Origin of the sequence: Lacinutrix neustonica (genome assembly GCF_026625145.1) — a bacterium.
In the GTDB taxonomy this organism is placed as follows: Bacteria; Bacteroidota; Bacteroidia; order Flavobacteriales; family Flavobacteriaceae; genus Lacinutrix; species Lacinutrix neustonica.
Genome location: NZ_CP113088.1, coordinates 1,582,843 through 1,813,528, shown reverse-complemented (window position 1 = coordinate 1,813,528; position 230,686 = coordinate 1,582,843). Strand labels below are relative to the sequence as shown.

At 35.5% G+C, this 230,686-nt stretch carries 209 protein-coding genes, 2 tRNA genes and 55 pseudogenes (2 of these 266 running past the window's edge); 125 read left to right on the top strand and 141 right to left on the bottom strand.

Features of this window, described 5'->3' with window-relative positions; translation table 11 throughout:
- From N7U66_RS10025 to N7U66_RS10005, 5 genes are all read right to left on the bottom strand, one after another.
- A protein-coding gene (locus N7U66_RS10025) for a S8 family serine peptidase (protein WP_267678362.1) crosses the window boundary here: on the bottom strand, positions 1-399 show its beginning. 1,005 nt of this gene lie to the left of the window's left edge; 399 of the gene's 1,404 nt are visible here — the first part of the coding sequence; it begins with the start codon at positions 397-399; its stop codon lies beyond the left edge, outside the window.
- A gap of 273 nt (positions 400-672) precedes the next feature.
- Positions 673-1,863, bottom strand: a complete 1,191-nt coding sequence (locus N7U66_RS10020) for a S8 family serine peptidase (protein ID WP_267678361.1) — start codon at positions 1,861-1,863, stop codon at positions 673-675.
- Between the two features lie 55 nt (positions 1,864-1,918).
- On the bottom strand, positions 1,919-2,179 hold the full coding sequence (locus tag N7U66_RS10015) for a hypothetical protein (RefSeq protein ID WP_267678360.1): 261 nt from the start codon (positions 2,177-2,179) through the stop codon (positions 1,919-1,921).
- 148 nt (positions 2,180-2,327) lie between these two features.
- Complete coding sequence (locus N7U66_RS10010) at positions 2,328-2,516, bottom strand: hypothetical protein (RefSeq protein ID WP_267678359.1); 189 nt, start codon at positions 2,514-2,516, stop codon at positions 2,328-2,330.
- A gap of 98 nt (positions 2,517-2,614) precedes the next feature.
- Positions 2,615-4,324, bottom strand: coding sequence for a helix-turn-helix domain-containing protein (locus N7U66_RS10005; protein ID WP_267678358.1), 1,710 nt, complete (start codon positions 4,322-4,324; stop codon positions 2,615-2,617).
- A 629-nt stretch (positions 4,325-4,953) separates the two neighbouring features.
- Here N7U66_RS10005 and N7U66_RS10000 point away from each other — a divergent pair.
- The 30 genes and pseudogenes from N7U66_RS10000 to tsaB all read left to right on the top strand — a co-directional run bounded on the left by N7U66_RS10000 (position 4,954) and on the right by tsaB (position 35,687).
- Positions 4,954-5,280 (top strand): hypothetical protein, encoded by a 327-nt coding sequence (locus N7U66_RS10000; RefSeq protein ID WP_267678357.1) that lies wholly within the window; start codon positions 4,954-4,956, stop codon positions 5,278-5,280.
- Between the two features lie 343 nt (positions 5,281-5,623).
- On the top strand, positions 5,624-5,827 hold the full coding sequence (locus tag N7U66_RS09995; protein ID WP_267678356.1) for a hypothetical protein: 204 nt from the start codon (positions 5,624-5,626) through the stop codon (positions 5,825-5,827).
- Between the two features lie 46 nt (positions 5,828-5,873).
- On the top strand, positions 5,874-6,278 hold the full coding sequence (locus N7U66_RS09990; RefSeq protein ID WP_267678355.1) for a hypothetical protein: 405 nt from the start codon (positions 5,874-5,876) through the stop codon (positions 6,276-6,278).
- Positions 6,279-6,610: 332 nt separating this feature from the next.
- Positions 6,611-7,066, top strand: a complete 456-nt coding sequence (locus N7U66_RS09985) for a hypothetical protein (RefSeq protein WP_267678354.1) — start codon at positions 6,611-6,613, stop codon at positions 7,064-7,066.
- A gap of 1 nt (position 7,067) precedes the next feature.
- Positions 7,068-8,231: a hypothetical protein gene (locus tag N7U66_RS09980; RefSeq protein ID WP_267678353.1), complete on the top strand. Its 1,164-nt coding sequence runs from the start codon at positions 7,068-7,070 to the stop codon at positions 8,229-8,231.
- Between the two features lie 121 nt (positions 8,232-8,352).
- Positions 8,353-10,630 (top strand): annotated as a pseudogene (locus N7U66_RS09975) (NADP-dependent malic enzyme).
- Between the two features lie 176 nt (positions 10,631-10,806).
- On the top strand, positions 10,807-11,388 hold the full coding sequence (gene ruvA / locus N7U66_RS09970; protein WP_267678352.1) for a Holliday junction branch migration protein RuvA: 582 nt from the start codon (positions 10,807-10,809) through the stop codon (positions 11,386-11,388).
- Between the two features lie 6 nt (positions 11,389-11,394).
- A pseudogene (sov, locus tag N7U66_RS09965) lies at positions 11,395-18,686 on the top strand (T9SS outer membrane translocon Sov/SprA).
- A gap of 102 nt (positions 18,687-18,788) precedes the next feature.
- A pseudogene (gene gcvH, locus N7U66_RS09960) lies at positions 18,789-19,170 on the top strand (glycine cleavage system protein GcvH).
- The gene (locus N7U66_RS09955; protein ID WP_267678351.1) at positions 19,163-19,555 is read left to right on the top strand and encodes a VanZ family protein; all 393 of its coding nucleotides are present in this window, start codon (positions 19,163-19,165) and stop codon (positions 19,553-19,555) included. The pseudogene gcvH and the gene N7U66_RS09955 overlap by 8 nt, the downstream one beginning before the upstream one ends.
- Before the next feature lie 47 nt (positions 19,556-19,602).
- Complete coding sequence (locus N7U66_RS09950) at positions 19,603-20,325, top strand: energy transducer TonB (RefSeq protein WP_267678350.1); 723 nt, start codon at positions 19,603-19,605, stop codon at positions 20,323-20,325.
- 117 nt (positions 20,326-20,442) lie between these two features.
- On the top strand, positions 20,443-20,751 hold the full coding sequence (locus N7U66_RS09945) for a hypothetical protein (RefSeq protein WP_267678349.1): 309 nt from the start codon (positions 20,443-20,445) through the stop codon (positions 20,749-20,751).
- Positions 20,702-21,235, top strand: coding sequence for an energy transducer TonB (locus N7U66_RS09940; RefSeq protein WP_267678348.1), 534 nt, complete (start codon positions 20,702-20,704; stop codon positions 21,233-21,235). The genes N7U66_RS09945 and N7U66_RS09940 overlap by 50 nt, the downstream gene beginning before the upstream one ends.
- Before the next feature lie 112 nt (positions 21,236-21,347).
- On the top strand, positions 21,348-21,767 hold the full coding sequence (locus N7U66_RS21725) for an energy transducer TonB (RefSeq protein WP_313791507.1): 420 nt from the start codon (positions 21,348-21,350) through the stop codon (positions 21,765-21,767).
- 4 nt (positions 21,768-21,771) lie between these two features.
- Positions 21,772-22,587 carry a hypothetical protein gene (locus N7U66_RS21720; protein ID WP_313791506.1) on the top strand — a complete coding sequence of 272 codons (816 nt, stop codon included), beginning with the start codon at positions 21,772-21,774 and terminating at the stop codon, positions 22,585-22,587.
- Positions 22,587-23,411 (top strand): hypothetical protein, encoded by an 825-nt coding sequence (locus tag N7U66_RS21715; protein ID WP_313791505.1) that lies wholly within the window; start codon positions 22,587-22,589, stop codon positions 23,409-23,411. Before N7U66_RS21720 ends, N7U66_RS21715 begins: the two co-directional genes overlap by 1 nt.
- 170 nt (positions 23,412-23,581) lie before the next feature.
- Entirely contained in the window at positions 23,582-24,475 is an 894-nt protein-coding gene (gene cyoE, locus N7U66_RS09930) for a heme o synthase (protein WP_267678347.1), read from the top strand.
- Between the two features lie 87 nt (positions 24,476-24,562).
- Entirely contained in the window at positions 24,563-25,060 is a 498-nt protein-coding gene (locus N7U66_RS09925; protein WP_313791504.1) for a cytochrome c oxidase subunit 3, read from the top strand.
- Between the two features lie 140 nt (positions 25,061-25,200).
- Entirely contained in the window at positions 25,201-26,199 is a 999-nt protein-coding gene (locus N7U66_RS09920) for a cytochrome c oxidase subunit 3 (RefSeq protein WP_267678346.1), read from the top strand.
- A 57-nt stretch (positions 26,200-26,256) separates the two neighbouring features.
- Positions 26,257-26,637 (top strand): cytochrome C oxidase subunit IV family protein, encoded by a 381-nt coding sequence (locus tag N7U66_RS09915; protein ID WP_267678345.1) that lies wholly within the window; start codon positions 26,257-26,259, stop codon positions 26,635-26,637.
- 111 nt (positions 26,638-26,748) lie between these two features.
- A complete protein-coding gene (locus tag N7U66_RS09910) occupies positions 26,749-27,462 on the top strand; it encodes a hypothetical protein (RefSeq protein WP_267678344.1) in 714 nt (237 codons plus the stop codon).
- Positions 27,463-27,541: 79 nt separating this feature from the next.
- Positions 27,542-28,293 (top strand): annotated as a pseudogene (locus N7U66_RS22545) (SCO family protein).
- A 118-nt stretch (positions 28,294-28,411) separates the two neighbouring features.
- A complete protein-coding gene (locus tag N7U66_RS09900; protein ID WP_267678507.1) occupies positions 28,412-28,942 on the top strand; it encodes a DUF420 domain-containing protein in 531 nt (176 codons plus the stop codon).
- Between the two features lie 44 nt (positions 28,943-28,986).
- The gene (locus N7U66_RS09895) at positions 28,987-29,211 is read left to right on the top strand and encodes a hypothetical protein (RefSeq protein ID WP_267678506.1); all 225 of its coding nucleotides are present in this window, start codon (positions 28,987-28,989) and stop codon (positions 29,209-29,211) included.
- A 111-nt stretch (positions 29,212-29,322) separates the two neighbouring features.
- A pseudogene (locus N7U66_RS22540) lies at positions 29,323-30,024 on the top strand (ABC transporter ATP-binding protein).
- Positions 30,017-31,245 (top strand): annotated as a pseudogene (locus tag N7U66_RS09885) (ABC transporter permease). The pseudogenes N7U66_RS22540 and N7U66_RS09885 overlap by 8 nt, the downstream one beginning before the upstream one ends.
- 2 nt (positions 31,246-31,247) lie before the next feature.
- Positions 31,248-32,492, top strand: coding sequence for an ABC transporter permease (locus N7U66_RS09880; RefSeq protein ID WP_267678343.1), 1,245 nt, complete (start codon positions 31,248-31,250; stop codon positions 32,490-32,492).
- Between the two features lie 64 nt (positions 32,493-32,556).
- Positions 32,557-33,672, top strand: a complete 1,116-nt coding sequence (locus N7U66_RS09875; RefSeq protein ID WP_267678342.1) for an efflux RND transporter periplasmic adaptor subunit — start codon at positions 32,557-32,559, stop codon at positions 33,670-33,672.
- A complete protein-coding gene (locus N7U66_RS09870; protein WP_267678341.1) occupies positions 33,659-35,008 on the top strand; it encodes a TolC family protein in 1,350 nt (449 codons plus the stop codon). Before N7U66_RS09875 ends, N7U66_RS09870 begins: the two co-directional genes overlap by 14 nt.
- Before the next feature lies 1 nt (position 35,009).
- The gene (tsaB, locus tag N7U66_RS09865; RefSeq protein WP_267678340.1) at positions 35,010-35,687 is read left to right on the top strand and encodes a tRNA (adenosine(37)-N6)-threonylcarbamoyltransferase complex dimerization subunit type 1 TsaB; all 678 of its coding nucleotides are present in this window, start codon (positions 35,010-35,012) and stop codon (positions 35,685-35,687) included.
- Here the strand turns inward: tsaB and N7U66_RS09860 are convergent.
- The 9 genes and pseudogenes from N7U66_RS09860 to N7U66_RS21675 form a co-directional block, all read right to left on the bottom strand.
- Positions 35,684-36,497, bottom strand: a pseudogene (locus N7U66_RS09860) (mechanosensitive ion channel family protein). The gene tsaB and the pseudogene N7U66_RS09860 overlap by 4 nt on opposite strands.
- Positions 36,498-36,504: 7 nt before the next feature.
- Positions 36,505-36,861, bottom strand: a complete 357-nt coding sequence (locus tag N7U66_RS09855; protein ID WP_267678339.1) for a DUF1304 domain-containing protein — start codon at positions 36,859-36,861, stop codon at positions 36,505-36,507.
- 1 nt (position 36,862) lies between these two features.
- On the bottom strand, positions 36,863-38,374 hold the full coding sequence (locus N7U66_RS09850) for a thioredoxin domain-containing protein (RefSeq protein WP_313791499.1): 1,512 nt from the start codon (positions 38,372-38,374) through the stop codon (positions 36,863-36,865).
- The gene (locus tag N7U66_RS21690) at positions 38,322-38,564 is read right to left on the bottom strand and encodes a hypothetical protein (protein WP_313791498.1); all 243 of its coding nucleotides are present in this window, start codon (positions 38,562-38,564) and stop codon (positions 38,322-38,324) included. Before N7U66_RS21690 ends, N7U66_RS09850 begins: the two co-directional genes overlap by 53 nt.
- Positions 38,518-38,616, bottom strand: a complete 99-nt coding sequence (locus tag N7U66_RS21685) for a hypothetical protein (protein WP_313791497.1) — start codon at positions 38,614-38,616, stop codon at positions 38,518-38,520. The genes N7U66_RS21690 and N7U66_RS21685 overlap by 47 nt, the downstream gene beginning before the upstream one ends.
- Positions 38,588-38,899 (bottom strand): DUF255 domain-containing protein, encoded by a 312-nt coding sequence (locus N7U66_RS21680; protein ID WP_313791496.1) that lies wholly within the window; start codon positions 38,897-38,899, stop codon positions 38,588-38,590. Before N7U66_RS21680 ends, N7U66_RS21685 begins: the two co-directional genes overlap by 29 nt.
- 174 nt (positions 38,900-39,073) lie before the next feature.
- Positions 39,074-39,343: a hypothetical protein gene (locus N7U66_RS09845; RefSeq protein ID WP_267678338.1), complete on the bottom strand. Its 270-nt coding sequence runs from the start codon at positions 39,341-39,343 to the stop codon at positions 39,074-39,076.
- 96 nt (positions 39,344-39,439) lie between these two features.
- Positions 39,440-40,363: a 3-deoxy-D-manno-octulosonic acid transferase gene (locus tag N7U66_RS09840; RefSeq protein WP_313791495.1), complete on the bottom strand. Its 924-nt coding sequence runs from the start codon at positions 40,361-40,363 to the stop codon at positions 39,440-39,442.
- Positions 40,364-40,403: 40 nt separating this feature from the next.
- Entirely contained in the window at positions 40,404-40,676 is a 273-nt protein-coding gene (locus N7U66_RS21675) for a glycosyltransferase N-terminal domain-containing protein (protein ID WP_313791494.1), read from the bottom strand.
- A gap of 72 nt (positions 40,677-40,748) precedes the next feature.
- On the opposite strand from N7U66_RS21675, the gene N7U66_RS09835 reads away from it, so the two are divergent.
- The 3 genes and pseudogenes from N7U66_RS09835 (at position 40,749) to N7U66_RS09825 (ending at position 43,715) form a co-directional block, all read left to right on the top strand.
- A complete protein-coding gene (locus N7U66_RS09835) occupies positions 40,749-41,906 on the top strand; it encodes a DegT/DnrJ/EryC1/StrS family aminotransferase (RefSeq protein ID WP_267678337.1) in 1,158 nt (385 codons plus the stop codon).
- A gap of 174 nt (positions 41,907-42,080) precedes the next feature.
- Positions 42,081-43,358, top strand: a pseudogene (locus N7U66_RS09830) (amidohydrolase family protein).
- A gap of 165 nt (positions 43,359-43,523) precedes the next feature.
- Positions 43,524-43,715, top strand: a complete 192-nt coding sequence (locus tag N7U66_RS09825) for a hypothetical protein (protein ID WP_267678336.1) — start codon at positions 43,524-43,526, stop codon at positions 43,713-43,715.
- Between the two features lie 36 nt (positions 43,716-43,751).
- Here N7U66_RS09825 and lspA read toward each other — a convergent pair whose 3' ends face one another.
- The 15 genes and pseudogenes from lspA to N7U66_RS09755 form a co-directional block, all read right to left on the bottom strand.
- Positions 43,752-44,273 (bottom strand): signal peptidase II, encoded by a 522-nt coding sequence (gene lspA / locus N7U66_RS09820; RefSeq protein WP_267678335.1) that lies wholly within the window; start codon positions 44,271-44,273, stop codon positions 43,752-43,754.
- Between the two features lies 1 nt (position 44,274).
- Positions 44,275-45,169: pseudogene (fabD, locus tag N7U66_RS09815) on the bottom strand (ACP S-malonyltransferase).
- 80 nt (positions 45,170-45,249) lie between these two features.
- Positions 45,250-46,805 (bottom strand): annotated as a pseudogene (locus N7U66_RS09810) (NAD(P)/FAD-dependent oxidoreductase).
- A 186-nt stretch (positions 46,806-46,991) separates the two neighbouring features.
- Entirely contained in the window at positions 46,992-47,354 is a 363-nt protein-coding gene (locus N7U66_RS09805; protein WP_313791493.1) for a dihydrofolate reductase, read from the bottom strand.
- On the bottom strand, positions 47,335-47,514 hold the full coding sequence (locus N7U66_RS21670; protein ID WP_313791492.1) for a dihydrofolate reductase: 180 nt from the start codon (positions 47,512-47,514) through the stop codon (positions 47,335-47,337). Before N7U66_RS21670 ends, N7U66_RS09805 begins: the two co-directional genes overlap by 20 nt.
- A gap of 7 nt (positions 47,515-47,521) precedes the next feature.
- Positions 47,522-47,926 carry a 2TM domain-containing protein gene (locus N7U66_RS09800; protein WP_267678334.1) on the bottom strand — a complete coding sequence of 135 codons (405 nt, stop codon included), beginning with the start codon at positions 47,924-47,926 and terminating at the stop codon, positions 47,522-47,524.
- 458 nt (positions 47,927-48,384) lie between these two features.
- Entirely contained in the window at positions 48,385-48,951 is a 567-nt protein-coding gene (locus N7U66_RS09795) for an energy transducer TonB (protein WP_267678333.1), read from the bottom strand.
- A gap of 152 nt (positions 48,952-49,103) precedes the next feature.
- On the bottom strand, positions 49,104-49,598 hold the full coding sequence (locus N7U66_RS09790) for a hypothetical protein (RefSeq protein ID WP_267678331.1): 495 nt from the start codon (positions 49,596-49,598) through the stop codon (positions 49,104-49,106).
- 4 nt (positions 49,599-49,602) lie between these two features.
- Positions 49,603-50,427, bottom strand: coding sequence for a thymidylate synthase (locus tag N7U66_RS09785; RefSeq protein WP_267678330.1), 825 nt, complete (start codon positions 50,425-50,427; stop codon positions 49,603-49,605).
- A 140-nt stretch (positions 50,428-50,567) separates the two neighbouring features.
- A pseudogene (locus N7U66_RS09780) lies at positions 50,568-52,314 on the bottom strand (NupC/NupG family nucleoside CNT transporter).
- 7 nt (positions 52,315-52,321) lie between these two features.
- A pseudogene (locus tag N7U66_RS09775) lies at positions 52,322-52,937 on the bottom strand (bifunctional nuclease domain-containing protein).
- Between the two features lie 78 nt (positions 52,938-53,015).
- A pseudogene (locus N7U66_RS09770) lies at positions 53,016-53,979 on the bottom strand (electron transfer flavoprotein subunit alpha/FixB family protein).
- 80 nt (positions 53,980-54,059) lie between these two features.
- Positions 54,060-54,807, bottom strand: a pseudogene (locus N7U66_RS09765) (electron transfer flavoprotein subunit beta/FixA family protein).
- A 217-nt stretch (positions 54,808-55,024) separates the two neighbouring features.
- Positions 55,025-55,486, bottom strand: coding sequence for a hypothetical protein (locus tag N7U66_RS09760; RefSeq protein WP_267678329.1), 462 nt, complete (start codon positions 55,484-55,486; stop codon positions 55,025-55,027).
- Positions 55,487-55,569: 83 nt separating this feature from the next.
- Positions 55,570-55,701 carry a hypothetical protein gene (locus N7U66_RS09755; RefSeq protein WP_267678328.1) on the bottom strand — a complete coding sequence of 44 codons (132 nt, stop codon included), beginning with the start codon at positions 55,699-55,701 and terminating at the stop codon, positions 55,570-55,572.
- Between the two features lie 102 nt (positions 55,702-55,803).
- Between N7U66_RS09755 and N7U66_RS09750 the strand changes: the two are divergent.
- From N7U66_RS09750 to N7U66_RS09715, 8 genes and pseudogenes are all read left to right on the top strand, one after another.
- Positions 55,804-56,786 (top strand): annotated as a pseudogene (locus tag N7U66_RS09750) (pyruvate dehydrogenase complex E1 component subunit beta).
- 72 nt (positions 56,787-56,858) lie between these two features.
- Positions 56,859-59,359: pseudogene (locus tag N7U66_RS09745) on the top strand (DUF5686 family protein).
- A 280-nt stretch (positions 59,360-59,639) separates the two neighbouring features.
- Positions 59,640-60,236 (top strand): zinc metalloprotease, encoded by a 597-nt coding sequence (locus N7U66_RS09740; protein ID WP_267678327.1) that lies wholly within the window; start codon positions 59,640-59,642, stop codon positions 60,234-60,236.
- Between the two features lie 11 nt (positions 60,237-60,247).
- Positions 60,248-60,840: pseudogene (locus N7U66_RS09735) on the top strand (porin family protein).
- Between the two features lie 150 nt (positions 60,841-60,990).
- Positions 60,991-61,518 carry an inorganic diphosphatase gene (locus N7U66_RS09730; RefSeq protein ID WP_267678326.1) on the top strand — a complete coding sequence of 176 codons (528 nt, stop codon included), beginning with the start codon at positions 60,991-60,993 and terminating at the stop codon, positions 61,516-61,518.
- 108 nt (positions 61,519-61,626) lie between these two features.
- Complete coding sequence (locus tag N7U66_RS09725; protein WP_267678325.1) at positions 61,627-61,914, top strand: Sec-independent protein translocase subunit TatA/TatB; 288 nt, start codon at positions 61,627-61,629, stop codon at positions 61,912-61,914.
- A 105-nt stretch (positions 61,915-62,019) separates the two neighbouring features.
- On the top strand, positions 62,020-62,550 hold the full coding sequence (locus tag N7U66_RS09720) for a hypothetical protein (RefSeq protein ID WP_267678324.1): 531 nt from the start codon (positions 62,020-62,022) through the stop codon (positions 62,548-62,550).
- Positions 62,522-63,532, top strand: coding sequence for a S8 family peptidase (locus tag N7U66_RS09715; RefSeq protein WP_267678323.1), 1,011 nt, complete (start codon positions 62,522-62,524; stop codon positions 63,530-63,532). The genes N7U66_RS09720 and N7U66_RS09715 overlap by 29 nt, the downstream gene beginning before the upstream one ends.
- 88 nt (positions 63,533-63,620) lie before the next feature.
- Here N7U66_RS09715 and N7U66_RS09710 read toward each other — a convergent pair whose 3' ends face one another.
- Both N7U66_RS09710 and N7U66_RS09705 read right to left on the bottom strand, forming a co-directional pair.
- Positions 63,621-64,787, bottom strand: coding sequence for a vWA domain-containing protein (locus tag N7U66_RS09710; RefSeq protein WP_267678322.1), 1,167 nt, complete (start codon positions 64,785-64,787; stop codon positions 63,621-63,623).
- 5 nt (positions 64,788-64,792) lie between these two features.
- Positions 64,793-65,809: an SIMPL domain-containing protein gene (locus N7U66_RS09705; protein ID WP_267678321.1), complete on the bottom strand. Its 1,017-nt coding sequence runs from the start codon at positions 65,807-65,809 to the stop codon at positions 64,793-64,795.
- 204 nt (positions 65,810-66,013) lie between these two features.
- Here N7U66_RS09705 and N7U66_RS09700 point away from each other — a divergent pair, with 204 nt between their 5' ends.
- The 4 genes from N7U66_RS09700 (at position 66,014) to N7U66_RS09685 (ending at position 69,655) form a co-directional block, all read left to right on the top strand.
- Positions 66,014-68,035, top strand: coding sequence for a histidine kinase (locus tag N7U66_RS09700; protein ID WP_267678320.1), 2,022 nt, complete (start codon positions 66,014-66,016; stop codon positions 68,033-68,035).
- Positions 68,001-68,195, top strand: coding sequence for a hypothetical protein (locus N7U66_RS09695; protein WP_267678319.1), 195 nt, complete (start codon positions 68,001-68,003; stop codon positions 68,193-68,195). The genes N7U66_RS09700 and N7U66_RS09695 overlap by 35 nt, the downstream gene beginning before the upstream one ends.
- Before the next feature lie 58 nt (positions 68,196-68,253).
- Complete coding sequence (locus N7U66_RS09690) at positions 68,254-68,991, top strand: LytR/AlgR family response regulator transcription factor (protein ID WP_267678318.1); 738 nt, start codon at positions 68,254-68,256, stop codon at positions 68,989-68,991.
- 145 nt (positions 68,992-69,136) lie between these two features.
- Positions 69,137-69,655 carry a gamma carbonic anhydrase family protein gene (locus tag N7U66_RS09685; protein WP_267678317.1) on the top strand — a complete coding sequence of 173 codons (519 nt, stop codon included), beginning with the start codon at positions 69,137-69,139 and terminating at the stop codon, positions 69,653-69,655.
- A gap of 161 nt (positions 69,656-69,816) precedes the next feature.
- Here the strand turns inward: N7U66_RS09685 and murI are convergent, their stop codons facing one another.
- The 9 genes and pseudogenes from murI to N7U66_RS09645 form a co-directional block, all read right to left on the bottom strand.
- A complete protein-coding gene (murI, locus tag N7U66_RS09680) occupies positions 69,817-70,599 on the bottom strand; it encodes a glutamate racemase (RefSeq protein ID WP_267678316.1) in 783 nt (260 codons plus the stop codon).
- A gap of 77 nt (positions 70,600-70,676) precedes the next feature.
- Positions 70,677-71,186: an OmpH family outer membrane protein gene (locus N7U66_RS09675; protein WP_267678315.1), complete on the bottom strand. Its 510-nt coding sequence runs from the start codon at positions 71,184-71,186 to the stop codon at positions 70,677-70,679.
- Positions 71,187-71,223: 37 nt separating this feature from the next.
- Positions 71,224-72,225 (bottom strand): OmpH family outer membrane protein, encoded by a 1,002-nt coding sequence (locus tag N7U66_RS09670; RefSeq protein ID WP_267678314.1) that lies wholly within the window; start codon positions 72,223-72,225, stop codon positions 71,224-71,226.
- 203 nt (positions 72,226-72,428) lie between these two features.
- A pseudogene (gene bamA, locus N7U66_RS09665) lies at positions 72,429-75,042 on the bottom strand (outer membrane protein assembly factor BamA).
- Positions 75,014-75,751 (bottom strand): annotated as a pseudogene (locus tag N7U66_RS09660) (isoprenyl transferase). Before N7U66_RS09660 ends, bamA begins: the two co-directional pseudogenes overlap by 29 nt.
- A gap of 5 nt (positions 75,752-75,756) precedes the next feature.
- Positions 75,757-75,924 (bottom strand): DUF6089 family protein, encoded by a 168-nt coding sequence (locus tag N7U66_RS21665; protein WP_313791490.1) that lies wholly within the window; start codon positions 75,922-75,924, stop codon positions 75,757-75,759.
- Positions 75,905-76,450, bottom strand: a complete 546-nt coding sequence (porG, locus tag N7U66_RS09655; RefSeq protein WP_313791489.1) for a type IX secretion system protein PorG — start codon at positions 76,448-76,450, stop codon at positions 75,905-75,907. The genes N7U66_RS21665 and porG overlap by 20 nt, the downstream gene beginning before the upstream one ends.
- Positions 76,451-76,558: 108 nt before the next feature.
- Positions 76,559-77,435: pseudogene (locus N7U66_RS09650) on the bottom strand (NAD kinase).
- A 3-nt stretch (positions 77,436-77,438) separates the two neighbouring features.
- Positions 77,439-78,098 carry a CBS domain-containing protein gene (locus tag N7U66_RS09645; RefSeq protein ID WP_267678313.1) on the bottom strand — a complete coding sequence of 220 codons (660 nt, stop codon included), beginning with the start codon at positions 78,096-78,098 and terminating at the stop codon, positions 77,439-77,441.
- A 91-nt stretch (positions 78,099-78,189) separates the two neighbouring features.
- On the opposite strand from N7U66_RS09645, the pseudogene N7U66_RS09640 reads away from it, so the two are divergent.
- The 7 genes and pseudogenes from N7U66_RS09640 to N7U66_RS09610 all read left to right on the top strand — a co-directional run bounded on the left by N7U66_RS09640 (position 78,190) and on the right by N7U66_RS09610 (position 84,410).
- Positions 78,190-78,902: pseudogene (locus tag N7U66_RS09640) on the top strand (pyridoxine 5'-phosphate synthase).
- A gap of 125 nt (positions 78,903-79,027) precedes the next feature.
- A pseudogene (locus tag N7U66_RS09635) lies at positions 79,028-79,792 on the top strand (alpha/beta fold hydrolase).
- A 29-nt stretch (positions 79,793-79,821) separates the two neighbouring features.
- Entirely contained in the window at positions 79,822-80,166 is a 345-nt protein-coding gene (locus N7U66_RS09630) for a phage holin family protein (protein WP_267678312.1), read from the top strand.
- A 107-nt stretch (positions 80,167-80,273) separates the two neighbouring features.
- Positions 80,274-81,602: a trigger factor gene (gene tig / locus N7U66_RS09625; protein ID WP_267678311.1), complete on the top strand. Its 1,329-nt coding sequence runs from the start codon at positions 80,274-80,276 to the stop codon at positions 81,600-81,602.
- 204 nt (positions 81,603-81,806) lie between these two features.
- A complete protein-coding gene (clpP, locus tag N7U66_RS09620; RefSeq protein ID WP_267678310.1) occupies positions 81,807-82,481 on the top strand; it encodes an ATP-dependent Clp endopeptidase proteolytic subunit ClpP in 675 nt (224 codons plus the stop codon).
- 97 nt (positions 82,482-82,578) lie between these two features.
- Positions 82,579-83,813 (top strand): annotated as a pseudogene (gene clpX / locus N7U66_RS09615) (ATP-dependent Clp protease ATP-binding subunit ClpX).
- 91 nt (positions 83,814-83,904) lie between these two features.
- Positions 83,905-84,410, top strand: a pseudogene (locus tag N7U66_RS09610) (GNAT family N-acetyltransferase).
- A gap of 137 nt (positions 84,411-84,547) precedes the next feature.
- Here N7U66_RS09610 and N7U66_RS09605 read toward each other — a convergent pair.
- The 4 genes and pseudogenes from N7U66_RS09605 to N7U66_RS09590 all read right to left on the bottom strand — a co-directional run bounded on the left by N7U66_RS09605 (position 84,548) and on the right by N7U66_RS09590 (position 87,995).
- On the bottom strand, positions 84,548-84,784 hold the full coding sequence (locus N7U66_RS09605) for an OmpA family protein (protein WP_267678309.1): 237 nt from the start codon (positions 84,782-84,784) through the stop codon (positions 84,548-84,550).
- A complete protein-coding gene (locus N7U66_RS09600; protein ID WP_267678308.1) occupies positions 84,768-85,745 on the bottom strand; it encodes a TolB-like translocation protein in 978 nt (325 codons plus the stop codon). Before N7U66_RS09600 ends, N7U66_RS09605 begins: the two co-directional genes overlap by 17 nt.
- Before the next feature lie 53 nt (positions 85,746-85,798).
- On the bottom strand, positions 85,799-86,155 hold the full coding sequence (locus N7U66_RS09595; RefSeq protein WP_267678307.1) for a hypothetical protein: 357 nt from the start codon (positions 86,153-86,155) through the stop codon (positions 85,799-85,801).
- A gap of 326 nt (positions 86,156-86,481) precedes the next feature.
- Positions 86,482-87,995: pseudogene (locus tag N7U66_RS09590) on the bottom strand (GH3 auxin-responsive promoter family protein).
- 42 nt (positions 87,996-88,037) lie between these two features.
- Between N7U66_RS09590 and N7U66_RS09585 the strand changes: the two are divergent.
- Positions 88,038-88,832 carry a DUF2797 domain-containing protein gene (locus N7U66_RS09585; RefSeq protein ID WP_267678306.1) on the top strand — a complete coding sequence of 265 codons (795 nt, stop codon included), beginning with the start codon at positions 88,038-88,040 and terminating at the stop codon, positions 88,830-88,832.
- Between the two features lie 64 nt (positions 88,833-88,896).
- On the opposite strand, the gene rpsU is transcribed toward N7U66_RS09585, so the two are convergent.
- The 3 genes from rpsU to N7U66_RS09570 all read right to left on the bottom strand — a co-directional run bounded on the left by rpsU (position 88,897) and on the right by N7U66_RS09570 (position 91,880).
- Positions 88,897-89,091: a 30S ribosomal protein S21 gene (gene rpsU / locus N7U66_RS09580; RefSeq protein ID WP_044399960.1), complete on the bottom strand. Its 195-nt coding sequence runs from the start codon at positions 89,089-89,091 to the stop codon at positions 88,897-88,899.
- Between the two features lie 100 nt (positions 89,092-89,191).
- Positions 89,192-90,928 carry an AsmA family protein gene (locus N7U66_RS09575; protein WP_267678305.1) on the bottom strand — a complete coding sequence of 579 codons (1,737 nt, stop codon included), beginning with the start codon at positions 90,926-90,928 and terminating at the stop codon, positions 89,192-89,194.
- Between the two features lie 97 nt (positions 90,929-91,025).
- Positions 91,026-91,880: an AsmA family protein gene (locus N7U66_RS09570; RefSeq protein WP_267678304.1), complete on the bottom strand. Its 855-nt coding sequence runs from the start codon at positions 91,878-91,880 to the stop codon at positions 91,026-91,028.
- A 523-nt stretch (positions 91,881-92,403) separates the two neighbouring features.
- On the opposite strand from N7U66_RS09570, the gene folK reads away from it, so the two are divergent.
- From folK to N7U66_RS09550, 4 genes are all read left to right on the top strand, one after another.
- Entirely contained in the window at positions 92,404-93,555 is a 1,152-nt protein-coding gene (gene folK, locus N7U66_RS09565) for a 2-amino-4-hydroxy-6-hydroxymethyldihydropteridine diphosphokinase (protein ID WP_267678303.1), read from the top strand.
- 84 nt (positions 93,556-93,639) lie between these two features.
- Entirely contained in the window at positions 93,640-94,137 is a 498-nt protein-coding gene (locus N7U66_RS09560; RefSeq protein ID WP_267678302.1) for a hypothetical protein, read from the top strand.
- On the top strand, positions 94,131-95,375 hold the full coding sequence (locus tag N7U66_RS09555) for a hypothetical protein (protein WP_267678301.1): 1,245 nt from the start codon (positions 94,131-94,133) through the stop codon (positions 95,373-95,375). Before N7U66_RS09560 ends, N7U66_RS09555 begins: the two co-directional genes overlap by 7 nt.
- A 137-nt stretch (positions 95,376-95,512) precedes the next feature.
- Entirely contained in the window at positions 95,513-95,986 is a 474-nt protein-coding gene (locus N7U66_RS09550; RefSeq protein ID WP_267678300.1) for a hypothetical protein, read from the top strand.
- Here the strand turns inward: N7U66_RS09550 and N7U66_RS09545 are convergent.
- Positions 95,961-96,497 (bottom strand): RNA methyltransferase, encoded by a 537-nt coding sequence (locus N7U66_RS09545; RefSeq protein ID WP_267678299.1) that lies wholly within the window; start codon positions 96,495-96,497, stop codon positions 95,961-95,963. The genes N7U66_RS09550 and N7U66_RS09545 overlap by 26 nt on opposite strands.
- Before the next feature lie 157 nt (positions 96,498-96,654).
- Between N7U66_RS09545 and mutS the strand changes: the two genes are divergently transcribed.
- The 3 genes from mutS to N7U66_RS09530 all read left to right on the top strand — a co-directional run bounded on the left by mutS (position 96,655) and on the right by N7U66_RS09530 (position 99,547).
- Positions 96,655-99,273 (top strand): DNA mismatch repair protein MutS, encoded by a 2,619-nt coding sequence (gene mutS, locus N7U66_RS09540; protein WP_267678298.1) that lies wholly within the window; start codon positions 96,655-96,657, stop codon positions 99,271-99,273.
- Between the two features lie 91 nt (positions 99,274-99,364).
- A tRNA-Gly gene (locus tag N7U66_RS09535) sits at positions 99,365-99,436 on the top strand.
- 27 nt (positions 99,437-99,463) lie between these two features.
- A tRNA-Leu gene (locus tag N7U66_RS09530) sits at positions 99,464-99,547 on the top strand.
- A gap of 166 nt (positions 99,548-99,713) precedes the next feature.
- Here N7U66_RS09530 and N7U66_RS09525 read toward each other — a convergent pair.
- A complete protein-coding gene (locus tag N7U66_RS09525) occupies positions 99,714-100,724 on the bottom strand; it encodes a PorP/SprF family type IX secretion system membrane protein (protein WP_267678297.1) in 1,011 nt (336 codons plus the stop codon).
- 269 nt (positions 100,725-100,993) lie between these two features.
- Here N7U66_RS09525 and N7U66_RS09520 point away from each other — a divergent pair.
- Both N7U66_RS09520 and N7U66_RS09515 read left to right on the top strand, forming a co-directional pair.
- Positions 100,994-101,895, top strand: a pseudogene (locus N7U66_RS09520) (NifU family protein).
- A 112-nt stretch (positions 101,896-102,007) separates the two neighbouring features.
- Complete coding sequence (locus N7U66_RS09515; RefSeq protein ID WP_267678296.1) at positions 102,008-102,208, top strand: dodecin family protein; 201 nt, start codon at positions 102,008-102,010, stop codon at positions 102,206-102,208.
- Between the two features lie 86 nt (positions 102,209-102,294).
- Here N7U66_RS09515 and N7U66_RS09510 read toward each other — a convergent pair whose 3' ends face one another.
- The 8 genes and pseudogenes from N7U66_RS09510 to kynU all read right to left on the bottom strand — a co-directional run bounded on the left by N7U66_RS09510 (position 102,295) and on the right by kynU (position 110,606).
- On the bottom strand, positions 102,295-102,936 hold the full coding sequence (locus N7U66_RS09510; RefSeq protein ID WP_267678295.1) for an O-methyltransferase: 642 nt from the start codon (positions 102,934-102,936) through the stop codon (positions 102,295-102,297).
- Positions 102,937-103,021: 85 nt separating this feature from the next.
- Positions 103,022-104,107, bottom strand: a complete 1,086-nt coding sequence (locus N7U66_RS09505; RefSeq protein ID WP_267678294.1) for an amidohydrolase family protein — start codon at positions 104,105-104,107, stop codon at positions 103,022-103,024.
- Positions 104,108-104,229: 122 nt separating this feature from the next.
- Positions 104,230-104,763, bottom strand: coding sequence for a 3-hydroxyanthranilate 3,4-dioxygenase (locus tag N7U66_RS09500; protein ID WP_267678293.1), 534 nt, complete (start codon positions 104,761-104,763; stop codon positions 104,230-104,232).
- A 178-nt stretch (positions 104,764-104,941) separates the two neighbouring features.
- Positions 104,942-105,653: pseudogene (locus N7U66_RS09495) on the bottom strand (SDR family oxidoreductase).
- Between the two features lie 210 nt (positions 105,654-105,863).
- Positions 105,864-107,303 (bottom strand): aldehyde dehydrogenase, encoded by a 1,440-nt coding sequence (locus N7U66_RS09490; RefSeq protein ID WP_267678292.1) that lies wholly within the window; start codon positions 107,301-107,303, stop codon positions 105,864-105,866.
- Positions 107,303-107,708, bottom strand: a pseudogene (locus N7U66_RS09485) (RidA family protein). Before N7U66_RS09485 ends, N7U66_RS09490 begins: the two are co-directional and overlap by 1 nt.
- 95 nt (positions 107,709-107,803) lie before the next feature.
- Positions 107,804-109,219: an FAD-dependent oxidoreductase gene (locus tag N7U66_RS09480; protein ID WP_267678291.1), complete on the bottom strand. Its 1,416-nt coding sequence runs from the start codon at positions 109,217-109,219 to the stop codon at positions 107,804-107,806.
- A 126-nt stretch (positions 109,220-109,345) separates the two neighbouring features.
- A pseudogene (gene kynU, locus N7U66_RS09475) lies at positions 109,346-110,606 on the bottom strand (kynureninase).
- 120 nt (positions 110,607-110,726) lie between these two features.
- Between kynU and N7U66_RS09470 the strand changes: the two are divergent.
- Complete coding sequence (locus N7U66_RS09470; protein ID WP_267678290.1) at positions 110,727-111,146, top strand: (4Fe-4S)-binding protein; 420 nt, start codon at positions 110,727-110,729, stop codon at positions 111,144-111,146.
- 29 nt (positions 111,147-111,175) lie between these two features.
- Here N7U66_RS09470 and N7U66_RS09465 read toward each other — a convergent pair whose 3' ends face one another.
- Positions 111,176-111,832, bottom strand: a complete 657-nt coding sequence (locus N7U66_RS09465) for a hypothetical protein (RefSeq protein WP_267678289.1) — start codon at positions 111,830-111,832, stop codon at positions 111,176-111,178.
- Between the two features lie 61 nt (positions 111,833-111,893).
- On the opposite strand from N7U66_RS09465, the pseudogene N7U66_RS09460 reads away from it, so the two are divergent.
- Positions 111,894-112,693: pseudogene (locus N7U66_RS09460) on the top strand (class I SAM-dependent methyltransferase).
- A gap of 84 nt (positions 112,694-112,777) precedes the next feature.
- On the opposite strand, the pseudogene msrA reads toward N7U66_RS09460, so the two are convergent.
- The 3 genes and pseudogenes from msrA to N7U66_RS09445 all read right to left on the bottom strand — a co-directional run bounded on the left by msrA (position 112,778) and on the right by N7U66_RS09445 (position 115,439).
- Positions 112,778-113,443, bottom strand: a pseudogene (gene msrA, locus N7U66_RS09455) (peptide-methionine (S)-S-oxide reductase MsrA).
- A 117-nt stretch (positions 113,444-113,560) separates the two neighbouring features.
- Positions 113,561-114,340, bottom strand: a complete 780-nt coding sequence (locus N7U66_RS09450) for a zinc ribbon domain-containing protein (RefSeq protein WP_267678288.1) — start codon at positions 114,338-114,340, stop codon at positions 113,561-113,563.
- 3 nt (positions 114,341-114,343) lie between these two features.
- Positions 114,344-115,439 (bottom strand): annotated as a pseudogene (locus tag N7U66_RS09445) (Nif3-like dinuclear metal center hexameric protein).
- A 77-nt stretch (positions 115,440-115,516) separates the two neighbouring features.
- Between N7U66_RS09445 and lpxK the strand changes: the two are divergent.
- Positions 115,517-116,533 carry a tetraacyldisaccharide 4'-kinase gene (gene lpxK / locus N7U66_RS09440; RefSeq protein ID WP_267678287.1) on the top strand — a complete coding sequence of 339 codons (1,017 nt, stop codon included), beginning with the start codon at positions 115,517-115,519 and terminating at the stop codon, positions 116,531-116,533.
- Here the strand turns inward: lpxK and N7U66_RS09435 are convergent.
- The 11 genes and pseudogenes from N7U66_RS09435 to N7U66_RS09385 all read right to left on the bottom strand — a co-directional run bounded on the left by N7U66_RS09435 (position 116,530) and on the right by N7U66_RS09385 (position 127,566).
- Complete coding sequence (locus N7U66_RS09435; protein ID WP_267678286.1) at positions 116,530-118,716, bottom strand: ATP-binding protein; 2,187 nt, start codon at positions 118,714-118,716, stop codon at positions 116,530-116,532. The two genes, lpxK and N7U66_RS09435, sit on opposite strands and share 4 nt — an antisense overlap.
- Positions 118,717-118,767: 51 nt before the next feature.
- Positions 118,768-119,782, bottom strand: a pseudogene (gap, locus tag N7U66_RS09430) (type I glyceraldehyde-3-phosphate dehydrogenase).
- Positions 119,783-120,667: pseudogene (lipA, locus tag N7U66_RS09425) on the bottom strand (lipoyl synthase).
- Positions 120,668-120,706: 39 nt separating this feature from the next.
- Complete coding sequence (locus tag N7U66_RS09420; RefSeq protein ID WP_267678285.1) at positions 120,707-121,918, bottom strand: Nramp family divalent metal transporter; 1,212 nt, start codon at positions 121,916-121,918, stop codon at positions 120,707-120,709.
- 2 nt (positions 121,919-121,920) lie between these two features.
- A complete protein-coding gene (locus N7U66_RS09415; RefSeq protein ID WP_267678284.1) occupies positions 121,921-122,466 on the bottom strand; it encodes an RNA polymerase sigma factor in 546 nt (181 codons plus the stop codon).
- On the bottom strand, positions 122,457-123,569 hold the full coding sequence (locus N7U66_RS09410; RefSeq protein WP_267678283.1) for a glycosyltransferase: 1,113 nt from the start codon (positions 123,567-123,569) through the stop codon (positions 122,457-122,459). The genes N7U66_RS09415 and N7U66_RS09410 overlap by 10 nt, the downstream gene beginning before the upstream one ends.
- 13 nt (positions 123,570-123,582) lie before the next feature.
- Positions 123,583-123,786 carry a membrane or secreted protein gene (locus N7U66_RS09405; RefSeq protein WP_267678282.1) on the bottom strand — a complete coding sequence of 68 codons (204 nt, stop codon included), beginning with the start codon at positions 123,784-123,786 and terminating at the stop codon, positions 123,583-123,585.
- Positions 123,787-123,973: 187 nt separating this feature from the next.
- Positions 123,974-124,774 (bottom strand): anti-sigma factor, encoded by an 801-nt coding sequence (locus N7U66_RS09400; RefSeq protein WP_267678281.1) that lies wholly within the window; start codon positions 124,772-124,774, stop codon positions 123,974-123,976.
- Between the two features lie 4 nt (positions 124,775-124,778).
- Positions 124,779-125,309 (bottom strand): RNA polymerase sigma factor, encoded by a 531-nt coding sequence (locus N7U66_RS09395; RefSeq protein ID WP_267678280.1) that lies wholly within the window; start codon positions 125,307-125,309, stop codon positions 124,779-124,781.
- Between the two features lie 53 nt (positions 125,310-125,362).
- Complete coding sequence (gene murB, locus N7U66_RS09390; RefSeq protein ID WP_267678279.1) at positions 125,363-126,376, bottom strand: UDP-N-acetylmuramate dehydrogenase; 1,014 nt, start codon at positions 126,374-126,376, stop codon at positions 125,363-125,365.
- On the bottom strand, positions 126,376-127,566 hold the full coding sequence (locus tag N7U66_RS09385) for a pyridoxal phosphate-dependent aminotransferase (RefSeq protein ID WP_267678278.1): 1,191 nt from the start codon (positions 127,564-127,566) through the stop codon (positions 126,376-126,378). Before N7U66_RS09385 ends, murB begins: the two co-directional genes overlap by 1 nt.
- Before the next feature lie 143 nt (positions 127,567-127,709).
- On the opposite strand from N7U66_RS09385, the gene N7U66_RS09380 reads away from it, so the two are divergent.
- Both N7U66_RS09380 and N7U66_RS09375 read left to right on the top strand, forming a co-directional pair.
- Positions 127,710-128,381, top strand: coding sequence for a retropepsin-like aspartic protease (locus N7U66_RS09380; RefSeq protein ID WP_267678277.1), 672 nt, complete (start codon positions 127,710-127,712; stop codon positions 128,379-128,381).
- Positions 128,382-128,421: 40 nt separating this feature from the next.
- The gene (locus N7U66_RS09375; RefSeq protein ID WP_267678276.1) at positions 128,422-129,078 is read left to right on the top strand and encodes a PDZ domain-containing protein; all 657 of its coding nucleotides are present in this window, start codon (positions 128,422-128,424) and stop codon (positions 129,076-129,078) included.
- A gap of 26 nt (positions 129,079-129,104) precedes the next feature.
- On the opposite strand, the gene N7U66_RS09370 is transcribed toward N7U66_RS09375, so the two are convergent.
- Positions 129,105-129,554, bottom strand: coding sequence for a DUF1573 domain-containing protein (locus N7U66_RS09370; protein WP_390886637.1), 450 nt, complete (start codon positions 129,552-129,554; stop codon positions 129,105-129,107).
- 182 nt (positions 129,555-129,736) lie between these two features.
- On the opposite strand from N7U66_RS09370, the pseudogene N7U66_RS09365 reads away from it, so the two are divergent.
- A pseudogene (locus N7U66_RS09365) lies at positions 129,737-132,374 on the top strand (valine--tRNA ligase).
- 782 nt (positions 132,375-133,156) lie between these two features.
- Here the strand turns inward: N7U66_RS09365 and N7U66_RS09360 are convergent.
- The 5 genes from N7U66_RS09360 to N7U66_RS09340 all read right to left on the bottom strand — a co-directional run bounded on the left by N7U66_RS09360 (position 133,157) and on the right by N7U66_RS09340 (position 138,967).
- Complete coding sequence (locus N7U66_RS09360) at positions 133,157-133,300, bottom strand: hypothetical protein (protein WP_267678270.1); 144 nt, start codon at positions 133,298-133,300, stop codon at positions 133,157-133,159.
- A 73-nt stretch (positions 133,301-133,373) separates the two neighbouring features.
- Complete coding sequence (locus N7U66_RS09355; RefSeq protein WP_267678275.1) at positions 133,374-134,447, bottom strand: HlyD family secretion protein; 1,074 nt, start codon at positions 134,445-134,447, stop codon at positions 133,374-133,376.
- Entirely contained in the window at positions 134,447-136,639 is a 2,193-nt protein-coding gene (locus tag N7U66_RS09350; RefSeq protein WP_267678274.1) for a peptidase domain-containing ABC transporter, read from the bottom strand. The genes N7U66_RS09355 and N7U66_RS09350 overlap by 1 nt, the downstream gene beginning before the upstream one ends.
- Before the next feature lie 337 nt (positions 136,640-136,976).
- Positions 136,977-137,231 (bottom strand): hypothetical protein, encoded by a 255-nt coding sequence (locus N7U66_RS09345; RefSeq protein ID WP_267678273.1) that lies wholly within the window; start codon positions 137,229-137,231, stop codon positions 136,977-136,979.
- Between the two features lie 302 nt (positions 137,232-137,533).
- Complete coding sequence (locus N7U66_RS09340; RefSeq protein ID WP_267678272.1) at positions 137,534-138,967, bottom strand: vitamin K epoxide reductase family protein; 1,434 nt, start codon at positions 138,965-138,967, stop codon at positions 137,534-137,536.
- Positions 138,968-139,469: 502 nt separating this feature from the next.
- Here N7U66_RS09340 and N7U66_RS09335 point away from each other — a divergent pair.
- Positions 139,470-140,168, top strand: a complete 699-nt coding sequence (locus tag N7U66_RS09335; protein WP_267678271.1) for a hypothetical protein — start codon at positions 139,470-139,472, stop codon at positions 140,166-140,168.
- 137 nt (positions 140,169-140,305) lie between these two features.
- Here the strand turns inward: N7U66_RS09335 and N7U66_RS09330 are convergent, their stop codons facing one another.
- The 12 genes and pseudogenes from N7U66_RS09330 to N7U66_RS09275 form a co-directional block, all read right to left on the bottom strand.
- On the bottom strand, positions 140,306-140,449 hold the full coding sequence (locus N7U66_RS09330) for a hypothetical protein (protein WP_267678270.1): 144 nt from the start codon (positions 140,447-140,449) through the stop codon (positions 140,306-140,308).
- A gap of 22 nt (positions 140,450-140,471) precedes the next feature.
- Entirely contained in the window at positions 140,472-141,596 is a 1,125-nt protein-coding gene (locus tag N7U66_RS09325) for an HlyD family secretion protein (protein ID WP_267678269.1), read from the bottom strand.
- Positions 141,596-143,787, bottom strand: a pseudogene (locus N7U66_RS09320) (peptidase domain-containing ABC transporter). The gene N7U66_RS09325 and the pseudogene N7U66_RS09320 overlap by 1 nt, the downstream one beginning before the upstream one ends.
- A 54-nt stretch (positions 143,788-143,841) precedes the next feature.
- Positions 143,842-144,087: a hypothetical protein gene (locus tag N7U66_RS09315; RefSeq protein ID WP_267678267.1), complete on the bottom strand. Its 246-nt coding sequence runs from the start codon at positions 144,085-144,087 to the stop codon at positions 143,842-143,844.
- Between the two features lie 209 nt (positions 144,088-144,296).
- Entirely contained in the window at positions 144,297-144,488 is a 192-nt protein-coding gene (locus tag N7U66_RS09310) for a hypothetical protein (protein WP_267678266.1), read from the bottom strand.
- A gap of 174 nt (positions 144,489-144,662) precedes the next feature.
- Entirely contained in the window at positions 144,663-146,279 is a 1,617-nt protein-coding gene (locus N7U66_RS09305) for a vitamin K epoxide reductase family protein (protein ID WP_267678265.1), read from the bottom strand.
- A gap of 41 nt (positions 146,280-146,320) precedes the next feature.
- Positions 146,321-148,921 (bottom strand): CHAT domain-containing protein, encoded by a 2,601-nt coding sequence (locus tag N7U66_RS09300; RefSeq protein ID WP_267678264.1) that lies wholly within the window; start codon positions 148,919-148,921, stop codon positions 146,321-146,323.
- A gap of 80 nt (positions 148,922-149,001) precedes the next feature.
- Complete coding sequence (locus tag N7U66_RS09295; protein WP_267678263.1) at positions 149,002-149,361, bottom strand: hypothetical protein; 360 nt, start codon at positions 149,359-149,361, stop codon at positions 149,002-149,004.
- A gap of 408 nt (positions 149,362-149,769) precedes the next feature.
- A pseudogene (locus N7U66_RS09290) lies at positions 149,770-150,338 on the bottom strand (CHAT domain-containing protein).
- 20 nt (positions 150,339-150,358) lie between these two features.
- A complete protein-coding gene (locus N7U66_RS09285) occupies positions 150,359-151,759 on the bottom strand; it encodes a CHAT domain-containing protein (protein ID WP_267678261.1) in 1,401 nt (466 codons plus the stop codon).
- Positions 151,760-151,932: 173 nt separating this feature from the next.
- Entirely contained in the window at positions 151,933-152,382 is a 450-nt protein-coding gene (locus tag N7U66_RS09280; RefSeq protein ID WP_267678260.1) for a tetratricopeptide repeat protein, read from the bottom strand.
- 21 nt (positions 152,383-152,403) lie between these two features.
- Positions 152,404-153,000: a hypothetical protein gene (locus N7U66_RS09275; RefSeq protein ID WP_267678259.1), complete on the bottom strand. Its 597-nt coding sequence runs from the start codon at positions 152,998-153,000 to the stop codon at positions 152,404-152,406.
- Positions 153,001-153,099: 99 nt separating this feature from the next.
- Between N7U66_RS09275 and N7U66_RS09270 the strand changes: the two genes are divergently transcribed.
- The 3 genes from N7U66_RS09270 to N7U66_RS09260 all read left to right on the top strand — a co-directional run bounded on the left by N7U66_RS09270 (position 153,100) and on the right by N7U66_RS09260 (position 155,228).
- On the top strand, positions 153,100-153,663 hold the full coding sequence (locus N7U66_RS09270; RefSeq protein ID WP_267678258.1) for an RNA polymerase sigma factor: 564 nt from the start codon (positions 153,100-153,102) through the stop codon (positions 153,661-153,663).
- 135 nt (positions 153,664-153,798) lie between these two features.
- Positions 153,799-154,485 (top strand): tetratricopeptide repeat protein, encoded by a 687-nt coding sequence (locus N7U66_RS09265; protein ID WP_267678257.1) that lies wholly within the window; start codon positions 153,799-153,801, stop codon positions 154,483-154,485.
- A complete protein-coding gene (locus N7U66_RS09260; RefSeq protein ID WP_313791488.1) occupies positions 154,485-155,228 on the top strand; it encodes a DNA/RNA non-specific endonuclease in 744 nt (247 codons plus the stop codon). Before N7U66_RS09265 ends, N7U66_RS09260 begins: the two co-directional genes overlap by 1 nt.
- 104 nt (positions 155,229-155,332) lie before the next feature.
- On the opposite strand, the gene N7U66_RS21660 is transcribed toward N7U66_RS09260, so the two are convergent.
- The 6 genes and pseudogenes from N7U66_RS21660 to gcvP all read right to left on the bottom strand — a co-directional run bounded on the left by N7U66_RS21660 (position 155,333) and on the right by gcvP (position 160,825).
- A complete protein-coding gene (locus tag N7U66_RS21660; RefSeq protein ID WP_313791487.1) occupies positions 155,333-155,848 on the bottom strand; it encodes a hypothetical protein in 516 nt (171 codons plus the stop codon).
- Positions 155,841-156,062, bottom strand: coding sequence for a hypothetical protein (locus tag N7U66_RS21655; protein WP_313791486.1), 222 nt, complete (start codon positions 156,060-156,062; stop codon positions 155,841-155,843). The genes N7U66_RS21660 and N7U66_RS21655 overlap by 8 nt, the downstream gene beginning before the upstream one ends.
- Positions 156,040-156,186: a glycosyltransferase family 2 protein gene (locus tag N7U66_RS21650; protein ID WP_313791485.1), complete on the bottom strand. Its 147-nt coding sequence runs from the start codon at positions 156,184-156,186 to the stop codon at positions 156,040-156,042. The genes N7U66_RS21655 and N7U66_RS21650 overlap by 23 nt, the downstream gene beginning before the upstream one ends.
- A gap of 90 nt (positions 156,187-156,276) precedes the next feature.
- A pseudogene (locus tag N7U66_RS09250) lies at positions 156,277-156,803 on the bottom strand (methyltransferase).
- Positions 156,804-156,814: 11 nt separating this feature from the next.
- A pseudogene (locus tag N7U66_RS09245) lies at positions 156,815-157,874 on the bottom strand (3-oxoacyl-ACP synthase III family protein).
- A gap of 102 nt (positions 157,875-157,976) precedes the next feature.
- Positions 157,977-160,825 (bottom strand): annotated as a pseudogene (gene gcvP, locus N7U66_RS09240) (aminomethyl-transferring glycine dehydrogenase).
- A 121-nt stretch (positions 160,826-160,946) separates the two neighbouring features.
- Here gcvP and N7U66_RS09235 point away from each other — a divergent pair.
- Positions 160,947-161,789 (top strand): UbiA prenyltransferase family protein, encoded by an 843-nt coding sequence (locus tag N7U66_RS09235; protein WP_267678256.1) that lies wholly within the window; start codon positions 160,947-160,949, stop codon positions 161,787-161,789.
- Between the two features lie 25 nt (positions 161,790-161,814).
- On the opposite strand, the gene N7U66_RS09230 is transcribed toward N7U66_RS09235, so the two are convergent.
- The 10 genes and pseudogenes from N7U66_RS09230 to N7U66_RS09180 form a co-directional block, all read right to left on the bottom strand.
- Positions 161,815-162,012, bottom strand: a complete 198-nt coding sequence (locus N7U66_RS09230; RefSeq protein WP_267678255.1) for a glycine dehydrogenase — start codon at positions 162,010-162,012, stop codon at positions 161,815-161,817.
- 3 nt (positions 162,013-162,015) lie between these two features.
- On the bottom strand, positions 162,016-162,570 hold the full coding sequence (locus N7U66_RS09225; RefSeq protein WP_267678254.1) for a sigma-70 family RNA polymerase sigma factor: 555 nt from the start codon (positions 162,568-162,570) through the stop codon (positions 162,016-162,018).
- A 459-nt stretch (positions 162,571-163,029) separates the two neighbouring features.
- On the bottom strand, positions 163,030-163,608 hold the full coding sequence (locus N7U66_RS09215) for a methyltransferase domain-containing protein (protein WP_267678253.1): 579 nt from the start codon (positions 163,606-163,608) through the stop codon (positions 163,030-163,032).
- Between the two features lie 165 nt (positions 163,609-163,773).
- A pseudogene (locus tag N7U66_RS09210) lies at positions 163,774-164,511 on the bottom strand (DUF2071 domain-containing protein).
- A gap of 4 nt (positions 164,512-164,515) precedes the next feature.
- The gene (locus N7U66_RS09205; RefSeq protein WP_267678252.1) at positions 164,516-164,890 is read right to left on the bottom strand and encodes a DoxX-like family protein; all 375 of its coding nucleotides are present in this window, start codon (positions 164,888-164,890) and stop codon (positions 164,516-164,518) included.
- A 31-nt stretch (positions 164,891-164,921) separates the two neighbouring features.
- On the bottom strand, positions 164,922-165,797 hold the full coding sequence (locus N7U66_RS09200) for a methyltransferase domain-containing protein (protein WP_267678251.1): 876 nt from the start codon (positions 165,795-165,797) through the stop codon (positions 164,922-164,924).
- Between the two features lie 78 nt (positions 165,798-165,875).
- Positions 165,876-166,379, bottom strand: coding sequence for a GbsR/MarR family transcriptional regulator (locus N7U66_RS09195; protein ID WP_267678250.1), 504 nt, complete (start codon positions 166,377-166,379; stop codon positions 165,876-165,878).
- Between the two features lie 137 nt (positions 166,380-166,516).
- A pseudogene (locus N7U66_RS09190) lies at positions 166,517-168,556 on the bottom strand (M3 family metallopeptidase).
- 358 nt (positions 168,557-168,914) lie between these two features.
- Positions 168,915-169,400 (bottom strand): 5-(carboxyamino)imidazole ribonucleotide mutase, encoded by a 486-nt coding sequence (gene purE / locus N7U66_RS09185; protein ID WP_267678249.1) that lies wholly within the window; start codon positions 169,398-169,400, stop codon positions 168,915-168,917.
- A 6-nt stretch (positions 169,401-169,406) separates the two neighbouring features.
- Complete coding sequence (locus N7U66_RS09180; RefSeq protein WP_267678248.1) at positions 169,407-170,561, bottom strand: 5-(carboxyamino)imidazole ribonucleotide synthase; 1,155 nt, start codon at positions 170,559-170,561, stop codon at positions 169,407-169,409.
- A 121-nt stretch (positions 170,562-170,682) separates the two neighbouring features.
- Between N7U66_RS09180 and N7U66_RS09175 the strand changes: the two genes are divergently transcribed.
- Both N7U66_RS09175 and obgE read left to right on the top strand, forming a co-directional pair.
- The gene (locus N7U66_RS09175; protein WP_267678247.1) at positions 170,683-171,792 is read left to right on the top strand and encodes an adenylate kinase; all 1,110 of its coding nucleotides are present in this window, start codon (positions 170,683-170,685) and stop codon (positions 171,790-171,792) included.
- Between the two features lie 180 nt (positions 171,793-171,972).
- Positions 171,973-172,968 (top strand): annotated as a pseudogene (gene obgE, locus N7U66_RS09170) (GTPase ObgE).
- 94 nt (positions 172,969-173,062) lie between these two features.
- On the opposite strand, the gene N7U66_RS09165 reads toward obgE, so the two are convergent.
- A complete protein-coding gene (locus N7U66_RS09165; RefSeq protein WP_267678246.1) occupies positions 173,063-173,839 on the bottom strand; it encodes an NYN domain-containing protein in 777 nt (258 codons plus the stop codon).
- A 215-nt stretch (positions 173,840-174,054) separates the two neighbouring features.
- Here N7U66_RS09165 and N7U66_RS09160 point away from each other — a divergent pair, with 215 nt between their 5' ends.
- From N7U66_RS09160 to N7U66_RS09150, 3 genes are all read left to right on the top strand, one after another.
- A complete protein-coding gene (locus tag N7U66_RS09160; protein ID WP_267678245.1) occupies positions 174,055-174,303 on the top strand; it encodes a DUF4136 domain-containing protein in 249 nt (82 codons plus the stop codon).
- Positions 174,287-174,577 carry a DUF4136 domain-containing protein gene (locus N7U66_RS09155; protein WP_390886649.1) on the top strand — a complete coding sequence of 97 codons (291 nt, stop codon included), beginning with the start codon at positions 174,287-174,289 and terminating at the stop codon, positions 174,575-174,577. The genes N7U66_RS09160 and N7U66_RS09155 overlap by 17 nt, the downstream gene beginning before the upstream one ends.
- Before the next feature lie 91 nt (positions 174,578-174,668).
- A complete protein-coding gene (locus tag N7U66_RS09150; RefSeq protein ID WP_267678243.1) occupies positions 174,669-175,394 on the top strand; it encodes an SDR family oxidoreductase in 726 nt (241 codons plus the stop codon).
- Between the two features lie 131 nt (positions 175,395-175,525).
- On the opposite strand, the gene N7U66_RS21645 is transcribed toward N7U66_RS09150, so the two are convergent.
- The 6 genes from N7U66_RS21645 to N7U66_RS21620 are packed head-to-tail and all read right to left on the bottom strand — an operon-like array spanning position 175,526 to position 181,572.
- Positions 175,526-176,047: an alpha-2-macroglobulin family protein gene (locus N7U66_RS21645; protein WP_313791483.1), complete on the bottom strand. Its 522-nt coding sequence runs from the start codon at positions 176,045-176,047 to the stop codon at positions 175,526-175,528.
- Complete coding sequence (locus N7U66_RS21640; RefSeq protein WP_313791482.1) at positions 176,048-176,176, bottom strand: hypothetical protein; 129 nt, start codon at positions 176,174-176,176, stop codon at positions 176,048-176,050. It abuts the gene before it with no gap.
- Entirely contained in the window at positions 176,173-178,983 is a 2,811-nt protein-coding gene (locus N7U66_RS21635) for an alpha-2-macroglobulin family protein (RefSeq protein ID WP_313791481.1), read from the bottom strand. Before N7U66_RS21635 ends, N7U66_RS21640 begins: the two co-directional genes overlap by 4 nt.
- Positions 178,984-178,987: 4 nt before the next feature.
- Positions 178,988-179,290: a hypothetical protein gene (locus tag N7U66_RS21630; RefSeq protein WP_313791480.1), complete on the bottom strand. Its 303-nt coding sequence runs from the start codon at positions 179,288-179,290 to the stop codon at positions 178,988-178,990.
- Positions 179,235-179,921 (bottom strand): MG2 domain-containing protein, encoded by a 687-nt coding sequence (locus tag N7U66_RS21625; protein ID WP_313791479.1) that lies wholly within the window; start codon positions 179,919-179,921, stop codon positions 179,235-179,237. Before N7U66_RS21625 ends, N7U66_RS21630 begins: the two co-directional genes overlap by 56 nt.
- Positions 179,922-179,958: 37 nt before the next feature.
- A complete protein-coding gene (locus N7U66_RS21620) occupies positions 179,959-181,572 on the bottom strand; it encodes a hypothetical protein (RefSeq protein ID WP_313791478.1) in 1,614 nt (537 codons plus the stop codon).
- Positions 181,573-181,877: 305 nt separating this feature from the next.
- Here N7U66_RS21620 and N7U66_RS09140 point away from each other — a divergent pair, with 305 nt between their 5' ends.
- From N7U66_RS09140 to N7U66_RS09130, 3 genes and pseudogenes are all read left to right on the top strand, one after another.
- The gene (locus N7U66_RS09140; RefSeq protein WP_267678242.1) at positions 181,878-182,831 is read left to right on the top strand and encodes a tetratricopeptide repeat protein; all 954 of its coding nucleotides are present in this window, start codon (positions 181,878-181,880) and stop codon (positions 182,829-182,831) included.
- A 200-nt stretch (positions 182,832-183,031) separates the two neighbouring features.
- A pseudogene (locus tag N7U66_RS09135) lies at positions 183,032-184,386 on the top strand (UDP-N-acetylmuramate--L-alanine ligase).
- Positions 184,387-184,447: 61 nt separating this feature from the next.
- A pseudogene (locus N7U66_RS09130) lies at positions 184,448-185,124 on the top strand (class I SAM-dependent methyltransferase).
- Positions 185,125-185,150: 26 nt separating this feature from the next.
- Here N7U66_RS09130 and N7U66_RS09125 read toward each other — a convergent pair.
- Both N7U66_RS09125 and N7U66_RS09120 read right to left on the bottom strand, forming a co-directional pair.
- Complete coding sequence (locus N7U66_RS09125; protein ID WP_267678241.1) at positions 185,151-185,744, bottom strand: FMN-binding negative transcriptional regulator; 594 nt, start codon at positions 185,742-185,744, stop codon at positions 185,151-185,153.
- Positions 185,741-186,184: a DUF1569 domain-containing protein gene (locus N7U66_RS09120; RefSeq protein ID WP_267678240.1), complete on the bottom strand. Its 444-nt coding sequence runs from the start codon at positions 186,182-186,184 to the stop codon at positions 185,741-185,743. Before N7U66_RS09120 ends, N7U66_RS09125 begins: the two co-directional genes overlap by 4 nt.
- A 118-nt stretch (positions 186,185-186,302) precedes the next feature.
- Between N7U66_RS09120 and radC the strand changes: the two are divergent.
- The 8 genes and pseudogenes from radC (at position 186,303) to N7U66_RS09080 (ending at position 189,826) form a co-directional block, all read left to right on the top strand.
- A pseudogene (radC, locus tag N7U66_RS09115) lies at positions 186,303-187,000 on the top strand (RadC family protein).
- A 35-nt stretch (positions 187,001-187,035) separates the two neighbouring features.
- The gene (locus N7U66_RS09110; protein ID WP_267678239.1) at positions 187,036-187,515 is read left to right on the top strand and encodes a DUF7033 domain-containing protein; all 480 of its coding nucleotides are present in this window, start codon (positions 187,036-187,038) and stop codon (positions 187,513-187,515) included.
- A 5-nt stretch (positions 187,516-187,520) separates the two neighbouring features.
- On the top strand, positions 187,521-187,823 hold the full coding sequence (locus tag N7U66_RS09105) for a polysaccharide deacetylase family protein (RefSeq protein ID WP_267678238.1): 303 nt from the start codon (positions 187,521-187,523) through the stop codon (positions 187,821-187,823).
- A complete protein-coding gene (locus tag N7U66_RS09100; RefSeq protein ID WP_267678237.1) occupies positions 187,820-188,299 on the top strand; it encodes a polysaccharide deacetylase family protein in 480 nt (159 codons plus the stop codon). The genes N7U66_RS09105 and N7U66_RS09100 overlap by 4 nt, the downstream gene beginning before the upstream one ends.
- A gap of 72 nt (positions 188,300-188,371) precedes the next feature.
- Complete coding sequence (locus tag N7U66_RS09095) at positions 188,372-188,974, top strand: HAD family hydrolase (RefSeq protein WP_313791526.1); 603 nt, start codon at positions 188,372-188,374, stop codon at positions 188,972-188,974.
- Between the two features lie 4 nt (positions 188,975-188,978).
- Positions 188,979-189,458 carry a hypothetical protein gene (locus tag N7U66_RS09090; protein ID WP_267678236.1) on the top strand — a complete coding sequence of 160 codons (480 nt, stop codon included), beginning with the start codon at positions 188,979-188,981 and terminating at the stop codon, positions 189,456-189,458.
- A gap of 82 nt (positions 189,459-189,540) precedes the next feature.
- Complete coding sequence (locus N7U66_RS09085) at positions 189,541-189,705, top strand: hypothetical protein (protein ID WP_267678235.1); 165 nt, start codon at positions 189,541-189,543, stop codon at positions 189,703-189,705.
- Positions 189,665-189,826 (top strand): hypothetical protein, encoded by a 162-nt coding sequence (locus N7U66_RS09080; protein WP_267678234.1) that lies wholly within the window; start codon positions 189,665-189,667, stop codon positions 189,824-189,826. The genes N7U66_RS09085 and N7U66_RS09080 overlap by 41 nt, the downstream gene beginning before the upstream one ends.
- Here the strand turns inward: N7U66_RS09080 and N7U66_RS09075 are convergent.
- Positions 189,823-191,099 (bottom strand): annotated as a pseudogene (locus N7U66_RS09075) (replication-associated recombination protein A). The gene N7U66_RS09080 and the pseudogene N7U66_RS09075 sit on opposite strands and share 4 nt — an antisense overlap.
- A gap of 524 nt (positions 191,100-191,623) precedes the next feature.
- Between N7U66_RS09075 and N7U66_RS21615 the strand changes: the two are divergent.
- Positions 191,624-192,076 (top strand): rhomboid family intramembrane serine protease, encoded by a 453-nt coding sequence (locus tag N7U66_RS21615; RefSeq protein ID WP_313791477.1) that lies wholly within the window; start codon positions 191,624-191,626, stop codon positions 192,074-192,076.
- On the opposite strand, the gene rlmB is transcribed toward N7U66_RS21615, so the two are convergent.
- The 25 genes and pseudogenes from rlmB to N7U66_RS08960 form a co-directional block, all read right to left on the bottom strand.
- Positions 192,071-192,805 (bottom strand): 23S rRNA (guanosine(2251)-2'-O)-methyltransferase RlmB, encoded by a 735-nt coding sequence (gene rlmB, locus N7U66_RS09065; protein ID WP_267678233.1) that lies wholly within the window; start codon positions 192,803-192,805, stop codon positions 192,071-192,073. The two genes, N7U66_RS21615 and rlmB, sit on opposite strands and share 6 nt — an antisense overlap.
- A 66-nt stretch (positions 192,806-192,871) precedes the next feature.
- The gene (locus N7U66_RS22535; protein WP_390886634.1) at positions 192,872-193,057 is read right to left on the bottom strand and encodes a T9SS type A sorting domain-containing protein; all 186 of its coding nucleotides are present in this window, start codon (positions 193,055-193,057) and stop codon (positions 192,872-192,874) included.
- A complete protein-coding gene (locus tag N7U66_RS09060; RefSeq protein WP_267678232.1) occupies positions 193,020-194,495 on the bottom strand; it encodes an aryl-sulfate sulfotransferase in 1,476 nt (491 codons plus the stop codon). Before N7U66_RS09060 ends, N7U66_RS22535 begins: the two co-directional genes overlap by 38 nt.
- 158 nt (positions 194,496-194,653) lie before the next feature.
- Positions 194,654-195,349 (bottom strand): hypothetical protein, encoded by a 696-nt coding sequence (locus N7U66_RS09055; protein ID WP_267678230.1) that lies wholly within the window; start codon positions 195,347-195,349, stop codon positions 194,654-194,656.
- Positions 195,350-195,372: 23 nt separating this feature from the next.
- Positions 195,373-196,227: a hypothetical protein gene (locus N7U66_RS09050; RefSeq protein WP_267678229.1), complete on the bottom strand. Its 855-nt coding sequence runs from the start codon at positions 196,225-196,227 to the stop codon at positions 195,373-195,375.
- Positions 196,228-196,239: 12 nt separating this feature from the next.
- A pseudogene (locus tag N7U66_RS09045) lies at positions 196,240-197,358 on the bottom strand (SusD/RagB family nutrient-binding outer membrane lipoprotein); the annotation flags it as partial.
- 50 nt (positions 197,359-197,408) lie between these two features.
- On the bottom strand, positions 197,409-197,729 hold the full coding sequence (locus tag N7U66_RS09040; RefSeq protein ID WP_267678228.1) for a hypothetical protein: 321 nt from the start codon (positions 197,727-197,729) through the stop codon (positions 197,409-197,411).
- 259 nt (positions 197,730-197,988) lie between these two features.
- Positions 197,989-198,207 carry a hypothetical protein gene (locus N7U66_RS09035; protein WP_267678227.1) on the bottom strand — a complete coding sequence of 73 codons (219 nt, stop codon included), beginning with the start codon at positions 198,205-198,207 and terminating at the stop codon, positions 197,989-197,991.
- A gap of 515 nt (positions 198,208-198,722) precedes the next feature.
- Entirely contained in the window at positions 198,723-199,892 is a 1,170-nt protein-coding gene (locus N7U66_RS09030; protein ID WP_267678226.1) for a SusC/RagA family TonB-linked outer membrane protein, read from the bottom strand.
- 101 nt (positions 199,893-199,993) lie between these two features.
- Complete coding sequence (locus N7U66_RS22530; protein ID WP_390886648.1) at positions 199,994-200,371, bottom strand: TonB-dependent receptor plug domain-containing protein; 378 nt, start codon at positions 200,369-200,371, stop codon at positions 199,994-199,996.
- Between the two features lie 41 nt (positions 200,372-200,412).
- Positions 200,413-200,862 carry a carboxypeptidase-like regulatory domain-containing protein gene (locus N7U66_RS09025; protein WP_267678225.1) on the bottom strand — a complete coding sequence of 150 codons (450 nt, stop codon included), beginning with the start codon at positions 200,860-200,862 and terminating at the stop codon, positions 200,413-200,415.
- Between the two features lie 570 nt (positions 200,863-201,432).
- Positions 201,433-201,750, bottom strand: coding sequence for a hypothetical protein (locus N7U66_RS09020; RefSeq protein WP_267678224.1), 318 nt, complete (start codon positions 201,748-201,750; stop codon positions 201,433-201,435).
- Complete coding sequence (locus N7U66_RS09015) at positions 201,722-202,465, bottom strand: hypothetical protein (protein ID WP_267678223.1); 744 nt, start codon at positions 202,463-202,465, stop codon at positions 201,722-201,724. Before N7U66_RS09015 ends, N7U66_RS09020 begins: the two co-directional genes overlap by 29 nt.
- 77 nt (positions 202,466-202,542) lie before the next feature.
- Positions 202,543-202,959, bottom strand: a complete 417-nt coding sequence (locus N7U66_RS09010) for a hypothetical protein (RefSeq protein ID WP_267678222.1) — start codon at positions 202,957-202,959, stop codon at positions 202,543-202,545.
- Between the two features lie 52 nt (positions 202,960-203,011).
- On the bottom strand, positions 203,012-203,338 hold the full coding sequence (locus N7U66_RS09005) for a hypothetical protein (RefSeq protein ID WP_267678221.1): 327 nt from the start codon (positions 203,336-203,338) through the stop codon (positions 203,012-203,014).
- 143 nt (positions 203,339-203,481) lie between these two features.
- Positions 203,482-204,876, bottom strand: a complete 1,395-nt coding sequence (locus N7U66_RS09000; RefSeq protein ID WP_267678220.1) for a SusD/RagB family nutrient-binding outer membrane lipoprotein — start codon at positions 204,874-204,876, stop codon at positions 203,482-203,484.
- An 81-nt stretch (positions 204,877-204,957) separates the two neighbouring features.
- Positions 204,958-205,464: a hypothetical protein gene (locus tag N7U66_RS08995; protein ID WP_267678219.1), complete on the bottom strand. Its 507-nt coding sequence runs from the start codon at positions 205,462-205,464 to the stop codon at positions 204,958-204,960.
- A 40-nt stretch (positions 205,465-205,504) separates the two neighbouring features.
- Positions 205,505-206,179 carry a hypothetical protein gene (locus N7U66_RS08990; protein ID WP_267678218.1) on the bottom strand — a complete coding sequence of 225 codons (675 nt, stop codon included), beginning with the start codon at positions 206,177-206,179 and terminating at the stop codon, positions 205,505-205,507.
- Positions 206,180-206,266: 87 nt separating this feature from the next.
- Positions 206,267-206,533, bottom strand: a complete 267-nt coding sequence (locus N7U66_RS08985) for a hypothetical protein (protein ID WP_267678217.1) — start codon at positions 206,531-206,533, stop codon at positions 206,267-206,269.
- Between the two features lie 187 nt (positions 206,534-206,720).
- The gene (locus N7U66_RS08980) at positions 206,721-206,906 is read right to left on the bottom strand and encodes a hypothetical protein (protein WP_267678216.1); all 186 of its coding nucleotides are present in this window, start codon (positions 206,904-206,906) and stop codon (positions 206,721-206,723) included.
- Positions 206,866-207,990 (bottom strand): TonB-dependent receptor plug domain-containing protein, encoded by a 1,125-nt coding sequence (locus N7U66_RS08975; RefSeq protein ID WP_267678215.1) that lies wholly within the window; start codon positions 207,988-207,990, stop codon positions 206,866-206,868. Before N7U66_RS08975 ends, N7U66_RS08980 begins: the two co-directional genes overlap by 41 nt.
- A gap of 121 nt (positions 207,991-208,111) precedes the next feature.
- Positions 208,112-208,402 (bottom strand): BamA/TamA family outer membrane protein, encoded by a 291-nt coding sequence (locus tag N7U66_RS08970; RefSeq protein ID WP_267678503.1) that lies wholly within the window; start codon positions 208,400-208,402, stop codon positions 208,112-208,114.
- Positions 208,351-208,866 (bottom strand): hypothetical protein, encoded by a 516-nt coding sequence (locus N7U66_RS08965; RefSeq protein WP_267678214.1) that lies wholly within the window; start codon positions 208,864-208,866, stop codon positions 208,351-208,353. The genes N7U66_RS08970 and N7U66_RS08965 overlap by 52 nt, the downstream gene beginning before the upstream one ends.
- A 316-nt stretch (positions 208,867-209,182) precedes the next feature.
- Positions 209,183-209,251, bottom strand: a pseudogene (locus N7U66_RS22525) (hypothetical protein); the annotation flags it as partial.
- A gap of 49 nt (positions 209,252-209,300) precedes the next feature.
- Entirely contained in the window at positions 209,301-209,807 is a 507-nt protein-coding gene (locus N7U66_RS08960) for a hypothetical protein (protein WP_267678213.1), read from the bottom strand.
- A 175-nt stretch (positions 209,808-209,982) separates the two neighbouring features.
- Between N7U66_RS08960 and rpsL the strand changes: the two genes are divergently transcribed.
- The 35 genes and pseudogenes from rpsL to N7U66_RS08785 all read left to right on the top strand — a co-directional run.
- Positions 209,983-210,357 carry a 30S ribosomal protein S12 gene (rpsL, locus tag N7U66_RS08955; RefSeq protein ID WP_044399731.1) on the top strand — a complete coding sequence of 125 codons (375 nt, stop codon included), beginning with the start codon at positions 209,983-209,985 and terminating at the stop codon, positions 210,355-210,357.
- Positions 210,358-210,379: 22 nt separating this feature from the next.
- Complete coding sequence (rpsG, locus tag N7U66_RS08950) at positions 210,380-210,856, top strand: 30S ribosomal protein S7 (RefSeq protein WP_267678212.1); 477 nt, start codon at positions 210,380-210,382, stop codon at positions 210,854-210,856.
- A 6-nt stretch (positions 210,857-210,862) separates the two neighbouring features.
- Positions 210,863-212,990: pseudogene (gene fusA / locus N7U66_RS08945) on the top strand (elongation factor G).
- 11 nt (positions 212,991-213,001) lie between these two features.
- Positions 213,002-213,307 (top strand): 30S ribosomal protein S10, encoded by a 306-nt coding sequence (gene rpsJ, locus N7U66_RS08940; protein ID WP_007650482.1) that lies wholly within the window; start codon positions 213,002-213,004, stop codon positions 213,305-213,307.
- A 123-nt stretch (positions 213,308-213,430) separates the two neighbouring features.
- Positions 213,431-214,048: a 50S ribosomal protein L3 gene (gene rplC / locus N7U66_RS08935; protein ID WP_267678211.1), complete on the top strand. Its 618-nt coding sequence runs from the start codon at positions 213,431-213,433 to the stop codon at positions 214,046-214,048.
- Entirely contained in the window at positions 214,048-214,677 is a 630-nt protein-coding gene (gene rplD, locus N7U66_RS08930) for a 50S ribosomal protein L4 (RefSeq protein ID WP_267678210.1), read from the top strand. The genes rplC and rplD overlap by 1 nt, the downstream gene beginning before the upstream one ends.
- A 7-nt stretch (positions 214,678-214,684) precedes the next feature.
- Positions 214,685-214,975: a 50S ribosomal protein L23 gene (rplW, locus tag N7U66_RS08925; RefSeq protein ID WP_267678209.1), complete on the top strand. Its 291-nt coding sequence runs from the start codon at positions 214,685-214,687 to the stop codon at positions 214,973-214,975.
- A gap of 10 nt (positions 214,976-214,985) precedes the next feature.
- Positions 214,986-215,810: pseudogene (gene rplB / locus N7U66_RS08920) on the top strand (50S ribosomal protein L2).
- A 3-nt stretch (positions 215,811-215,813) separates the two neighbouring features.
- Positions 215,814-216,092 (top strand): 30S ribosomal protein S19, encoded by a 279-nt coding sequence (rpsS, locus tag N7U66_RS08915; RefSeq protein ID WP_267678208.1) that lies wholly within the window; start codon positions 215,814-215,816, stop codon positions 216,090-216,092.
- A gap of 6 nt (positions 216,093-216,098) precedes the next feature.
- Entirely contained in the window at positions 216,099-216,506 is a 408-nt protein-coding gene (gene rplV / locus N7U66_RS08910) for a 50S ribosomal protein L22 (RefSeq protein ID WP_267678207.1), read from the top strand.
- A 7-nt stretch (positions 216,507-216,513) separates the two neighbouring features.
- Positions 216,514-217,239, top strand: coding sequence for a 30S ribosomal protein S3 (gene rpsC / locus N7U66_RS08905; protein ID WP_267678206.1), 726 nt, complete (start codon positions 216,514-216,516; stop codon positions 217,237-217,239).
- Positions 217,240-217,259: 20 nt separating this feature from the next.
- Positions 217,260-217,680 (top strand): annotated as a pseudogene (rplP, locus tag N7U66_RS08900) (50S ribosomal protein L16).
- 13 nt (positions 217,681-217,693) lie between these two features.
- Positions 217,694-217,885, top strand: coding sequence for a 50S ribosomal protein L29 (gene rpmC / locus N7U66_RS08895; protein WP_034061903.1), 192 nt, complete (start codon positions 217,694-217,696; stop codon positions 217,883-217,885).
- A gap of 12 nt (positions 217,886-217,897) precedes the next feature.
- On the top strand, positions 217,898-218,155 hold the full coding sequence (gene rpsQ, locus N7U66_RS08890; RefSeq protein ID WP_006988541.1) for a 30S ribosomal protein S17: 258 nt from the start codon (positions 217,898-217,900) through the stop codon (positions 218,153-218,155).
- A 2-nt stretch (positions 218,156-218,157) separates the two neighbouring features.
- Positions 218,158-218,530, top strand: a pseudogene (gene rplN / locus N7U66_RS08885) (50S ribosomal protein L14).
- 8 nt (positions 218,531-218,538) lie between these two features.
- Positions 218,539-218,850: a 50S ribosomal protein L24 gene (gene rplX / locus N7U66_RS08880; RefSeq protein ID WP_044404677.1), complete on the top strand. Its 312-nt coding sequence runs from the start codon at positions 218,539-218,541 to the stop codon at positions 218,848-218,850.
- A gap of 2 nt (positions 218,851-218,852) precedes the next feature.
- Positions 218,853-219,404: a 50S ribosomal protein L5 gene (gene rplE / locus N7U66_RS08875; protein WP_044399677.1), complete on the top strand. Its 552-nt coding sequence runs from the start codon at positions 218,853-218,855 to the stop codon at positions 219,402-219,404.
- Between the two features lie 3 nt (positions 219,405-219,407).
- Positions 219,408-219,677: a 30S ribosomal protein S14 gene (rpsN, locus tag N7U66_RS08870; RefSeq protein WP_267678205.1), complete on the top strand. Its 270-nt coding sequence runs from the start codon at positions 219,408-219,410 to the stop codon at positions 219,675-219,677.
- A 60-nt stretch (positions 219,678-219,737) separates the two neighbouring features.
- Positions 219,738-220,136: a 30S ribosomal protein S8 gene (gene rpsH, locus N7U66_RS08865; protein WP_267678204.1), complete on the top strand. Its 399-nt coding sequence runs from the start codon at positions 219,738-219,740 to the stop codon at positions 220,134-220,136.
- An 18-nt stretch (positions 220,137-220,154) separates the two neighbouring features.
- Positions 220,155-220,696 (top strand): annotated as a pseudogene (gene rplF, locus N7U66_RS08860) (50S ribosomal protein L6).
- A gap of 10 nt (positions 220,697-220,706) precedes the next feature.
- Complete coding sequence (gene rplR / locus N7U66_RS08855; RefSeq protein ID WP_267678203.1) at positions 220,707-221,063, top strand: 50S ribosomal protein L18; 357 nt, start codon at positions 220,707-220,709, stop codon at positions 221,061-221,063.
- A gap of 6 nt (positions 221,064-221,069) precedes the next feature.
- On the top strand, positions 221,070-221,594 hold the full coding sequence (gene rpsE / locus N7U66_RS08850; protein ID WP_267678202.1) for a 30S ribosomal protein S5: 525 nt from the start codon (positions 221,070-221,072) through the stop codon (positions 221,592-221,594).
- Positions 221,595-221,605: 11 nt separating this feature from the next.
- Positions 221,606-221,788 (top strand): 50S ribosomal protein L30, encoded by a 183-nt coding sequence (rpmD, locus tag N7U66_RS08845; protein ID WP_267678201.1) that lies wholly within the window; start codon positions 221,606-221,608, stop codon positions 221,786-221,788.
- A gap of 14 nt (positions 221,789-221,802) precedes the next feature.
- Positions 221,803-222,254, top strand: a pseudogene (rplO, locus tag N7U66_RS08840) (50S ribosomal protein L15).
- 15 nt (positions 222,255-222,269) lie between these two features.
- A complete protein-coding gene (secY, locus tag N7U66_RS08835; RefSeq protein WP_267678200.1) occupies positions 222,270-223,628 on the top strand; it encodes a preprotein translocase subunit SecY in 1,359 nt (452 codons plus the stop codon).
- Positions 223,629-223,705: 77 nt separating this feature from the next.
- On the top strand, positions 223,706-223,921 hold the full coding sequence (gene infA / locus N7U66_RS08830; protein WP_007094967.1) for a translation initiation factor IF-1: 216 nt from the start codon (positions 223,706-223,708) through the stop codon (positions 223,919-223,921).
- 4 nt (positions 223,922-223,925) lie between these two features.
- Positions 223,926-224,042, top strand: a complete 117-nt coding sequence (gene ykgO, locus N7U66_RS08825) for a type B 50S ribosomal protein L36 (protein ID WP_076732133.1) — start codon at positions 223,926-223,928, stop codon at positions 224,040-224,042.
- Between the two features lie 2 nt (positions 224,043-224,044).
- The gene (rpsM, locus tag N7U66_RS08820) at positions 224,045-224,419 is read left to right on the top strand and encodes a 30S ribosomal protein S13 (protein ID WP_044399637.1); all 375 of its coding nucleotides are present in this window, start codon (positions 224,045-224,047) and stop codon (positions 224,417-224,419) included.
- Between the two features lie 110 nt (positions 224,420-224,529).
- On the top strand, positions 224,530-224,922 hold the full coding sequence (gene rpsK / locus N7U66_RS08815) for a 30S ribosomal protein S11 (RefSeq protein ID WP_267678171.1): 393 nt from the start codon (positions 224,530-224,532) through the stop codon (positions 224,920-224,922).
- 196 nt (positions 224,923-225,118) lie between these two features.
- Positions 225,119-225,724 carry a 30S ribosomal protein S4 gene (gene rpsD, locus N7U66_RS08810; protein WP_267678169.1) on the top strand — a complete coding sequence of 202 codons (606 nt, stop codon included), beginning with the start codon at positions 225,119-225,121 and terminating at the stop codon, positions 225,722-225,724.
- Between the two features lie 95 nt (positions 225,725-225,819).
- Complete coding sequence (locus tag N7U66_RS08805; protein WP_267678167.1) at positions 225,820-226,812, top strand: DNA-directed RNA polymerase subunit alpha; 993 nt, start codon at positions 225,820-225,822, stop codon at positions 226,810-226,812.
- Positions 226,813-226,872: 60 nt separating this feature from the next.
- The gene (gene rplQ / locus N7U66_RS08800; protein WP_267678165.1) at positions 226,873-227,346 is read left to right on the top strand and encodes a 50S ribosomal protein L17; all 474 of its coding nucleotides are present in this window, start codon (positions 226,873-226,875) and stop codon (positions 227,344-227,346) included.
- Positions 227,347-227,435: 89 nt separating this feature from the next.
- The gene (gene carA, locus N7U66_RS08795) at positions 227,436-228,539 is read left to right on the top strand and encodes a glutamine-hydrolyzing carbamoyl-phosphate synthase small subunit (RefSeq protein ID WP_267678163.1); all 1,104 of its coding nucleotides are present in this window, start codon (positions 227,436-227,438) and stop codon (positions 228,537-228,539) included.
- Positions 228,540-228,677: 138 nt separating this feature from the next.
- The gene (gene eno / locus N7U66_RS08790; protein WP_267678161.1) at positions 228,678-229,970 is read left to right on the top strand and encodes a phosphopyruvate hydratase; all 1,293 of its coding nucleotides are present in this window, start codon (positions 228,678-228,680) and stop codon (positions 229,968-229,970) included.
- Between the two features lie 217 nt (positions 229,971-230,187).
- Positions 230,188-230,686 carry the 5' end (the start) of a citrate synthase gene (locus N7U66_RS08785; protein WP_267678159.1) on the top strand. The gene runs 788 nt beyond the window's last position, so the window shows 499 of its 1,287 coding nt (coding positions 1-499); its start codon is at positions 230,188-230,190; its stop codon lies beyond the right edge, outside the window.

The following is a 230,686-nucleotide window of genomic DNA, read 5'->3' as shown; positions in this document are numbered from 1 at the left end:
AACATCTAAGTCTTTAGGTTTTATATCCCTTTCGGTTTTGTTTTCAAAAATAGATTGGTAGCGTTTTACAATTCTTACATAATCATAATTGGCGTGAGTTATATCTCCTAAGAAATTCCAGCCATAAATATCATCGGGATAACCATTATCATCATCATCAATAGCATTGTTAGGAATCTCTTTAGTGTTTATCCATACATTATTAGCAATGTCTCTATTACAGAGGTCTATAGGGCTGTCTAAAACAGCAACAACAATAGTCTTGTTTTTTTTGTTTTTTAATATCGTGTTATAGGCTTTATCCAAGCTAATTCCAGGAATGCTGTCGTCTATAATATCTTTATTCTGCCAGCTTGATTTATCTATTAAAGGATCCTCAATGGATAGTTCTTTATCCACTGTTTTAGACAGAGGTCTATAGTTCTCTGTGGTTTTGCATTGCAAAAGGCAAAAAGTTATAAATAATAAAAAGAGGGATTTATGCATTAAAGGATGGATAGTTAGTAGAAGTAATCATGGTGATCACAATTATAATCAAAAAGATGAAAAACACCCTATAAAGGAAACATTAAAACCCGAGATGCTAAAATTTAGGTGGTCTAATTTTACTTATTCTTATTAGCTTTAGAAACACGCTCTGCCATGATCAAGGCATTATAAGCATTCACTATTTTACCGAGACTTAGAAAGTTCATTAAAAGGGGTCATTTTGTCTTTGTCTTCCTTCGTTGGTGTTTTTACAGGAAAGGTGTATTCTACACCGGAGTCCATAATAATGTGTTTCACTTGTGAGGCACTAAGGTTTGGGTAATAGGAGAAAATTAGTGCTGCTACTTTAGAGGTTAATGCGGCGGCTAAAGAAGTGCCACTGAAATAGGCATATTTATTGTTTGGAATAGCGGTGTAAATATCCACTCCAGGTGCAAATACATCAACTTTTGAATTGCCATAATTAGAATATTTGTCAATTAAATCGCTATTAACAAAATATGTAGTCGCCCCTATTTTTAAAAAATTGTTAGAAACTTCAATTCCGGAGCCATTGGCGTCGTCAGGGTAATTGTCCCTGTTATTAATATTTAGCCCATCATTACCGGCAGATGTTACGATTAACACATTTTTGTTGTCTGCATACTTTATAGCGTCAAGGACCCATTCTTTAAATAATGAGAAATTTTTACTAAAACTCATATTTATTACTTTAGCACCATTATCTACAGCATAACGAATGGCAATGGCTATATCCTTATCATGTTCATTACCATAAGGTGAAACGCACAAAGGCATGATTTTGATATTATCCCCAATTATTAGTCCAGCAATTTTAGTCCCATGCGAATATTCATTGAGATTATTATTAAGTATATTATTACCATAACCTATGTCGCTAAGTCTATCCGTATCTTCATTTAGAATGGTTCTTTCATTAAAGTCTATATTTACTCTTTTGAAAAGTAAATCATCAAATTCTTTCATTTGCTTTGTTAAACTTTGGTCTGATTCTCCATATTTTAGAAATTGTTTCATAAACTCAACATCGCTAGTTAGCTCAGGATTAGTTATCTTAATATTATTAAGTTTAATTTCAGAATATTTATAGTTTGGGAAATATTTTTTTAAGCTACTCTTAGCTTCTTGATATTGTTGATAAACTTTATATGCATAGTCATAATTTTCTTTTGCTTTTTTAGCCTTTTTGTCTAGTGCTTTTTTCGCATTTAAATAGGTCGTAAATTGTTCTCTACCAATGATATTAGAAAAATCTTCTATTTCTTTATTTTCATATAGACTTTTGAATTTTCTTACAATCCTAACATATTCCAAATTTGCCTGAATAATGTTCTCTTTATTAGTGTTACCCAAAAAGTTCCAACCATTAATATCATCAACATAGCCGTTTTGGTCATCATCAATATTATTATCTCGGAATCTCTTTTAAGTTTATCCAAATGTTATTATTAATAGCCTTGTGATTAATATCTATTTCACTGTCTAGTATGGCAACAAAAACCTCCTTTTCCTTTTCATGACTCAACGTTAAGTTATGCGCTTTTAAAATGCTCAAACCTGGCACAGAATCAATTAATATATCTTTATAAGCCCATGTCTCTTTCAATGAATCATTTAGTTTTACAATATTTGAAACGATTGAGATTTTTGGGATTAATTTATGCTGCACTTTTTCTTTAGAAGATGAGCAGTTGAAAAAAATCAGTATTATAATGAAATAATATATATTTGTCATTGGTGATAAAGTAAAATGTTTATGACAGACATAATAATTTTTAATTATTTTGTCTGTTTTAGTCTAAATTAAATTATTGATATTAGTCATCTGGCTTGCATAATAGTCCTGAATTGGCAATACCACTTTCTTCAGTTGGTCGAGTATCACCATTTCCATCTCCATTTTCACCTCCAACGCCTCCAAATATCTTAATAAGTTTTTCATTGTTCAATTCGATGATTGTTTTTTTTGAGAAATGTAAAATACGTTCTTTTTTTTTGGTTTTCATCTTGGTTTAAATTGATTAATTGATGCTCAAATATTAAAATTTATATATAAAAATGCTATTTTATTACGCTAAATAATATCAAAATTTATAAATTTTGTTTAACTTTTATTTAATTCTTTTAAAAAATACTTTATTCTTAGACCAGTCTTTTTGTGAAATGCACTTGTAAATGATTCCGTTGATTTAAAACCAGATTCATTACCAATGGCTTTTATTGTAAAGTTCCTAAATTGAATATCATTTTTCAATCGTTCAATCGCATAGTCAATTCTTAAAGAATTGACGTAAGTGCTAAAAGTTTGTTTTTTATAGTGATTAATTATTTTGGATAAATAAGTTGAATTTGTTTCTAATTCTTTAGCTAAAGATACAGCAGATAGATCAAAGTTTATAAATTCTAAATTTCTTTCGAATAATTCCAATTTTGAAAGTATTTCCTTAATGACCTCGTCATTTATGCCAATATTTTCGTCGCTATTATAATCATTTTTATTAATTATATTTTTAGAGGGATTTATTTGTTGTTTTTCTATACTATTTAACAAACGAGCCACTTTTTCCTTATCTTTTTTGTGTTGCAACTTCATTCTAAAAATAAAAATCAGTAAGATTATAGTGGAGGTCGTTATTAGAACTAAAAGATTTCCGTAATTATTTTTTTTAATTTTTATTTGTTCAATCAGTTTTTCTTTTTCGTTTAGAATTTTGGGGTGGTCATACTCTTTTGAGATTTTATGGGATAAATATTTATAATTTTTTAATAAAATACTATCTAATTTTAAAACTCTATTTACATATAATAACTGATTTTTTAATTCTTTCTTGTCAGCATAATGTTTTATTAAAATTTCATAACCTTGTCTTAACTCGGGATGTAAATCATTGATTTCTAAAAATATTGAATCCATTTTCTTTAAATGAAACAAGGCAAGTGCTGTTTTATTTAGATTGTAATAATTTCTACCCAAAAAAAAATGGCACATGGCAATATTTGGTTTGTCTTTAAATTCTTTAATTTTTGGTAGCGAAAGAAGAAGAAGTTTATTACTTCTATCTAATTTTCTTTTATCAGAAAGAGTTGCTCCCATATTTAAAGAGAAATAAGAAATGTTTTCTTCATCATCTATAAGTGTTGCTTTTTGCATACCTAAGCTATTATAGTACATCGAGGAATCCATCTCTTTCATCAGTCTAAATGAATCTCCTATTCCAAATAGAGCTATTTGTGTGTTTACATAATTATGTTGTAAAGTGTAATGGGTGTAAGATTTCTTAAAGATCCTTATAGCCTCGGCATGTTGACCTAATCTGTTTTTAATTAAAGCTATTTTAAAATCTACTTTAAGTGAGATTCTGTCATCATTCAAAGTGTTCAATTTTTGGACCTCTAAATAATTATCTAATGAAGCAATGAAATTTCTTTTTTTATACAGTACGTGACCCTTATATGAATAAGCTATAAGGGGATAATTTTGATATCCTTTGCCCTTCGATAAGTTTATGATGGTGTCTACATAATCGAACCCACATGTCTTTATGTTGATTAAATGATACCAGTGCAATGCTTTTATAATTCTGAGCGTGTCTAGTTCCTTTTTTGCCTTATTTAAGTATGCTTTTGCATATATATTTGATAATTCTTCATTTTGCATATTGAGATTTATATACTTTCCTAAAGACTTATAATCTAATTCAGATATTGAATCTTCTTTATTATGTTTTACTTGAGCATATCCCATGAGTGAAAGTAAAAATAAAGTAAAAAAGAGAGATTTAATTTTGGTTGATTTTTTAACAAAAAGGTTCATTTAATTATTAACGATATTTGGTTTAATTATATCTGTAGTTACCTATAAATAAAAGAAAATTAAATGTAATGATTACTAATTAATTTTTTTAAAAGTTCAAAATTTATAAATAATGAATAGTTGCCTATAAATCTCAATTTTGTTTGTTAATGTTTTGAAAAAACTCTTAGTTGACTCAATTAACTAATAAACAGGTCGTTAGCAGCAAATTAAAAATAGATAATAATTCAAAATTTATAAAATTCTGAAAACATCACTTGCAAACCACGTAAAAACAATACTACCTTTATGACAGTTAAACAAAACGCTATTAGTTAAATCTTGTTTAATAAGGTGTTAATTAAAAAACGAATATGATGCTAGCTCATATTCGTTTAACCAAAATCAATTAAAAATAATTATTAGGAAAACAGAAGATTAAAAATAGAGAAAGCCTCTACAAGGTAAAGGCTCTCGTGGTTCGCTAAAACCGAAATAAACTTGCGTTTAATTCTTAAGCTAAGATATGAAATTTTTAAATAAGATTTGCAACCGGTTTATTTTAAGAGTGTCAAGCTAAACACTATAAAAAAGCCGCGGTAACCGAAAAGCGTATAGAGTAGGTATATCTTAATTTAAAATTATACATTATGAGAAATTTAAAAAATGTAATGTCAGCAGTTACGATGGCTATAGTGTTGTTAGTTAGTGTTAATGTTAGTGCACAGGAAAACGAATATTCAAAACAGCGAATTGAAGAAGTTAAAAGTAATCTTCGTCAAGGAATGAGTTCTTTTGTTGAAAGTGTAAAACCTTTTTATAAAAAAGGAATGTCTTACAATACTTTTAAATTAGGTTTGATAGGCGAAAATAATAAAAAAATTACAGATGAAGGAAATGCCTTACTCAATAAGTCTTATGCTTATTTATCAAAAGGAATTAGTTCTAAAGAAATATTAGCTAGCGATTCTCGGTGAAGAAATAGCAAAGGCATATGTTTTTATTAAGAAATACAATAAAATTAATAGAATAAAAAATGGAGGTTTAATTTTATTTGGAAACCCAACAGGAGATACATATCCAGAAGGTGATCTAACTAGGTTAGATGGCCCCTGCAAATGGTATCAACTTGGGTGTTGGTGGGATCTTATTTTTGGAGATTACGGTGATGATTTATTCATAATTTTAATAGGTATTTTATTTCCATAATATTAACAATCGCATAAGTGTGTTAGCATTTGTGCGGTTTAAATTTTTTTAATCATGAAAAAGGAATTGTTTTTACTATTAGTTTTGTTCAACCTGTTTAGTTGTAAAAAAATGCTATATAATGCTGCTTTAGAGCGAAATGGGGCTTTTAATGATGAGATGAAATTAAAGAAATTAGTAAATGACAGGAAGGAAATTGTCTTCTTTCCTATCACTCATTTGGGAACTGAAATGTTTTATGCAGATGTTAAAAATAAAATTGATTCTTTAAAAAAGAAGAATTATTTTTTTTATTATGAAAAAGTAATACCGTGAAAAAACGGACACCTTATTTATTAGAAAATTTAGAAAAGTGACACTCTTGCCTACCTTTAAAAATGGCTATAAAGGATGGATGGATTCTATTATTAAGGTGAAATTAAAAAAAAATTTGGTAAATCAACCTTCATATAATGTATTAGGGCTAGACTCTACAAACTCAAAAAATGTGGATGTTTCTTTACGAGCTATGATTCAGTATTATGAAACTAATTTTAAGAAAATTATTTTGGAACCTTGTGATTTTGAAACAAGCATTTTTGAAGAATCTTCTTGCAGAGAATCTAAAAAAGACAAGGTATTTAAAGAAGAAGTGATTATAAAATATCGCAATACTAATATTGTCAATAACTTAAAGAAAGATACTCTAAGTAAGATTGCTATAATATACGGTGCAGATCATTTTACTGGAATAAAAGAACAATTATTGTCAATAGGATATAATTAGAAGTTATAATTATTGTGAAAACCCTTATTTTTATTATACCTATTTGCGTTTTAAAAGTTGTTGTTTCGATGTGTTTATTTAGCCTAATAAAAGTTAGTGAATAGTACTTGTTATTGATGTGAAAATGGAAACTATTTATATTTCATTAATAAGAATAAATCTTAGAGATGGCACTTCAAGAACTTTTACAGTATGGAATAGAGAAAGCTGAAGAAATAACTCAGAATTGAAGAGTAATAAATAATTAGAGTTCCATAAAAAAGAATATGGGATTTTAATTACTACTCCAACTTATTATTCTTCACAGTCACTTTTTAAAAAGCATATTTGGTATGAAAAAAATAATACATACAGTAACCTTACTGTGCATAACCACTATGGTTTATTCACAAGAACAAAAAGAAGCGAATAATACAGCAATAGATGGAGTATCAACCTTTGGCAGATTAGGATCCGATTGTAGTGGTAGAGGGATTTGTAGTTTTACGACATCAACTAACAAATCACAGCCGAATACCAGATTGATCTATAATGAAGACAACACAGTTACATTTTTCATAGACCGAACCAAAATCACTACAGAAGATGTCTATAAAATAATTGGCGGGAAGATAACCGAGCACTCTAAAGGCGATGCATTTACATTTATATTGGAAGCCTCTCTTGAATTAGACAGTAGTATGTTGTCGAAATTAGAAATAACCTTACCAATAACTACAATATTGAAAGGTAATTATCCAGTAGCGATTACTAACGAATCTTTTATAATGACTCTCAAAATTCAATAGTATGCCAACCTTTATTAAATATAAATTAGTTCTGATTCTATTATTGATGTCTGGTATTTGTGCTGCAAACACAAACGACACGGCAAAAGATATCGATATCATAATTAATGAATGGATCAAGGAAATTCTTGTGGTTACTAAGGAATACGAGGCTGCTAATAATTGTATTATTAGAGAATTAAGTATTATATCTAAGGAACTTAATAAATCAAAAGACATCAATGCTCAAGTAGCTTTATTGATTAAAAAGGGTAGTATGCAAGAACAACTTGCGTTTAATGCCTTGTCAGAAGCTTCCGAAATCAGTAAAATACGCTATCTAAAAGGTTTACAAATTATTAAAATCCTCTATGAAAAAACCTTGAGTTTAGACCATCACTTTTCTTCAGTAGCTACTTTTAACGAAATCAATAACCTTAGTAATCCAAATCATTATCCGGAGTTTACTAAAATGAAAGATATTATTAGCAGTAAACAGGATAAGAAAACAGGATTTAGTTTATCCGGTATTTTAGGTGATAATATTTATACATCGGTCTTACATTCTTTTGTGTCTTTATTTAATAACACGAGCTCGACTAAAATAGAAAAAGAAGCTAATTTAGAAGAAGTCGAGTGTGTTTTAGACTTCACACTGCGTATGCATAACGATTTGAATACCATTTATTTTGAAACTGCATTTCTTAAAAAAAGTAATGATAATATTATTGAAGAATTAGAACAGTTATTTGTAGATTTCACAAAGCCTATTAAATATAGAACACCAATCGAAGAATGTAGGAATAATGATGACTGGGATGTAGTTAGGGAGTATTTAAACGGATATTTAGAAGAATTAAATAAAGCGATAATTGATGAAAATCAACGCTTTAAGGCACATAAAATGCAAATCAACTTAGAGTTTCCTATCGATCGACTATTGCAATTCATTACGCAATACAATACACATATAGATCAAGGGGCAAAGTTTTATGAAAAATTTGGAATCATGCTCACTAGCTATGAAAATGAACAGCAATGCGCTTCAAAAATACCGTTAGCTTACAATACTTTAAAGCAGAACATTCAAACTAGTATCGAGAAATTCAACAATGCCTACAAACCCGTCGAAATCAACGGGAGCAAAATGAAACAAGTGCTCTATGGAATTAATGAGTATGATTAGAACTCAAACAGCCGTTACTCTTATTTCACCCACTCCCTTTTTCCCTCTTTTCTATTCCCCTTTTTACAACCACTTTTCTCACAAAACCCTTACATTTGTATTTCACTTCATTGATTAATATATGAGCAAACAAAGTAAAAGACGTGAGGCTCTCGGTCTATCATGCCAAGCCAACGCCAGGGAAAATTAAAGTAGTGCCAACAAAAAAGTACGCCACCCAAAGAGATTTGGCATTGGCCTACTCACCAGGCGTGGCAGAACCTTGCTTAGAAATAGAAAAAGATAAAAACAACGTTTATAAATATACCGCTAAAGGCAATCTCGTCGCCGTAATTTCTAACGGTACCGCAGTTTTAGGCCTAGGAAACATAGGACCCGAAGCCTCTAAACCCGTGATGGAAGGTAAAGGCCTGCTCTTTAAAATCTTTGCCGATATCGATGTGTTCGATATTGAAGTCGATACCGAAGACATTGAAACCTTTATACAAACCGTAAAAATGATTGCGCCTACCTTTGGGGGCATCAACCTAGAAGATATAAAAGCCCCGAAGCTTTCGAAATTGAACGCCGCCTTAAAGAAGAGCTCGATATTCCCGTGATGCACGACGACCAGCATGGTACGGCCATCATCTCGGCTGCCGCTTTGTTAAACGCCTTGGAGCTTTCAGAAAAGAAGATAGAAGAGGTTAAAATAGTCGTGAGTGGTGCTGGAGCAGCAGCCATTTCATGTACCCGCTTATACTTGGCCTTTGGGGCAAAGCGTGAAAATGTCGTGATGTTAGATAGTAAAGGCGTTATTCGTGATGACCGCGACAACCTCACCTCGCAAAAAGCAGAATTTGCCACCCATCGTAAAATAGACACTTTAGATGAAGCCATGATAGATGCCGATGTTTTTATTGGGCTGTCCACCTCAGATATCGTTTCGCCAAACATGCTTTTAGCTATGGCTAAAAACCCTATTGTTTTTGCCATGGCCAATCCAGATCCTGAGATTAATTACGATCTGGCCATTGCCACGCGTAAAGATATTATCATGGCCACGGGGCGAAGTGACCATCCTAACCAGGTGAATAATGTGTTAGGGTTTCCGTTTATTTTCCGTGGCGCCCTAGACGTGCGTGCGACTAAAATTAACGAAGCCATGAAAATGGCGGCTGTGGAGGCTTTAGCGAATTTGGCTAAAGAACCCGTGCCGGAGCAAGTAAACATTGCCTATGGTGAAACACGCTTAACCTTTAGTAAGGAATACATCATCCCAAAACCTTTCGACCCCCGTTTAATTGCCGAAGTACCACCAGCCGTAGCAAAAGCTGCAATGGATAGCGGTGTGGCAAAAGAACCTATTACCGATTGGGAAAAGTATAAAGAAGAACTACTACAGCGTTTAGGGAACGACAACAAGATTGTAAGACTCTTATTAAACCGCGCAAAAACAGCACCCAAACGTGTGGTGTATACCGAGGCAGACCATATCGATGTGCTAAAAGCTGCACAAATTTCTTACGATGAAGGCATTGCCTTTCCTATTTTATTGGGTAGAAAAGAAGAGATTGAGCGTCTTAAAGAAGAGATTGAATTTGATGCCGATGTGCCTATTATCGATCCTAAAAATGACGATCAGGTCACACAAAAAAATAAATATGCAGAGGCCTATTGGGAACAACGTAAACGCCGTGGGGTAACCCTATTGGAGGCTCAGAAATTAATGCGGGAACGCAACTATTACGGGGCCATGATGGTTAACGAAGGCGATGCCGATGCCATGATTTCGGGTTACTCGCGTAGTTATCCACAAGTGGTAAAACCCATGTTAGAACTCATTGGTTTAGCACCAGGTTCTACCCGGATTGCAACCACCAACCTTATGATGACCGAACGTGGTCCTATGTTTTTAAGTGATACCTCCATTAATATCAATCCCAGTGCGAAAGATTTAATTAAGATTGCTCAAATGACGAGTGGTGTGGTAAAAATGTTTGGCTTGGAACCCATCATGGCGATGACTAGCTTTTCAAATTTTGGATCTTCAAAAGACCGAGACCGCGACCAAAGTACGCGAAGCCGTAACTTATTTACACCGCAGACATCCAGATTTGTTAGTCGATGGGGAGCTTCAAACCGATTTTGCACTCAATAGTAAGATGCTACAGGACATCTTTCCGTTTTCAAAATTAGCAGGAAAGAAAGTGAACACCTTAATTTTCCCAAATTTAGAATCGGCAAATATTACCTACAAATTATTAAAAGAACTTAATAAGGCAGAGTCCATTGGTCCCATCATGATGGGACTACGTAAGCCCGTGCACATTTTGCAATTGGATGCCAGCGTGGATGAAATTGTAAACATGACCGCGATCGCAGTTATTGATGCCCAACAGAAAGGGAAAATAAACTAATTGTATAGGGAAGTATCATCTTCATGCTTGCCTTTTAAAAAGAAGGAAAGCATGAAGATTTTTTTTAATTGGCAGGATTAGTAAAAGCAGGGACGCCTAATTTTTAAGCTAAAAAGCCGCTTGACTTTTAGTCCAATAATTTTATTACATTTGACGACTTAACAAACTGACAGTAAATGATTACACACATAAAGGGAAAAATGGTGGAGAAAAATCCAACCGACGTAACGATAGACTGTAATGGTGTTGGTTATTTACTCAATATCTCATTAAACACTTTTTCTCAAATTCCGGACCAGGAAAACGTACACCTATTTACTCATTTACAAGTGCGAGAAGATGCACATATTTTATATGGCTTTGCTTCTAAAGGAGAACGCGACGTGTTTAGACTACTAATTTCTGTAAGTGGTATTGGCGCCAATACCGCAAGAACCATGCTGTCATCTTTAACGCCAAAACAAATTAGGGAAGGGATCGCAACAGAAGATGTGGCACTTATTCAATCTATAAAAGGCATTGGGGCTAAAACAGCGCAACGCGTGATTATTGACCTAAAAGATAAAATCATTAAAATTTATGATATTGATGAAGTTTCTGTGAATAGAAACAATACCAACAAGGATGAAGCGTTATCTGCTTTAGAAGTACTTGGTTTTGTTAAAAAACAAGCCGAACGTGTGGTCGATAAAATTGTGGTAGCACAACCGGACGCGACGGTAGAAGCCATTATTAAACAAGCTTTAAAAAACCTATAATAGATTTTGAATACATCTAACCTTCCATGTTATAAATCGATTAAAAAGCACCTACTCTTAATTATCGTTTTTCTGCTGTCTTTTGTTGCTTTTGCTCAAGATCCGGAACCTACAGAACAAGATTCTACAGGCTATAGTCTAGGGACCATAATCATGCCAAACCCAAGGAGTATAGAGTCTAAATACACGTACGATGCCATTTTAGATCGTTACATCTATACAGAATCGGTGGGCCGCTTTAATATTAAGTACCCCCTAATTTTAACGCCAAAAGAATATCAAGAATTAGTATTTTCAAATAACATAAAAAGCTATTACAAGCAAAAAATTGATGCCTTCGATGGTAAAAAAGACACCTCAGAGGAAGATAAAAAAAATCTACTTCCCGAGTTTTATGTCAATTCTGGTTTTTTTGAAAGTATTTTTGGCGGGAACACCATAGAAGTCGTTCCACAAGGATCCCTAGAAATGGATTTAGGGGTGCTCTTTACCAAACAAGACAATCCCTCGTTCTCACCAAGGAACAGAAGTAATTTTACTTTTGATTTCGACCAGCGGATTAGCCTGAGTTTATTGGGTAAAGTAGGAACGCGATTGCAGGTGACTGCCAATTATGATACAGAGTCTACATTCGATTTTCAAAATTTAGTAAAATTAGAATACACCCCTACAGAGGATGATATCATTCAAAAAATAGAAGTTGGTAACGTTAGTATGCCTTTAAACAGTTCCTTAATTTCTCGCGCACAAAGTCTATTTGGTGTAAAAACACAACTTAAATTCGGAAAAACCACCGTTACTGGTGTGTTTTCTGAACAAAAATCAGATTCACGATCAGTCGTCGCACAAGGGGGCGGTACCTTAGATGAGTTTGATTTTTTTATTAGAGATTACGACGAAAATAGGCACTTTTTCTTAGCACAATATTTTCGCGAGACGTACGATAAGGCCTTGGCCAATTATCCATTTATAAATACCAACGTTCAAATTACAAGAGCCGAAGTTTGGGTGACCAATAGAAGTAACAGGACTGAGAATGTTAGAAATATTGTAGCCCTTCAAGATTTAGGGGAATCTACTATTTTTGGTAATCCTGGAGTTGTTTCTACCTCCGGACCCGGCGCGTATCCTGATAATGGTAATAACCGTTTAGATCCAACAAATATTGGTAGTCCAGGGTTTCAATTAACAGAGGCAGTGAGAGATGTGGCCACCGTGCAACAAGGTATTTTAGTGCCAGGTTTTAATGAGGGATTTGATTATGCTAAATTAGAGAATTCAAGAAAATTAACCGAAGGACAGGAATATGTTTTAAATACGCAATTGGGTTATATTTCCTTAAATCAGCGTTTAAATAACGATGAGGTGTTAGCGGTGGCGTTTCAGTTTACCGTTGGCGGCCAAGTGTTTCAGGTGGGTGAATTTGCAAACGATGGCATTGGTGCAACAACTGTTGAAACCAACGGCCGTAATGAAGTAACTAATGTCACGAATAACAACCTGATTCTAAAATTATTAAAAAGTAGTATCACCTCTGTCACACAACCACTTTGGGGGTTAATGATGAAAAACATTTACGATACAGGTGCCTATCAATTAAGTCAGGAAGATTTTAAACTCAATATCTTTTATAACGAATCAGCCCCTTTAAACTTTATTACACCTGTGGAAGGTAGTGGTGGGTTCGGAACCGATTTTAACGGCGATCCTATTAGTGAAACCACCTTGTTGAGGCTTTTCAATTTTGATCGATTAAATTTCAATAACGATCCGCAGGCGAATGGCGATGGATTTTTTGATTTTGTACCCGGAATCACAGTCATTCCACAGAACGGAAAAATTGTGTTTACTAAAGTCGAGCCTTTTGGGCGTTATTTATTTGATATTTTAGATAATGATGGCAATCCAGGAGATAATGCTGCAGATTATGACTTGGATACTTACCCGAACTTAAACCAAGAGAAATACGTTTACGATTTACTCTATAAAAAAACCAAAACGGCGGCTTTAGATGAGGTTCAAAAAAATAAATTCCAAATTAAAGGACGCTATAAATCTCAAGGGGGTGACGGGATTGCCATTGGCGGCTTTAATGTGCCTCGAGGCTCTGTAAAAGTAACCGCAGGAGGACGTGTGTTAGTGGAAGGTGTAGATTACACGGTGAATTATCAATTGGGGCGTGTACAGATTTTAGACGAAGCACTAAAAGCCAGCAACACACCCATTCAAGTCACCACAGAAAACAATGCCATTTTTGGACAACAAACCAAGCGTTTTACAGGATTAAATGTCGAGCATCAATTCAACGAAAACTTCTTAATTGGGGCCACCTATATTAATTTAAACGAACGGCCAATCACCCAAAAGGCAAACTATAATAGTGAGCCTATTAACAATACCATTTTAGGCTTTAATGGTAACTATTCAACAGAAGTCCCCTTCTTTACCCGTTTAGCAAATAAACTACCAAACATAGATACCGATGCGCCGTCCAATTTATCGTTGCGTGGTGAGTTTGCCTATTTACTACCTGGCGCTCCAAAAGGCACCGATTTTAATGGTGAAGCCACCTCTTACATTGATGATTTTGAAGGCACCCAAAATGGCATCGACTTAAAATCGGCCCAGGCTTGGTTTTTATCAAGCAGACCTTTAAATCTTAATGGAACTACCGCTTTTGATGTAGATGGACAGGAAAGTGGTTATGATAGAGCACTGTTAAATTGGTATACGATCGACCCTATTTTTTATAGCAGTCAGCGACCAGGAGGATTAACAGATGACGACGTTTACGGGTTGTATAATTCTCGTGTTTTTGTCGACGAATTATTTCCACAACAAGATATTGCACAGGGGCAAACCACCGTATTAAATACCTTAGATTTAACTTACCACCCCACAGAAAGAGGTCCTTATAATTTTAGTGATACCAATTTAAATGGGAATCAGGTGATTAATCCAAATAATGCCTGGGCAGGGATTACCGGACAACTCACGTCTACAGATTTTGAACAGTCCAATGTGGAGTATATTGAATTTCGGCTACAGGATCCGTTTCAGGAGGATAGTACCAACCCAGGAGGGAAATTGGTGTTTAACTTAGGAAGCATCTCTGAAGATGTTTTAAGAGATGGCCGAAAACAATACGAAAATGGATTGCCTCAAGATGGTAATGTAAGTCTACTACCCGTAACCAGTTATGAAACGGTGGTGCCTTTAAATCAAGCCTTAGTGTATGCCTTTGATTCTACAGGAGAGGCTAGAGCCAATCAAGATGTGGGATATGATGGCTATGATGATGGGGCGGAAGCTGCTAATTTTCCAAATTTTGCTGGTCTTCCAGATCCTGCTGGAGATAATTACCAATATTATATAAGCGCAGAAGGAAATATCTTTGACCGCTACAAGCGCTATAATGGGGTGCAAGGCAACTCACCGGACACTTTTAGTGATACCAATCGTGGGTCGACCACCCAGCCCGATGTAGAAGATATTAATCGTGATAATACCATGAATACGATTGATAGTTATTATCAATATGAATTGGATATTACACGACAAAATTTACCGTTAAATAGTCCGGATGAAGTAACGCCAGGGAATCCTATTGGCAAATTCATTACAGATGTTAAACTTCGCAACAGAGAATTGCCAAATGGAGAAGAGGTTCAAGTACGCTGGTATCAGTTTAGAGTGCCGGTACAAGGCGATCATGTAGAGGCCGTGAATGGCATCACCGATTTGCGTTCTATTCGTTTTGCACGTATTTTTTTAAACGGTTTTTCTGAGCAAACCACCTTTCGTTTTGGAACTTTAGATCTGGTACGTAGCGATTGGAGACGTTACCAATTGGCATTAGATGGTGGTGCTACACCTACAGACTTCGATGACACAGCTTTTACCGTAGGAGCGGTAAGTACTCAGGAGAATGACGGCAGTTATGCGTCGCCTCCAGGGGTGGAGCCGGAGCGATTAAACAATAATAATTCTATTATAGACCGGAATGAACAGGCATTGGTGGTCAATGTTTGCGATTTGAAGCCGCAAGATTCTAGAGCCGTTTTTAAAAACATTGATATCGATATGCGTCAATATAACCGTATAAGAATGTTTATGCATGCCGAGGCTGGAGATAAAATTAATTCGCCTTCTTTAGAACAGAATGAATTGATTGGTTTTATTAGAATGGGTAACGATTTAACCCAAAATTATTATCAAATAGAAGTGCCTTTATACGCCACAGGAGTTGATGGATTACAGGAGCTTTGGCCGAGTGAAAACGAAATAAATTTAGATTTAGAGATTTTACAAAAAATTAAATCTTTAGGTATTTCAAGTAATTCTTTAAATAACGGAAGCGCTTCTTTTTATGATATTTTTGGCGATGAATTAGTTCCTGTAACCGATGAGTTTGCAGGTTATGAAGTTCCTGGGAGAGATAAACACCGTGTCGCTATAAAAGGAAATCCAAATTTTGGCGCCATTAGAACCTTAATGGTTGGTGTTAAAAATGCATCAGGCTTTGAACGTTGTGGAGAGATTTGGTATAACGAATTGCGTTTGTCTGATATGGATAACGAAGGGGGTTGGGCAGCCATAATGAGTGTGGATACTAACTTTGCAGACTTTGCTAATGTAAGTGCAACAGGACGTATGAGTACCGCTGGTTTTGGATCTGTAGATCAAGGGCCACAAGAACGAAGTAGAGAAGAAATCAAGCAATACGATGTGGTGACTAATGTTAATATAGGTCAATTGCTTCCAAAAAAATGGGGCATCCAAGTGCCTTTTAATTATGGTCAGGGTGAAGAATTAATTACACCTGAATACGATCAACAATACGAAGATATAAAGCTTCAAACCAGATTAGATGCGGCAGAAACCAATGAGGAGCGCAAGGACATTAGAGAGCAATCGGAAGAATATACTAAACGAAGAAGCATCAATTTTATTGGGGTTAAGAAAAATAGAACGGGCGATTCTAAACCACGTTTTTATGATATTGAAAATTTAACCTTCAACCATTCCTATAATAAAGTCATGCATCGTGATTTTGAAATTGAACAGTCTATCGACAAACAAGTAAGATCCGGGGTCAATTATGCTTATAATTTTGAGCCTAAAGTTATTGAGCCCTTTAAGAAAAACGATTCTCTATTTACAGGGAAATACTGGAAGTTGTTAAAGGATTTTAATGTTAATTTATTACCGGCAAGTTTTGCCATGAATACAGATGTTAATAGGCAATTTAATAGACAGCGTTTTAGGGAGGTCGATTTGGGTGGCGCTAATATTGGTTTAGAAGAACTCTTCCGAAGAAATTATACCTTCGATTACCAATCTACGGTCAATTGGAATTTAACCAAAGCCTTAGCCCTTAATTTTACTGTAGCAAATAATAATATTGTTAGAAATTATTTTAAAGACAACATTGTTAATGGTGAACAAGACCCGTAACTAGACGTTTGGGATGGATATTTTGATGTAGGTGATGCCAACAGACGTTCACAAACGTTAGGCGTGAACTACGAAATTCCACTAGACAAAATACCAACCTTGAATTTTCTAAAAGCCACCTATTCCTATCAAGGTCTGTATCAATGGCAAAAAGGCTCAGATTTATTTGGAGCCCTTGAGGCTGATGATGGCAACACTTACGATTTAGGGAATTCCATTTCTAATGGGAATACGCATAATATCAATTCTACTTTAGATATGAATAAGCTTTATAAATACTTAGGTATTAAGAAAAAGCGTGCGTCAAAAAATAGTGGAAAGGTAAGCCGAACAGCCCAAGCAGGACCTCCTTCAGGTCTTGAAGGCAAGGGTAAAGAAAATGATAAAAAGAAAGGAAACACAACAAATAAAGGCAGTGGCGTTGGTACGGGATTGGCTAATTTTGGAATAGGAGTAATCACTTCAGTAAAAAGAATTCAGGTCAATTATTCTGAAAACAACGGCACGTTCTTACCCGGTTATACCGATACTCCAGGTTTTATAGGAACTTCAAAGCCAACATTAGGCTATACTTTGGGTAGCCGAGAATGATGTAAGGGCTCTAGCGGCAAGAAATGGCTGGTTAACCGTTTTTCCTGATTTTAACCAACAATACACCGCTAACAAAACAAAACAATTAGATGTCTCTGCGAACCTTGAACCGTTTAATGATTTAAAAATAGATTTGGTAGGTACCCGAACTTATGCCGAAAATTATACAGAAAACTTTTTAATTGCAGATACGCGTGATGCAAATGGAAATTTAGGTTCAGATGGTGTTCTCGATTATAATTCTTTAACGCCTAATGTTTTTGGAAATTTTAATATTTCAACATTTACACTGCCTACCGCTTTTGGTAAAAGTGATGCCATAAGCTCTCAAGCTTTTGATAATTTTAGGACCAATAGATTAATTATCGCCAAACGTTTGGCACAAGAACGAGGTGCTAATCCAAATGCTGTAGACGCAGAAGGGTATCCGCTAGGTTTTGGTAAAACCAGTCAAGCCGTTTTATTACCTTCTTTTTTAAGTGCTTATACCGGGCAAGCGGCTGAGCAAACCAAATTAGGTGCTTTTAGAGACATACCCATTCCCAACTGGGATCTAAAGTATACGGGCTTGATGAAATTAAAATGGTTTAAAAAGCGGTTCAAACGTTTTAGTGTTTCTCATGGGTACCGCTCAACGTATACCATTAATCAGTTTAGAAGTAACTTAGATCATACCTCTATTGACTATAGCTTAGCTTATACTGCACAACCTGAAGAAGATTTAGATCAGGCAGGTAATTTTAAAAATGAAGAACTTTACAGTAATATCAACCTAACCGAACTCTTCAGTCCGTTAATTAAAATTGATATGGAAATGAAAAACTCCGTTAAAATTTTAGCTGAAATAAGGAAAGACCGCTTGCTGTCTTTAAGTTTTGATAATAATTTAATGACTGAAATTCAAGGTAAAGAATACGCCCTTGGTTTAGGATATCGCTTTAAAGATGTAAGAATAAAATCGAAACTGGCTGGGCCTAAAAAATCAATTGTTAGTGATTTAGTGATGGAAGCGAATCTCTCTGTGAGAGATAATAAGACCATTATTAGATACTTGGACCTAGAAAATAATCAAGTGACCAATGGTCAAACCATTTATGGTTTAAAATACAATGCAAACTATTCTTTTAGTAAAAATCTAACGGGGATCTTCTATTTTGATTATTCCTTTTCAGAATATGCGATCTCAACGGCATTCCCACAAACGACCATACGTTCTCGGACTCACCTTGCGATATAATTTTGGGAACTAAGAACAATTTGTACTTATAACTATAATAATAGAAAATGCGCATTCTTTTCTGTTTGAAAAGCCGTTTCTATTAAATACATTTGTAAAAAATAAACACATTATAATGAACATTCCATCAGAATTAAAATATACTAAAGACCACGAGTGGATCAAGGTCGAAGGTGACATCATTACCGTTGGTATTACAGACTTCGCACAAAGCGAATTAGGAGATATCGTTTATGTAGAAGTAGAAACTTTAGACGAAACCTTAGATGCTGAGGCCGTATTTGGTACGGTCGAGGCTGTAAAAACCGTTTCAGATTTGTTTTTACCTGTCGCTGGAGAGATCATCGAATTTAATGATTCTTTAGAGGACGAGCGCGTAACAAGTGAATTCGGATCCTTATGGAGCAGGCTGGATGGTAAAAGTAAAGGTGTCTGATGTTTCCGAACTTAACACCCTCTTGACTGCTGAAGAATACAAAGCAATAATAGGTGCTTAGAAAAACAATATTTTTAGTCAGTATCCTATATACCGTCTTGCTTACGGCAGTGAGCTTGGTTAAAATCAATCTAAATCAAGGATACATTCCATCTTTCGGCGATAAGATATTTCATACTTTAGCTTATGTTGTTTTTACCTTGCTTTGGCTAGGCACCTTCCATTTTAAATTAAAAATGCCCTTTAATAAGGTGCTTTTAACTGCCGCATTGTTTTCTTTTTGCTTCGGTGTTATTATAGAGCTACTTCAGGGTTGGCTTACAATAAGTAGACAAGGAGATGTTAAAGACGTGATTGCAAACACAATAGGCATACTATTTGCAGTGGTATTGATATGGAGTATAAAAAAACGCTTGTTAAAAAATAATAATACTTTGCTTTTTTGATAAAATAATAGTTATTTTAGCATTCAGGACAAAAAAATTCTAAATATATGGAACCTAAGAAAAATCCAAAATCAAATGTAGGGAGAAATAGTTCTCTTTATTTTGCAGTTGGTATGGCGCTTATGTTAACGTTAACATATTTGGCTATCAATTACAAAACCTATGATGATAGTGTACGAAATCCGGCACAGCGTGATGTAGATGAAGAATTGGACGAAGAAATTCCAATTACAAATCAAGCACCACCACCACCACCACCGCCGCCGCCGCCGCCACCAGCACCGGAAGTGATTGACGTTGTTAAAGACGAAGTGGACATTGAAGAAACGGTTATTGAATCGACAGAGACTACTCAAGCAGAAGTTATAGTAGAGGTGGAAGATGTCGAAGTCGAAGAAGTTGAGGAAGATGTTGAAGTCTCTTTTGCTGTCATTGAAAACGTTCCGATTTTTCCAGGTTGTGATAGTGGAAACAATGACGCCAAGAAAAAATGTATGTCTGATAAAATCAATCAATTGGTTGCTAAAAAATTCGATCTAGAATTAGGACAGGAATTAGGTTTAAGTGGTAAGCAAAGAATCAGTGTGTTTTTCACCATTGATAAAGTAGGAAACATTGTAAATGTTAAAACCCGTGCACCACACCCAAGATTGGAAAAAGAAGCACAACGTGTTGTAGATTTAATCCCGCAAATGAAACCGGGTAGACAACGTGGAAAGCCAGTGAAGGTAACGTTCTTTCTTCCTATAACATTTAACGTACAAGACTAAAAGAAACAGTCTTTTTATAATAATTAAAAATCCCACTACAATTAAGTAGTGGGATTTTTGTTTTTGGTATGCTTATTGTGTTTTTATCATAATATTAACATATAAACTTTAATTATTATGAACAATTCGAAGAAAAGCAAAAAGACCGTTCGCCAAAACGAGAAATTTTTGCCAAAATCACAAAAGCACGATGTAAATTTACGAAAAAACTCAACGCTCTACTTTCAAATAGGGTTAATTGTTTGTCTTCCGGCGAGTTATACGGCATTAGAGATGACGTTTGCGAGTGCCAATTATAGTTATATTGCCCCCGAGCCCTTAAAAGATGTTCTCTACGTCGCCGATGCAAAAACCTATAAGGCCGAAGAGAATATAGTTGATAAATGGCCGAGCCGAAAAGAGCAGCACCAAAGAATCCGAATATAAAGCAGTGGATAATGATACCGAAGCGGAAAAGTTTGTTGAGAAAATCATAGCACCTGTTACAAATCAGAATGTATCAAACGAGCCATTTGATGAACACAGCTTAGTGGTGATAGCTCCCGAAGAACCTATCAATATAATGGCCGTTCAAAAAGTACCAGTGTATCCAGGTTGTGAAGATGCTACCAATAACGAGGCGCGTAGAAAATGTATGTCGGATAAATTATCAAAACACATTCAGAAAACATTCGATTCAGGCCTAGGTGCGCAACTTGGTTTGGAAGGCAGGCAGAAAATTTTGGTTAAATTTAAGATCACCAAAGCAGGAAAGGTGGAGATCTTAAATACGAGGTCGCCGCACGATAAATTAGATAAAGAAGCGATTCGGGTCGTAGAGAAATTGCCAACAATGCTACCTGGAATGAATGATGATAAACCCGTTGAAGTGTCTTACATGTTGCCTATCAATTTGAATATTCTAAATTAGTGTAATGCTATATTCTAAAAGCGGCTTGACCTATTTGTGTTGGCCGCTTTTTTTATTACAATACTTTAAAAAATAGTATCTTTCCACAAAATTTAATGACACCATTTTTTTTATGAAGTATTGGAAATTCGTTACACTACTTTGCTTTCCGTTTTTTGGTTTTGCTCAAGAATCAAATATAAACGAACAACCTCCAGTTTTTGAGAGTTGTAAGGAGCAGCCGTTTGAGGCGATTCAAAAATGCTTTGATATCAAAGTCTTTGATCTGTTATTTAAAAACTTTATAGTCCCGGAGCGCCTTGTTGAAGAAGGCTATAGAGGAGAGGTTATAGTACTTTTTGAAGTAGAGAAAGAGGGAACGTTCAGGGTCTTGTATGTTGATGCAATCACTGCAGAGCTAAAAGCAGAAGCCATTCGTGTATTTCAGACCTTTCCCCAAATTGCTCCAGCAACTTATAACGGCATTCCAACCTATAAACAGTATTCTATCAAACTAAAAATTCCTCTCGGTAGATCAAACTGTTTCGACTAGAGATTTGGCTCCTCAAACTATAAAGAAAGGACATAGCCCCTTGGAATTAGCGGCTAAAATGGAATTAGAGCGCCTCAATGAAAACTTACAACCATATCAAAATAAAGCATATACTAGCCAGTTAAATGTTCCCTTTTCTCATGAGACTTATTCTAAATTTGATCGCGCAACTAATTTAATTGGTACGAATAGCCACACTGCCTCTAAACCGTTTTTATACGAAGAGGTCTCTGCATATCATGATTTTATTGTAGAAAATAAGGCCTTGGAAAAGGAAAAAACGACTTGGATAGGTAAAAAAATATGGAATGAACATCTCGTGCAATTGCAAGGCAAAGATTACTGGTTTACAGTAGATCCTGTTATTGATTTGCAAGTGGGAAAAGACACAGATGCCGATTTTAACTACACATTTAACAATACAAGAGGCGTTTATATTCAGGGGGGATTAGGGAAGCGCTTTAATTTCTCAGCATCGGTTTATGAGAATCAAGGCCGTTTTGCACAGTATTTTAATCAATATGCTGAAAGTATAAGGCCTTCAGGCGGTGATCCGGCTGTGATTCCTGGTCGCGGCATTGCGAAACGCTTTAAAGAGGATGCCTATGACTATCCTGTAGCAGAAGCCTATTTATCGTACTCACCTGCAAAATTCATTAATGTGCAGTTTGGCCATGGTAAGCAGTTTATTGGTGATGGGTATCGCTCATTAATACAAAGTGATGTGGCAAGTCCGTATCCTTTTCTAAAACTCAATACCAAATTACGGAAAATCAAATATACCAATACATATACTTGGTTAAAAGATATTAGACCGTAGTGACTGTTGATGGTGCTTTTTTAACAAAATATATAGCCAACCATTATTTGAGTTGGAATGTCAATTCCCGTTTAAATCTAGGTCTTTTTGAATCTGTCGTGTGGGCTAATACAAATGACAGGGGGTTTGATATTAATTACCTAAACCCAATTATCTTTTATCGCGCTATTGAGTTTGAAACCGGTCAAGATGCCGGGAATGCTATCGTTGGAGCTTCTGCTAAATACAAGTGGAACGATGATTTTAATATGTATGCTCAGTTTGTTTTAGATGAATTTTCGCTAAACGACGTCACCGGGGGAAATAAAAGTTGGAAAAATAAATTCGGGTTGCAATTAGGAGCAAAGTACTACAACGCCTTTAAAATTAAAGATTTAATGTTTCAAGCAGAATACAATGCTGTACGACCTTACACCTATTCGCATAATACTATAGTTTTAAATTATGCCCATAACAATCAGCCCATGGCCCATTTGTGGGGTGCCAACTTTAGAGAGTTAGTCATAATTGGACGTTATCGTTATAAGCGCTGGTTGGGAGAAGCGAAGTTGATTGCTGGAGTTAGAGGTTTTGATGTGAACGAGGGAGGAGATGATTTTAATTATGGTGGGGATATTTTTAGAGATGAAGTCGATAGACCTTTCGATACAGGAGTCGCTATTGGTCAAGGCATAAAAACAAACACCATTAATGCCAGTTTACAAGGCGGGTATGTATTGAATCCTGCCTCTAATTTAAAAGTATTTGCCAACATCAGTTACCGCAATTTTAATCCGGACGCCGAAACAATATCCATAATAAACAATAGTACCGTCTCGGTTTAATTTGGGCATTAGAACCGATTTATTTAATTGGTATTTTGATTTGTAGACTCAGACTCGAAATATAAACTTCTTAAAACCAAGGTGTAAAATCCTTGTAAATTTTTGTTATAAATCTACTTTTACAACATATCTTTGCAAAAGCAAAAAAACGAGCGAAAATCCGCAATATTTTGAGTAGAACGTCCGCAAGAACAGTAAAACATACATGGATTTCAGATTTCAAAGAAATCACAAAAATGCGTTTAGCGTTAAGTGTGGTGTTCTCATCTGTGGCAGGTTATTTACTTGGTGTTGAAACCGTAGACTATACCACACTTTTATTGTTGGCTTTAGGGGGATATTTTATGGTGGGTGCGTCTAATGCGTACAATCAAATCATTGAGAAGGATTTAGATGTATTGATGGATCGCACTAAAAACCGACCGATTCCCGCCGGACGCATGACGGTGCAAACGGCATTTATTATTGCGACCCTGTTTACTATTTTAGGCATTGCTATTTTATATAGTATAAATGAGCAAACGGCCATGTTTGGTGCTATTTCTATTTTCTTATATACTTGTGTGTATACCCCGCTAAAAACAAGAACCCCTTTAGCTGTTTTTGTTGGAGCCATTCCAGGAGCCATTCCTTTCATGTTAGGTTGGGTGGCCGCTACTGATGATTTTGGTATCGAGCCGGGCGTTCTATTCGCATTACAGTTTTTTTGGCAATTTCCACACTTTTGGGCTATAGGTTGGTTTTTATATCATGATTATAAAAAAGGCGGCTTTTTTATGTTGCCCACAGGAAAACAAGATAAAGGTACAGCCGTACAAACCATCATGTATACCATTTGGACTATTTTGGTGTCCATCGTGCCTGTCTTTGGTATAACGGGTCAGTTGAAATTGTCTATCGTTGCAGGAAGTATTGTGTTTAGCTTAGGACTATTTATGCTGTATTACGCAATTCAATTGTTCAATAAAATGACAGAAAAGGCAGCGAAACAGCTTATGCTCGCCAGCGTGTCTTATATTACATTAATACAAATAGTTTACGTTGTAGATAAATTTATTAGATAATTATGGATTTAACCCAAGGAACTGTAGAAGAAAAAAATGACCGTGCAAAAAAGATGATGCTTCTGGTTTGGTCTCATTTCTTTATTTATGTCGTTTGCTGGTTTAACCAGTGCAGTTATAATTAGTCGTACGCGTCCAGACTGGTCTAATGGGCTACAATTACCAAGTGTTTTTTTGGTGAGTGTTTTTGTAATTATGGCGAGCAGTATCGCGTATATTTTTGCGAAAAGAGCGCTAAAGCTAGGAAAGAAAAGCCTCACAACAACCCTGTTGTTAACCACTTTCGTTTTAGGTGTGGTATTTATCTTTCTTCAGTTTAATGGTTTTAATACATTAATTAATTACGGTTATTATTTAACTGGTGAAACCAGTGACCCTAAGGCGTCTTTTATTTTTCTTATTGCTTTTGTACATCTTTTACATGTTGCGGTAGGATTAATTTGTTTGTTAGTGGTAATTTATAATCATTTTAAACAAAAGTATACACCAACAAAACATTTAGGTTTTGAACTGGCAGGAACATTCCGGCATTTTATCGATATACTGTGGGTATTCTTGTATTTGCTCCTGTATTTTGTGGGTTAGAATTAGCGTAAATTACCATTCGTAAAAAGTATATTTTTTAAAACATAAAATAAAGACCTCAAAAATTACGCTTTCGTGTTTCGTAAGCTAAAGAAAATGATTATTTTTGTGCCATATTTCAAACAAACGAACTCAACTATATGAATACTACAGTTGCAACTACTGAAACAGAAGGTAAATCTTGGGGCGGAGGCAATCAGCCATTAAAAGCAAGTTATGGTAAAATGATGATGTGGTTTTTCATCGTTTCAGATGCATTAACCTTTTCAGGATTTCTAGCCGCTTATGGTTTTTCAAGATTCAAATTTATTGGTTCTTGGCCAATTGCAGACGAGGTATTTACGCACGTCCCGTTTTTTCATGGTAATTATCCTATGATATATGTGGCATTCATGACCTTTGTTTTAATTATGTCATCTGTAACGATGGTGTTAGCCGTAGATGCAGGGCATCACATGAAACAAAAAGCAGTGACTTGGTACATGTTTTTAACGGTCATTGGAGGTTTGATTTTCGTGGGTTCACAGGCTTGGGAATGGAATACTTTTATAAACGGAGACTATGGTGCGGTACAAACTAAAGGAGGAAATATTCTTCAGTTTGGAAAGTACGAAACAGTAGAAGGTGAAACGGTTTTTAAAAGAGTTGCAGTTAAAGATTTTGCAGCAGCGATGCCAGGAGAGCGTGTAGATCATGAGCGCAAAAATGGATTATGGTATGAAAGTGAAGGGACGTTACCTGAATTTTCAGTTGACGAAGTTTATACGGGATTATTAGCTAAGAAAGATATCTTGGTGAGAACTCAAAGCGTCAACGAGAAAGGTGAGAAAACGATACTTACAAGAGAAGAATCTTTAAAACAAATTAAAGACAATGGAAAACAAGTCGTGCACGGTGCAAACCTGCAAGTTAATGAATATGGTTCGCCCTTGTTTGCAGATTTCTTTTTCTTCATCACTGGATTTCACGGGTTTCACGTATTCTCAGGAGTAATCATTAATATCATTATTTTCTTTAATGTTATTATAGGGACCTACGAGAGACGTAAAAGTTACGAAATGGTAGAAAAAGTAGGGCTGTACTGGCACTTTGTAGATTTAGTATGGGTTTTTGTATTTACATTCTTCTACTTAGTATAATTAAAACGTATTTTTTAATTTCCTTGGATAAGGAAATCTATATAAAGCATATTAAACATGGCACACGCACATAAATTAGAAATATTCAGAGGCTTAGTAAAGTTTAAATCAAATACTCAAAAAATTTGGGGTGTTTTAATCTTTTTAACTTTAGTAACGGCAGTAGAGGTTGTTTTAGGTATCTATAAACCAGATGCATTAATGGTGCCTGTTTTAGGAATGAAAGGCTTAAACTGGATCTTCATCATCTTGACTTTAGTGAAAGCCTATTATATTACTTGGGACTTCATGCACATGCGTGATGAAACAAAGAGTTTAAGACGTATGGTGGTATGGACATCCATTTTTCTTATTTGCTACCTTATATTCATTCTTTTACAAGAAGGAGGCTATATTGAAAGTGTGTATAGCAATGGGTATGTAAAACGTGATTTTTAATCAAAATGACCAGCAAATCGGTTATTGAATAAAAGCGTTAAAAGCGTATAAAAGGTGGTTTATTTAAACCGCCTTTTTTATTTTTGCAACAGTATTAAAACGATGTAGAAAATGAACAAAGGGCAAATAAAAAAATATATTATTTTAGGCGTACTTTTCTTCTTGCCTGTTGCTTTTTTACTCATGTTGTATCCTTCAACAAACAATTACAAAACCCTTGATGTCGTTAAGGAGGGGGTTTTAGATCTTTCCAATTTGGCTTCAGTAGAAGACGCTAGTATTACATTAAAAGATCATATTACAGTTTTGGGCTTTTTAGGAAATAATCCTGAATCTAAAATTGTAGAAGCTTCTAATTTAAAGGAACTGGTCTATAACAAGTTTAAAGGCTTTAAAAAGTTCCAAATCGTTATGTTGGTTTCTAAAAAGGCCAAAGCAGAAACGAAGCGTTTAATTCAAGAACTAAACAAATATAGTGAGCATAAATACTGGCATTTTGTTTATGCGAGTGAAAGCGATATAAATAAACTATTCAATAGCATGCGCTCTAGTCTGCGTTTGGACGGAAGTTATGCAACCAGTAGCGTTTTTATTGTTGACAAGGTGCTTAATCAACGCGGAAGATTAGATGATCGTACAGAAAAGGAAATAGAGAATGACGACCCTATACGTCCTTTAACAGCTTATAATGCATTGGAAGTCTCTATCATTAAAAATAAAATGGCAGCCGAAGACGTTCGTGTTTTATTGGAAGAATACAGAAAAAGCGGTAAAAATAAACCGAGACTCTTCAAGCCGAAGAGCTCAAGATTTGAATCCCGATAAAGAACAAACAGAGTGATAGACTTAGGAGCCTCTCATTTTTTTATAGGGATAAGGGACAGCCAAAAATACATGTTAAACAATGAAAAAAAATAACTACTCTTACATAGGCATCGCATTTATTATTTTACTATTCGGAATTATTTTTATTCCTAAAATAGTTAACAGGATTAAAGCAAATGATGTGGTTGATAATTCAGGACGGAGTAAAACCATCGCCAATCCAACAGATGCCGAAAAAAAAGCCCAAGCATTATCGTTTATTGAAATTAATGGGCAGCGTAAAAAAGTGCCAAATTTTAGTTTTACAAATCAAGATGGAAAAACCATAACCCAAGACGATTACTTAGGTAAAGTGTATGTGGTGGATTTCTTTTTTACCACATGTCCAACCATTTGTCCAAGAATGAGTGAAAATCAGGTTGACATTCAAGAGGTTTATAAAGACAATGCTAATTTTGGGATTGCTTCTTTTTCTATCATGCCAGCTACAGACACCCCGAAGTTTTAAAAACGTATGCCGAAAACTATGGTATTACGCATCCCAATTGGAATTTATTAACGGGTGAGCAGCAAAACATTCACGAATTAGCAAATACAGGATTCAATATCTATGTGGGTGATGTAGAAGAGGGTGCATTAGGTTTTGCACATTCAGGTGATTTTGCATTAATAGATAAAAAGGGGTACATACGTTCTAGAACAGATGCCTTTGGAAATCCTAAAATTTTCTATAAAGGCATCATTAGTGAACAAGAGAAAATGGATGAAGATGGCAATGAACAGGAGATTTCCATGTTAAAAGACGATATTAAAATACTATTAAACGAATAATATTTAGAAACAACACGTGAAGTGATTTTGATGGTGTTGAAATCCACTTAGGGCGTGATGGTAACGACTAAAGCGAAATTTTAAATTGTATTGAGAATTATGAGTACCCCGTGAAAACATACAAAACGAAAAAAAATATAATAAGTGGATTGTAGCCCTTTCAATAGTCATTCCTCTAGCTGTAGCCGCATTGTTTGGTGTTAAATTAAAAGACTATGGGGTTGATGTAGAGCCATTGACCTTCTTACCATCCATTTATGCAAGTATAAACGGATTAACCGCACTGGTGTTAGTTTTAGCGGTTTCTGCGATTAGAAAAGGAAATAGAAAAGTGCACGAGCGCTTAATGAAATTTGCCATAACGCTTTCGGTTGTTTTTCTGTTAATGTACATTGCGTACCACATGACCAGTGATTCTACTCCCTTTGGTGGAGAAGGTATTATTAGGTATGTGTACTATTTTATCCTCATCACACATATTATATTGTCTATTGCTGTTATTCCATTTGTTCTTATCACTTATGTGAGAGCCATAACAAGTAATTTTGAAAGACATAAAAAAATAGCAAGAATAACCTTTCCATTGTGGCTATACGTCGCGGTTACAGGTGTTGTCGTGTATTTAATGATATCGCCATATTACGTATAAGTAAGTGTTCAGTGATTATCAATACCACGAAGTTTTTTAATATTATGAAAAATAAAATAATCTTAGTGCTTTGCTCACTCTTCTTTGTGCTTGATACCAACGCCCAATGCGCGATGTGTAGAGCAGTATTAGAGAGTGAAGAGGGGAATGGTGTGGCAAAGAGTATCAACGACGGTATTATCTACCTTATGGCTATTCCTTATATCCTCGTGTTTGGTATCGCATTTATTATCTACTGGAAGTATTTCAGAACGCATCCAAAAGCATAACCTTTCTTTTTTTTAACATTTTATTAATAAAATTGATGTAACAAATGGTATCCTTTGTAGTCTAATGGATATGATGTGGGTAACTCGTCAATCAAAAAAAAACCAATCATTATGTTGAAAATCAAAAAGCTTCACAAGTCTTATCCTATAGGTGATTCTAGTTTACATGTATTAAAAGGTATTGATCTGTCGGTCGACGCCGGAGAGATGGTTGCGATCATGGGGTCTTCGGGCTCGGAAAATCGACCTTACTTAATATTATAGGGATGTTAGATGAAGCAGATGAAGGAGAATACATTTTAGATAATGTGCCTATCAAAAATCTTACAGAGAAAAAAGCAGCTATTTACCGCAATAAATTTTTAGGATTCATTTTTCAGTCCTTTAATTTAATCAATTATAAAAATGCCCTAGATAACGTGGCTTTGCCGTTGTACTACCAAGGTTTAAAACGCAAAGAACGTATTGAAAAAGGATTATTCCACTTAGAGAAAGTAGGATTAAAAGCATGGGCAGACCACTTACCAAGCGAATTGTGCTGGTGGACAAAAACAGCGAGTAGCTATTGCGAGAGCATTAGCGGCCAATCCCAAATTACTTTTGGCCGATGAGCCCACGGGCGCCTTGGATACTAAAACCTCTTATGAGATTATGGAGTTTATCCAGCAATTAAACGATGAGGGAAAAACCATTTTAATAGTCACTCATGAAGAAGATATTGCGAATATGTGCAAGCGTATTGTGCGATTAGTAGATGGGGTTATTATGGAAGATGCTTTTGTTAATCAGGTAAGAGCTTCAGAACATGTTTGATAGAGACCTTTGGCGCGAAATATTTCAAAGTATTAATATGAATAAAACCGGAACACTATTGTCCGGTTTTACGGTGAGTTTTGCCATATTATTATTTGCCTTGCTTTTTGGCATTACCAATGGGTTATTAAACACCTTTGATGAAGCTTTTGTTGACGATGCAAAAAACTCCATTTTTATTAATTCGGCAAAACCTCTAAGGCGAGCGAAGGCTTACAAGCAGGGCGACAAATCCAATTTGAAAATGCAGATCAGCAATGGATTGAAGAAGAGTTTGGCGATAAAGTACAATACATCACTTCAAGAATTTACTTAAATGTAACGGCTACTTTTAGAAATGAACAAAACAACTATACGGTTCGTGCCGTCAATCCGGACCACCAGTATTTAGAAAACACGAAGGTTAATTACGGCCGTTTTATTAATGAGTCTGATATTAAAAACAAAACGAAGGTAGTGGTCATTGGTCGCTTGGTAGAAAACGATTTGTTTTTAAAAACAACAGCCATTGGTAAATACATTAATTTAAATGGCATTCAATACAAAGTCGTGGGTGTTTTTAGTGATGACGGAGGCGATAATGAAGAGCGTTTTATCTACATGCCAGTGTCTACTGCGCAACAACTTTACGGGAACAATGAGCATATAGACCAAATTAATTTAACCTATAATCCCGATATGAACTTCGATGCTGCTATAGGTTTTAGTAATGCCCTTACAAAAAAACTGAAAGACCGATTTCAAGTGTCTCAAAATGATCAGCGTGCTATACGGGTTAGAAACTTAGCCAATGAATCTAAAGCCGTAGATCAAATGACCTTTATTCTTGGCATTTTAGTCTTGGTGATTGGTTTCGGAACGTTAATAGCTGGGATTGTAGGGATAAGTAATATCATGATTTTTATTGTTAAAGAGCGTACGAAAGAGATTGGTATTCGTAAAGCCTTGGGAGCAGAACCCAAAGCGATTGTATTGTTAATCCTATTAGAATCTATATTAATTACCATAATCGCTGGATTTGTAGGCCTATTTTTAGGTATGGGCATATTAGAACTGGTCGGTCCAAGTTTAGAAAAGTACTTTATAAAAGACCCCTATGTAAGCTTAAATCTGGTGATTGGAGCAACCATCACGCTAATAATAGCTGGTGGTCTTGCGGGATATTTACCAGCAAAAAAAGCGTCAAGAATTAAACCAATTGTAGCACTTAGAGACGATTAATTATGGGACTATTTATATTTGAAAGAGATACGTGGCAAGAAGTGTTTGATAGTTTAGGTAAGAATAAACTACGAACGGCACTAACCATGGTGGGTGTTTGGTGGGGTATTTTATTACTAATAGGGCTACTAGGTTCTGCGCGCGGTATAGAAAACTCATTTAATAGATTGTTTGGTAGCTTTGCAACCAATAGCGTCTTTGTTTGGGCACAAAGTACCAGTAAGCCTTTTAAAGGCTTTCAAGAAGGCAGACAGGTGCAATTAAAAATCAGTGATGCTCATAAAATTGAAGATAATGTGGACGGCATTGAATTTGTAGTGCCTAGAAATAGAAATCAAGCAGTAGTCGTTCATAATTTCCTGTCCGGCAACTTTGGAGTTAGTGGCGATTATCCATTACTCGATCAGGTTCAGAAAAAGAAAATGATACGTGGGCGCTTTATCAATCAAACCGATATTGACGAGAATAGGAAAGTTATTGTTATTTCTGAAGAAATCTATAAGCAACTTTTTGAAAAAGATGCCGAAATGATAGGAGAATACATTCAGCTCAATGGTATGAATTTTAAAGTGGTGGGGATGTTTGAAACGGGAAATGCAAATATGGGACCGTCAGATGACATGCACATTCCATTCACTACGTTCCAACAGATTTATAATATGGGAGAAAATATTGGGTGGATGATGATTACTGGAAAGCCTGAAGCTGATATCACACAAATTGAAAGTGACGCTAAATTGATTTTAAGAAACCTTAATAATGTGCATCCTAAAGACAATCGGGCCTTTGGTAGTTTTAATTTAGGTAAAGAGTTTGCTAAACTAACAGGTTTTCTTACTGGGATGCAGTTTTTAACTTGGTTTGTAGGGATTGCCACACTTATTGCAGGGGTCTTTGCTATTGGTAATATCTTATTGATTACAGTAAAAGAGCGAACAAAAGAAATAGGCGTACGACGCGCATTGGGGGCAACACCTTTTGAAATAAAGCGGCAAGTGATTTTAGAAGCCGTTTTCATTACCATGATAGCTGGCTTATTAGGGATCATAAGCGGAGGGGGCTTACTTATGCTTGTAGACACCTTGTTTGGTCAAGGTGATGAAGCGGTATTGGTTAATGCCTCGGTGCCCATTAGTGTTGTATTTATTGCCTTGGTCATACTCGTGTTTTTAGGAACATTAATAGGGTTAATACCGGCATTTAAAGCCACTAGCGTGAAGCCAATAGACGCCTTAAGAGAAGAATAATAAATCAATCAAATAATAAAGAAAGCATTGTTGCTTTTAAATCAACGAGAAAATTAAACTAAAAATGAAAAAAGCATTAAAAATCATTGTAGGATTAGGATTGCTAGTAGCACTGGCATTTGTCTTAAGATACTTTAAAAATTCCAATGAAGCGTCAGTAGAAGATTTTAAAACAGCAGAGCCGTTTTATACGTCCATTAACACAAAAACAGTGGCTACAGGAAAATTAAACCCTGAAGAAGAGGTTGAATTAAAGCCACAAATTTCCGGAATCATAGATAAAATTATGGTGGAAGAAGGCGATATGGTAAAAAAAGGAGATGTCATTGCTAAAATTAGAGTCGTACCTAACGAGCAAAATCTAGTGGGTGCTAGCGGGCAAATCGCTTCAGCTAAAATTGCATACAATAATGCAAAGATGATCTATGACCGAAATAAAGCACTCTTTGATAAAGGTGTGATTTCAAGACAGGATTTTGATAATAATGAGTTAACATTAAATCAGGCAAATGAAACCTTAAGACAAGCGCAAAACAACTATCAGATTATTAGAAAAGGTTCGTTGTCCGGAGGAGGTTCTGCAAATACAAATATTATAGCGCTCATTGCTGGTACGATCTTAGAAATTCCTGTACGTGAAGGCGACCAGGTGATTGAGAGTAATAACTTTAATGAGGGAACGACCATTGCGACCATTGCAGACATGAGTAAAATGATCTTTGAAGGCAAAGTAGATGAAGCGGAAGTAGGAAAACTTGAGGAAGGTAAAGAAATAAAAGTTATTTTAGGGGCGATTAATGAAAAGGAGTTTCCCGCAAAACTTACGTTCGTAGCGCCTAAAGGTCAAGAAGAAAATGGCGCAGTACAGTTTACAATAAAAGCCGATGTAGAAGTAGAGCAATCGACTAAAATTAGAGCAGGATATAGTGCTAATGCCGAAATTGAAATGGAAAGTAAAGACAGTGTTTTAGTCATTAAAGAGTCCTTACTACAATTCAACCGTATTACAGAAAAGCCATTTGTTGAGCTTCAAATAGGTGATGGTAAATACGAAAAGAAAAATGTAGAATTAGGGCTGTCTGATGGCATTAACGTAGAAATAACAGAAGGTGTTAAAAAAGGTGATAAAATTAAGGTTTGGAACAAAGCCTCTAAAGAAGATAACGATGACGAAGAATAATATGATTAAGAACAATATTATAGTACTAGCGCTTATAGCACTAGTAAGTTTTTCTGCAAAGGCACAGGAGAAAGTTTGGACCTTACAAGAAGCAGTAAATTATGCCTTAGAGAATAACATCACTGTATTGCAAGGTCAAAATGTGTTACTAAGTAATGAACAAGATATTATTGCTTCCAAAGGGTCGTTTTTGCCTTCTGTGAGCGGTAGCACTGGAGGGAGAATAAGTATTGGTTCCGGATTTGATCCAGTTACTAATCAAAGGATCACTAATCAAATAACAAATTCATTTAGTTACGGATTTAATGCGAATCAGACGGTGTTTAATGGATTTAGGTTAACAAACTTATATAAGCAGTCTCAACTTAATTTAGAAACGAACAAATTGGAGTTACAACGTATTAGAGATGATATCTCTCTAAATGTGGTGAATGCTTACTTGAACATTCTTTTTAATAAAGAAAACTTAGAAACGGCAAAGGCACAATACGAGTTTTCACAAAAACAGCTCGATCAAGTGCAAGAGTTAGTGGATGCTGGTGTGCAAGCACAAGCCAATATCTATGACGCCCAAGCAACTTTGAGCCGAGACATGCAGGGTGTAACAGTTGCAGAGAATAGTTATGAACTGTCTTTATTAACACTATCACAATTACTTCAAGTTGATTTTAATGGTTTCAAAGTAGCAGTCATTGAAATTGATTCGCCTTCAGCGGCATTGTTATATAATAATGTGACACCAATAATGAACTATGCGTTAGAAAACAGAAGTGAGATTAAAGTGGCAGAAAAAAATATTGAAAGTTCATTGTTGAGTACTGAAATCGCAAAAAGCGGATATTATCCTAGTGTGACAGCCGGTTATGGATTCAATTCCGTTTGGAGTGAATCTAAAGATGATTTCATAAAGCAAGCTTTTTTTAGAGAGCTAGATGTAAATAAGGGGCATAATTTTAGTCTCAGTGTCAATATTCCTATTTTTTCTCAATATCAAAACAAAACAGCGGTTGCTAAATCAAGAATTCAAGAGGAAAACGCCTTGCTTGGGTTGGAGCAAACCAAGTTGGCTTTAGAAGCGAATATACAACGGGCGTTTACAGATGCTAAAGCAGCGTTTAGATCATTTGAAGCAGCAAAATCATCTCTTGAGTCACAAGAATTAGCTTTTTCAAATGCTGAAGAACGTTATAATATAGGTGTTATGAATGCTTTCGATTTAGAACAATCAAGATTGCAATTGATAAATGCGCAATCTGCATTAATTAATGCAAAATACGATTTTGTGTTTAAAACAAAAGTTTTAGACTTCTACCTTGGCAAACCTATAGCGCAGTAATTTGGCCTATATATTAAGCATAGAAACGGCAACGACCAATTGCTCCGTCTCTCTATCGAAAGATGGAGAGACGGTGCTTTTAAAAGAGGATTACAGTGCCAATTATTCGCATGCTGAACGGCTACATGTCTTTATAGATACTGTTTTAAACGAAGCAAATGTTAAGCGTTCTCAGCTAGATGCCATTGCGGTTAGCAAAGGTCCTGGGTCGTATACTGGACTACGTATTGGTGTTTCTGCAGCCAAGGGCTTGTGCTATGCGTTAGATATCCCACTCATTGCTGTTTCTACTTTAGAAGCCTTAGCACATCAAGTTAAGGTGACTAGTGGTCATATTGTTCCCATGTTGGATGCGAGACGTATGGAGGTCTACGCTGCGGTATTTTCGAAAGACTATAAACTAGAACGTGCTATCCAAGCGCAAGTACTCGATGAACATGCTTTTCAGGACTATTTGAAATCTGAAACACTCTATTTTATTGGGAATGGTGTTACAAAAACAAAAGAGCTTATAGCTCATAAAAATGCCGTATTTATCGATGATAAATTACCTTCAGCGAATGAAATGAGCAGCATTGCTTATGCCAAATACCAAAAAAGCGACACCGAAGATGTCGCTTATTTTGAGCCTTATTATTTAAAAGATTTTGTGGCCTTAAAACCTAAACCAAAAGTTTAGCCTTGTTTTTGTATTTCAACATGGTGTGGATAAGGAATGTCAATTCCAGCAGTATCTAAAGCTTCTTTCGTTTGTTCGATCATATAAAAATTAATCGTCCAGTAATCGTCTTTCTTAACCCGGACTCGAGTAAAGAAATTGATGGCACTATCTCCCAATTCTGAGACGTTTATTGCTGGAGCAGGATCCTTTAAAATCATGTCATTAGAATTAATCACACCCATAATCACTTCCTTCGTGGCTTTAATATCAGAACCATACCCTACACCAAAAGTAACATCTACACGACGGGTATCTTCTGTAGAATAGTTGGTAATGTTACCATTAGATAGACTACCATTAGGGATAATGACTTCTTTATTATCCGGGGTTAATAATTTTGTTGTAAAAATTTCTATTTCCTTTACAGTTCCGGTCTCCCCTTGTGCTTGAATAAAATCTCCAACCTTAAAAGGCTTAAAAATCATGATTAACACGCCACCAGCAAAATTGGCTAGAGACCCTTGTAAAGCTAAACCTACAGCTAAACCTGCAGCGGCGATAACAGCAGCCGGAGAAGTCGTTTCGACACCTACAGTGCCTAGTACGATAACGATTAAAACAATTTTAAGTCCCCAACTAATTAAATTGAGTAAGAATCTTTTAAGGCTTATGTCGTAATTGGCCTTATCCATGGTTTTAGCAATCCCTTTTCTTAAGTATTTAAGTATAAATGCACCAACAACCCGAGATAACGATGGCTAGTAAAACCTTTGGAGCATATTCCACCGTAATTTCGTAACCTTTATCAATCCATTTTTGTAAATCCATAGTCTATTTAGTTAAGTATTATAGTTATTAAAGTTGCCATTGCCGGAACGGCTTGTATGTAAAATAATTTCATTTTTTTCGTAGAATAAGCGCCATAAATCCCAGCGATGACGATACAGGCTAAAAAGAAAACAGCAATACTTGAATCTTTAGTGATTAAAGAAAAAATTAAACCGGAAGCCGGAAAGCCATTGTATAAACCTTGGTTTGCCGCAAGTACTTTAGTCTCGTCTGCAAACGCCTTATTTTTTATCCCAAAAGCCTTTATGGTACGAGGTTTAGTCCATAAAAACATTTCTAAAATTAAAAAATAATAGTGTTCAATAGCTACAAAAATAACAAGAATTATGGTGATTAGTTTCATCTTAACGTTTTATTAAGTTAATAGCCTCGATTGTGCTAGTTGTAGGTAGTTTACACGCGTTATTCTCGCAAACATAAAGGAATGTTTCTCCTTCTGAAAATCTATTTTTAAGAAGCGGTAATTCATTTTCAGTTGTACTTCCAGCAACAATTTTATTAGGGATGTAGTGGGTATTAAGGACTGATGCTTTATCAATAGCCTGTTCACCAACAATGGCAACTTCATAAAAGGGTTTTGTGTAATTGAGCATTAAATCTAACCAATTTGAGAAAGCAGAACCATACTTACTCATTTCAGGTTTGACGTTATGGAGCATGGCCGTCGCTGTTTTGTAATAATATTGGTTGTCAAAATAGAGCGCTAGCTTAAATAAATTTTTAGCCATAATAGAATTACTGGCGGGAATGACATTGTCTCGATACTCAAACGTTTTCACCACAAGTGCCTGTTCTTTTTTTGAGGTAAATTGAAACAATTGACTGGATTCATTATAAAACGCATCAAAGGCGTAATCGGTTAAAGCTTTGGCCGATTTAAGCCATTGTTGGTCTAAAGTCACTTCATATAAGCTTATAAATGCTTCTGTTGTTGTTGCATAATCTTCTAAAAAACCAGGAATAGAAGCAGTGCCATTTTTATAGTTATGAAATAAGCTACCGTCTTCTTTTAATTGATTGTTTATTATAAAATGTGCATTTTTTAGTGCGGTCTTTAAATAAGTGTCATTTCCTAAAACACGGTATGCATCTATGTAACCCTTAAGCATTAAGGCGTTCCAAGACGTTAAAATTTTATCGTCCAATCGGGGGCGCGCTCTTTTCTCCCGTTCGTTAAGTAATACCGTTTTCCAACGGTGCTTTTTCTCTTGAAGTGATGCCATGGAAATAGAATGCTCTAAAATGAAATGATCATCGCTCTCTTTTCTAATTAAAACATAGTTTTTGTGCTCCCAATAGCCGTAGCCGTTAATATTATAGTAGTCGGAAAACAGTTCAAAATCCTCAGCTAAATGCGTTTGCAAAGCGTCTTTAGTCCGGACATAAAAGGCGCCTTCTTCAAGTGCTTCAGTTTCTGTCAGGCTATCGGCATCTAGGGATGAGTAAAAACCACCGGAATGATCCGTTAATTCAAGTGCTATAAATTCTAACGTTTCGACAACAACTTGTTTGTACAAGTCGTTGTTGGTTAAGGCGTAAGCATCTGAATATAGGCTTACCAGTTGTCCATTATCATAAAGCATTTTTTCAAAATGGGGCACGTGCCATTTGTCATCTACAGAATAGCGTGAAAATCCGCCACCTATCTGATCATAAACACCACCGTAAGCCATTTTTGTGAGCGTTGTTTTAACAAATTCTAAAACGGGTAGGTTGTCATATTGATACCCATAGCGCATTAAAAACTGATAATTATTGGGCATCATGAACTTTGGTGCGTTGCCAATACCGCCTTTATTGGTATCAAAGTGTCTCGGACCAGTCTTTAACGATACTATTAACAAAAGCCGAATCAAAATCAGGGGCTTCCGTGTTGATGTTAATCACATCCATCGCCTTCAGGCCTTGCTCTAGTTTGGTAGCATATTCTTCCAATTTTTCAGGGTGATTAGCATATAAGGTTGCGATTTGTTCTAGAGCATTTACCCATTGTTCTTTCTTAAAATAGGTGCCGCCCCAAACGGGTCTTCCATCTCGGTAAGGCAATGACGTTCATGGGCCAGCCACCACTACCGGTCATAAGTTGTACCGCATTCATGTACACTTGATCCACATCTCGGTCGCTCTTCTCTGTCCACCTTTACATTTATAAAATGTGTATTCATCACTTTAGCCACGTCTTCATCTTCAAAGCTTTCATGTTCCATGACGTGACACCAATGGCAAGCGGCGTATCCAACACTAATGAGAAGTAGTTGTTTGCTGTGTTTGGCATCGTCCAGTGTCTTTTCATTCCATGCATTCCAGTTTACAGGGTTATGAGCATGTTGTAATAAGTACGGGCTGGTTTCATGAATTAGATTATTGGTGTGTTTTGGCATATCTGGTTTTGTTTGTGCACAACTGTAAAGTGACGAAAAGAGAAATAAAAGATAAGAAATTTTCATAATATTCAAAGTTAATCAATTGCTAAGCATTCCATGATTTTTTAATTATGAGAATAAAAAAACTCAGCCTATGGGCTGAGTTTAATCATTTAAAAAGAATACTACTTTTTAGTTGTTATCGTCATCTGTCGCTTCTTTAACAGCGTCTTTAATAGACTCTCCTGCTTCTTCAGTTTCATTTACAGCATCGTCAATTGCTTTGCCTGTAGCTTCAAATCCACCTTCAACAGCGTCTCCAGTTTCTTCAGCAGCGTTTTCAATCGCATCACCTGCATTGTCCATGGCGTTTTCAGCGTCTTTTTTGTCTTCTTCTCTACATGATGTAAATGATGCACTTAATGCTAATAATAAAGCAGCGCTTAATACTAATTTTTTCATTGGTTTTGGGTTTAATGTTGTTATTAATGTACAAATTTAACATTTTGCACGATATTTGCTTAACTTATTTAAATTATTTGAATAATAAGCTCGACTTTATTTACGTAAATACTCGAGAATTTGGATTACGGCACCTCGGTTATTGTGAATATATTCATAATTATTTTGACCATAAGCCTTTCTTTTTATCTCATTATCTACAAAACTATCCAAGGCTATGTTCAATTCTTCTTGAGTCGAAATACTAATCATGCCTGATTGGTCAATCATGGCTTGAGCTTCAGGGAACTTTTGATGATTTTCACCTATGATCACTGGAATGCCAAAGGCGGCGGCTTCTAAAGTGTTGTGTAAACCTGTTGTGCCCATAGCGCCACCCACATAAGCAATATCTGCGTAACTATAAGTTCTACTCAATAAACCAATAGTATCCATAATAAATACCTGATAATGCTCTAGTATCTTTCCCTCCTTTTTAGAAAATAAGACACAGGGTTTTTTGATGCTTTTTTTTAATGCCTGAATTTGATTCTGATTAATATTATGAGGGGCTATTATAAACTGTAAATCGTTTGAAGCCTTTTTATTGATATAGTCTACAATTAATTTTTCGTCTTCTCGCCAAGAGCTACCTACGACAATACACAGCTTGTTTTGTTTAAAGGTTTCAATAAAATCAATCGTGTTATTTTGCAGAAGTTGACTACTAACCCTATCGAAACGGGTATCCCCTGAAATGGAAACGGTAGTATATCCAATAGTGTGCAATAACACTTTTGATTGTTCATCCTGAGTAAAAATGTGCTCAAAGGCAAATAGAGCTTGGCGCGTATTCTTTCCATACCATTTAAAAAAGGCTTGACTTTTTCTAAATACGGCTGAAATTAGAATGGCTCGGGTGGCTCTTTGTTTTAATTCATTTAAAAGATTAGGCCAAATGTCATATTTAACAAAAACGGTTAATTCGGGGTGCACAGCGTCTAAAAAGCGTTTGGCATTTTTTTTGGTATCTAAGGGCAAATAAACCACAACATCTGCAATGGGACTATTTTTACGTATGTCATAACCAGGAGGGTGAAAAAAAGGTAAGGACTATTTTATGATTAGGAAAATCTTTACGAAGTTCTTGAAAAACAGGTAAGCCCTGCTCATATTCGCCTAGAGATGCGCAATGGAACCAAAATGTTTTATCTGTTTTAGCAATGTGCTGTTTTAAAATAGTAAAGGTCTGACGTCTGCCTTCTACGCCAGCGTTTATTTTTTTACTAAATAATGCAATAATTTTTAGTATAAAACTGGCAAAATAAATACCTAATGAGTAGAGTGAATTCAACTTTAAAAAATGCTTTGTGCTAAAATACATAATTCATTGTTTAACATAGGTGAATTTTGTAATTTCGTATCTATGAAAAAAATCCAAATGGTTGATCTCAAAGGTCAATACGCAGATATAAAATCGGTTGTAAACGACTCTATACAAGAGGTTATAGAAAATACAACGTTTATAAATGGGCCTAAAGTTCATGAGTTTCAAAAAAATTTAGAAACCTATTTAGGAATAAAGCATGTGATTCCCTGTGCTAATGGCACCGATGCGCTACAAATAGCTATGATGGGTTTGGGTTTAAAGCCAGGTGATGAGGTGATTACTGCCGATTTCACTTTCGCAGCAACAGTAGAAGTGATTGCTTTATTAAACTTGACGCCCGTTTTAGTAGATGTAGACCCGGACACTTTTAATATAGATATAGAGGCTGTAAAAAAAGCAATTACACCCAAAACAAAGGCAATAGTACCGGTACATTTATTTGGACAATGCGCGAATATGGAAGCGTTAATGGCTTTAGCAAAAGCGCATGACATCTATATTATTGAGGATAATGCACAAGGTATTGGTGCAAAATATACCAATAGTAAAGGTGAAAAAGCCATGTCCGGAACCATTGGTCATGTGGCCTCAACCTCTTTTTTTCCTTCTAAAAACTTAGGCTGTTATGGCGATGGAGGAGCTATTTTTACTAATGATGATGATTTGGCTCATAAGCTTAGAGGTATTGTAAATCATGGCATGTACGAACGCTACCATCACGATGTGGTTGGTGTCAATTCTCGCTTAGATTCTATTCAAGCCGCTGTTTTGGATGCGAAGTTGCCGCATTTGGACCATTACAACAATGCGCGAAGAAGCGCTGCTAGAAAATATAACAAGGCCTTTACCAATCATCCAAAAATTACGACGCCCAAAACAGTGAATGGCTGCGAGGGTATTTGTGATACTTGTGATTGTCATGTGTTTCATCAATACACGTTGAAGATTGAACATTCAAATCGTGATGCGCTAGCAAAACATCTCAATGAAAAAGAGATTCCCTGTGGTGTATATTATCCAATTCCATTGCACAAACAAAAAGCATATATAGATTCACGTTATCAGGAAGCTCATTTTAAAGTGACTAACCAATTGGTTCAAGAAGTCATTTCATTACCCATGCACACAGAATTAGACGACGAGCAAATAGAATTTATCACCAAAACAGTTATTGATTTTGTGGATAAGAAATAGAGCCGCATTACTGCTTTCACATAGTGAAAGCCAGGTCCTTTAAGAAGTCTTATTTTTTTCAATTATAGCTACAATAAGCCTATTTGTTGAATTTTAAAGTGCTTATGTTGTCTACAATAAGTGACAAGTTATCCTTCTTAAAAGAGAGAAGGCGAAGCTATAAAAACTATAAAGATGAAAAAAATAACACTATTACTTGGTTTATTATTGTCGGGTATGTTCCATGCTCAAAGTACTTATTTACATTGTGGCAACCTTGTAGATACAAAAACAGGAAAAGTGGTTACTAATAAAACCATTATTGTTTCGGAAATAAAATCACGGCTATAGAAAATGGGTTCTTACAACCAACATCAGATAAGGATAGGGTAATCGATTTAAAGTCGAAAACAGTGATGCCTGGTCTTATTGACATGCATGTGCATTTAGAAGGGGAGAGCAATCCTAAACGCTATCTCGGAGCGCTACACATTAAATGCGTCTGATATAGCCTTTAACGCTACGGTTTTTGCAAAGGAAACCTTGTATGCTGGATTTACAACGGTTAGAGATCTAGGAGGAAGTGGTGTAAATATCGCCTTACGAAACGCCATACAGGCAGGAAAAGTGGAAGGGCCACGTGTATTTACAGCTGGAAAATCATTAGCAACTACAGGCGGTCATGCAGATCCTACCAATGGTAATAATCAAGAATTTAGTGGAGATCCAGGACCAAAAGAAGGGGTGGTCAATAGTGTTGACGATGCTAAGAAAGCAGTAAGACAGCGCTACAAAAATGGTGCCGATTGGATAAAAATCACCGCCACTGGTGGTGTATTGAGTGTTGCGAAGAGTGGTAGTAATCCGCAATTTTCGATAGAAGAAATTAAAGCCATATGTGAAACGGCCAAAGATTATGGTATGCAGGTCGCTGCACACGCGCATGGCGATGAAGGCATGCAACGCGCTATTCTAGGAGGAGTGAAAACGATTGAGCATGGCACCTATATGAGTGAGGCAACCATGGAACTCATGAAAAAACATGAAGTGTTTTTAGTGCCAACGATTACTGCTGGAAAAGAAGTCGAAGAGAAAGCAAAAATTAAGGGCTTCTACCCGGATATTATTGTGCCTAAAGCATTGGCTGTTGGCCCAAAAATTCAAGGGACCTTTAGTAAAGCGTATAAAATGGGAGTCGCAATCGCTTTCGGTACAGACGCAGGTGTATTTAAACATGGTAATAACGGCAAAGAATTTGGTTATATGGTAGCGGCAGGAATGCCCGCTATGGAAACATTACAAAGTGCCACAACGACCAATGCAAAGTTGTTGGGAATGGAAGATGAAATTGGGCAAATAAAAGTAGGTTTTATAGCAGATATTGTGGCAACAAATGACAATCCTTTAGACAATATCAAAACAATGGAAACGGTTGTTTTTGTCATGAAAGAGGGAAAAGTGTACAAAAAGTGATTGTTAATATGTTAATTTTTAGCAAATTATTTTGTCGAATTCTCAAAAAAAAGCGTATAAAAATTCCATATGTGTTTTTAGGTGTTTGATTAACAAGGTTTTAACGTCTATTTCTTGCGAGAGACGTATCAAAGTCGTTTCTTTATAGCTAATGCAACAGATATTATGAAACTGATACAGGTAAAAAGAGAAACAATATTAGAGAAAAGATTCACTCCTAAAATGGGTGAGTTAAAAACAAAAGTCACGTCCATTAAAAAGCAATTTTTAGGGATATCAATTCGAACCATCCATAAATACAGAGAAACGTATTATGGTAAAATTAAGGATTGTCGCGACTGTGAGTTGACACGATAAAGTATAAAAAAAGCCTCGTATGTAACGAGGCTTTTTTTATGCGTTTATTATTTCTTCTTTCTTGGGTTTCTCCGGTTTTTTCTTTTTAAAATTCCCAACGATTAAACAGCCCATGCCTACCATAACAGAAACATCTGCTAAGTTAAATATACCCGTTCTAAAGACACCTCCTAAGTCGATATGAAGGAAATCGGTCACTTGGCCATAAGCAATACGATCATAAATATTAGCGATACCACCACCAATAATGCAAGCAAAACCCACTAACGAAAAACGGTCGAGGTTTTTATCTCTAAAAATATGAATGAGCACTAAGGTTAGCACTATAACGGGTAGGACATTCAAGAGAATGATTTTTAAAATAGGATTAAAATCACTGCCTAAACCTAAAAAGGCACCTGTATTCTCAACGTTGTGTAATGTTAGATAATCACCAAATATTTCAGTATTAGAGCCTTTGGCCACATGTAGTCTTACCCAATATTTAGACACTTGGTCTAGAATAATATTGAAAACAATAAGTAGACTTATAAGTAGTGTTCTGTTGTTGTTTTTCATATTACGCTTCTTTTTCAAATGTAGCAGACGCGGTTACCGCCTCTCTGTTTATTTTTTTAACTAAACCTTGTAGTACTTTTCCGGGGCCAACTTCTGTAAACAAAGTAGCACCATCTGCTATCATGTGTTGTACAGATTGGGTCCAACGTACTGGAGCGGTTAATTGAGACATTAAATTGGCTTTAATTTCACTATCATTTATAATGGCACTAGCCGTTACGTTTTGGTAAATAGGGCAATTGGGTCTTCTAAAGGTCGTGTTTTCTATAGCTGCCGCTAATTCCTCACGCGCAGGTTCCATCAGTGGTGAATGAAATGCGCCACCAACGGGTAATACTAAAGCGCGACGGGCTCCTGCATCCTTTAACGCTTCGCAGGCGCTATTGATGGCTTCAATCTCTCCGGAAATCACTAATTGCCCAGGGCAATTGTAATTAGCTGCAACAACGACACCTGGTGTATTCTTACAAATGTTTTCAACAATATTATCCTCCAAGCCTAAAACCGCAGCCATGGTACTTGGTTGTATCTCGCAAGCTTTCTGCATGGCTAAAGCCCGTTGAGAGACCAGTCTTAAACCGTCTTCAAAAGTTAAAGTGCCATTCGCCACTAATGCCGAAAATTCACCAAGTGAGTGTCCCGCAACCATGTCTCGGTTTAAATCCATCGCCTAGTATTTTTGCTAGTATTACTGAATGTAAAAAAATAGCCGGTTGTGTCACCTTGGTTTCTTTTAAGGCTTCAGCAGTACCTTCAAACATAATGTCTGTGATGTGGAAACCTAGAATATCGTTGGCCTCTTCAAATAGGCGTTGTGCTTCAGGGGAGTTTTCGTAAAGGTCTAAGCCCATTCCTGAGAATTGAGCGCCTTGACCAGGAAATATATATGCGTGCATTTTTGATTAATTATTAGCTGCTAAAATAGGAATAATATCTTAAAAGGTCTTAGTTTTAACTATTCAGTATGTATTCAAAATTATAGGCCAACTACAGCCGCTTCTGCACAACGCTCACCATCCATCGCGGCACTAACAATACCACCGGCATAGCCACCACCCTCACCACAAGGAAATAAATTTGAAATTTGTGGGTGCTCTAAGGTGTCATTTCGGGAATATTTACAGGAGAACTGGTGCGCGATTCGACCCCAACAATATTGGCTTCTTCGGTATAATAGCCTTTCATTTTCTGACCGAAAGCCTCAAACCCTTTGCGTAACCTACCACCAATTAATTTAGGCAATAGGGAATGTAGTGGTGCGCTTTTTAAACCGGGTTGATATGAGGTGTCATTTAATGAAGATGATAAACGGCCTTCGACAAAATCAGTAAGGCGTTGTGCAGGTGCTACCTGACTTCTGCCACCAGCAGTAAACGCCGGACGCTCTAAATCTTTTTGAAATTCTAAACCTTTTAACTCGCCAAACTGTTCGTATTTACGTAAATCTTTATCCGCATTAATTTCTACAACAATGCCTGAATTGGCGAACTTATTATTTCTACGCGAGGGCGACATCCCGTTGACAACCACTTCGCCTTCCGCAGTCGCTGCTGGGACTATAAAGCCGCCAGGACACATGCAAAAAGAATAGACTCCGCGTTCGTTTACCTGTTGTACTAAACTATAAGACGCAGCAGGCAATAACTCGTGCCGGTCACCGGAACAATGGTATTGAATGGCATCTATTATATGTTGTGGATGTTCGACACGAACGCCCATAGCAAAAGACTTAGATTTGATGGCAATTGCTTTTTCATTTAATAAATAGAAAATATCCCTTGCAGAGTGACCAGTAGCCGGAATAACGCGTTCTACTGGCATCTCATTGCCATTTTGAAGTATGAGCGATACAATTTTATGGTTTTTAATAGTGAAGTCGGTAACCCGCGTTTCGAAATGAACTTCACCTCCATAATTTAAAATAGTCTCCCGTATGTTTTGAACGACTTTTGGGAGTTTATTGGTGCCAATATGTGGGTGCGCATCGACCAGAATTTCATCAGTCGCCCCATGAAAGACGAGGTTTTCAAAAATACGACGCACATCGCCACGCTTTAAACTTCGGGTGTATAATTTACCATCGCTGTAGGTTCCCGCGCCACCTTCACCAAAGCAGTAATTGGAATCTTCGTTAACCACATGATCTTGGTTTATGGCTTTTAAATCGCGACGTCGCTCTTTTACGTTTTTACCACGCTCTAATATAATGGGTTTATAACCTAATTCTATACAACGCAATGCCGCCCACATGCCAGCGGGTCCAAAACCAATAATATGAATTGGTTTTGCCTGTGACACGTCTTTATAGTCGAAGTGATACGCCGAGGCTTTAGGTAAGACTTCACGAATGTAAACCGAGACTTTGTAATTTAGAATGATTTTTGGCTTACGGGCATCTATAGATTTCCGCAATATTTTTATTCCAGTAATGTCTTCTTTAGGAATGTCTAAATACTGTGCCGCTTTGATGAGCAATATGTCACTGCGTTCTTCATCTTTTAAAGTTAAGCGCAGTTGAATGTCTTTTACCATAGTACAAAATTAGACAAAAATTGAATGAAGAACTAAAGAAAAGCATGAGAAGAGCGGTCTAGTCTGTTTGTCACGAGCCGTCTATTTATGCATGCAATTTCAAAAAATCTTTTACGAATGCGTCGTGTGTTTCAAGAGCATTATTCAATAGAGCTCTTTTTTTTCAATAAAAAGGAGACCCCAAATTTACTTTCTTTCATAAGTTAGGAATGAAAACGCATGATTGTGTTCGGCATCATTAGCATGTATTTTACTTGCGACTTCTTTCCATTGGGTCCTATCGATTTCCGGAAAAAAAGTATCGGCATCGAAGGTAGCATGTACACGGGTCAATTCAATCTTAGAAGCTAAAGGAAGGGCTTGTTTGTAGATTTCCCCACCGCCAATAATAAAAGGCTGGATGTCGTTTTTTGAAGCATCTAAGGCGTCTTCCATAGAATGGACAACAATGACACCTGCAGGAGCTTGATAGTTGTTTTGTCGTGAAATAACCACATGCGTTCTGTTAGGTAATGGTTTCGGGAAACTTTCAAAGGTTTTCCGTCCCATGATAATATGATGTCCGAGACGTGAGCGATTTAAAACGTATTAAGTCATCTTTTAAATGCCAAATGAGTTGGTTATCTTTACCTATCTCGTTGTTTTCACCTGCTGCAACAATAATGGTTAGGTTATTATTGTTTTTTAAAGCCAGGGTCTCATTGTACACTTGGGTCTCAGCTTCCGAGAGGGGCCTCCTGTTTTAAATTGGCTTTTATTTTTTCGATGCGCAGTTGTTGTTTGACGACTAATTTGTCTAATTGTGCTTTTTCCCAGGCCGCACCCATAAATTTATTGGTGATGAAGACATTAAAGACGTGGTATAAAAAGAAAAACAACCACAAGGAGATGGCAATAACAAACCAGTCTAAACCAAATATTTTCAAATCTTTACCAATACCTAAAAGGGTATTCGCGACGATTAAAAAGACAGCACCAATTAAAAAGATGACGAAATGTATGTACAAGCGTTTTTTTTGCTTGACACGGCGTTGTGCATTTTGAATTAATTCGAATTGCTCTTGATCTATTTGTGGTTTTGTTTGCTTCTTCCCGAACATATGGTATGATTTAAAATACAAAGTTAAACGTTTTCAATGAAATTTTAATTTCTATTTAAAACGAATGCTATGTATGTAGTTTTTTAGTGTGTTTTGTTTGAAATTATTAAAATGTAAATCCTGAAATTTTTCTTTATGATTGGCACTAATATAATGCTTACAGTCGAAGCTCATACCTATCTAGAACAGGTTGGTGACGTTCATGGGTTTGATCTGAATTTATGAAATTTTGAAATATAATCATGTAAACGACTAAAAAGTATGGCTAAACTGAACGGTCACTATTTAAAAAAGACCCGTATTACTGGAATAGATACTTCTTAGGGAAGGGTGTAAATAAGAAAGCGTCAGTTGCTTTTACTTGAAGAACTAGCGTTTTGATAGAGTACTAGTCTTGGTAACTCTCCTTCTATTTTATTCATGATAATTCTAAATGATAGCAGTTTCTTAGTAACTCTATTTACTAGCATTTTATTTCTCTAATTTTTAATATAGCGATATCTTCTAGCGAAAGTAGGTTGTGTACTAACTTTGTTATTATCCATGTTCAAAGTAATAGGTAAAAAATAGGTCATTTTAACTTTTAAGTTATTAAGTATTGCAGGTGTAAACCTTGGTAATAACGCAATTACTCTTTTGGCCTCCATTTCAAGTTTACGGTGCGGCGCTCGTGTTCTGATATTGCTTATAAGGCCTTTTTCGTCGATGGTGAAAAACACTCCAATTTTTTGATTTCCTTGTAGCTTAAGTCTTTTCATTGCTCTGAAATCAAAGTTTTTTTTAATAAAGGTGTTGATTTTAGTGCTATTACACTCATTAATCTCCGTATCAATATCTTTCTTGGTACAACCTTTTATTTTAGCTATAGTATCAAATAACTTAGTGCTATTTTGTGCATTATTCCTATTATATCGAGAGATATCGGGAATGTTAGTTTCCACATATGACGTATCACCAACACTTTCATTAAAATGTATTTTTATTGTCTGTGAATAGTTGTTCAGGTCCTTCAAAGTATTGGTTTGAAAAACTTCAGCAACATCCATTTTTTTAAATACCCTGTGGAGCATTATTTCAAAATTCAAATGCGGTGCTTTGAATCGGACATCGCTTATTTTTTTACCTTTTGATAGTCTAAAATACACTTGACAAATAACAGCTTGATTATTGGTGTTGTAATTTAATTTTTTTGCTGTTTCTAATAAGGTGGTTTCTCCGGATTTAATACGTATAGTTTCTTTTTGTACTTTTCGGTAAATGGATTTAAACCTAGAGTGTTGATCAATATAATATTCTGCGATAGTGAAAAATAAAAATCTAAATTTTCGTTAACGTTAACGGCTTTGGCGGGAATAAACTTATTTATTTTTTGTAATATGTTTTTAATTTTTTGATTGAACAGATCAACTTCTGTATTAACATTTATAGAATTTACGTTTCCGAATTTATCTATTATCAAATTAAAATTGAATTCAATAGAATCTTGAGGTTTAAAATAGGTTTTTACAAATGACGAATCCATATGCTCAGCAATATAGTCTTGAATTCCAAAATTCAAATGTTCTAAAGACTCTTCAGGATTAGAAAATTTTAATTTTTCATTAAATTTAGGAACTGGTATTCTGCTGTTGAATTTAATTTGAGCAAATGCAGCATTGGAGAGGATAAGTAAAAAGAATAGGATCTTATTCATAGTATTATACAGCAACAGCTCCTTTTATATGTGGATGCGGGTTGTAATCTTCTAAAGTAAAATCTTCAAATTTAAAATCTAAAATATCCTTAATCTCAGGATTGATTTTCATGGTTGGTAATGGGCGTATCTCACGAGACAGTTGTAGTTCTAATTGTTCAATATGATTGCTGTAAATATGAGCATCACCAAAGGTGTGAATAAATTCGCCTGCCTCGTAACCACACACCTGCGCCATCATCATGGTAAATAGGGCATAAGACGCAATATTAAACGGGACACCTAAAAAAATATCGGCACTACGTTGATACAGCTGGCACGATAACTTTCCGTTGGCCACATAAAACTGAAAGAAAGCATGACAGGGTGGTAAAGCCGCTTTACCATTAGCCACATTTTCACTGAATGATTTTGAAGTGTCCGGCAACACCGACGGGTTCCATGCAGAAACCAACATACGGCGGCTATTGGGATTGTTTTTTAGCGTTTCTATCACTTCTTTAATTTGATCCAGTTCATCACTATTCCAATTGCGCCATTGGTGCCCGTAAACCGGGCCTAAGTCACCATTGTCGTCTGCCCAGGCATCCCAAATTTTCACACCATTCTCTTTGAGATAGTTGATGTTTGTGTCCCCTTTTAAGAACCATAATAATTCGTAAATGATAGATTTTAAATGGAGTTTTTTGGTAGTTACCATGGGGAAACCGTCACTTAAATCAAACCGCATTTGGTGTCCAAACACACTTAAGGTGCCTGTTCCTGTGCGATCGCCTTTCTCGTTTCCGTTATCTAATACGTGTTTTACTAAATCGTGGTATTGCTTCATGTTCCTATTCTTGTGAAAGTGCTCCCAAAGCTTCGGGATAATTCAATTAAACTTAATTTTATTGGGAGATAAAAATAAAAAAAGCATCAAAACGTAAGGCTTGATGGGCTGTTATATTATGATAAAGTTATTAACTGTTTTTATCCTATGATCATTCCTGCAATAGTAGCCGAAATTAAAGAGGCGATAGTACCACCAATCAAGGCTTTTATTCCAAAACGAGACAGTGTCTTACGTTGCCCTGGTGCTAACGAACCAATACCTCCAATTTGAATGCCAATAGACGCAAAGTTAGCAAAGCCACAAAGCATATATGTTGCCATAATAATCGACTTTTCGTATGTTAAATGTGTTGCGGTTGCTACGTTTTTAAGCTCAGCCAATTGGATGTAGCCAATAAACTCACTTGCTGCGAGCTTGATCCCTAACAATTGCCCCATGAGTGCCATGTCTTCTGTCGCCACGCCTATTAACCACATGAGCGGTGCGAACAGGTAGCCTAATAAAAATTCTAGAGAGAGTCTGTCGTAGGGCGTATTCGCGGCGATAACGTCATTAAGTGAGGTAAAACTCCAATCGAGATTCATACTTTCTATTACCAAACCATCAAACCCAGCGAGACCTCCTAGAATGCCGTTGATCATAGCGATAAAGGCGACAAAAACCAATAACATGGCGCCAACATTAACGGCGAGCCTTAAACCTTCTGTGGTGCCGTTCGCAATAGCTTCTAAGATATTTGAGCCAATTTTTTCTTGAGAAACATTAACATCGGTATTAATGGCTTCGGTTTGTGGATAGAGTATTTTAGAAATGACAATAGCACCCGGGGCGGCCATAACTGAGGCTGCCAACAGGTGTTTAGCATAAAACAATTGAAGGGCTACATCTTCACCACCTAAAAAGCCAATATAGGCGGCTAAAACAGCACCGGCCACGGTAGCCATACCACCGATCATAACCAATAGGATTTCAGACCTATTCATTTTTTCCAAATAGGCCTTAATAAGCAAAGGGGCCTCGGTTTGACCTAAAAAAATATTTCCAGCAACACTTAAACTTTCAGCACCGAGAGATGCCTAAAATTTTTGTTAGCAATAATCCCATCCCTTTTACTGCTTTTTGAATGATGCCGAGGTAAAACAATACAGAGGTTAATGCCGAGAAGAATATGATGGTAGGTAATACTTGAAAAGCAAAAATGAAACCGAACGAGTTCACATCCAGCATGCCGCCAAATAAAAACTCACTTCCTGCTTGAGTAAACCCTAGGATTGCAATAAAGCCTTTTCCTATAAACTCGAAAGCCGTTTTTATAAAGGCGATTTTTAATACCCCAATGGCAATAACCAGTTGAAAAACTAAGCCTAACCCAACCGTTTTCCAGTTGATGGCTTTTCTGTTGCTACTAAATAAAAAGGCAATAAAAATAAGCGAAATCATTCCTAAAATACCACGCCGGAGACTACCAAAAGAAAAGCCTTGACTAGGGATGATAGGGCTGGTGTTTGTGGTTTCAGTTGCAGGAGACGCAACTTGCAAATCGTGATTTTTAAAAGTATATACTGCGTTTTTTTCGGCGAAAACTAAAGAGGAATCGGTTTTTACTGAGATTTTGAATTTTCGAACCGTATCTATAGGTGTATTGAAGTAGAAAACCAGTAAATTGTTTTGGTGTAAATAATCACCGGAGGCTCTTTCATTGGCATCAGTTGCCAAAATTTTGAACGCGCCGTCTTTTAATTCTAATGTTTCTGAGGTAGAAAACAAGCGATTTTGAGAGGTGTTTTCTAAAGAGTCTACTGTCCAAGTTCTGTTAATATCTTGCGCTAAAACAGAAGCTATTCCAAAAAAAATAGCTGTAACAGCTAATAAAAAATGTTTCATAAGGTGTTTATCGTTTAGAAATCTCATCTCTAATTTTGGCAGCTTTCTCATAATCTTCATTATTTACGGCTTCATCCAAAAGGTGTTGCAGTTCTTCAATGGTATGCGACTTGTAATTTTCTACGGGATCCGTTATTTCTAACTCTTCATTGATAATGTCTTCTACAAAGATGTTTTCACGGAGACGTTTCATCATCTTTATTGGGATCTACTTTTAAATAGATTCCAGCTTTATCTAAAATATTTTTATATGTGAAAATAGGCGCTTGAAAGCGTAATGCCAATGCGATAGCATCACTTGTTCCGGCATCGATAATTTCCTCAATTTTGTCACGTTCGCAAATCAAGCTAGAATAAAAAACACCATCGACTAGTTTGTGAATAATCACTTGCTTAACAACGATATCAAATCGGTCTGCAAAATTTTTAAAAAGGTCGTGCGTTAACGGTCTTGGCGGTCTAATTTCCTTTTCTAATGCGATCGCAATAGATTGGGCCTCGAAAGCGCCAATGACAATAGGGAGTTTTCTATCTCCATCTACTTCATTTAATATCAAAGCGTATGCGCCATTTTGTGTTTGGCTGTATGATATTCCTTTTATTTTTAGTCGTACTAAACTCATAGGTTAAAAATAAAAAAAACGGTTTAAATTGTAAAAAGTAATTTAAACCGCTTTTTTACGAGCACAATTTATAAAAAATTAAGCGTTTGCCGCTTTAAATGCTTTTAATTTTTCGATAAGTGTTGGTACAACTTCAAAAGCATCACCAACGACACCGTAATCGGCAGCCTTAAAAAATGGTGCTTCCGGATCGGTATTGATCACTACTTTTACTTTAGAGGCGTTAATTCCTGCTAAATGCTGAATGGCTCCGAGAGATGCCTATGGCGATGTATAAGTTTGCGGCCACTGGTTTTCCTGTTTGTCCTACGTGCTCTCCATGGGGTCTCCAGCCAAGGTCAGATACTGGTTTTGAGCAAGCAGTCGCTGCGCCTAATACACTAGCAAGTTCTTCAATCATGCCCCAGTTTTCCGGTCCTTTCATCCCACGTCCTGCAGACACTACTATTTCTGCATCCGCGATGGTTACTTTATCTGTAGCTTTGTCAACGGATTGTACCGATACTCCGGACTCTGGAATGGCTGGTGAAAAGTCTTCTGCAGTCGCACTTGCGGCAGTCTCAACTAAACCAAAAGAGTTGTTAGAAACACCAACCACTTTAATGTCTGTATCTATAGTGGTAATGTTAAACGCTTTGTTTGTAAATGCAGTACGTTTCACGGTGAACGGGGAAGTGCTTGATGGAGCTTCCACAACATTCGAGGCATAACCCGCATGTAAATTAACCGCTAAAATAGGAGCCAAGTACTTGCTATCTGCACTTTGACTAACAATAACAACCTTAGCGCTTTCTTTTTCTGCGGCTTGTTTAATAGCTGCAGCATAAGATTTTGCATTGAAGGTGTCTAAAGCCGTATTGGATACATTCAACACTTTATCGACGCCATATTTTCCTAATTCACTAATATCCGCAGCATTTACTGCAATAGCAGTAACCGTTGTTCCCATTTGGTTGGCAACAGCTTTGGCATAAGAAGCCACCTCAAAGGCTGTTTTCTTAAATTTTCCGTTTTCTGATTCTGTATATACTAAAACTGACATAATTTTATTTTTTTTATTCCTGCCAAGACAGGAAACTATTAGACTTATTTGTGGGTTCCTGCCTTAGCAGGAAATACAAATTATATAACTTTAGCCTCGTTATGTAACAAGTTAACTAACTCATCTAAATTTCCTGGATCTACTAAAGTGACCGCGCCTTTTGGTGCTGGCTTTTCAAATTTTATTGATGTCGTTTCAGTCTCTGCAGTAGCTGGTTCTAAAACGGTTAAAGGCTTTTTACGCGCCATCATGATCCCTCTCATATTGGGGATGCGTAAATCACTTTCTTCTACCAATCCTTTTTGTCCTCCAATAACTAAAGGTAAACTAGTGGTTACCGTTTCTTTTCCGCCATCAATTTCTCTAATAGCAGTCGCATTCGTACCCTCCAAATCTAGGCTAATACAATTAGTAACAAAGTTTGCATCGGTTAATTCGGCTAACATCCCTGGTACCATGGCACCATTATAATCTATAGACTCTCGACCCGCAATAACTAAATCGTAACCGCCATCTTTTACTACTTTAGCCAATTCTTTAGCGACCTGAAAACCATCTTTGGCTGCTGTGTTTACTCGAATGGCTGAGTCTGCACCGATGGCTAAAGCTTTTCGTAATGTTGGTTCCGTTTCAGGACCGCCTACATTGACAACATCAACACTTGCGCCTTGCTTTTCTTTAAACCACATCGCACGAGTTAAACCAAACTCATCGTTGGGGTTGATTACAAATTGAACACCGTTCGTATCGAATGTAGAATCTCCATCTGTAAAGTTAATTTTCGATGTAGTGTCTCGGAACGTGACTGATACACACTAAAATTTTCATATTTCTATAATTAAATTAAGACTATTTTATTTGAGAAGGCTAGAACGATAACATTATCGCGTGTTATGGACTTTACGCTTCAATTTTCAAGTTACGAAGATAATTATTTTATTTTGGAAATATACTATGCGTGCATAATAAATTTTAAATAATGAACAAAGAAAGGCTCCTGCAAATTAATTTACAGGAGCCCAGTTATTTTGATAGTCGAACAAAATTACATACTTGGAATCATTTTAAATTCTCCATCAGTAATTTGTATGATGTCATTCTCATCAGCAAGATTTTTCAATGTTACTGAGAATGTGCCTTCTACAATTTGTGAGGCGCTCCAAAGTACTTCTCCCACATAGGTGTTAAATGGTGTTGATTTTGTAATTTCAAAAGAACCATTAGTTTGTTCAACACCAGCAGAACTGTAATAAGGCCCATCTACAGCATTAGCTGCGTAAGTGATAGCGATATCTCCCGTTGGTCCACTATCTGAAGACTCACTGATGGCAAAACCATAGTTTCTTAATGGAAATTTATTATTGAAGGTTTCCAATTGGCTATCAGAATCTGTACACAAGTGAAATCTAACAAAATTGATGCCTGCACTAGGTAAATTGTCATTGTCAAAATTAGGATAAACACTCAGATCGTAGTTAAAGCCGCCAGTCTCTCGGATAGTAAGCACAAACTGCTGACAGGGTAGTGCTTTTTACTAATTGATAACTTAATGTTGTCGCCTCTTCTTTTTGTCCATAAATAAATGGAACGTCATCTATTTTTCCGTGACATGAAATAGATGTAATTGTTCGTGTCTGTTCCTTCTTGGTTTTCGTTGTCATCGCTACTATTACAGCTTAACATTATTAATCCAAGGGCAATGAAAATTGTTTTTTTTAACATAAATATAGTTTTATTAGATTTTGAGAATGTCAAATATATATTTTTTCATTTTATTCGTAATTCTTTTATTCTTATTTTTGTGCTTCAATTTTCAAGACGAATATGAAGACAATTCAATTTAGAGAAGCTATTTGCGAAGCCATGAGTGAAGAGATGCGCAGAGATGAGAGCATTTATTTAATGGGAGAGGAAGTAGCAGAATATAATGGTGCTTACAAGGCTTCTAAAGGGATGCTTGACGAGTTTGGCGCAAAACGTGTGATCGATACGCCTATTGCAGAGCTAGGTTTTGCAGGTATCGCTATTGGTTCTACCATGACTGGTAATAGACCCATTGTAGAATACATGACGTTTAATTTCTCTTTGGTTGGGATTGATCAAATTATAAATAATGCCGCAAAAATTAGACAAATGTCTCGGTGGGCAGTTTAAATGTCCTATTGTTTTTAGAGGCCCAACAGCTTCGGCAGGACAATTAGGAGCCACGCATTCTCAAGCCTTTGAAAGCTGGTTTGCAAATACACCAGGTTTAAAAGTCGTGGTACCTTCCACACCTTATGACGCAAAAGGGTTATTGAAATCTGCCATTCGTGATGATGATCCCGTTATTTTCATGGAAAGTGAACAAATGTATGGCGATAAAGGTGAAGTTCCGAGAAGGTGAATACACGATTCCTCTAGGTGTTGCAGAGATAAAGCGAGAAGGTACCGACGTTACTATCGTGTCTTTCGGGAAAATTATAAAAGAAGCTTATAAAGCAGCAGATGCATTAGCAAAAGAAGGTATTTCATGTGAGATTATTGATTTACGTACAGTGCGCCCTCTAGATAAAGAGACCGTTCTAAAATCGGTTAAAAAAACAAACCGTTTGGTGGTTTTAGAAGAAGCTTGGCCTTTTGGTAATGTATCCACAGAGTTAACTTACATCGTACAATCGGAAGCTTTCGATTATTTAGATGCCCCCGTGGTAAAAATTAACACAGCAGATACGCCAGCTCCTTATTCACCTGTATTATTAGAAGAATGGTTGCCAAATAGTGACGAAGTAGTAAAGGCCGTTAAAAAGGTCATGTACAAGAAATAAAAATTAAAAATGGTTACTTAAAACTTCATCAGCATAATTGTTGATGAAGTTTTTTGTTTATATTCAACACTTATGAAATTGAAATTCCTTTTACTCATTTTATGCTTCGGAAGCCTTTCCGCGTTAGCTCAAACGAAAGTGAGTGGTCATATTTACGATGAATCTAAAGCACCCATTGCTTACGCCAACATTTATTTCCAAGGGACGAGTATAGGGACCATTACCGATGAAAACGGAACCTTTTATCTAGAAAGCGATGAAAGCTATGATGTTGTCGTTTTTTCTTTTATAGGGTATAAAACACAAACCGTTACCCTCGATAAGAAAGTGAATTATGAATTCAATGTTACTTTAAGCGAAGATGCAGCAGCGCTGGATGAAGTGATATTAGTCACGGGAAAACAACCTAAAAAAAACAATCCAGCGATAGATATTTTAAGAAAAATCGGGCCAATAAGCGTAGTAATGGTTTAAAACAATATAAACAATATCAGTACGATAAATACGAAAAGGTAGAGTTTGACTTAAACACTATTGATAGTGCCACTGTAAATAGTAAGCTGTTTCGCGGTATGGAATTTGTTTTTGAGCAGGTGGATACCTCGAGAGTAACGGGTAAAACCTATTTACCAATGTTTATTAACGAGGCTTCGAGCGAAGTGTATGGTGATAACGTGATTAAAGAAAAGCGGGAAATTTTAAAAGGTAATAAAAATTCGGGCTTTAGTAATAATCAAATTATTATAGACTTTATTGATGATTTATATAGCGAATATGATGTCTATGAAAACTACTTAAAGTTTTTTGATAAGAGCTTCACGAGTCCACTATCTAGAACCGGTATTCAGGTATATAATTATGTCTTGGCAGATAGTTCTTTTATAGATAACAAATGGTGCTACAATATTATATACTATCCAAGACGAAAAAATGAGCTCACGTTTAAAGGCGATTTTTGGGTGGCAGATACGACGTATGCCATTAAGAACATAAACCTACAAGCCTCGAAAAGCGCAAATATTAACTGGGTTAAAGAGATTTATATAGAGCAGGAATTTGAAGTTTTAAATGATTCTGTTTTTTTAATAAAAAGAGATTATTTTATGTCGGACTTTGCTATCAACAAAAAGGAAAAGTCAAAAGGCATTTATGGAAAACGAACAACTTTATATAATAATTACCAATTTGATAAAGTAAAGGACCCAAAATTCTATAAGGAGAAAGTGTATAGTTTTGATGAAGACCTCTATAATCAAGACGATGCGTTCGGGAAGAGAATAGAATGGAGCAGCTAAGTAAAGATGAAAAAGGCGTTTACGTCATGCTAGACTCTTTAAAGCAAACCAAAAAATTTAAAAGCTTATATAATTTAGGGAGCATTTTAGCTTCAGGTTATATTGAATTTGATGATTTAAATCTAGATGTGGGGCCCGTGTTTTCGGTTTTTGGATACAATGATGTTGAAGGTGTTCGAATTAGGGCAGGTGGAAGAACCTATTTTGGTCAAAATGATTTATGGCGCTTAGAGGGATTTACTGCGTATGGTTTCAAGGATAATAAATTCAAGTACGGTATTTCAGGGAAATGGTTAATAGACAAGAAAAGCCGATTAATAATCTCAGGAGGAAATAGAAGAGATGTCGAGCAAATAGGTGCAAACTTAACATCATCAACCGATGTTTTAGGTAGAAGTTTAGCTTCTTCTTCCGTCATTGGTACTGGAACCAATGATAAATTAACGAATGTTAATTTATCTACATTAGCGATAGAAGCAGAACCCTTCAGGAATTTTTTAACACGAATAAGCGGCACTTACAGAACGTTAGAATCTGCATCACCAACCTTCAGTCTAGATTACTATACTGATGCTGCTCAAACGACAACGGAAAGTGAAGTGAAACAATATGAGACTGCTGTATCGCTATCTTATTTCCCAAAACGTGAAATGACAGGTTTTGGTGTTGAGCGTCGCACAAAAAACGATGATTTTGCACGACTATTTGCACAGGTTACCGAGAGGTGATAAAAGTATTTTAAGCAGTGATTTTGATTACACAAAATTACAAGTATCATATTTGCAACCTTGGGCTATTGGTGCTTTTGGGCGTTTAACCACAACTGTTGAGGTGGGTAGAACCTATGGTGAAATTCCGTTAGGGTTAATGAGTGTGATACCTGGAAATCAAACCTATTTCTCAATTTACAACACCTTTTCTCAATTGGATTTTTATGAATTTGTAACCGATGAATATGCGACATTACATGTGGAGCATAATTTTAACGGCAGATTGTTTTCTCGTATTCCTTTCTTGAAAAAATATAATTTAAGAGCTATTTTAGGTTTTAGAGGGGTAGTGGGTGATGTTTCTCAAGAGAATCGAGAGATCAACGCCTCAGGTTTAGTGTATCGCGCACCAAGCAAAGAAGCGTATTATGAATATAGTGTTGGGGTTGGGAATATTTTCAAAATCTTAAGAGTAGACTTTAATTTTAGAGGAAATTACCTTAATCCGATTACAAATCCGGACGCTAGAAAGTTTGGGGTGACGGGAAGTTTTGGGTTTTATTTTTAAAAGATATAGATACTAAATGTTAGGTGTTTTGTGAAACAGAAAAGCAGTGGTGTTTTTTTAAATTTTGCTGAGTTTATTTGATAATACCCCAAAAAAAGTCATATATGTAGTATTTTTATTTACAGTGCTGTTATCATGTTCAAAAGAGGAAGATAGCAACCCCAGTGTTAATAATAACAATACCGAAAATCCAACTTCACATATTCAAGCTACAGGACGTCTCTTAAAGTGCTGCTGTCTAATACGAACTTTTCCAGTCTCATAATTGAAGTCGTGTTTGTTGAAGGTTTTGAACCTGCTCAAGCGAGTATTAATAACTTCGTGTCTTTTTTTAGAAGAAAGAACCTATAAGCCTAATGGTATTACCGTAGAAAAACGAGGGATTCCTTCACCAGGAATGTCTCCTTATAGCAATGCAGAAATTAGAAGTATTGAAGACAACAATAGAACAAAATTTAATACCACAAACCAGATTGCTGTTTGGGCCTTTTTTGCAGATGGCGCCTCCGCTAGTAATTACGGAAGTGCCGTGGTTTTAGGAACGGCCTATAGAAATACATCCTTTGTAATTTATGAAGAAACGATAAAAAATCTCAGTAATAGCGCATTCGAACCTAATAGAACGGTTCCGGAAACGACAGTAATTAATCATGAATTCGGGCACCTTTTAGGCTTAACCAACTTGGGAGCACCTTTACAATCCAATCACGAAGATGCAGAACACGCTAAGCATTGCAATGTTGAGACTTGCTTGATGTTCGGGCTTCAGAAACAGGATCGGGTATCGACAATCTTATTGGTCTTAGCCAAGCACCACAATTGGACGCCCAGTGTATTGCCGATTTACAAGCAAATGGAGGTAAATAATAGTAACTAAAAAAAATAAAAATGAAAAAACAAATAGTAGTATTAGCGGTCTTATTTATAACAGTAATGGGTTTAAATGCACAAAAAGCTGCAAAAACAACCGAATCCAATTTTGGTATCAAAGGCGGCTATAATTTAGCTTCAGTAAAGTATGATGGCGAAGCAGAGACTGGCCAACGTCATGGCTTTAATGTAGGTTTTTATGGAGAGTCTTTTATTAACGAGGTACTGGCATTGCAAATTGAATTTCAATATTCACAACAGGGATATGAAATTAGAAATGATAACGCAACATTTACTCAAAATGTAAACTATATAAACCTGCCTTTACTCTTCAATATTTATCCAAATAAAAATTTCTTTTTTGAAGTAGGGCCCCAAATTGGTTTAGCTATTTCCCATAAAGAGGAGTATGATAGCGCGTTTAACTTATTTGATACTTCTCAGGAGTTTAACCCAAATAAATTTGATTACGGTGTGAATTTTGGCGTTGGATTTAAAACAGATTCGGTGTACGTATTGGAGCAAGATACCATTTAGGCTTAGGAGATGTGTATGACGATGGAAAACCTAAAAACAGAGTGTTACAATTTACTTTAGGTTTCGATTTGTAATATCACAACAGAACAAGACTAAAATATTTCTTGCCCATACTTAAATCATTACGTACTTTTGCAGCCCGAAAAACAGTAGGTTTTTTAAGAGGATTAAGTATTAACAAATAAGATTCCCACCGTCGTGGGAGTGAAAAAATAAATTTTTCAATGAGTCCAGCAGGAAAATTAACGTTCGACGTTTTAATAGAAATACCAAAAGGGAGTAGAAACAAATACGAATACGATTTTGATTTAAAGAAAATACGTTTCGATCGTATGCTGTTTTCTTCAATGATGTATCCGGCAGATTACGGTTTTATTCCGGAAACGTTAGCATTAGATGGCGATCCCTTAGATGTTTTAGTTATGGGAGGGGAACCAACATTTCCCATGTGTGTTGTAGAGGTAAAACCTATTGGTGTCTTTCATATGGCAGATGAAAAAGGACCAGATGAAAAAGTGATTTGTGTGCCAGTAAGTGATCCTATTTGGAACAGTTTAAATGATTTATCTGATATGAATCCACATCAAATTAAAGAAATTGAACATTTCTTTCAGGTTTACAAAGATTTAGAAAAGAAAAAAGTAGATGTTGGCGGTTGGGGAGATGCCAAAGAAGCTTACGAGATTTTAAATAAATGCATCGAGCGTTACGAAAATAGTGCGCATAAAGCGAATGGAGACTTTACTATCTAGTGAAGTATTTCAACAAAAGAAAAGCCTTTCAAAACTTATTTTTTGAAAGGCTTTTCTTTTTAACTTAGAAAATGATTTAAACCCAAAACAACTTATTATATTTGTACTGTGATACAGTTAGTAACCTTTTTATTTATCAGCGGCGCAGAAATAGCAGTCATACTACTTATAGTGGTTATGGTATTTGGTGCCGATAAAATTCCAGAAATCGCCCGCGGGTTAGGAAAAGGCATGCGCACACTCAAGGACGCTACTAATGACATTAAAAGTGAAATCACAAAATCTGCTGATAAACACGGCATAGATACGAGCATCACTAAAGATGTCAATGAAGAGCTAAAAAAAGTAAAAGACGATCTTGAGGATTTTACAGGCTCAATCCGTCGTAAACTATAGATTTTAGAAAATTCCCTACAAAAAATCACCATTTTCATATTTTAAATGCCAAAAAAATGTTAAATATTTAATATCTTATGGGTCTAATCCATTAAATGATATTAAATGAAAACCATTTTTTCAAAACTACTTTTATTAGTAGCAGTATGTATTGTGTCTTCTTGTGCAGAGGAAACGACCAATGATTTTAAAGAAATCGAACAACAAACTATTGATCAATCCCAGCCATTAACCATTGCTGAGATTAATGCAGAAATCGAATCACAACTCAATAGAGGGCAGGAATTTGATTGGGAAAACGAGTCCGATCATTTTCTTTGGAGTGCAGTTATTCACGGGAATAATATTCTAACTGTAGGTTATGGTAGCGAAAATGAAAGTTATAGTGAAAATCGTTCGGCAGCCTTAGAAACAAAGAAAGATAATATCTTAAAAATTGTTGAAACTCATGAAAACTATATCCGAGGAAAAGAAACGGTGGTGGAACATGAAATTATTAATGTAATAGATGTGAGAGTCGAAAATATTAAAACGATAGAAACATTAAGAAAAGCAAAAAACGTGCGTTATTTAGAGCCCAACGGATACAATCATTACGGTACCGATAATGTCATGCGTTCAGATTCACGGTTGTAGCAAAGCAGCAGAGTCTATAAATAGCTCACATTATAGTACTATAGCACCAAATAACGCACAGGTGGCTTGGAATTTTTACGAGCACAACATCCCTCAAGCTTGGAATTATAGTACAGGTGCAGGAGTTACTATTGGTTTAATTGATACCGGGGTCTCTCAATCGCAATCTCTATTAAACGCTGGTGGCATAAACGATGGATATTCTACTGGACGGGTTGTGGAAAAGTATGGGACGTTTATAGATTCTGCCTGGTGGTGGTCTAATAATTATGATGGCCCTCATGATAAATGTGGACATGGTACACAAATGGCATCAACGATGGCAGCACCAAGGAACGATAATGCCATGCCTGTAGGCGTAGCATATAATTCAAATTTAGTGGCTTATCGCGCCACAGAAGATGTGTTATTAAACGACTACCATGAACGTAAAGGAGTTTCTAAAGCATTAACAGAATTAGCGAATAGAAGTGATGTGGACATTATTTCAATGTCTATTGGTTATGTATGGTCTATAGGGAACATAAAAGATGCAGTGAAATATGCGTATAGTAAAAATAAATTAATTTTCGCAGCTGGTGGAACGTCTACGAGTTTTACTAATGGTTTTGGTGTTATTTTTCCTGCGACTATGAGTGAAGTTGTTGCAGTAACTGGTGTAGATGATGGCTCCAATTATGAAAGATGTGAAACTTGCCACAGTGGAAGTAAAATCGATTTCACTATTATCATGGAAGGAGATAACGATACTAGTAAACATCCCCCAGTTTTAGGCTTTTACGACAATCAAAGGAGTTACACCGGTGGTTCCTCTGTAGCAACTGCAACAGTTGCAGGAATTGCGGCTCTCGTATGGTCAATACACCCAACATGGAGTAGAACACAGGTGCTTAATAAATTAAAGCAATCATCAGATTTCTATCCTAATAAGAATGGTAGTTTTGGCTATGGAAATATTGATGCCCTGCAAGCCGTACAGTAACCACATGTATACTATTTAAGTTTACAATATAAATTGAAAGCCTCGAGACGTCTCGAGGCTTTTTTTACAAAGGGGTCTAATGTGATTTTTATTTCCAATGGTAGTTCTTCTTCTCTCCTTGTGTTTTTATAGCTTTAATCATCGCCTGTTCTAAGTTATTAGTCTGTCCTTTATTGGCTTCAAGGATAAAGGCCATTCGCTTGGTGTTTAATGTTTGTATTTTATTTTGAATGGTTTCGCGCTGCGCTTTCTTTTGAGAGATGTAAGTCTTAATTTCCATTTCAGATTTGCTCCTTAATACTTCAGGTAATTTAGATTTATCAATATTTTTATAATCAAAACTGGTTTCTTTTGATGCATCCACCAAATCCCATATGGCATTTTTATATAGGTGTGAACTTTTACTTACCGTTCTACTTACTGCATTAGCGCTACTATACGCCTCAGCATTGGTGTCTTGTTCTGCCTGTAAATTCATTTTTTCTCTCCCTATTTTTCCGTAAGCGACATAGGTTTCGTTTAATTTTTTGTTTTCTTTTAAAATAATGTCATCATAAGGAGTAGAAATATGCACGGTTTCTTGATTGTGATCAATAGCCATATAATCTCCATGTGCTAAATCTGCGCCATCCTTCCAAAAACTAGAAAGGCCTTGGGCGTAGTTACCACAAAAAATAGTGTTTACTGTAATGTCTTTGTTGTGTGCACGCTTAGCCGCATCTTTGTAATTAATCTTACCCTGAGTAAAAGGTTCATTTCCAGCGATAAAAATAAATTTCAGATCGTCAGGGTTATCATCCCACTCTAATTGATCTAAAGCCGTGTTAATAACGTAACCGCAATATTCATCACCACCGTTAGTAGTCAAAGAAAACAGCTGTTTAGAAATTTCATCTAAATCACTACTAAAAGCTAGAACTTGACGCACATAACCGTCGTTAGCATTTAGTCTCGCATTACCGTATTCGTAAAGGGCAATGAGCAAATTAGGTTTCTTCTCGTTACATTTCGCATAGGATAACTCGTTTACAATCTCCCAAAGTTGTGCTTTAGCTTGATCTATTAGACCGTCCATACTATTACTGGTGTCTAATAACAGTGCTACTTTAACGTATTGTTTGTTAGTTTTATGTGTGCCTGTTTTCGCTATTTCATTTAAAGCAAAAGTCTCCTTTTGTTTTTTGTTATTGGCATTGCAAGCGGTTATACTGCATACGGTGAGCAAAATTAAGCTCATTTTAGAAATTGTTTTCATAAGTTTTATTGTTCTAATTTTAATTCTGTGATGTTAATGTTCCCTTCATCTGATACCATAAAAAATCTGTTTTTAATCACCTCTTTTTCTTTAGGTTGTTCGCTTTTTTGCTTTTCTATGTATTGTAATTTTATCTCCATGCCTACTTGAATAACAGGTTCAACAATAGCAGGGTTTAAAACCACATCATATTCTTTAAATGATAAGGGCTCGTAATAATAAGCGGTTTGTTCTTTTGCGGTGAGTACCCCTTTGCTTTTCTTTATAGCTTCTAATGAAATACAGTTAAAAGCTTGGTAGTTTTTGTAAAATTCTTTCGGGAAATAGCAATATTTTGTATCAGCAATCATAGGTTTATAAAGACTTAAATCGAAACCCATGTCTTTGTAAAATTGTTGCTTTTCTTGTAGTGCTTTTAATATTTCCATTCTTAAAGTCGTGTAAACCGCTTTAATGTCATTAATAAAATAATCGACTTTTACTAAGTTGTAGATTTCATTGTTGGCACAAGCCGACAGGATTTTTTCAAATTGATTGACTTTGGTAAACTTCACATGAATGTTTTGTTGTAATTCAAAGCCCACAGGAACTTCATTGTATTTTTTGCTAAATAATTTGTTTTCAACAACCGTCTCGTAAGCCGGCACAAAGGAAATAACATCAATGACAATGTCGTTGTCATTTATACCGTGAGCCATTAATTCTATTTTAACCTTATTCACACGCTCAGTCATTAAATTATTAGTCTGTTCACTGGTCTCTCCAATTTGAACCATATTAAAAACAGCCGTGTAAGCATCTGCAACGACATTATTAAGTGCTTTTACATCAATAGTAATGTTAGCATTTGGGACTAATGGTTGTTGTCTAAAGTTAGTAATAGCATTACCATATGATTGTGGGTTAGCGAGATAGGTACTACTCATCACATTCTGTCTTGATATAGTAGGAGCATTGCCTTTAATTTGTGCAGAGGCCAATGTGCTCAACATTACCAATAGTAAATACATTTTTATTTTCATGATGTCTTTTTTAGATTAGAGGTAAATTTATGATCAATGTTTAATAGAAAAAATCGACAATGAGTGAACGCTAGAGAAGAATGAGTAGAACTCAATTATCAATGAGTAAACAAGGGGAATAAATAATATTTTATACGAGATTTAATAAAATGGTATTTTAATATGCCAATTAAAGGGTGTAAGTTTATCGCATAGAAATTAAAGATGAAACAAATTATAACCTATCTCTATCTTCTATTTTTGTTATGCGGCCAAAGTGTTTTAATGGCTCAAAGTACAGAAACAGAAAAACGTGGTAATCGCGCCCGAGACCTTTATTTTTCGGTGAGCGGTTTTGTGCGAGAAAATGACACTTATAAACCGGTTAATGGTGTAAACATCCAAGTTAATGGAGGCGCCTATACTTCTTCAAATTTGGCTGGTGAATTTCGAATTAAAGCTAAAAAGGGCGATGAGCTGATCATATCACATGAAGATTTTGAAACCATCTATTACATCATTCAAAATGACGCCTCTATTACTGTAGATGTCATGCCTCGAAAAGTGCCTAGTGATGATAGTCTTTTCAAATCTAAGAAAACAAATTCATTTCATAAATTAATTGACTCAGCAACCGCATACAAAAAAATTTCAGCCGAAAAAAGTATGCGATTTATTATTGAGAGTATAAAAAACAGCAGTTCTGTTAAAGAAAATGCACAGGCTTTTGAAGTATTGGGTGATGTAAATATGTATTGGAAACAGTACGATCTCGCAGTGTCTAACTACCGTATTAGCTTAAATAGTTTCCAGTCTAATAAGGTAAAACTTAAGTTGGGTGAGGCGTATATGTACAATAATAATTATCAGGAAAGTGTGGCTATTTACAAAACACTCAATAAGAATGAATTATCTAATTACCAAAAAGTAGAATTATTTGAAGGATTAGGAGATGTTTATTTTAAAATGAATGACTACAAAAAAGCCATTGCAACTTACAATGAAGGTTTAAACCTTGCGCAGCAACATTTAATAACACCCAAAGTCACCGACTTGAACTCCAAAATTGCGCAAACTTTTGATGCCAGTGGAAGCATAAAAGAAGCCAAAGCTTTTTATAGTAATTCACTCAACTTGGCTTCAAAACAAAACAAAAAACGTTCTGTTGAAGAAAAAATAAAGGTGGCCGACTTCAACAATTCTAAAGCGGAATATGACGATGAGATTAAGCTAAGGGAGGAAGCTATTCTTGATATACGAGATATAGAAACAGAAGCTGCTGTAGACAACGAAAGTGATTTTACAACGCAAAAGCAAAACTATAAAATAGGCAACGCCTTATTTCTTCAAAAGAACTACGTGGAAGCCATTCCATATTTAGAAAAAAGTATTGCTGAAGCAGATAAGCGAGAGGACTTAGTCGTCGTGAAGGACGCTAAAAGAAAGTTGTCTGAAGTATATGATGTGACTGGGAACTATGAGAAGGCCTACGAAACCTACAAGGCATACACCGCGTCTGTTGAGGAGCTATATGTTAAAAAAAATCAAGAGATAGCCCAAGCCGCAAGATATGCTAAAAGGATTGCTGAAAATCAAAACCGTATCGTTTCTTTAGAAAAAGACAGGGAATTATCGGAAGGGAAATACCAGCTCAATATTGAACAAAATAAGAATCAGAAAATAATTATATATTCACTTATTGGCGGTTTATTACTCTTATTGTTAACGGCTTATTTAATGTATAAGTATATAAAACAGCAAAAATTGGCGAATAATCTACTCGCATTAAAATCGCTGCGTAGCCGGATGAATCCGCACTTTATTTTCAATGCACTAAACTCGGTAAATAGTTTTATTGCCTCAAACGATGAACGGACCGCCAACAAATATTTGAGTGATTTTTCTAAGCTTATGCGTGCGGTTTTAGAAAATAGTGAGGAAGATTTTATTCCGTTACAAAAGGAAATAGAATTACTAGAATTATACACTAAATTAGAGCATTTTAGATTTCAAGACAAATTTGATTATAATATTTCGGTCGATAAGACTATCGCTATTGACAATTATAAAATTCCACCCATGTTGTTACAACCTTATATTGAGAATGCTGTATGGCACGGGTTACGTTACAAAAAAGAAAAAGGCTTTTTAGACATTGCGATAGTTAAAACAGGGGAGGATGAAATCGCTATAACCATTTCCGACAACGGTATTGGACGAGAAAAAGTCTCAAGCCTTAAAAACTGAAAATCAACAAAAGCACAACCCTAAAGGCATGGGTAATATTAAAAAGCGAGTGTCCATTTTAAATGAAATGTATAAAGATAGGGTAGGTGTGTTCCTTTCAGATTATCAAGTAAAAGGAGACAGGGGAACAAAGGTCGTTGTAACTTTAAAGAAGGATTAAATTGACTAAACCGGAAACTTCAGGGCTTAAATCTTGAGCTTCTAAAACATAAAGGCATATGAAACTAAAAGCAATACTAGTAGAAGACGAAGAGACAAGTAGGGCCATCTTAAAAAATTATCTTGGTAAATATTGTCCTACTGTTGAGGTTGTAGGCGAAGCATCAAACATAAACGAAGCCTTAGAGTTAATACGAGCCCAAGAATTAGATTTAGTCTTTCCGGATGTCGAAATGCCTTACGGAAATGCATTCGATTTGTTAGATAAAGTGGGCGATCGCCATTTTGAAACTATTTTTGTCACTGCTTACAACCATTATGCCATTGATGCTTTAAATGCCCATGCCTCATATTATTTAATGAAACCTATTGCTATTGATGATTTAATAAAGGCGGTGGACTATGTGGTGGAAATAAAAACAAAAGAAGACGCGTTACAAGATCAGGTGCTAGTGCCAAACACCAAAACCAATATTGATGGAAAAATCACCATTCCGCAGCAGAATGGTTTTGAAGTGATATGCACCGCCGATATATTGTTTTGCAAAGCAGATGATAATTATACCGAAATTTACCTTAATAATAACAAGAAGAAAGTCGTTAGTAAGACACTTAAGTATTTTGAAGAAGCATTACAAGAATCGAGCTTTGCTCGTGTACATAAGAGCTATCTTGTTAACGTCAATGAAGTGGTTAAATACGTTAAAGGCAAAGGAGGAAGCGTTATTTTAAGTAATGGAAAAGAAGTGATGGTGTCCCCTTCAAAGAAATCTGATCTATTAGCTTATTTTAAATAAATGTGGGATCATGATAGCCTCTTCATTTATAAAATATTTAATATTATGCGATTTAAATTTATAGTGAACTAACATTTAGATCCTATCTAACTTAAAAGGACACTCACTAATTTAGTTAATGATCGTCTTTAAATTAAAGAAATATATGCCAATAATAAAACCAGTAAACGGAAAATCACCAAAGTTACCTGACGACTGTTATATCGCAGAAAACGCCACCATTGTTGGGGATGTAGAAGTAGGGAACCAATGTAGTATTTGGTTTAATGCGGTAATAAGAGGTGATGTTAACTACATTAAATTAGGAAACAAGGTCAATGTACAAGATGGGGCAGTGGTGCATTGTACTTATCAAAAGTATCCAACAGTTATTGGTAATAATGTCTCCATTGGTCACAATGCCATTGTTCACGGGTGTACCATTCAGGATAATGTATTGATAGGGATGGGTAGTATTGTCATGGATAATTGTATCGTTGAAAGTAATAGTATTATTGCGGCAGGCGCTGTGGTTACGAAGAATACCAAAGTAGAATCCGGTAGTATCTATGCTGGTGTGCCTGCAAAAAAAGTAAAGGACATTAGCCAAGACTTAATTCATGGCGAGATCCATAGAATTGCTGAAAACTATGTCAAGTATTCCGGTTGGTTTAAAGTGGAGTAACCTTTGCTTTATCATGAGTTTTATGGGCGTGAAGCGATGGATGGACTTTTTTGTTATAAATAGTCCGTTTTTATTTTAAATGAATAGTTTTTCAGAGGGGCTATTTCTACGGTGTTATTAATGAGAACTATTATATAGGAATAGCAGAACCATTTTAATTTCTAAAACTTGAGGGACTCAACATTAAATTGGTCACCCAAAAGCGATTGCATTACTTCGGTATTTTTTACATTGATGTAAAATTCATTTTTAGGTATTTTGCTTTCAGTATTTAACAGATTACTTGTTTCTAAAACCACTTTAGTTTGTCCGGCTACTGCTAAACCGGAATCAATAATTTTAACGTGATTAGGGAGTAGTTCTAATAGCCCTGGTATTAAATAGGGGTAATGAGTGCAGCCTAAAACCAAATAATCAATATTGGCCTTCAACATGGGTTTTAAGTAGGACTCAAGTAATCCTGTCATTTCCGGACTTCGGGTTTTTCCACTTTCAATAAGTTGTACAATACCCTCTCCTATTTGCTCTATAATGGTAATGCTATTGGCGTATAAATCTGATGTTTTGTGAAACAAGGCGCTTGATAGCGTGCCTTTAGTTGCTAGAATCCCAATGGCTTTGGTTTGTGTTTGCAAAGCAGCGGGTTTTATTGCTGGTTCAATACCTATAATGGGAACATTGTATTTTGCTCTTAAAATAGAAATGGCATTTGTTGTGGCTGTATTGCAAGCAACAACGATAAGTTTGCAACCTTTATTTAAAAGTAGTTCTGTGTTTTTTATGGATAATTCTACAATCTTCTGTTCGCCTTTTGTACCATAAGGGGCATTAGCGCTGTCTGCGAGATAAATTGTGTTTTCGTTTGGTAAGAGCGCATGTATTTCTTTAAAAATAGAAGTGCCCCCAACACGAGAATCGAATATGCCAATAGGTTGTTTACTCATAAAAATGTATCACCTTATAAAAATACAAAAGCCGACTTAATAAGTCGGCTTTTAGTCATTTATTTGTTGAGGTGTTTTTAGATACCTAACTCTTTTTTTACATCTGCCATAAGGTCTTTTCCTTCAGCCATGATTACACCGCCACCTTGAGCAGAATCTAATACATAATTAAACCCTTGCGCTTTTGCTACTTTAACAATAGCAGCTTTCGCTTTTTCTGTAATAGGTTTTAATAAATCAAACTCTTTCTTTTGTAATTGTTGCTGGGCATTAGCACCGTACTGTTGGATTGCTAATTGATCAGCTTGTACTTCTTCGTAACGCTTTTCATTTTCTTCTTGCGTCTTAGTAGTTGCTTCTGCTTCATATTGCTTCATTTTTGTTTGAAGCTCAGCACGCATAGCAGCAATATCTGCTTCGTAAGTTTTACCAACTTTTTCCATATCTGCCTGAGCAGTCTTCATTTGTGGCATCGCTTTTATAAGCTCTGAAGTATTAATATGTGCTACTTTTGATTGAGCAGATACAAAACTTGTTGCTCCAATAAATAATGCTGCAGCGATAAATAGGGTTTTAAATTGTTTCATTTTAATAATAGTATTTGTGTGTTATAAATATTAATTGTTATTGTCTTAGTTTCCGTCGTCTCGGAGCACTCTCTTTTTCTTCTTTTGCTTTTTTACGGTCTTCTAAGATTTTCTGTCTTCTTTCTTCAAGTTCTTTTTTTCTAGCTTCTCTATCTGCTAGTTTTTTTTGTCTGCGTTCTTCTAATATTTGTTCTTTTGTTTTTGGAGCGTCATTAGAAGTCGCCTTTTCATCTCCATTTTCATTTTCTAGTTCTTCATCATCAGTATTCTCTACATCTGCTCCTGTATCATTTCTTTCCTCTAATTTCTCTTGCTGAGCTTGTTCTCTCTCTGCTATAAGTTGAGCTCTTTTTTCAAGGGTCGCTTTTCTGCGCTCTTCTACTAACTTCGCACGAGCTGTTTTCTTATCTTCGGCTAGTTGTTCTCTTTCGTCTTTAGCTTCATTAATTTCTACGGTAACATCTTCCGCTTTAGCTTCTTTCTTGTCTTTTTTAGACTTGAGTTGATTCCTTCTTGCAGATCGCGTAATGGTTCTTAGCACTTGCTCACTAATATCAAAGCGTTCTGCTGAATATAACATTACCACGTCAGCAGACTTGTCAAATACGAAATCGTAGTTTTTTGCTTTAGCAATATCTTGAACGGCCTGGAAAATTTGATCTTGAACCGGCTGCATCAATTGTCGCTTCGGATCATTAAGTCTCCGTCTCGGGCCAAATCGTTTTTGTTGGTAGTCTAAAATTTCCTTTTCTTCAAACGTGATATCTTCTTGTCGTTCTTCAATAAGCTCTTTAGTTAAAAGTGCCTTTTCATTATTTAGATCTTTTCGTTTTTGCTGGATAGCACTTAATTTTGTTTCTATCTCACCTTTCCACTTTTGTACTTTGGATTCTAACTGTAAAGTCGCCTCTGCATACTCTGGTACGTTTTCTAAAATGTATTCAGTATCGATGTAACCAATTCTTACGCCACGTTGTGCCTGTGCTTGAAAAGAGAGCATCAATACCATTGTCAATAAAAAAAGAACTTTAAATTTCATGTGGCTATATTTTAAATTTATTAACTGTTTAACTCAAAAAAATACAGCTAATTGTTGTCGAACTGTCTTATTTTAAATTACATAGTTTCAAAATAACGAATTTTAAATTTAAAAATTTTAATTATTGTTCCAAATCCTCGAAAACTATATTGAAAATATCGTGCCAAAAATAAAATTTTGTGTGAAATAAAAGGTGTTATGTATTAAAATTGTTGTCCTATTATAAAGTGTGTTTCCCAGCCATGCTTAATTGTGTTGCCTGGTAAAGGATCAAAACCATGTCCGAAATCAATACCTAATAAGCCAAATGCTGGCATAAATACTCTAACGCCTAATCCAGCAGAACGTTTTACATTGAAAGGATTATAATCTTTAAAGTCAGAATAGGAAGCCCCTGCATCTAAGAACCCTAAGGCATAGATCTTTGCCGATTGTTTTAAGGTAATAGGATACCTTAGCTCTAAAGAAAATTTATTATAAATCGTGCCACCATCATTATCTGATAAGGCTTGATTAGGATAGCCTCTCAAAGCAACAGCTTCTCTACCATCTAAACTATAGGTGCCTAAGCCATCACCTCCTAAAAAGAAACGCTCGAAAGGAATAATACCTCGATCCTGATTATACGCACCTAAAAAGCCAAATTCTATGGTTGATTTAAACACAAATTTATCAACTAGCTTGGTATACCAGTCTCCTTTGAATTTAATTTTATAGAATTCTAACCATTTGAAGCGCTCTTGATCAATTTCTGAAATTCTATTAGATGCAGCTGTTCTATCATCAATACTGTTAGTAGGGTCGTTGATAAACTCCGTCTTTTCGTCTCTCTCGGTGGCAAGCGATTCATAATCTACCCCGTTAAACAAGGAATATGGCAACGATAATTTACCTGTTACTGAGAAGTTTGATCCACCTGTTGGGAAAACAGGATCATTAAACGTGTTATTTCTTGTTAAACCAACAGTGTAAGAGAGGTTATTTGAGTACCCATCTCCAAAAGTAAAAAGACCAGTGTTGTAATTTTTTAAGTTATAATGTTGAAAACTGACTGCTTGTGATAATGTAAAATAATCATCAGGAACAGATAAACGTTTTGCCAAACCAACGGTTAATCCCGTAATGTTAAATCTTCTGTCTTTATCGGCACTTCGAGTTTGTGGGTTGTATAAAAACTGTTTAGTATGTGACAGAGATGTTGAAAATTGGACTGGTTTTTTTCCTCCCATCCAAGGTTCAGAAAATTGAAAACTATACGTTTGGTAAAAACGACTCGCTTGTAAGCGCAAAGCTAGTTTTTGGCCGTCCCCCATTGGAATGGGTTTGTAAGCCTCTTTATTAAAGATATTCTTAAGTGAAAAGTTGTTAAATGACAAGCCTAAGGTACCAATAAAGCCTCCGCCACCGTAACCACCTTGCAATTCTATTTGGCTTGAACCAGATTCTACAACAGCGTATTCCATATCTATAGAACCTTCATCTGGATTGGCATTTTTAAAGTTAGGTGAAATTTGCTCTGCATCAAAAAAGCCTAACTGACTTAATTCACGTACTGTTCTAACCACATTAGCTTTACTATATAATTCACCTGGGCGTGTTCTTATTTCTCTATATATAACATGATCGTTAGTTTTCTCGTTACCCACTACAGTTACTTTATTAAAGTATACTGGCTTACCTTCAGTAATTCTAATTTCCATGTCTATAACGTTGCCATCTGCATTAATTTCTACAGGATTAATTGTAGAAAACAAATAGCCATGATCTTGATAAAGATTAGTAATATCAGCACCATCTGGTCTTGAATCATCTGCAATACGCTTTTGTAATAACACCCCATTATAGGTGTCGCCTTTTTCTATACGCAATTGACGTTTTAAGAACTCATCACTATAGATGGTGTTCCCTATAAAGGAAATGTCCCCAAAGCTATACTTTTCTCCTTCTTCTAGTTTAATATTTAAACTAATAGTTTTTTGATTATTTATAATTAATGTGTCTTTAATTATGCGGGCATCACGATAACCATTTTCTTTGTATTTATTAATGATGCTAACCAAATCTTCTTTGTAGTCTGCTTCTATATACTTTGAACGTTTTAAAATACGAAGCAGTTTTTTTTGCTTCGTATTCTTCATGGCTTTTTTTAGTTTTTTATCACTTAGAATGGCATTGCCTTCAAAATTGATTTCATCAATTTTTACCTTCTCTCCTTTATCTACAGTTAACACCATATTTACTCCGGCTTTGTCTATAGAATCTTGAACGGGTATGGTGTTGATATTTACTTTAGTATTAAAGTACCCTGCTTTCTTATTCTTATTTTGAATGTAGTTTTTCGTTGTGGTGATTAGGTTTTCGGTAACTTTTGCTCCTTTTTGAAGTTTGTTTTCTTTAAGAAGCGCTTCTTTTTTGCTCTTTTTTACGCCAACAACTTTTATTTCGTTTATTTCTCGGTAAATCTGACAGTCTTATTTCTAAGTAAGCAGCATCTCCTTCCACCTTAAGCAGGTAGACTTCAATATCACTAAAGAGATTTGTATTCCACAATTTTTTAATCGCCGCGCTAATTTCTTCTCCAGGAATTAAAATTTGGTCTCCTTTATTTAAACGAGAAAAGGCAATGATGGTTTGCTCACTAAAACTTGTGTTTCCTTTTACAGTGATTTCTGCGATGGTATATTTTTTGCCATCATCGAAAGATAAATTTTGGGCTTGAGTAAAAAAGCTAAATAAGAATATTGTAGCGAATAGTGTAAATTGTAGGAATGTTTTCAATTGTAATTGTTTAACTAATTTGTTCACTTGTTTTTCCAAAGCGTCGTTCTCTATTTTGATATTCTATAATGGCATCACAAAAGTGTTGCTTTGTAAAATCGGCCAAAGTATTTTAGTAAAATACAATTCAGCATAAGCGATTTGCCATAATAAAAAATTACTAATGCGTTGCTCTCCACTTGTTCTTATAAGTAAATCAACATCTCGGTAAATTTTGCGTGTAAAGATGCTCATTAATAATCGATTCATCAATATTTTCCGCAGAAATTATATTATTTTTAACTTTAACACTTATTTCTTTGAAGGCATTTATCATTTCTGCGCGTGAGCCGTAGCTTAAAGCTAAGGTTAGTGTCGTACGATTGTTGCTTTTTGTGCTTTCTATAACCTCTGTTAGTTCTTTAAGAACTTTTTTAGGCAAGGTTTCTAAGTTGCCTATGGCCTTAAGTTTTATGTTGTTTTCATGAAGGGTTTTTATTTCTTTCTTCAATGAAGATACTAGTAGCCTCATTAAAGTGTCTACTTCGAGTTTAGGCCTGTTCCAGTTTTCGGTAGAAAAAGCGTAAAGTGTTAAGTTTTCTATCCCTAGCTCTGCCGCAGCCTCAACGGTCTGTCTAACAGCCTTTGTTCCGTTTTCATGACCGACAGCACGGAGGAATCCTTTTTGTTTGGCCCAACGCCCATTACCGTCCATAATTATGGCCACGTGTTTAGGTAAAGCGTTTGTATTTATGTTTTTTAAATCCACATTTTTTATTCTATGCAAAAACAGGGGTTTCTACCAAAGGTATAGGTTAGCGTTATTCCTGTAAAAGTGTACCAGTCATTATTATTAAGATTTCCAAAACTGTTAAGAGCTACGGCTTCTTTTGCATCGGGAACACTGCCATCTATTTCATCACTAAAAGTATATCTCGGCACCCACTTCTAAAGCAATAATAAAATCACTTGAAATAGCAGTTTTAAAGCCTAATGCCATAGGGATGCCGTAAGCATAGCTACTGGTATTTTCATCAATGATCTCACCGTTACTGTTGAAATAAAAATTATCGTGTTTAGCAACACTAATGCCCGTATATAAATAGGGGGTAGAAACATTTTTGCCTTTATGTAAGTCGAAATCAAAAAAAGTAAACTCCATTCCTGCAGATAACTCTAAAATGTTACTGTTAAATTCGTAACCTCTAATTTGGCGCCCAGGGTCGTCTGAGTCTGTGTCAATCCCCTCTAATTCTGTAAAAACTAAAGACACTCTATAAGAGTGTCGCGGACTTCTATTCCATTTATAAACACCTCCAAAAGCCAGTTGCTTTGGGGAAATATAGTCTGTTGCACCAACATCGCCTATAAAATTACTGCCACCAACAAAAACACCTAATTCGTTTATTTGGGTGTGGCTCAGTTGCGTGCTTAAAAATAGTATTATTAAAACAGTTAAATGCCTCATGAATCTTAAAAGTTTGCAAATATAATAAATAAGATTAGCCTATAATAATTTAGACCAAATAGTTACAGCTTAAACAGTTTTAAACTGGAAATATTGTAATATAAAAAGCTAATTGCGGTTGTCTTCTCCCCAAAGCAGTTTTTTTCTTAGTGTGGTTAAGAAGCTTTCACTATCTAATTCTATCATATTAATAGTAAAAGGCGCTTTCTTTATTGTAATGATCGTATTGTTGGAAAGTGTGGCTATTCTAGAATCTAACGAGACGAGGTAGTTATCTTCCCGACCACTTACTTTTAATTCAATGGTAAACGAATCTTCAATCACTAAAGGGCGTGCGCTTAGATTATGAGGTGCAATGGGAGTTAAAACAAAACTAGTGGTGTCTCGGAGTAATTACTGGTCCTCCACAGCTTAAAGAGTAGCCGGTCGATCCTGTTGGTGTTGCGATAATTAAACCATCACTCCAATAGGAGGTTAGGTATTCGCCATTAAGCTTCGTTTCAACCGTAATCATTGAAGTTGTATTTTTTCTACTTACGGCAATTTCGTTCAATGCAAAATTGAGCTCCAGTATATCTTTATTTTCAGGAGATGTTTCTATAGAAAGCAAGGTGCGTTTAGATAAAGAATATTTTTTTTGGCAGATATGTTCAATGGCCTCTTCAATGTCTTCCGTTTGAATGGTTGCCAGAAACCCAAGTCTTCCAGTGTTCACACCAACAATAGGTATGTCTAAATCTTTAACAAAAGTTATGGCACGTAGTATAGTACCATCACCACCAATACTTATTAAAAGGTCGAAGCTTTTGTCTAGGGTCTCAAAGGTGTTATAATGGGAAGTGTTTTGGAATTCATTTCTAATATCATTATAAAATGCTTTCTCCGGAAATACCGAGGCCTTTCTTTTGTAAAGTGCTTTTGTTAATACTTGTAATGCTTCTTCAGATTGCTTTTTTGGGTATTGACTATAAACGGCTACCTTCATTAATTACATGTTTAGGTATTTGTTTAAATAATCTGAACGTTCTTTTAAACTTATTAAATAGCTGTCATCTTCATGACCAGATAATATGTTATAACTGTAGCGTCTAAAACTTTGCATGATGTCATTTAAATTGGCATTGCTAATTTTAAGTGTGATTTGTGCAACGTCATTTTCAATTTTAGAGATAAAGGCTCCTAATAATTTCCCGTCGTTAGATTCTACAATTTGGCTTACTTCACTAAAAGAATAATCTGTAAGCCCTTTTTCAACAATTAATATAGCGCCAGCTTCTGAAAAGAAAGGGGTTTCATTAAAAAGACTAATAACATCATTTAACTCATAGTAGCCTAAATATACATTTTTATTACTCAATACAGGCATTATGTTTGTTGCGTTTTGAGCGAAGGCTTCCAAAACATCTAGCCAATTGGTGTCTTCTCTTACAAAAAAACCTTCAGGGGCATAGGCATAATCCTTAATGTGTTTCTCGCTTTCAAAACAATGGACGTCGTTTTCCGAAATGCAACCTAAATAAACACCTTCTTCATTTTTAATAGGAATATGCGAATAAGTTAACTGATTAAAAAGTAACTGTGCTTCACTCACTTTTTTTGTGTTTAAAAGTGGTTTTATATCGTTTATTATGTAGTCGAGAAGATTCATTCTTACTATTATATTTTATGCAAATTAATTAAAAAATAGTTCAAAACCGCAGTTCTACTTCGTATTTTTGTGAGATAAATGCTCGAGAGAAATGACTAAACTAAGTGTTAATATAAATAAGATTGCCACATTAAGAAATTCACGTGGCGGCAATACACCAAATGTAATTCAATTTGCTAAGGATGTACAGCGATTTGGTGCAGAAGGTGTTACCATTCACCCAAGACCAGATGAGCGCCACATTCGTTATCAAGATGCTTACGATTTAAAACCTGTTGTTTATACTGAATATAATATAGAAGGAAATCCTAATCCTAAATTTATTGACTTAGTATTGGCTATTAAACCCACACAGGTCACTTTGGTGCCCGATGCGGTTGATGCCATTACGAGTAATGCTGGATGGGATACGATAAAAAACAAAGAGTTTTTAACAGAAGTCATTGGGGAGTTTCAAAAAAATGGTATTCGAACCTCAATCTTTGTGGATCCAGATCCACGCCGATTGAAGGAGCAAAAGCAACAGGCGCCCAGAGAATTGAATTGTATACTGAAGCCTTTGCGCACCAATACAGTTTTGGTAATGAGGATGCCGTAAAACCATACACTGCCTGTGCCGCATTGGCCAATGAATTAGGTTTAGGTGTTAACGCTGGTCACGACTTGTCGCTTGATAACATTAAGTTTTTTAAAGAAAATATTCCAGGATTATTGGAGGTTTCCATTGGTCATGCCCTGATTTCTGAAAGCTTGTATCTAGGTGTTGAAAATGTGATAAATATGTATTTGAATAAATTAAAGTAACTTTCTATCCTAGGTATCGCAAAGAACGGAGCTTACTTTAACTAGTGAGGTTCATGAAAATTTTCGAACAAAAAATGTAGAGATTGTCAGTGTAACCGCTGACAATGATTTTTTATAAAAAAAATATGCAACTATACTCAAACATCATAGGAGACGGCAAACCATTTATAATCCTACATGGGTTTTTAGGTATGGGAGACAATTGGAAAACACTAGCGAAACAATTTGCAGAACAGCCTTTTCAAGTGCATTTAATTGACCAACGTAATCACGGTAGAAGTTTTCATAGTGACATTTTTAACTATGAGGTGTTGGCAGAAGATTTAAAGGAATATTGCGATAAAAACAACTTAAAAGATTTTGTGTTATTAGGGCATTCCATGGGAGGTAAAACAGCGATGTTATTTGCAACACGGTACCCGTAATTGGTAGATAAATTAATAGTTGCAGATATTTCTCCTCGCTTTTATCCTACCCATCATGATGCAATATTGGAGGGCTTAAGTCGGTTAGATTTTGGTCGTTTAAAAAGTCGAGGCGACGCAGATGAAGAGTTGTCTTCGGAGGTGCCGGATTTTGGAACAAGACAATTTCTGCTAAAAAATTTATACTGGGTTAAAAAAGGGCAATTGGGTTTGCGCATGAATTTAGCCGCACTAAAAGAAAATGTTTCTGAAGTTGGTGAAGCACTGCCCATTCATGCCACCTTTGATAAAGAGACGTTGTTTTTAAGAGGGGATAAGAGTGAATACATTGCGTTTCAGGATGAAAAACTGATAACATCACACTTTCCAAAAGCTAATATAGAAACGATTGCAAATGCTGGGCATTGGTTGCACGCCGAAAATCCTACAGAATTCTCTGCAGCTGTAATTAATTTTGTACATTAAAACATTAAACATTAAAAGATAAATAAATTATGAATCTCATCATTCGCCTATTATTAAATGCCATCGCCGTATTTGCATTAGCCCATTTGTTAAGTGGTGTTCAAGTTGATAGTTATGTTACGGCCATTATAGTTGCTTTGGTTCTTTCCATTTTAAACCTTTTAGTTAAGCCGCTATTGGTTATTTTAACTTTCCCTATTACGGTAGTCACTTTGGGTTTGTTTCTGTTAATTATCAACGGTCTTATTATACTACTGGCCGATAAGTTTATTAGTGGTTTTTATGTTACCAATATTTGGTGGGCCATCATATTTAGTGTCCTTTTATCGATATTGCAATCGGTACTACAATCTATTTTTAAAAGTGATAACTAGAGCGTGTAATTGCGACTGAAATTCAAGCGATTAAAAACTTTGATGGAGTGTAAAAAAGTAGTACTTTTGCACTCCATTTTTGGTTACATTAATTAAGGCTATTTAAAATGAATATTACAAGAGAAAATAAAGACGCATTAAATGCTGTAGTAACAGTGGCAATCGAAAAAGATGACTACGCTACAAAAGTTGAAAAGATCTTAACAGATTATAGAAAAACAGCAAACATTCCTGGTTTTAGAAAAGGGCACGTGCCTATGGGAATGGTTAAAAAACAATACGGAAAAGCTGTGTTAATTGATGAGGTTAATAAATTAATTCAAGACGGATTAAATAAATATTTAACAGAAGAAAAGTTAGATGTTTTAGGTCAGCCATTACCAAAACCACAAGATGATATCGATTGGAGTTCTGAGAACTTTTCTTTTGAATTTGAATTGGGTCTAGCGCCGGATTTCAAGGTTGATTTAAAAAGTAAAAAAGCCATCACGCATTACAACATTAAAGCAGATGATAAAATGATTGATGATCAAATCATCAATATTCAAAAGCAATATGGGAAATTAATATCTCAGGATACGGTTACTAAAGACAGCGAGATTACTGGGACATTTACCAATGAAGCCGAAGAAATAGATAATAAAGTGACTTTAACTCTAGATAAATTTAAAGGTAAAGCTACAGAAAAACAATTTGTTGGCGCTAAGGTGGGCGACGTGATTACTTTAAAAACGAAAGGGCTTTATGAAGATGATCATGAATTGATGCACGCTTTAAAAGTAGAGCACGATAAAGCACACGGGTTGAATATTGAAGTCAATTTCGAGATTTCGGAAATCAATAAAAGAGAACTAGCAGAACTTGATCAAGAGTTATTTGATAAGTTGTTTGGAAAAGATGGTGTGAAATCGGTAACAGAATTAAAGGATAAAATTAGAGAAGATGCTGAAAAGCAATTCGTTCAACAATCTGATCAAAAGTTGCTAAATGATGTTACAGAGCATTTAGTAGAAAATACAAAGTTTGATTTACCAGCAGAGTTTCTTACCAAATGGATGCAAACAGCGGGTGAAACAACCATGGATGAAGCCACTGCAAAAGACGAGTACGAGAAATCTGAGAAAAGTTTACGTTACCAGTTAATCGAAGCTAAAATAATGGAGGCTAACGGTTTGAAAGTAGATTTCGAAGATGTTAAAGAAAGTGCTAAAGCAATGATTAAAATGCAAATGGCACAGTTTGGCCAAATGAACCCTACAGATAAAGAATTAGACGATATTGCAGCGCGCGTGTTATCTAATCAAGAGGAAGTAAAACGGTTGAGTGAGCAAGTGGTAAGTCAGAAATTATTAAATCTTTACAAAGAACAAGCCAACGTAAAAACAAAAGAGTTAACCTACGATAAGTTTGTTAAGGAGGTTTACGGGGATAAATAATTTTATTAAAGAGCCTTTCTGTAATTGAAAGAAAAATTCTAGAATAATTAGTATATTTAGGCGCTGAATTTTTGACGATTTGGCGCCTATTTTATTAGCGTTAAATTCAGTATAAAACTTTTGTTAAACGCGCAATTAGCATTACATTTAAGATCTTCTGATAGATTTTGGAAACAATTTAAAGATTAAAACTTTTACATATTTATGGATTACGGAAAAGAATTCGAGAAATTTGCAATAAAAGATCAAGGGATTAATAGTAACTACTATGGTAAAATTATTAGTAGTATGTATCCTCAAAGCATGACACCTTACGTTATAGAAGAGCGCCAATTAAATATCTCTCAATTAGATGTTTTTTCGCGTTTAATGATGGATAGAATCCTTTTCTTAGGTACAGGAATTAATGATAATATTGCTAACATCATACAGGCACAATTATTATTTTTAGCCAGCACAGATGCTACTAAAGATATTCAAATGTATATTAATTCTCCAGGAGGAAGCGTTTATGCGGGATTGGGAATTTATGATACCATGCAATTCATAAATCCGGATGTTGCTACGATTTGTACTGGTATGGCAGCCTCTATGGGGGCCGTATTGCTATGTGCAGGAGCCAAAGGAAAGCGTAGTGGTTTAAAACATTCTCGTGTGATGATTCATCAGCCATTAGGTGGTGCTCAAGGACAAGCTAGTGATATTGAGATTACGGCTCGAGAAATATTGACGCTTAAAAAAGAATTATACGAAATTATTAGCAAGCATTCAGGTCAGGATTATGATACTATTTATAATGATAGTGACCGTGATTACTGGATGAAAGCAGACCGAGCGAAAGAATACGGGATGATTGATGAAGTGTTAGCTAGAGATTAGTTCCATTTTAAATTAAACAATAAGAATACCCGTTTGAACTTGTAGGTGATGATGCAAACGCAGACACTCAAGAGCTCAAACGATTAAAAGAGAGACAATGGCAAAGGAAGAATTAGAATGTTCATTTTGTGGTAGGAAAAAGCCGGAAACCAGTTTATTAATTGCAGGTCTAGATGCGCACATTTGTGATCGCTGTATTGAACAAGCCCACGGTATCGTTATAGAAGAATCAAAGCAAAGTGACAATAGTGAATTGTCTGCAGAGTTGATGCTTCGTAAACCACAGCAAATTAAAGCCTTTTTAGACGAATACATAATAGGACAGGAATACACTAAAAAAGTAATGTCTGTTGCAGTATATAACCATTACAAGCGTTTACTACAGCCTCCAACGAATGACGATATTGAAATTCAAAAATCGAATATCATCATTGTAGGAGAAACGGGAACAGGAAAAACCTTAATGGCCAAAACTATTTCTAAAATGTTAAATGTGCCCTTGGCTATTGTTGATGCGACCGTATTAACAGAGGCTGGTTATGTAGGTGAAGATGTAGAAAGTATTTTAACGCGATTACTACAAGCTGCCGATTACAGTTTAGAAAAGGCTGAAAAAGGTATTGTTTTTATTGATGAGATTGATAAAATAGCACGTAAAAGCGATAACCCATCAATTACCGAGAGATGTTTCAGGAGAAGGGGTACAACAAGCCTTATTAAAGTTGTTAGAAGGTACTGTTGTTAATGTGCCGCCAAAAGGAGGGCGTAAACATCCGAGACCAAAAATTTATAGAAGTTAATACAGAAAATATTTTATTCATTGCAGGTGGTGCATTTGATGGCATTGAACGAGTTATTTCAAAACGATTGAACATGCAAGCCCTAGGTTATAGTGCTGCAATGAGTGAAGACGTTGTCGATAAAGACAATATTTTACAGTACATCATCCCCAAAGATCTTAAAGACTTTGGATTGATTCCTGAAATAATAGGGCGATTACCAGTGTTAACACACATGGATCCTTTAGATGCTAAAACACTCAGAGCTATTTTAACGGAGCCTAAAAATGCCATCATTAAACAGTATAAGAAGCTTTTTACAATGGATGGAATAGAACTGTCAATTACCGATGGTGCTTTAGATTATATTGTTGGAAAGGCGATTGAATACAAATTAGGAGCCGGAGGTTTGCGTTCTCTTTGCGAAGAAATATTAACAGATGCCATGTTTGAATTACCGGGTTCTGACATTAAAAAAATAAACGTTTCAAAGTCTTATGCCGAGCAGAAACTTGTGAAAAGTACTTTAAAGAAGCTGAAAGCGGTATCATAAAAAGATAAATCATTATATTTATAAAGCCTACATTTTTAATGTGGGCTTTTTTATACCAAAATACATATGATATTTAAAACACTTCCGAGATATTCAAACCAATCGCCTTCAATTAAATAAAATTGAATCGAAACATATTGAAGTTATTTTCAAACTACGCTCCAGTGCTATTGTCGCCAAGTACATTCAAAGACCGCTTTATAAAAACAGAAAAGAGGCGAGATTTCACATAGATAAAGTAACAAATCAATTAAAACGAGACGAGTCTATTACCTGGGTTATTAGTTTGAAAAATGAAAATCTTGAGGTGGGTACCATTTGTCTATGGCATTTTTCAGAAGACAGAAAAACTGCAGAAGTAGGTTTTGACTTATTGCCGAGTACTTCAATATGGGCATTATGACAGAGGCTTTAGAAGCTGTGATTAATTGTGGCTTTCATAATCTCCAGTTAGAGACCATCGAGGCTTTTACGAAAAAAGAAAATACGGCATCTATTAATCTATTATTAAAAAAGGGCTTTGTTTTGCATCCAGATAGAAAAGACCCTATCGTAGTAAATAACGACATCTATATTTTAAAGAGAGACAGGAAATAAAAAACCACTCTTATAAAATAATAAGAGTGGTTTTCTCTGAAATCAGATTAACTTAATAATGCATACTTCAACTGATTAGATCAATTAATAGCAATTAAATATACTAATTAATAACGGATGTCACGTTTTAAAAACAATTATTCTATAATAATAAATTCAGTTCTCCTGTTTTTTTGAAATTCTTTTTGGCTACAAGATGATTTGCAATCTATTAATGGTTGTGTTTCACCATATCCTTTTGAAATTAATCTACTGGCCTCAATGCCTTTTTTAATCAAATACGTTTTTGTAGAAGCCGCACGTTTTTTAGATAAGTTCATGTTATAACGACTACTGCCTTGATTATCTGTATGCGCGTTAATTTGTATTTTCATTTCTCGGATGCTCTTTCAAAATGCGAGCAATACTATTTAATTGAACGAGCGATTCTTCTTTGACCTGCCACTTGTTATAATCAAAATAGATGTTATTAACAACAATCCTTCTCTTGTTCTCTACTTCTGTTATTTCAGGGGTAACAGCCTCCAATTCTAAGTTTTTAGTATAGGTGATGTCTTCTCCTATATTAGCAATAAAATCGAATGTTTTATCATTAAAACCGTCCTTCATGGTTTTTAAAGTATAGGTTTCAAATGGAGAGACCTTAAATTTGTAAGTTGCATTTTCTCCAATTATGTGTCTTGCGATTTCTTCACCTTCTTCATCTAACAATATTACAGTGGCATCCGGTAGTGCAATTTTAGATTCCAAATCAACAACAAGTCCTTTTAAATTTTGGATGACTTCTTCATAAGAGAAGTTGTATATATCATAGCCTCCATTTCCTGCATTTTTATTAGAAGAGAAATAGCCCTTGTTTTTGCCGGCCATAAAATAGGCCACTTCGTCGAATTCGGTATTAATGGTATTTCCCAAATTTCTTGGTGCTCTATACCCATTAGTAACAATGGTACTCTTGAAAACATCAAAACCACCTAAATTATTATGGCCTTGTGAAGAAAAGTATAAATCTTTACCGTCTTTTGAAACCGCCGGATATTTGTCATCCATTGCAGTATTTATTTTAGGGCCTAAATTTACGGGAGTATCTAATGTGCCATCTGCTTTTATAGTTGCAACATATAAGTCGAAACCGCCAAAGCCTCCGGGCTTATTAGACGAGAAAAACAGCTGCTTTCCGTTAGGAGTAACAAAAGGGTTCTCAATGGAAGCTTGGTCTTCATTAACATCCAGCATCTGTTGTCCAATCCAGTTTCCATGAGAATCTTTCTCCAAGTTAATCTTGTATAATTTGTATACTGAAGAATTTTCTTTAGTGCTTCTTGTAAAATACATGGTTTGCTCATCTGGAGAAAACGTAATTTGATCTTCATTGTTATCAAACGTATTTATAATTCGGAAAATAATAAGGGTAACCTTAACCCTCCATTTTTGTCAATGTCTAAGCAATATAAACTTTTAAAACCTTCACCAGTGGCTTTGTCTCTTTTGGCTAAACCACCCAGCTTCTTTGAGGAAACCATGATGAATTTATTCATAAAAAAACCCGAACCATATTCGGAGTATTTGGTATTAATGCCTACGTCTAATGTTCTAAAAGCAAAACCATTAGATCCAATACGATCCTTAAAATTTGTAGGTAAATGAGTTTCGGTAGAAGCGGCAAATAAATCCGACTCATTGTCTTGAGCAAAGGATACATTTAAAGTAAATAAGATATTTACTAGGAGAATAAAATTTTTCATAATCTTGGGAGTCTAAATTATGACGTAATGATACTGGAAGAATGTTGTTTAGACCACATTTCTTAGATGAAGAGCAGTAATATTCGTTGATGTAATTCTAACAACGTTCGATTTATGGAAATCACAAAATATAAGTGTTTTTTTTCGATTTTTTACAAATAAAAAGCCTGTTTATTGTTGATTTTTTTAGTAAAAGTCTTAAATATTGAAAAAGAGTCAAAATAGGTATTTTGATAAATGCCTACGAATTTACTTTAACAGGATTTTATGCGTTTCATCTTGATTTTGTTAAAAAACCGAATAAACCCTCATTGGTTTACGGCCGTTTATGCATTGAGTATTAGAAGCTCATCTATGTAGTCCCGAGTATTAGATAGTCTTGGAACTTTATGTTGCCCACCTAGTTTATTGTTTTGCTTTAACCAGTCGTAGAAAAGTTGACTTCCGGCAATATGAATTGTAGGTTTGTTTAATGTCATGTTATTATAGCGCTTTGCTTCATAATCTGAATTAAGCGATTTAAGGGCATTGTCGAATACCTCATTAAAGTAATTAATGTCACTTGGAGGGGTTTTAAACTCTATTAACCATTCATGAGCTCCTTTTTCTTTGTCTTGCATAAAAATGGGTGCTGCGGTATAATCTACAATTTCACTTTTAGTTTTTTTGCAAGCTTGCTTCAACGCGTCTTCAGCATTTTCAATAATTAGCTCTTCACCAAAAACATTAATGTGGTGCTTGGTGCGGCCAGATACTTTTATACGATAGGGAGAAATAGAGGTAAAGCGCACGGTGTCTCCTATTTTATAACGCCACAGCCCTGCATTTGTTGAGATGATTACAGCATAATTCTTATTCTGTTCCACTTCACTTAAGGGGATTACTTTTTCTTCCGGAGTACCGTGTGTTTCCATTGGAATAAATTCATAGAAGATACCATAGTCTAACATCAATAAAAGCTCATCGGAATGATTTCGGTCTTGGATGGCGAAAAAGCCTTCGGAAGCATTGTAAATTTCGTAATACTTAAAATCATTTTTTGGTAGAATTTTTCGATACTGTTCTACATAAGGATTGAAGTTTACACCCCCATGAAAGTATACTTCAAGATTTGGCCATATTTCAAATAATGAATTTTTTTCTGTTTTATCTAAAATATTGTTGAGCAGCACTAACATCCACGAGGGTACACCAGCCGGACTCGTTACATTTTCGTTAATCGTCTCATTAACTATCGCAGCCATTTTAGTTTCCCATTCGCTCATTAAAGAGACCTTATTACTGGGCGTGCTACTAAATTCAGCCCAAAATGGCATGTTGTGAATTAAAATAGCACTTAAATCTCCAAATACAGTGCCGTTTTCTTTATATAATTCCTTGCTACCACCAAGACGTAAACTTTTGCCTGTAAAGAGTTGTGAGTCCTGATTGTTATTTAAATACATACACAGCAAATCCTTACTGGCAGCGTAATGGCACTCTTCTAAAGACTCTGTGCTTACGGGTATAAATTTGCTTTTTGCGCTTGTCGTTCCACTGGATTTAGCAAACCATTTTATAGGACTCGGCCAAAAAATATTATTCTCACCTTGTCTAGAGCGCTCGATTAAATCTTTATGACCTTCGTAATTTTTAACGGGTACACGTGCAGCATATTCTTTATAGCTTTTTATGGACGCGAAATCATATAAGCGGCCAATTTCGGTGTCTTTTGCAGTTTCAATGAGACCAAAAAGTAATTCTTCTTGTACTTCATTAGGGTATTTTAAAAACAAATCGATTTGATGAAACCTTTTTTTAAAAACCATGAGGCAATAGAATTTACAAGAGGAATTGGCATTTTTTGGTGTATATTTAGAGCTTAAAAATAACACTTTTTTTTATGACTTACCAAGGCGTTTTAACAAAAATGACTACCGAGTTTTCGCAACCCATTCAGTACTACCTAGTTTTTGAAAATGATTTTATTCATATGAATCAATTGTTAAATAAAACACTCAGGTTTCAATTTGTTAAGCATCAATGTTTAAACTGTAAATTAGATAAGCCTATTTATAGACAAGGCTTCTGTAAAAGCTGTTTTTTTGATATTCCTCAGGCTGCAGATTGGATTATGAAACCAGAATTAAGTACGGCGCATTTAGATAAAGAAGATCGTGATTTAGATTATGAAAAAAAAGTACAGTTGCAACCGCATATTGTTTACCTGGCAAATTCGAGTAATGTAAAAGTAGGGGTGACAAGAAAATCACAAGTACCAACACGCTGGATAGACCAAGGGGCACACGAAGCTATTGAAATTGTAGAAGTGCCTAATCGGTATTTGGCAGGAATTACAGAAGTCGCTTTGAAAGCGCATGTCGCAGATAAAACCAACTGGCGTAAAATGTTGAAGAACGATGTAGAAGAAGAAAATTTAGTGGCATGGAGAAATACCCTCAAGCAGTATATTCCACAGGAAGCTCAACAGTATTTTATAGAAAATAATTCAGAAACAACTATAGAGTTCCCCGTTTTACAGTATCCTGAAAAACCTAAAAGCTTAAATTTTGAAAAAGTAGGAGTTTATGAAGGTGTTTTAAAGGGCATCAAAGGACAGTATCTTATTTTTGAAGATAATACCGTTTGTAATATACGTGGTAATGAAGGAAGTGTTGTGTCTATTGATATTGAGTAAACCAAAAAAACCTCGCATTTTAAAAATGCGAGGTTTACTGTATTGTAAAGCTGAAACGTAACTACTATACGTTTTCTGCGTCTCTTAATCCTTGGATGTAAGACGCTTTTTGAATTTGACGTCTACGAGTTACAGAAGGCTTAGTAAAGAACTGATTCTCTCTTAAGTTTTGCATGACTTTAATGTTACGGTGTTTTCTTTTGTAACGCTTTAATGCTCTTTCTATATTCTCTCCGTCTTTAATTTCTATTCTTAACATATCTATATATTATGTGTGTCTTAAAATTCAGGTTGCAAATGTACGTTTTAGTTTTAATTTCTACAATAGCAAAATACTTTTTTTATTTTTTTATTTCAATTTAATGTATGGAATCCTTTTTCTTCTTTTTCTTTCCAAAAAGTCCAATAATGTCTTTTACCGCATCACCTGTTGATTTTGTTGAATCTTTTGTTGAGGGATTTGTTTGTGGTGTACTCCCGCCACCCATAATAACGTCCTTAATAATGTCTTTTACAGGGGCATTCGTTTGAGTCTTTGTAGAATCTTTAGGCGTTTGATTCCCTGAAAGGCCTCCTAAAAGATCTTTAATTTTATCCTTGCCTGTGTTAAGTAGTTTTTGTTTTTCAATTTCTAAAAGTTGTGTTGTTAATTGTTCGACACCAGTGGTAAGATCTGTAGAAACTTTTGGGTTATCAAAACTACCCGTTAAATTCGCGGTGATGGGTATAGAGATGTCATTAACCTGAGGGTCATTTATTTTTCCAATCAAACGATTAACATCACTCCCTAAGTATTTAGCAGGAACATTAAAAACCGGATTATAATCCATGCTTTGGTCAAAGCCATGAGTGCCACCAACAGTAATACCAATGTCTTTATAATTTATGTTAAAAGGAGAAATACGAACGGTGCCATTCTCAAATTTTAAAGCAGTTTTAAGATCTTTTAAATCTAATTTATCGAAATCTATAAAATTTAATTTACTGGATAGCGCCTCAAATAATTCTGCGTTTTTCGGTTCGACTCGCGTTGTTAATAGCTCTGCTAAAGCACCACCTGCGATGCTTTTTAAAACAGGAGTGAAATCATCCCCAAGATTCCCACTAACACTGATGGCACTGTTTAATTTTCCGTGTAACGCTTTTGCTATTGGGGCGATGGCTTTTAACATATCTAGATTGCTAAACGACTGTGAAATATCAAAGTTCTCAATGCCTAAATCCATGTTAAAAGTAGGAACCTCAGTTTTAGTGTCTACCATACCACTAAGTGATAAGTTCCCTTCAAATATATTTGAGGTCACCTTTTTAAAATCGGCTTTTTCATCTTGGATCACTAAAGTCCCTTTTACATTTTTAAGGGTTAAATTGTCGTAAACAACAGTCTTGGCATCTGCAGTTATAGTACAATCTAAAAAGGCAGGGATTTTAAGTCTATCAGCAGGTTCTGTACTTTGGTTAATTGGTTTTTCAGAACCACCTTCAGTCATAAAATCACTCACCATAAACGTATTAGAGTGCATACTAAAAAGGCCTTTTAGTTTTTTATCGCTTAATAAAAAACCTAATAAGTTGTCAATGGTTCCTGTAGCATCTAAATCGGTTTTTCCTGTAGTCGCTTTAAAATTCTCAAGTCTTACCATACGGGGATCAAAACTAATATTGGCTTGAGATATTTTAATTGGATTAACAATATCTGTTGAAGTATATTCAAAACCAGTTAAACTAATGTTTCCATTGTTTTTTATGCGCTCGTAGGCATTGGTTTCAATGGCATTCATGTCGAAATCGGTATTTATCTTAGCTTTTAAAACACCGTTTAAAGGGTGGTCCAGCTCTATGGGGTATGCTTTTGAAAGATTTGCTAAATTTAAAACGCCATCAATAGTTGCATTTACTGCGGGATTACCCGTGATATTTTTTATTGTAGCGCTGGACTTAAAGACGTCTTCATCAATCTTAAAATTTAAAGTCTTAATATCTAAAAAAGTATCCTCTGTTTTTCCCGTGGTATTTTTAACGGAGGCATTAATGCTTATGTTATTAACGCTTTTTGGTAAATCTGGATATTTAAATGAGGCGTTATTTGATACCACATTAATGTCCAGTGTAGGAATGGTTTCATCTGAAATTAAACCTTTAATAGTGCCATTAACTTTAAAGTTGCCTGACGTCTGAACGTCACTAATGTTTTTAGAGTAAGTCTCTCGGAATCACGGCAAGAAAATCTTTAAAATCTGAACCGGGATTCTCAAAGGAGATATCCATTTTTTGACCTGCTTCAACATTTTGTACATAGCCATTAAACTCTAAAGGAAGGTTGTTTACAAACCCTTTATTCTCCCTGAACGTATACTTGTTTTGTTCTAAATCTAAATCAATTAAAGCCTCTAATTTTATTTTATTATTACTTAGATATTCAACATCATCAACGCTTAATGTAATGTTAGCATTACTTTTAGTGACTAATTCTGAAACGGTTTCAGAGAAGACCCCTTTTCCTGTATGATTTAATTCAGTGATATAAACTTTGGTGTTATTCTCCTCATCTAAATAGGTTAATGCACTATTATTTATGGCATAATCTTTAATGTCAAGTGCGAACACCTCAGTATTAGAAGTGCTGTCTTCTGCATTTTTATTTGGCTTGGCAATAGCCCAGTTGGTGTCCCCAAATTTGTTTGTTTTTAAGGTGACTAAGGCTTCATTAATGGCAATACTGTTAACTATGACAGGGCCTTCACTGGCTTTTTTGAATAACTCTTTTACCGACATGTCAAACGAAAAAGATTTAACACTCGCCAGTGTTTCTTCTTTGAATGGTTCTAGATTTGTGATTTTTAGTTCGGCGACAGTAACATGGGCTTGCGGAAAACTACTGATGAAGCTTAAGCTTACATCTGCAAATTCAACTTGTGCATTAACATTGTCATTGATAAAATTACGAACCATATCTTTTATCTGCGACTGGAAAATAAAAGGGGCTACTAATAAGAGCACAATAAGAATGAGTAATGTGATGCCTGTTATTTTAAGAATTTTCTTCATTGATTGGTGATTTTTTTATTTCCACAAGGGAGGAATTTTACCATTATTTCAGTGTCATTTGATTATTGATGCTGAGAATTTTAGTTTTAAATTCCAACTTTTAAGATATACAAAATTGTTAAAAAAAGTTAGAAGCCAACTATGTTTTGTGATAAATTTACAATAAATCTAGCGCTTCGTTAACCTTAAGGTTAAAATGCATCATAAATAAATAAACATCATGTATAAAGGAAGGGCTGTTTAAGGCGACGATATTGATTTTAAAATGAGACCCGTTTACTAATAAACCATTAAAAGTCTCCCACGGGGTATGAATAAAGCACCTAAGAAAAGGCAAACGCTTTGTGGTAGTAGGTTGTTTTTTTGTAGGCATATAACTTTGGTTCTGTTTTATTTTTTCACATGCAGTGGTACTAATGTCTTTTCAAACAAGAGGTCAATAATTGAGGAATAAAATTCGTTAATAAATAGTTTAAGTAAAGATAAAAGAAACCATTTACTTTTAGTTATTTTGCTTTCTCTTATGTCACAATCACAAAATTTTTACGTAGCACTCGGTAGTAATACAGGTGATAAATTAAACAATTTACAGGCCGCTGTTGATGCGATTTATTGTCGTGTGGGCTGTGTGCGATTAATTTCAAGAGTTTATAAAACACCGCCTTACGGGTTTCATGTTGAGGACAAAGCCGAAGACTTTTATAACGCGTGTTTGCTTTTGGAAAGCGATTTAAAACCTTCTAAAGTTTTAAATGAATTATTGGCTATTGAAACCCGTTTAGGACGTGTGAGAACTAAAAGTGAAGGCTATCAATCTCGTGTTATAGATTTGGATATTTTATTAATAACGTCTCAAGAGGGAGGAGACATTATAGCGACTAAGTCCCTACAAGTCCCACATCCCGAATTGCACAAACGGAAATTCGTTTTAGAGCCCTTGTGTACAATCGCTCCAAAATTAATACATCCAAATTTTAATAAAACCATTACTGAATTACTGGAGGTTTGTGAAGATAACAGTCAGTTAGAACCTGTAAATATTTGGTTAAAGAACCCGAGTAAACGGCATGACTTTTCAAAATACAACTATATCGCTATCGAAGGTAATATTGGTGCGGGGAAAACAAGTTTAGCTAATAAAATTTCCTCAGATTATAATGCGAAACTCATTTTAGAGCGCTTTGCAGACAATCCTTTTCTTCCCAAATTCTACGAAGATGCCTCGCGGTATGCCTTTACTTTAGAAATGTCTTTTTTAGCCGATCGTTATCAACAAATTAGTGATGATTTATCACAACTGGACTTGTTTAAGGATTTCATTGTAAGTGATTATGATATCTACAAGTCACTCATATTTTCAAAAATCACGCTTCAAGAAGATGAATTTAGGTTGTATAGGAAACTATTTTATTTAATGTATAAGGATATCGCTAAACCGGAATTATACGTGTATCTCTATCAAAATACGGAAAGACTTCAGGAAAACATTAAAAAACGTGGCAGAAAATATGAGCAGAAGATTGATAACGCTTATTTAGAAAAAATCAATTCGGGTTACTTGGAATTCTTAAAAAATCAAACCGAATTGAATATTAAAATCATCGACATCTCAAATCTTGATTTTATTAAAAGTAGGAAAGATTATTTATTTATCTTGGATGTTATTTGCGAATAGTTTTTTCCTAAATACCGTTTAATCAATCGTTTGTTTTAATATTTTAAATACAATATTAAAAACGTATTAGTAATTAAGTTTTCTATGAAGTATCTGTACTGTCTGATTATAGCATTTATATCAATAGACTCTGTTTTTTCTCAGGCTCAAACCATAGATTCTATTATTTCCTCTTTACAAAAAGACCAACTGCTTTTTGAAAAGGTTTTTATTCATACCAATAAAACTATTTATCATAGCGATGATGTGATTTGGTTTAAAGCCTATGTTTCTGAAAATAATAATAAGCCATCAGTAAAAACAACAATACTATATGTAAATCTATTTACTCAATCTGGAGAACTTGTAGACAGTAAAAATATTCTTATACTTAATGGGTTGGGAAGCGGTCAGTTTGAATTAAAAGGAGATTTGCTTCAAGGGAGTTATTATATACAGGCGTTTACTAATTACATGCAAAATTTTGGAGCACAAAATAAGTATATACATAAGTTGGAAATTGTTGGAGATTTAAATCATGAAACTCAAAAAAGTAATCCAATATACGACGTTCAGCTATTTCCGAAGGAGGGTATTTGTTAGAAAACACGAATAATATAATTGGTATAAAAGCTTTAATAAATGGAAAAGGCTTTGACTTTAAGGGTAAAATAGTAGATTCTAAAAATGCAGAGGTTGTTAGTTTTAAAAATGAATACTTAGGCATGAGTAAATGTTCATTTTATTATAAAGCATCAGAAAGGTATGAGGCTATATTTGATATAAATGATACTACATATAGGGTCAAATTACAAAAAGCAAAGCGTTTAGGATTAGTTTTAAAGGTCATTAATTCTCAAGAACGAAAAGATGTTCTTAGTATAGAGCTCCAAACGAATTCATATTCAATAAATAATACAGAGAATAACTACACCCTTTTATTTCATCAAAAAAATAAATTATCGGGCTATACTGAGATTAGTCTAAAAGATACGATGAAATTGAAATTAGAATTACAAAAGGAAGGCTTATTTAATGGTGTAAACTCAGTTACAGTGTTTAAAAATAAGCAACCAGTTTTAGAACGCAAGTTTTTCAATTATAAAGAAGATGAAAAATTAAAAATAACATGCTCAGAACTTAAAACGCAAAAAGACTCGTTGGTTTATAAATTAAGTTTAAATAAAATCGGTGAAAAAGCAAATTTGAGTGTTTCTGTATTTTCTGAAACAGCAGGTTATAATCAAATTAATACTATAGAAAGTGCCTTTTTGCTAACTCCATATGTAAAAGGATATGTGGAGAACCCGCAATATTATTTTAATAGTACCAATAAAACGGCCAATGAGGATCTGGATTTATTGTTATTAACACAAGGTTGGACTCAGTATTCAACAGAAGAGTATTTGAAGCAATTAAATCCGGATTATAAATATAATTTCGAATTGGGATTTAATTTGGAAGGAAGAGTCAGTCCTGTTATGTCAAATCGTTTAGCGCTGATATCAAAAAAGAACCAATTAATTGTAGAGACGTTTTTAAAAAATGACACAAAATTTAGTTTTAAAAAATTACTTATTTACGAAGGAGATTCAATTAAAGTAGCGTTCTTAGGGGGTGAAAACGGAAATAAAGCTATTAAGCCAAGAAACATTTATTTTGATACGGTTGTGAAAAGAAAGAACGTCTTATCTAGAAAATTTCATAGTGATTTTATTAAATCAGAAGATAAAAAGATTGAATTATTAGCAGAAGATAATTATAGAGGGTTAAACGTTTCTAATATCACAGAATTAGGAGAGGTAAAATTGAAAGGAAAAAAAGAAGCAAGCAGTATTTAAAGGATAAGGAATTTTATAATAAATATAGAGATTTAGTTTTAGATATTGGAGCTTATTCCAAATTAGATATTCCAACAAAGTATAGTGATAGCCATGATGATTTAGGTGTTTTTTTAAAAAATAACGAAGGTGTTTTTGTGAAAGACTGGAAGGGGTTAGAAACATATCTGGTCGCTGGTCTTAAAGAGGTGTCTTTGTTTATAGATGGGGAACGGGTTGTTAGTGAGAGGATAACTTCGGCTTTGTCAATAAAAATGGATTTCATTGAAGAAATAGCATACCAGCCGTTTAGAAACTACCGAATTTATCAGGTATTCACAACTGGCAATTATAAAAAAGGAATTGAAGAGGAATTCATAGATTTCATATTTCAAGAAGGCTATAGTAGAACAAAGAAATACTATTCTCCAATAAATGAATTCAATACTTCAAAGAATCATACAGAAATAGATTGGAAACCAAATTTACAAACTAATGCTGTTGGAGAAGTTGTTTTTAAGGTTAAAAAAAATGAAAAAATGAAACAATTACAATTTTCAATTCAGGGATTTACAAATAATGGTTTATTAATAAGTGACTTAATAATTAAAGAAATTTTTTCATCTTACTAAACAAATCCCAAACCACCACACCACAGCTAACTGAAATATTTAAAGAGTGTTTGGTGCCAAATTGTGGGATTTCAATAACAACGTCGCTCGCATTGACAACGGCTTGTGACACCCCTTTTACTTCGTTGCCAAACACCAGTGCATAGGTGTTCTCTTTTTCTGGAATAAACGCATGGAGCATGGTCGCTTTTTCAGCCTGTTCAATGGAACATACGGTTATGCCTTGCACTTTTAATTTTTCCACCAATTCAAGAGTGTTTTCAATATATTCCCAAGCGACGGTATCTGTACTGCCCAAAGCTGTTTTATGAATATCTTTATGAGGTGGTTTAGCAGTAATGCCGCACAAATATACTTTTTTAATTAAAAAGGCATCGCTGGTTCTAAATACAGAACCGATATTGTTTAAGCTACGAATATTATCTAAAATGATAATTATTGGTGTTTTTTTGGCGTCTTTAAAATCGCTAACCGTTAATCGGTCTAATTCGTTATTTTTTAGTTTGCGCATAAAAGAAATCTCGTCTTAGCGAGGCGTTTTCAACGTAGCAATCATTTACTTTGAAAGACACATCGCTTGTGAATAATTATCAATAACTTCGTTACAATTGACTTCAAAAAAAATCAATATTTAATTACCTTGCAAACTTACTTAAAACAAAATTTCTTTGGCAGCAAAAACAAAAAAAGTAACACCTTTAATGAAGCAATACAATGCTATAAAAGCAAAGTATCCTGACGCTTTATTATTGTTTCGTGTCGGTGATTTTTATGAAACCTTTGGGAGCGATGCGATAAAAGCTGCTGGTATATTAGGGATTATTTTAACTAAAAGAGGCGCAGGGAGTGAGACAGAAACAGAATTGGCAGGTTTTCCGCATCACTCATTAAATACGTATTTGCCTAAACTAGTAAAAGCAGGTGAGCGTGTGGCCATTTGTGATCAATTAGAAGATCCTAAACTAACAAAAAATATTGTAAAACGAGGCGTAACAGAGTTGGTTACGCCTGGAGTAGCACTAAATGATGAGGTGTTGCAATCTAAATCTAATAATTTTTTATGTTCGGTATATTTTGGAAAAAACACGATAGGTGTTGCTTTTCCGGATATTTCTACCGGCGAGTTTTTAACCTCACAAGGAAATCAAGAATACATAGATAAGCTTCTTCAAAATTTTAGTCCAAGCGAAATTTTAGTTTCAAAACAGAAACGCCTTAAGTTTAATGAATGCTTTGGTAAAGATTTCCACACCTTTAATCTAGAAGAGTGGGTCTATCATACAGATTATGCGAATGAAACCTTACTAAAACATTTCAACACAAAATCGCTTAAAGGCTTTGGAGTCGAAGACTTAAACGAAGGCATTATTGCTTCGGGATCTATTTTGCACTATTTAGGCGAAACACAACACAAAAAATTAGAACACATCACATCCATTTCAAGAATTGCTGAAGATGCATATGTGTGGATGGACCGTTTTACCATAAGAAACCTTGAGCTTTACAATTCGACAAATAATAATGCAGTCACACTACTAAATGTTATTGATAAAACCATTTCGCCAATGGGCGGCCGCTTATTAAAACGTTGGTTGGCGCTTCCGTTAAAAAATGTTGAAAAAATAAAACAACGTCATGAAGTGGTGTCTTTCTTAAAAGAAGAGAAAACAATACACGCGAAAATACAGAGTCACATCAAGTCTATTGGCGATATAGAGCGTTTGATTTCTAAGGTAGCAACAGGGAAGGTTTGTCCTAGAGAAGTCATTCAGCTTAAAAACTCATTAGAAGCCATTGTTCCAATAAAAACGTTAGCAACTAATTGTGATAACGAATCGCTAAAAATCATTGGTGATACGCTGCAGAGTTGCGATATATTACGTGAAAAAATAAAGACAACCTTAAATGAAGAAGCCCCAGTTAATGTTTTAAAAGGAAATACCATTGCGGTTGGTTTCTCTGAGGAGTTAGACGAATTAAGAGGCTTGTCTACCTCCGGAAAAAACTATTTGGACAAAATGCTACAGCGTGAAAGTGAGCGTACGGGAATTACGTCGCTTAAAATAGCCTCTAACAACGTGTTTGGTTATTATATTGAAGTGCGCAATACACATAAAGATAAGGTGCCTGAGGAATGGATTCGTAAGCAAACCCTTGTCAATGCAGAACGCTATATAACTGAAGAATTGAAAACCTATGAGTCTAAAATTTTAGGCGCCGAAGAACGTATTTTAGCTATAGAACAACAGTTGTTTGGTGATTTAGTGGTGTGGATGAACCAATATATCAAACCCGTGCAGCAAAATGCGAATCTCATTGGTCAATTAGATTGCCTTTGTGGTTTTTCCCAACTGGCCAACGACAATAATTATAGCTATCCAAACATTGATGATTCTTACGATTTAGAAATTAAAGAAGGCCGTCATCCCGTGATCGAGAAACAGCTGCCTCTTGGCGAGCAATATATTGCTAACGATGTTTTTTTAGATCGAGAACAGCAACAAATTATTATGATCACCGGGCCTAACATGTCCGGAAAGTCTGCTATCTTACGGCAAACAGCATTGATTGTTTTATTAGCTCAAATAGGAAGCTTTGTGCCAGCCAAAACAGCTAGAATTGGTTTGGTAGATAAAATTTTCACTAGAGTAGGGGCTAGTGATAACATTTCTATGGGAGAATCTACATTTATGGTAGAGATGAATGAGACCGCTTCCATTCTTAATAATATGTCAGAACGCAGTTTAGTGCTCTTAGATGAAATAGGAAGAGGAACGAGTACTTATGATGGTATTTCCATAGCATGGGCCATTAGTGAGTACCTGCATGAGCATCCAGCTAAAGCGAAAACATTATTTGCAACGCATTATCATGAACTTAATGAAATGACCGAGACCTTTTCAAGAATAAAGAATTTTAATGTGTCGGTTAAAGAATTAAAAGATAATGTGCTGTTTCTTAGAAAGCTGGTGGAAGGTGGTAGTGAACACAGTTTTGGTATTCATGTTGCTAAATTAGCAGGGATGCCTCAGCAAGTATTGCACCGCGCCAATAAGATTCTAAAAAAATTAGAGCAGTCGCATTCCAGCGAAGAACTTACAGATAAGGTAAAGTCTATAAAGGATGAAATGCAACTGAGTTTCTTTAATTTAGACGATCCGTTGTTAGAACAGATAAAGGAGGAGATACTTTTAACCGATATTGATACATTAACACCCATTGAGGCTCTTATGAAGCTAAATGAAATCAAACGTATGTTGGTGAAGACCAAAGCAGTAAAAAATTAATTTAATTATTTTTAAAAAACCCTTTGGTATTAGGAGAAAAGTTTTAAATTTGCAACCGCAATAGCAATATTGTTAGTTCATTTAAAAGACTGCGAAAGTAGCTCAGGGGTAGAGCATCACCTTGCCAAGGTGGGGGTCGCGGGTTCAAATCCCGTCTTTCGCTCTGAGATTTTTCTTAAAAATATTCCACGCTCGGGTGGTGGAATTGGTAGACACGTTGGACTTAAAATCCAATGTCCATTAGGACGTACGGGTTCAAGTCCCGTCCCGAGTACTAAAGCCTTTATCATTTTTGATAAAGGCTTTTTTTATACCCTTTTTTCATATAAATTTATCTGTTTCACTTTAAACCCCTAAAGGGGAAACCCTTACAAACGCTATAAAAATAAAAACCCACCAATAGCTAGCTTTTGGTGGGTTTTTGTTAAGGTTGTTTTTACTTAATTAACCGCAGGGCAATTACAGCTGTAACGTTCTTTTCTACAACCAAAGTTATAGCCTAACGTTATTTGATGAAAGCCACCGTTGTTAAAGACTACTGAATTAGCTTGATAACTATAGGTGTAAGCAAACATGAAGTTATTTAAGTCAACACCAAGAATGGGTGTAATGTATTGCAGTTTTTGACTATTAATGCCTGTTCCATCTAAAAACTCAGCGCCATCTAGACTTCTTCGGTAAGAGAGGCCTCCCCATAGTTTACCAAATTCTGTGGTTTTATATGCTTTTAGATTTGCATCAAAAGAAGCTTCCTTAGTGGCATCCCTGTACATAAACATAACAGAGGGTTCAAAGCTCCAATCATTACTATAATTACTGAAGGTGTTGCCTAAAGAAAACAAAACCGTTCTTAAGTTTTGATAACTCAAACCTTGTTCGTTAAAGTTTACACCGTCATTTTCTAGCAAATTTTTAACAGTCGCATGGGCATAAAAATTATATAGATGATATGAAAAACCAAAATCCACATTAAAATTAGTAGCCGATTGCTCGATACCCGAAATAAGTGGGTCGAAGCCATCCTCTAAGAATTTCGATTCATCCAATTTGTACTGTATAACTCCAACACTCAAACCAAAAGAGAGCATGTTTAAGTCGACTTCGTTTCTTGAAAACATAAGGTGATGGGCGTAGGTAGCATAGGCGCCAGTTTGAGAATGGTATCCGTTTTTATCAGAATAAACAATGCCTCCAATACCAGATTGAGACTCTCCTATGCGCCCATTAATACTCGCTGTCATTAGTGCAGGGGCATCCTCATCTCCAAACCATTGTTGACGACCAGTGATTCTAACTTTAGAACAATTGGCAACACCAGCCATAGATGGGTGAATTAAGTAATAGTTATCTGTTAAGTAATCTGAATAGACAGGAAGCCCTTCTTGTGCCTCTGCAACCCTACTATTCATTAATAAAGTAATTGTTAGTATGAATATTAATTTTAATCTCATAATTTTTTTAGGTGCAGATTCGCTTGATTTTAGTTCAAATAAATAGTAAACGCTATTCATAACGTGTTTTTATCAATAAATGATATCGAAGTCAAATATAGAACTTTCATTGATATTATTTAATGAACAAAAGTTAAAGCTACTAATAAGGCGAAAAGCTTTGCGTAAAATACACCCTATTTTTCAACACATTAGATTGGCCTTTAATCTTCAAATATATAGATATCTCTACTTTCTTTTAGTATTTTTGCATAAAATTTTTATTGCAAATGAATACGTTTAAAGTCACCATCCAGGAAACATCAAACCCTTCTATATTAAAATTCGAAATAAATCAGTTTATCACACAACATCAAAGTTTCGAATTTAATAATATTGATGAAGCAAAAGCATCACCATTAGCGCAACAATTATTCTACTTACCTTTTGTTAAGAAAGTTTATATTACTAGTAATTTTGTTGCAATCGAGCGGTTTAGTATTGTAGAATGGGTGGATGTCCAAGCTGAAGTAGGAAAACAAATTGAAGACTACCTCAATGCCGATGGCATTGTCATTAATCAGGATGAAGCGCCTAAAAAAGTGCCAGTAACGGTGTATGCTGAAAGTACGCCTAATCCCTCAGTAATGAAATTTGTAGCTAATAAAAAACTGGTGACAGCTACTTATGAGTTTGTTTCAATTGACGCTGCAAAGGCCTCACCTATGGCCACGGAGCTATTTCATTTTCCATTTGTAAAAAGTGTGTTTATTGATGAAAATTATATATCAGTCACCAAATATGACGTAGCAGATTGGAATGATATCACTAACGAGGTTCGCGAATTTATTAGATCATATATAGAAAATGGGAAAGAAATTATAGCTGTCAATGCTCCGAAACAATCGCTAAAACTGCTGAAAAGGTTGATGCACATTTTGAAACATTAGACGATACTTCAAAAGAAATAATCAATATTTTAGAGGAGTATGTAAAACCAGCTGTAGCCAGTGATGGTGGGAATATTGAATTCCAATCTTACGACGAAACTACTAAAACTGTTAAAGTTATTTTACAAGGGGCGTGTAGTGGTTGTCCATCATCGACCTTTACTTTGAAAAATGGAATAGAAAATATGTTAAAGGAAATGCTAGTAGGAAAAGTGAATACTGTAGAGGCTATTAATGGGTAGTTATAGCTTTTGGTTTAGAGAATATTAACAATCATTTGGCTATTTTAAGGTTCTCGAATTATCTAATTCTTTGTAACTTTGGTTCAGTATTAATCTTTAAAAACCAACAATTATGGCAGTATTAAAAGTAATAGAAGTGTTAGCGAATTCTGATAAAAGCTGGGAAGACGCTGCGAAAAAAGCAGTAAAACAAGCTTCAAAGAGCGTAAAGAACATACGATCAGTGTATTTAAAAGAACAGAGCGCTAGCGTAAGTAATGGGGAACTAACCGACTATAGGGTGAATGTGAAAATAACGTTTGAAGTGGATTAAATGGGATTCCTTTAATATATAAAAAACCATCTCTTGCAATAAGTAAGAGATGGTTTTTTTATTGCCTTTCTTAGTCTGTAGTAAACTTATCTCTTACGGCTAATCGTTAAACCGTCTCTAATAGGTAGTACTACGGTTTCAACCCGGTCATCTGCTTTTAAAAGTGTATTATAGGCCATAACAGCTTTTGTCATTTTATCTTTTGTATCAAGGGGCTCAATTACTTTGCCACTCCATAAAACGTTGTCTGATAAAATGATACCTCCTTTCTTTAATCGGTTAATAATTAAGTTGAAATAGTTGACGTAATTGTCTTTGTCGGCATCAATAAATACAAGATCAAAGGTTTTTTCAAGAGTTGGAATCACTTCTAATGCATGGCCTAAATGTTGAAAAATGCGTGCGCCATATTCAGATTTATCAAAAAAGTGGCGTTGAAAATCAAACAGCTCTTCGTTTATATCTATGGTGTCAATCGTACCGTTAGGCTTTAATCCTTCGGCTAAGCACAACGTGGAATAGCCTGTAAACGTTCCAATTTCTAGTATGTTTTCCGGGTGAATTAATTTCGAAATCATACTTAAAACACGCCCTTGGTAAGGTCCGCTAGACATTCGAGGTTGTAGTATTTTTTGAAACGTTTCTCGTGTCAATTGTTGCAGTAATTCGGGTTCACTTTCAGAATGTGCAACCACATACTGGTCTAGTGCTTCGCGTATAAAATGCATGGTGTATTTCCTTGTTTATTGCCTTATTAAACGACTATAAAGCCTCTTTTAATAAAGGCTTCATTGCAATCATGTCCTTAGTAAGTTAACCTAAAATCCGTTTTACTAATTTATCCTTTGCTGCCACATCATCTCCACATAGCCATTGAATCACATTGTCTTCCCAAATAGCATCACGTTCAATCTCTGTAATAATGTGGCGTTCCATCGCTAAATCGAGAATTTTACCAGGATAAGACGATTGTTTTTCACTTTCCATTTCTCCTAATGGATACGGATCATCTAAACCCATCAATACTTGTTTAGAGCCTTGATTTTTAATTAGTAATTGTAAACCACCAGTATCGTGAACTAAAGTGTCAAAAAAGATATTCTTATGTCCTACCGCTTTTCCGGGGTGGCTTTTACCCTCGAACAAATCGGGCCTGCCGTCAAAACCTTGAATACGACGTCCTAAATTTATTTGAGCGAGTTGACCGCCATGTGCGAAGCAGGTACGCATGTTAGGATACTTGTCTTGATAGCCATTTAGCGTTAAAAAATGATAGGCATCTGCACATTGTGCTAGCATCCGGATTAAATGAAAACGCCAAGAGGTGTTTTCCAGTTTTATAAACTTCTCGCCATCATAAGGGTGGATTTCTACGGCTAAGTTATATTTGTTTGCCAATTCAAAAATAGGTTCGTTTTCTTCATCAAAAATACAACGCCAGGTACCAATGGTGTCCATATAGTGGGTTGGTAAACACAGTAATTGTAGACCTAATTCTTCAACACAGCGCTCAATTTCCCAACAGGCACCGCGCACAAATCCCGGATGTACCACAAAGCCACAAGTAAATTTACTCGGGTTTTCACGCTGCACTTTAGCATTAAAATCATTTTGAAAACGCAACGCCTGTTTCATTTCCTCCACGCGCAACCCATTGCCATAAAGCTGAGATAAGTTCAAAACCACAGCATGATCAATGTTAAAACGCGCCATCCATTCCAGTTTCTCATCTAAAAAGAAACTAGAATCCGTTACCGGGCGACTCCAGTCCTTTTGAAGCATAAACTTTCGGTCTTTATCTACCCAAAAAATACCCTTGTCGTGCATGAATTGAGGGATTTCCTCAGGATACGGTAATAAATGTGAGTGCCCGTTTATTCTTAATTTTCTTTTAGTCATTTTTGTAGTTCCTATTAAAGCAGTATTCTAATTAATGGTCTTTTTATGTTTCTGCTCGGGGCATATGCAGTGTTAAGTGACAGATCTCATGATAAGCAGTGTTTTAACATCTAATAATGGCTTTATTCAATTTGTACTTTACTCGGTGGTTGCATCACTTCACCACAATTGGGACAATGGCGTTTGTCTTTGTCGCCGTAATATTTGTCGAAAATTTTAGGCATATCGGTTTCAATATTTTGAACGGTAAAGTCCTCTTCATACAGTTTAGTCGTACAGTTTTCACAAAACCAAAGCAGTGCATCTCGCATACCTTCGGGACGTTTATATTCTATCACTAAACCCACAGTATTGGCGCCACGTTGAGGTGAGTGCGGTACTTTTGGTGGTAATAAGTAAATATCACCTTCTCTTATATGCACATCTTTAGGGGTGCCGTTATCTATAATTTTTAATACAATATCACCCTCTACTTGATAGAAAAATTTCGGAGTTTCATTGTAATGGTAGTCTTTTCTATTGTTAGGACCACCAACGACCATGACGATGAAATCGCCATCTTTCCAAACCACTTTGTTGCCAACAGGTGGTTTTAAAAGGTGTCTGTTTTCTTCAATCCAAGCTTTAAAATTTAATGGAGATACTAAGTTGCTCATTTGATTTATTATTTGGGCGTTACCAAAACATGTTGAAAGACATGGTATTGGTCGGGGGATACGCTATATCTTTTTTGCAAGAAAAGCAAAAAAGGATGCCGCTACTATCCCTAACGCATAATTAAGGTACTAATATACAAAAAAGACCTGTCAGGATTTAGTACCTAAAATATAAATACTATAGCGATTTTGTACGTCCGCCATCCACAGGTAAATTAATACCATTAACATAGGCTGCACGAGCACTTGCCAAAAAGGTAATCGCATCAGCCAATTCCTCCTGGTTTTGCAAAGCGTTTCGCGGGAACGGACTGTTTCATCGCATTGGCGGCTTCTTCTTCAGTCGTTCCGGATTTAGCCGATTTGTTTTTTATAATTTCAGTCAGGCGTTCTGTACCTGTAGCACCAGGCAATACATTGTTTACAGTAATGCCAAATTGGCCTAGCTCATTCGCTAAAGTTTTACTCCAGTTCGCTACTGCTCCACGAATGGTGTTACTAACACCTAAACCATCTAGTGGTTGTTTTACAGAGGTAGAAATTACGTTTACAATACGCCCGTACCCTTGGTCTTTCATAAAGGGTACAACTGCTTGTGCTAACACATGATTACATTTTAAATGTTGCGTAAACGCGCTGTCAAACGCATCGATTTCAGCGGTAAAAACGGGCCCGCCTTTTGGGCCGCCCGTGTTATTTACTAAAATATGAAAGCCATGATGTTTTGAAATATAGTCTAAAACTTTAGTTTTTAACGCTTTTGGATTCGAGAAATCGGCAACAATATAATCATGGTTTCTATGTCCTGGCAATTCACTTAATACTTGCTTAAGTTTGTCTTCGTTTCTTGCAATTAATGTGATGTTTGTGCCTTCAGCAGCTAAAGCCATAGCTGTTGCTTTTCCTATTCCTGCTGTGCTTCCACAAACTAATGCGTATTTGTTGTTAAGTTGTAAGTCCATATTTTTTTATTTCTTCAGAGGCAGGTATTTTGTAATGCCTTTCTATTGTTTTTAACCGATTGCTACGCCCAAAGGCTCGCAATGACAGTTAATTTATATTATATATTTCAATGTATGAGATTCCCACGGTCTAAGGAGTTAATACTTTATACAAACATTTTTGGCTTCTGTAAAAAAGCGTAAGGCTTCAAAGCCACCTTCGCGACCAACACCACTCGCTTTAACACCACCAAACGGTGTACGTAAATCACGTAGCATCCAAGTGTTTACCCAAACAATACCTGCTTGTAACGCGTGACTCATTTTCATGGTACGTTTTAAATCGTTAGTCCACAAGGTTGCCGAGAGTCCGTACTTTACTTTATTAGCCATATGTAACACGTCTGTTTCTGTTTTAAAGGGCATCAAGGTTACTACGGGACCAAAAATTTCTTCTTGGTTCACGCGACAGTCATCAGTGGGTACCTCTATTACTGTAGGCTCCAAATAGTAGCCGTGCTCATAACCTTTTACCGTAACGGAGTTGCCTCCGCAAAGAATGGTTCCGTTTTCTTCTTGTGCAATGTTTATGTAGTCTTTTACTTTTTCTAAATGGGATTTTGATACTAAAGCACCAATATTAGTCGCTGGTTCAGAGGGGTGCCCCACCTTCAATGCTTTTACCCGTGTTACAAAATCTTTTTTGAAGCGTTCATAAATAGAGGCTTCAACAAAAATGCGACTGCCACACAAACAGATCTGACCTTGATTAGCAAAAGAGGACCGAACGGTGTTGTCCAACATGGTTTCATAATCACAATCAGCAAAAATGATGTTTGGGTTTTTTCCACCTAATTCTAAAGATAATTTTTTAAATAGTGGGGCAGCGACTCCGGCAATATGTGCACCAGTTGCTGTACCACCAGTAAACGAAATCGCTTTAATATCCTCATGCTCAATTATGGCTTGTCCTGTGGTCGTTCCCAAGCCGTGTACGATATTTAATACGCCTTTTGGTAAACCGGCTTCGTTGCATATTTCACCTAGTAAATAAGCGGTCATTGGTGTAACTTCACTAGGTTTAGCAACCACACAATTTCCTGCGGCAATGGCAGGCGCTATTTTCCAGGTAAATAAGTACAAGGGTAAGTTCCACGGTGAAATACAACCCACAACACCTATAGGCTGGCGTAAGGTGTAATTGATGGCTTGCATACCAACACTTTCATGACTTTCGCTAGCAAACTGAGTAATCGCGTTTCCAAAAAACCTGAAATTACTTGCTGAACGTGGAATATCTACCGTTTTAGCTAAGCCAATTGGTTTCCCGTTGTCTTTACTTTCGGCTACCGCTAATCGATCTAAATTTGCCTCTATTAATTCTGAAATTTTAATCAATAGTCTACTGCGCTCTTCCAAAGTGGTTTTTGACCAAGTAGGAAAAGCCGCTTTTGCAGCTTTGTAAGCAGATTCAACATCTTCTTTAGATGAATTTGGAATTTGACTATAAACAGTTCCATCGCTAGGATCATAATTGTCTATCCAATTGTTGTTAATTGGATTTTTAAATGCGCCGTTTATGTAGTTTTTAAGATTCATTATGGTTTTTTATAAGCCATGACTTTAATCTCTACTACCAAATCCGGATGTGGTAATTGGTGCACTGCAACCGTTGTTCTTGTCGGCCCCGTTTCTTTTTCAAAAAATTCGCTATAGGCTTTGTTGTAATCTGCAAAATCGTTCATGTTTACTAAAAAGGAGGTGACATCTACGACATCTTTTAGCGTAGCGCCTACTTTTGCTAAATTTCTTTCTATGTTTTTTAAAACTTCCTGAGTTTGGGTATAGGCGTTTAAACGTTTTGTGCCCATCTCATCGATAACATCAACTCCAGCAATGCTGTTGTCTCGGTTTTCTAGAACTGGTTCCTGATACAAATATAAAATCGCCGACTTGTTTTACGTGTGGATAGGCGCCTCTTGGTGTTACTATTTTTTCTGACATACTTTTTTAGTTGTTTACTTCTACGTATGTTTTTGTTCTCAATTAAAACGTCTACGATAGAAGTATGGTAATTATTACAAATTTAGAAGGGATTATTAGCCTATTGTTTTGGCTACATTATCATCGTCTAAAATGTTATTTGTTGCTGTTTTTACTTTATCTAAAAGGGCTTTTAAATGTGTTTTATCGTCTAAATGAGTTGTATCTATTTCATGATCTGCTAACATATTTAAAATGGCTTTATCTTGAGCTCTGCCTCGAAGCATGGCTTCTCGATAACCAATATGTTCATTAAAGGTTACTAATGAATATTTTGAAGAATAGTCCTTAGGAAATGCCTTTTCAAAAGCCATTTCTAATTTACGCTTTTCTTGAAAAATAGGATTGGCGGTATGTGCTTTCATTTCGTGAAAATTATCAATCGCTAAATCTGCAATAGCATCGGTATCTTTTTTTCTTGTTTTTTCATAGGCAGTAAACGTGGCTTCCCAATCCTCTAACTGTTGATCTAGCACCGCATCAAACTCAACAACATCTTCAAAAGAGGCATTCATGCCCTGTCCGTAAAACGGAACAATAGCGTGTGCCGAATCTCCCATTAATAGAGTGTTGCCTTTATAATGCCAGGGCGAACATTTTACGGTACCCAAAGGTGCTGTTGGGTTTTCAAAGAAATCGGCCACTAAATTGGGCATGAGTGCTAAAGCATCAGGAAATTCCTTTTCGAAAAATTCGGTAACCATCTCCGGAGTGGTTAAGTTATTAAAATTGTAGGCGCCTTCATCATAACTTAAAAACAATGTTACAGTAAAGCTGCCATCTAAATTTGGTAGTGCAATGACCATAAAGTCGCCTCTTGGCCATATGTGTAAGGCGTTTTTATAGGCTTTATAGTCACCCGTTTCCGTGGGAAGAATACTAAGTTCTTTATACCCATGGGTGAGATAATTTTGTGAAAAGCTAAATAAAAATTTCTTCCCTAAATAATAACTTTTACGCAAGGCAGAACCAGCGCCATCTGTTGCAATGATACAATCGGCGTCCTCAATAAATTCTTCTTTGGTGGTATAATCTTGAAAAAAGGCCGTGGTCTTTTCAAAATCTACAGACTTACATTTTTTATTGAAATGAATGGTGACATTGGCGTGTTTTTCTGCTTCATCTAACAATAAGGCATTAAGGCCTCCGCGCGAAATAGAATTGATATATTCCTGATCGCGCCCGCTGTAATTGGATAAAAAAGTATGTCCTTCTTTATCGTGAATCATGCGACCATTCATTGGAATACATAGGGCGTTTACTTGAGCTTCTAGACCCACTAATTTCATGGCTTTATTACCACGATCTGAAAAGGCTAAGTTTATGGAACGCCCCGCCGAAATATCTGTTTTGCGTAAATCAGGGCGCATTTCGTAAACCGCGACGTTGTAACCGCGTTGTCCTAAACGTAAAGCTAAAAGGGAACCGCATAGCCCAGCACCAATAATTAATATGTTTTGTTGTTTTTTCATATTATGAAATTGTCATTACGAGGTCTTCTCTATTAAAGAACCTTGGCAATCTGTTTGTTTTACCTCTTCGATATTTAAATACCTTAATCCCGTTTCGGGTATCATAAGGTTAATGATTTTATACTACTATAAAATGGTTTTCAATCGCTCTACCGTATTGTAAACATCTTGAAAAGAATTGTATAATGGTACGGGGGCACAACGAATCACATCTCGGTTCACGCCAATCACTAATCACACCAGCTTGAGTCAATTGATCATGTAAGCCTCTATCGGCATTTTTCACCTGAATGGACAATTGACACCCCCGTTCCTCCGGATGACTTGGTGTTATGATTTTGATATCAGGATTATCGAGTGCATGGATTAAAAATTCGAAATAACCGGTTAGTTTTTTCGATTTTTCGATTAAATTATCAAATCCGGCGGCTTTAAACACATCAATAGATGCGCGAATAGCAGCCATGGATAGTATAGGCGGGTTAGATAATTGCCAGCCTTCCGCCCCTGGTAATTGATCAAAGGCATCTCGCATTCTAAATCGGGTTTGTTTATTATGACTCCACCAACCTGTAAAACGATTTAAGTCTTTGTTGTTCGCATGGCGCTCATGCACAAAACAGCCGCTTAAACTACCAGGTCCGGAATTCATATACTTATAGGTGCACCATACGGCAAAATCGGCTCCAGAGTTATGTAAATCTAACGTCACATTCCCTGCACCATGTGCACAGTCAAAACCAACGACACAGCCTTTTTTGTGTCCTAATTCGGTAATGCGTTTTAAATCGAAAAACTGTCCCGTATAATAATTGACACCGCCTATCATTACCAAAGCAATGGTATCGCCTTGTGCTTCTAGAATGGTTTCTAAATCTTCATAATTTGCTAATTCTTCGCCTTCACGAGCTTTCCAAAGAATGAGCCCCTCGTGATCATCAAAGCCATGATGACGCAGTTGTGATTCTACGGCATATTTATCGCTTGGAAACGCATCGGCTTCAATTAAAATTTTATATCGCGTTGAAGTGGGTTTGTAAAACGATACCATCATGAAATGTAAATTAGCAGTCAAGGTGTTCATGACCACCACTTCAATAGGTTTTGCTCCAACAACTTCTGCCATGGTTTTTGTTAAAAACTCATGATAATGTAACCATGGGTTTTTACCTTCAGTATGACCTTCGACGCCTAAGTTGGCCCAATCTTCAAGTTCTTGATTAATATATTCTTTAGTGATTTTTGGTTGTAACCCAAGAGAATTTCCGCAGAGATAAATCAATTCATTTCCATTCTTATCTTTTGGAATATGAAACTGCGTTCTAAAAGGTGCTAATGGATCTACTTTATCTAATTGCTTTGCAAAGTCTCGGACCTGATTTGTAATTGGACACTTTCTATTGATTTTCGGTTTCCAACAAAAATAAGAATAATTAGTTTAGAAAGGGAGGCATAACGTGATTGCAATATTTACACTGATTTTGTATCTTTAGTAAAACGGAAAATTATGAGTAAAACAAAAGACTATAGTAATGGTGAGGTGACTGTAATTTGGAAGCCTGAGGCTTGTATACATTCCGGAATCTGTGTAAAAGGTCTTGGTGAAGTCTTTAAGCCAAAGGAGAAACCTTGGATTAAGATGGATGCGGCAACGACCGAGGCGATTATTAAACAAGTGAATGCGTGTCCATCCGGGGCACTAAGTTACAATAGGGATGGAGAAGCGGACCAAGCGACTGCGGTTTTAGACACTAAAGTTGAGGTGCGTGACAATGGGCCGTTATTAGTTTATGGAACATTGCAGGTGACTCATAAAGACGGCGGTCAAGAAACTAAAAATAAAACAACCGCCTTTTGCAGATGTGGTGCTTCCAAAAATAAGCCCTATTGTGATGGATCACATGTCGCTGCTAATTTTGAAGGTTAAGCCTATTGTTTTATTTTGAGTTTTCGGTTTTATTTGGTTGTAACAGAAACGTTGGTAAAGTTAAGGCTCCAATTCCCTTCGGCTTTTTTATGATCTAGGGCTAAATGAAGTCCGTTAAACGTCGTGTAATTTTCAAAGGTGTTTATCATAGTAGGTTCTTTCGCGTTGCCTTCTCTAAAAACCCATTCTTTAATAAGGTAATTATCGTCGTAGAAAATATCATAAGCATCACCAGGGGTATAGCCACCCTTGCCAACATACAGTAAAGTTGTTTTATTTAATTGCGTTTTACTAATGGGCGCTTCTGCTTTAATTGGGACCGTTAAAATGGTGCCATCATCCCAAGCCAATTGATACGGGAAAAGTAACGTGAATTTATCGTTTACAAAGGCACGATCGGCATTGATATTTGATTCTTCAATTTTTAATCTGTTATAGGCAATAGTATCTGTTTCAGTAACCATTTTAACATCAAAAGCCTTAGGGTTCCAAGTCCAAGAACGCTCAAAATGCATGGTGTCTTGGTCGACATTGAAAGTAAATTGAATCTGTTCAACATTTTTCCAGTGTTCAAAACCATGGGCGTTAGCTATTTTCTGCGCTAAAGGAAGTTCCTTTTCAACAGATTTAGTTTCAGACTTACAGGATGATAATATAATGAGGCTAATAAGTAGTAATCTATACATGCTATTACTTTTCTTTCAAAGCTAAGAAATATTAATTAGTTTTGAGTTAAACCAATCACAAATGAATGATCATTCGGAATTTTTTGAAGTGAATAAAGCGACGTGGAATGCTAAAGTTAAGGTGCATGCGACTAGTGAACTGTATGACATGGAGGCTTTTAAAAAAGGAAAGACTTCGTTAATGTCTTATGAGTTGAACGCTTTAGGGGATGTAAAGGGAAAGTCTTTGCTTCATTTGCAGTGCCATTTTGGTCAAGACACACTAAGTTGGAGTAGGTTAGGCGCCAAGGCGGTGGGCGTAGATCTAAGTGATGAGGGTATTAAATTAGCTAAAGTATTGAATCAAGAGCTAGAGCTTGATGCCCGCTTTATCTGTTGTAATGTACTTGATACTCCCGAATATATCAAAGAAACCTTCGATATCGTTTTCACAAGTTATGGTGTTATTGGTTGGCTACGGATTTAAAACCTTGGGGTAAGATGATTGCTAAAAAGTTAAAAAAAGGCGGGACCTTTTATATGGCAGAATTTCATCCCATAGTATGGATGTTTGATTACTTAGAGGGAACACCTATTATGAAATATGGCTATATGCAGGAGGACCCCATTTATGAAGAATATGAAGGCACTTATGCGAATACGGAAGCTAAAATGGTGAGTAAAGAGTATGGTTGGAACCATGGTTTAAGTGAGGTCATCAACGCATTAACTCAAGCGGGATTACATATAGAATATTTAAAGGAACATGACGAAAGTCCTTATAACGTATTGCCCGAACTAGAAAAAACCAATTCGGGGAATTATGTCACTAAGAATAAACTGTATCCACTTATTTTTGAAATAAAAGCCACAAAACCATAGCTTTTATTTTATGTGCAATGATACATTTTGCATAACAGGAAATACTAAAGGGAAACACCTTGTTTAAGTTGAAATGGAAGAAGCTTAATGGGCTTCTTTTAAAACAGAAGGCATTTTTGCCTGAAACCGTTTTAGTCTTGGAATAGACACATTTTGAATGTAACTATTCTCTCGGATGCAATTTTTCGTAATTTTGATGGTAGTTCTCAGCTACCCAAAATTTTTGAAACGGATACACTTCAGCGGCAACCGTTTTGTTCAGTTCCTTTTGCAAAGCCAATTTTTTATTTTCAATAATTTCTTGTTGTGCTTCATTTTGATAAAAAATAATCGATCGGTACTGTGAGCCTCTATCTGGACCTTGGCCATTAACCTGAGTAGGATTTTGAGAAGCAAAATACACATCAACTAAGGTTTCAAAACTAACAATTTCCGGGTCATAAATAATCTCTACAGCTTCGGCATGCCCCGTTCTTCCCGTGTTGCTAGCTTCGTAGGTTGGGTTTTTAGTATGACCACCAGCATACCCGCTAATGGATTCTTTTACCCCTTTCACACTCTCATAAATGGCTTCAACACACCGAAACAACCACTTGCAAAATAGGCTTTAGCCATGCCATTTTCTAAAGGGACCTCAATGGGTGTTGCTTTTGTTAAATCCGTTTGATTTTCAGAGGTATCGCTGTTTTGAGCTGAGTTTTTACAGTTAAAGAGTAAGGCGAACGACAGTAATACGAGTGTTTTTTTCATAATGTTTTTTTTCTTGGTCGTATAAATTAAGCGATCCTTAATTTAATTGGGTTTAAATTTATGTTAAAAAAAAAGCCTTCATAACATGAAGGCTTTAAATTTAATCTAAAATTGAAACTACAGTTTTTTAAACATTTTTTCCATTTTTTCTCTCTGTTCTTGAGCTAATAACTCATCTACTAAAATACGTCCTGAGTGTTCATCTGTAATGATTTTTTTACGCGAACCAATTTCCATCTGTACTTGTGGTGGAATGGTGAAATACGAACCTCCCGAAGCACCTCTTTCAATAGGCACAACTGCTAAGCCATTTTTCACATTAGTACGAATGCGATTGTAAGCTTTAACTAAACGCTCTTCAATCTTCTTTTTGTATTCTTCAGATTTGCTAATAAGTGCTTCTTCTTCTTTAGCTGTTTCGCTTAATATAGCATCTAATTCACTTTTTTTGAACTTTAAGTGACTTTCACGCTCTTTTGTGTGCTCCTTAGTTTTATCAATAACTTCTTTTTTCTGCTCGATTTGTGCTTTGAACTCTCTAATATGCTTCTCTGCCAATTCGATTTCAAGTTCTTGAAACTCGATTTCTTTAGTTAACGAATTAAATTCTCTGTTATTTCTAACATTCTTTTGTTGTTCGCTATACTTTTTAATTAGAGACTTTGCTTCTTCAATTAAGTTTTTCTTATCGCTTATTTGAGTGTCGATTGTTGCTAAGCTGTCTTGAAGTTTTTCTAATCTTGTATTTAATCCAGCAACTTCATCTTCTAAATCGCTTACCTCTAGTGGTAGTTCTCCGCGAACGCTTCTTATTTCGTCGATTCTAGAATCTATTAATTGTAGATCGTATAACGCTCTTAAGCGTTGTTCTACACTTACTTCTTTAGTCTTTGCCATACTTTAATAATACTTAACCGGATTGGTGTTTGTGTTCGATAAAATGATGGCAAAATTACTAATTTTTTTTGTAAGATGCGCTACTAAACCATTTTTTGTGAATTGCTCACTCTCATAGTGTCCAATATCTGCTAAAACGAGACTGTTCTCGGCCGAAAAGAAGTCATGATATTTCAAATCTGCAGTAATAAATATATCGGCTTTTAAGTTTTTGGCTGCGGCCATAGCAAAACTGCCGAGAACCACCCAACACGGCGACCTTTTTTATGGGCTTGCCTAATAATTTTGAATGGCGAATGATGGAGACCTTCATTTTATGTTTTAAAAAGTCAAAAAAATCGGTTTCAGATAGTGGTTGTTCTAATGTACCAATCATACCTATCCCTATATTTTGATTTTTATTTTCAAGAGTAATAATTTCATAAGCCACTTCTTCGTAAGAATGATTTTTAAATAGTGTTTCGATAACTTTTGCTTCTAAATGTTTTGGAAACGTGATGCTAATTTGTGTTTCCTTTTCCCGATGCGTGTCTCCTTTCTTACCTTTGGTAGGGTTTGACGCGTCGTTACCGTTATAGGTGCCCATACCGTCAACATTGAAACTACAATGACTGTAGTTTCCTATATTCCCCGCGCCAACATTAAAAATTGCTTGTCTGAGCACTTCGGCTTCAGCGCTTGGAACAAATGTGGTGAGTTTTTTTATGGTTTCGGCTTGTGGAAGTAATACCGCTCTGTCCACTAATCCCAATTGATCACAAATCATATCATTGACACCATTTGCATGGTTGTCTAAAGCCGTATGAATAGCATAAATGGCAATATCGTGTTTGATGGCTTTTTGTACGGTACGCTCCACATAAGTTTTACCAGTAAGTTTTGTTAAACCTTTAAAAATAATGGGGTGAAAGCTCACAATAAGATTACAGTTGTTTTCAATGGCTTCGTCCACAACCGCTTCTAGAGTGTCTAAAGTCACTAAAACACCTGTTAATTTAGATTTGTTGTCCCCTACTAAAAGCCCAACGTTGTCGAAATCTTCGGCATAGGCTAAAGGTGCAAAGTCTTCTAAATGATTGATAACATCTTGAATAATCATATATTTATAGGAATTGGTTATGATAAATGGTTTAACAAAGATAAAATTTTTACTTTCGTTATGTTTAAACCTTGTAAATGAAATTGATTAGACTTTTATTATTGCCTATTGTCCCTGTTTATTATTTGGTGACGTGGTTTCGCAACACACTATATGATGCTGGAATTAAAACCTCTAAATCGTATGATTTTCCTGTTGTTTGTGTAGGTAATTTAAGCACTGGAGGTACAGGAAAAACACCAATGGTTGAATATCTTATTAAATTATTGAAATCAGAGTTTAACTTGGCCACTTTAAGTCGTGGTTATGGCAGGAATACCAAGGGGTTTCTATTGGCCAATGACCAAATTTCTGCGAAGGAATTAGGTGACGAGCCTTTTCAGTTTTACAATGCATTTAAAGAAGAGATTTTGGTGGCTGTTGACGAAAACAGGCAAGAAGGTATTGACATTTTAAGAGCTTTAAAAAAGCAGCCGGATATTATTTTATTAGATGATGCTTTTCAGCATAGAAAAGTAAAAGCAGGGTTTAATATATTGCTTACAACTTATATGCAACCTTATTTTAATGACATTCTTCTACCCACTGGTAACCTTCGCGAATCTAGAACAGGAGCAAAGCGTGCTAATATTATAGTAGTAACCAAGTGCCCTAAGGACCTATCTGATTCTGAGAAAATTTCAATAAAGAAGCAAATTAAGGCCGAACCAAATCAACTTATATGTTTTAGTTCTATTGATTACTCATCGCACGTTATTGCTGAAGAAAAAACACGTCCCCTGCAGTCGCTTTCTAAATTTACTTTAGTGACAGGGATTGCCAATGCAACACCTTTATTAACGTATTTGACTGCAAAAAAACTTAAGTATAACCATTTGGAATTTAAGGATCATCACACATTCACTGTTAGTGATATACAGCGCATAAGTGAAAGTGAATTGATTGTAACCACAGAAAAGGATTACATGCGGCTAAAAGAAGCGGACCTTTTAAAAGGTAAATTGTATTACTTACCAATAGTGAGTGAAATAGATAAAGCGTCTGAATTTGATAAAAAAATAAAAGACTTTGTACGCGCTAATAAAAGGATTTAAGAAACAATAATAAGTGCATCGTATAATTTTTTCTCAAAATCTTCCTGTTTAAAAGGTTTAGAAATGATATCTGTAAATCCAGCCTCATCAAATTCTTGCATTTTATCTTCTATAGTGACCGCAGTTAATGCAAAAATATTAAGTTTTTTATCGAAGGTCCTTATTTGCCTGGTGGCTTCTATGCCGCTTATGCCAGGCATGTGAATATCCATTAAAACAACATCATAATGACCATTCTTTACTTTTTCAACTGCAGATTCTCCATTGTCAACCACTTCACAGTTTAAATTCATCTTATTTAAAATCTTTTTAGTAATCATTTGGTTGATTTTATTGTCTTCAACCACTAAGATTTTGATGTTATCTAAATCAACACTATTAATGTCTTTAAAGTAATTAGTCTTTACCTCTTTCACAAGCTCTTCTGTATATTGCATCGGTATTTCGAAGAAAAAAGTGGAGCCTTGTCCTAATTCGCTTTTCAGATAAATTTTACCCTTTAAGAGGTCTATTAATCCTTTTACGATAGACAATCCTAAACCCGTTCCACCATATTTTCTATTAATTTGTATTGAGCCTTGGGAAAAACTTTCAAACATGTGTTCTTGTTTTTCTTTGCTTATACCTATGCCATTGTCTTCCACTTCAAAACGGATGTTGTAAACCCCCGCATTCTCATCAATTTTCTTTGCACGAACCCAAATATCGCCGTCTTTGGTAAATTTAATAGAGTTTCCAATTAGGTTAATTAGTATTTGAGAGATTTTTAGTTGGTCGGCATTATAATTTAAAGGAAGAGCACTGTCATAATCCATATGTATTTTAATATTATTATCAGCAGCAGAATTATTTAATGCCGATATAACATTAGCGATTTTCTTTTTTAAATTAAAAATCTCGGGTTCAAGATCTACTTTATTGGCCTCAATTTTATTAATTTGAAGGATGTCATTGATAAAGGTTAGCAGATAGTCTCCTGAAAATTTAAGCGATTTTAAGTGTTGAATTTGTTCCGGTTTTGGATCCTCATCTAAGAGCATATTTGTTAAGCCAGTGACAGCATATAAGGGTGTTCTTAATTCGTGAGTAACCGTTGATAAAAAATTTGCTTTGGTTTTTGAAGCCAATTCTGCTTTTTCCTTAGAAATAATAAGCTCACTATTTTTTTTGTGTAATACATTATTAGATTTCAATCTAATGTTATTGTTTTTATAGAGCGATAAAGTTAAAAGTGATAAAATAGTAATTAAAGCAATACTTAAAATGGTTGTTAACTGATCGAATGGGCTAGCCTTAACTTTTTCCAAATCGGCCGTACCTTGCTTTTGATATTGTATTTGGTAGGTATCACTAAGCGCCCGTTTTCGCTCCGGAGAAAGCAACTGTTTTTTTACATTTAACAGTGAGTCTGATACCGTAATGTGACGTTTTAAATACTGGTTTGCTTTTAACAAATCACCTTTACCTTCATATAATTCACTTAATATTAAAGAACCATTATTTATAACATCACTAAAATTATATTGTATGGCAATGTCATAACCTTGATTAGCATATTTTAGGCCGTCTTCAATTTGATCATTTAAAGCCTCTACTTTACCGAGGTGTATTAAAGAAGAACTCAATATTTTTTGGAGTTGATAGCGTCTCGCAAGCGCAATAGATTTTTGAAAGGCTTCAGAAGCTTTTTCATAACTATTTAAGGCTAAATAAGCGATGCCTTTCTTTAATATGGCCTCTGCTTCATAGGTGTAAAGGTCTTCTTGATTGAAATACGTTTCAGCAGATTTATAATAATCTAAAGCTTGGTTATAGTCTTTACTACTCATATAAACATCGGCTAACACCTTATAGGTTTCAGCGATGTTTGCGTAGTCTTTTGCAAGACGTTGAACCTCAGTAGCTTTTATAAGGGATTTTATGGCTTCATTAGGTTCTTCTAAAATATATTGAAGTTTGCCAATTTTAGAATAGACTAATCCGATGCTTTTTTTATTATCAATTTCTAAGGCTTTTTCTAGTGTTATTTCTAAGTCACGTTGCGCTTGGTAATAATTTTGAGCGGCCAAGTTTTTTTGTGCAGAATTAATACCAGCATCTACCTGAGCTTGAAGTTCAGCACTTTTTTTTGTGATAAGTCTTGGCCATATAAAGGAAAGCTTAACAACAGAAATATAGCACATAGATAGTTGTAGTAAGAGGACATTGTAAAGATGTTTTACTAACAAATATAATTATTTACCCGATAAAGGTGCCGTTTTTTGCGATAAATTGATAATTAGGTCTACAAGTCGACTAGAGTAGCCTGTTTCATTGTCATACCAGCCTATTATTTTTATCATGTTGCCAATAACAGAGGTCATTTGAGAATCAAACACACAGGAGTGTGTATTGCCTACGATATCTATGGATACAATTGGGGCTTCGGTATACTCCAAGACGCCCTTATATTTGCCTTCTGATGCCTTTTTAAAAGCCGTATTTATCGATTCAATGGAAACCGCTGTTTTGACGTTAAAAGTAATGTCTGTTAGCGATCCATTTGCAACAGGTACACGAATCCCGCAGCCTCCAATAACATTTTCTAAATCGGAAAAATTTTTGTTAGCGCCTTGGCTGCTCCAGTTGTTGTTGGGACAATAGACTGTCCTGCTGCACGTGCTCGGCGTAAGTCGCGATGCGGTTGATCGTGTAAACTTTGATCTGTTGTGTAGGAATGAACGGTGGTGATATATGCTTGATTAATACCGCATAGCTCGTTAATAACAGCAATCATAGGCGCAGCATTATTTGTGGTGCATGATGCGTTAGAAATGAGCGTCTCAGTGCCGTCTAATGTGTCCTCATTAATACCTAAAACAATTGTTTTAATAATGTCGTCTTCTGGTGGGACACTTAAAATAACACGTTTTGCGCCATTTTTAATATGGGGATCTAAGGCTTGAGCTGTTTTAAACTTTCCGGTAGCTTCAATAACAAAATCTGGAGCAAAGGGTTTCCAATTAATATGCTCGGGACGGTTTTCATTTAAAAGAACCACTCTTCTCTGCTCAACTATAATATGGTTGTCGTCGTGGGAAATGTCTTTTTTAAAAATACCATGAATACTGTCATATTTTAATAAATGACTAAGGCTTCGGCATCAGCCAAGTCATTAATAGCAACAACCTCTATGTTTTCATGGTCTTGTATGAGTCGGAAAACCCGTCGCCCTATACGACCAAAACCGTTGATAGCAACAGTAATCATTTAATTTATATGTTTTTGGGCTTTGTAAGAGGAACGTACTAACGCACTGCTTTCCACATGACGGAAACCAAGTTCTAAACCAATGGTTTCATATTCTTTAAATTGATCTGGCATAATGAATTGCTTTACGGGTAAATGCTTTTTACTTGGCTGAAGATATTGGCCAATAGTCACCACATCTACATCATTTTCGCGCAAGTCATGAAGTGTTTGTATCACTTCTTCACGGGTTTCTCCTAAACCTAGCATAATGCCGAGACTTTGTTCGGCGTTGACCTTGTTGTTTTAAGTATTTTAAAACACCTAAACTACGTTCGTACTTTGCTTGAATTCTCACTTCACGTGTCAACCGTTTCACGGTTTCAATATTGTGAGAGACCACTTCGGTGCGACTTCAACAATGCGATCAATGTGTTTTTCTATGCCTTGAAAATCCTGGAATTAGTGTTTCTAATGTAGTTTCAGGATTCATGCGACGTACGGCTTTCACCGTTTCTGCCCACATAATACTTCCCATATCCTTTATATCATCGCGATCGACACTGGTTAAAACGGCATGCTTGATTTTCATGATTTTAATAGAACGTGCTACTTTTTACTGGTTCATCCCAATCAATGGTTTACGGTCTTCCGGTTTTAACACCGCAAAAACCACAGGAGCGCGTACAGATATTGCCTAGAATCATAAATGTGGCAGTTCCTTCGCCCCAGCACTCTCCCATGTTTGGGCAGCTTCCGAGATGCACAAATCGTATTTAAGTTATACTTATCTACCAAGCCGCGAAGTTCTGTGTATTTCTTACCTGTTGGTAGTTTTACACGTAACCATTTTGGTTTAGGTTGTCTTTGGGCTGGTAGGATTACTGATGCAGTTTCACTATTCATAGCAACAATTTAGATTGAAAGGCAAAGATACAAAGTATTCTATAAAGATGTGAGATACCGGAGGCTAAAACCAATCAAAAACAGGATGCCTAAAATACTTAATACATGTAGCACTTTTGATGGATGCCATGCTTTTGGAGTATGTTTTCCGCTAATGAGGATATAATTAATGATGGCATAAAACGGCGCGGTTATAAACGAAAGGACGGTGGCAATATTTATTAATTTGCCCATGTTTGACGCAAAATAAAAAAAGATAAAAATAGTGCCCGACGCTAACAATAACACCCAATAGAGATACCCTTTATTAAAAGTAGCCTGACTTAATAATTCTAGCGTTTTATGCATGGCTCTAGGTGAGGCGTCTAGTGTTGTTAATGTGGTACTAAACATGGTAGTAAAAGCAGCAATCCCTATAACGATATAAGTCCAGTGACCCAAACTGCTTGTATACATTTGGATTAATTGATTTGAAAAGAGACCTGCATTCTGACTAAAGGTGCTACCACTATGGTACATTACCAAATAGCCTAATAATAAAAAACAAATCCCTAGTAGGATGGTCGCGATAAAACCAATATTAAAATCCAATAAAGCGGACTTTGGTGTGTAATCTTTTTCGTCTGTTTTCTTTTCAATCGTCCAAAGGGAATGCCAAACAGAGATGTCTAATGGTGCAGGCATCCACCCCATAAAGGCAATTAAGAAGCCGATTTCTATGCTGTTTTCGGGTAGTATTTGAGTGAAGCTAACTCTTTTGTCAAAATCAAATAGTGCCATGCTAACAGCTATGAGGGTGCTAATAGTTAACGTGATGATAATGATTTTAATGAGCCGGTCCAAGACTTTGTATTTGCCAAAAAATAAAATGCTTAAACAGATTATCAATATAATAACGGTCCATAATTCTATGGAAATAAAATCTCCAAATAAGGTGGATGCTAAGCCAGCAGTAACTATTGTTACTGCAGTTTGAATGGTAAACATCGTCGCAAAAGTGAGTATAAAATAAGCGACTAAAACCCCTTTTCCTAGTTTGTTATACCCGTCTAATAGGCTTTCACCAGTTGCTGCTGCATAACGCGGGCCAAATTGAAAGAAAGGATATTTAAAAAGGTTAACGAGTAACAAGGCCCAAAGTAAACCTAAACCAAAATCTGCACCAGCACGCGTAGATTGTACTAAGTGAGAAACGCCAATAGCAGCCCCAGCAAATAAAAGACCAGGCCCCAGTTTTTTAATTGAAACCATGGTTATCTTTTAATGATCTCGGCTAATAGCTTTTTAGCACGCAGTAATTTAACTTTTACATTATTCATGGGCTCACCAAGTTCTTTGCTAATTTCGGTATAGCTTAATTCTTGAAAATACCGCAGATTAATAACTTCTTGATAATGGGGTTTAAGCTTTTTAATATCGCGTAACAGGGTCGCTAAATTTTGCTCTTTAATGAGTTTGTCCTCCGGAGAAGGAGATTCGTCAATAACTTGATAGACCGTATCATCGTCATGGTTAGTGATTTTTGAGTTGATGGAACTCTTTTCTTTTCGAAGTAAATCTATATGGATGTTTTTAGAGATGGTAATCAACCAAGTTTTAAAGGAATACTTCTCATCATACTTCTCTATTTTATCAAATGCTTTAGAGAAGGTTTGAATGGTAATGTCTTCGGCATCATTTTCGTTTTCTATACGTTTAAGTTGAAAGCCGTATACGTAATCCCAAAAATTATCTAACAAAAAGTTAAATGCTTTTTGATCATTTTTCTTTGCTTTTGCAATCGCTTCTTCTATTTCCAATAGTTAGGTTTTGAAATGAGATTTGTTATAAATATAGTTAATTGAAAACCAATTAAAAAAAGTTCTAAAACGGGAAGTAAAAACACTAAATCTGTTTCATTTAGTTTTTTTGCTGAAACGCCAACGACCAAAAGCTGTATGGTACATCTAAAAACAATAAGTAAAATCACAAATGGCCAATTAAAAAGAAAAATGAACAGTATTATGGATAGTACCCAAAACAATAATTGAGAACTGTAAAATAGGGCGAGTAACGCTTTGTGAGAAAACTTATATCTATGCGCTGTTGAAATGTGTCTGCGTTTTTGCCTAAACCAATTTTTAAAACTTAGCTTAGGCTGAGAAGTCGTGAAACTGTCCGGGGTAAAACAAACCGCAGTATTATCACTTGAGGCCACTTCATTAATAAAAAGATCATCATCACCTGAACGTACATCTATATGATTTATAAAACCATTTGCTTTAAAAAACTCATCACGATGGTAAGCTAGATTACGACCCACCCCCATAAAAGGTGTGCCAATTTGAGCAAACGAAAAATATTGAATCGCTGTCAAAACGGTTTCATAGCGAATAAGCTTGTTTAAAAAAGATTTTTTAATTTTATGATAAGCACCATAACCTAAAATCACTGTGTTTTCGGTTGAAAAGTGAGAAGCCATTTCACTAATCCATTGGTTTGAAACAGGCTCACAGTCTGCATCTGTAAATAATAATTGATTATGTGTAGCTGCTTTAATACCTAAAGTGAGCGCGTATTTTTTTTTGGCCCAAAAGGCTTCAACATTTTTTACATTAACAATTTTAATGTTTTTATGGTCTCTTGCAAACCCTTCAAAAACATCTAGAGTCTCGTCATGAGAGGCATCATTAATTAAGACGACTTCAAACTCCGGATATTCTTGGTTTAAAATGGAAGGCAGATATTTTTTAATATTGCCCGCTTCATTTTTTGCGCAAATAATAATTGAGACCGGAATATTTTTTTTTGATATAGATACAGGTTTACAAAAAGCAAAACTGCCAAAGATAATACCAAAATAAACCACTTGAATACCCACTACAACCACAAAGCAATAGTACAGAATTTCAAGTAAAAGCATATAAGGTTAAAGGTTAGGAGTGTTGCGGTTCGTTACAATTTTCGAACTGCTCCGGCGTTTTACCACAAAATCCACAAGCTTCCCCATCTTTGTTAATCATTGGGTTTTGGCTTGCACAAGTGCCAGCAAATTTACCGTCTTTTTTAGCCCATATTTTTATCGCTATTCCTGCAATGGCTAAGCCTAATAGTACTAATGTGATTAGAAGAAGTTTCACTAAAAATAATTTTTTAAATTAGTGTTGCAAAGATACTATTTTAATTTTACGTTTTCACTAATGCCACAAACATCAAGAATATTTATGGGATTCAAATTAAGAGATCATTGAGATTAAATTCCAAGATAAAAATAAAGCTCTACTGCATGAGGAGAGCTTTATTTAATATGATAAAGGTTTAGAACTCTTATTCTTTCAAGTTCAATTCAATCTCTGCCACAGGAGTTTCAGTAGACGTTGAAGGTAGTTTTCCTTTTCTTTCTATAGTAATGCTCAAACCTAAAGCATCCTCAGTGTAAGGAATTTGCTGTAAGCGCCTATCTCTTTCGCTTAAAATACCTAGATTAACCATTTTACCTTGCAAATCTGCCCAAATTTGATACACTTTGTCATCTGGTAAAATAGGTAAAGACACAACATCGAGCATCGATGTTTTTTCTTTTGGGTTAATGTATGCGACTGCCTTTAAGTTTTTAGCCCTACGATTCCCTTTTAGAATATACTTTTCAGTCTCCGGATTATTAAGCTGAGCAAATTGATCAGCTAAAGCATCAAGCTTTAAATTATTATTAGCAATATCGCTTCTTAGGTCATAAAGTTCCTCTACTATGGTTTGATTTTCATCTAGTAAAGAGTCGTTTTGAGTGTAGAGATAAAAGGATGTACTTGCAAATAATAAAGCGACAACGCTAGCCGCTATGCCATAACCAAACCACGATTTAAATGACGTAGTATTCATGGCAATCACAGGGGTGTCATCCAAACTAGAAAGGATGTTGCCTAAAAGATGCACGGGGGCTTCTTCTGCATTTGCGAAAGCAGATAATTCTAAATTATTTTGAAGTGTTTGGTACACCGCATCAACTTCAGGATATTTAGAAATATACTGTTCAACCTCAAGTGTTTCCTGAGGACTCGTTTGGCCTATTAAATATTTTTCTAATAAACCCGATTCTAAAAATGTATTACTATCAACAATCATTTTCATAATGTTAAGGGTTGTAAATTTTCTTCAATTCTCTTAAGCCTATTTTTAATCTTGACTTTATAGTTCCTAAGGGAATGTTTAATTCGTCACTCGCTTCTTGTTGTGTCATGCCTTCAAAAAAGAGTGCATTTATAACAATTTGATATTTTAAATCTAGACTACTTAGATGTTTTTTGATGTCTAAAGTATCTTGATTTAAACTATTGGTGGTCAGTTTATATACGTTTGAATCTTCAATTTGGATCTCCTTTTTTGTTTTATTGTTTAAAGAGCGTACTTTATCAATGGCCGAATTATAGAAAATGCGATACAACCAAGTAAACAGTTTTGCTTTTTCAGAATCATAACTTTTACTTTTTTTCCACACTTTCACAAACCCTTCCTGCAAAACGTCTTGTGCAGTGTCATCGTCATTAATCACTTTTTTTATGACACCTAAAAGGGCATCAGAATAGTTTTCATACAATAAGCCAATGGCTTTTTTGTCACCACTTTTTAATAAAACAACTATTTCTTCTTCTATAGAGAGACTCAATGGTATTGCTATTTGTTAGTTAGATTAACGTTGCTATGAAACAGGTATTGCAATTATAAAATATTTACCTCGGCTTCAATAGAAATATTAAATATACGATAAATTGTATTTTGTATCAATTTTGAAAGTGCTAATATGTCTTTCCCTTTTGCGCCACCATAGTTAACCAAAACGAGGGCCTGGTTTTTATGTACCCCATAATTACCAAAGGTCTTGCCTTTAAAACCTGCTTTTTCTATTAGCCATCCTGCAGGAACCTTTACTTCGTGTTCTGAAATAGGATAACTAGGAGCGTCAGGAAAGTTTTTTTGTAGTGCTTTAAATGCTTCAGAAGAAATGATGGGGTTTTTAAAAAAGCTGCCACTGTTCCCAATCACTTTTGGATTGGGTAACTTACTTTCCCGAATAGCAATCACGGCTTTAGAAATATCTTGAATGGTGGGCTTCTTAACCCCCATAAAATCCAGTTGCCCTTGTATGGCGCCATAATTTGTTCGTAAAGCATGTCTCTTTTTTGTTAATTTAAAAACGACACTAGTAATAATATACTTTCCTTTTGCTTGTTGCTTAAAAATTGAATTGCGATAACCAAAATTGCAGTCTAATTTGTTAAAAGTTTCTGTTTCTAGAGTGTCGACATTCAAGGCTTGGCAACTTATAAAATGGTCTTTTAACTCCATACCATATGCCCCAATATTTTGAATGGGAGCGGTACCCACGTTACCTGGAATGAGAGACATATTTTCGAGGCCACCAAAATCGTGATCCAAACACCATAAAACAAATTCATGCCAGTTTTCTCCAGCTTCAGCCTTAATTAAAACATGGCTGTCCTCTTGTGAAATAATAGTCTTTCCTTTTAAGTTTATATGTACAACAAGTGCCTCAACATTTTTAGTCAATAGCATATTACTCCCTCCACCAAGAATGAACTTCTTAGAGAAATCTTTCTGTTTAATTACTGAGATTAAATCGGAAACAGAAGCTACAGACACAAAATGGCTCGCCATGACATCGATACCAAAAGTATTATATGGTTTTAAAGATATGTTGTGTTGAATGTGCACTAATCCTTGTAAATTTTTAGGGCTTCTTTTAATATATGAACGGCTTTTACGAGGCTTTCTTTATTAAGTACGTATGCAATTCTAATTTGGTTCATTCCCACACCTGGAGTAGAATAAAAGCCTGCAGCTGGAGCGACCATAATAGTTTCTCCATTAACATCAAATTCTTCTAAAAGCCATTGCGCAAAAGCATCACTGTTTTTTATTGGCAATTGTGCAATGCAATAAAAAGCGCCTTTTGGGTTTCCAACTTTTACGCCTTCAATTTTATTTAGTTCTCTAATTAAAGTGTTTCTTCTATCTTCGTATTCTTCGATAACATCGTCAAAATAACTTTGTGGGGTGTCTAATGCAGCTTCGCTGGCAATTTGTGCTAAAGTTGGCGGACTCAATCTCGCCTGGGCAAACTTTAATGCTGTTTGTATGACTTCTTTATTTCTTGAAACCATGCAACCAATTCTTGCGCCACACATGCTATAACGTTTAGAAACAGAATCGATAACGATAGCATGTTCATCTAAGCTCTCTTCTTGAAGAATGGAGTAATGGATAGTACCGTCATATGCAAATTCCCGGTATACTTCATCAGCAATTAAAAATAAATCATGTTTTTTTACAATAGCTGCCAGTTTTTGTATTTCCTCTTTAGAATATAAATAACCAGTTGGGTTACCCGGATTACATATTAAAATGGCCTTGGTTCTTGGTGTGATTAATTTCTCGAATTCTTCTATAGGCGGTAAGGCAAAATTATCTTCTATTTTAGAAATTACAGGCACTACTTTAACACCGGAAGCAGTAGAGAAGCCATTGTAATTAGCATAAAATGGTTCAGGAATAATGACTTCGTCATCGACATCCATAACGCTACCAAAGGTAAACAGAAGAGCTTCGCTTCCTCCAGTTGTCACTATAATATCATCGTGTTTAACAGGGATGTCCTTCTTGGCATAATAATTAGCAATTTTCCGTCTGTAATCTTCAGAGCCTTCAGAGCGTGTATAAGCTAATATCTCCGGAGAATGAATTTTCACTGCGTCGAGAGCAATTTGTGGCGTTTTTATATCCGGTTGACCAATATTTAAATGATAAACGGTTTTCCCTTGTGTATAGGCTTTTTCTGCAAATGGCACTAATTTTCTTATTGGTGATTGTGGCATTGCTTGGCCTTTATTTGAAATTGATGGCATAAAATAAAATTTTGAAACACAAAGTTGCGAAAAAAAAGTCTAATGAGTGTCAATAAATTGTTTAACTTGATCCACAACGAAATGGGCAGGGTAAAACGTTTATCGTATTAACAAATGGTTATTAACTCTGTGGATAAAGGTACATGATGACAGTAAAAAGAGATAGTTTGGGAGAGATGACGTTTAGAGGTTTGTTTTGCTTTTTATTCGGTTTGTGCTGTTTAAGTTTTTCTAGTTACGGACAGGCAAAATACAATATAGACACAAAAAAAGGCGTTACAAAAATTGATTTCACATTAATTAACAATGTGGTTATTATTCCCGTTGAAGTCAATGGGGTAACCTTGTCTTTTCTGTTAGATACAGGGGTAAGGGTGCCCATTGTTTTTAATTTTATTAATTCTTCTGATTCTCTTAAAATTTTGAATTCTGAAACGATTTACCTAAAAGGATTGGGTAATGATGGTACTGTTCAAGCCTTAAAATCTTCACATAACACGTTCAAAATTGGAGAAGCTGTAAATGAAGATCAGGAATTTTATGTCATTTTTGATAAATCAGCCAATTTTGCACCAAAACTAGGGGTTCCTGTTCATGGTATTATAGGGTATGATTTTTTTAAGGATCTCGTTGTAGATATTAACTATTCAAAAAAACAAATTAAAGCGTATAACCCTGAAGATTATAAAGACAAAAGGTGTAGAAGCTGCGAAGGGTTTAATTTACAGTTTTATAATGGTAAGCCATATATCGATTTGATTACCAATATTGATTCAAAGGAAATTCCAGTAAAATTATTAATAGATTCTCGGTAGTAGTGATGCTGTTTGGCTTTTTAAAGATGACAGTTTAGGTTTGAGTATTGATAAAAAATATTTTGAAGATTTTTTAGGCTATGGATTAAGTGGAAACGTGCATGGAAAGCGTTCGAAAATAGATGAATTAAGGCTTAAGTCATTTACATTAAAAGACCCTAAAGTCGCCTTTCCTGATGATGATTATATTTCCGTTCTCAGGAAAATTGAAGGGCGTAATGGAAGCCTCGGTGGCGAGGTTCTAAAACGATTCAACCTGGTTTTTAATTATCAAAAAGCTAAAATAACACTTGAAAAGAATAGATATTTTAATGATGAATTTAGTTACAATAAGTGTGGCATAGAATTAGAAAATGATGGTATTCGATTAATCACAGAAATAGAAAGAGCATCTCAAGACATTGATGTTGAAAATAAAACGGTCAATGTAAGGGCGATTTATGTGTCAAAAAACATTTTAGTAGCTAAGAACACTTATATTATTACGCAAGTAACGCCAGGTTCTCCTGCAGAACGTGTTGGTTTAAAAAAAGGGGATCAACTTATTAAAATAAATGGTAGTGAGGCATCTAATTTTTCGTTAAAACAACTCATGGGGCGTTTTTTTGAAGAAGAAGGTACTAAGTTAAAACTTGAAGTGGAGCGCATAGGTATAAGAATACCGGTCATTTTAACCTTAGAATCACCCATAAAATAAAAAGCCGAAGCAATGGCTTCGGCTTTTTATTTTATGGGTGATAAAGATTTATTGCTCCATAACACTTTTATCTTTTTTTCTAAAACACTTGTTTTAGAAGGATCAATAACTTCTCCTTTAATCTTTAAGGCTACAGTTGGTGTTTCAGCATTAGATAAAACAGTAATTGTTTTTCTAATAGGCATCACACGCTTCGTGTCATATTTTACTTCAATCTCACCAGTCATTCCTGGTAGGATTGGGTTTTCCGGTTTTTTTGGCACAGTACAACCACAGCTTGAACTTACATTAGATATAATTAAAGGCGCATCGCCAGTGTTTTTAAACTCAAAAGTTCTAACGCCGTTAGCTCCTTTTTCAATAGTTCCGTAATCTATTGTGGTTTCTTTAAATTCAATTTTTGCCACCTTATCTTGAGCGCTAACTGAAAAGCTCATTAATCCGATAAATAATACTGCTATTAAATTTTTCATCATTTTCTGTTTTATTTGTTATGTAAACATAAACACTTTTAAGTTGTTCTGCAAAAATATTAGATGTAAAGCATACTCACAAATATAAGCACCCTTTTTAACGATAGATTAATACTGGTTATAATTTCACAGAAACATAAATATAAGTATTTTTGCTAATCAACATTCAAAAACTATTCCAAAGTATGAGCATTCCATCTAAATATGATGCAAAACAAGTAGAAAATAAGTGGTACGACTACTGGATGACCCATAATTATTTTCATTCAACACCAGATGAAAGAGAACCATATACTATTGTTATTCCTCCGCCAAACGTCACAGGAGTATTACATATGGGGCATATGTTGAACAATACCATTCAAGATGTTTTGATACGTAGGGCGCGTTTACAAGGAAAAAACGCTTGTTGGGTACCTGGAACAGATCACGCTTCTATTGCTACAGAAGCAAAAGTGGTCGCTAAATTAAAAGAACAGGGGATTGATAAAAACGATTTAACACGTGATGAATTTTTAGTTCATGCCTGGGAATGGACCGATGAATATGGAGGTGTTATTTTAGAACAACTTAAAAAATTGGGCTGTTCTTGCGATTGGGAGAGGACTAAATTCACAATGGATGACGACATGTCTGAAGCGGTCATTAAAGTGTTTGTCGATCTATACGAAAAAGGTTTAATTTACCGCGGTTACCGTATGGTGAATTGGGATCCGGAAGCCAAAACCACTTTGTCTGATGAAGAGGTTATTCACGAAGAACGTCAGGGTTTATTATACTATTTAAATTACAAGATTGAAGGTAGTGATGAGGTGTTAACCATTGCAACAACACGACCGGAAACCATTTTTGGAGATACTGCTATCTGTATTAATCCAACCGATGAACGCTTTGCACATTTAAAAGGGAAAAAAGCAATTGTTCCTATCTGCGGGAGAGTTATTCCAATTATAGAAGACGAGTATGTAGATATAGAATTTGGAACGGGTTGTTTAAAAGTAACTCCTGCCCATGATGAAAATGATAAGGGGTTAGGTGATAAGCACCAATTAGAAGTGATAGACATTTTTAATGAAGATGCGAGTTTAAATAGCTTCGGATTGCAATTTGAAGGTCAAGATCGTTTTGTGGCTAGAAAAAATGTAGCGGCACTATTAGAAGACACTGGTATTTTAGTGAAAACGGAAACACATACTAATAAAGTAGGTACATCAGAACGCACAAAAGCAGTGATAGAACCGAGATTAAGTGACCAGTGGTTCTTGAAAATGGAGGACTTAGCAAAACCGGCTATTGAAGCAGTGTTGGGAGAAGATTCTGAAATTAAATTATTTCCAAAGAAGTTTGAAAACACGTACAGGCATTGGATGGAGAACATTCGCGATTGGAATATTTCGCGTCAACTGCTTTGGGGGCAACAAATCCCTGCGTATTTCTATGGCGATGGCAAAGAAGATTTTGTTGTGGCAGAAAGTATAGAAGGTGCTGTGGAGAAAGCGAGAGTAGCAACTTCAAACACGGAACTTCAAGCTTCAGACTTGAAACAAGACACAGATGCACTAGATACCTGGTTCTCTTCTTGGTTGTGGCCAATGAGTGTTTTTGATGGTATTAGAAATCCTGAAAACGAAGACATAAAATACTATTACCCTACAAACGATTTGGTTACCGGTCCGAGATATTTTATTCTTTTGGGTGGCTCGTATGATTATTGCGGGTTATGAGTATAAAGACCAAAAACCATTTAATAATGTATACTTAACCGGATTGGTTCGCGATAAGCAACGCCGGAAGATGAGTAAAAGTTTAGGAAATTCGCCCGATGCTTTAAAACTGATTGAGGAATATACTGCAGATGGTGTTCGTGTAGGTTTATTATTAAGTAGTGCCGCAGGAAACGATTTAATGTTCGATGAAACCTTATGCCAGCAAGGTAAAGGCTTTGGAAATAAAATTTGGAATGCGTACCGCTTAGTCGATGGGTGGGAAGTAGATACCAAGTTAGAGCAACCGCACTCGAGTAAAATAGCTATTGAGTGGTACGAATCTAAATTTCAAAAGGCATTACTAGAAATAGAAGACCACTTTAGTAAATACCGCTTAAGCGATGCTTTAATGTCTATTTATAAATTGATTTATGATGATTTTTGCGGCTGGATGCTTGAAATGGTTAAGCCTGCTTACCAACAACCCATTGATGCAAAAACATTAAAAAGTGTGATTTCAATTTTTGAGGAAAACTTAAAAATAGTGCATCCGTTTATGCCATTCTTAACAGAAGATCTCTCGGCATTATATAGCTGAAAGAACACCAGAAGAAGCATTAATCGTTTCAAAATGGCGGAAGCTAAACCAATAAATGACCGTTTAATTTCTGAATTTGATTTTGCATCTGAAGTAATTTACGGTATCCGAAACATTAGAAAACAAAAGAACATAGCATTTAAAGATGCGATTGGTTTTTCGGTAATTAATAATGAAAAAGTGAGTACTTCTTTTGATGCCGTGATTGCTAAGCTAGGTAATTTAGAGACTATAGATTACGTTCAAGACGCTGTAGAAGGCGCATTGACTTTCAGAGTGAAGTCTAATGAGTACTTCATCCCAATGGAAGGGAGTATAGATGTTGAAGCTGAAATTAAAAAACTGTCTGAAGAATTAAGTTATACTGAAGGTTTCTTAAAATCGGTTAAAAAGAAACTCTCAAACGAGCGTTTTGTTGCAGGAGCACCGGAGCAGGTCATTGCCGGTGAACGTAAAAAAGAAGCAGATGCCTTGGCTAAGATTGAAACCTTGAAGAGTAGCTTGGATAGTTTGAAATAAAACATTAAAAGAAAATAATTTAAAGAGCCTTTTCAGATTTGAAAAGGCTCTTTATTTTTAATTTCCTTGTTATATGAAAGTTTTGCTGACTGATTTCTAATTACAGAATCTGAAATATAGACTGTCGTATACTCGCAGACTACTGCGCTAATAAACATTAGAAGAGGCTCTTTTTATAATCCTTCGGCTAGTACGTCTATTTAAATGCCGCTTGAGAAGAGTGACTGTGGGAGTCTTGCGATATTATTTTCGACCTAATAAGATGAGTCTGTCCAATCAGTAGGAATGAATGAACTTCATTGTAGTGAAGACCGCTTTGGCTTTTTTTCTTTATCTAATTTTTGGTATGGATACGTTTTCCGTAAGGCTTAGCTCCCTTTTTTTGATAGATGGACCAAAATATGTGGTGTCTGTTTATCTATGTTTTAGACTTTCTTCAAGATTATTTTATAATGGCCTTGCTGAAAAAAGAGCAAGGCCATTTACTTACAAGATTATAGGCATCTGCAATATGCAGATGGATTATTATCATCATTGCTTAAAAAGCAACCTTGACGAGGCGGGCAGCCATCATTTCCAGTTAGATAGCAATCGATGTTTGAATCTGTACATGGTCCTCCAGGGGGCCTTATTCCTCCTAATATTGTTTTTTGTTCAGCATTAGATAACGTTTTTCCTAAATTTTTTAAATGTTTCATAATAAAATGTTTATAAATTAAATAAGCTGTGATCATTAAAGACGCTCACAGTTTGCGTCTATTCCTCGCGAGAGCATATTTTTACTATTTAAAGATGTCTTTAATTTGATAAAAGAAACGTTCTGCTAGCCTTAAGTCTTCAGTAATAACTTCGGCATTGCCGCGCATTTCTTGTTTAAATTTTATTTCTTTATTATAGGAGGTTATTAAATGTTTTGGGAGTTCCACATCAATTAAATAAAAGCCTTTGTCATCTGGAATGGCGGAGATTTTATTAATAGTTCCCGTTAAAAAACCAAATTCAGTTTCCGGATAGTTTTCTATGCTTATATTTACTTTCTCGGCCTGTTTTTAATTTTCCTGAGTTTAAAATTGGCGTTTTTAATTTCGCGATATAGTCCAAATTTTTATTGGGGATGATGGTAAACACCAGATCACCAGCGGTAACCGTTTCATTCACAGTTTTAAAATTCATAAAAGAGACTTTTCCATTTAATTTAGAGGAGAGCACGTGGGTGTTTTCCCAATCTTTTATTGCAATTTTTAATTGATTGAAGGATTGTAAAACATTTTTTAAAAGTTTGATTTCTTCCCGGGTATTATTAATTTTATTGCCTTTTCTTGTGGTATTCGCATTACTTATAGATTCCCGTATTTGTGAAATGGAAGCCTCGAAACTCTTAAAATTTCGCTGGGCTTGCGCATATTCTATCTCATTGTTTTCATACTCCAATTTGGCGATGATTCCTTTTTTATAAAGCGTTTTGTTTCGTTCTAATTTGTTCTTTTTATAGGCCAGTTCAGCACGGTTGATTTCTAATTGCGATTTAGAATTGGCTAACCTTGTGTGCAATTCAGAGAGTGTTGTTTTGTTGGCTAAAGCTTCATTAGAAAAGGGTTGTAATTCTTTATTTAATACATATTGGATATAATTGTTTTCAAAAATGGCAAAATCATTATCTATGTTGCCTAAAAACAATAGTGGGATGTCATTAATTGGGAAGTAAAACGCTTGCGTGTTTGGTTTAATGGTATCTAAGATGCTCTTAAGCAAAAACACGTCTTTATAATTGGCAGTGTTCTCTAAAATGGCTAAAGGTGTATTTGGAGTGACTGTAGCATTGTCTTTAACTAATATAGCCTGAATGCGACTGGTTATTTTAGCATACTCTTTTTGAGGAGGGATTTTAGTGGTTACTAGGGCTTGTGCACTAATAACATCCGGATATTTAATAAAAAACGATAAGGCTAGAAATAGTACAATTAATAGTAAAAACACCAGATTACCATAGCGTATCATCCAATGCGGGACATAGGATAAGATATCTTGTACCTGCTCACTTCTTAATTCTATTTCTTCTAGTTTTTTTGACATTAACTTCCGAGTTCTAGTTGGTTTTTAACCTGATTATAATAATTGCCTTTTTTAGCGACGAGTTCTTTATGGCTCCCTTTTTCCACTATTTTCCCATCGTCTAAAACCACGATTTGATGTGCATTTTTAACCGTACTTAATCTATGGGCTATAACAACAACTGTTTTGTCTTGAAAAAAGGTGTCTAAGTTTTTCATAATGACCTTTTCGTTATTTGCGTCTAACGCACTGGTTGCTTCATCGAAAAACAAATAGTCCGGATTTTTATATACTGCCCTTGCAATAAATAAACGTTGTTTTTGTCCCGTACTTAATCCCGTACCTTCTGCGCCTATTTTAGTATTATAGCTCAGCGGCAAAGATTCTATATAGTCCCTAATATTTGCGACGTCTATGGCGTGAGCTAATCTTTCTTTATCCACAGTGTCTTCACCAATGGCTATATTATTAGCAATGGAATCATTAAAAATATAACCTTCTTGCATAACCACACCATAATGGTCGCGCCAAGATTTTTGTGAGATATTCTGTATGGACAATGTATTGAGTAAAATGTCTCCTTGATTGGGCTTATAGTATCCTAAAAGGAGTTTCATTAAGGTTGTTTTACCACTACCACTGGTGCCTACAATAGCTGTTGTTTTGTTTGCTGGAATGGTTAAATTCAAGGCTTTTAACACCTCAATATCCGATCCTGTATATTTAAAAGTTAAATTATTTATATGTATAGCGCCGCTTTTAGGGAGGTCTTTGATTTTATTTTGGGGATCTATTTCCTCATTATCCATATTGTGTATTTCGCTGAGACGGTCTAACGATATTTTAGCATCTTGTAACTCTCTAACAAAACTAATAAGCTGTTGTACAGGGGAGTTTAATTGACCCACGATGTAAGAAATGGCTAACATCATCCCTAAAGTAATTTCTCCATCTATGACTAATTTTGCAGATAATATGGTAATTAAAATATTTTTAAGTTCGTTGATGAAAGAAGAACCGACACTTTGTGTTTGCTCTAATGCTAAACTTTTTATAGACACTTTAAATAATCGAGCCTGTGTGTGCTCCCAAGCCCAACGTTTTTGTTTTTCGGCATTATGAAGTTTAATGTCTTGCATACCATTGATAAGCTCAATCACGGTACTTTGTTCCTGGCTTAGGGCAGAAAAGCGTTTGTAATCTAGAGTCGCACGCTTTTTAAGAAAAATCTTAATCCAAATAAAGTATAAAAGGCTTCCTATTAAGAAAATCCCAAAAATTTGTAAACTATAATAAACCAGTACAAAGCTAAACACTATAAAATTAACCATAGAAAACAACACGTTTAATGAGGATGTTGTTAAAATCTGTTCAATACGTTTATGATCGTTGATACGTTGTAGTAAATCTCCTGTCATTTTTATATCAAAATAGGAGATGGGCAGTAGCATTAATTTAATGAAGAAATCTGAGATTAATGAGATGTTAATTACGGTACTGATATGCAGTAGTATCCAGCTTCTAATAATTTCTATTCCTGTTCTACCAATAAACAAAGCAATTTGTGCAAATAGAATAAGGTAAATAAAGTTTAGATCTTGATTTTTTATTCCGACATCTACAACGCTTTGAGTTAAAAAGGGAACAACAAGTTGTAATAAACTAGCGGCTAGTAGACCAATACAAAGTTGGATAATAAACTTTTTATATTTAAAAAGATACTTCGATAAATACCGGAAGTTGAATTTTTGTTCATCATCTTCAACAAATTCATTGTCATAAAATTTTGGTGTGGGATCTAAAAGCAGTGCTACCCCTTCTTGAGTCGTTTCTTTAGCATTATTACCAATCCGTAATTTAAGAAACTCTTGTTTGGTATAGGTTATCAATCCATATCCAGGATCTGAGATATAGTAGCTGTCTTTTTTTATTTTGTAGAGCACAACATAATGGTTTTTATTCCAATGCAGAATACAGGGTAATGGTGCTTTTTGTAATTCTTCTAATGTCAATTTTACGCCTAAGGAACGAAACCCAATGGCTTCACTTGCATCGCTAAGATTGAGTAAGTTACTACCTTCCCTCGTAGTCTCGCTAATCGTTCTAATTTGAGTAATAGACAAACTCTTGCCATAATACTTAGCAACAATTTTTAAGCAGGTTGGCCCACAATCTTTCGATTCGGCTTGTTTATATGTTGGGAATTTTTTCAAAAATCGAGTATTGTTTTAATAATAGTAGTGAAATAAAAAGTTGAGTTTGATGATAAAAAAGAGCGCGCAAGTAATAGTTAACCGGTTCGCGCGCTTCGAAAATACAATAATTTTAAAGTAACAGTGGGGATTAGAGTTAGTCATTACAATGCGTTCCACCACCAAAAGGACTACTATTAAAAATAATAGGAATAATAATTCAAATTGGTCCATAATTATATTTTAAACGAAGATATTGAGTTTTGCTAAATTTAAAAGGAAAAGGAAAAGGAAAAGGAAAAGGAAAAGGAAAAGGGAAAGACCAGCTCTCCCTTTTCTACCTTCAATAAAAACATAATTAAAGACATACTCCATTCATACCTGCTCCAGCGCCTTCACCATATTGACAACGACAAGTGCTAGGATTAAAACATTTCCCTGGAGAACAGTTTACTGTTAAACCACCACAAGAACTGCCACCACCTGTGCCACCGCCCGTGCCACCATCATCGATTGGGTCAAAAGGCCCTGGTCCACATCCTATACAACCGCCATTAATCGTTTTTTGTTCGGCCGGAGTTAAAGCTTTTCCCAAATTTCTTAAATTCTTCATAAATAAAATAGTTTTAAATTATATTTGCCGTGAACATTTAAAGACACTCACAGTATGTGTCTATTCTTCGCGAGAGAAATAGTGTTCAAAATGCAAAGCCCTTTATACGAGGGCTTTGTCATTTTTATATATATTGTTCTAATTTTACGGTGTTACAATTATTATTGTTCACCCATTCTGAAAGTTCTTCAATAAAATAAATTAAATCTGTTCTATCATAAGCTTTTGGGTAAGACTTCCCATTTATCAATAATTCGGGGTAAAGTTTATCTTATGCGTCCGGCACCAATCTTTTTCTTCTTTCAAGAGTTGAATATAGGGTTCGGATTATTACAGTCATTCCATTTTGATAGCCATTTATCAGCTTTTGGCTCATTATATATGGAATGCATTGCTTCTAAACATTGTTTTTCTCCTTCTGTATGGTATATCTCTAGAAGTCTTGAGGTTATTCTTACCACGTCACTTTTCTCATTTTCTGTGCTCATATTAAACCGGATCCGCATTTTTACGTCGCGGGCGTATACTTTTAAAAGGTCTTCTACTAAATGATGTACAGATTTGCAATGTCCGCAGAATGGATTGGTAATGATTGTGATATTAAGATGGGCTTTCTTGTTTCCAAAAATTATTTCTGAAGGATTTAGTATACTAGTATCCACCGTTTCGTTTTTTTCTAAAAGGGTATTAAATAGTTCAAAGTTTCTTTTAAATTTTATAGATTCAATTTTCAGTTTATTAAAATCTTGCTCGTTCTTCAGTTTTAAAACAATAAAAACCCAAAAGCTTGTGGTTGCAATAAAACTGAATACTATTAGTAAAACACTTAGGGGGCTTATATTGGAAATAGAGATGTCAATAAAAGGGAATAGAGCGGCTTGTAGAATTAATATGGAAACCACTGTTAAACAAAGAATGCACCAACTCTTTGCAACAAAGGCTTGATAATATAAAGAGTAGATTATTGCAGGTATGGTTATAATACTTATTGTTATAATGGGATTGTATTCTATTTTTGCGATACTTAATAAAAACCATGCAAAACTTATAGCAGAGAAGTAAATAAAACTAATATCACTTAATTTAAAACTTTTAAGGAGGTAAGCTCCCTTGGAGTTTAATACCGTTTCGCAGTTTGTTGTTTTGCTTTCTTGAGAACAAATACTGTCTACTATTTTAGAATTTATGCCTAAGTCATACTGCACAATTAATAAACTAATTCCAACCCCAATGACAGAAAGCACGAAATGTATTATGTCAAAAGGATTTTTATTTGTTATAAAAAACAGGGTTATAAAAAGAAATAACAAAAATGAAACTAATATTTTGTTGTGGTTACTCTTTTTAATAGAAACATTATTTTCATCCTTTTCCACAGCGACCATAATTCCTGTAAATTCTAATAAGAATGTTTGTGCAGAAACCCTTTTAGATTTTTTACGATTAAAAACGAGGGTGTAGTTTACACCGTTATTATTAACAAGAACAAATACATGTCCCTCAGGTGTTTTTACTTGTGCCAAAAAGTGGTTTGGAAGTTGAAGTAATGTATTTTCATTTACAGGAACTTCAACGGCTAAATTTTCAATATTAAAATGTGATAAAACGCCAGTTATGGCATGTAAGCTGGGGTATGAAGGATGACTTTGTATTTGAAAATTTAATTCCTTAGAATCAATTTTTATTTTATTTTTTCGCAGTAATTGGTCTACAAGATAAATAAGTGAGTTTTTCAATTTATTAACGTTTATTCGTTAGTCTATTTTGATAGTTTTGGGAGAGTTAATATAAATTTTATTTAAATCTATAAAATAAATACTATGGTATAATATAAAAAATGTGATTATTGATATATTTATGTTAAAATTCAACTTTTCATTACGGTTTTTACCGTAATGAAGCATACTTATATCTTACGATGGTACTTTTTAGCAAATGATGTGGTTTAAAAAAGCACTTTTTTTCCTGTGACTTCATGAACTGGTAAATGCTACAGAGAAAAACAAGACTTTTTTTATTGAATATGAATGTGGAAACAAGGCATTAGCATGTTTAAAGCGTAATGGTGGTAATGCGTAAAACGCATACTTTTTAACATATTTAATTCATGATGTTAAATGTATTTAATAATAATACGATAATAATACATAGTATTAAGATTAATTAAATATTTAAATGATTAAATCATTACTAATAAATAATATATTTGACCCAATCTAACAAATACAATAACCTGATATGAAAAATTTAAAATATACACTTGGCATGTTAATTTTTTTAGGTTTAGCGGTGTCCTCTTGTGTGGATGAAGCCTCTAAAAAAGCCGAGGCAGAAGCACAACAAGCGGAAATGGAACTAAAAGCTGAAATGAGAAAAGACTCTATCGAAGCCGAGAAAACGGCGCGATTAGAAAGAGAAATGGTGGCTAATAATAGAACAACAATAAACGGAATTTCTTATGTACGCTCCATGGATAATGAAGTAAAAGCCTTGCAAATTAGTGGCTGGGACGGTTTTAATAGCCTATCTATAGAAATGAAAAAGTTGGAAGGGGCAGATATGATGACCATGAAATCTACCTTGACAAGTCTTGCAAAAACCATAGCGGCCGTAAAAACAACGCGACCGGAATGGATGATGACTGAAGAAATTTCTGAAGACATTAAGGACCTGGAAAAAGAATACAATGAATTCTTAAAAGAAAAAAATGCCAAAGAAAAAGAAGTTATTGAAAATATGGAAGAGATTAATGAAGCGTATGCCGATTTAGTTGAGGAGATTAATGAAACGTTCGATAAGTACGTTAAGATAAACCGTAAAGCGAATGAAGAGTATAACGAAGAGATGCAAGACGATGGAGATACAGATGATGCCATTGAAGAGTACAATGAAGAAATTAAAAAATTAGATAAAGTAGCAGACGACAGGAAGAAATAAGAACTTGTGGTTTATACACAATTAAAAACCTCGCATTTGCGAGGTTTTTTTATACTAGATATAGTTATCTAAAAATTAGACCGCTACTATGCTTATCTAGCATGCGTCTATCATATCCTCGCGAGAGCATGTTTTTACTATTTAAAGATGTCTTTAATTTGATAAAAGAAACGTTCTGCCAACCTTAAGTCTTCAGTAATGACTTCGGCATTGCCGCGCATTTCTTGTTTAAATTTTATTTCTTTATTATAGGAGGTTATTAAATGTTTTGGGAGTTCCACATCAATTAAATAAAAGCCTTTGTCATCTCGGAATGGCGGAGATTTTATTAATAGTTCCCGTTAAAAAACCAAATTCAGTTTCCGGATAGTTTTCTATGCTTATATTTACTTTCCGGCCTGTTTTTAATTTTCCTGAGTTTAAAATTGGCGTTTTTAATTTCGCGATATAGTCCAAATTTTTATTGGGGATGATGGTAAACACCAGATCACCAGCGGTAACCGTTTCATTCACAGTTTTAAAATTCATAAAAGAGACTTTTCCATTTAATTTAGAGGAGAGCACGTGGGTATTTTCCCAATCTTTTATTGCAATTTTTAATTGATTGAAGGATTGTAAAACATTTTTTAAAAGTTTGATTTCTTCCCGGGTATTATTAATTTTATTGCCTTTTCTTGTGGTATTCGCATTACTTATAGATTCCCGTATTTGTGAAATGGAAGCCTCGAAACTCTTAAAATTTCGCTGGGCTTGCGCATATTCTATCTCATTGTTTTCATACTCCAATTTGGCGATGATTCCTTTTTTATAAAGCGTTTTGTTTCGTTCTAATTTGTTCTTTTTATAGGCCAGTTCAGCACGATTGATTTCTAATTGCGATTTAGAATTGGCTAACCTTGTGTGCAATTCAGAGAGTGTTGTTTTGTTGGCTAAAGCTTCGTTAGAAAAGGGTTGTAATTCTTTATTTAATACATATTGGATATAATTGTTTTCAAAAATGGCAAAATCATTATCTATGTTGCCTAAAAACAATAGTGGGATGTCATTAATTGGGAAGTAAAACGCTTGCGTGTTTGGTCTAATGGTATCTAAGATGCTCTTAAGCAAAAACACGTCTTTATAATTGGCAGTGTTCTCTAAAATGGCTAAAGGTGTATTTGGAGTGACTATAGCATTGTCTTTAACTAATATGGCCTGAATGCGACTGGTTATTTTAGCATACTCTTTTTGAGGAGGGATTTTAGTGGTTACTAGGGCTTGTGCACTAATAACATCCGGATATTTAATAAAAAACGATAAGGCTAGAAATAGTACAATTAATAGTAAAAACACTAGATTACCATAGCGTATCATCCAATGCGGGACATAGGATAAAATATCTTGTACCTGCTCACTTCTTAATTCTATTTCTTCTAGTTTTTTTGACATTAGCTTCCGAGTTCTAGTTGGTTTTTAACCGGATTATAATAATTGCCTTTTTTTGCGACTAAGGTGTCGTGATTTCCTATTTCAACTATTTGTCCTTGATCTAAAACCACGATTTGATGTGCGTTTTTCACCGTACTTAATCGATGTGCAACAACAACCACGGTTCTATCTTTAAAAAAGGTGTCTAGATTTTCCATGATTACCTTTTCGTTATTAGCGTCTAGAGCGCTGGTTGCTTCATCAAAAAAGAGATATTTAGGGTTTTTATAAACGGCTCCGGCAATTAATAGGCGTTGTTTTTGACCCGTACTTAATCCCACACCCTCTGAACCTATTTTGGTGTTGTATGAAAGCGGCAAAGATTCTATATAGTTCTTAATATTTGCGACTTCTATGGCATGTGCTAATTTTTGTTTATCTATAGTGTCTTCTCCAATGGCTATATTATTAGCAATGGAATCATTAAAAATGAAGCCTTCCTGCATCACCACACCATAATTATCACGCCAAGTGGTTTGTGATAAGTGTTCAAAAGCGATAGTGTCTAAGTGTATTTCTCCGTTTCTAGGAGCATAAAATTTTAATAATAATTTTAGTAATGTTGTTTTACCACTGCCACTGGTTCCTACAATAGCTGTTGTTTTATTGGCAGGAATTAGTAAGCTTAAATCTTTTAATACATCAGTATCTGAACCGGTGTAATTAAAGTAAAGGTTTTTGATTTCAATATTTGCGTTTGAAGGAATGTCATGAACTTTGTTTTGTGGTTCTAATTCCTCGTCATCCATATTGTGAATTTCTCCTAAACGATCCAGTGAAATTCTAGCATCCTGTAATTCTCTAACAAAGCCAATAAGTTGTTGTACAGGGGAGTTTAATTGGCCAACGATGTAAGAAATTGCTAACATCATCCCTAAGGTGATTTCTCCGTCAATGACTAATTTAGCAGAAAGTACAGTAATAAGAATATTTTTAAGTTCATTGATGAAAGAAGACCCCACACCTTGAGCTTGTTCTAAGCCTAAACTTTTAACAGATACTTTAAATAGTTTTGCTTGTGTATGTTCCCAAGCCCAACGCTTTTGCTTTTCGGCATTGTGTAATTTAATGTCTTGCATGCCATTGATAAGCTCTATTACTTTACTTTGTTCTTGACTGGAAGCAGAAAACCTTTTGTAGTCTAATGCCGCTCTCTTTTTAAGAAAAATTTTAATCCGGAAAAAATAAAGGACACTACCTATGAGAAATACAGCAAAAATCTGTAGGTTGTAATACGCTAAAACAAAACTAAAGACGATGAAGTTCACCATAGAAAAAAGGACACTTAGTGAAGACGTGGTTAAAATCCTTTCAATACGACTGTGGTCGTTGATGCGTTGCATGATGTCTCCTGTCATTTTAGTATCGAAATAGGAGATAGGTAATTTCATTAACTTTATAAAAAAGTCTGAGATCAATGAGATATTTATTCGCGTACTAACATGTAATAATATCCAACTTCTAATAATTTCTATACCGGTTCTACCAAGAAATAAAGAGATTTGAGCAAAGAGTATTAAGTAGATGAAATTTAGATCTTGATTATTAATACCAACATCAACAATACTCTGTGTTAAAAAAGGAACCACTAGCTGCAGCAAACTCGCGGCAAGTAGGCCAATGCAGAGTTGAATAATAAACTTCTTGTATTTTATTATGTATTTTGATAGGTATGTGAAATTAAATTCAATTTTTTCACCCTCTTCCAATGCATTCGTGTAAAATGCTGGAGTAGTATCTAATAATAAGGCAATGCCTTCTTGAGTTGTTTCTTTGGCATTCTGTCCTATCCGAACTTAAGAAAGTCGTCTTTTTTATATTCCAATAACCCAAAGCCGGGATCTGAAATATAAAAAACGTCTTTTTTTATTTTATATAGTACAACATAATGGTCCTTATTCCAATGTAGAACAGTAGGTAGAGGAACTTTCTCAAGTTCTTTTAAATTCAATTTCACACCTAATGACCTAAAGCCAATAGTTTCGCTTGCATTACTTAAATTAAGCAAACTACTGCCTTCTCTTGTGGTTTCACTTATGGTTCTAAGTTGTGAAATTGACAAGCTTTTTCCATAATGTTTGGCAATAATTTTTAAGCAAGTAGGGCCGCAATCTTTGGATTCGGTTTGCTTGTATGTTGGGAATTTTTTCAAATTATTTTTGTAATAATTGCCAAAGAAAAAATTTCTTCTTTGGCAATTGTTAAATTAAAAAGCAACATAATGGCATTTAAGTCCATCGATTGTAGTTCTGCAACTCGGTGTCATTAAAGAACCATCTCGATTTTCTTTCATTGGGCAATCGTCTGCGCTTTGGCATTCGTCGACATAATTTGAACCTCCAAAAGTGCTTACGTATCCAGTATTTGCGGCTGGAGTAAAAATATAACCACCTTGAATGGTTTTTTGTTCCGCTTTAGATAAAGCTTGTCCTAAGTTTTTTAAATTTTTCATAATAAAATATTTGTAAATGGTATTACCAGTGAACATTTATAGACACTCACAGGCTGTGTCTGTTTTTCTTGAGATAATTGGCATCAAAAACGCGACCTTTGGTATAACGGCGGCCGATTTAATGATGTATATAGGGGTTCTTTTGGTTTTAAATTAATGGCTCTTCAAAGTCATTTTGAAGAACCATTAATGGGTTTTGACTTTATAGCTTATAAGCTGCCAAATGCTTCAGGTCTACCATCACACAATCCTTCATTATTTGTGTAAGGGTGGCATTTATTGTCATAATAGCCACAACACTGACCTGCAGGACATTGTGAGTGAACAGTGCAAAGTGGTTGAGGTCCATCGTCGCCACCTGGTGGTAACCAAGTGCCATCAGGTATTCCTCCGTAAATCATTTTTTGCTCAGCTTTTGATAAAGCATGTCCTAAATTTTTAAAATTTTTCATAATTAAAATAGTTGATAATTTAATTTGCCGTGAACAGTTAAAGACACTCACGGTTTGTGTCTCTTCCTCGCGAGAGAATAAGGTTGCAAAATGCAAAGCCCTTTTAATAAAGGGTTGCTGTTTTTATATAGTATTTTGTAGTTGATATGGCTGTGTGTTTACGCTACAGGCCTCGCTTAAATCCTCAATAAAATATTTTAAATCACTTCTATCATAGGCTTTAGGGAATGATTTACCATTAATTAAGATTTCCGGTGTGAAATTTATGTTCTTCTCAAAACACCATTCGTATTCGCCTTGTAGTATGTCTGCATAGATTTCAGCATTGTCGGCTGTCCCCCATTTGGTTAGCCAAGATTTTGCGTTGCCTTTATTATAAATGTCATGCATGGCTTCTAAACACTTTTGTTCACCTTTTGTATGGAATAGTTCTAGGAGTTTACTAGATACCAATACGCCATCACTTTCTAAATTACTAGTGTTTATATTGAATCTTACCGTAGCATTAAATAAAGTATGATATTGCTTTAAAATCGACTCAAGGATATTATGTACGCCTTTACAATGGCCGCAAAAAGGATTGGTTATAATTGTAATATTTAATGGTGCATTCTTGTTTCCTAATACGATTTCGGGAATAGTAGTTAATACGGTATCCACGGTTTCAGATTGTTGCAAAAGGGTGTTGAACACCTTAAAGTTTCTTTTAAACTTGCTGGATTTTATTTTTAGTTTTTCAAAAGCTTGCTCTTGTTTTAATTTTGTATTGATGAATAGCCAAATGGAAGCTGTTGTAATAACAGGAAGAACAACGAGTAGGCTCGATTTAAGATTTAATATTGAAAAATGGAAGTTGAAAATGAAAAAAAGCGACGCTTGAAGGGTTAAAACAGATGCTACGCCTAAGCACAAGACACACCAGTTTTTTGAAATGTTAACTTGATAGTATATAGAATACAAAACTACCGGTAAGCCCGCTAAGCCTATTAGATATAAGGAGCTTAAAGAGTTGTTTGTTAAGCTTAATAAAAGCGAGGCAAAACTAAGTGATATGAAATAGACAAGACTAACATCACTCAGTTTTACATTCTTATATAGCGTTGCGCCTTTTGAATTTAAAACCGCATTACAATTAGTGGTTTTACTTTCTTGGGAGCAAAAAGTATCTATAATTTTAGAGCTTAATCCTAAATCGTGCTGAATGATTAAATAGCTTATTCCAACACCTATTAATGATAACACAAAGTGAATGGACGCCATTAAACTTGGATTAGACATAAAAAATAGAAGGACAAATAAAGTCGTAGCAATACCAAATAATAATGGTTGCAGGTTTTTGGTATATGGTTTCTCTTTTGTCTCCGTCTCATCTTTTTCAACCCCAACTACAATACCCGTAAATTGATCTAGAAAAGTTTGTAATGACACTGTTTTGTTTTTTTTATTACTCACAATGATTTTATACTGTAAGCCCTTATTGATTACAAATGCGAAATGAAACTCGGTATCAATTTTGATTTGTGCTATAAAAGTTTTTGGAAGTTGAGATAAAATAGCTTCAGTTACAGGAACTTTAATGGCTGCATTCTCAATATCAAAATGGTTTAGAACGCCTGTTATAGCGTGTAAACTGGGATAGGATGGATGACTTCGTATTTGAAAGTCTAATTCTTTGCTATCAACGTTTATTTTATTGTTTTGAAGAAGCGATTGTACTAAAAAGGATAAAGTGTCTTTCAAAATAATTAAGAATTGGTTATTTTCTTAATTGTTCCTGAAGTCTAAGAGTTGTTACCCACGAATTTTATTTTTTTTATTATAAAAAATAGGATTGCTATAAAAAGAAGCGCTAAAGCTATGTAAAATAAGACATTGTATGATGTGTATATGGCCGTAGCATCTCCAATTAAAATCAAAGAAGACCAGTAATACGGAGAGACATCGCTTAGTGAGTGGGTATGGATGTAGTCTAATTTTGCTTGTCTAAGTGAGGAGCTTTTAGTCTTTCCCTCTTTAAGATAGCGATAAAAGTTGGTGGTGATTTCTGAATTAGACTTATCGTTAACATTCCATAGTGAAGACACAACACTATTGGCTCCGGAATAAAAGAAGCCTCTAGCCAAACTAAAGACGCCTTCACCGGCATTCATCTCTCCTAAAGAACTGTTGCACGCGTTCAACACGACTAGCTCGGCTTGGTTTTTTGTGGTATAGAGTTCGTTTAAGTATAGTTTTTCGTTTTTAAAAGCAATCCAAGGCGCAATGGAGTCGTTGGCATTCGCGTGAGTAGATAAATGAATGATTTTGTAATCCTTAGCTTTAGAAAAGAAATGCTCTTTGGTAGCCGAGTCGTCTAATAGCACCAAGCCATCTAATTGATTGCCTATAGTAGTAGTTTCAATCTTACTGCGAGGCAAGGTTTGTAAATGATCGTAATTAAAGGACTCCGGGGCAAAACCTATAAATGAATGTGGGGCATCCCGCTTTATGCTCTTATTAGAATTCAAGAAGGTTAAAGAATAGGCATAGGAGATTTCAAAATCTTCAATGAGGTATTTGTGATCTTTGTTTAAACTTTCAAAGGGTAAGTTTTGGAGTGTTTGATCAGGAATTATTAATAATTGGTCATTCTTTTTTAAAATTGAATCTATTTCAAAAGGGAATAATGTAGCGTAAAGATTTTTGGAGGTAGCTCGACATTCTTCAAGGTCAAAATTATTATTAAACGGTTTGGATATTAATTTTAAGTATTTATTTATGCTTAAACCTAGAGGTTCATTTGTACTAAGTTTCTTTAAAAGCGTTTTTTCTTTAGAAATAAATAAAACATAACTATTCTTTTCTCCTAATATATATTCAAGAATGACTCTGCCATCTGTTAAATTATTTTTCACTGTCTTAAGATTTATAAGATCTAAAGGTTGACTTAATTTATAATGCCCAGGGTATACTTTCTCTAATGTTTTAACAAAAGCTCTATATTTTATTTTTAAACTGTAATATTTGTCTTGTAACAAGGTATTACTGCTGATACTCATTTTATTTTCTAGAGCATATATTCTCTTTTTGAAATCTAAATCTTTTTGTAACACGCTTACAGGTACCACTGATCTATTTTGAGTGTTGTTTTTAACAATATTTTCTAATAGCAGGAGCGCTTTGTTTTTCTCTATGAAATAAAAAGCAGTATTTGGTTTTTCTAATTTATAACAAGCATCTACGCCAAGTGCATAGACTTGAGACGCTTCTTTTTGCCAAAATAGTTTAGATTCTTTTTCTGAACTCTCTAATCTCACAATGTCTAATAGTTTATCTATAACTATGATATTTTTGTAAGCAATGTTGAGCAGTTCTTTATTTTTTGAATGCGTAACATTCTCAAGAATATAACGGGCTTTCTCTTTTAAAATAAGAATAGTGAGTATCTTATTATTAGATAGTTTTAAAAGTTTCAAGTCAGGGGTAGAGGTGTATGACGTGTCTATTTCACTGGGTAGTGTTAATTGTAAGGCAGTGTTTAAACTCTTTAAGGCTTCGTGTAACTTATTTTTATTATTAAAGAAGTCGGCTCGATTTAAATATAGTTTCGCAAGATTAGTGTCCTCTTTTTTTGCGAAAGTTATGGCCTTATTTATGTAATAAAGTGCACTATCTTTTTTTTCTAAATTTAATAATTTAGCAATATTGTTTGAAGAGGCAACTATTCGCAAAGAGTCATTGTTTCCAATGGATGTTTTCAATGCTTTTAAGTGATAATATTTGCTTTTTTCAAAATTGTAAGTTGGACTAGGAGAACTGTAATATATACCATATTCATTAAGTAATGAATAGTAGTCACCAGGCTTTAAAGTAATAATATTACTCAGAGAATCTACTTTATTTAAAAGAATGGCATTTTCCTTTAAGGTTTCTTTACTTTCAATAACTTGATTTAGGGTTATGTTGTTTAAATAAATAAGAGGGAGCCTTTTTGTGCTTATCTGTTCGGGGCGTGCCAATCCTTTTCTAAAATAATTTTTGGCATGATAATAATCTCCTAATTTTTGATAATTTTTCGCGTTTTCACAATAGGCCCGGTAAGTTTTTTCATCAACGCTGAAACTATCAGTGACGAGATTGTAGGTATCTATGGATTTCGAATACTCTTCATTTTTAAAAAAAAACAGCCCTAAATTAAATAGGCTGTTTTTTTGCTTTTCAACGCTAAGGTGTTTTTTGTATTTTACTTCTTCTAGAGCATATTTAATAGCTTTAGGATAGTCCTTTTTAAAATAGTATTCATACGAAGCATCATGTGCAAGGTTGGCATATTCAGTTAATTTATTCTGATTGTACAAAACCCTTAATAAACTGTCATAAGAATTCAATGTTGTATTATTCAATTGTTGTGCAAAAGAGTTGCAAAAAAATAAAAAAATAAAGTAGATCACTATTTTTTTCAATATCCTAAATTTTAGTCTTATTAATTACAGCCCCCAATACTACTACATATATCAAAAGTAGTAATATCTGTGTCATCATTAATTGCGATATCTTTAGTTCCTCCTATAGGTACTCCTGAAGGTAAGGCTGGGCACGTTACTGTGGTGCTATAATAAATAGCACTATCTAAAGTCCATATTTCACGGTACTCTGAGACGGTTATATATCTTATAAGGCCTACACAATCAGCCCAACTTGCCCTTGTTGTTGCTTTTTGTGTTTCAGTAGCTCCATAATCATAGGTCACTATATACTTTATTGTTTGAATTGTATAGTCTTCTTCTTCTTCAATTGGATCTATTGGAATTTGCCATCCATCTCGGTCTGTTAGCCGATACAATGGATGTGTCTTCTAGGAGTCTTTTTTCTTCTTCAATGAAAGAGTTGTCATTCGAGCAATTGTAAAATAATGAGAAGCATAATCCTAATGCTAAAATTGTTTTTCTTGTTGTTATCATAGTTATTATTTATAGGTTTCTATATTTATGTATCGAAATAATTATATTTGTTACCCGTCAAATATAAAATTATATTACACTATTTGATGAAATACCAATCTGACTTAAAGCCTAATTACATTTAGAGACCCGAACAGCTTTTCTGTATTTACAAAAACTGTTTTCCAAATGTAAAATAGGTTGTTAGGCAAAATAAAGATGAATTGGGAGATGTTAATTTCATTTTCACAAAAAAGTAAGTTTCTTTTACTATTCGATTTTCTTTTTTTCATAAGTCTAAGCGTTGTTACTCACGATTTTTGAGTTTTTTTTATTAAAAAAAATAAAAGTATCAAAAATATTATACTGAAAGTTATGCAATACATCAAGGTGTATTGAGGATAAATGGACGTAGCATCACCAATTAAAATTAATGAAGACCAGTAATACGGAGAGACATCGCTTAGTGAGCGGGTATGGATGTAGTCTAACTTGGCTTGTCGTAACGCCGCGCTTTTAGTCTTGCCCTCTTTAAGATAGCGATAAAAGTTGGTGGTGATTTCTGAATTAGACTTATCGTTAACATTCCATAGTGAGGACACAACACTATTGGCTCCGAATAAAAGAAGCCTCTAGCCAAACTAAAGACGCCTTCACCGGCATTCATCTCTCCTAAAGAACTGTTACACGCGTTCAACATGACCAGCTCGGCTTGATTTTTTGTGGTATAGAGTTCGTTTAAGTATAGTTTTTCATTTTTGAAAGCAATCCAAGGCGCAATGGAGTCGTTGGCATTCGCGTGAGTAGATAAATGAATGATTTTGTAATCCTTAGCTTTAGAAAAGAAATGCTCTTTGGTAGCCGAGTCGTCTAATAGCACCAAACCATCTAATTGATTACCTATAGTAGTAGTTTCAATCTTACTGCGAGGCAAGGTTTGTAAATGATCGTAATTAAATGACTCGGCGCAAAACCTATAAATGACTGTGGGGCCTCTCGCTTTATGCTCTTATTAGAATTTAAGAAGGTCAAAGAATAGGCATAGGAGATTTCAAAGTCTTCAATGAGGTATTTGTCATTATTTTTTAGGCTTTCAAAAGGTAAATTTTGAAGGGTGTAGTCCGGGATGATGACTAATTTATTTTTTAGTATCGTGGGGTCTTTTATCGGTAATAATGTGTTGTAAAGATAATGAGCGGTTTTGTTATAGTTTTCAAGTTCTTCAGAAGTTTTTAAAGGGTGACGGATACGTTTTAAATACTCATTAATTTTGGTTTCCAAATTTTTGGTGTCACCTAAGTCTAATAACCTGGTGTTATCTTTAGTTATTATTAAAAGGAAACCGTGCTCTTTATTTATAATATATTCTAAAATGGTGGTGTGGTCGTCTAAGACCTCTTTAATAGAGGCTATGTTTTCAACGTGAATGTTTTGTTTGGCATTATAATATGCAGGATAACTTACTTCTAAGGATTTTATAAAGTTGTTATAGTCAATTTTTAGGCTATGGTACTCGTTTTTAAGTGCACTGCTTTCAGTAAGATTAAGTTGGTTTTCTAGCGCATAGATGCGTTTTTTGTACTCTTGTTCTTGCTGTAAAATAGCTGCAGGAAGGCTTGAATTTGTTTTGTTTTTAATATTCTCAAGTAGCAGCAGTGCCCTATTTTTTTCTATAAAATAGAAGGCCTCATTAGGTTTATTTAATTTATAACACGCTTTTACCCCTAGCATATAGATGTTTGATGCTGCTTCTTGCCGCAGCAGTTTAGAGTCGTTCTCTAAGCTTTCGATTCTTATAAAATCAATCATTCGATCTGCTAAGGAAATGCTTTGATAAGCCAGTTGCAGTAATTCTTGATTTTTTGATAATTCGTTATCTTCTAAAATGTATTTTGCTTTATTTTTTAAAGCTAGTGTTGAAAGCGATGGATGTTTAGAAGCCGTGAGTGTTTTAAAGCTTGGTGAAAACGTTATCGCACTGTCTGTTTTGGTAGGGAGTGTTAATTGTAATGCAGATTGCAATGTTTTTATGGCATTACCCGTATCATTTTTATTAAAATAATATTCAGCTTTATTAACATATAGCCTTGCAAGTGTCAAGTCCTCTTTAGCATATTTTATACCATTTGTGATATAATACAACGCACTATCCTTTTTTTCAATATTGTATAATACAGCCAAGTTATTAGAAGCTTTAAAAATCATTTCAGAGTTTTTATCTGCAGTGGCTTTTTTTAGAAATTTCGTAAAGTACTCTTGGCTTTTTTTAAAATCATAGTTCAATTCGTTTTTATAAAACAAACCATATTCGCTGTAGCGTTGATAGTTATTATGGTTACTAAATTGAGTAATATTATCTAATGAGTCTATTTTTTTTATAAGGTGGTTGTTTTCATTTAAACTTTGAGTAGTCCCTATTTTAGTGTTAATTGCAAAATAGTTTAAATATAAACGAACTAAACGAGTCGTTTTTATTATTTCGGGTGTGACAACCCTTTTTTATAATAATTTCTTGCTAAATAAAAATCGCCTAATTTGTCATAATTTCTTGCATTTTCACAATAGGCTCTATAGGTGAATTCGTCACTGCTAAAACTATCAATCACTTTGTTATAAGCGTCAATAGACTTCGAATATGCCTGATTTTTATAAAAAAACAGCCCGAGATTAAACAGGCTGTTTTTTTGTCTTTCTACTGGTAAATGTTTTTTGAATTTTACTTCTTTCAATGCGTATTTAAGCGCCTTTACAAAGTCACCTGCTTTTCCATATTTAACTGAAACATCATGCGCTAAAGTGGCATAATTTTTCAGTTCACTATTAATTTTATAAGCATTGAGTAAACTGTCAACGTTTTTATTTGACTGTTGTGAAGATGCTTTTAAAAAAAACAGAAGTAGTGATACCGTAATTAATAGCCTCAATAATAATTTGTTTTAAAATGATTATTCCAAACAAGGACTGCTAGTTGTGCTTACTTTTACTCTATTAAAATCCGGATCTTCTTCTGTACTGTCGCTTTTTGTTGTTACAAGAGGATCGCCAAAATTTGGTCCTTGTGGGCAACTCGTACAAGGTGACGGTATGGTGTCATCTTCATAAATGGCTTGATCTAGCGTCCAGATTTCTTTGTTGGTTTGACTGCCGCCACAGGTAACATAGCTCAGTAAACCTAGGTATGCTGTGTATCTCGTTCTTGCGTCCATCTTTTCCGTTGCTGTAATACCGTCTCTAAATTCAACGATTAAATCCATAGTTGGTACGACAAATTCAGGGTCTTCTCCAACCGGATTATCACCACCACCATTGAACCACTCTTCTGTTTTTCCTGCTTGCTCTGCCGATGTGTTTGATTTTATATCATCAGAAATCTCAGGATGAGCTGTTTGTGTTGGAGCTGTACTATCTGTTATAGATGCTTGCGTTCTTTTTGTTATTGTGGCACCTTCAGTCGCTTCAAGGAATGCGTCGTCATTAGAGCAACTATAAAAGAATGCGAGGCATAATCCTAGGGCTAAAATTGTTTTTCTTGTTGTTATCATTGTTATTGTATATAGGTTTATACTTTTATGTGTCGAAATAATTATATTTGTTACCCGGCCAAATATAAAATTATATTTTGCAAATCACTATACTATTCGATGAAAGACCAATCTACCTATCTTAAAGCACTACTAAATGATGATACTGAACAGATTCTGCATATTTATAAAAACTGTTTTCCTAATGTAAAACGATTTATTGTGCAAAATAATGGGGAGCAGGCAGATGCCGAGGACATTTTTCAAAAAGCGTTACTGCAATTAACCGTACGTTATCGCAAAGAGGCATTTGACATTACTTCTAGTTTTGAAGCCTATTTATTTACGGTTTGCAAGAATTTGTGGCGCAGGGAGTTAAATAAATCAAAACAAGAGGTAACAATTGATGGTGTTGTGGAACTAAAGAATGAAGCCCGTGAGATAGCCTTGTCATCATTGGAGCAAGAACGATGGGAGTTTTTTCAGGAAAAATTAGAATTAATTTCTGAAAATTGTAAGCAAATTTTAGACCGTTTTTTTAAGAAAATGGCTTATAAAGATATTGCTATAGAGTTAGAATATAATGATGAAAACGTTGTGAGACAGCGCGTTTTTAAATGTAAAAGTAAGCTAACCGAAATAATAAGACAGGATAATAGATTTAACGAATTAAAAGAAATATGAGTTTTTCAGAAGACATACTCCTACACATTGAGGATTACTTAAATGGTGACATGCCTGCTGAGCAAGTGATTGCATTTGAAAGCCGAGATAGCCCAAAACCCTGATCTTGCAGACCTTGTAAACATCAATAAAAAAATGCGCTTGCAATATGGTGAGGACGGCTGGGATTTTATTGATGAACATAAGAACAATGACGCGTTAGATGCATTAGAGACTTTATTGAAGTCTAAAGAGTTTCAGCATAAAAAAAAAGTTATTCAACGTGCTGGCGACCTCTATTTCAAGAACGAAAAATCTAAAGGCGTCTCTAATAAAAAGCCTCAATTATACTTTGCATTAGCCATTGCCGCCGCCCTAGTGCTCTTTTTTGGCATTTTATTTAAAGACAGTGGCTTAACCAGTACCGAGGTCTATAGCAACAACAGTAACTGGGATGAGTTACCTTCATTAGTATCCCGAGGTGAAACGAATGCCGTTCTATTGTCTAAAGGTGAAGATGCCTTTACAAACAAAGATTATCCATTAGCAGAAGCACGTTTTAGTGCTTACGTAGATACGAACAAAGAAGTCAGCATCACCGCCCTTTTATATTTAGGAGTTTCCCAGTTGGAACTTGAGAATTATACTTCCGCTTTAGAAAATTTTCAGAAAATAATTGATTCTAACACCTTAGATCACTCAAAAGGGTATTGGTATAAAGCCTTGGTTTATTTTAAAAAGGGTGACAAAGAGAATGCTATAAAAACCTTAGAAATTATAGCTACTAATCCTGAGTATTATAAGCATTCTAAAGCAAAAGAGATACTAGAAGCATTGCAGTAATGTCTAAAAAAACACTGTATTCCATACTAGCAGCATTGCTTTTAATCGCTGTTTATTCTTATAATCTCTACTCTGAAAAAGAAATAGAAAGAAAAATAATGGTTGAAGGCGCTTCAACCAAAACAAACACCAATGCATACTTTTTGCCAACAAGTACAACGGGGCAAATTATACATCATGAAGGCTATAGTTTAAGTTATAGTGAGCCACATGAACAGGCAGAATGGGTAGCTTATGAACTAAAGCAATCACATTTATCTCCAACTAATTTTCAACGGCCTTATTTTGAAGTGGATAGAGCGGTAAAAACGACAGCAGCCCATTGGCAGAATTATAAAAATTCGGGTTATGATCGTGGCCATTTATGTCCTGCGGCAGATAGAGCTTACAGCCAATTTGCTTTTAATGAAACTTTTTTAACGAGTAATATTAGTCCGCAAACTCATGAGTTTAACGCGGGTGTTTGGAATAGGCTAGAACAACAAGTGCGCGACTGGGCGTTGGAATACGATGGGGTGTTTGTGATTTCCGGTGGGATTTTAAAAGGCGATATGAAAACGATAGGCGATGAAAAAGTTTCGGTGCCAAACCAGTTTTACAAAGTGCTTATAGATCATAACTCTGGTCAACCGAAACTGCTTGCTTTTTTGATAAATCATCAAGAGTCTAATAAGTCTTTGAACAACTTCGTGGTGTCTGTAGATGCCGTGGAAGCACTAACAGGTATTGATTTTTTTCCGTAGTTAGAAGATGCTATTGAAAACAAATTAGAGGCCTCAGTGAACTATAGCGATTGGAATTTTAATTAAATACCTCCTTCTTTTTGTGTATGCGAAACATGGGGTTACTAAAACCCTAGTTTTTTGAGTATGGTGTCCCAACGTAATTTTCTAATAAATTGCCCTTCTTCTTCTGTAACTATAAAATCTATGTGGCTTTGCTTGGCATGAAGATAGCCTTTTAAGTCGTTGAAAACGGTGTTGATATTTCGGTTTTTAAACCCTTTTTTTAATGCTGAAATTAAGGTGATGGCTAGTCCGTATCTCATTTTATAAAACGCTTCACCTTGTAAATACCGACTCTTCTTATTGTAAGCATGTCCAGTTGGTTTTAAGTGTTTTACGTGTAAAGTAGAATCGGTTTTTATTTTCCACCCATGATATTGCGCTAATAGAACATCGATGGTATCCCAGCCAATACTGTGCTTTAATCCACCGATAGCTTCAAAACATGCTTTTCTATAAGCCTTAAATGGGCCCCGAACGTGATTTTTAGAAGCGACCGTTTCGTAAACCCAGGTGCCGTTTTTTTTAATAAAAGCTAATCCACCAGCAATACCAATGGTGTCATCTGCTTTAAACATAGCGATTAATCGTTCTATATAATTGTCTCGGTAGAATGATATCGGCATCAAACTTGCAAATAATGTCATAGTGATCATCTAAGGTTATTACGCCTTTATAAAAAGCATTAATGACTTTACTACCTGGAACATGCGCCGGAGATGATTTAATTTCTATGGAGTCTAGCCATTCATTTTCTGCAGTAAACCTATTAATTATAGTCTCGGGTTGCATCTGTAGAATGGTCATTTACTACCAAAACCTTATGCGGCAAAACGGTTTGTTGTGTTAAAGAGTCAAGCATTAAGCCAATGCTATTCGCTTCGTTATGTGCAGGAATGACGATGTAAATGTTCAAGGTTTAAAATTAAAGTTTAGAATTCAAAGTTAAACGATTTAATACAGAAAGGCCATCCAAATGAGAGGCGATGCTCTAGATAGAGGCGTATTATTCTTTAATTTTTTCTGCGTAAACAATATAATATCTCGGGGTAAACCATCTGAAAATAGGACGTAGCCCAATTTTTTTTGTTGGATTGGTCCATTTTTTAGAATCGATGATCTTCCAACCTGCTTTCTCTAATAACCAATCGAATTGCCAATCTTCAAATTCATGAAAATGGCGGTCCCATTTGTCGGTTTTACTCCGGTAAGCAGGAGAAAACCATAATCGCATGGGGATACTCGCGACTAGCTTATCTGCTTTTATAGATTTTAGAACCGTTAATGGAGACAATAGATGTTCAAAAATCTCGAAGGCCGTAACGACATCTGCATTAGAATTAACGATAGCGGAAGTATCGACATCCAAATCTTCACCGAAGTATTGGTCACTTTAAACCCAGCATCCGTCATGACTGCTGTAAATGGATTTACGACGCCTAAATCTAATATTTCGGCCTCTTTAGAAATGTGTTTTTCTAAAAACTCAAACGTAAGTTTGTATCTTTTGTGTGGAAATTTTCCTTCGTACAAGAACTGTTTTTTTAATGTTTGTAAACGATGGCATTAATATTCATGCCAGCACCAACGCTAGCAAAAATAATAACATCACCAGTATTTATTTCTTGATTGTCAAGCTTGCCTTTTAAAATCATATCGTACAGTGTAGGAACGGTTGCGACACTAGAATTCCCAAGCTTGTTAATGGTCATTGGCATGACGCCTTCCGGCATTGGCATGTTATGAAGTTTGTAAAAGCGTTTTACAATCGCTTCGTCCATTTTTTCATTGGCTTGATGAATCAATATTTTTTTGACATCCTGTATGGTATAACCACTTTTTTCTAAACACGCTTTTATAGCTAGCGGGACATTGGTGAGTGCGAATTCATAGATCTTGCGACCATACATTTTTATATAACGACGTTGGCTATCAATTTACTGGATGATTGGTCTCTCCAAAATAAATAAAATGCGCTTCGTCTAATGCAAAAGTTGCCGATTCGTGAGCGATAATTCCACCGTCTTGAGTCGTTTGTTCAACAATAACAGCTCCAGCGCCATCGCTATAAATCATAGAGTCTCTATCGTGTTTGTCTATGACACGCGATAGTGTTTCACTACCAATAACCAAACAACGTTTGGCGATACCAGATTTAATGAATGCATTGGCCTGTATAACGCCTTCTATCCAGCCAGGACAACCAAAAAGCAAGTCGTATCCAACACATTTTGGGTTTTTAATTTGTAACAAGTGTTTTACTCGAGAGGCTATGCTTGGTACGGTGTCACTTTGATCAGAGTTGTGTTTTACATCTCCATAATTATGGGCAACAATAATGTAATCAATTGTTTCTTTATCAATCTTAGCGTCAGCAATGGCTTTTTCTGCTGCGTAGGAGGCGATGTCAGAGTTTAATAGCTCAGATTTTATATAGCGCCTTTCTTGAATTCCAGTAATGGCTTTAAATTTTTCAATAATTACTTCATTGGGATGGTTTATGGTGGAGCCATCCGCATTTAAAAAATTATGACTGTAAAAGTCTTCATTCTTCTCAATACCTTTAGGAATGTAGCTTCCTGTTCCTGTAATTGTAATACTCATATAAAAAAAGAAATTGCCTTTAGTTATTTTATTTGCTAAGATAAGTAGTTAAAACTAAAGGCAATTTAATTGTTGATTTTTTTTACGATGTTCAAAAGCTGATTAAGCGTCCATATAGGCCTCAATTGGCGCACAAGTACATATTAAATTTCTATCACCAAAGGCATCGTCTACGCGACGAACTGTAGGCCAAAATTTATTGTCATGTACATAGGCTAAAGGGAATGCTGCTTTTTCACGAGAATAAGGTAACAGCCATTCATCGCTAGTGACCATAGCCATGGTATGAGGTGCATTTTTTAACGGATTATTTGTATCCTCTTTTGAAGCTTGAGCAATTTCTTTTCTAATGGAAATCATGGCATCACAAAAACGATCCATTTCTGTCTTGCTTTCACTTTCTGTAGGTTCAATCATCATGGTACCAGCTACAGGAAAGGATACTGTAGGGGAATGAAATCCATAATCCATTAAACGTTTTGCTATATCGACCACTTCAATGCCGTTTTCTTTAAACGGTCTACAATCGATAATCATTTCATGAGCGGCACGACCACGTTCTCCGAGTACAAGGTTTCAAAAGAGCCTTGTAAACGCTGTTTAATATAATTGGCATTTAAAATAGCGACTTCAGTAGATTTTTTAAGGCCTTTTACACCTAACATTCTAATGTAGCCGTATGAGATCAAGCAGGCTAAAGCAGAACCAAATGGCGCTGCAGAAATGGCTGTAATGGCTTGTTCTCCGCCTGTTTTAATTAAAGGGTTGCCTGGTAAAAAAGGAACCAACTGTTTTGCCACGCAAATAGGACCAACACCTGGACCACCACCTCCATGAGGAATAGCAAAGGTTTTGTGTAAGTTTAAATGGCAAACATCTGCTCCAATATTTCCAGGATTGGTTAACCCAACTTGAGCATTCATATTCGCGCCGTCCATGTATACTTGCCCACCATTATCATGAATCAATTGCGTGATGGTTTTAATTGCAGATTCGTAAACACCGTGAGTAGATGGATAAGTAACCATTAAAGCGGCTAAATTATCTTTATGTAATTCTGCTTTTTCTCTTAAATCGTCTACATCAATATTGCCATCATCGTTGGCTTTGGTAACAACCACTTTCATTCCAGCCATTACAGCACTTGCCGGATTGGTACCGTGGGCCGATGATGGAATTAAGCAAACGTTTCTATGATGATCACCACGAGATTCATGATACGCACGAATAACCATTAAACCAGCATATTCTCCTTGCGCGCCGAATTGGGTTGTAGGGAAGTTCCAGCAAAACCAGTAATTTCTGTTAATTGGTTTTCTAAAGCATGTAACACCTTATGATAGCCTTGAGCCTGTCCTACAGGTACAAAGGGATGAATGTTTCCCCAATTAGGAGAACTTAAGGGCAGCATTTCTGCGGCAGCATTTAATTTCATGGTACATGAACCTAAAGAAATCATGGAGTGGTTTAAGGATAAATCTTTACGTTCTAAAGATTTGATGTAACGCATCAATTCTGTTTCAGAATGGTAGGTATTAAAAACGTCTAATGTTAAAAATTCGGTTTGACGTTGCAGTGTTTCAGAAATGTTATTGGTTTCTGAAAGATTTTCTATACTGATGGTCTCTTTCCCTAAAGCTTCTTCGAAAATGGAAATAATTTGATTAACATCAGAGAGCGTGGTGGTTTCATTTACTGAAATGGTTACCGTTTCGTCATCAGGATAGTTGAAATTGACTTCTTCTTTTTCAGCGAACGCTTTAATAACCGGAGCATTGGTTTTCAATTGAATGGTATCGAAAAACGAGGTGTTGATTTGCTCAACACCCAATTTCACCAAAGCATTGGCTAGAGTGGAAGCGGTGTTGTGTACTTCGTTAGCGATAAATAACAAGCCTTTAGGACCGTGATACACCGCATACATACCAGCCATTACGGCTAATAAAACCTGTGCGGTACAAATATTAGAAGTCGCTTTATCTCTTTTTATGTGTTGCTCACGTGTTTGTAAAGCCATACGAAGCGCTCGATTGCCATTCATATCTTTGGTTACCCCAATAATACGTCCAGGAATATCACGTTTAAACGCTTCCCTTGTAGCAAAATATGCGGCATGTGGTCCGCCATAACCTAAAGGTATTCCAAAACGCTGTGTTGTACCAACAACCACATCGGCACCAAATTTCCCAGGAGCTTCCAGTTTTACTAAACTTAAAATATCGGCAGCGACAGCGACTTTTATTTGAGCCGCCTTGGCTTTAGCTATGAATGTTTTGATATCGCTAACTTGTCCGTTTTTTCCTGGGTATTGCAGAATGGCTCCAAAAAAATCAGAAGAAAAATCAAACGCCGTTTCATCACCAATGACCAACTCGATTCCAATAGGCGTAGCACGTGTTTGAAGTAATGATAAGGTTTGTGGCAAAATAGTTTCAGCGACAAAAAACCTATTTACATTAGCTTTCTTTTGTTCGCGTTCACGCACTGCAAATAACAAGCTCATCGCTTCTGCTGCTGCCGTACTTTCATCTAAAAGAGAGGCATTAGCAAGCTCCATTCCCGTTAAGTCGGTGATCATGGTCCGGAAATTTAGTAACGCTTCCGGACGGCCTTGTGCAATTTCTGCTTGATACGGGGTGTAAGCGGTGTACCAACCTGGGTTTTCTAACACATTACGCTGAATAACTGCAGGTAATATGGTAGGGTGGTAACCTAAACCAATATAGGTTTTGTATATTTTATTAAGTTTAGATAGTTCGTTTATGTGTGACGAATACTCAAATTCGCTCATGGCGACGTCTAAATTTAAATCTTTTTTTAAACGAATGTCGTCTCGGAATTGTTTCGTAAATAAGCTGTTCCATACTGTCTACACCAAGTGTTTTTAACATCTTGTTTTGGTCGCTCTCCTGAGGGCCAATGTGACGTAGTGCGAAAGACTTTGTATTCATAGTAGTTGTGTTGCTGTTAAATTTGCGCAAAAATACTGAAAACTTAAGGTAATATTTCCTAAAAAACTGAAAGTTTTTAACTAATGCACAGGGTTGTTAACAGTTTGATTAACTTTGTTTAATGCGCACGATTAAACAGCTTTTCGATTTTTATATTAACGCTAGTATACACGTTGCTTTAGCGGTATATGCACTGAGTTGGATTACCTTAAGGCACTTCAACATTTCTTATGATGAAACCGTGCTGTACTTTATATTTTATGCGACAATAACCGGTTATAATTTTGTAAAGTATTTTGGGATTGCAAAATTTCATCACAGAAGTTTGACCGACACCCTTAAAGTGATTCAGCTTTTTTCATTGCTATGTTTTCTTTTACTCTGTTATTATGCTGTTCAATTACCATTCAAGACTCTGACTTATATTGCAGGATTTGGGGTCATTACTCTTTTGTATGCCATACCGTTTATTCCCAAAAGGTTTTATTTAGATAGCCAGCAAAATTTACGTGATGTAAGCGGACTTAAAGTGTATGTGATTGCGTTGGTTTGGACAGGAGTTACGGTTTTCTTGCCCTTGATTAATAATGATTTTGAATGGAATACAGCGGTATATGTTACTGCTTTTCAACGGTTTGTTTTAGTGGTTGTATTAATGCTTCCTTTTGAAATTCGAGATTTAAAATATGACAGTTTGAGATTGTCTACAATACCTCAAAAAATAGGGGTGAAGCGCACAAAAATAATCGGAGTAGTGTTATTAATGCTTTTCTTTTTTTCTGAATTTTTGAAAGATGAATTCATCGGGAGTCAACTTATAGAACGCCTCGTTGTCTTATTAGTGACCCTACTGTTTGTTCTTTTTTCAAATAAAGAAAGAAGTGCGTATTACAGTTCTTTTTTTGTAGAAGGTATACCTATTCTTTGGTTATTTATAGTCCTGCTTTGCGAGTTCCTTATTTAAAGTGTCTTGCATTTGTGCTTTGGCTTCACGGTTCTAGTGTAACCGGTTTACGTTTTATTAACCGTGTTAGTTTCGCATTGTTTTTGGCATATTTTCGGCAAGCAGCACAATATACGAGATGAATGTTTAATTTCATTTTACCCCATAATGTCGCTTCTTTATACTGCGCTTTATCACAGGTATGACTCGCTTCATCGCAGGAAAGAAATAATTTGTCACTCATTTTTTAAAACCAATTTTTTTCAAGGCAACCAGCCATAGCCGTTCGTGCTCTATGAATGATTACCCATAGGTTAGACGCTGTAATATTCAGTTCATTACAAATGGTTTCTGTATCGTAATTTAAAATGGTTTTCATTTCGAAAACTTGCGCTTGTTTTGTAGGTAACTTTTCTAAACAATTGTAAATCGCTAAACCTAATTCAGAATTTTCAATGTGGTCTTCTGCTGTTTTATCAAAGGGGTCTGCCACGCGTTCTTCTAGCCAATCGCCTTCACTTTCTGTAGCGCTATTGTAATGCATTCTTACCTCGGCTCTGCCTTTGTTAGAATTAATTTTGCGATAGTAGTCTATGATTTTTCGTTTTAATATGGAAATGAGCCAAGTGCGTTCACTGGCTTCCCCTTTAAAATTTTTCATGGCTCCTAAACCCGCCAAGAAGGTTTCAGACACCAAATCTTGCGCCATATCTCTATCACTAACACGGGACACGGTGTAATTAAATAAGTAATCTGAATACAAAGAAATCCACTGGTTGGGATCTATTTTGTGATCTGGCATTGGTTTGCAATTGTTTGCTCAAATGTAAAGAAAAAATGAATTGTTTTGATGCTATTTAAAATATATCATTAAAAACACACTAGCGAAATATAGCCATAACAGTGAGAAGATAATATGTATTATAGTTTCAAAGGTTTTTCCTTTCCGGAGTTTAGGCGAATAGACAAAAAACTGTACAAATAATCTCACGCTCCAAAAAACACCAAGACCGAATGTTATGGAGTGTCCTAGTTTCGTGTTTATAAGATCTAATGCAGAAGTAAAACAGAGTGCTCCAATAAGAAATAGCGTCAAAGCAATAAAGAAGGTGTGAACAGTCATTATTTGTCTGTTCACTAAGCTTATGGTTTTAAGCTCTACATTCCAATTAAAATATTTAGGGAATATTATGTGTGTTAAGGCTAAGCCCTATTGTAAAGCACCAATTATTTTTAAATGTATAAGCATGAGTAATTAAAATTATAGTTGATAAGTAAAGACAGACATGAAGGGTGTGAATTTAGTCTCTTTGGCCTTAGAAAACCCAGCGCTTTTAAATGCGTTGTTCCAGGTGTTTTTCGAGAAAAAATGAGTAACACCTACAGAGAAGGCTAAAAAATTTGGTAAATCTCGTAAATGTTCTACCATGATTACTTTTCCATTTGATGCGCAAACTCTTTTACATTCTTTTAGGAACTGAATTTTTTCCTCATTCGACCGTATTTCATGTGCAGTAGATAGCAGAAAAATAAGATCTACAGATTTTTCTTTTTGGGGAATAAGGAGGGTCGTTATAGCTTGTGTATTTGGGTAGGCTAGGCTCACTTTTCGAGCTCTTATTATAGCAGGTTCTGTGTGTTTTTTAGGGTTGTAAAAATCAAATACTTTTAAATTAGATTGTGGGAATTTGTTTTTAATAATAAAACTTGTTTCATCAAACCCTGCATTGATATTGAGTATTTTCCGGGTTTTATAATCTGATACTTCACAATATTGCAACCAGTTAAAATGATAATATCCGGAAAGATCATAGACATACGCAGAAACAATTAATGGCATGACGAGGCCATAAAGAAATGCAGTTAGAGTGATCCGAGAAAAGTGTGTGGGACCATTCGAAGTACATGTGACTTGTAATTATTAGGGCTAATATACTTACGCCTATAATGTAAAAATGCCTGTTAAAGCTTAAAATGTTTAAAACGCCTTGTCCTTTTTTTCTTTTTATGTCCATGGTTCTGTTTTGCCTTTTTTCCAGTAATAGGGTATGTTTTTTATTACAAATGCGTTTGCGAGAACAGGGGTTTTAAGCTGTAATGTATTTAAGAATTCAATATGGTAATGTACCACATGAATAGGTTCTCGGTTTCCAGTTATGTCTTACCCCTTCTATAATTAAAACGTGCTTTGTCTTTTCGTTATAAGTGAATGTGAATGGTAACGGACCTGCGAATCTTCTAGCTTCTTTCCAATCCTTGAATGGAGATTGTTCAGGTAGAGTCACGTTGTCTTTTTTTGTATTAATGGTTATTTTTAATTTTGAGTGTTCAGAAATGAGTTGCTTCGTCTTTTCATTTTCAATTTGAGCGACATCTGTCGTGGTATAATTATAGTGCGTAAAAAGATTGCCTAAATACTCCATTTTCTTCTTATTTGTTTCAGATTTTAAAATGTATAACCCTCTCAACCGTTTCCCTTCGGTATTAGTATACCGAACAAATATGCGATAGCCTACAAGAAAAAAAGCGTTACCCATAAACTTGGGGAATCCTTTTGGTCTTAAGTCTTTTGTTTGAACCATGGCAACAGCAACGAAAGCCCAGGTGTCTTGAAAAGTGTCTAAACTCAAACATTCGGAATGAGATGCTCTAATTGCTTTTTTGGTACCGCGAAAGTTAAAACCGTGGAGCTTTCAAAAAAGGCTTCTACTGCAAATGGATGATTTTTTAGAAAGGATACCATGGTTTTAATGAGGTCTGTTATGAAGGTTATTGAAATATACTATTATTATAAATAACAAAGCAAATACAGCATTTAGTTTCCCCCAAAGGAGTAAATCTGAAGCTAGTAAAAATTCGAGGATATTCATAGATGCTACAATAATAATTTGAGCGATGGCATTCCATTTTGACTGATAGCGAGATACTATCCATAGTGCCATGACTATCTCAGAGACTCCAATAATAATTGTAATCTCACGTGAATAATCTGTGTGCAATATACGGTTTACTATTGCTTCATGTCTAGGGCTCCAATGCAGCACTTTACAAAAAAGACCATTAATTAGCCACACGGCTGCGATACCTGTATTTATAATGTTATGCGTTTTTGAGGGTCTCATAGGTTTTGCGTTTTTTAGACATGATGTTATTCTATTTGGTGCAACTTATTAAATAGTACCCAAAGCTTTTCATATGTAATCCCGATAATAAGGCATAAAAGGATCCCTTAAGATTATGTAGACTTTCGCGTTTAAGTGATTGTAAGGTAAATATCTTTTTCAAAATAAAGCCTGTGATGGCAAACGGCACATGTAAAACAGATGGCGCAACCCTAAAGGAAACATCTTCCACTTTAATGTTTTTGAAACCTAAATTAGTAAGATCTTTTTTAACGGTTTCTATAGAGGCTAAACGCTCTAGACTCCAATGGGAACACAATTTCTTGTAGGCATATTTTGAGCCATAGCACAGCTTGGAGGTTTCCTTTTTTAAAAAAGCATCGGCAATAACAAAGCGGCCATTAGGTTTTAAAATGCGATAGGCTTCTTTAAAAGAGTGTTTGTCATGGCCGGAGTGACAAAAGCTTTCTATGGCTAATGCGCCGTCAAAAGTATTCGATTTAAAAGAGGTGTGGTTATAGTTTTCGAGTAAAATACTGCCTTTTAAATGTTTTAATAATGCATTTCCTTTTTGTACTTGAAATGGAGACAACGTAACGCCAAAAGTTGTGATGCCTTTTATTTTTTTTAAGGCATACCTCATGGTACCTCCAACACCACAGCCTAAATCGACAAGACTCGCTTTGTTCTTAGGTAAGTTTAAGCGTTTAAGCACCTGGTGGTTCATTTCATTGAGCATCGTGTTTCTTCTAAACGGGTTATTTAAAAAGGGTCTGTAATAGCCAAAATGCATATTTAAATCTTTACTCCGGAAGGCATAGTCTTCAGTAGCTTCGTTATAAAAGTCTACCATTTCTATGGTATTTTCTCTAGAATTTTCTTGATGATTTAGGGTTATTGACTCCATAATTTTATTAGGTTGTATCTATTAATGTGGTAAGTTTTGAACTTTCAGAAATAATTGAAAGAACAAATCAAATTTTTTTTATTTAAATAATTTTAGAACAGACTTGGTGAGCCAGTTTTGTTTTTGGTTTACTAATTTATTAATCATAACATCCATCGTTTCTGTTAATTCGTGTAGGGCTTTGGTTTGTTTAATGAGTTCTCGTGTTTTTTCGGTGCCATCCTCTTTAATGGTAGACACTTCATCTAAAATTTTAATAACGGGTTTGATTTCGCGACGACTGCGTTCTATGGCTATAATTCTAGCTAATTCTTGTACGTCTTTTTCTGTAGCAAAATATTCTTTACGTTCTCCAGGAACTAATATTTTTGTAACAATACCCCAATCCATCAATTGTCTCAAATTTGTACTGGTATTACCTCGAGAGATCTTAAGGTCTTCCATAATATCTTCCATAGACAAGGGTTTGGTCGATATAAAAAGTAAGGACTGGATTTGTGCCATGGCTTTATTAATCCCCCATAGGGAGCCTAAACTTCCCCAAGTACTAATGAATTTTTCTTTGGCTTCTTGATATTCCATACAGCGAAGATACTTAATTATTTTTAAACTTTCAGTAATTACTGAAAGTTTATTTTGTAAAAAAGCCATTCTAAGGATTACAAAGAGTCTCACAGAGATGCTAGTTGACCTTCAGAATGGCATTTTATATTCGTGGTTTATTCCTTTTTTATCAATCCTGCACGCTTCAGTAACGCTTCAGGTTGAGGTTCTTGACCTCTAAAACGTTTGTATAAAATCATAGGGTTTTCGGTTCCGCCTTGAGATAAGATGTGGTCTTTAAACTTATTGGCTACATCTTTATTAAAAAGCCCTTCTTGTTTAAAATAGTCAAAGGCATCTGCATCTAAAACTTCTGCCCATTTGTAACTGTAATACCCGGAAGAATAGCCGCCCTGGAAAATGTGCGCAAAAGCAGTACTCATACAACTGGTTGGAATATCTCGGATATAGCTCTGTGTCATTAAAGGCTTCCTTTTCATAGGTTTTTACGTCTGAAATATTTATTGGATTTGTACCGTGCCAAGCCATATCTAACAGCCCAAAACTTATTTGACGGAGCGTTTGCATGCCTTGTTGAAAGGTAGCAGACGCCTTAATTTTATCTATGAGCTCCATAGGGATGACCGCTCCAGTTTCGTAATGCGTGGCAAACAACTCTAAAGCTTCTTTTTCATAACACCAGTTTTCCATGATCTGACTAGGCAATTCTACAAAATCCCAATACACACTGGTACCGAGATAAACTTGGGTAGGTGGTGTTGGCTAACATCCCGTGTAAGGCATGGCCAAATTCATGAAACAGGGTGGTCACTTCATTAAAAGTTAGAAGTGACGGCTTTGTTTTAGTGGGTTTTGTAAAGTTGCATACGATCGAGACATGAGGTCTTTCGTTTTGAGCGTTTTGTATGGATTGTGATTTATAAGACGTCATCCAAGCGCCATTACGTTTGCCTTTTCTTGGAAAAAAATCAGCATAAAAAAGGGAAATAAAATCACCTGTATCGTTTGTTACTTTATAGGTTAAAACCTCCTCATGGTATTTATCGATATTGCTTATTTCTTCAAAATGTAAATTGAACAGTTTTTCTGCCACCATAAACGCACCGGCAATAACATTTTCTAATTTGAAATAAGGCTTTAATTGCTCATCATCCAGACTAAATAATTTTTGTTTTAACTTTTCAGAATAATACGCCGAATCCCATTTTTGTAGGGTATCAATGCCGTCTAAGTCTTTTGCGAAACGCTGTAACGTTTTAAATTCATTTTCGGCAGCAGGTTTTGCTTTTTCCAATAGCTCATTTAAAAACGTCTCTACTTTTTCAGGAGTTTCTGCCATGCGCTCTTCTAAAACAAAATGCGCATGCGTTTTATAACCTAACAATTGCGCTCGATTATAACGTAATTTTGCAATATCTAAAACATTTTGTTGATTATCTAAAGCGTCCCCCTTAAAGGCTTTGCTACCTGCTGCTTTAGAGAGTTCTTCTCTTAATTCACGATGATCGGCATAGGTCATGAAGGGAATATAACTCGGGTAGTCTAACGTGATTAACCAACCCGCTTTCTCCTTACTTTCTGCTAATTGTTTAGCGGCTTCTTTGGCACCGTCGGGTAAGCCGAGACAAGGCCTCTTCGTTGGTGATATGAAGTTCGTATTTGTTGGTTTCGGCTAAAATGTTTTCGCCGAAGGTGAGTTTTAATTTTGCTAATGTCTTGTCTATTTCGCGAAGTTTTATTTTATCACCCTCATTTAAGTTAGCGCCATTTCTAGAAAAACTTTTATATTTTTTATCTAATAATGTGGTTTGTTCTGCACTCAGGTTTAACTGGTCTTTTTGGTCATAAATAACTTTTACTCTTTTAAATAATGCTTCATTTAAAGTAATATCATTACCAAACTCTGACAGCAAAGGAGACACCTCCTGTGCTATTTTTTGTATCTCGTCGTTGGTTTCTGCAGAATTCAAATTAAAAAAGATACTGGTTACACGATTTAATTGCTGTCCAGTAAATTCTAAAGCTTCTATGGTGTTTTTAAAAGTTGGCGCTTCAGTATTATTAACAATGGTATCAATTTCCTCCTTTGTTTTTTGAATAAGTTCGGTAATGGCAGGCTTAAAGTCACTGTCTTGTATATGAACGAATGGTGCTGAAGTGTATTTCGTCGAAAAGTTTGTTGTTAATGTATTCATTTATAAGAATGTAATTTTTTTGTAAGTTAAATCTTTCAATAATTATTTTATCAAAATGCAATTATTATTTAGTTTAGCCCTGATTTTTACTCGAGTTGGTTACTCTTTAAAAATCATTGATTAATAGCGATGAAAAGCCTCAAATTTATTTGGGGCTTTTTTCATAATAGAATTACTCCATTTCTAAAGTCCATTATGTGTGTTCCGTTTTTCTCTAAAATTTTAATCACAGCATGAAAAGACACACTACTGATCGTTATTTAAAAAATCAGGCTAAGTTTTAAGATCTGACTAAAACGCCTTTCAATAAAGTGTCGTGGTCATTAGAAATTTAATAGACCACTCTTTTTTATGGTACTTAACGTTTAAGATTTTTTGCAGCGGCTTCCACTTTTATTTTTAAGCCTTCTTTGTAAACTAATATTTTGTCTAAAACACAAGTGTCGCTTGTACCAATAATTTGAGCGGCTAAAATACCAGCGTTTTTTGCGCCGTCTAGAGCTACCGTGGCCACTGGAACCCCACCAGGCATTTGTAAGATTGACAATATAGAATCCCAACCGTCTATAGAATTTCTGCTTTTTACAGGGACTCCAATAACAGGAAGCGGAGACATAGAAGCAACCATACCTGGTAAGTGTGCCGCACCACCTGCGCCTGCTATAATGACCCTAATGCCTCGTGTATGTGCGTTTTTACTATAATCGTATAATTTTTCAGGTGTTCTGTGAGCCGATACAATATCAACTTCTACTTCAATATCGAACCCTTTTAAAATATCAATCGCTTCTTGCATGATAGGAAGATCACTATCACTTCCCATGATTACGCCTACTTTACTCATATTTTTTTATTTACTTATCACTTTAATGGTATTCTTAACGTCCTCTGCAATTTGTCTTGCGGTATTTAAATCTTCATGGACAATCGTTACATGGCCCATTTTACGAAAAGGACGGGTTTGCTTTTTACCATAAATATGTGGTGTTACCCCTTCCATTTTCATGATCTCTGCAATATTTTCATAAATAACATCACCTGTATAGCCTTCGGCACCAACCAGATTAACCATAATGCCACCCACTTTGTTCTCTGTTTGACCTAAAGGTAAGTTTAAAATGGCACGGATGTGTTGTTCGAATTGAGAGGTGTAACTCGCTTCAATGGTTTGATGTCCTGAGTTATGTGGTCTAGGTGCAACTTCATTAATTAAAATGTCGTCGTTTTTAGTTTGAAATAATTCTACCGCTAATAATCCCACATGATTAAAAGCCTGAGAGACCTGTAAAGCGACCTCTTGTGCTTTTTTTGCGACTTCAGCCGAAATCCTGGCGGGACAGATAACATATTCCACTTGATTTGCTTCAGGATGGAATTCCATCTCTACCACGGGGTAGGTTTTTATTTCACCATTGAGGCTTCTTGCCACAATAACAGCCAATTCATTTTTAAAATCAATAAGCGCCTCAGCAATACATTCTCCTGGCGGTAATCCTTTTAAATCGGCTAAGGAGCGCACCACTTTAACCCCATTACCATCATACCCAAATTGTGCGCTTTTCCGGACAAAGGGAAATTCTAGTCCGCCGTTTAAAACAGCATCTTCTATTTCTGAAGCATAAGCAAAACGGGAAAAATTTGAAGTGGGAAGATTATGATCTAAGTAAAATAATTTCTGTTTCGCTTTATTTTGAATCACCCTTAAATTTCTTGAAGAGGGGTAGACTTTAATGCCTTCTTTTTCTAACTTTTCAAGGGCATCTACATTAACATTCTCAATTTCAAAGGTGAGTACATCTACTTGTTTTCCAAAATTATAAACCGTTTCAAAATCCATCAAATCACCTTTGGTGAATTGGTTACAAGCAATCCTACAAGGCGCTTCTTCATTAGCATCTAAGACATGCGTTGTAATATCAAATTTACGAGTAACGTTAAGCAGCATCTTGCCTAATTGACCACCACCTAAAATACCTAGTTTAAATTGTGAAGAAAAGTAATTCATCAGTACAGTTTGGTTTCGCACAAAAATACATTTTAAAATGAAAAGAATGCCATAAATTTCGTATGAAAATCGCTTATCGTTTAACAAATACGTATCTTTGCGACTTTCATAAAAATAAGCCATGATAAAGCTTCACGATAAATACTTTAAGCCTTTTATTTCGGAAGAAGAAATAGAAGATGTTGTTACGAGGATGGCAGCAGAAGTTGCGAATGACTTAGGTGACGAAATACCAGTGTTTGTTGGTATCTTAAACGGGTCGTTTATGTTGGTAAGCGATTTTGTAAAAAAATATCCCAAGCCATGTGAGGTCACTTTTATTAAACTAGCCTCTTATGAAGGGGTTAAGTCTACTGAGGATATTCAGAGATTAATTGGTTTAACACAAGACTTAAGTAATAGAACGGTAGTGATTCTAGAAGATATTATCGACACAGGAAAAACACTACACGAAGTCCATCGCATATTTAAAAATGAAAAAGTAAAGCAATTGCTTATTGCTACTTTGTTTTACAAGCCTGAAGCTTATAAAAAAGATTTTAAATTACATTATGTTGGAATAGAAATACCTGATAAATTTATTGTGGGTTACGGTTTAGACTACGATGGATTGGGACGTGATTTACCAGCAGTATATCAAATAAAAACAACACAACACATGACAAATTTAGTATTATTTGGTCCTCCAGGAGCAGGTAAAGGTACGCAAGCTAATTTTTTAAAGGAGAAGTATAATCTTGTACATATTTCTACAGGAGATGTTTTTAGATTTAATATAAAAAACGAAACGGCTTTAGGATTATTAGCGAAATCATTTATGGATAAAGGTCAGTTGGTGCCCGATCAAGTGACGATAGATATGTTAGAGGCAGAAGTGGAAAAAAATGCGGGTGCTAAAGGGTTTATATTTGATGGGTTTCCAAGAACCAATACTCAAGCTAAAGCGCTTGACCAATTAATGCAAAGGAAAGACTCTCAAATTAATGCCATGATCGCTTTAGAGGTTGCCGATGAAGTTTTGGTGGAACGCCTTTTAGAACGTGGGAAATCTAGTGGGAGAGCCGATGACGCCGATGAGACCATCATTAGAAATCGAATTAAAGAGTACTACACTAAAACAGCAATATTAAAAGACTATTATTCTGATCAAAACAAATATTTTGGTGTTGATGGTTTTGGTAGTATTGAAGCGATAACAAAACGCTTGTGCAGTACTATCGATAAATTATAATTCTTATATAATAAGAAATAACAAGTTAGGTTGTATTCATAAGATTGCAGCGCCCGATTTACTAAAAAATTAAAGATTTTCAATTCACAAGGCGTTGAAATATATAGGTGGGCAGTTTACTCCAATGAAATGAATACGCTTTAAATGAACAATATAAGTTTAATTAATAAATAGGAAATAATGACTGAAGGCAACTTCGTTGACTACGTAAAAATGCACGTATCTTCCGGAAAAGGAGGAAAAGGATCTACGCATTTACACCGTGAAAAATACATCACAAAAGGTGGTCCAGATGGTGGAGATGGAGGACGTGGAGGACACGTGATTTTGCGAGGTAACTCTAACCTTTGGACATTATTACATTTAAAATTTAAGCGTCATATTCGTGCGGGACATGGAGAACATGGTAGTAGTGGAAGAAGTTCGGAGCAGATGGTGAAGACATGTATGTGGATGTGCCATTAGGTACTGTGGTGCGTGATACAGAAACCAATGACATTCTTTTTGAAATCACAGAAGAAGGAGAAGAGCGTATTGTAGTAGAAGGCGGAAAAGGCGGTCGAGGAAATTGGCATTTTAAAACCTCTACGAATCAAACACCCCGTTACGCACAACCAGGTATTCCATTAGAAGAAAAAGATATCATTTTAGAGCTTAAAATTTTGGCCGATGTTGGTTTGGTAGGGTTTCCTAATGCAGGAAAGTCAACGCTGTTATCGGTACTTACTTCAGCAAAACCAAAAATTGCAGATTATGAGTTTACAACTTTAAAGCCTAATTTGGGTATTGTAAAATATCGTGAATTTCAAACCTTTGTGATGGCAGATATCCCTGGAATTATAGAAGGTGCTGCAGAAGGTAAAGGTCTTGGATATTACTTTTTAAGGCATATTGAACGTAATTCAATTTTATTGTTTTTAATTCCTGCAGATGCACCAGATATTAAAAAACAATACGATATTTTATTAGATGAGTTACGTCGTTACAATCCGAGAAATGTTGGATAAAGACCGATTAATTGCCGTTTCTAAGTGTGATATGCTGGACGATGAACTTAAGGCAGAACTAAGCGAACAATTAGACAACGAGCTACCTATTCCATATTTCTTAATATCATCTGTTGCGCAACAAGGCTTAACAGAATTGAAAGATGCACTTTGGAAGGCCTTAAATTAAAATGATCCTAATAGGTTTATAGAAAAAAAGCTCTTAATTTAATTAAGAGCTTTTTTCTTTTATAAATGGTGTAGCCCTAAGTTGAGCTAATGCCTTACTTTCTTTTTTTGGAGTCTTTAGACTTTGGAGCGGGGGCTTCTTTAATTCTTACGTAAACCAACTTAAAGCGCCCTTTTGCATTTTCACGTTTATCAATTTCAAAGGCGTTAATTGAACTTATTAAAGGGGTCAATTTTTGAAAGCCAAAATTTCCGGAATCAAAATTAGGTTGCTTTTTTTGTAACAGACTACCAACATCGCCTAAAAAGGCCCACCCATCATCATCTTCTAAATCTGATATGGTACTAGAGATTAATTTAATCACTTGCGGTGTGATTTTGTCAACCGTATTTTTTGAAGCGGTTATATTTTCATTAGATTCTAACGCATCATTTTGATTTTGGTTTTTAAGTATTTCAATATAAATAAACTTGTCGCAGGCTACAATAAAGGGGTTGGGTGTTTTCTTTTCTCCAATACCAAACACTTGCATTCCAGCTTCACGAAGCCTTGTTGCTAAACGTGTAAAATCACTATCACTAGAGACTAAACAAAAACCATTGACTTTTTCAGAATATAAGATGTCCATAGCATCAATAATCATCGCAGAATCTGTTGCATTTTTGCCTGTAGTGTAGCCATATTGTTGAATGGGTGTAATGGCGTTTTCAAGAAGTATGTTTTTCCATTTAGTGAGATGTGGCTTGGTCCAATCGCCATAAATTCTTTTGATGGTTGGATTCCCGTATTTAGCGATTTCCTCCATCATTTCTTTTAAATAGGCTGAGGGTATATTATCTCCATCAATTAACACTGCAAGTTTTAATTCCATAGTTATGTATTCGTTTATGTAAAATTACGATAAAGTAATTAAAATTCTAGATTCTGTTTAACTTTTAAAGATGATCCTCGAGAGTATTCAATAGTATTCATCTTAGTTAACTTCCCTTTCAATTAATCATAGGAAAAAGTTAAAATTAAGTTTGATGGCCTCAACCTCAATACTAATTGAGACAATTTTCGTTATTTTTATATAAAATTGAAACTATGAAAATGTTAAGAAACGTTCTGCTATTTCTTTGTATTGTATCATGTGCTCCTATCTATGTCACATATGATTATGAGAAATCCACCCAGTTTTCAGACTACAAGTCTTATAATTTCTATGATGACATGGAAACGGGTTTTACAGGCTTAGATGAAAAACGTTTTATCGCTGCTTTAGAAGCCAAATTGAATAGCATAGGATTAGAAAAATCGGAAACACCAGCATTTTTTAATCGATGTAAAAAGTAATGAATACCACGACAGTCAAAGAAATACTGTTGGTGTAGGATTGGGAGGCGGAAACCGAGGTGTTGGTGGAGGTATATCTGTTGGTATTCCCATGGGTCAAGCGAATGTAAGTAGAGAAATTGTAGTGGAATTTGTAGACGATTCTAAAGCGGGCGTCTTTTGGCTGGCAAAAAGCGAGAGTCGTTTTAATTCGAATGCAACACCCGAAAGTAGACAAGCGAAGATAGAAGCAATAGTGGAAAAGATTTTGAAAAGCTATCCACCTAAGAAATAAAATACAATTTTATCATTTTTCTAACAGTTTAAAACAAAGGGGATACTGCCCTGTTTCGTAACTTTGAGTATAACTGAAAAATGAAACGCTTATGAATACGCTTAATAATAAAGTTGCGCTAATAACAGGTGGAACAAAAGGGATAGGATTTGGTACGGCTCAAGCACTAATGGCGCAAGGGATTCATGTTGCTATTACTAGTCGGAGCACAGCAGATGCAGAGGCCGCCGCAAAGGCATTAAAAAACGCATGTGTTACGGACGCAAAAGCGCTTGGTATTATGGCTGATGTGCGGGATCTAGAAAGCCAACAGGATGCTGTAAAGCAGGTGGTGGATGCTTTCGGACAATTAGATATTGTTATTGCCAATGCAGGCTTAGGCCATTTTGGGAATATTGAGGACATCACCTCAAAGCAATGGCATGAAGTCATCGATACCAATTTAACGGGGGTATTTAATTCTATAAAGGCTAGTGTCGCTGCGTTGAAAAAAACGAAGGGTTATTTTATTACAATATCGAGTTTGGCTGGAACTAATTTTTTTGCAGGCGGTTCGGCGTACAACGCTAGTAAGTTTGGTGTTACGGGCTTTACCCAAGCCGTTATGTTAGATCTACGACAATATGATATAAAAGTGAGTACCATCATGCCGGGCTCTGTAGCTACCCATTTTAACGGCAATGATCCTAGCGATAAAGATGCCTGGAAAATTCAAATTGAAGATATTGGTGAATTGGTTGTTGACTTAATAAAAATGAATCCAAGAACGTTACCAAGTAAAATTGAAGTAAGACCAACATTACCACCCAGTAAGTAATCTATTAATGATGTTTAAATCATATAAAAGATCTTACAGGAATGAATAAAAAAAGCTGAAGTTATAGAACGACAGGTTCAACTTCAGCTTTTTTGTATCCTACTAATTCTTGCAGCGAATGCTATAAAGACCTATTCTACATTAATTCTTGTCCCTTCACTATGACTGCTAAACTCCGGTGCATACATGCTTTGAATCGTGGTAATACCATTACTCATATTCCCCGCATTATTCACGCGTAAATCATATTCAAAGACATACACACCTTTAGGTAAATAATCGAAAAAGAAATTGGTTGAGGCGTCTTTTGTCGCTTCATAATACCCCAAGCCGTCTTGATATTTATAACTAGATAATACATTTATAGGTTCTAATCCAGCAGCGCGCATGTCTTTCATGTGCACAAACTCCATAGCGCGATCACTTTGTAATTCTATACGTACTCTTATTAAATCGCCAACGTTAAGTTCTGTGTCTTTGGTAATATCTGTAATGACTTCACCTTTATCGGTATTTGTTTTTTTGAAGAGTTTTTTCTTTAATTTAAGTGGTGTTTCAGCTGAGGTGATTTTATCTAAATCCTCGAAATACTGCCAGTATAGACCGCCCCACGCAACACCATCACCTGTTTTTGTTATTTTTACTTCGGCCATTTACAGGGTTATTTCTGAGCCACTCCACGCTGTTTTGTAATAACCAGTTCCAGCTTCCACTTTTACAGCTTCTAGTTTTAAAGGGGCAATTTTTTGTCCGCCAATAACGACTTCTACCATTTCTGTCACAGATAACCAATCACTCCCTTGTAATAGTAAAGCATAAACGGCTTCGGTGGTCGCTTTGGTCGTTTTCCAGCTGTTGGTTTGCTTGTTTTTAAGTAACTGATTTTTAAATTATCGATGGTTTTCGTATCATTTTGAATTTCAGAAAAGGCCTCGATCATTAACGCTTGTGTTTCAATTGGTGCCTGATACCAATACCAAGAACTGGTGTTTTCTTTCCAGTACATGCCTAATTCGTCACTGGTAATGCTTGTCTCTTTTAAAGAGTTTAAAATTTTCTCAGAAGTCATGGTGTCATCCATTCTATGTGCCACCAAAGCCATCATCCCTTTTGAATAGAGGTTGCGTCTTAGCCAGTAGTTTTTAATTTGTGAATGGTAATAACTCATGATTTCTTTAACTTCTGTTGATGGCGTTTTCTCCGGAAAGAAGCTACGCATGTACATATAATGTAATTGTGTATAACTTAACCTATCCAAAGTTAAATCAGCTTCAGCGTCATATTTTCTAAGGTCTTTATATTCTTTAACGAATGCCGCATCTAAGTAGTTTAATGCCTTGTTGATCATTGCTGCTTCATTATCAGTCTCAATGACTTTTAGTTTTTGTAAATGCCCAAAGCCAGTAATAATATGTTGGGTGATATAACGGTTTTCGCTATAATTGCCAAACCATGACCAACCACCAGAATCCAGCTGATTGTTTTCTAGTTTCGTTTTAGCTCTCGACAGTTCGTTATTCATTTTATTCAAATCGAACAGTAAGGCGATACGTTTTTTCTGTTCGGTTTCATTTTGTGCATCTCGTAACCAAGGGGTTTCCTGAATTAAAATGGATTTTAATTCTTCGTTCTTTTCCAGGTTGCTAATAAGTGCGTCTTGAGACGCCCATTGATTAAAGACCTCTTGAATTCTTGGGTTGCTATTCGCAATATGGCTTGCCAATGCATTAGCATAGTAACGCGAAAAGGTTTGTTCGTTGCACTCATAAGGGTATTCCATTAAATAAGGTAGTGCTTGCACGGCATACCAAGCTGGATTACTCGTCATTTCTAGAGTAAGCTTATGGTTTTTAATTGTGGTTGAGGTATTTGTTTTTAATTTGTCTAAAGTGAACGTGCGTGTTTCATTACTTTTAACCCACATAGCTAGCGTTTCGGTGACTAACATACGATTGGTTAACACGGGTAATGCGTTTTGTTCACCATCGCTAAAATCACCAGATTTTGCTATTATTTTATATTGAATGGCAGACACCGCATCAGTAATATTTAGCCCCCAAGTGACTTGTGTGTTGCTTTTTGCATCGACACTGAAAACACGTTCGTTATTTGTGTTGGATAGTTTCGCGTCTATAGGTGCTCCTGTTAATGCATCAAACAACTGAAGTACGGCAACACCGGATAATGGGGTGTCAGTCAAATTCGCAATTTTTGTAGAGATTTTAATTTGGTCTCCTTGGCGCAAAAAACGGGGCACATTAGGTAAGACCATTAGCTCTTTTTGAGTCACAGTGGTTAAAGTCGTTGTTGCGTGTTCTAAGGTTTTAGTATGGGCTAATAATTGTAATTTCCATTTGGTCAACGCCTCAGGTGAGGTGAAACTAAAAGAGACATTTCCACTCGCGTCTGTTGCCAACTGTGGAAAGAAAAAGGCGCTTTCTTGAAGGTTCTTACGGATTTTGACGTTTGAGAAATCTGTTTTTTCAGTACCGTCAGATGAGATAGCATCAGCACCTTCTTCAGTTTCTTTGTCTGCATCAATGGCATTTGCTGTTGGAGCAGATACACTCATGGCCTCAACGGATACCTCTTCGAGCTGCATCTCGTCTTCAATAATTTCAATACCAGAAACCATTCCCTTTACTCTTTTCTTATAGTAATGGGATCCATAACCAAAAGATAGTCCAAACCAATTCAATTGGTCATAGCTTTGAGGACTGTAATAATTAGGCAGTATGTAATCTCTTTGCACACTAAAATGGCTTTGGCCAAAACTTCTATACGCGCTTTTTCGTAGCGAGGAACGATACGTGCCATGATAGATGGGATTGAATTCCCAGTTATGCGGCTTAAAAGCATCTAAAGAGGCATCATACATGCTTGCTAATACTTCAGCTGCCACTTTATCGCCCTTAGGCCCTTTAATTTTAAAGGTCCACGTTTCATCGGTGCCTGGTTTTAGTTTGTCTCTAAAGGTGACGGTTTCAATCTCTAAATCGGTTTTTGGGTAGGGCACGTTAATATGGATTGTGCTGCTCTGAAAACTATTGAACGCTGCAAAGCTGTAATGCACGGCAAAACCACCTAAGTCCTTATCTGTTACAGGTATTCTAATCGTTTTTTTATTGGCATTCAATACAATCACATAGGTATTGATAATGTCATGGTCTTTTTCTACTTCAACAGTAACCCAAAGGTCCTTAGCTGCCGAACTAAAAATAAGTTCAACGGTCTCATCACGCTCGTAAGTTTGTTTATTTGTGGTCACGCTAAATAATTGCTGGTCTGCTAAGGTGTTGTCTTTCGCACTATACAAGCGTGTTTTGGCTTCGTCTTTTACTAATTGTCCGAACTTATCTTTACTTTCAAGTACTACAATATATTCTCCCGATGCCCATTTTTTTATGTTTCCTAGCGCTATGGTCTTCGTCTCTTGGGTATCAAAGCTTTCATCAAAAACCAATTCACCTTTCTCCCATTGCTCTTGATCACTTTCAGTATCGTAGGCATCATGTGGAAACAGCTTTTTAAAGTCTGCTTTTTTTAGTTTTTTATAATCTCCAGCCGGCCATGGTCTTGGGCGTAACACATTTTCACGGAGCTCGTAATTTGTAAATTTTAATGTTGCCTTTTGCAGGTACAAATTCACCGTTTAGATTTTTAGTATCAATACTAATTTGGTGGTCTTTTTCTGTTTTGTCTAAACTGTTAGGAATAGAAAGGCTTGCTAACAACGCATGATAGCCCACATTGATAATGGTGGTAGCACTTTGAGTTTCCCCATTAAGATCAGTAACCTCTGCCGTGATTTCGTACTTAAAAATGGGTAAACTTTCCTTCTCAACCGTTTCGTCTCGGAATGGCTTTAAAGGTAATGGTGTAATTCCCAGTCGCATCTGTTAGTGTTTCTCCGTGTGTGATTTCTTGACCTTGATCTGTAGTTACTGGATGTCTCCAATAATACCAACGTGGATATTGTACATTTCGCTTCACACGATACACTACTTTAGCATCAGAAATTGAGGCGCCGGCATAGGCCAAAGCTTTTCCTGTTACAGTGACGCTGTCATTTACTTTAATACTCTCGGTAATAGGGTTGAAACTGGTCTCAAATTTTGGTCGCTTGTACTCTTCAACCGAAAAGGAGGCATAACCATTATAAATATTGTTGCCTTTTAAACGCAAGCTAAAGGTTCCTGTTAAACCATCACTAGGTAATATAAATTCACCTGCAACCGAGCCATAATCATTTGTTATTAAATCTATTGTCTTTATTTTCTCTCCGTTAACATTATATAAAGAGGCTGTTAATTGTTGGTTAGTAATCACTTGAGACGTTTCGTCCTTTGTTGATATCGCAATGCCTTTAAAATAAACGGTTTGTCCTGGTCTATAGATGCTTCGATCTGTAAATAAAAAGGTGTTATAGCTTACTGGCTCATCGCTGTATTTGTTGTTGTAATAACCATTGATGTACAAGTTTTCAAAGTAAGCCACCTCACTTTTATCTATGACCTTAATATTCACATGACGCCTGTCGTTTTTGGGTTTCGTTATGACCAACTTACCTCTCGGAATCGGTTGTTTTATTCACCGTTTCACGCACCTCATTATCGTAAGTGTACTCTAATCTTACTTTTGCATTTTCAATAGGCTTCCCATGAGTTCTATTTATGATTTGAAGGTGTTTTTTGTCTTCATAATCATATTCTAAAATGGCAATATTTGTGATTTGAACATTCGAAAAGGTTAAGAAATTTTGATCCAGATCATTGGTTATACCTGTTATCAAATAACGCCCATTCTCTAATGGCGGCATCACTATTTCGGTTCGGTGAAACTGATAGTCTTTTTCGTTGTTTAAAGCGGAGTCCCAGTTCTTACTAGCGGTTAAAGTTGCAATAAATGCTTCACGCTCTGCTTTTCTATAGATTTTAGCATATTTTTCATATTGCTTTTCAGTTAGTTTATAAACTGAAAGGCATACTTGGTCCAAATTTTTATGTGTCACTAAGAGTCTACCATGGGTTTGCACAGGAAGCAATGACTCTGTTAAAATACTCAAACTCGGATTAACAATTCGGGCTTTGAGTCCCTTACACTTATCTGCAGCGTTACTTTTTGGAAATTTTGAAATTACAGTATCGCATATCGCTAAAGCTTCTTTGTTTTTCCATTGCATTTCTATATGGGCTTCGGGCGAATAACTATTGGCTTGATTGGCATAAATAGTTGCTATTTCATAATCATATAAACCTGAAACTTCGTGTGAAGCAACACGAGCACTTTCTGCACTATAGGTGTCAATTAAAAGGGCTTCATTGTTCTGTATAATCAAATGTTCTTTAACATAATCCAAACGACTTATATTTACAGCCGCTAGAGCATGAGGGGTTTTATCCTTTAAATGAAATTTAATTAACGCTTGATAGAGTTTTAAAGCATTCAATTCTAAAGAGGACGTGTCTTTTGAGGCTAAGGTGAGCTTAGCAAATTCTTCAGATTTCGCAAGATACTTGGCATCATCAATTATAAATTTATAAGCTGGTTTAGTAATGGTGTTTTCGGTAGTGTTATAGAATAGAAGGGCGTTGTGTGCCAAAAAATCATATAGTGTAGGACGGTAAATTTTGGAATCTTTTTGTTCTTGAAGTAATGCACTATAAGCTTCTAGTTTAGTTTGCTGAAGAATTAATTTGTTTTCCAAAGAGTGTTCAAAATGCCTGTGTACTTCATCAAATAAGGTTTGTAAATCCCAAGTTCTAAAATCTTCAGGATCAACTTTTTCGTTTGTCGTACTACGGTTATAAAATTTCCAACGATTTTGCTGAAAGTATTGCCAGTAAAGTGTAGCTAAAATATTTTGTAATACGTTTTTAGTGGGCGCCGCGCTGTTTTTTATTTCAGTTTTAAAAGCATTAACGATATTGAGTTGAGCCGCTTCTTCTAAAGTGAGTATAAACTTGCTTTTAAAGAGGAGCGCTTTAATTTTTTGTGGCGCGTTATTTTCGTCTCCGGCTTTTGCCTCAATGGTTTCAACAAGTTTTAAAGCAGATTTTGGCAACCCCTTCATTTCAAAATTTTCAACCTCGGTCCATAATTTGGAATAGTTGTTGTTTTGGGAGAAAGAGGTATTGGCAAAAAGAACTATAATGAGTATCGTAAGGAATCTGTTCATTTTTTAATATTTATTTTTTTAAAGATAATGGTGTTCGTTTGCAATATTTTAAGACGTATTTTGTTTTCGTCATGTTTTATGAAGCAATATAGTTGGACTTGTTTTTTTACAAAAGACCAAATGCGCAAAAGCAACGTTTCATTGAGTAAACTAAGGTACTTTAAAAGTAAACCTTTTATTTTAGATTTTTTTTAATAGAATCATACCATTTTGAGGAACACTAACTTTAATTTCACATGATGTTTTTTATTTAAAATCAAAAATAATACCAATAGAATATTAATTTAGCACGAATAATTTTTATAATGCGAAAACTCATCCTTTTACTACTGTTGCCAGTTTTTTCTTTGGCCCAATCCATATATAGTGAAGCCGAAGGCTTAATTGAGCAAAAAAACTTTGTTGAAGCGGAACAAAAACTAGTGGTCTTTGTTAGTGAAAACCCTTCAGACTTAAAAGCCATTGAATTATTGGGTGATGCCTATGGCCACCGGAAAAAATGGGAAGAAGCAGGAGAGCAATATAAAACCCTAACAGAAGCTAAGCCTAATAGCGCAAATTATCATTATAAATACGGAGGGGCCTTAGGAATGAAAGCGTTGTCTGTTAACAAAATAACAGCATTAGGCATTATTGGTGATGTGAAATCGGCTTTTTTAAAATCGGCAGAATTAGATCCCAATCACATCGATACCCGTTGGGCTTTAGTAGAATTATACATGCAATTACCAGGGATTATTGGAGGTAGCAAGGCTAAAAGTTTAAAATATGCAGAAGAACTTTTTAATATTTCAAAAGTAGATGGGTATTTGGCAAAAGGCTATATCCATGAATATGATAATGAGCCTGAATTAGCAGAAAAATTTTATAAACTTGCGATAAAAGAAGGAGGTTCTTTGAACTGTTTTGATAAGCTCACTAAGCTTTATGAAAAAGAAGGAAAGGCCAATGAGGCTATAACAACTATAGAAGCGTCAAATGTGAAACACAATCGTAATGCGATGCATTATCAAATAGGTAAAGTATGTGCCGAATATAATGTGCAACTGGAAAAAGGGGAGCGCTGTTTAAAACAGTATATCTCACATTACAGTGCTAAAGATGGGGTACCTAAATCTTGGGCGTATTATCGTTTGGCACAAATATATAAACACAAGGCAAATAAAACGGAGGCGTTGCTGTGGATAGATAAAGCTATTGCCGACTTGCCAAAAATTGAGGCATTCAAAGACGAAAAAAAAGCGATAAATAATCTGTAATGGTTAGACGAGTACCTGCTTGCAGGGTGATAGCCTTTCCTGTAGATGCGGCGTGTTGGTTTTTAGTTTTCCTATTCGTGTTTTGCAAGTTACTATTAGAGCTGTGGCACAACGATTGCTGGACCTCCTCGTAGAAATCCAAAATCTCCATTAAAATTAGAAGTAACAATTCTTATATTTACACTTCATAAAACAACTCTATGAACGTACATTTTATAGCTATAGGAGGTAGTGCCATGCATAACCTCGCTTTAGCCTTACATAATAAAGGTTACCAAGTCACAGGTAGTGATGACACCATATTTGAACCTTCGAAATCACGCTTAGAAGCGAAAGGATTGTTGCCGTAACGGTTTGGCTGGTTTCCCGAAAAAATAACCGCTCATTTAGACGCCATAGTGCTGGGGATGCATGCTAAAGAAGACAATCCGAATTGTTAAAAGCACAGGAATTGGAGCTTAAAATTTACTCTTATCCTGAGTTTTTATATGAACAATCTAAACATAAGACCAGAGTAGTTATTGGTGGGAGTCATGGTAAAACAACGATAACTTCTATGATATTACATGTGATGCATTATCACGATCGCGACGTAGATTATATGGTTGGAGCACAATTGGAGGGGTTTGATGTCATGGTAAAATTAACCGAGGACAATGATTTTATTGTACTGGAAGGGGATGAGTATTTGAGTTCTCCAATAGATCGGAGACCCAAATTTCATTTATACAAACCAAATATTGCTTTATTAAGCGGTATAGCCTGGGATCACATTAATGTGTTTCCAACCTATGAAAACTATGTAGAGCAGTTTCGCCTTTTTGTAGATAGTATTGTAAACGGTGGAAGTATTAATTATAATGAAGAAGATGCTGAAGTGAAACGAGTCGTGGAAGCCTCTCTAAATCCCATACGTAAATTACCGTATACTACGCCAGAGTATACTGTAGAAAACGGGCAGACTTTGCTGGAAACGCCAGAAGGTGATGTGCCAATAGAAGTCTTTGGCAAACACAATTTGAATAATCTCGCTGGCGCCAAATGGATTTGTCAACATATGGGTATTGATGAAGATGATTTCTATGAAGCGATTGCAACCTTTAAAGGGGCAAGCAAACGTTTAGAGAAAATTGCCGAAAGCAAAAATAGCGTTGCTTATAAAGATTTCGCACACTCACCAAGCAAAGTGGAAGCCACAACAAATGCCGTGAAAGCACAATATGAAAACCGCTCACTCATTGCATGTTTAGAACTGCATACCTATAGTAGTCTCAATGCTGAATTTTTAAAAGAATACAAGGGGGCATTGGATGCTGCCGATGTAGCTGTAGTATTCTATTCGCCACACGCTGTAGAGATAAAAAAATTAGAAGAAGTTACACATGAACAAATAGCAACCGCTTTTGAGCGTGATGATTTAATAATTTACACCAATCCGGAAGCATTTAAACAGTTTCTTTTCTTACAAAATTTTGAGAATAAAGCCTTATTGTTAATGAGCTCCGGAAATTACGGCGGTTTAGATTTTGAGGCTTTAAAAGCGTTAATTGAGTAGTTTTTTGTTGATGTGTTTAACCTTTTAAGTGCATGACTTCAGAATAATCAATAAGGTGTTTATGAAAAAGAACGAAAATGAAACGGGAGGAGTAAAGAAGCCTTGGCCCACGAAAAAAGCGATGGAACAAGTCTATGCCATGAACCTATGGGGAGGCCATACTTCCGATTTTTATTCCGGTGATGGATCGCATAATCTTAAGATTGTAGAACCATACATTATCGTTTTAACTAACTTCTTAAAGTCTTTTAAAAGTCCTATGGTGGTGTGTGATTTAGGTTGTGGGGATTTTAATGTGGGAAAAGCATTAGTTAAGCATACAAAACACTATGTAGGGTTAGATATAGTACCGGACCTTATAGCACGCAATACAGAAAAATTTAAAGCAGAAAATTTAGAATTCCACTGTTTAGATATCGCAGGAGATGCGCTACCTATTGGAGATTGTGTAGTATTGCGCCAAGTCCTACAGCATTTGTCGAATGCTGAAATACAAAAGATATTACCTAAGTTAAGTGCATACAAGTATGTTATTATAACAGAACATCTTCCGAAGGAGATTTTACACCTAATAAAGATATTATTTCAGGGCAAGGCATTAGGCTAAAAAAGCACAGTGGTGTAAACCTGTTGGTATCTCCTTTTAACTTAAAGACAAAAGAAGAACAACAACTGTTGTCTATTAGTTTAAATGAAGGGAGAGGTGTTATAGTCACAACACTATATACACTCTTTTAAAATCTTACTATTTTATATTTCTTGTTTTAAACGAAAACAGTATCTAAAAAGGCCCTCACACGTTCTTGATTAGCACGAAGTAATTCGGCACGGGCATTTCTAATATCTTTAGGGTGCTTGTCTTGTGAGAGTTTAAATTTGCCTTCCCAATGGGTGATTGCTATTTCGAACAGTTTAATATAGTTGAGGTTAGCATCCAATCTAGGATTATCGGGCTCTAAAATATAGTTGTGATCAGGTGCTTCCAGGAATTCAGTCATGGTTATCAAACTCTGTTTTAAAGCGGCGTTACTTTCTATACGTTTCACAGTTCCTTTTAAATGCACTTTAATATAATTCCAAGTAGGTAACTGGGTTGAGGTGTATATACTTGGCGAAATATAACATTCTCGTCCGGAAAATATAATGGTAATATCGTGATTGTCCTTTAGTAACTCAGTTTGCGGATTATAAATATCGATATGCCCAATTAGTTTACCTGCTTCATAAATTAATGGTAAATGCGTGATTAGTGGTTGACCATCCTTTACAGAAATAACTGTAGCTAAAGGATAGGTTTTAATGACTTCAATCATGTGACTGATATCATTGTCCTGATGGTGTTTTGGTGGGTATTTCAAACGCCAAATTGTGTTAAGTGATGATTTAAATGTTTGTATTGCATTTGTCCCCACTGGTCTTTGGTTAATTTACCAAAAGCGGGATGCGGTTGCCAATTGGTTTTTTCTTTATGCTCGTGGAGTTCATTCAAAAGCGTCACTAGTTTTTGTTTTTCGGTATTAAAATCTTTGGTTTCGATTACTTGAAAACGTTTTGGTGTTGGCATATTTTTACGCCATGGTTTATCGTTATACATTGATTTCTTGAAGAGTAGATTAATAAGCCAGTTTGGTTTTAAACCATAATCTTCTTTCTCAAGTATAACGTTTAATGGAATTTGGCAGTGTGCCAACATTTGGCCTACCGTCATCTTTCCCCAATTAGGCTGCAAATTTTCGTTTAGATTGTCAACACGGTTAAGGATCTCTTGGTGCGTTTCAGGATTAAAAATGGATTGCATAACGAAATGATTAAAGAATGTGTCTGAAATTTACAATATTTTCTTAATAATAGGATGCATATGTAGAGTCTTTCAGCATTTAAAAGTGAAAACAAAAAAAAATATGTAGATTTATAAGATGACTAAAAAACCAGCGTCCTTTTCTATAAAAAACTGGTCACAAGACGATCAGCCCCGTGAAAAATTACTTTACAAGGGTAAAACGGCACTGAGCGATGCAGAATTGGTTGCCATATTAATAGGTTCAGGAAATCGAGAAGAGAGTGCCGTTGCGCTATGTCAGCGTATTTTAGCAAGTGTAGATAATAATTTGAGCGCCTTGGGCAGGTTGTCCATTAAACAGCTTATGGCATTTAAAGGTATTGGTGAAGCTAAAGCCATTACCATTATTGCTGCTTTAGAATTAGGGAGAAGGCGGCGTGGAGGAGAAGCATTACAACTAGAAAAAATCACATCTAGTGCTTCTGTTTTCGAACTTATGCAACCGCTTATTGGAGAGCTCCCTCACGAAGAATTTTGGATTGTATATTTAAATAATTCTAATAAAGTCATTCAAAAAAATCAATTGAGTAAAGGTGGTATTACAGGAACGCTAGTCGATGTGCGTTTGGCACTCAAAACAGCACTCGAAGTAGGAGCAGTAGGGATCTTGCTGGTTCATAATCATCCTTCGGCACTTTATTGCCAAGCCAGGCAGATAAAGCACTCACAACAAAGATGAAAACAGCCGCACAAAGTTTAGATATAAAAGTATTAGATCACATAATCGTCACAGAAACTGCTTATTTTAGCTTTGCAGACGAAAATTTAATGTAATGCTTCTAGTTTATACACATAAAATCACACCAAGGGTGAAGTACATTTTTAAACAAATTTGTACACGAATTATAGGTATACCTGTAAATTTCACCACAACGATTGAAGAATTTATAGCACATGATAGTTTAAAAATGTCTTACACAAGACAACCGCTGAGTCATGAAATTTTTATGCGTGCTAATGAGCTCCTGTTTGAGCAAGGGCTCGATGATTTAGATTTGAATGTGAGCGAATGGGAAGACACCAAGTGTTTTTTTGCTAATGGAGAATCTAGTGCTTTGCCCTTTGATATTTTTGCTGCTTCTTTTTATCTGTTAAGCAGATATGAAGAGTATTTACCACATGTTAAAGACGATTATGGACGCTTTACCGCAGAGGAAAGCTTAGCCTTTAATCATGGTTTTTTAAATCAGCCCGTGGTTGACATATGGGCTTTTAAATTTAGAAAGTTATTGAAAGCACATTACCCAGATTTTGTTTTTCCGAGCGGCAGTACAAAATCACGCCTGTAATAGATGTGCCAAGTGCTTATGCCTTTAAATTAAAAGGCATTATGCGAACTTTTGGTGGGACCATAAGAGATCTTTCGAGATTTAAATTAAAAAAAGTTTATCAACGTTATGTGGTGCTTTTTGGTTTGAAAAACGATCCATATGATACCTTTAAGTACATTATTAACAAGCAAAAACAAGTCGTTAATAAGTTTATATTCTTTTTCCTTATTGGAGATTTTTCCACGTACGACAAAAATATCAATGCACAAAAATCAGCTTTTCAGTCGTTGATTAAGCAAGTAGGAGACTATTCCGAATTGGATTGAAAGCCTCTTTTTTTGCATTGGAAAATAAGGCTATTTTAAAGGCAGAAAAAATAAGAATGGAGTCCATTACCAATCAGGAACTACAAGCTTCAAGGCATTCTTTTTCAAAATTAAACTTACCCGAATCGTATAGGAATTTAGTAGAATTAGAAATACCCGAAGACTATACCATGGGATACATTAAACATATAGGTTTTAGAGCAGGAACGTGTACACCCTTTTTCTATTACGATTTAGATTACGAAATTCAAACCCCTTTGCGCATAAACACTTATCACGTATTAGATTATGCACTATTAAAACACCAGTCTTTATTAGACAAAAAGATGATGTTGAATAGAGTGATTGATGAAGTAAAAAAAGTGAATGGTGAGTTTGTTTCTGTGTTCCATAATTATACCTTTGGAGCCGATGAGACCTGGCAAGGGTATAAAGAATTATTTAACATTATTTTAGACTCAGAAAATGAAGCATAGCATCACCGATATTTTTTTTGATCTTGACCATACACTCGGGATTTTGATAAAAATTCTGCACTAACTTTTGAGATTATTTTTAAGAAGAATGCTGTTGTCATTGATTTCGAATTATTTTCTAAAGCCTACCACCCCATCAATTTAAAGTACTGGAAGCTTTATGGTGCTGAAAAAGTTAGTAAAGCAAATTTACGATACGGAAGATTAAGAGAGACCTTTGATGTTTTAGATGTGAAAATTTCAGATAAAACCATTCATCAATTAGCGATTGACTACATTGATTATCTTACCACGCATAATCATGTTTTTGACGGAACTATAGAAATTTTAGAGTACTTAAAACCAAAGTACAAACTACATATTATTACTAACGGCTTTGAAGAGGTACAGCAGAGTAAATTGGAGAAAGCCAAAATCGCTCATTATTTTGAAACCATTACCAACTCAGAAATGGTGGGTGTAAAAAAGCCCAATCCTAAAATGTTTCATCATGCCCTGTCCCTTGCAAATATAGAAAAGGAACATGGTATCATGATTGGAGATAATCCGGAAGCAGATGTTTACGGTGCTTTAAATATAGGACTGGATGCAATTTGTTTTAATTACCATAAAGTGGAGATGGAAGATCATATAAAACAAATCGATCATCTCCTTGAATTAAAAAATTATTTATAATATTATGATTAAAAACATCACATGTACCGCTCTGTTTTTTATAACATTTTCAATGTTATTTGCTCAAAATGACTTAAATGAATATAAATATATTATAGTCCCAACTAAATTTGAGTTTCAAAATAATGAAAGTCAATATAATTTAAATGCCCAGTTAAAATTTCTATTTGAGAAAAATAATTTTAATACCCTTATGTCTAGCGAGGCATTACCTGAGGACCTTATTAACAATGGTTGTCTCTCCTTAAAAGCCAACCTTATAGACGAATCAAATTTGTTTAAAACCCGAATAAAAATCCAGCTAAAAAATTGTAGAGATGAGGTGGTATATACCTCTAATCAAGGAATGTCTCGAGAAAAAGCCTATAAAAAAGCGTATCAAGAAGCCATTCGTAGTGCTTTTGAATCTATTAAAACACTTAATTACAAGTATGTTCCAATTACGGATACAATAACTAGCGACATGCCGAGATGGGAACACTAAAACAGAAATTGAGAAACTAAAAGAAGAGATAAAAGATTTAAAAGCCGAAAAAAAATCAGAGGGAAGAAACGCTAAACTTATAGTGCTGACGGAAAGTGAAGACGAGGTTAAGGACTTAGAAAAACCGAGAGTGACCAATAAAGAAAATAAACGATTATTGGCAGAGCTCATACCTGGTAGTGTTTTTAATTATGAATTAAAAAATAATGAAGGAGAAACACAGTATACATTACTGTTTTCTCGGTAAAGAAGATGTTTTTATAGTAAAAAACGAGAACGCATTAATTTATAAAAAGAACAACGCCTGGATTATGGCGCAATTTGTGGAAAACAATTTGCAAACCAATGCCATTGATATTCAATTTTAATATCCGTACTTTTCTCTCCATCGTGCTTTTAAAAAATCACGTTGGGCCTTTTCTCTTGCATTATTACCTGGTTCATAAAACGTGGTATTGACAATTTCTTTGGGTAAAAATTCTTGAGAAATAAAGTTATTCTCATAATTATGAGAATATTTATAGTTTTCACCGTATCCTATTTCCTGCATTAATTTGGTTGGGGCATTTCTTATGGCTAATGGAACGGATAAGTCTCCTGTTTCTTTAACTAACTGTTGAGCATTTCCTATGGCCATGTACGCAGCATTACTCTTAGGCGAACAGGCTAAATAGGTCGCGCACTGACTTAAAATGATTCGGGACTCGGGTATCCAATGGTAGAAACCGCTTGAAATGTGGTGTTTGCCATAATTAATGCCGTAGGATTAGCATTACCAATATCTTCACTGGCTAGAATAAGCATACGTCGAGCAATGAATTTTACATCCTCACCACCTTCTACCATGCGTGCTAAGTAATAAACAGCTGCATTAGGGTCACTGCCGCGTATAGATTTAATAAAAGCAGAAACAATATCATAATGTTGTTCACCAGTCTTATCGTAACGTACGGTATTATTTTGAACTTTTTCTAAAACACTGCGGTTGGTGATCGTAATATGGTCACTTTCTTCAGCATTGATAATCAATTCGAAAATGTTGAGTAGTTTTCGAGCATCACCTCCGAGAAAGCCTTAATAAGGCATCGGTTTCTTTGAGTATAATCTTTTTTTTAGAGATTTCCTCGTCTGTTTCAATAGCACGCTTTAAAAGCACTTCTAAATCCTTTTTTTAAATGGGTTTAAAACATACACCTGACAACGTGACAACAAGGCTGGTATCACTTCAAAACTGGGGTTTTCGGTGGTAGCTCCAATTAAAGTAACCCATCCTTTTTCCACAGCCTGCAATAATGAATCTTGTTGCGATTTACTAAAACGATGGATTTCGTCAATAAAGAGTATGGGGTTTTTGGTCGTAAACAAACCACCGCTCTGTTTTGCTTTTTCAATAACTTCGCGAACGTCTTTTACTCCGGAACTTATCGCGCTCAAAGTATAAAAAGGTCGGCCTGAAGTTTCGGCAATAATGTTCGCTAATGTCGTTTTTCCTATGCCTGGCGGTCCCCAAAAAATCATCGACGGGATCAAGCCTTGAGCAATTTGCTTTGTTAGTGCGCCTTGTTTACCCACCAAATGGACCTGGCTCACATAATCGGCTAAAGTCTTCGGTCGCAATCTTTCGGCTAGAGGAATATTCATGGTGTAAAATTAAGCTTTTTAAAATTATGCTAAGATTTTTTTACGGGTTCTTAAAAAATAAACCATGTACCTTTTGTTAAGGTTGGAGGCCTTTTTTTACTGCCGCTTTCTTTTTTATAAAAAGTTTGCAAATGGAGTCCTGGTAGAGTTATGCTAATTGATTTTATTTTTACAGGCTGACATTCTAGCATAATAGAGATATTGGATTGTAAATTGCTATATTTAAAATCTATGAAAAGTCAGAATCCGAGAAACCTTCAAGTTCTCATTAGGAGCCATTACAAATCCCATACTTTTTGTATTATTAATCCGGCTGGTTTTTGTAGTAGAAAATCGTTTTGGCTTTCGCTTTAACAAATTTGGTGTTTATCCGCAAACAGTACAAGGTTTAAGAGGTGTTGTTTTGAGTCCGTTTATACATGCAGACATTAAGCATTTGTATTCTAATACCATTCCGTTGTTCGTTTTATCTTCAGCATTATTTTATTTTTATAGGCCGATTGCCTGGAAAGTAGTATTGTACGGTGTCTTACTATCTCGGTATTATTACATGGTGTATTGGTAGACCTTCTTATCATATTGGTGCTAGTGGCTTGATTTATGTCTTGTTTAGTTTTAATTTCTTTAAGGGGCTCTTTGCGAAACATTATAGATTAATGGCGTTATCATTGGTGGTTATTTTTATATATGGTAGTATGTTTATCTATGCGTTTCCTATAGATGAGCAAGTCTCTTGGGAAGGTCATACGGCGGGACTACTAACTGGATTTATTTTCGCGTTAATCTTCAAGAAGGAAATAGCAAAACCAAAAAAATATACTTGGGAAGAGCCAAATTATAACGAAGCAGACGATGAGTTTATGAAACACTTCGACGAAAACGGAAATTTTATTGAAACCTTAGATGAAGAGGAAGAAGCGTCTGAAGAAGCCCCTGATATAAATTACATATTTAAAGAAAATAAGGAGGAATTATAAACGTTGTCTAAGCGCTTCGTATAAAAAAGCACCACACGCAACAGAGACATTTAAGGATTCTATTTCTCCTAATAACGGTAGTTTTGCTTTGTCATCGACCAGCTTTAAAACCGAAGGGTTGATGCCACGACCTTCAGATCCTAGGATAATAGCACAAGGACCTTTAAAAGAGACATCGTAGAGGGTGTTTTCTGTTTTTTCAGTGGCAGCAATTACTTTTATGCCTGAAGCCTGCATATGAAACATGGCATCTTTTATATGGTCTACTTTACAAATTGGGACTTTAAAGACAGCGCCAGCACTTGTTTTAATGGTATCCCCATTTATGGGAGCGCCACCTTTCTTTTGAATAATGATGCCATTGACACCAGTACATTCAGCAGTACGAATGATAGCTCCAAAGTTTCTCACATCACTAAGTTGGTCCAATAAAAGGAATAGAGGAGTAGCCCCACTAGCTATCGTTTGTTCAACGAGAGCATCTAAGTCGTGAAAAGCAATAGGGGAAATCTGTGCGACGACACCTTGATGGTTGTTTTTTGTGAGGCGATTGAGTTTTTCAACTGGCACGTAAGAAGAATTAATACTATAACGTCTCAAAAGGGCTTCTAATTCCAAGAAAAGCTCGCCTTTCAGGCCTTTTTGTAAAAAAACCTTATCAATAGTCTTTTCCGCATGTATTGCTTCTATTACCGCTCGTAAACCAAAAATTTGTGTATTATTTTCCATTGCGACAAAGGTATAAAAAAAGCGGCTGATAAAAATCAGCCGCTTCATATATTAGTTAAGTTATTATTACTGCTTTATAATTTTCTTGGTCACAATACCTTCACTTGTATGAATTTTAAGCAAATAGAATCCGGAGACAAAAGCTTGTAGATCTAGGGTGTTTGCACTTCTAACGACACTTATACGTTGACCAAATAGGTTGAATATTTCAACCCTATGAATATCTTTTTCGTAATCCGAGAAATAAATCATTTACTACAGGGTTAGGATATAATTTGATTTCCACTGGGGTAACCACGTATTCTGTAGTACTCAAAACAGTGCAATTACTTAAATCGGGATTGCCTTCAATAGGTACTCTTGGGGTTAAATCTCGACCATTAAAAGCGGGATAATCCAAGGGAAATTTATGCGCTCTAAACACAAAATTTAAAGCAGGGGAATCCCCTTGATTGAGTACTCCTGTCGAGGTGTCGGGATTAACATATTCCCATACGGTATTTTTATTAGAATCAATTTCAAAAAAATAGCCGGAATCTCCATCACAGATTAAAGTGTTTCCATTCGGAAGACGTTGTCCACTGGATAATATGGCAGAAAAAAAGTCAGTCGGAGTGTCAGCTTCATAAGTCCATTCTATAGCACTAGGTGAAAAACCATTGAGTTCATCGTACGCATATATTCCTTGTCCAGTGGTTTCGGGATTAATAATAGCCAATGAAGAAATGGCACTGGAATTACCGTTATTAAAAATCATTATTTTTCCAGCATCTGTTAATCCATTAGGGATCCAATGTGGAAAATGTTGACTATCTAGTGTCGCATAAGTGCTTGTCTCATGGTCATAGGCTACAGGATTACCCCAGCGGTATAAAAAATCACCTCCTTTACCATAAATACCACCCTGACTAGAAGCGGCTTCAGCAGTGGAAGTGGAGTGGTCAATAATATAAACTTCACTTAGTTTTCTTGAACTTAAAATAATTTGATCTAAATTTTCATTGTATTGCATAGAATTGATATGCAACCAATTGGCAACAGGATTATTGTTGTTTAAGAAATTGATGTCTAAACGTTGCGGATTGTTAGCAACACTGCCGTAGTTATTTTTGGTAGCATCAAAATCTTGAATTAAATGATCTTTAATATTCCACTCCCAAACAATATTAGCTTGATTGGTTCCAATAGGTTGTAATTCTAATATTTGTTCGTTAAAAAGTTTGCCTTCTGAAATATTTGTCGCATCTCTGCCTTCTTCAATAGCATCAAAAATAGGGATGGTAGTGACAGCTAATATTAATATATTACCATTAGGTAAAGGGTAAATGTCATGATGTTGAGAAACTAAATCTGTAGAATAATTATAATCCCAAAGCAAGTTATTTTCCCAATCAAATAACTCAATTTTTCCTCCAACACCACCAAAAGTAATTTCCGAGTTATAAATTTTACCTGTTCTTAACAGGTTTCCGTTATTTAAGAGATAAACAGACGCTGCAGGCGTATAGGTACTTGTCCATTGATTAACCACCTCTCCACAATTATTTATCAAATAAGTTTCTGTGGAATTATTGGGGGAGAAAAGCGTTAAACCATTAAAAGCGTTGGTGTCATTTGTTATGGTACCAACAGTGTTTTGACTGTGTAGCGTTAGCGCCAAGAATAAAAAGATAAGGTAGAGCTGTTTCATTGTCTTATTTAAACAAAAAACCACCTAATTAAAGGTGGTTTTTAGATTATTACTAATTATAATAATAGTTTACTCTTAATTACAAGTATTAGTACCGTCAACGATTACGCCTTCCGCAGGAATAGGACCGTCTGTGTAAGTTGTTCCTGTTGGTGAAGTTAAAACATAAGAGTTTTCACTTTCCCATCCAGGACCATTACCAGTACCTCCACCGAAGTGTAAGTAATTGAGAATGCAGAACCATCTCCAATCGCTATGTCATCAAAGACAGTAGTTTCCGAAAGATTAACTTGTCCGTCATTATCTTGAGCTGCATATTCGGTAGAAGTACCATCAGCAGTTACAGTAATGAAACCACCATTCCAGCCGTCACCATAAGCATCTGTAGCTTCAAGTGTCCGGAAACAATATGTATAATCTTCAATAGTAACAGTGAAATTTTCCTCACTATGAATTACTTCATACGTGTCAGGTACTCCAACAACATCAATTGAAAACTCTGCAGTTTCAGTGCCTTCTGTTTGATCTAAATCTCTTAAAACAGATACAACTATTTGCGCTTGAGTAGCGTATGGCGGTACAACCGCATCAGCCGTCATATAATCTTCACCTGCAACAGCGTCACCACCAATTTGAGTGATTGTAAAACGTGTAGATGATTTAATTGGTTTGTCCATAGTGATATTCACCACTACTTCAGTCATCCCTAATTCAGTTGCAGCAGTAGAACCGATCTCATAGGATACTATAGGCTTAGCGTCTTCACTAATTATATCTGCTGGATCTGTGTTTTCACAGCCTACTACAGCAAGTGCAAGAAGAGAAAAACTAAGTAAATATTTTATTTTTTTCATTTTATTTTAAATTAAAAGTTAAACTATTGTCTCACATAAGTTGATGTCCATGCACCTGCCCAATTTGTTGTAAATGTTTGGGTGTGATTCATTGTTAAAGTACTTGTGATCGGATCCCAAGTACCCCCTTGGATATCTCCAATAGCTCCTGAGAAGTTCGCTGAACCAAATTGTAAGTTACCTGTTGGTAGAATATCACCACATAATTCAGTAATGTTAGCGAAGTTATCTAAACCAGGGTTTCCAGTACAACCATATCCTAAGAATCCACCGTCACCAATAGCTATAAACCAAGAACCATCTGCATTAGCTTCAATAGTTGTTGGCTTAGGAATCGCTCCATTAGCACAACCATCATTTGTTGCCAAATAATCACCTGATAAATCAGCAAAACATTGGTAAACAAAAGTTAATGTATTTGTCTTACTACTAGGAATCACATTTGGACCTGCTGTACTTGTCAATTCTAAAGTTAATACAGGGTTTACAGCTAAAGGTGCAATAATTCCATCTGTAATTACCGTGATAGGTAATGTAGCGATGTAGTTTTCACTTCTCTTTAGTGTAATGCTTGTCATTGGTAAAACATAGTTTACACCAGCAACTGCAGTGGTCTCAGAGGCCACTGGAGCAACGTTAACAACAACGTCTTCTGTCATTCCAGCTAAATTATTTGGTCCTTGTAATTCAACAACAACACCAAAAGTGTATTCTTGACCATCAGCAACTGCACTTAAATTTTGTGCAGAAGTTGAAAAGCTAACAAAGTTAGAGCCGTCGTTAAAAGTATCTGTTAATGCCTCGTCATCAAGTATACAAGATGTTGCCGAGAATGACACAAAAATTGTAAGTGCCAATATTTTTATAAAATTTTTCATTTTTCTTTTTGTTTAATTATTAATTATTGCATCCGAGAAGGTGTGACCATCTGTCGTAGCCGAACCAGATTGGGCAGGTACATTTGCACTGTTATTTGCAAATTCACTTGTTGGATATAATAAGTTAGTAGGATAAGTTGGTAAAAAAGCACCAGGAGGAAGTGGAACAAAAGAAGGGAAATCCGTTCTTACTCTGTCCATCCACGTATCAAATCCGTTAACAAAAGTTTGTGCTACCCATTTTTGAGTAATGATCGCTTCAATTTCACGACCTGCAGTTACTGCAGCATTCCAATTCACTAAAGGATTTGTACTAGACGCTTCATAATTGAAAGTATCTGTACCTCCTAATTCATCAATTGATTCTGAAATTGCAGCTCTGTATAAAGTTCCAGCATTTCCACCTAAATTAAATCTAAAAGCCGCTTCAGCTTGTAAAAATAAGGCTTCAGAAACAGTCATGATTTGAGCATCTTGAGAAGCAGAAACTAATAACCCAGGTCCTATTTCAGAAGTCACATCAGAGTTGTAAGCTGTTGCATATGTGTTTTGTGGTACTCCAAAGTAACCACCACCGGATGCAGCTTCTACAAACAATCTTGAAAGTCTAGGATCGTTAGTATTCTTAAGGAAATCAACATATACTTCACTACCTCTAAGGGCTAAGTGATCTTGAGTAGCAGGACCATCAGCAGGACCAAATCCATATCTAGCGTAAAAAGGACTTTGCTTCCCAGCTTCATCTATATAACCAGGATTTACCGCAACTGTAGAGGTAATGAAACCAATGCCATTGTTATACACTTCGTTGTACTTCGCTGTTAAATCTTCACTCGTATTAGATTGGCGTAACAACATCTTTAATTTAAGCGTGTTTGCATATCTTTTCCAAGCGTCCATGTCACCATCTAGCATAAGGTCTCCCGTTACTGCATTCGCGTCTACGGCGTTGTCAATAAGCGCTATGGCATTATTAAGTTCATCGTAAATAGCATCGTAAACAAATTTGTCATCATCATAAGCAGGTTGTGTGTTTTCTCCACGACCAAATGCTTCTGTATAGATAACATCACCATAAATATCTACTAAAGTAGAAAAGTGGTATGTTTTCATGATTTTTGCTATTGCTTTGTAGTAATCTAAACCATCACCTGCAACATTTTCAACAAATTCATAACTATTTAAAGCTCGGTATAAGTTCTATCCCGGATATTCACGGCATAGGTATCGTTTGTAATAAGATACTGTTGCTCCGGTTGATACCAAACTCTATCCCCTGCATCTGAAATTCCACCACCATAAATACCACCTAATAAGGTGAAATTGTTTCCAGCGTTATCGTGAAGGTGAGTTGCAGTATATACTTGAGCCGCAGCTAAAGTAAGATCTGGAGTAGATGTTGTTGGTTGATCTGTACTATCATTAACATCTAAAAACTCCTCGCTACATGATAAAGACATCATCAATACCATTAAAAGCGCTACATATTTTATATTTTTCATTTTCATTTTTCTTTAAAATTTAACATTTACTTTAAAACCATAAGTACCTGTTGGTGGTGCTTGAGCACTAGATCCAATTCCAGGAACTCCTGCATTTACAGAGAATTCGGATCAGTATAGATGTTTTCTGCTGGTGTCCATAAAAGAACATTGTTTGCAACAAAACCAAGTGAAACGGCATCAACTGCTGAGTCTTTTAAAAACTGGCTTGGTAGACTATAATCTAATGCAATTTCTCTTAATTTAATGGCACTTGCATCTACAACGTAATTCTCTTTAATTTCGTTGTAACTTGTTTGCCGAAGTTTCTTGTACCATCTGTAGTTGGTCTATCAGTATTCGCTACATACACTGGGTTAGCAGCTGTACCTGTATTATAAACAGAATTAGGGAATACGAAAGGTTGTCTGTCTGTAGACACACTTTGTTTTGTTAAACCTGCAAATTCTAATGCTTCAACTAAAGTGTTATAGAACACATGACCAGTCTTGTAATCAGCTACTGCAGATAAACTTAAGCCTTTGTATCTTAATTTTGTAGTTACACCCGCGATAAAATCTGGTACGGTTGTTCCTAAATTAATTAATTCTGAAGTTGGGCTAGGGTTACCATTCGCACCAACAATGACACGTCCTTGGGCATCTCTTTGATATCCTGGAGCATATAAACTTGGGTAAGCTTGACCAACTTCAGCAAAGATAAGAGCGGTTCCTGAAAAACCAGCAGCAACATTCGTACGTTGTTGACCACTATTTAAAGAAATAACTTCTGAATTAAGTGTTGTTACCGTTAAACCTAAATCCCATTGGAAGTTTTCTGTTTTAAGCGGTACTAAACCTAAATCAATTTCCCATCCTTTATTCTGGATTTCACCGACATTAGTTAAGAAACTCGTAGCCCCAGAGCGAGATGATGCTCCTACATTACTTATTTGATCTTCTGAATTAACAGTGAAATAATTCGCTCCTAAAGTTACTCTCCTTTTAAAGAACTCTACGTTAACACCTGCTTCAATCGAGGTTGAAAACTCGGACTTAGATTTGGATCAATAGCAACAGTACTAGGTCTTATTCCTACTGTTGTACCAAAAGGAAATTGAGATGAAGTAGAATTAGGTTCAGCTGTAGGATCACCTGGAGTAATAAATACTTCGTTGATTCTACCTATTTCTGCATCGTTACCCACTTTAGCATAACTGGCATTAAATTTTAAATAATCTAAGACACCTCCTTTTAAACTTGGAAATGCACTAGTCGCAACAAACGAAAGACCACCACTGTAATATCCGTAAGAGTTATTCTCTACAGGTAAAGTAGACGATGTATCTTGTCTATAAGTTCCTGTTAAGTATAAGAAATCTCTAAACCCTAAAGTTAAATCACCAAAATACGCCCACAATCTTTTTTGAGTTGTTCTTTCAGCACCTGTAAGTTCTCCAGATCTAACGCCAACATTAAAGATAGAATTCGTGTACAAGTTGTTTCCACCTATTCTTACTCTTTTTGATTTGAAGGCTTCAACGTGAGTACCAACAATTAATTTAGCAGAGAAATCATCGTTTATTTGCTTATCAAATGTTACAAATAAATCTGAGTTTAATCTAAAGTTATTATCAACACCATCAGCAACAGCATTAACCTCATCAGCAGGTCTTGTATACGTTAACGTTGGATCGTAAGTAAACGCTTCCTGAGTGTTTTTAAACGTACTGTTAAAAGTGGTTAGACCAACATTGTAAGCCGCAGTAATCCAATCATTCACTTGGTATTCTATATTAGCAATACCTTGTAGTCTGTTTGAGTTAGACGTATCTCTGTTTTGATCAATTACTTGGTACGGGTTTTTAAAATACGCGTTAAAATAATTGTTTGGATTCGCATACTTATCAGTTCTCCAATTCTTATAATCTGTTATTGGAATATGACCTGGTGTGTTTAAAAGTATTCTGTAAAAACTACCTGCACTTGGACTAGCTCCAGCGACATCTGTCTTGTCATCAACGTAAGAAACAGAAGTCATCGCTTTAAATTTGTCACCTTGTCTAGAGGCATTAAATCTAAAGTTGTTTCTAGAATACTCATCTTTTGGTGTTACACCAGTTCTGTCAATGTGTTGTGCAGAAAAGAAATAAGAAGATTTCTCATCACCACCACTTATAGACAATGCATTTTGAGTTGTTACACCTGTAGTAAAGAAATTTTTCTTGTTATCTTTAATAGGCGCATAAGGAAGTGCTTGAAAAGTACCGTCTGCTAATACAGGACCTACTCTACGGATTGAACCATCATATCTTGGCCCCCAACTTTCGTTTTCAATTGGATCATAGTCAAAAGTATTTGTAGACCCACTTCCGTATTGTGTTTGTAATTCGGAAAGAATTTAACATCTTCGAAAGTTACAGCAGAGTCAAATGAGAAATTAATTTTCCCATTGTCCTTACCTCTTTTTGTAGTAATAATTAACGCACCATTTGCACCTTTAGAACCATATAGGGTTACAGAAGAGGCACCTTTAAGAATGTTAATAGACTCGATGTCATTCGCATTTAAGTCATTAATTGACGTTTGTGCCGATGGAATACCATCAATAACGATTAAAGCCGCGTTGTCACCTGTTAGAGAAGCATACCCTCTTAATACGATACTAGAACTTGGATTAACACCATTGTCATTAAAGTTAATGTTTATACCGAAGCTTTACCTACAAGCCCTGTTACAACATTTACTGGAGCCGCTTGAGTTAAAGCATCTTGCTTAACTACAGTAGTTGCATAAGCTAACTCACTAGGTTTTCTCTTAATACCAAGAGCCGTAATTACAACTTCATCGATGGCCGCAACATCTAACTCTAGGCTGAAACTAATATTGTTTTCAGTTCCCACCGTTTTATTTACAGATTTGTAACCAATATACGAGTAGGTAAGTACATCGCCAGTATTTGCAGAAATTGAATATTTACCATCAAAATCTGTCTGAGTACCATCATTTGTACCTGCTACAATAACATTAACCCCAGGTAAAGGCAATCCGCTTTCATCGGAAACTGAACCTGAAATTGTTTTTTCTTGTGCAAACGTGAGTTGCACAACAAACGCTAGTAATAGCGTTAGAATTCCACTAAACTTTGTTTTCATTTTATATTTTATTTGAATTAGTCTTTGCCAAAAATCATAATAAAAAGTTAATTAACCAACTTTTTTTTCATAAATATTTCATTTGTTATTGATATTATCTAGATAAATCAGAGATTTTAATTTTTTATTAACAGCATGAAAATGAGATATTTTTTTTTAAAATCACTGGTCTTTGTATTCGTGATAATGTCATATAATTTTTTTAAAAAAATATAAATATCACTGCTTGAGTCTATTATAATATGCTAAATCTAATTCATGTGTGTTTGTTTATCTTGTTGTTTTTCTTAATGTTTAAATTGTTCTTTGTTAGAATTAGAGGGGCTTTAACACTATAGTTAAGGTTAAGTTGTTTTATTTAACAACTTAATAAATTTCTGTTATTAGTGTGGAATGTTATAATAGCTCTCATTTTAGGAATTGTTTAAGGTCTTTTTGTTCTTAAAGAGAGAGTAATGGGGTATGTGGGGGCGTCTATAATTTTTATGACGGGTAGTTGCTTTTCAAATTAACAATGATAAAGCCGGAGCATAAGGTGCTCGGCTTTAAGGTAATATAACAAGTGGAATGTTATTTTAGTTTTTGCTTTTCTTCAATAGACATTCGGTAAGTTTGAAGTTTACCTTGAGCTATTTCATTGTCATCACTGTCTGTCACCGTGTAAGTGGTTCCGCTTTTGTTTACCGTAAATGAAGTAATTGCATTACTGTTTCCATCAATTAAACCACCATCGTTAAGCGGAAAGAGGCTGGATAGGTTTACGGTTTGGTAAAACACTCCAGGCTTGATGAAATCTATAGAAACGGGGACATTACTATTGTCTGAAGAAGCGTTTCCATTATTCGTCCAAAAGCTAGCATCAACAATATAATCTCCATCTCGGATCACTTCCTAAGATGGTTAATTGTTCAGGGCAATCGCTGTAACTTGTTTGAATGTAACTTCCTCCATAAATTAATTCTAAATCTAAATCGAGACCAAAATCAATGTCGCATGGATCTTCACCACTTTCTAAGTAATCACCAGCCCAATTGAGTCTTGTAATTAATTCGTCGCTAACATAGTTTTCAATGTTAATAGTTACTATTTCATCAATTTTGGCTTCCAATAAACTGGTAGATGTTAATCTCAGTTTTACTACTTTCGTGTTATTTGGGATCAGATCTTGAATGGTTTCAATATTTATTTGCAACGTAGTACGCTCCGCAGGAAAGTTAGCAATATAACCTGAGCCGCCTTGATATCCATAGCCAAAGTAGCCGGATTCAAACCATGTATTGTAGGGTACTATAATATCTTCCAACGCTACCAAGTCATAAAAGCCTTCTCCAGTGGTCGCATCGCCATCGGTAGGCAAAGCAACAATTATTGGATTGCCCGCAGTGTCTAAAACATCTATTCTAATATTAATAGGATTAGAGACGGCATATTCAACATTAAGATCAAAAGTGGCGGTTTCTCCAGCGGTTACTGTAACCGCTTTATTGGCAATTGTAATGGTTGGTTTGCCTCTTCTTGGTATAGAATCGTCATTTTGACATGAGATTATACATAGTGCTAATAGCGCAACGCATGTATACTTGTATAATTTTGTATTTTTCATTTTTGTTTTGTTTTATAGTGGTGTGTATACTGAAACTCCATTTTCGCCATATCCTGTACAATACCATGACATTGTTATCACTCCAGTATTTTCATCAACGGCATTGACGCCATTAGGTAAGGGAATGACAGCTCCCCAGGGATCAACTTGATTGGTCCATGATATTTCTCCGCAATTTTCTGTAAAAACGACATCGAAACTTGTGTTGCCAGTATTATATGCTGAGGCATAAGGGCCGAGCTATATAGGCCTCCGGACATATCAAATACACTATAAACACCGCTGCTTACTTCAACGATTTCAATGTCCATCGTGTGGGGGTTGTAATTCGGTAGAAAATCATGATAGCCATAGGTCGTGGTGACGCTATACATACCTGCTATATCTGAGACGCAAATACCGTTTATGGTTATTTCTTTTGTCTCATATCCACTGGCAACAACACCATTGGAGGAACTTATTAAATTTAAGACTAGAATTTTTGGATTGTCCACATCGATATTGTCCGTGTATATATTAATGTTTAGCGTTCCAAAATCTCTATTTTCACGGTATGGTCATGGTTTGATTGGAATTTTCAAAATCAAAATCCGTTCCAGCTACAGCTGTGGAACTAGGGTCAATCTCATACGTGACATCAACACTAGGACTGTTAGCGAATCCTTGTCCTCCAAAAAACGAAACCGATTCACTGTGTATTTGTGTTTCTCCATTGGTTAAAAAGAAAGGGTTAGAGGTATTGTTCTTAAATCCAACGACATATGGCGTTGAAGCAAATGCTCCTTCTAATTCTTGTACGTCATCATCTACGAGGCATGACGAGAGCACTATAGCACTCATTAGGCTAAGGCTCAAAATTTTTAAACTTTTCATAATTTTATTTTTTTTAATTAACATCCCAAAATATATTCGTGTTAAATGCTGTTTCTACTGTTTGATTAAAACTGTTAACATTCTGTGAGTTTCCTGAATATTCAGAGGTAGGGTATAATAATCTTAAAGGTCTATTGGGTCTACTAGTAATGTCTCGGTAAAGGCATATTACTAGGGAAGCCAGTTACGGTGTATTCAATCCAGGTCTCAATACCATTTGTTCCCCCTAAATCAATCCATTTTTGTGTGATAATGGCTTCAAGTTTGTTGGAACTACCATCCCATCCAATCTTATCTACATTATTTGAATCGGTTAAATAAGTGCCTATGCTACTCCCTAATCTATCGAAAGAAGACTGAATAGCACTTTGAAATAAATTTTTAGCATTTCCCGAGGTTAACAAGCCTTTAAAAACAGCTTCAGATTGTAGAAATAGAGATTCTGAAGCGGTCATAATGTAGCCGTCTTGTTCCGGAGACATTAACAGTCCTGGCCCAATTCTAGAAGGTTGATCACCGCCACCTTGCGTATTGCCTTGTATACTGGTTTGGCCGCCACGTGTAGCGTATAACCGATCAAGTCTTGCATCTACAATGTTGGTGCTAGTACCATCTAAAAATTCAACTAAAAAAGTAGTAGGTCCTGCTCTTAAGTTTGAAAATGTTTGACTACCTGTTACACCAAATTGACCAGGGTCGTAACCAAAAGTTTCTACAAAAGGATTCATTCTATTACTTTGATCTACATAGCCCGGATTAATAGTGACATCGTCACCAACGGTTAAGAATGCTGCATTTGTTTGGTTAAGAAGCGCAAATTCGTCGTTTAAAAATGTTAACAAATGCGGGTCTGTTTGCGCGTAGTCGTACATTCTTAATAACATTCTCAGCTTAATAGAGTTGCCAAACTTGATCCATTGGCTAATATTTCCACCCATAATAACATCATTGGTGCCCATTGGAATTACGGAGTTAGCATCCGTGGTGTTCATTTGAATAATCGCATTATTAATTTGAGTAATTAAATCAACGTAAATCTCCTGTTGATTATCATAGCTAGGAAACAAATTAGCTCCTCTTTGATGAATTTCTGAGAAAGGAATGTCACCATATAAATCGACTAAATACTGGAAGTAAAAGGCTCTGTAAATTTTTGAGGCGCCTTTAAAATAATCGTAATTACCAGGATTACGGTTGTTAATAATTTGCGTTAAATTCCCAGTTACGGCCATTAAATTATCCCAAATGCCACTGTAAAAATCGGTTGATAGTTGGTATTGAAACTCTACAAAATAGGGTGCTTGAACTTGCTGGGCATTTCCGGACCAGGTAGCCACCATGGTATTGCCTAGCTCATTCATGGTGGTCATTAAAGTGGCGGCTGGAAGGGTTTGTGCTCCAGGAAGTATCACTTCAGGAGGAAGCTCGTCTATAACTACGCCGTTAGGGTCTTCATTAACTAATACGTCACTGCACGAAAAGGCAAGAGTCACTATAGTTAAAAACAATATTTTTATTAATTTATTTATCTTTTTCATTTTTTAGAAGTTAAGTTTTACATTCATTGAATAAAATCTTGTAGGTGGCGTTTGTCCATAACCTCCAATTCCAGATCCAATTTACGGGTCATTATAGCCTCTATTCTCTTTAGGTAATACCGTGAGTAAGTTTCTTCCACTCAATCCTATGGCTAATCCATTAATAAAGGTTTTATCAAGATATTTATTTGGTACCGTATAGCTTAAAGCGACTTCTCTTAATTTAAATGCCGTGGCATCTAAGATAAAATTTTCGTCTACTCCAGTAAAGTCATCACTTTGAATGAATGATTGGTACTCGGCATACTCGCTTGGCCCGCCATATGATGGCCCCGTTAACACATTCGTATTGCTTGTGCGAGATCCTTCGACTGTAGAGTTTGGAAAAACAAAGTAACCTCTTCCGTTTTCTGCAGTAATGAAACTACGCCCTTGACCTGTTAAGTTATTGTAGATGCCGGAGTAGAACACATGGCCGGTTCTAAAATCGGCAGTAGCACTCAACTTAAAGCCTTTGTAACTGAATTCTGTACCGAAATTTAAAATATAATCCGGAGTCGTTTTACCTAGTGTTTTTAAACCAGACATGGTTCTAGGCGAGCCATCTGCATTTATTACCACACGGCCCTCATTGTCTCTCTCGTATGCAGTTCCACGAATTAGAGGAAACTCTTCTCCTTGAACAGCATATATACCTGGAGAGCGAGCCTAAAACGTCTGAGTCCTCCGTAATTTTATTGGCAATTGTTTTTTGTGTGGCATAACCAAAATTTAAATTCCATCTAAAATCATCGGTTTTAATTGGGACTAGACCTAAATCAACTTCATAGGCATTTGTTTCTGTTTCTCCAACATTGATACCAGCACTAAACACGCTCGTCGCACTAGAAACAGAAGCACTAAGAATTTGATTGTCGTTAGTGTAAAATGAATAGCTACCATCCAAAGTTATCCTTGGAATACCATTTCTTTTTAATAATTCAATATTAAGATTGGCTTCATAAGTATTAATGAATTCGGGTTCAATATTATTATCAAAGGTAGAGGATGGAATTAAAAATGAATTGACACCACTTGGATAAGGAAAAGCGCCTGGTCTAAACCCTGTATCATAAAGATCGTGAGCATTTAAAGCAGAAATATTAGCCACTTTTACATAGCCACCGGAAAGTTTTAGTTTGTTTAAAAAATCACTTTTCAGTTCGGGAATGCCGTCGTTGGAATAAATGCGACTCCAGTAGACCAATAAAAGAAGCCTATGTCTCCAATATCTCGGCCAGGAGATTGTAGCCTGCTGTCCCATTCTTGTCGTCCTGTAAGATTCAAGAAAAGATAATCTTTATAGCCTAAATCTATATTTGCAAAAATGGCTTGTTGTCTTTCTTTAGTGCTAAAATCTGAATCTATAGTGCCGCCGAGATATATTCTCTACGGTATATAAACCAGGAAGTGTTAATTGTCTTCCAAAAGTCGTTTGAGAGAAACTTTCAAAATCTGTTGCATTAAAACCGAGTAAGGATTTCAATTCGATATTTTCAGTTAGTTTGTAATTAAAATTGGTGATCACGTCTGTATACAGTCGTCTATCTCTTGTGCTTCGCACTCTTAAAGACGATTGTATATCTCTACCATCCCCTGTAACCGTATATGGTGACATATAGTCGTTATTATACCTGATGCTCTTACCGCTGTTAGTAACCACGTTACTTCTCACCAGGGCACTAATATTATCATTAAATTGATATGCAATTTCGCCGGAAAGATCTGTTCTAAAGTTTTCTGTATTCGCTCTTTGGTTCTTCGTTACCCAATATGGGCTATTTCCAAAAGCGGTCCAGTGATCACTATTGCTGCCGAGAGTTAAATTGGGTCACGTCTATGTCACTAGGTACTTGGGATAGTTGACCGTAAGCGCCTCCAAAGAGCTGGGTGCCATCATTATCAAATATAGCTGAAGTGACCTCTGTATCTTGATTGGTAAATCGAGCATTACCGAGATAACGACCACTTACCGAAAGTTTTTCCAGCACTTAATGCTAAAAAGTCTTTTTTAAATGCATCCTCGGGAATGATACCATCTGTTTTTCTTTTGTTCGCCGATAAAGAAAAGAAGCCCTCACTATCTCCGCCAGAAACAGACACCGTATTTTGCGTTGTTAATCCCGTATTAAAAAAATCTTTTATGTTGTCTTTTTTAAATTCATAGGCAGAATACCTAAAATCGTTAACGGTTGGGTAAGGCAAACCTGTTGGTTGTATTGAGCCATCGTATTCAGGTCCCCAAGAACCTTGATCGAAAGCATCTATTTCTCCCCAATACCCTTTACCATATCTGTCTTGAAGTTGTGGTAAGAAGGCAATATCTTCGAATGTTACGGTAGAAGAAAGGTTGACTACTAGTTTTCCGCCTTTCTTATTTCCTTTCTTGGTTGTCACCACGATGACACCGTTACCACCTCTTGATCCATATAGAGCGGCACCATTTGGGCCTTTAAGTACGTTAATAGCTTCAATAATTTCAGGATCTAAGTCTGATAAAATACCAGCAGTAGAAATAACATTATCAATCACGACCAAAGCTGCATTATCTCCGGATAGCGATCGAGTTCCTCTTAATAAAATTTCAGTGTTGGGGTTTACACCCGTATTCGTTGTATTAATTTGTAATCCGGAAACTTTACCAGCAAGCGCTTGAACAGCATCAGGATTATTCGCAGCTACAATTTCTTCAGCCTTTACATTTTCATAAGCCGTGGTAATTTCGTCCGGTTTCCTTTTAATACCAACTGCGGTGACTATGACTTCTTGAAGCGCTGAAACATCTATATCCATTGTAAAGCTAATGATATTTGCGTCTCCAACGGTCCGCTCTTCTTTAAGATAGCCTAAAAAAGTGTACTCTAATACATCTCCTACGTTGGCCTCAATGCTATAATTACCATCAAAATCAGATTGAGTTCCGACCCCCTCTCCTTGTATAATGATGTTAACTCCAGTCATTGGAAGGCCGGATTCATCTTTAATAGTACCGGATATTGATTTTTCTTGTGCAAAAGAAAATTGCACAATAAACGCTAGAAATAGCGTTAAGATTCCCCTAAACTTTGTTTTCATGTTTGTTTTTGTTTGAATTAGTCTGTGTTAAAAATCTTAAATAATTCTTTAAAAAACAACGTTTTGGTTGTGTTTATTTTGGCGTTTTTCTCTTTGTGATAAGTTTTTTTTAGTGAAACACTTAAAATAGTGCCGTTAAGCTTAGGTGGATTTTCGAGTTAGAAAATTTGAATTGTTGATTTTCTACTTTTCCATTTGCAAAATTAAATTTCAATAATCCTGCTTTTGTAAGAATTCCGAAGCCTAAACCAAAACCATAAAGACTTTCGTTTTGAGAGTTTATTTTGTTTTCTAGTGATGCAAAATCGATAACACTGTGCGCATAAATGGTATTACTTAAAAGATATCGATATTCCGTGTTTAATACGGCGTACTTGGTAGCGGTGAGGCTGTTTTCTGTAAACCCTCTGATGGAATTGATGCCACCAAATCTAAGGAGTTCATTTTCGAGATAATTTCCGAATTGAGTAACGATGCATTAGCACGTAGAAAGACGCTATTTTTTGCATTTAAAAAAAAGATGTGATGCGTATTTAAAAATAGTTTTGTTTGTTGGTTTTTATTATTTAATACCTCTCTATTGCCAAAACCAAATTCTAATTGCGCTAAGGTTTTGATTTGAAAAAGCTGTTTTTTATTATTTCTATGCTCATATTCATAGCGAGTGCTTAGAAAATTAGAGTTGTAATTGTTTATGCTAAGCATTGGGTTGTCTGTTAAAAGGTTGTTCGACTGTGTGTTGTCAACACCAAAATAAAATCGATGTCTTCTGTTTATCTGATAAAACAATTTGGCCTTTTGATTTACTGTGGTAAATGAGGAATCCTTTTTGAATATGTTTAATGCTGCTTCAACCCCAATAGGTGAGCCAAACAAATAGGGTAGGTTTAATTTAATTTCGAAAGTTTTCTCTTGATTCTCGTTCCCTTTATATAGCAGTTTTAAAGATTCTCCGTAATTAAAATTATTATTGAGTTCCGAGATCTAAATACCCATTAATTTCCAGTTTATTGGATTCTTCATTGGTGCTAAACCCTAAAAAGCCGTCAAAAGCATTGCTGTCTGCTTTTTCAATATACAAGTAGAGTTGGGTGGAGTCTTTTGTAAATAAGATCTCAGGGGCTTTTAATTGTTTTGCAAAACGTAAATTGTCTAAGCCTGCTATTTTTTGTTTTATAGTTTCTAGATTAAACGTTTGTGTGGGTTTTATTTTTAAGTAGCGTTTTAAAAAGGATTGAGGGAATTTGTCGTAGCCCTTGATTACGGTTTTATTTAGGTAGCGTTTCTCTTGACCTTCTGAGATAATGAGTTTAGCGATTAAGATTTTGTTGTCTCTCGGTTTTTATCTCAGAGAGTTTGATTTTTGAAAACGGATAGCCTTCGTTTGTGATTTGGGTATTGATAAAGTTTAAAACGCGTTCAGCCTCTGTAAAAGCAATACTAAAATGGTCATCAAAGGTTTTGCTGGTTATAAGATTTATAATCTTTTTACTTATTACTTTAGGGTTGTAATAAATATGTAGTGTGTCGTATTTGATGTTTAATTGAAAATTAAAAACAATAGCGCTGTCATTAACCTTGTCTTTACTTGTGAGTTTGCTTTCAATATAACCCAGCCTGAAGAGTCTTTTTTGTAGTATGTTAACTTCTTGAGTTATCGATGCATAATCGCTGTGTGTTTTTTTATAATCTAAAGAATCAATCGTTTTTGTCTCGACTTCTGTGGTTCCATTAATTGTTAGAGTTAAATTCTGCGCTTTTAATTCCGAAGAACAAACAGTAAAAAGAAAGATTAGGAAAGCGATTCGTTTTTGCACGAGTTGGATTTATTAATATGTAAAACTAACGGAAAAACAATTGATTTAATATAACTGAAAATTAAATTTTAAAAAACTATTGAAAATTAATTCGTTACGGTTTGAATTTATAAAATTAATTTCTACCTTTGCAGCCCTCTTAAAAGAGGTAAACAAATTTATATAGTATAGATATATGCCAACAATTTCACAATTAGTACGAAAAGGAAGAGCCAAAATAACCAAGAAGAGTAAATCGGCTGCTTTAAATTCGTGTCCTCAAAGAAGAGGAGTGTGCACGCGTGTATACACTACAACACCAAAGAAACCTAACTCTGCAATGCGTAAAGTAGCGCGTGTTAGATTGACAAATGGTAATGAAGTGAACGCTTACATTCCTGGAGAAGGACACAATTTACAAGAGCACTCGATAGTATTGGTTAGAGGTGGAAGGGTAAAAGATTTGCCAGGAGTTAGATACCACATTGTTCGTGGCGCTTTAGACACCGCAGGTGTAGAAGGAAGAACACAACGTAGATCTAAGTATGGTGCAAAACGCCCTAAGAAGTAATTTAAAACTTTAAGAAGAAGACATGAGAAAAAGAGCAGCGAAAAAAAGACCGCTTTTACCAGATCCACGCTTTAACGACCAGTTAGTAACTCGTTTTGTTAATATGATGATGTGGGACGGTAAAAAGTCAGTAGCTTTTAAAGTATTTTACGATGCTATTGATATCGTAGAGTCTAAAAAAACAGACGAAGAAAAAACAGCATTAGAGATATGGAAAGATGCCTTATCTAACGTTATGCCTCACGTAGAAGTGCGTAGTCGTAGAGTTGGTGGTGCTACATTTCAAATTCCTAATCCAATACGTGCAGATCGTAAGGTTTCTACGGCAATGAAATGGCTAATTAGCTATTCAAGAAAAAGAAACGAGAAGTCTATGGCGCAGCGTTTAGCCTCTGAGGTTTTAGCAGCAGCTAAGGAAGAAGGAGCGGCAGTTAAGAAAAGAGTAGATACTCATAAAATGGCTGAAGCAAACAAAGCATTCTCTCACTTTAGATTTTAATTAGAAATGGCAAGAGATTTAAAATTAACAAGAAATATTGGAATTGCTGCTCATATTGATGCTGGGAAAACAACAACAACAGAGCGTATTCTTTATTATACAGGAGTTTCACATAAAATTGGTGAGGTACACGATGGTGCTGCAACAATGGACTGGATGGAGCAAGAGCAAGAACGTGGTATTACTATTACTTCTGCTGCGACAACTTGTACATGGGTTTTTCCTAAAGAAAATGCACAGCCTACTGAAGATGCAAAGGATTATCACTTTAACATTATTGATACTCCAGGTCACGTTGATTTTACTGTAGAGGTAAATCGTTCGTTACGTGTATTAGATGGTTTGGTGTTTTTGTTTAGTGCAGTAGATGGTGTAGAGCCTCAGTCTGAGACTAACTGGAGACTTGCAGATAACTATAAAGTACCTAGAATTGGTTTCGTTAATAAAATGGACCGTCAGGGATCTGATTTTATGATGGTTTGTGGTCAAGTTAAAGAAATGTTAGGTTCTAATGCAGTGCCTATTGTTTTGAATATTGGTGATGAAGAAAACTTCAAAGGTATTGTAGACTTAGTAAAGAACAGAGCTATCGTATGGCATGAAGATACACAAGGGGCAACTTTTGATGTTATTGAAATTCCCGAGGAATTAAAAGCCGAAGCTAGAAAATATAGAGCTTTATTAATAGAAGAAGTAGCAAGTTACGATGAGAACTTATTAGAGAAGTTCATGGAGGATGAAGATTCTATTACAGAAGACGAAGTGCACGCTGCACTTAGAGCTGCTGTTATGGATATGGCTATCATTCCAATGATTTGTGGTTCTGCCTTTAAAAACAAAGGAGTACAGTTCTTATTAGATGCTGTATGTCGTTACCTGCCTTCTCCAATGGATAAGGAGGGTATCTTAGGGATGAACCCAAATACAGACAAACAAGAATTGCGTAAGCCAGATGTAAACGAACCGTTTGCAGCTTTAGCTTTTAAAATTGCTACAGATCCTTTTGTAGGACGTTTAGCTTTCTTTAGAGCGTATTCACGGACGTTTGGATGCAGGATCTTATGTGTTAAACAACCGTTCCGGTAAAAAAGAACGTATCTCACGTATTTATCAAATGCATGCGAATAAGCAAAATGCGATTGATTATATAGAAGCTGGAGATATTGGAGCTGCTGTTGGATTTAAATCTATCAAAACAGGAGATACGCTTTCAGATGAAAAGCATCCAATTATATTAGAATCTATGGATTTTCCAGATCCGGTAATTGGTATTGCGATTGAGCCTAAAACGAAAGCAGATGTTGACAAATTAGGTGTTGGTTTAGCGAAATTAGCAGAGGAAGATCCTACTTTTACAGTACGGTCAGACGAAGCTTCAGGACAGACTATTATTTCCGGAATGGGTGAGTTACACTTAGATATTATTGTTGATCGTTTGAAGCGTGAGTTCAAGGTTGAAGTAAACCAAGGGCAACCACAAGTAGAGTACAAAGAAGCGATTACTCAAAAAGCAGATCATAGAGAAGTTTATAAGAAACAATCTGGTGGTCGTGGTAAGTTTGCAGATATTGTATTTACAGTAGAGCCTGCAGATGAAGGCGTAACTGGTCTTCAGTTTGAATCTGTAATTAAAGGTGGTAACGTTCCAAAAGAATTTATACCTTCAATTGAAAAAGGATTCAAAATGGCCATGGTTAATGGACCTTTAGCAGGTTATGAAATTGACGCCATGAAAGTAACATTAAGAGATGGATCTTACCATGATGTGGATTCGGATCAGCTGTCTTTCGAACTAGCTGCAAAGTTAGGGTTTAAGGCTGCTGCAAAAGCTGCAAAAGCTGTTATTATGGAGCCAATCATGAAGCTAGAAGTTATTACTCCAGAAGAGAATATGGGTGATATCGTAGGTGATTTGAATAGAAGAAGAGGACAAATGAGTAGTATGGGTGATAGAGCTGGTGCAAAAACTGTAAAAGCAACTGTGCCATTATCAGAAATGTTTGGTTATGTAACCACATTAAGAACATTATCATCTGGTAGAGCAACATCTACTATGGAATTTTCACATTATGCAGAAACACCTTCAAACATATCTGAAGAAGTAATTAAAGCAGCTAAAGGCGTTGAATCGTAAATCTTAAGAAAATGAGTCAAAAAATCAGAATAAAATTAAAGTCTTACGATCACAACTTAGTAGATAAATCTGCTGATAAGATTGTAAAAACAGTAAAAAGTACAGGTGCTGTTGTTACTGGACCAATTCCATTACCAACGCACAAGAAGATTTTCACTGTATTACGTTCACCACACGTGAATAAGAAGTCTAGAGAACAATTTCAATTAAGCTCTTATAAGAGATTATTAGATATTTACTCTTCATCTTCTAAAACAATTGATGCTCTAATGAAATTAGAGTTACCAAGTGGGGTTGAAGTAGAGATAAAAGTTTAGTAATAAACTTACATGTCCTAAGCTGCGAGCGAAGGAAAAACGGTAAAAATACAATTCAGGGCTGAAACGTATTTTCGGCCTTGAATGTTTTTAATAAATAGTAATAACAAATAAATAATAATTATGTCCGGGTTAATTGGAAAGAAAATCGGTATGACCAGCATCTTCGATGAAAATGGAAAAAACATTCCATGTACAGTAATCGAAGCTGGACCATGTATCGTTACCCAAGTCAGAACTGAAGAAGTTGACGGCTATAAAGCTGTGCAACTTGGTTTCGATGACGCGACAGAAAAAAGTGCTACTAAAGCTGACTTAGGTCATGTTAAAAAGGCAGGAACTTCTGTAAAACGCAAAATCGTTGAATTTAAAGGTTTTGATGAGGAGTACAAATTAGGTGATGCAATCACTGTAGAGCACTTCAAAGAAGGTGAATTTATTGATGTTTCAGGAACATCAAAAGGAAAAGGATTTCAAGGGGTTGTAAAACGTCATGGTTTTGGAGGTGTAGGTCAAGCGACTCACGGTCAACATAATCGTTTAAGAGCACCAGGATCTATTGGAGCTGCATCGTATCCTGCACGTGTTTTCAAAGGAATGAAAATGGCAGGAAGAATGGGTGGAGACACTATAAAAGTTCAAAATTTAAGAGTTTTAAAAGTAGTTGCTGATAAGAATCTACTTGTGGTTAAAGGTTGTGTACCTGGCCATAAAAACGCTTATGTAATTATTAGAAAATAATGAAAGTAGCAGTTTTAGATATAAACGGAAAAGAAACAGGTAGAAAGGCAGACCTTTCTGACGGTGTTTTTGCTATTGAGCCTAATAATCATGCAGTGTACTTGGATGTTAAACAATATTTAGCAAACCAAAGACAGGGAACTCACAAATCGAAAGAAAGAGCTGAGATCACTGGGTCAACACGTAAGATTAAGAAGCAAAAAGGAACTGGTACGGCTAGAGCAGGTAGTATTAAGTCCGGAGTTTTTAGAGGGGGTGGACGTATGTTCGGACCAAGACCTAGAAACTACAGTTTCAAACTTAATAAAAGCCTGAAACGATTAGCTCGTAAATCAGCTTTTAGTATTAAAGCAAATGAGAACGCTATTGTGGTTTTAGAAGACTTCAATTTTGATGCTCCAAAAACCAAAAATTTCACAGCGGTTTTAAAGGCTTTAGACTTAGAAAACAAAAAGTCTCTCTTTGTGTTGGGTGCGTCGAATAATAATGTATATTTGTCGTCACGCAATTTAAAAGGCTCTGAAGTAGTAACCGCTTCAGAATTAAGTACTTACAAGATTTTAAATGCAAATCAGGTAATACTTTTAGAGGGTGCTTTAGAAGGAATTGAAACGAATTTAAGTAAATAAGAAACAGATGAATATCTTAATTAAACCTATAGTCACAGAAAAAGCAACTGCGAACAGTGAGTTAAACAACTGCTTTAGTTTCTTTGTGAACACGAAGGCGAACAAGGTAGAAATTAAAAAAGCGGTGGAAGCTGCTTATGGCGTTTCTGTTGAAAAAGTTCGTACTATAAATGTCCGTCCAGATCGAAAGACCAAGTTTACGAAAACTGGGATTCAACATGGTAAAACAAATGCAATGAAAAAAGCAATTGTACAACTGGCGGAAGGTGAGATAATTGATTTATACACTAACATGTAATTAAAGACAAATGTCAGTAAGAAAATTAAAACCAATCACACCAGGACAGCGATTTAGAGTAGTTAATGGATTTGACGCCATTTCTACTGATAAGCCGGAGAAAAGTTTATTAGCTCCGAAAAAACGTTCAGGTGGTAGAAACAGTCAAGGTCGTATGACAATGCGCTACATAGGTGGTGGTCATAAGAAAAGGTATCGTATAATTGATTTTAAAAGAACGAAAGCGGGGATTCCTGCTGAAGTGGCTTCAATACAATACGATCCAAACCGTACAGCGTTTATCGCTTTATTAAATTACCAAGATGGTGAGAAGACTTATATCATTGCTCAAAATGGTTTACAAGTTGGACAAACTGTTGTTTCAGGTGAAAATGCAGCTCCGTAAATTGGAAACGCAATGCCTTTAGCAAATATCCCATTAGGTACAATAATATCTTGTGTAGAGTTACGTCCAGGTCAAGGAGCTGTTATGGCTCGTAGTGCTGGTGCTTTCGCTCAATTAATGGCGAGAGACGGTAAGTTTGCAACTATCAAATTACCATCAGGTGAGACAAGATTAATCTTGGTAACTTGTATGGCTACCATTGGTGTCGTATCTAATTCAGATCACCAATTGTTAGTGTCAGGTAAAGCAGGTAGATCAAGATGGTTAGGTAGAAGACCAAGAACTAGACCAGTAGTAATGAACCCAGTCGATCACCCAATGGGTGGTGGTGAAGGTAAATCTTCCGGAGGACACCCACGTTCAAGAAACGGTATACCTGCTAAAGGATTTAGAACACGTTCTAAAACTAAAGCGAGTAATAATTATATTATCGAACGTAGAAAAAAATAAGACATGGCAAGATCATTAAAAAAAGGACCTTACGTTCATTATAAATTAGAGAGAAAAGTGGCTGTTAACGTTGAGAACAACAAAAAAACGGTAATCAAAACTTGGTCAAGAGCAAGTATGATTACTCCGCATTTTGTTGGACAAACAATCGCAGTACACAATGGCCGTCAATTTGTTCCAGTATATGTTACTGAAAACATGGTAGGTCATAAATTAGGAGAATTTTCACCAACAAGATCATTTAGAGGTCACGCTGGTGCTAAAAATAAAGGTAAAAAGTAGTAAGCTATGGGAAGTCGTAAAAAACAAATGGCAGACGCTATTAAGGAAGGTAAAAAGCAAGTAGCTTTTGCTAAACTTAATAACTGTCCTACATCACCGAGAAAAATGCGTTTAGTAGCCGATTTAGTAAGAGGTGAAAAGGTAGAAAAAGCACTTTACATTTTAAAGTTTAGTTCAAAAGAAGCATCAAAGCGTTTAGAAACGTTGTTAGTATCTGCAGTAGCAAACTGGCAAGCAAAAAACGAAGATGCGAGTATTGAAGAAGCTGGACTTTTTGTAAAGGAGATTAGAGTTGACGGAGGATCTATGTTAAAAAGATTACGTCCAGCACCTCAAGGTCGTGCGCACAGAATAAGAAAACGTTCAAACCACGTAACAATCGTAGTTGGAGCTAATAATAATACACAAAGCTAAGATAGATATGGGACAAAAGACAAATCCAATCGGAAATCGCTTAGGAATTATCAGAGGATGGGAATCTAACTGGTACGGAGGAAACGATTATGGTGATAAACTTGCCGAAGACGATAAGATTAGAAAATACGTTCATGCGCGTTTATCTAAAGCGAGTGTAAGTAGAGTAATCATTGAGAGAACTTTAAAACTTGTAACCGTTACTATCACTACTGCAAGACCTGGTATCATTATTGGGAAAGGTGGTCAAGAGGTAGACAAGTTAAAAGAGGAGCTTAAAAAGATTACTGGTAAAGAAGTTCAGATTAATATCTTTGAAATTAAAAGACCTGAACTTGACGCATTCTTAGTAGGAACAAGCATTGCTCGTCAAATTGAAAATAGAATTTCATACAGACGTGCTATTAAAATGGCTATTGCTGCTACAATGCGAATGAACGCTGAAGGAATTAAAGTTCAAATTAGTGGTCGTTTAAATGGAGCTGAAATGGCACGTTCTGAACACTACAAAGAAGGACGTATTCCTTTATCAACTTTTAGAGCCGATATTGATTATGCTTTAGTTGAGGCACACACTACTTATGGTAGATTAGGTGTTAAAGTATGGATCATGAAGGGTGAAGTATATGGTAAAAGAGAGCTTTCTCCTCTTGTTGGATTATCTAAGAAGCAAGGAAAAGGTGGACGTAGTGAAGGTGGAAATAATAAGAACCAATCTCGTCGTAGAAAGTAATTTTTTAAAGAACAGAAAAAATGTTACAGCCTAAAAGAACAAAATTTCGTAAAATGCAAAAAGGACGTATGAAAGGGAACTCGGGTAGAGGTCACTTACTTTCAAACGGTACCTTTGGAATAAAATCACTAGACACAGAGTTTTTAACTTCGCGTCAAATAGAAGCGGCACGTATTGCAGCTACTCGTTATATGAAAAGAGAAGGGCAACTTTGGATTAAAATATTTCCGAGACAAGCCTATTACAAAGAAACCTCTTGAAGTACGTATGGGTAAAGGTAAAGGTGCAGTAGAATATTGGGTAGCGGTAGTTAAACCAGGAAGAATTCTTTTTGAAATTGGTGGTGTACCCTTAGACGTAGCTAAAGAAGCTTTACGTTTAGCAGCACAAAAATTACCTGTGAAAACTAAGTTTTTAATCGCTAGAGATTACGAAGCATAATTTATTTGATATTATGAAACAATCAGAAATTAAAGAATTATCTGTAGCTGAGTTACAAGAGAAACTTGGTGAGACAAAAAAGAGTTATTCAGACCTAAAAATGGCACATGCAATATCTCCTTTAGATAACCCAATTCAATTGCGCTCTGTAAGAAGAGACGTAGCAAGATTGGCAACAGAATTAACTAAAAGAGAATTACAATAATTCTGCTTAATGATGGAAAAAAGAAACTTAAGAAAAGAACGTATAGGAGTTGTTACTAGTAACAAGATGCAAAAATCAATAGTTGTTGCAGAGGTTAAAAAAGTAAAACACCCTATGTACGGAAAGTTCGTGTTGAAAACGAAAAAATACGTTGCACACGACGAGACAAACGATTGTAACATTGGAGATACTGTAAAGATCATGGAAACAAGACCTTTAAGTAAATCGAAATGTTGGAGATTAGTTGAAATAATTGAAAGAGCGAAGTAATTATGGTACAACAAGAATCAAGACTAAAAGTAGCAGATAACACTGGAGCAAAAGAAGTATTAACAATACGTGTTCTAGGTGGTACTAAAAGAAGATACGCTTCTGTAGGTGACAAAATTGTTGTTACTGTAAAAGATGCCACTCCTAATGGAAACATTAAAAAAGGAGCGGTTTCTACAGCAGTTGTTGTACGTACTAAAAAAGAAGTAAGACGTCCGAGACGGATCTTATATTAGATTCGATGATAACGCCTGTGTCCTTTTAAATCCTACGGGAGAAATGAGAGGAACGCGTGTTTTTGGACCGGTTGCTAGAGAACTTCGTGATAAACAATTCATGAAAATTGTATCATTGGCACCGAAGTGCTTTAATTGATAAAAAAGATGACAAAGCTTAAAATAAAATCCGGAGATACTGTAAAGGTAATTGCTGGAGATCACAAAGGATCAGAAGGGAAAGTACAAAAAGTATTAACCGATAAGAACAAAGCGATCGTTGAGGGTGTAAACATGGTGAAGAAACATACTAAACCAAGTGCACAGAGCCCACAAGGAGGAATCGTAGAAAAAGAAGCTCCTATTCAAATATCAAACCTTTCTTTGTTAACTTCTAAAGGAGAAGCAACGCGAGTTGGATTTAGAATGGAAGGCGATAAGAAAGTGAGATTTTCTAAAAAATCTAATGAAGTAATATAGTTATGGCATATTCACCGAGACTTAAAGAAGAGTATAAAAGCAGAGTAATTGCAGCTCTTACAGAAGAATTTGGTTATAGTAATGTAATGCAAGTCCCTAAACTTAAAAAGATCGTAGTATCTAAAGGTGTAGGTGCAGCAGTTGCAGACAAAAAGTTAGTGGACCACGCAGTGGAAGAACTAACAACTATAACAGGACAACGCGCTATAGCAACGTTATCTAAAAAGGATGTTGCAACTTTCAAATTACGTAAAGGTATGCCCATTGGTGCTATGGTTACGTTAAGAGGCGAAAGAATGTATGAGTTTTTAGATCGTTTAGTAACTTCAGCTTTACCACGTGTAAGGGATTTTGGAGGAATTAAAGCTAAAGGATTTGACGGAAGAGGTAACTACAATTTAGGAGTTACTGAACAAATTATCTTTCCAGAGATTGATATTGATAAAATCAATAAAATCTCAGGAATGGATATTACATTTGTAACTTCTGCCGATACTGATAAGGAAGCAAAATCATTATTAACTGAATTAGGATTACCTTTTCAAAAAAACTAAGTTATGGCTAAAGAATCAATGAAAGCCCGCGAGGTGAAAAGAGCTAAAACAGTAGCTAAGTATGCCGAAAAACGTAAGGCTTTAAAAGAAGCTGGCGATTATGAAGCATTACAAAAGTTACCTAAAAACGCCTCTCCAGTAAGACAACATAACCGTTGTAAATTAACTGGAAGACCAAAAGGTTACATGCGTACGTTTGGTATTTCTCGTGTTATTTTCAGACAAATGGCTAACCAAGGGTTAATACCTGGAGTTAAAAAAGCAAGTTGGTAAAATTATAAATTGGTCTAAGGTTCGGAATAGTCCGAAAACCAAGTCCGCAATTCAATACATATGTATACAGATCCAATTGCAGATTTTCTTACTAGAATTAGAAACGCAGTGCGTGCTAATCACAGAGTAGTAGAGATTCCTGCATCAAATTTAAAAAAGGACATAACTAAAATATTATTCGATCAAGGGTATATTTTAAGTTATAAGTTCGATGATTCTACAGTACAAGGGACTATTAAAATAGCGCTTAAGTACAATAAAGAAACAAAAGAACCAGTCATTAGAAAATTACAAAGAATCAGTAAGCCTGGTTTACGTAAGTATTCTAGTTCAACCGAATTACCACGTATTCTTAATGGATTAGGTATTGCTATCGTTTCTACTTCTCACGGAGTAATGACAGGTAAGCAAGCCCAAAGAGAAAATGTTGGTGGTGAAGTCTTATGTTATGTTTACTAATCTAAAAGGGAGAAAGAGATGTCAAGAATAGGAAATAACCCAGTTGCAATTCCGAAGGAATTACAGTAGAAGTAAAAGATAACGTTATTACAGCAAAAGGAAAATTGGGAGAATTATCTCAAAATTACGATACTGTAGAAGTTAAAGTAGAAGAAGGTAATGTGTATGTAACACGTTCATCAGATTCTAAAGAACAGAAAGCAAAGCATGGTTTATACAGATCACTAGTCAATAATATGATTGAAGGTGTTTCAAAAGGATGGACTAAACAGCTTGAGCTAGTAGGAGTAGGATATAGAGCAAGTAACCAAGGTAACAAATTAGAGTTAGCTTTAGGTTTTTCTCACAACATTGTCATGAATATTGCACCGAAGTAACGGTGGAAACAGTATCAGATAAAGGTAAAAATCCAATCATTAAGTTAACCTCACACGACAAACAACTTGTTGGACAAGTAGCTGCGAAAATTCGTGGTTTTAGACCGCCGAGAGCCTTATAAAGGAAAAGGTATCAAGTTTGTAGGTGAAATACTAAGAAGAAAAGCTGGTAAATCAGCATAATAATTAAGTTATGGCGTTAACAAAGAACGAAAGAAGATTAAGAATCAAAAGCAGAATTCGTAAGGTAGTTTACGGTACAGAAGCACGACCTAGGTTAGCTGTTTATAGAAGTAATAAAGAGATTTATGCTCAGGTAGTTGATGATGTTACAGGTAAAACTTTAGCAGCAGCCTCTTCAAGAGATAAAGACATTAGTTCTGCAAAAGGTAATAAGTCTGAATTAGCTACATTAGTAGGAAAGTCAGTGGCCGAAAAAGCAATTAAAGCTGGAATAAGTACTATCGCTTTCGATAGAGGTGGATACTTATATCACGGAAGAGTAAAATCGTTAGCTGAAGGAGCTAGAGAAGCAGGACTTAAATTCTAAGAAATTATGTATCAAAAATACAAAAGCGCAGAGTTAGTAAAACCAAGTGGATTAGATCTTAAAGATCGTTTGATTGGTGTACAGAGAGTTACTAAGGTAACAAAAGGTGGTAGAGCATTTGGTTTTTCAGCAATCGTAGTGGTTGGTGATGAAGCAGGTGTTGTAGGACACGGTTTAGGAAAATCTAAAGATGTAGCGAGTGCAATTGCAAAAGCTATTGAAGATGCTAAAAAGAACCTAGTTCGAATTCCTATTATAAAAGGTACATTACCTCACGAACAAAAAGGTAAATTTGGTGGAGCAAGAGTAAACATCATTCCTGCAGCTCCTGGTACAGGAGTTATTGCTGGTGGAGCTGTAAGAACAGTTTTAGAAGCAGTTGGAGTGCACGATGTATTATCTAAGTCTCAAGGTTCATCAAACCCACATAACGTAGTTAAAGCAACTTTCGATGCATTATTGCAATTGAGAAGTGCACACACTATCGCTCGTGAGAGAGGTGTTTCATTGGAGAAAGTTTTTAACGGTTAATATTTACAGAAATGGCAAAAATAAAAGTAACAAAAGTTAAGAGCGCTATCAATCGTACTAAAAGACAAAAGTTAACATTACTAGCTTTAGGCTTAAAAAAGATTGGTCAGACTGTAGAGCACGAGAACACTCCTAATATTTTAGGAATGGTAAGAAAAGTTAATCACTTAGTTTCTGTTGAAGAAACTAAATAACAACATACTGAAAAATGGATTTAAGTAATTTAAAACCTGCGGAAGGTTCAGTTAAGAATCAAGGTAAAAGAATAGGTAGAGGACAAGGTTCGGAAAAGGTGGTACGGCAACCCGTGGTCACAAAGGAGCAAAATCTCGTTCCGGTTATTCTAAGAAAGTTGGTTTTGAAGGGGGTCAAATGCCGCTTCAAAGACGTGTGCCTAAGTTTGGTTTTACAAACATCAACCGTAAAGAGCACCAAGGGATCAACTTGGATACTTTACAACAATTAGTTGATGACAAGAAAATTAAAGACACATTAGATTTTGATACTATCGTTTCTTTAGGTTTAGCTGGTAAAAATGAACTGGTTAAAATCTTAGGAAGAGGAGAATTAAAAACAAAATTAAATGTAACTGCACATAAATTTACCGCTACAGCAAAAGCCGCTATTGAAGCAGCAGGAGGAGAAGCAGTAACTTTATAAGACCCATATAATAATATGAAATTTATAGATACGTTAAAAAATGTTTGGAAAATTGAGGAACTAAGAAACCGAATCATTTTTACATTAGGTTTGTTATTAGTATACCGATTTGGCGCTCAGGTAGTATTACCTGGTATTGATGCATCCCAATTAGGTAGTCTTCAGGATAGCACAGATGGTGGTATTTTAGGAATATTAAATGCCTTTACAGGAGGCGCATTTGCTAATGCTTCTGTTTTTGCTTTAGGTATTATGCCTTATATCTCTGCTTCTATTGTGGTTCAGTTAATGGGAATTGCGATTCCTTATTTACAAAAATTACAAAAGGAAGGTGCTAGTGGTCAAAAGAAAATCACCCAAATCACACGTTGGTTAACGATTGGTATTTGTTTAGTTCAAGCACCAGGATACTTAGCTAGTTTACAGCCTATGTTTGGAATTCCAAGCAGTGCATTTTTATTAGGACAAGGCGGCGTATTCTATTTCTCATCAATTGTTATTTTAGTAACAGGTTGTATCTTTGCCATGTGGTTAGGAGAGAAAATTACAGACAAGGGTATTGGTAATGGTATTTCATTACTTATTATGGTTGGAATTATAGCAACACTACCTAAGTCTTTCTTACAGAATATGAATGCTAGATTTACGAGTGGAAATGGTTTAATGATGATTTTGTTTGAAATCGTTATTTGGTTTGCTATCATCGCAGCATCGATACTATTAGTTATGGCAGTAAGAAAAATTGCTGTGCAGTATGCCGGACGTTCTGCTACTGGAGGGTACGAAAAGAATGTATTTGGAGGAGCTCGACAGTTCATTCCTTTAAAGCTTAATGCTTCGGGAGTGATGCCAATTATCTTTGCTCAGGCCATTATGTTCGTACCTGGATTAATAGGTGGAGCAGGCTTCATGAAAGACAGCTCAGCGGGATCATGGTTAGTAGCTAATTTTGGAGGAAACAGCATGTTTGGTTTGTGGTATAATATTGTGTTCGCTTTATTAATTATAGTATTTACATACTTTTATACAGCGATAACAGTGCCTACCAATAAAATGGCAGATGATTTAAAACGTAGTGGTGGTTTTATTCCTGGTATTCGTCCAGGTTCTGAAACTTCAGAATATTTGGATAAAATCATGTCACAAATTACACTGCCAGGATCTATATTCTTAGCTTTAATTGCAGTGTTTCCAGCAGTGGTATATCAGCTAATGGGCATTCAATCGGGATGGGCTCTGTTTTTTGGAGGAACATCACTTTTAATTATGGTTGGCGTAGCAATTGATACTATGCAACAAGTGAATTCTTACTTGTTAAATAGACACTATGACGGCTTGATGAAAACCGGTAAAAATAGAAAAGCAGTAGCGTAAGTTAAGAGTAGTTTAGAAATCAATAGATTGAAAAATCTTGGCAAGATGTTTGCTAATTGGTTACTAAAAAAATAGATATGGCAAAACAAGCAGCAATAGAACAAGACGGAACCATTATAGAAGCATTATCTAATGCTATGTTTCGTGTCGAATTAGAAAATGGTCACATTGTGACCGCACATATATCTGGTAAAATGCGTATGCATTATATTAAGTTGTTACCGGGTGATAAAGTAAAATTAGAAATGAGTCCTTACGATTTGACTAAGGCTCGAATAACCTATAGATACTAAACTTATGAAAGTAAGAGCATCAGTTAAAAAAAGAAGCGTAGATTGTAAAATCGTACGTAGAAAAGGCAGACTTTACGTCATTAACAAAAAGAATCCTAGATTCAAACAAAGACAAGGGTAATTATGGCAAGAATTGCAGGTGTAGACATACCGAAACAGAAAAGAGGAGTGATCTCATTAACTTATATCTACGGAGTAGGTAGAAGTAGAGCACAAGAAATTTTAGAATCAGCTAAGGTTGACGAAAACATCAAGGTACAAGATTGGACAGATGATCAAATAGGAGCAATCCGTGATGCTGTTGGAACTTTTACTATTGAAGGTGAGTTACGTTCTGAAACACAATTAAACATTAAGCGATTAATGGATATTGGATGTTACAGAGGGATTCGTCACAGAGCAGGTTTACCTTTAAGAGGTCAACGTACTAAAAATAACTCTAGAACGAGAAAAGGTAGAAGAAAAACGGTTGCTAACAAAAAGAAAGCAACTAAATAATAATTAGAAATTTGGTCTTTAGTCTTTAGACGTTGGAAGGAATCTGCTTGAAATTATAAAAGGTTTAGGATTCTAGCGACTATCAACTAATTACTTAGAACTATAGAAATATGGCAAAGACAAATACAAAAGCAGCTAAAAAACGTAAAGTTATAGTTGAATCTGTTGGGGAAGCGCACATCACGGCATCTTTCAACAACATCATTATTTCCTTGACTAACAAAAAAGGTGACGTTATTTCATGGTCATCTGCAGGTAAAATGGGATTTAGAGGTTCTAAAAAGAATACCCCTTACGCCGCTCAGTTATGTGCTGAAGATGCTTCAGGAGTAGCTAAAGAAGCTGGGTTAAAAAAAGTAAAAGTATACGTTAAAGGACCAGGAAACGGTAGAGAATCTGCTATCCGTTCTATTCACAATGCAGGGATTGAAGTAACAGAAATTATTGATGTTACACCACTACCACATAATGGATGTCGTCCTCCAAAACGTAGAAGAGTGTAATACTGTTGCAAGCAACACTATCACATGACGCATAACACTTAATTAATATCAGCTATATTTTATAGCTGATGTTAATTTTTTGTGTAAATTTGCAGACTGAAAAAAAATATTAACAAGTATCACCGAGAGATCAAAGATTATCGAAGGATAAGATTAAGACCTTAATTCATAATCACTCTCATAATAACAATTAGAAATGGCAAGATATACTGGTCCTAAAACTAAAATTGCTCGTAAATTTGGCGAGGCAATCTTTGGAGAAGATAAAGCTTTTGAAAAAAGAAATTATCCTCCAGGACAACACGGAAACGCAAGACGTCGTGGAAAAAAATCTGAATACGCAATCCAGTTAATGGAGAAGCAAAAGGCAAAATATACTTATGGTATATTAGAACGTCAATTCAGAAATATGTTTAAAAAAGCAACGGCAGCACCTGGTATTACTGGTGAAGTTTTGTTGCAATTATGTGAATCGCGTTTGGATAACGTAGTATTCAGAATGGGTATCGCACCATCTAGAAGCGGCGCTCGTCAATTAGTATCTCACAGACACATTACAGTAAATGGTGAATTGGTAAATATACCATCTTACCAATTAAATGCTGGTGATGTTGTAGCTGTAAGAGAAAAGTCAAAGTCACTTGATAGCATTGATAGATCTTTATCAAATTCAAGTAACGTTTTCGAATGGATTACATGGAACAGCGAGAAAAAAGAAGGAACTTACGTTTCTATTCCTGCAAGAATCCAAATCCCGGAAAACATCAACGAGCAGTTCATCGTCGAATTATACTCTAAATAATAAATTAATCACATTGGTATTTGGCCAAAGGATCTATTAGTGTTCTTCAAACTTTTAAATCGCGCAACCAAATAACAATTAAAACGAAGAAAAATATGGCAGTATTCAATTTTCAGAAGCCCGATAAGGTAATCATGATTGATTCGACTGATTTCGAAGGTAAATTCGAATTCAGACCCTTAGAACCAGGTTACGGACTAACAGTAGGAAATGCTCTTAGAAGAGTGTTGTTATCTTCTTTAGAAGGTTTTGCAATTACCTCTGTTAGAATAGAAGGCGTAGACCACGAATTTTCAACAATCGCTGGTGTAGTAGAAGATGTTACTGAAATTATTTTGAACTTAAAACAAATGCGTTTTAAGCGTCAAATAGAAGATGTAGATAACGAGTCTGTTTCTATTTCTATTTCAGGTCAAGATAAAATCACCGCAGGTGATTTTCAAAAATTCATTTCAGGATTTCAGGTATTAAATTCAGATTTAGTGATCTGTAACTTGGATCCAAAAGTGAATGTAACTATGGAAATTACCATTGAAAAAGGAAGAGGTTATGTTCCAGCAGAAGAAAATAAAAAAGCTTCAGCACCAATAGGAACCATCTTTACCGATTCAATTTACACGCCTATAAAAAATGTTAAGTATAGTATTGAGAACTACCGTGTAGAACAAAAGACGGATTACGAAAAATTAGTTTTCGAAATCCAATCTGATGGGTCAATCACGCCTCAAGATGCTTTAACTGAAGCGGCTAAAACATTAATTCACCACTTCATGTTATTCTCAGATGAGCGTATCACTTTAGAAGCTGATGAAATTGCACAAACTGAAACTTATGATGAAGAGTCACTTCACATGAGACAGTTACTTAAAACAAAGTTGGTAGATATGGATTTATCTGTACGTGCACTTAATTGTTTAAAAGCTGCTGAAGTAGATACATTAGGAGACTTAGTATCATTCAACAAAAACGATTTAATGAAATTCCGTAACTTCGGTAAGAAGTCTTTAACTGAGCTAGAAGAGCTTGTAAATGTTAAAGGATTAAACTTCGGGATGGACTTATCAAAATACAAACTAGATAAAGACTAATACATCATATTTTGCTCCTCAATAGTGAGTAGAGCAAGATGATGATTAAAACAAAATGTCATGAGACACGGAAAAAAAGTAAACCACTTAGGTAGACAAACTGCTCACAGAAAATCAATGTTAGCAAATATGGCTTGTTCTTTAATAGAACACAAGCGTATTAATACTACCGTTGCAAAAGCTAAAGCTTTAAAGGGATTCATTGAGCCAATGATAACAAAGTCTAAAGAAGACACGACACACAATAGACGTATCGTATTTTCAAGATTGCGTCAAAAAGAGGCGGTAACAGAATTGTTTAGAGATGTCGCTGCAAAAGTAGGGGATCGTCCAGGAGGTTATACACGTATTATCAAGTTAGGTAATCGTTTAGGTGATAACGCTGACATGGCAATGATTGAGTTAGTAGATTATAACGAAATCTACAATGCCGATAAGAAAGCTAAGAAAACAACGCGTAGAAGCCGTCGTGGTGGGAAACCAGCAGAGGCACCAGTTGTAGACACAAAATCGTCTAACGAAGAAGAAGAATAAATGTTAATAAGCATTTAATATAAAAAGGATAAACTATTTTAGTTTATCCTTTTTTTTATGCAATTTTGTCAAACTTTTCAACACAACACATGAAGTACCAAAAACTTAAAAAAGCATTAATCCTATTAGCAGACGGAACCATATTTCACGGAAAAGCAGTAGGTAGAGAAGGGAGTGCCTTTGGCGAGGTCTGTTTTAATACAGGCATGACGGGCTACCAGGAAATTTTTACAGATCCGTCGTATTATGGACAACTTATGGTCACTACCAATGCACACATAGGAAACTATGGCGTGAATGACGACGAGACAGAGTCCGATTCTATAAAAATTGCAGGATTAATTTGCAAGAACTTTAGTTATGAGTTTTCTCGTAGTGCCGCAGATGGATCATTAGAAGATTTTTTAAACAAAAACAACCTTTTAGCCATTTCAGATGTTGACACGCGAGCATTAGTGAGTTATATTCGTGATCATGGCGCCATGAATGCAGTTATCTCTACTGAAGTTGATAATATCGACGGTTTAAAAAAACAGTTAGCTGAAATACCAGATATGAATGGTTTAGAGTTGGCCTCTAAAGTATCAACGAAAGAGCCTTATTATGTTGGAGACGAACATGCGTCCATAAAAATTGCGGCATTAGACATTGGAATAAAAAAGAATATTCTTCGTAACCTTGTGAAGCGAGATGCGTATGTTAAGGTCTTTCCTTACAATGCTACATTCGAGGAGTTAAGTGCCTTCAAACCGGATGGCTACTTCTTGTCTAATGGACCAGGAGATCCTGAACCTTTAAAAGAAGCCCAAGCTTTAGCTAAAGAGATAATAAAAAGAAATCTACCCTTATTTGGGATTTGTTTAGGGCATCAAATTATAGCTTTGGCTAATGGTATTTCAACGTATAAAATGCATCATGGCCATAGAGGGATCAATCATCCAGTGAAAAATTTAATAACTGGAAAAGGAGAAATTACCTCTCAAAATCATGGGTTTGCCATTAATAGAGAAGAGACAGAAGCACATAGTGATTTAGAAATCACTCATGTGCATTTAAATGACAATACCGTTGCGGGTATTAAGATGAAGTCTAAAAATGTATTTTCTGTACAATATCATCCGGAGGCCAGTCCAGGACCACATGATTCCTCTTATTTATTTGATGAATTTATAAGGAACATTAAATCAAATTAATAACAAAAGGCAGTAAACCAATCGGTTTGTTGCCTTTTCTGTTTTACTAAAACGTTATCGCAAATATTATATTTAAAATCAATTTACAACCCAAAATTTAGCAGTAAATTTGATAGTATTAAAATTAAAAAACAACTTATGAGTATTATAATCAACGTACACGCAAGACAAATTTTCGATTCGAGAGGAAATCCAACGGTAGAAGTAGATGTAGAAACAGAAAATGGATACATGGGAAGAGCAGCGGTGCCATCGGGGGCGTCAACTGGAGAGCATGAAGCAGTAGAGTTACGTGATGGGGGTGATACATTTATGGGTAAAGGCGTGACTAAGGCCGTAGATAATGTTAATTCTATTCTAGCGGAAGAACTTTTAGGGGTGAATGTCTTCGAACAAAACTATATCGATACACTCATGTGTGAAATTGATGGTACACCAAACAAATCTAAGTTAGGCGCGAATGCCATATTGGGCGTGTCATTAGCGGTAGCTAAAGCGGCAGCGGCAGAACTAGGAATGCCATTATATAGATATGTTGGAGGGGTTAGTGCAAATACCTTACCAGTACCTATGATGAATATTATAAACGGCGGTTCTCACAGTGATGCACCAATTGCTTTTCAAGAATTTATGGTGATGCCGGTAAAGGCCAATAATTTTTCTCATGCCTTACAAATGGGAACAGAGATTTTTCATAATTTAAAGAAGGTGTTGCATGATCGCGGGTTAAGCACAGCGGTAGGTGATGAAGGTGGTTTTGCACCAACGTTGGACGGTACAGAAGATGCTTTAGATACTATTGCAGTTGCAGTAAAGAATGCAGGTTATACATTGGGAGACGATGTCATGATTGCCTTAGATTGTGCAGCAGCAGAATTTTATGTTAATGGTAAATATGATTACACCAAGTTTGAAGGTGATACAGGAAAGTTAAGAACAAGTAAAGAACAAGCCGATTATTTGGCAGAATTATCTCGTAATTATCCCATTATTTCTATTGAAGATGGTATGGATGAAAACGATTGGGAGGGGTGGAAATATTTAACAGAACAAATTGGAGATAAAGTACAGTTGGTTGGTGACGATTTATTTGTGACTAACGTAGAGCGTTTGTCTAAAGGTATCAAAAATGACATTGCTAACTCTATTTTAATTAAAGTAAACCAAATAGGGACATTAACAGAAACCATTGCAGCTGTAAACATGGCACATAATGCGGGGTATACCTCTGTAATGTCGCACCGATCTGGCGAGACTGAAGATTATACGATTGCCGATTTAGCCGTGGCATTAAACTGTGGACAAATAAAAACCGGTTCTGCTTCACGTAGTGATCGTATGGCAAAATACAATCAATTGTTACGTATAGAAGAGGAATTAGGGGCTGTGGCTTACTATCCTAAGGGAAAGGCATTTAAAGTCAAACAATGAGGCTGAAGGCCATATAATTTTAATAAAAACTCACTAGGCAACCCTAGTGAGTTTTTTTTGCGTTATTAAAATATGTCTCATATTATTTTCATTAAGAATTTTTACTATCAATTTCTGTTATAGCTCAAATGTTAAAACCTTTGTAAAAGGTCTTTATATATCGCTATAGTTTTCGTAAATTTACCCTCCCGAAAACAATAAAAAAATTCAATTATATATGTCAGATAAAGCTACACTTGAAGTTAATGGTAAAAAGCACGAGTTTCCATTAGTAGTAGGAACAGAAAATGAAGTAGGAATGGATATTAGCTCTTTAAGAGCAGTAACAGGAGGTGTTACTACTTTAGATCCAGGGTATAAAAATACAGGGTCATGCGAAAGTGCTATAACATTTTTAAATGGAGAAGAAGGTATTTTAAGATACAGAGGGTATTCTATTGAAGAATTAGCAGATAAAGCGTCTTTTCTTGAAGTTGCCTTTCTTTTAATTTTTGGAGAATTACCTAATCAAGAACAGCTTAGTAAGTTTGCACATGATATTAAAGAACAATCTGTTGTAGATGACGATATAAAGAAAATTTTGGATGCCTTTCCAAAATCGGCACACCCAATGGGCGTTTTGTCTTCTTTAACGAGTGCATTAACCGCTTTTAACCCATCATCAGTAAATGTAGATTCAGAAGAAGCTATGTATAAGACAGTGGTGAAAATCATGG

What these genes read in the sequence shown, in the direction of transcription:
- N7U66_RS10010 (WP_267678359.1), bottom strand. Translation starts at nt 2,516, where the DNA reads ATGAAAACCAAAAAAAAAGAACGTATTTTACATTTCTCAAAAAAAACA.
- N7U66_RS10005 (WP_267678358.1), bottom strand. Translation starts at nt 4,324, where the DNA reads ATGAACCTTTTTGTTAAAAAATCAACCAAAATTAAATCTCTCTTTTTT.
- N7U66_RS10000 (WP_267678357.1), top strand. Translation starts at nt 4,954, where the DNA reads ATGAGAAATTTAAAAAATGTAATGTCAGCAGTTACGATGGCTATAGTG.
- N7U66_RS09995 (WP_267678356.1), top strand. Translation starts at nt 5,624, where the DNA reads ATGCTATATAATGCTGCTTTAGAGCGAAATGGGGCTTTTAATGATGAG.
- N7U66_RS09985 (WP_267678354.1), top strand. Translation starts at nt 6,611, where the DNA reads ATGAAAAAAATAATACATACAGTAACCTTACTGTGCATAACCACTATG.
- N7U66_RS09980 (WP_267678353.1), top strand. Translation starts at nt 7,068, where the DNA reads ATGCCAACCTTTATTAAATATAAATTAGTTCTGATTCTATTATTGATG.
- ruvA (WP_267678352.1), top strand. Translation starts at nt 10,807, where the DNA reads ATGATTACACACATAAAGGGAAAAATGGTGGAGAAAAATCCAACCGAC.
- N7U66_RS09950 (WP_267678350.1), top strand. Translation starts at nt 19,603, where the DNA reads ATGGAACCTAAGAAAAATCCAAAATCAAATGTAGGGAGAAATAGTTCT.
- N7U66_RS09945 (WP_267678349.1), top strand. Translation starts at nt 20,443, where the DNA reads ATGAACAATTCGAAGAAAAGCAAAAAGACCGTTCGCCAAAACGAGAAA.
- N7U66_RS21725 (WP_313791507.1), top strand. Translation starts at nt 21,348, where the DNA reads ATGAAGTATTGGAAATTCGTTACACTACTTTGCTTTCCGTTTTTTGGT.
- N7U66_RS09925 (WP_313791504.1), top strand. Translation starts at nt 24,563, where the DNA reads ATGTCGTTTGCTGGTTTAACCAGTGCAGTTATAATTAGTCGTACGCGT.
- N7U66_RS09920 (WP_267678346.1), top strand. Translation starts at nt 25,201, where the DNA reads ATGAATACTACAGTTGCAACTACTGAAACAGAAGGTAAATCTTGGGGC.
- N7U66_RS09915 (WP_267678345.1), top strand. Translation starts at nt 26,257, where the DNA reads ATGGCACACGCACATAAATTAGAAATATTCAGAGGCTTAGTAAAGTTT.
- N7U66_RS09910 (WP_267678344.1), top strand. Translation starts at nt 26,749, where the DNA reads ATGAACAAAGGGCAAATAAAAAAATATATTATTTTAGGCGTACTTTTC.
- N7U66_RS09895 (WP_267678506.1), top strand. Translation starts at nt 28,987, where the DNA reads ATGAAAAATAAAATAATCTTAGTGCTTTGCTCACTCTTCTTTGTGCTT.
- N7U66_RS09880 (WP_267678343.1), top strand. Translation starts at nt 31,248, where the DNA reads ATGGGACTATTTATATTTGAAAGAGATACGTGGCAAGAAGTGTTTGAT.
- N7U66_RS09875 (WP_267678342.1), top strand. Translation starts at nt 32,557, where the DNA reads ATGAAAAAAGCATTAAAAATCATTGTAGGATTAGGATTGCTAGTAGCA.
- N7U66_RS09870 (WP_267678341.1), top strand. Translation starts at nt 33,659, where the DNA reads ATGACGAAGAATAATATGATTAAGAACAATATTATAGTACTAGCGCTT.
- N7U66_RS09855 (WP_267678339.1), bottom strand. Translation starts at nt 36,861, where the DNA reads ATGAAACTAATCACCATAATTCTTGTTATTTTTGTAGCTATTGAACAC.
- N7U66_RS21685 (WP_313791497.1), bottom strand. Translation starts at nt 38,616, where the DNA reads ATGAATGCGGTACAACTTATGACCGGTAGTGGTGGCTGGCCCATGAAC.
- N7U66_RS21680 (WP_313791496.1), bottom strand. Translation starts at nt 38,899, where the DNA reads ATGCCAAAACACACCAATAATCTAATTCATGAAACCAGCCCGTACTTA.
- N7U66_RS09845 (WP_267678338.1), bottom strand. Translation starts at nt 39,343, where the DNA reads ATGAAAAAATTAGTATTAAGCGCTGCTTTATTATTAGCATTAAGTGCA.
- N7U66_RS09835 (WP_267678337.1), top strand. Translation starts at nt 40,749, where the DNA reads ATGAAAAAAATCCAAATGGTTGATCTCAAAGGTCAATACGCAGATATA.
- N7U66_RS09825 (WP_267678336.1), top strand. Translation starts at nt 43,524, where the DNA reads ATGAAACTGATACAGGTAAAAAGAGAAACAATATTAGAGAAAAGATTC.
- lspA (WP_267678335.1), bottom strand. Translation starts at nt 44,273, where the DNA reads ATGAAAAACAACAACAGAACACTACTTATAAGTCTACTTATTGTTTTC.
- N7U66_RS09805 (WP_313791493.1), bottom strand. Translation starts at nt 47,354, where the DNA reads ATGGGACGGAAAACCTTTGAAAGTTTCCCGAAACCATTACCTAACAGA.
- N7U66_RS09795 (WP_267678333.1), bottom strand. Translation starts at nt 48,951, where the DNA reads ATGGATGTTGCTGAAGTTTTTCAAACCAATACTTTGAAGGACCTGAAC.
- N7U66_RS09790 (WP_267678331.1), bottom strand. Translation starts at nt 49,598, where the DNA reads ATGAATAAGATCCTATTCTTTTTACTTATCCTCTCCAATGCTGCATTT.
- N7U66_RS09785 (WP_267678330.1), bottom strand. Translation starts at nt 50,427, where the DNA reads ATGAAGCAATACCACGATTTAGTAAAACACGTATTAGATAACGGAAAC.
- N7U66_RS09755 (WP_267678328.1), bottom strand. Translation starts at nt 55,701, where the DNA reads ATGTTAAAAAAAACAATTTTCATTGCCCTTGGATTAATAATGTTAAGC.
- N7U66_RS09730 (WP_267678326.1), top strand. Translation starts at nt 60,991, where the DNA reads ATGAGTCCAGCAGGAAAATTAACGTTCGACGTTTTAATAGAAATACCA.
- N7U66_RS09720 (WP_267678324.1), top strand. Translation starts at nt 62,020, where the DNA reads ATGAAAACCATTTTTTCAAAACTACTTTTATTAGTAGCAGTATGTATT.
- N7U66_RS09715 (WP_267678323.1), top strand. Translation starts at nt 62,522, where the DNA reads ATGTCATGCGTTCAGATTCACGGTTGTAGCAAAGCAGCAGAGTCTATA.
- N7U66_RS09710 (WP_267678322.1), bottom strand. Translation starts at nt 64,787, where the DNA reads ATGAAAACAATTTCTAAAATGAGCTTAATTTTGCTCACCGTATGCAGT.
- N7U66_RS09705 (WP_267678321.1), bottom strand. Translation starts at nt 65,809, where the DNA reads ATGAAAATAAAAATGTATTTACTATTGGTAATGTTGAGCACATTGGCC.
- N7U66_RS09700 (WP_267678320.1), top strand. Translation starts at nt 66,014, where the DNA reads ATGAAACAAATTATAACCTATCTCTATCTTCTATTTTTGTTATGCGGC.
- N7U66_RS09690 (WP_267678318.1), top strand. Translation starts at nt 68,254, where the DNA reads ATGAAACTAAAAGCAATACTAGTAGAAGACGAAGAGACAAGTAGGGCC.
- N7U66_RS09685 (WP_267678317.1), top strand. Translation starts at nt 69,137, where the DNA reads ATGCCAATAATAAAACCAGTAAACGGAAAATCACCAAAGTTACCTGAC.
- murI (WP_267678316.1), bottom strand. Translation starts at nt 70,599, where the DNA reads ATGAGTAAACAACCTATTGGCATATTCGATTCTCGTGTTGGGGGCACT.
- N7U66_RS09675 (WP_267678315.1), bottom strand. Translation starts at nt 71,186, where the DNA reads ATGAAACAATTTAAAACCCTATTTATCGCTGCAGCATTATTTATTGGA.
- N7U66_RS09670 (WP_267678314.1), bottom strand. Translation starts at nt 72,225, where the DNA reads ATGAAATTTAAAGTTCTTTTTTTATTGACAATGGTATTGATGCTCTCT.
- porG (WP_313791489.1), bottom strand. Translation starts at nt 76,450, where the DNA reads ATGAGGCATTTAACTGTTTTAATAATACTATTTTTAAGCACGCAACTG.
- N7U66_RS09645 (WP_267678313.1), bottom strand. Translation starts at nt 78,098, where the DNA reads ATGAATCTTCTCGACTACATAATAAACGATATAAAACCACTTTTAAAC.
- N7U66_RS09630 (WP_267678312.1), top strand. Translation starts at nt 79,822, where the DNA reads ATGAATCTCATCATTCGCCTATTATTAAATGCCATCGCCGTATTTGCA.
- tig (WP_267678311.1), top strand. Translation starts at nt 80,274, where the DNA reads ATGAATATTACAAGAGAAAATAAAGACGCATTAAATGCTGTAGTAACA.
- clpP (WP_267678310.1), top strand. Translation starts at nt 81,807, where the DNA reads ATGGATTACGGAAAAGAATTCGAGAAATTTGCAATAAAAGATCAAGGG.
- N7U66_RS09605 (WP_267678309.1), bottom strand. Translation starts at nt 84,784, where the DNA reads ATGAAAATACAAATTAACGCGCATACAGATAATCAAGGCAGTAGTCGT.
- N7U66_RS09600 (WP_267678308.1), bottom strand. Translation starts at nt 85,745, where the DNA reads ATGTATTTTACAAGAAGCACTAAAGAAAATTCTTCAGTATACAAATTA.
- N7U66_RS09595 (WP_267678307.1), bottom strand. Translation starts at nt 86,155, where the DNA reads ATGAAAAATTTTATTCTCCTAGTAAATATCTTATTTACTTTAAATGTA.
- N7U66_RS09585 (WP_267678306.1), top strand. Translation starts at nt 88,038, where the DNA reads ATGACTTACCAAGGCGTTTTAACAAAAATGACTACCGAGTTTTCGCAA.
- rpsU (WP_044399960.1), bottom strand. Translation starts at nt 89,091, where the DNA reads ATGTTAAGAATAGAAATTAAAGACGGAGAGAATATAGAAAGAGCATTA.
- N7U66_RS09570 (WP_267678304.1), bottom strand. Translation starts at nt 91,880, where the DNA reads ATGAAGAAAATTCTTAAAATAACAGGCATCACATTACTCATTCTTATT.
- folK (WP_267678303.1), top strand. Translation starts at nt 92,404, where the DNA reads ATGTCACAATCACAAAATTTTTACGTAGCACTCGGTAGTAATACAGGT.
- N7U66_RS09560 (WP_267678302.1), top strand. Translation starts at nt 93,640, where the DNA reads ATGAAGTATCTGTACTGTCTGATTATAGCATTTATATCAATAGACTCT.
- N7U66_RS09545 (WP_267678299.1), bottom strand. Translation starts at nt 96,497, where the DNA reads ATGCGCAAACTAAAAAATAACGAATTAGACCGATTAACGGTTAGCGAT.
- N7U66_RS09525 (WP_267678297.1), bottom strand. Translation starts at nt 100,724, where the DNA reads ATGAGATTAAAATTAATATTCATACTAACAATTACTTTATTAATGAAT.
- N7U66_RS09515 (WP_267678296.1), top strand. Translation starts at nt 102,008, where the DNA reads ATGGCAGTATTAAAAGTAATAGAAGTGTTAGCGAATTCTGATAAAAGC.
- N7U66_RS09510 (WP_267678295.1), bottom strand. Translation starts at nt 102,936, where the DNA reads ATGCATTTTATACGCGAAGCACTAGACCAGTATGTGGTTGCACATTCT.
- N7U66_RS09505 (WP_267678294.1), bottom strand. Translation starts at nt 104,107, where the DNA reads ATGACTAAAAGAAAATTAAGAATAAACGGGCACTCACATTTATTACCG.
- N7U66_RS09500 (WP_267678293.1), bottom strand. Translation starts at nt 104,763, where the DNA reads ATGAGCAACTTAGTATCTCCATTAAATTTTAAAGCTTGGATTGAAGAA.
- N7U66_RS09490 (WP_267678292.1), bottom strand. Translation starts at nt 107,303, where the DNA reads ATGAATCTTAAAAACTACATAAACGGCGCATTTAAAAATCCAATTAAC.
- N7U66_RS09480 (WP_267678291.1), bottom strand. Translation starts at nt 109,219, where the DNA reads ATGAAAAAACAACAAAACATATTAATTATTGGTGCTGGGCTATGCGGT.
- N7U66_RS09470 (WP_267678290.1), top strand. Translation starts at nt 110,727, where the DNA reads ATGAGTAAAACAAAAGACTATAGTAATGGTGAGGTGACTGTAATTTGG.
- N7U66_RS09465 (WP_267678289.1), bottom strand. Translation starts at nt 111,832, where the DNA reads ATGTATAGATTACTACTTATTAGCCTCATTATATTATCATCCTGTAAG.
- N7U66_RS09450 (WP_267678288.1), bottom strand. Translation starts at nt 114,340, where the DNA reads ATGGCAAAGACTAAAGAAGTAAGTGTAGAACAACGCTTAAGAGCGTTA.
- lpxK (WP_267678287.1), top strand. Translation starts at nt 115,517, where the DNA reads ATGAAATTGATTAGACTTTTATTATTGCCTATTGTCCCTGTTTATTAT.
- N7U66_RS09435 (WP_267678286.1), bottom strand. Translation starts at nt 118,716, where the DNA reads ATGTGCTATATTTCTGTTGTTAAGCTTTCCTTTATATGGCCAAGACTT.
- N7U66_RS09420 (WP_267678285.1), bottom strand. Translation starts at nt 121,918, where the DNA reads ATGGTTTCAATTAAAAAACTGGGGCCTGGTCTTTTATTTGCTGGGGCT.
- N7U66_RS09410 (WP_267678283.1), bottom strand. Translation starts at nt 123,569, where the DNA reads ATGCTTTTACTTGAAATTCTGTACTATTGCTTTGTGGTTGTAGTGGGT.
- N7U66_RS09400 (WP_267678281.1), bottom strand. Translation starts at nt 124,774, where the DNA reads ATGAAAATGATTGTTGATAGTAATACATTTTTAGAATCGGGTTTATTA.
- N7U66_RS09385 (WP_267678278.1), bottom strand. Translation starts at nt 127,566, where the DNA reads ATGCCATCAATTTCAAATAAAGGCCAAGCAATGCCACAATCACCAATA.
- N7U66_RS09380 (WP_267678277.1), top strand. Translation starts at nt 127,710, where the DNA reads ATGATGACAGTAAAAAGAGATAGTTTGGGAGAGATGACGTTTAGAGGT.
- N7U66_RS09370 (WP_390886637.1), bottom strand. Translation starts at nt 129,554, where the DNA reads ATGATGAAAAATTTAATAGCAGTATTATTTATCGGATTAATGAGCTTT.
- N7U66_RS09355 (WP_267678275.1), bottom strand. Translation starts at nt 134,447, where the DNA reads ATGTCAAAAAAACTAGAAGAAATAGAATTAAGAAGTGAGCAGGTACAA.
- N7U66_RS09345 (WP_267678273.1), bottom strand. Translation starts at nt 137,231, where the DNA reads ATGAAGAATTTAAGAAATTTGGGAAAAGCTTTAACTCCGGCCGAACAA.
- N7U66_RS09335 (WP_267678271.1), top strand. Translation starts at nt 139,470, where the DNA reads ATGAAAAATTTAAAATATACACTTGGCATGTTAATTTTTTTAGGTTTA.
- N7U66_RS09325 (WP_267678269.1), bottom strand. Translation starts at nt 141,596, where the DNA reads ATGTCAAAAAAACTAGAAGAAATAGAATTAAGAAGTGAGCAGGTACAA.
- N7U66_RS09315 (WP_267678267.1), bottom strand. Translation starts at nt 144,087, where the DNA reads ATGAAAAATTTAAAAAACTTAGGACAAGCTTTATCTAAAGCGGAACAA.
- N7U66_RS09310 (WP_267678266.1), bottom strand. Translation starts at nt 144,488, where the DNA reads ATGATTTACGGAGGAATACCTGATGGCACTTGGTTACCACCAGGTGGC.
- N7U66_RS09275 (WP_267678259.1), bottom strand. Translation starts at nt 153,000, where the DNA reads ATGATAACAACAAGAAAAACAATTTTAGCCCTAGGATTATGCCTCGCA.
- N7U66_RS09270 (WP_267678258.1), top strand. Translation starts at nt 153,100, where the DNA reads ATGAAAGACCAATCTACCTATCTTAAAGCACTACTAAATGATGATACT.
- N7U66_RS09265 (WP_267678257.1), top strand. Translation starts at nt 153,799, where the DNA reads ATGCGCTTGCAATATGGTGAGGACGGCTGGGATTTTATTGATGAACAT.
- N7U66_RS09260 (WP_313791488.1), top strand. Translation starts at nt 154,485, where the DNA reads ATGTCTAAAAAAACACTGTATTCCATACTAGCAGCATTGCTTTTAATC.
- N7U66_RS21660 (WP_313791487.1), bottom strand. Translation starts at nt 155,848, where the DNA reads ATGTTTAAAGCAGATGACACCATTGGTATTGCTGGTGGATTAGCTTTT.
- N7U66_RS21655 (WP_313791486.1), bottom strand. Translation starts at nt 156,062, where the DNA reads ATGCAACCCGAGACTATAATTAATAGGTTTACTGCAGAAAATGAATGG.
- N7U66_RS09235 (WP_267678256.1), top strand. Translation starts at nt 160,947, where the DNA reads ATGCGCACGATTAAACAGCTTTTCGATTTTTATATTAACGCTAGTATA.
- N7U66_RS09230 (WP_267678255.1), bottom strand. Translation starts at nt 162,012, where the DNA reads ATGAGTGACAAATTATTTCTTTCCTGCGATGAAGCGAGTCATACCTGT.
- N7U66_RS09225 (WP_267678254.1), bottom strand. Translation starts at nt 162,570, where the DNA reads ATGCCAGATCACAAAATAGATCCCAACCAGTGGATTTCTTTGTATTCA.
- N7U66_RS09215 (WP_267678253.1), bottom strand. Translation starts at nt 163,608, where the DNA reads ATGCCATTAATTGTTTCTGCGTATGTCTATGATCTTTCCGGATATTAT.
- N7U66_RS09205 (WP_267678252.1), bottom strand. Translation starts at nt 164,890, where the DNA reads ATGAGACCCTCAAAAACGCATAACATTATAAATACAGGTATCGCAGCC.
- N7U66_RS09200 (WP_267678251.1), bottom strand. Translation starts at nt 165,797, where the DNA reads ATGGAGTCAATAACCCTAAATCATCAAGAAAATTCTAGAGAAAATACC.
- N7U66_RS09195 (WP_267678250.1), bottom strand. Translation starts at nt 166,379, where the DNA reads ATGGAATATCAAGAAGCCAAAGAAAAATTCATTAGTACTTGGGGAAGT.
- purE (WP_267678249.1), bottom strand. Translation starts at nt 169,400, where the DNA reads ATGAGTAAAGTAGGCGTAATCATGGGAAGTGATAGTGATCTTCCTATC.
- N7U66_RS09180 (WP_267678248.1), bottom strand. Translation starts at nt 170,561, where the DNA reads ATGAATTACTTTTCTTCACAATTTAAACTAGGTATTTTAGGTGGTGGT.
- N7U66_RS09175 (WP_267678247.1), top strand. Translation starts at nt 170,683, where the DNA reads ATGATAAAGCTTCACGATAAATACTTTAAGCCTTTTATTTCGGAAGAA.
- N7U66_RS09165 (WP_267678246.1), bottom strand. Translation starts at nt 173,839, where the DNA reads ATGGAATTAAAACTTGCAGTGTTAATTGATGGAGATAATATACCCTCA.
- N7U66_RS09160 (WP_267678245.1), top strand. Translation starts at nt 174,055, where the DNA reads ATGAAAATGTTAAGAAACGTTCTGCTATTTCTTTGTATTGTATCATGT.
- N7U66_RS09150 (WP_267678243.1), top strand. Translation starts at nt 174,669, where the DNA reads ATGAATACGCTTAATAATAAAGTTGCGCTAATAACAGGTGGAACAAAA.
- N7U66_RS21645 (WP_313791483.1), bottom strand. Translation starts at nt 176,047, where the DNA reads ATGGCCGAAGTAAAAATAACAAAAACAGGTGATGGTGTTGCGTGGGGC.
- N7U66_RS21630 (WP_313791480.1), bottom strand. Translation starts at nt 179,290, where the DNA reads ATGCGACTGGGAATTACACCATTACCTTTAAAGCCATTCCGAGACGAA.
- N7U66_RS21620 (WP_313791478.1), bottom strand. Translation starts at nt 181,572, where the DNA reads ATGAACAGATTCCTTACGATACTCATTATAGTTCTTTTTGCCAATACC.
- N7U66_RS09140 (WP_267678242.1), top strand. Translation starts at nt 181,878, where the DNA reads ATGCGAAAACTCATCCTTTTACTACTGTTGCCAGTTTTTTCTTTGGCC.
- N7U66_RS09120 (WP_267678240.1), bottom strand. Translation starts at nt 186,184, where the DNA reads ATGCAATCCATTTTTAATCCTGAAACGCACCAAGAGATCCTTAACCGT.
- N7U66_RS09090 (WP_267678236.1), top strand. Translation starts at nt 188,979, where the DNA reads ATGATTAAAAACATCACATGTACCGCTCTGTTTTTTATAACATTTTCA.
- N7U66_RS09080 (WP_267678234.1), top strand. Translation starts at nt 189,665, where the DNA reads ATGAAGGAGAAACACAGTATACATTACTGTTTTCTCGGTAAAGAAGAT.
- rlmB (WP_267678233.1), bottom strand. Translation starts at nt 192,805, where the DNA reads ATGGAAAATAATACACAAATTTTTGGTTTACGAGCGGTAATAGAAGCA.
- N7U66_RS22535 (WP_390886634.1), bottom strand. Translation starts at nt 193,057, where the DNA reads ATGATTTATTTCTCGGATTACGAAAAAGATATTCATAGGGTTGAAATA.
- N7U66_RS09060 (WP_267678232.1), bottom strand. Translation starts at nt 194,495, where the DNA reads ATGAAACAGCTCTACCTTATCTTTTTATTCTTGGCGCTAACGCTACAC.
- N7U66_RS09055 (WP_267678230.1), bottom strand. Translation starts at nt 195,349, where the DNA reads ATGAAAAAAATAAAATATTTACTTAGTTTTTCTCTTCTTGCACTTGCT.
- N7U66_RS09050 (WP_267678229.1), bottom strand. Translation starts at nt 196,227, where the DNA reads ATGAAAAATTTTATAAAAATATTGGCACTTACAATTTTTGTGTCATTC.
- N7U66_RS09040 (WP_267678228.1), bottom strand. Translation starts at nt 197,729, where the DNA reads ATGAAAAATATAAAATATGTAGCGCTTTTAATGGTATTGATGATGTCT.
- N7U66_RS09025 (WP_267678225.1), bottom strand. Translation starts at nt 200,862, where the DNA reads ATGAAAACAAAGTTTAGTGGAATTCTAACGCTATTACTAGCGTTTGTT.
- N7U66_RS09015 (WP_267678223.1), bottom strand. Translation starts at nt 202,465, where the DNA reads ATGAAAAATACAAAATTATACAAGTATACATGCGTTGCGCTATTAGCA.
- N7U66_RS09005 (WP_267678221.1), bottom strand. Translation starts at nt 203,338, where the DNA reads ATGAAAAGTTTAAAAATTTTGAGCCTTAGCCTAATGAGTGCTATAGTG.
- N7U66_RS09000 (WP_267678220.1), bottom strand. Translation starts at nt 204,876, where the DNA reads ATGAAAAAGATAAATAAATTAATAAAAATATTGTTTTTAACTATAGTG.
- N7U66_RS08995 (WP_267678219.1), bottom strand. Translation starts at nt 205,464, where the DNA reads ATGTCTGGTTTAAAAACACTAGGTAAAACGACTCCGGATTATATTTTA.
- N7U66_RS08990 (WP_267678218.1), bottom strand. Translation starts at nt 206,179, where the DNA reads ATGGGACAGCAGGCTACAATCTCCTGGCCGAGATATTGGAGACATAGG.
- N7U66_RS08985 (WP_267678217.1), bottom strand. Translation starts at nt 206,533, where the DNA reads ATGTCACCATATACGGTTACAGGGGATGGTAGAGATATACAATCGTCT.
- N7U66_RS08975 (WP_267678215.1), bottom strand. Translation starts at nt 207,990, where the DNA reads ATGAAAACAAAGTTTAGGGGAATCTTAACGCTATTTCTAGCGTTTATT.
- rpsL (WP_044399731.1), top strand. Translation starts at nt 209,983, where the DNA reads ATGCCAACAATTTCACAATTAGTACGAAAAGGAAGAGCCAAAATAACC.
- rpsG (WP_267678212.1), top strand. Translation starts at nt 210,380, where the DNA reads ATGAGAAAAAGAGCAGCGAAAAAAAGACCGCTTTTACCAGATCCACGC.
- rpsJ (WP_007650482.1), top strand. Translation starts at nt 213,002, where the DNA reads ATGAGTCAAAAAATCAGAATAAAATTAAAGTCTTACGATCACAACTTA.
- rplC (WP_267678211.1), top strand. Translation starts at nt 213,431, where the DNA reads ATGTCCGGGTTAATTGGAAAGAAAATCGGTATGACCAGCATCTTCGAT.
- rplD (WP_267678210.1), top strand. Translation starts at nt 214,048, where the DNA reads ATGAAAGTAGCAGTTTTAGATATAAACGGAAAAGAAACAGGTAGAAAG.
- rplW (WP_267678209.1), top strand. Translation starts at nt 214,685, where the DNA reads ATGAATATCTTAATTAAACCTATAGTCACAGAAAAAGCAACTGCGAAC.
- rpsS (WP_267678208.1), top strand. Translation starts at nt 215,814, where the DNA reads ATGGCAAGATCATTAAAAAAAGGACCTTACGTTCATTATAAATTAGAG.
- rplV (WP_267678207.1), top strand. Translation starts at nt 216,099, where the DNA reads ATGGGAAGTCGTAAAAAACAAATGGCAGACGCTATTAAGGAAGGTAAA.
- rpsC (WP_267678206.1), top strand. Translation starts at nt 216,514, where the DNA reads ATGGGACAAAAGACAAATCCAATCGGAAATCGCTTAGGAATTATCAGA.
- rpmC (WP_034061903.1), top strand. Translation starts at nt 217,694, where the DNA reads ATGAAACAATCAGAAATTAAAGAATTATCTGTAGCTGAGTTACAAGAG.
- rpsQ (WP_006988541.1), top strand. Translation starts at nt 217,898, where the DNA reads ATGGAAAAAAGAAACTTAAGAAAAGAACGTATAGGAGTTGTTACTAGT.
- rplX (WP_044404677.1), top strand. Translation starts at nt 218,539, where the DNA reads ATGACAAAGCTTAAAATAAAATCCGGAGATACTGTAAAGGTAATTGCT.
- rplE (WP_044399677.1), top strand. Translation starts at nt 218,853, where the DNA reads ATGGCATATTCACCGAGACTTAAAGAAGAGTATAAAAGCAGAGTAATT.
- rpsN (WP_267678205.1), top strand. Translation starts at nt 219,408, where the DNA reads ATGGCTAAAGAATCAATGAAAGCCCGCGAGGTGAAAAGAGCTAAAACA.
- rpsH (WP_267678204.1), top strand. Translation starts at nt 219,738, where the DNA reads ATGTATACAGATCCAATTGCAGATTTTCTTACTAGAATTAGAAACGCA.
- rplR (WP_267678203.1), top strand. Translation starts at nt 220,707, where the DNA reads ATGGCGTTAACAAAGAACGAAAGAAGATTAAGAATCAAAAGCAGAATT.
- rpsE (WP_267678202.1), top strand. Translation starts at nt 221,070, where the DNA reads ATGTATCAAAAATACAAAAGCGCAGAGTTAGTAAAACCAAGTGGATTA.
- rpmD (WP_267678201.1), top strand. Translation starts at nt 221,606, where the DNA reads ATGGCAAAAATAAAAGTAACAAAAGTTAAGAGCGCTATCAATCGTACT.
- secY (WP_267678200.1), top strand. Translation starts at nt 222,270, where the DNA reads ATGAAATTTATAGATACGTTAAAAAATGTTTGGAAAATTGAGGAACTA.
- infA (WP_007094967.1), top strand. Translation starts at nt 223,706, where the DNA reads ATGGCAAAACAAGCAGCAATAGAACAAGACGGAACCATTATAGAAGCA.
- ykgO (WP_076732133.1), top strand. Translation starts at nt 223,926, where the DNA reads ATGAAAGTAAGAGCATCAGTTAAAAAAAGAAGCGTAGATTGTAAAATC.
- rpsM (WP_044399637.1), top strand. Translation starts at nt 224,045, where the DNA reads ATGGCAAGAATTGCAGGTGTAGACATACCGAAACAGAAAAGAGGAGTG.
- rpsK (WP_267678171.1), top strand. Translation starts at nt 224,530, where the DNA reads ATGGCAAAGACAAATACAAAAGCAGCTAAAAAACGTAAAGTTATAGTT.
- rpsD (WP_267678169.1), top strand. Translation starts at nt 225,119, where the DNA reads ATGGCAAGATATACTGGTCCTAAAACTAAAATTGCTCGTAAATTTGGC.
- N7U66_RS08805 (WP_267678167.1), top strand. Translation starts at nt 225,820, where the DNA reads ATGGCAGTATTCAATTTTCAGAAGCCCGATAAGGTAATCATGATTGAT.
- rplQ (WP_267678165.1), top strand. Translation starts at nt 226,873, where the DNA reads ATGAGACACGGAAAAAAAGTAAACCACTTAGGTAGACAAACTGCTCAC.
- carA (WP_267678163.1), top strand. Translation starts at nt 227,436, where the DNA reads ATGAAGTACCAAAAACTTAAAAAAGCATTAATCCTATTAGCAGACGGA.
- eno (WP_267678161.1), top strand. Translation starts at nt 228,678, where the DNA reads ATGAGTATTATAATCAACGTACACGCAAGACAAATTTTCGATTCGAGA.